The sequence below is a fragment of the Streptomyces sp. NBC_00080 genome (assembly GCF_045041255.1).
GTDB lineage: Bacteria > Actinomycetota > Actinomycetes > Streptomycetales > Streptomycetaceae > Streptomyces > Streptomyces coriariae.
The window spans coordinates 3,834,686-4,059,658 of record NZ_CP108235.1 but is presented as its reverse complement, the minus strand read 5'-3'; the positions used below and the strand labels follow the sequence as shown (position 1 = coordinate 4,059,658).

Here is a 224,973-nt window from a genome sequence, read left to right as displayed (position 1 = left end):
GCCCACGGTCGCCTCGGAGCAGGCGCCCTACGTGGCGACTCTGCTGTCGGCCAGCCCGCCGGGCGCGCGGCGGGACATCTATCACCTGCGGGCCGAGCCCGGCGCGGCACGGACCTCGGAGCCGCACATTCCGGGCACGGTCGAGCATCTGGTGGTGAGCACGGGGCGGGTGAAGGCGGGGCCGGCCGGGGAGACGGTGGAACTGGAACCGGGGGACTACATGACCTACCGCGGGGATGTGCCGCACTCGTACGAGGCGCTGGCGCCGGGCACGACGTTCGTCCTGGTGATGCAGCACGTGTGAGCCGGCCGGAGGCCGAGGGGCGGCAGCGGGGGGCCGGCGGGTGTCGGCCGCAGGGCAAAGGCAGGAGCCCCGTGCCGACCGGCACAGGGCTCCTTGGGTACTGCTCTCAGACTTGCGATCTCAGGGTTCTGAAGATCAGACGGGGGTGACGTTCTCCGCCTGGGGACCCTTCGGGCCCTGCGTCACGTCGAAGGAAACCTGCTGGTTCTCCTCGAGCGAGCGGAAACCCTGCGCGTTGATCGCGGAGTAGTGGACGAAGACGTCGGGGCCGCCGCCTTCTTGGGCGATGAAGCCAAAGCCCTTTTCGGCGTTGAACCACTTCACGGTTCCGGTAGCCATAAGCCCTCCTTGGGCCCAAAGGGTTGCCCTGCTCCAGAACCCTGCAAGCGTGAAAGCGAGTGCCGCACAACTGCATACGTCTGAAAACGACGAGAGCCCGCGGTTACATGCTCCGCAGGCTCTGTACTGCAAGGGAAACCAAACTGCAACTTGCGGCGAGCCTAGCATGCAGGCAGCCGAAAGCAATAGAGGTCAAGATCACGTCACCCGGATGTTTGAACATGCCCGGAAGGGCTTGACCGAGGGGGTGGAGTGCCCACGGTATCCGATGGGGTCTAGCCTCGCGATGTGGACAATTCTCGCACCCGGCCGCGCGTCGGCCACATCCAGTTCCTCAACTGCCTGCCCCTCTACTGGGGGCTCGCGAGAACCGGCACCCTCCTCGACTTCGAGCTGACGAAGGACACCCCGGAGAAGCTCAGCGAGCGACTGGTGTCGGGCGACCTCGACATCGGGCCCATCACCCTCGTCGAGTTCCTCAAGAACGCCGACGACCTGGTCGCCTTCCCCGACATCGCCGTCGGCTGCGACGGCCCGGTGATGTCCTGCGTGATCGTCTCCCAGGTCCCGCTGGAGGAGCTGGACGGCGCCAGGGTCGCCCTCGGCTCGACCTCCCGTACCTCCGTGCGTCTCGCCCAGCTGCTGCTGGCGGACCGTTTCGGCGTCCGGCCGGACTACTACACCTGCCCGCCCGACCTCAGCCTGATGATGCAGGACGCCGAGGCGGCCGTACTCATCGGAGACGCGGCGCTGCGGGCCAACCTGCTGGACGGACCGAAGTTCGGCCTGGAGGTGCACGACCTCGGGTCGCTCTGGAAGGAGTGGACCGGCCTGCCGTTCGTCTTCGCGGTGTGGGCGGCCCGCCGGGAGTACCTGGAACGCGAGCCGGTCATCACCCGTCAGGTCCACGAGGCCTTCATCGAGTCCCGCAACCTCTCCCTCGACGAGGTCGGCAAGGTCGCCGAGCAGGCGGCGCGCTGGGAGGAGTTCGACGAGCGGGTGCTCGAGCAGTACTTCACCACCCTCGACTTCCGCTTCGGCGCGCCCCAGCTGGAGGCCGTGACCGAGTTCGCCCGCCGGGTCGGCCCGACGACGGGCTTCCCGGCGGACGTGAAGGTCGAGCTGCTCCGGCCGTAGCCACGGCACTACGCTGCTGCCGAGTCCTACGGGGCCCCGCGGGGGGCGCCTTTCGGGGGAGAGGTGGACATCCCATGCAGCCGCTCGGAGCAGACGAACCCACGACCGTGGGCCCCTACCGGCTGCTCGGCCGCCTCGGCGCCGGCGGGATGGGCCGCGTCTATCTGGGCCGCAGCGCCGGCGGCCGCACGGTCGCGGTGAAGATCGTGCACCCGCACCTCGCGCTCGACGAGGAGTTCCGCGCCCGCTTCCGGCGCGAGGTCGATTCAGCGCGGCGGGTCGGCGGCGCGTGGACCGCGCCGGTCCTGGACGCCGACCCCGAGGCGACGGTGCCGTGGGTCGCCACGGGCTACGCGGCAGGCCCGTCCCTGGCCGCGGCGGTCGCCTCCGGCGGCGGACCGCTGCCCGAGCACTCCGTACGGGTGCTGGGCGCGGGTCTGGCCGAGGCGCTGGGAGCCGTGCACGAACTGGGCCTGGTGCACCGGGACGTGAAGCCGTCCAACGTCCTGCTGACGGTGGACGGCCCGCTGCTCATCGACTTCGGCATCGCCCGGGCCACCGACGGCACGGCGTCGCTCACCTCGACCGGTGTCTCGGTCGGCTCGCCCGGCTACATGGCCCCCGAGCAGATCCTCGGCAAGGTCGCCTCCGGCGCGGCCGACGTCTTCTCCCTCGGCGCGGTGCTGGCGTACGCGGCGACCGGGCAGCCCCCGTTCCCCGGGGACTCGTCGGCCGCCCTCCTCTACAAGGTCGTCCACGAACAGCCCGAGCTGGGCGAGCCGGACAGCGGGTTGCGGGGCGAACTCCGGGCGGTGGTCGAGGCCTGTCTGTCCAAGGACCCGACCGCCCGGCCGGCCCCCGCCGAGGTGGCCCGGCGGCTCGCCCCCGAGGGTGCGGCCCGGCTGGTGGCGGGCGGATGGCTGCCGGGTGCGCTCGTGGAGCAACTGGGGCGCAGCGCCGTACAGCTGCTGAACCTGGAGGGGACGGGGGCCGGGGCGGAAGCGGTCGCGTCCGGGCCGGTGGGGTTCAGCAGTCCGGCGGTGACCTCGGGGAAACCGGCCGTGTCGCTGGGCGAGTTCGGGCCGCCGCCGGTGATGGGCGGGGGTGCCGTCACCCCGGCGGACCGGCCGCGTCTCGTTCCCGAGCCGAGGGACGCCGAGCCGGCGGCCACCGGCGCGGACCGGCCGGGCAAGGTCTCCGTCACCGTAGCCGCCACCGCGACTCCGGGAGAGGGCGGGCGCGGGCGGCGGCTGAGCTGCACCGTCGCGCTGGCGGTCGCGGGGGCGATGGCGGCGGTCACGGTCGGCTCGGTGTTCCTGTTCCGCATGCTCCCGGGCGACGACGAACGCAACGACGCCTCCGGCAGCGACGCCTACTCCTCCGCTCCGGCGGACGGTTCGAGCTCCGGCCCGGCCGCCTCGCAGGCGCCCACCGTGCTTCCGGCCCGCTATGTCGGCACCTGGGAGGGCGAGGGCAGCGGCCTCGGCGGCACGCTCCCGATGGGCACCTTCCGGGTCACGGTCCAACAGGCCGACGTGGGAGACAAGTTGGGGGAGCTGCGGCAGACCGATGTGCTCGGCGGCAGCTGTCTCGACGTCCTGACGCTGAAACAGGTGACGGCGAAGGAGGTCGTCGCCACCTCGGTCGGGGCCGAGAGCAACCACAGCGGCTGCAATCCCGAGGCCCACACGATCCGGCTCACCCCGACCGGCGACGACCTGACGTACGCCTCGGACAGTGCGGCGGAGGGCAATCCGGTGGCCCGCATGTCGAAGGTCGCCCGGTGAACCGGTTCGGTCGCACGGTGAACCGGGTCCGCGGCCGGTTCCGATCCCGGGCCGGCTGGGGCATCGCGGGCGGCGTCCTCTTTCTCGCGGCCCTCCTCGCCGTCCTGCTGTCCGCCATGGGCCTGTGGAAATGGTTCGTGCGCCGCACGGCACCGGCGCTGGTGGACCTGCCCGGCGGCGGCTGGACGGCCGGCGCGGTGCTCGGACTGCTGTCGGTGGCAGGCTGTGCCGGGGGCACGTGGTTCTCCTCATCGGAACGGAACCGGGACAGCGGCCGTACGGGCCCGGCGCGGGTCGGGCTCGCGATCGGGGGAGCGGTCTGCTGGACGGTGGCCCTCGGCGCGCCGATGTACGTCCTCGGCGCCCTGCCCGGCCGCAACTGCCGCTCGGGCGCCACGATGTGCGCGTACATCCCGGGCACGGGCAGCGCGTTCCTCTCCTACGCGGCCACGGCCGCCCTGCTCGGCGGGCTCTGGTACCGCCGGCGCGGCACGGTGACCGCGGCGCGCCGCGCGGAGGAGCGGGCCCGGATGAGGAGACTGCGCAAGAAGGGCAAGGGCAGGAGCAGGGCGGCGCGTTCGTCATGAGGCCGCCTCGGAATCCATGGGATCTCTGCCGATGACCGCACCTCCCAGCGACCTGGCGCTGATCACCGGCGCCGCCCTCTGGGGCGCCGTCGCGGGTGCGCTGCTGCCCCGGGCCGTCCACCGGTTCTCCGTACCGTGGGAGGAGCGGGACGGCGGCTGGCGGGCGACCTGCCCGGGCGGACACCCGATCCGGGGGTGGCTCGGGCGGGCGAGATGCGAGCGGTGCGCCGCCGTCTACGCGCCCGGTGCCGTCGGTCTCCCCCTGCTCACCGCTTTCGTCTGTGCCGCGCTCGCCGCCGCGACCGGTCTGCGGCCCGAACTCGTCGTCTGGCTGCTGCTCGCGCCGGTCGGGGTGCTGCTGGCCGCCGTCGACCTGCGGGTGCGCCGACTGCCCGATCCGCTCACTCTTCCGCTCGCGGCCGCCGCCCTCGTCCTGCTGGGCCCGGCCGCCCTGCTGCCCGAGCACGCCGGCGACTGGACGACGGCCCTGCTGGGCGCGCTCGCCCTCGGCGCCGGATATCTCGCGCTCCATCTCGTCAACCCCGGCGGCATGGCCTACGGAGACGTGAAGCTGGCGCTGTCGGTGGGCGCCGTCCTCGGCTGGTACGGCTGGGCGACGGTCATGTTGGGCACGTTCGCCGCGTTCCTGCTCGGGGCGCTGTACGGCGGTGCCCTGGCCGTCGCGGGACGGGCCGGCCGCAAGACGATGATCGCCTTCGGGCCGTTCATGCTCGCCGGGACCTTCGCCGGGCTGCTGATCGGTGCGTACGCGGCCTGACGTCCGGGTGCCGGGACCGCTGGCGTAGGCTGGTTCGGTCCGCCCACAACCCTTGACGAAAGGGACCATCCGGTGCCCGAGAAGGCCGACCTCCAGTCTGTGCTCGACCGTGCCGCGGACGGCGGGCGGATCACCCCGGAAGAGGCCCTCGACCTCTACCGTGATGCCCCCCTGCACGCGCTCGGCGCCGCCGCCGACGCCGTACGCCGCCGGATGTACGCGGGTACCGAGCACATCGCCACGTACATCATCGAGCGGAACATCAACTACACCAACGTCTGTGTCACGGCGTGCAGGTTCTGCGCCTTCTACGCGGCCCCCAAGGACACCGCCAAGGGCTGGACGCGCGACCTCGACGACATCCTGCGGCGGTGCGCCGAGACCGTCGAGCTCGGCGGCACGCAGATCATGTTCCAGGGCGGGCACCACCCGGACTTCGGGGTGGAGTACTACGAGAAGCACTTCGCGGCCATCAAGGAGGCGTTCCCGCAGCTGGTGATCCACTCGCTGGGAGCGTCCGAGGTCGAGCACATGGCGCGGATCTCGAAGGTGTCCGTCGAGGAGGCCATCACCCGGATCCACGCCGCCGGCCTCGACTCCTTCGCCGGCGCCGGCGCCGAGCTGCTCCCCGCCCGTCCCCGCAAGGCCATCGCCCCGCTCAAGGAGTCCGGGGAGCGCTGGCTGGAGATCATGGAGACCGCGCACGGGCTGGGCGTCGAGTCGACGTCCACCATGCTGATGGGCACCGGCGAGACCAACGCCGAGCGCATCGAGCACCTGCGGATGATCCGTGACGTGCAGGACCGGACGGGCGGCTTCCGGGCCTTCATCCCGTACACGTACCAGCCCGAGAACAACCACCTGAAGGGCCGCACCCAGACGACCCTCTTCGAGTACCTGCGGATGATCGCGATCGCCCGGTTGTTCTTCGACAACGTCCGGCACATCCAGGGCTCGTGGCTGACCACGGGCAAGGAGGTCGGCCAACTCTCCCTGCACTACGGCGCGGACGACCTCGGCTCGATCATGCTGGAGGAGAACGTCGTCTCCTCGGCCGGCGCCAAGCACCGCTCCAACCGCCTCGAGATCATCGACCTGATCCGGAAGGCGGGCCGCGTCCCGGCCCAGCGCGCGACGACCTACGAGCACCTCCTGGTGCACGACGACCCGGCGAACGACCCGGTGGACGAGCGGGTCATGTCCCACATCTCGTCGACCGCGATCGCCGGCGGCACCGCGCACCCCGAGCTGAAGCTCCTCGCTTCCAACTAGGGTCCTCTTGCTGACGATTCACGCCGACTCCCGGGGCCGTGCCCTGGCCGTCGAGGGAGCCGGGATCGCCGCCGCCGGTCCGCTGGAGCAGCTCGTCGCCGCGTATCCGTCGGCGCGGGTGCGCCGGTGGCCCGGCATCCTGACGCCCGGTCTCGTCAACCCGCACGGCACGGAGTTGCTGGAGGGGGCCTACCACCCCGACCCGCGCGAGGCCGACGAGCTGGGCACCGAGCCGCTGACCGGGGACGCGCTCACCGCCCTGGCGCCGGACGACGCCCGCTGGGGCGCGAGCGCCCGGCGCGGGGTGCAGCGCATGCTGGCCCACGGCACGGTCGCGGTGGCCTGCGGGGAACTGCGCCGGCGCACGGTGCGGGACGCCGTGGCCCGCTCCGGCCTGGCGGTCGTGGACCGGCCCGCACCGCGCCCCGGTGGGGTGCCCTCGCTGGATCCGTACGCCTGTGGTCTGCCGGTGGAGTTCGCCCCGCCCCGGGAACGCGGCTCCGCCGCCCGTTTCGCCGTCTTCGACGTGCCCGACGAGACGGCCCTGTCGGCCCGCGGTGCGGGAACCTGCGTGGCCACGGTGATCGAGGGCCGCCTGGTGTACCGACGGCGCTGAGCGGGAACCCGCCGTTCTTCAGCCCGTGAACGCCTCCGCGAACGCTCCCGCACTCTGTTCGACCCCGCTGCAATTGGTCAACGCGTCATCCGTGGCGGAGCCGTCCTCACACTGCTGGTCGCGGAAGGTCGACCACATGGACACCCAGGAGATGCCCTTCTCCTCGGCGAACGTCCGTACCTGTGCCGCGTCCGAGAGCGAGAACGTCTCGTTGTCGACGTCGTTGGTGCCGATCATCGAGGTGAGCGCCATCCCCTTCCACGCGGCTGCGTCCGTCGTCCCGAACACCTTCTTGAGCTGAGCCTGCGCGGCCGTCGCCGAGGTGACCGCGTAACCGCCCATGTCGCCGGCGTACGACTCGCCGTAGTTCATCGTCATGAGGTTGACGGTGGAGACCTGGACGTCGTACTTGTTCGCGGACGCCAGCAGCGCCAGGCTGTCGGCGTCCAGCCCGGAGGGCATCACCGGGAGGGTGAAGGACACTTCGAGGTCCGGGCGCTCCTCCTGAAGGGCGGAGATCGCCTGGGAGCGCAGGGCGACCGAGTCGGAGTCGGTCAGTTCGTCGCCCTCGATGTCGAAGTCGGCCTGGGTGGAGCCGGCCGCGTCGAGCGCCTCGCCGTACGCCTCCGCGAGTTCGGACACGCTGTCACAGGTGGCCGCCAACTCCTTGCCGGAGGCCCCGCCGAAGGACACGCGCGCCGTGGCACCCGACTCGGTCAGCGCCGAGATACGGGACTTCACGGCGGAGTCGTCGATGGCGTTCGTACCGTTCCATTTCGGTGTACAGCCACTTCCGCCGGAGATGACGAACGCCAGGTTGTACGACGTCGGCGAGCCGGCCGAGTCGTTGTCATTGGCCTCCACCGCGCTCACGTAGGGCGCGTAGGAGGTGCCGGTACTCGATGATGTGGCGCTGGGCGATGGTGAGGGACTGTTCGCCTGTTCGCTCTCCGCGGGTGGTGCCGCGTCCGACGTGGTGTCGGACCCCGCGGAGCATCCTGTAACGGCCAGGGCAAACAGGCAGGTGACCCCGGCCATCGGCATCAGGAAACTCCTCATTGCGTATGCACCCGCTCTCGTGATTTCTGTCTCAGCATGGAAACAAAGCGCGTTTCCCGAATAGAAATGTCTCACAAGTGGGCGGATCGCGCGGGAACAGTGGACACACAGACAGTTCATGGAGGTAACCGCGCAAAAGGTGATATCCACCTGCCCAAAAGGGATAATCAACCCTCCCATGACGGGCAGGCGCCGCGCAGGGGATTCGGGGATCTCTCAGGGAAGAGACAGGTTCACCTGTTTCTCATGGGTCTCTCACAAGCGGCGCAGAGTTTGTGCCACATAAAGGCTCTCTAATATCCGTGGAATGCAATCCGAGCCTGCCATCGAAAGCCGTGCCGCTGCTCGCGGCAGCCGTCGCAGCCGCAAACGTGACGTCGCCTCCGCCGAGGGGCCCGTGTTCGTTGACAACTCCGGGCGCAGGTCCAAGCTGCTGCGCCGGATCGGTCTCCTCATGGGGGTCGGCTGTCTTGTGTACGCCGTCGTCCTCGGCGCCGCCTTCATGGGCTGGGGCACCTCCCTGGCCCCGTCCTCCCTGCTGCCGTTCGGCAACGGAGGCCCGCGCGGCTCCCAGAACTCCGGCCCCGGCGGCGCCCAGCCGCAGGGCGGTATCGGCACCCCGCCCTCGAGGCCCACCGGCACTCCGCCCACGGGCGTCGCCACCGGCGAGCCGCCGAGCTCCGCCCCGACCGCGACCGCCTCCGCGGCCGCCAACTGACCGGAGTTCAGCCACTCCCATGACGACCACTTCCTCTCGCGGCCGCCGCCGTGCTCCGACCCGCATGTCCCGTGCGGCGGGCAAGGCCGCGGCGCTGCAGAAACCGCGTGTCATCCTCGCCCTGCTGCTTCTGCTCGCGCTGACCAGCGTGATGCTCCTCGACGGCTATCTGCGCGCCGAGGTCGGCGGGGACCAGCGCGTGCGCACCGGGGCCAGCGCCGGCAAGGTGCCCGACAAGGTGCTCGACGGCGGCCCGATCCTGACCTTCCAGGGCGGCCAGGCCACCACCGTCTCGGTGCCGGACAAGACGATCGCGCTGACCTTCGACGACGGGCCGAACCCGACCTGGACGCCCCAGGTGCTGAAGATCCTCCAGGAGTACGACGTGCCCGGCACGTTCTTCCTGGTCGGCTCGATGGTCTCGCGCTACCCGAGCATCGTGAAGGACATGGTCGAGGAGGGCAACGAGGTGGGGATCCACACCTTCACCCACGTCGACCTCTCCTACCAGTCCGACGCCCGCGTCGACCGTGAGATGGAGCAGACCCAGCTCGCGCTGGCGGGCGCGGCCGGCATCACGACGACGCTCTTCCGCGCCCCGTACTCCTCCGAGACGGACGCCATCGACAACTACAGCTGGCCCATCTACAAGAAGCTGGGCGAGGACGGTTACACCAGCGTCTTCGTCGACACGGACAGCGACGACTGGAAGAAGCCGGGCGTCTCGAAGATCATCAAGTGGGCCACGCCGGAGGACGGCAAGGGCGCGTCGGTGCTCTTCCACGACGCGGGTGGCGAGCGCTCGCAGACGATCAAGGCGCTGCCGACGTACATCAAGAAGATGAAGGCCGCGGGCTACACCTTCACCACCATCAGCGGTGTGATGCAGGAGCAGAACGCCGCGGCCCGCCAGGCCTCCGGCACGGGTCAGCAGCAGGCCGCGGATGCCGGGGCCGGCGCGGCGACGGCGACCGAGGGGACGACGGGAACCGAGGGAGCTGCCGCAACCGAGGGGGCTACCGGCGAGCAGCCCGGCAACGTGCCCAACGGCGAAGGCGGCACCGACGGCACCGGCGCGAACGGTGGCACCGGTGGGACCGGCCAGACCGTCAACCGGCTCCAGGCGGCCCACCGCGAGGCCACCGGCGTGACGCTCTACGAGGGCAAGGCGCTCATCGCCGCGGTCACCCTCGCCGAGTGGACCGTCCCGACGCTGTCGGTGGGGCTGATGGTCGTCGGCGTGGCCGTCATGGGCCGGTTCGGGATGATGCTGATCCTGGCCCGCCGGCACTACAGAAAGCGCAACAAGCGCCGCTTCAGCTGGGGGCCGACGGTCACCCGGCCGGTCAGCGTGATCGTCCCGGCGTACAACGAGAAGGAGTGCATCGCCAACACCCTGAAGTCGCTGGCGAAGAGCACCCATCCGATCGAGATCATCATCGTGGACGACGGTTCGGACGACAACACGTCCGAGATCTCGCGCGAGGCGGCGAGGGCCCTCGGCATGACCAACGTCCGCGTCATCCGGCAAGAGAACGCGGGCAAGCCGGCCGCCCTCAACAACGGTGTCCGCAGCGCCAGTTACGACATCGTCGTGATGATGGACGGCGACACCGTCTTCGAGCCGGACGCCGTGCACCAGCTCGTGCAGCCCTTCGCCGACCCGAAGGTCGGCGCGGTCGCCGGCAACGCCAAGGTCGGCAACCGCGACACGATCATCGGCGCCTGGCAGCACATCGAGTACGTGATGGGCTTCAACCTCGACCGCCGCATGTACGACCTGCTGCGGTGCATGCCGACCATCCCCGGCGCGATCGGCGCGTTCCGCCGCGAGGCCGTGCTCGAGGTCGGCGGCATGAGCGAGGACACCCTCGCCGAGGACACCGACATCACCATCGCGATGCACCGCGGGGGCTGGCAGGTCGTCTACCAGGAGCACGCCAAGGCCTGGACGGAGGCGCCCGGCTCGCTGAAGCAGCTGTGGTCCCAGCGCTACCGCTGGTCCTACGGCACCATGCAGGCGCTGTGGAAGCACCGCAAGTCCCTGACGGACAAGGGGCCTTCGGGTCGCTTCGGCCGGGTGGGCATGCCGCTCGTGGTCCTCTTCCAGATCGTCACCCCGGTCTTCGCCCCGCTCATCGACGTGTTCACGATCTACTCGATGATCTTCGTCGACTTCCAGGCGGCCCTGCTGGCCTGGCTGGCGGTCCTCGGCGTCCAACTGGGCTGCGCGGCCTACGCGTTCCGCCTGGACCGCGAGAAGTACCGGTACCTGCTGATGATGCCGCTGCAGCAACTGGCCTACCGCCAGATGATGTACCTCGTCCTCATCCACTCCTGCATCACCGCCCTCACCGGCGGCCGCCTGCGCTGGCAGAAACTGAAGCGCACCGGTGAGGTCGGCACCCCCGCCGGGGCGAGCTGATGAGCTGGGAGCAGCAGGGCTTCGGCCAGGGGTACGGGCCGGGTCCGGATCAGGGAAACGGCTACGGACCGGGGCAGCAGGGCCACGAGTACGGGCATCCGTCGTCGTATCCGTACGGGTACGAGGGATACGACGGGTACGGGCAGCAGCCGTATCCGCAGCAGCCCTACGCACAGCAGTACGGGCAGCAGCCGTATCCGCAACAGCCGTATCCGCAGCAGCCCTGTGCGCAGGAGCACGCGCAGAACGCGGAGTACGGGCAGGGTGTCGCCGTCGACGAGACGGCGCCCCTGCCGGCGGTGGACGCGGACCCGGACCCGGGTCCCGTTCGGGATCCCGAGGCTCCGGCGACGGCCGGCACCGTCACCGAGAAGGTGACGGAGGAGCCCCCGCCCCGGTCCGAGCCCGCTGCTCCCCAACGCGACCGCTACTTCGACACGCTCCGCGCCCTCGCCCTGATCCGTGTCGTCGCCTACCACACGTTCGGCTGGGCCTGGGCGGGCATGGTCTTCCCCTCCATGGGGATCATGTTCGGCCTGGCCGGCACCCTGATGGCGAAGTCCCTGGAGCGTCCGGCGCTGAAGGTGGTGAAGAGCCGCTTCCGCCGGCTCCTTCCCCCCTTCTGGTTCTGGGGCGTCTTCGTCGTCCTGGCGATGCTGATCCACGACTGGATGCCGGGCTGGGAGATCGTCTACTGGGTCGTGCCGCTCGGCGACCCGCCGGGAATCGCCTGGGGCCAGCAGGCCTGGGAGATCCTCTGGTACCTGCGGACGTACCTCTGGTTCGTCCTGCTCTCCCCGCTGCTGCTACGGCTGTTCCGGCTCGCGCCGGTCCCCGTGCTGGCGCTCTCCCTCGCGCCGATCCTGGTGCTCACCTTCGTCTGGGCGGGCCCGGACAACCGCGTCGGCACCGCGATGTGGGACCTGTCGACGTACCTCTTCTGCTGGATGCTCGGCTTCGCGCACCGCGACGGCGTCCTCCAGCGCATGAAGCCGGCCCTGGTGGTCGTGATGTCGCTCGCGGCGATCGGGTTCGGCGGCTGGTACGCCTTCACCCACCAGACCGAGTTCGGCACCTACGACCTCGACGAGGACCCCCTCGCGCAGGCGTTCTGGTCGGCGGGCTTCGTCATGCTGCTGATGTGGGCGAAGGCGCACTTCGGGATCGACTTCGCCTGGCTCACCCGCTTCCGGCGCACGAACCGGATCGTCACCGTCTTCAACGCGCGCGCGGTGACGATCTACCTCTGGCACGAGATCGCCCTGATCCTGGCCGTGCCGCTGATCGACCGGTTCTGGGACATCCCCGCCTTCGAGAAGTACCTGCCGCTGGAGAGCCAGTGGTTCATGTTCAGCGTGGGCTGGCTGCTGATCGCCCTGTTCGTGCTGCTCTGCGGCTGGGTCGAGGACGTCGCGGCACGGAAGAAGCCGAGGCTCCTGCCGTGAGCCGGTGAGGAGGGGGCTGCCACAATGGGCGGGTGACCCGTGCTTCCCTGAACAAGCAGCCCCACGAAGTCGCCTCGATGTTCGACCGCGTGGCGGAACGGTACGACCTGACCAACGACGTCCTGTCGCTCGGCCAGGACCGGAGGTGGCGCAAGGAGGTCGCGAAGGCGGTCGACGCCCGCCCCGCCCAGAAGGTCCTGGACCTCGCAGCGGGTACGGCGACCTCCTCCCTTCCCTTCGCGCAGACCGGCGCCTACGTCGTCCCGTGCGACTTCTCCCTCGGCATGCTCCAGGTCGGAAAGAAGAACCACACCTGGCTGCCGTTCACCGCCGGGGACGCCACGCGACTGCCCTTCAAGGACGACGCCTTCGACGCCGTCACCATCTCCTTCGGCCTGCGCAACGTGCAGGACTTCGACGCGGCCCTGCGCGAGATGTACCGGGTGACCCGGCCCGGCGGACGCGTCGTGATCTGCGAGTTCTCGCACCCGACCTGGGCGCCGTTCCGGACCGTCTACACCGAGTACCTCATGCGCGCGCTGCCCCCGGTCGCCCGCGCGGTCTCCTCCAACCCGGACGCCTACGTCTACCTCGCCGAGTCCATCCGCGCCTGGCCCGATCAGCCCGCCCTCGCCGAACACCTGCGCAAGGCCGGCTGGTCGAAGGTCGCCTGGCGCAACCTGACCGGTGGCGTGGTGACCCTGCACCGGGGCTTCAAGGAAGCCTGAGGCACGGATCACGGATCACGGAACGCGGCCACGGCTCGGGCCTCGTGGGACGGCCGCGCGGCTCGGGCCGGCTGTGCGGCTCGGCCGGCTGCGTCGCCGCTACCCGGTGATCGCCTCGAAGGGACGGCCGGGCCGGTCCAGCTCGCGCTGCAGTCCGCCCCCGCCCGGTCTGGGCACCCGAGGCTCGCGCACGCCCGTGCCTCCGCCGCCCTCTCCTTCGCCGAACTCGAACCACACGGTGACGACGGCGCCGCGCGGCACCTCGACCCCGGGTGGCGGGTACTGCCGTACGACGTGGTCCACGACCGCGCGGTGGAACTCGGGCCGGTCCGGTGCGGCCAGCAGCACACCTTGCGCCGCGGCCGCCTCGCGCGCGTCCACGGCCATCAGACCGACGAGTCTCGGCACGCGCACGTCGGGTGTATTGGGTGGTATGAGCACAAATGTCACCCCCAGCGGTACTGGAAGGGTAACCGCACGGGGGTGTCGTCCGGAAGGGTCGAGTGTCTTTCTGTAGCCAAAGACTACGGAGAGTTACTTCCGGCTCGGGTGGCTGAGGTCACCAGGCGAGCCGGTAGCAGCGCCCCTCCCGCTTCGGCTCCGGTGTCGTGAAGACCTCCGCGAGCCGCATGCCCAGCCGCTCCGTGACGGCGATGGACCGGGCGTTGCGCGCGTCGACCATGGCCACCACCCCCGGCACCCCGGCCGCCCGCACCCGCTCCAGCGTCATCTGCGCGGCCGCCGTCACATACCCCTGCCCCCAGTGCTCCCGCCCGAGCCGCCACCCGATCTCGATCTCGCCCTTGGGGCCCCACTGCTGCGGCCACGGCTGGGCACCCGTGAACCCGATGACCCGGTCGTCCCGGTCCAGCATCGTCCACAGACAGAAGCCGTGCTCGGCGTCGTGCCGGCGCTGGCGGGCGGTGAGCTCCTCGTAGGCGGACAGTTCCGCGGACCTGCCGCCGTGGAACTCCATCACGTCCGGGTCGTCGAAGACCCGGTGCCAGGTGACCGCGTCCTCGTCGGTGGGGACACGCAGCCGTACTACGGGGAGAGCTCGGTTCACGGGGCAGCCCTTCAGCCGGGTGATCAATTCTGCTGAATAGACTGCCCATGTCCAGTGCCGGTCGGCACGAAGATTCCGAACTTGGGGAGATCCCGCCGTGACCGCCGTGAACGAGCTCCTCTCCGAAAGTACCGCCGATGTGATCGTCGTCGGCGCGGGGCCGAGCGGCTCCACGACCGCGTACTACCTCGCCAAGGCCGGACTCGACGTACTCCTCCTGGAGAAGACCGAGTTCCCGCGCGAGAAGGTGTGCGGCGACGGCCTCACCCCGCGAGCCACCAAGCAGCTCGTGGCCATGGGCATCGACATCTCCGAGGAGGCCGGCTGGCTGCGCAACAAGGGCCTGCGCATCATCGGCGGCGGGGTCCGCCTCCAGCTGGACTGGCCGGATCTCGCCTCCTTCCCCGACTACGGACTCGTCCGCAAGCGCGACGACTTCGACGAGCAGCTCGCCCGCCAGGCCCAGAAGGCGGGCGCCCGCCTCTACGAGCGCTGCAACGTCGGCGCCCCGATCGTCGACGAACGCACCGGCCACATCGTCGGCGTGCACGCCAAGCTGGGCGAGGAGAAGCGCGAAGTCACCTTCCGGGCCCCGCTCGTGGTGGCCGCCGACGGCAACTCCAGCCGTCTCTCGCTGGCGATGGGCCTGCACCGTCGCGAGGACCGCCCCATGGGCGTCGCGGTCCGCACCTACTTCACCTCCCCGCGCCACGAGGACGACTACCTGGAGTCCTGGCTGGAGCTGTGGGACCGCCGGGGCCCGGGCGAGGACCGCCTGCTGCCCGGCTACGGCTGGATCTTCGGCATGGGCGACGGGACGTCGAACGTCGGCCTGGGTGTGCTGAACACCTCCAACTCCTTCAAGGAGCTCGACTGGCGCGAGGTGCTCAAGGCCTGGTGCGCGTCCATGCCGCAGGACTGGGGTTACACCCCCGAAAACATGACCGGCCCGATCCGCGGCGCCGCCCTCCCCATGGCCTTCAACCGCAAGCCGCACTACACCAAGGGCCTGCTCCTGGTCGGCGACGCCGGCGGCCTGGTGAACCCCTTCAACGGCGAGGGCATCGCCTACGCCATGGAGTCCGGTCAGATCGTCGCCGACGTCATCGTGCAGGCTCACGCCCGCGCCACCCCCGCCCAGCGCGAACTGGCCCTTCAGCGCTACCCGCAGGTCCTCGCGGACACCTACGGCGGCTACTACTCGCTGGGCCGCGCCTTCGTGAAGCTCATCGGCAACCCGAAGGTCATGAAGATCGCGACCCAGCGCGGTCTGACCCACCCGCTGCTGATGAAGTTCACCCTCAAGATGCTCGCCAACCTGACGGACCCCACGGGCGGCGACGCGATGGACCGCATCATCAACGGCCTGAGCAAGGTGGCCCCGAAGGCCTGACCACGGCGGGGCCCCTCCGTAAGCGGAGCACCGGCGGCCCGGCGCGAAGCCCCTTCCCGCCGGCCCGCCATTTCGGCCTGCCACGCCGCCCGCCGGCCCACCACGTCAGCCGCCCGCCATGCCCGCCTGCCGCCCACCGGCCCGGCCTCGCGGCTGCGGCCCTACCGGGCCGGACCTAGCCGATCCGGCGCTGGATTGACGATGTGTCCGACATGTCGGTACATCATGCTCGATGTGACGCGACCCCGGCCCCGGCGGTGGCGCGGAGGGTGTCAGGCGTGGCCACGAGACCCGGCCGGCGCGCCCGTGCGCGGTCCCGGAACGGGGAGTGGTGCCTCCGGGTGTCCTGGAGGGCCAGGGGGCGGCTGAGGGCCTCTACGCGCGTCCTGGAAGCGGCTGCTGAGTCCTAGGGCGTGGCTGCTGAGCCCGTGCGTCAGGAGAGCGGCCGCGGCGCGCGGAGCCGCTCGTACCGGCCGCGCGCGTCGGCAGTGCCCGAAGGGCCGCTGCCCCCGAGCGGCTGCGGCCCTTGCGTGCGTGAGGTGCCCTCAGGGGCACCCGGGGGTGTCAGAGCACCCGTACCGCGCCGGTCGGCGGGTCGTACGACATCGGCTTCTCGGCCACACCGGTGGACGGGTTCTGCGCGCCGACGAACATGCCGTCGCCGACGTACACCGCCACGTGGTACGCGCTGCCCGCGCTGCCCCAGTAGAGGATGTCGCCCGGCAGCAGGTTGTCCAGCGACACCTGGGTGCCGAAGGTCGACTGGTCCTGCGAGACGCGCGGCAGGTCGACGCCGACCTGCTTGAAGGCGGTCTGCATGAGACCCGAGCAGTCCCAGGAGTTCGGGCCGGTGCCGCCGGAGACGTAGGCGTCGCCGATCTGTGCCTTCACGAAGGCGATGACGGCCGCGGCCGAACCCGTCGCCGTGGAGCTGCTCGTGCTGTCGGAGCTGCTGCTGCTCGACGTCGAGGTGAGCGTGGTCCGCTCGGCGGCGCGCGTGGCCCGCTCGGCGGCGGCCTTGCGGGCGGCCTCGGCCTTCTTCTTCGCCTCGGCCTTGGCGTCGGCGAGGTCCTTCTTGGCCTCCTTGGCGGCTGCGGTGGCGGCCGCGTCGCGCTCTGCCTGAAGCTGGTAGTTCGCCGCGGCCTGCTGCGTGGCCTGAGCGGACTGCGCGACCTGGGCGGCCAGGTCGCCCGTGAGGACGGGCAGTTCGAGCGTCTGCGTCACCGGCTCGGCGGCGTTGGCCGTGCCGGCTGCTGTGGCGACGGCCAGCGTGCCGAGGACACCACTGGCGACTCCGGCCCGCATCGCGATCGTCGACGCGCTGCGGCGGGGTTTCCGGTGGCTGCGTATGTGAGCGGTGTGGGACATGGGTACAACCGGTATCAGGGGCTCCTCCATACCTTCAAGAAACGTGTGCTGCGCCACAGTTGTTCAATGGGCGCCCCAAATTCCCTGGCCTGGGTTCTTTATTGACGCCGTAACGGACATTGCGGACGCAGGTGATCAAGCCTGTGATCATGGACTTTCGTCGTTACGCCCGGATTGCCCGCCACCTACCACCGGTGGAGACCGTTGGCCAAGCCCGGTTCTTAGGTGCCCCTCACGGATGTGGCGGAGGTCACGGAACGGTTACCGGAGCGGCCGCGTCCAGCGTGTCCGGCACGACCACCTCCGCTTGTGAACGCGTACACACGTCCACACCCCGCCCCCTCCTCCCCCTGATGTGTGAACGCGTGCCTCTATCAGGGCCCTGCGTCCATCACCAATTTGCATGCAAGGGAAGCCTCTTGATATGGAGACGACCTTCGATTCTTGCGGTGACGAGCGCAAATGTCACTTCTTGTGATCACTCTGACGCTTCACGTACGAAGATCACCGTCGATATGACTTCATGATCCTTCGTCAGGTGGTGGAGATCACAAAGCTTGTGTAATACCCCGTGTCGCAGATCACAGAGCGGCGGGCATAAGATGCGAGGCAGTTGGGCTTGTGACCTGCTTCACATGTTCGCGATCTTCGCCGGGACGGGCGGGGTTCGGGTGCCAGGGGCCGCAGAGTCCGACGTCATCGCCAGCAGTCAGTGCCGACTGAGAGGAGCGAGGAGCGGTGAACGCGTATGCGCCCATCCTCGTACTGGGAGCCCTCGGGGCAGGCTTTGCGATCTTCTCCGTGGTCATGGCCACGTTGATCGGGCCGAAGCGGTACAACCGCGCCAAGCTCGAGGCCTACGAGTGCGGTATCGAGCCGACCCCCACGCCGGCCGGCGGCGGGCGCTTCCCCATCAAGTACTACCTGACGGCGATGCTCTTCATCGTCTTCGACATCGAGATCGTCTTCCTCTACCCCTGGGCCGTCACCTTCGACGCCCTGGGTGTTTTCGGGCTCGTAGAGATGTTGCTCTTCGTGCTCACCGTCTTCGTCGCGTACGCGTACGTATGGCGGCGCGGCGGCCTGGAATGGGACTGAGGGGCCTTTAGCCATGGGACTCGAAGAAAAGCTGCCGAGCGGATTCCTGCTGACCACCGTCGAGCAGGCCGCGGGCTGGGTGCGCAAGGCGTCCGTCTTCCCCGCCACGTTCGGCCTCGCCTGCTGTGCCATCGAGATGATGACCACCGGCGCCGGCCGCTACGACCTGGCGCGCTTCGGTATGGAGGTCTTCCGGGGTTCGCCCCGCCAGGCGGACCTGATGATCGTCGCCGGCCGGGTGAGCCAGAAGATGGCGCCGGTGCTCCGGCAGGTCTACGACCAGATGCCGAACCCCAAGTGGGTCATCTCCATGGGCGTGTGCGCCTCCTCCGGCGGCATGTTCAACAACTACGCGATCGTCCAGGGCGTCGACCACATCGTGCCCGTCGACATCTACCTCCCGGGCTGCCCGCCGCGCCCCGAGATGCTCATGGACGCGATCCTCAAGCTCCACCACAAGATCCAGAACGGCAAGCTCGGCGTGAACGCCGAGGAGGCGGCCCGCGAGGCGGAGGAAGCGGCGCTCAAGGCCCTGCCCATGATCGAGATGAAGGGGCTGCTGCGGTGAGCGACGCAAACGGCACCCACGGCGCGAACGGCCCCGCGAACGGGTCGAACGGGGTGAACCCCGAGAAGGATCTCTCCGCCTCCAACCTGCCAGGTCAGCGCGGCCAGGGTGGTGAGGAGGTCCGTGTCCAGCGCGGCATGTTCGGCGCCAACAACGGCGGCGACACCTCCGGATACGGCGGCCTGGTCCGCTCCGTCCGGCTCCCGGGAGCGGCGAGCCGGCCCTACGGCGGCTGGTTCGACGAGGTCGCCGACGAACTCGAGGGCGCACTGGAGGAGCAGGGTCTGCTCCCCGCCAACGCGATCGAGAGGACGGTCGTCGACCGCGACGAGCTCACCTTCCAGATCGAGCGCGAGCACCTGCTCCGGGTGGCCCGCACCCTGCGAGACGACCCGGCCCTGCGCTTCGAGCTCTGCACCGGCGTCAGCGCCGTGCACTACCCGAACGACAAGGGGCGTGAGCTGCACGCCGTCTACCACCTGCGCTCGATCACCCACAACCGGTTGATCCGCCTGGAGGTCAGCGCCCCGGACGAGGACCCGCACATCCCGTCCCTGGTCTCCGTGTATCCCACGAACGACTGGCACGAACGCGAGACCTACGACTTCTTCGGGATCGTCTTCGACGGTCACCCGGCCCTGACGCGGATCATGATGCCGGACGACTGGCAGGGCCACCCGCAGCGCAAGGACTACCCCCTCGGCGGCATCCCCGTCGAGTACAAGGGCGCCCAGATCCCGGCTCCGGACCAGCGGAGGTCGTACTCATGAGCACGCAGTCAGCATCCGCCCGTGAGACCACCGAGGGCACTGTATATACGGTCACCGGTGGCGACTGGGACGAGGTCGTCCAGTCCGCGACCCGCGCCGACGACGAACGCATCATCGTCAACATGGGTCCCCAGCACCCCTCCACTCACGGGGTGCTCCGGCTGATCCTGGAGATCGAGGGCGAGACGGTCACCGAGGCCCGCTGCGGCATCGGCTACCTCCACACCGGCATCGAGAAGAACCTCGAGTACCGCACGTGGACCCAGGGCACCACGTTCGTGACGCGCATGGACTACCTGACGTCCTTCTTCAACGAGACCGCCTACTGTCTCGCCGTCGAGAAGCTCCTCGGTGTCGAGGACCAGATCACCGAGCGAGCCAAGATCATCCGGGTGCTCCTGATGGAGCTGAACCGGTTGTCCTCCCACCTGGTGTGCATCGCCACCGGCGGCATGGAACTCGGTGCCACCACGATCATGATCTACGGATTCCGTGATCGTGAAATGATTCTCGACATCTACGAGCTCATCACGGGCCTGCGGATGAACCACGCGTACATCCGCCCCGGCGGACTCGCCCAGGACCTGCCGCCCGGCGCGGTGGACCAGATCCGCGAGTTCGTGAAGAAGATGAAGAAGAACCTTCCCGAGTACGACAAGCTCGCCACCGGGAACCCCATCTTCAAGGCCCGTATGCAGGACGTCGGCTATCTCGACCTGGCCGGCTGCATGGCCCTCGGCGCCACCGGCCCGATCCTGCGGTCCACCGGCCTCCCGCACGACCTGCGCAAGGCGCAGCCGTACTGCGATTACGAGACATACGAATTCGATGTCCCGACCGCCGACTCCTGCGACTCCTACGGCCGCTTCCTGGTCCGCCTGGAGGAGATGCGCCAGTCGCTCCGGATCGTCGAGCAGTGCCTGGACCGGCTGCAGCCCGGCCCCGTCATGGTCGCCGACCGGAAGATCGCCTGGCCCGCCCAGCTCGCTCTGGGCCCCGACGGTCTGGGCAACTCCCTGGACCACATCAAGAAGATCATGGGCACCTCCATGGAGGCCCTGATCCACCACTTCAAGCTGGTGACCGAGGGATTCCGCGTCCCGCCGGGACAGGCGTACGCGGCCGTCGAGTCACCCAAGGGCGAACTCGGGGTGCATGCCGTCTCCGACGGAGGCACCCGCCCGTACCGGGTCCACTTCCGGGACCCGTCCTTCACCAACCTTCAGGCGATGGCAGCGATGTGCGAGGGCGGCCAGGTCGCCGACGTCATCGTCGCCGTCGCCTCCATCGACCCCGTTATGGGAGGCGTCGACCGGTGACCACCTCTTCTTCCGAGCGGGGCGTCAGCCTGGGTATGCCCGAACTGCCCGCGCCCGCCTACCCGGACGACGTCCGGGCCCGGCTGGAGGCGGATGCGCGCGAGATCATCGCCCGCTATCCCGACTCCCGGTCCGCGCTCCTGCCGTTGCTGCATCTCGTGCAGTCGGAGGAGGGGCACGTCACGCGCACCGGGATGCAGTTCTGCGCGGACGTGCTGAAACTGACCACGGCCGAGGTCACCGCGGTCGCCACCTTCTACACCATGTACCGGCGCCGCCCCAGCGGTGACTACCAGGTGGGCGTCTGCACCAACACGCTGTGCGCGGTGATGGGCGGCGACGCGATCTTCGAACAGCTCCAGGAGCACCTGGGCATCGGCAACGGCGAGACCACCGACGACGGCAAGATCACCCTGGAGCACATCGAGTGCAACGCGGCCTGTGACTTCGCGCCGGTCGTGATGGTCAACTGGGAGTTCTTCGACAACCAGACCGTGCAGAGCGCGAAGCGCCTGGTGGACGACCTGCGGATCGGTCACACCGTCTCGCCGACGCGGGGTGCGCCGCTGTGCACCTTCAAGGAGACCGCCCGGATCCTGGCGGGCTTCCCCGACGAGCGGGACGGGGCCGTCGAGGCGAGCGGCAGTGCGGGGCCGGCGTCACTGGTGGGTCTTCGCCTGGCAAGGGGAGAGACCGCACCCGCGCGCGTGGTCCACCCGCGGGACGGCGGGCCGCACGACGAGCCGCAGGACCGTGCGGTGCACGAGCCGTCGCCCGCGGAGCACCGGAGTTCGCACGACGCGCCACAGGACACGTCGGCCTCCGACCCGGCTCACCCGGCAGGACCTACCGCCGAGGAGGGGGAGTGATGACCTTGGCACCCGAGTTGAAAGGCAGCAGCCCGGAGAAGCTGCTCGCACCCGTGCTGTCGGCCTTCTGGGACGAGGACCGGTCCTGGAGTCTGGACGTCTACCGAAGGCACGAAGGGTACGAGGGCCTCCGCAAGGCACTCGCCATGTCGCCGGACGACCTGATCGCGTACGTCAAGGAGTCCGGTCTGCGAGGGCGGGGCGGCGCGGGATTCCCGACGGGAATGAAATGGCAGTTCATTCCGCAGGGTGATGGAAAGCCGCACTATCTAGTTGTCAACGCCGACGAATCGGAGCCCGGGACCTGCAAGGACATCCCGCTCCTCTTCGCGAACCCGCACAGCCTCATCGAGGGCATTGTGATCGCGTGTTATGCCATCAGGTCGTCTCATGCCTTCATCTATCTGCGTGGTGAAGTCGTCCCCGTTCTGCGGCGGTTGCACGAGGCCGTGCGCGAGGCCTACGCGGCGGGCTACCTCGGCGAGAACATCCTGGGCAGCGGACTCGACCTCGAACTCACCGTGCACGCCGGCGCCGGCGCGTACATCTGCGGTGAGGAGACCGCGCTGCTCGACTCGCTCGAAGGCCGCCGTGGTCAACCGCGGCTGCGCCCTCCTTTCCCTGCTGTCGCGGGCCTCTATGCGTGCCCGACTGTGGTGAATAACGTCGAATCGATCGCGTCAGTTCCCGCGATTCTGCAAAACGGCAAAGAATGGTTCAGGTCGATGGGAAGCGAGAAGTCCCCGGGCTTCACGCTCTACTCGCTCAGCGGCCATGTCGCCGGACCCGGCCAGTACGAGGCCCCGCTCGGTATCACCCTCCGCCAGCTCCTCGAGATGAGCGGCGGAATGCGACCCGGGCACCGGCTCAAGTTCTGGACACCGGGCGGCTCCTCGACGCCGATGTTCACCGAGGAGCACCTCGACGTCCCTCTCGACTACGAAGGAGTGGGTGCCGCGGGTTCCATGCTCGGCACCAAAGCTCTCCAGTGTTTCGACGAGACGACCTGCGTCGTTCGGGCCGTCACCCGGTGGACCGAGTTCTACGCCCACGAGTCCTGCGGCAAGTGCACCCCGTGCCGTGAAGGAACGTACTGGCTCGTGCAGTTGCTGCGGGACATCGAGGCCGGCAAGGGAGTCCTCTCCGACCTCGACAAGCTCAACGACATCGCCGACAACATCAACGGCAAGTCCTTCTGCGCCCTCGGCGACGGCGCCGCCTCGCCGATCTTCTCCTCGCTCAAGTACTTCCGCGAGGAGTACGAGCAGCACATCACGGGCCGCGGCTGCCCCTTCGACCCGGCCAAGTCGACGGTCTGGGCCGACAAGCACACGGAGGTGAACGCATGACGGTGACCACCAGCGCTCCCTCCGGAGGCGGCGAGGCGGCGGTCCCGCCGGAAGATCTCGTGACGCTGACGATCGACGGCGCCGAGATCAGCGTGCCCAAGGGCACCCTGGTCATCCGGGCAGCCGAGCAACTCGGCATCGAGATCCCGCGCTTCTGCGACCATCCCCTCCTCGATCCGGTCGGCGCGTGCCGGCAGTGCATCGTCGAGGTCGAGGGCCAGCGCAAGCCGATGGCGTCCTGCACGATCACGTGCACGGACGGCATGGTGGTGAAGACCCAGCTCAGCTCACCGGTGGCCGAGAAGGCACAGCACGGTGTGATGGAGCTGCTCCTCATCAACCACCCGCTGGACTGCCCGGTCTGCGACAAGGGCGGTGAGTGCCCCCTGCAGAACCAGGCCGTGTCGCACGGCCAGGCCGAGTCCCGCTTCGAGGGCAGGAAACGGACCTACGAGAAGCCCCTGCCGATCTCCACGCAGGTGCTGCTCGACCGTGAACGGTGCGTGCTGTGCGCGCGTTGCACCCGCTTCTCCAACCAGGTGGCGGGCGACCCGATGATCGAGCTGATCGAGCGGGGCGCGCTCCAGCAGGTGGGCACCGGCGAGGGCGACCCCTTCGAGTCGTACTTCTCCGGGAACACCATCCAGATCTGCCCGGTCGGCGCGCTGACCTCGGCGGCGTACCGATTCCGCTCCCGGCCCTTCGACCTGGTCTCCTCGCCGTCGGTCTGCGAGCACTGCTCCGGCGGCTGCGCCACGCGCACCGACCACCGGCGTGGCAAGGTCATGCGGCGCCTGGCCGCCAACGACCCCGAGGTCAACGAGGAGTGGATCTGCGACAAGGGGCGGTTCGCGTTCCGGTACCCCCAGCAGCGGGACCGGCTCGAAACGCCTCTGGTGCGCGACGCCGAGGGGGACCTCGTACCGGCTTCCTGGCCGGAGGCGTTGCAGATCGCGGCCCAGGGCCTGCTGGCTTCGCGTGGCAGGACCGGTGTCCTGGCCGGCGGCCGCCTCACCATCGAGGACGCCTACGCGTACAGCAAGTTCACGCGCGTGGCGCTCGACACCAACGACATCGACTTCCGCGCGCGCGTGCACAGCAGTGAGGAGGCCGACTTCCTGGCCGCCCACATCGCGGGCCGCGGCCGTGACCTCGACGGTACGGGCGTCACGTACACCTCCCTGGAGAAGGCGCCCGCCGTCCTGCTGGTCGGGTTCGAGTCGGAGGAGGAGGCGCCCGGCGTCTTCCTGAGGCTGCGCAAGGCCTGGCGCAAGCACGGACAACGGGTGTTCTCGCTGGCCACACACGTCACGCGGGGCCTGGAGAAGGCGGGCGGCACGCTGCTGTCGGCCGCCCCGGGCACCGAGACCGAATGGCTGGACGCGCTCGCGGGCGGCGTCGGCCTGGAGGACGCGGGCGGCCAGGCCGCCGAGGCGCTGCGGGCCGAAGGCGCGGTGATCGTCGTCGGCGAGCGGCTGGCCGGTGTGGCCGGCGGTCTCACCGCCGCCGTGCGGGCCGCCGCGGCGACCGGCGCCCGACTGGTGTGGATCCCACGCCGGGCGGGCGAGCGGGGCGCGATCGAGGCGGGCGCGCTGCCGTCGCTGCTGCCGGGCGGCCGCCCGGCCACCGACCCGCGCGCGCGTGAGGAGGTCGCCGCGGCCTGGGGACTGGCCGAGCTTCCGCACCGCTACGGCCGGGACACCGGGCAGATCGTCGAGGCCGCCGCGTCCGGCGAACTTCAGGCGCTGCTCGTCGCGGGCGTGGAGGTCGCGGACCTGCCCGACCCGGCACGCGCGCGTGCGGCGCTGGCCGAGGCGGGCTTCGTCGTGTCGCTGGAACTGCGGCCCGGCGAGGTCACCGAGCACGCCGATGTCGTCCTCCCGGTGGCCGCGGTCGCCGAGAAGGCCGGCACCTTCCTCAACTGGGAAGGCAGGGTCCGTTTCTTCGAGGCGGCACTGAAGCCCGACCAGATGACACGCCGACCGGCGCCCGCCGACGCGCGCGTGCTCCAGATGCTCGCCGACGCCATGGACGTCCACCTCGGTTTGCCGGACCTGCGCACCGCGCGCGCGGAGCTCGACCGGCTCGGCGCGTGGGACGGGCCTCGGGCCTCCGAGTCCCTGGAGACCGCCGCCCATCTGCCGCGTCCCGCCGCGGGGGAGGCCGTCCTCGCCGGACACCGCCTGCTCCTCGACCAGGGTGTCCTCCAGCAGGGGGACGAGGCGCTCGCCGGGACGCGGCACGCCGCACGCGCGCGCGTATCGCCCGCCACGGCCGCCGAAGTCGGCGTCAAGGACGGCGACATCCTTGCCGTGACCGGGCCCGCGGGGGTGGTCGAACTCCCGCTGCTGATCACGCAGATGCCCGATCGGGTCGTCTGGCTCCCGCTGAACTCCACGGGCAACGGCGTCGCCTCCGACTCCGGGGCGACGCCCGGCGCCCTTGTCCGCATCGGCCCGGCGACGCTCATCGCCGACGCGCCCAAGGAGGTGGAGGCATGAGCCCGTACCTCGCCGCTGAAGACCTCTCGATGTTCGGCCACGACCCCTGGTGGCTGGTCGTCGTCAAGGCCGTCTTCTGCTTCGCGTTCCTGATGGTGACCGTGCTGTTCTCCATCGTCTGGGAGCGCAAGGTCGTCGCCTGGATGCAGCTGCGGGTCGGACCCAACCGGCACGGTCCCTGGGGCATGCTCCAGTCCCTCGCCGACGGCATCAAGCTGATGCTGAAGGAAGACCTCATCGTCAAGCGCGCGGACAAGGCGGTGTACATCCTCGCGCCGATCATCGCGGCGATCCCGGCCTTCATGGCGATCGCGGTGATCCCCTTCGGTCCGGCCGGCAACGAGGTCTCGATCTTCGGCCAGCGCACCACGATGCAGCTGACCGACCTGCCGATCGCGATGCTCTACATCCTCGCGGTCGCCTCGATCGGCATCTACGGCATCGTGCTGGCGGGCTGGAGTTCCGGCTCCACCTACCCGCTGCTGGGCGGACTGCGGTCCTGCGCGCAGATGATCTCCTACGAGATCGCGATGGGCGCCGCGTTCGCCTCGGTGTTCCTCTACTCGGGGTCCATGTCGACGTCGACGATCGTCGAGGGGCAGCAGGACCGCTGGTACATCCTGCTGTTGCCTGTCTCCTTCATCCTCTACATCGTCACGATGGTCGGCGAGACCAACCGCGCCCCCTTCGACATGCCGGAGTCCGAGGGCGACCTGGTCGGCGGCTTCAACACCGAGTACTCGTCGATCAAGTTCGCGCTGTTCATGCTCGCCGAGTACGTGAACATGGTGACGGTCTCCGCGGTGGCGACCACCCTCTTCCTCGGCGGCTGGCGGGCTCCCTGGCCGATCAGCACCTTCTGGGAGGGCGCGAACCACGGCTGGTGGCCGATGCTCTGGTTCGTCGTCAAGGTGCAGCTGCTGTTGTTCTTCTTCATCTGGCTGCGCGGCACGCTGCCCCGCGTCCGCTACGACCAGCTGATGAAGCTCGGCTGGAAGGTCCTGATCCCCGTCTCGGTGACGTGGCTGATGCTCGTCGCGACCGTACGGACCCTGCGCAACGAGAACTACGACTTCGCCGAGATCGCTCTCTACGTCTGCGGCGGCGTCCTGACCCTGTTGCTGCTCTCCTTCATCGCGGACATGTTCCGCAACGCGGGCAAGGAGGCGCAGGCCCCCGCCGAGCCTGTCGGCTTCGACCCGATGGCGGGCGGGTTCCCCGTACCGCCGCTGCCGGGACAGGAGTTGCCGCCGGTACCCCGACGCCGCCCCCACCAGGAGCGAGAGCTCATTGTCAGTGGTGGAGTGGACACTGTGAGTGACGGATCGCTGGATGGAAAGGAGACGTCCGATGGCTGAGGAGCCCAAGGAGGCCGGGCAGACGAAGCCTGGCTTCCAGAACCCCGTGGCCGGCTTCGCCGTGACCTTCAAGGCCATGTTCAAGAAGCGGCTGACCGAGCAGTACCCGGAGGAGCAGAAGACCACAGCTCCCCGCTTCCACGGACGGCACCAGCTCAACCGCCATCCGGACGGCCTGGAGAAGTGCGTCGGCTGCGAGCTGTGCGCCTGGGCCTGCCCCGCCGACGCCATCTATGTCGAGGGCGCGGACAACACCGACGAGGAGCGCTACTCCCCGGGCGAGCGGTACGGGCGGGTCTACCAGATCAACTACGCCCGCTGCATCCTGTGCGGCCTGTGCATCGAGGCATGCCCCACGCGCGCGTTGACGATGACCAACGAGTTCGAGCTCGCCGACTCCAGCCGCGCCAACCTGATCTACACCAAGGAACAACTGCTCGCCGGCCTCGAAGAGGGCATGGTCGACTCGCCCCACGCGATCTACCCGGGTACGGACGAGCAGGACTACTACCGGGGTCTGGTGACGGAGGCGGCGCCCGGCACGGAACAGCAGCCGGCCGTCTCCAAGGGCGAGGGCCCGCAGGAGGCCGCCGCGACGTCCGGCGCGGACGATCCGACGTCGGAGGAGGTGGTCGGCCGATGAGCGCGCAACTCGCCGCCTACTCCACCTCGACCGGCGAGGCCTTCCAGTTCTGGGTGCTCGGCACCGTCGCGGTGATCGGCGCCCTGTGCACCGTCTTCATGAAGAAGGCCGTGCACAGCGCGCTCTGCCTGGCCGGCACCATGATCGTCCTGGCGGTGTTCTACCTCGCCAACGGCGCCTACTTCCTCGGCATCGTGCAGATCGTCGTCTACACCGGCGCGATCATGATGCTGTTCCTGTTCGTGGTGATGCTCGTCGGCGTCACGGCGGCGGACTCGCTGAAGGAGACCATCAAAGGCCAGCGCTGGCTGGCCCTCGTCAGCGGCCTCGGCTTCGGCCTCCTGCTGATCGCCGGCATCGGCAACGCCTCCCTGACGGAGTTCAACGGCCTCGCCGAGGCGAACGCGAACGGCAATGTGGAGGGCCTCGCCGCCCTCATCTTCACCAAGTACGTCTTCGCCTTCGAAATCACCGGAGCCCTGCTCATCACGGCCACGGTCGGCGCCATGGTGCTCACCCACCGCGAGCGCACCGAGCGGGCCAAGACCCAGCGGGAGCTGGCCGAAGAGCGTGTCCGTGAGGGCAAGCACGTTCCGCCGCTGCCCGCGCCTGGTGTGTACGCGCGGCACAACGGCGTGGACATCCAGGGGCTGCTGCCCGACGGCACTCCCTCGGAGCTCACGGTCAGCAAGACGCTGCGCGACCGCGGTCAGATCCGGGACGTGTCCGCCGACGCCCTGAACGACCTCAAGGCCCTGGAGCAGCGCGCTGAGGAGCGCCTGGAGCGCGCCGCCATCGAGCCGCCACACCTGAAGCGGACCGAGGAGGCGTCGAAGTGAACCCCGTCAACTACCTCTATCTCGCGGCACTGTTGTTCACGATCGGTGCGACGGGCGTGCTGATCAGGCGCAACGCGATCGTCGTCTTCATGTGTATCGAGCTGATGCTCAACGCCTGCAACCTCGCGTTCGTCACCTTCTCCCGGATGCACGGCAATCTCGACGGCCAGATCATCGCCTTCTTCACGATGGTCGTCGCCGCCGCGGAGGTCGTGGTCGGACTCGCGATCATCGTGTCGCTGTTCCGTTCCCGCCACTCGGCCTCGGTCGACGACGCCAGCCTGATGAAGCTGTAAGGGGTCGGAAGAATCGTGGAGAACCTGATTGCGCTGCTGATCGCGGCGCCCCTGCTCGGAGCGGCCGTCCTTCTGGTCGGCGGCCGTCGGCTCGACGCCGTCGGCCACTGGGTCGGCACGCTCCTGTCGTCCGTCTCCTTCGTGTTCGGTGTCATCCTCTTCAGCGACCTGCTGAGCAAGGACGCCGAGGACCGGACGCTGACGCAGCACCTGTTCAGCTGGATCCCGGTCGAGGGCTTCCAGGCGGACGTCGCCTTCCGCCTAGACCAGCTGTCGATGACGTTCGTGCTGCTGATCACGGGTGTCGGCTCGCTGATCCACCTGTACTCGATCGGGTACATGGAGCACGACGAGCGGCGCCGCCGCTTCTTCGGCTATCTGAACCTGTTCCTGGCGGCGATGCTCCTGCTCGTCCTCGCCGACAACTACCTGCTGCTGTACGTCGGCTGGGAGGGCGTCGGGCTCGCGTCCTACCTGCTCATCGGCTTCTGGCAGCACAAGCCCAGTGCCGCCACCGCCGCGAAGAAGGCCTTCCTGGTCAACCGCGTCGGCGACATCGGCCTGTCGATCGCCATCATGCTGATGTTCACCACCTTCGGGACCTTCGCCTTCGGCCCGCTGCTGGGGGCGGAGGGCGAGCCCGGCATCGCGGGTGACGCGAGTGAGGGCAAGCTGACCGCCATCGCCCTGATGCTGCTGCTCGCCGCGTGCGGCAAGTCCGCCCAGGTGCCGCTCCAGTCCTGGCTCGGGGACGCGATGGAGGGCCCGACCCCGGTCTCGGCCCTCATCCACGCGGCGACGATGGTGACGGCGGGTGTGTACCTGATCGTCCGCTCGGCGGCCGTCTTCAACGGCGCACCCGACGCGCAGCTCGTCGTCACCGTCGTCGGTGCCGTCACGCTGCTGTTCGGTGCGATCGTCGGTTGCGCGAAGGACGACATCAAGAAGGCGTTGGCCGGCTCGACCATGTCGCAGATCGGCTACATGGTGCTGGCCGCGGGCCTCGGCCCCATCGGCTATGTCTTCGCGATCATGCACCTGGTGACGCACGGCTTCTTCAAGGCCGGGCTGTTCCTCGGCGCGGGTTCGGTCATGCACGGCATGAACGACGAGGTCGACATGCGCAGGTACGGCGGCCTGCGCACGTACATGCCGATCACCTTCGTCACCTTCGGACTCGGCTACCTCGCGATCATCGGCTTCCCCGGTCTGTCCGGCTTCTTCTCCAAGGACAAGATCATCGAGGCGGCGTTCGCCAAGGGCGGTACCGAGGGCTGGATCCTCGGCGGCTGCGCCCTGCTCGGCGCGGCCATCACCGCGTACTACATGACGCGCGTGATGCTGATGACGTTCTTCGGTGAGAAGCGCTGGCAGCCCGACGCGGACGGCCACGAGCCGCACCCGCACGAGTCCCCGAAGTCCATGACGATCCCGATGATCGTGCTGGCGTTCGGATCGGTCTTCGCCGGTGGGTTCTTCAGCATCGGTGACCGCTTCCTGCACTGGCTGGAGCCTGTCACGGGCCACAGCCACGGCGACTCCCCGGTCAGCGCCCTGACGGTCACCCTCGCCACCATGGTGGTGCTCGTGATCGGCGTGGCGATCGCCTACGCCCAGTACGGCCGTCGCCCCGTCCCGGTCGTCGCCCCGCGCGGGTCGCTGCTCACCCGGGCCGCCCGGCGTGACCTCTACCAGGACGACTTCAACCACGTCGTCCTGGTCCGCGGCGGCGAGCACCTCACGCGCTCCCTGGTCTACGTCGACCACACCCTGGTCGACGGAGTCGTCAACGGCACGGCGGCCTCGGTCGGCGGCCTCTCCGGGCGCCTGCGCCGGCTCCAGAACGGCTTCGCGCGGTCGTACGCGGTCTCGATGTTCGGCGGTGCGGCGCTCCTCATCGCCGCGACCCTGCTGATGAGGGCGGTCTGATACCGATGTCCTTTCCTCTGCTGACAGCGACGGCGGCGCTCCCGGCGATCGGGGCGGTCGCCACGGCCGCCGTACCGGCCGCCCGGCGCAACGCCGCCAAATCGCTGGCCCTGGTGTTCTCTCTGGCGACACTCGCCCTGGCGATCGTCGTCCTGGTCCGCTTCGACCCGGACGGCGGCCGCTACCAGCTCACCGAATCCCACTCCTGGATCGCGGACTTCGGGGTCAGGTACGAGCTGGGCGTGGACGGCATCGGGGTCGCGCTCGTCGCGCTGACCGCGCTGCTGATCCCGTTCATCATTCTCGCGGGCTGGCACGACGCCGACCCACTGGAGACGGGCAGTAAGCGCTGGCGGCCGACCCAGGGCTTCTTCGCCCTGATCCTGGCCGTCGAGGCGATGGTGATCATCTCCTTCGAGGCGACCGACGTCTTCCTCTTCTACATCTTCTTCGAAGCCATGCTGATCCCGATGTACTTCCTCATCGGCGGCTTCGGGGACCGTGCCCACGAGCACGGCGAGGAGGTGGCGTCCACGCAAAGGTCGTACGCGGCCGTGAAGTTCCTCCTGTACAACCTGGTCGGCGGCCTGATCATGCTGGCCGCGGTGATCGGCCTCTATGTGGTGGCCGGGAACTTCTCGCTCACGCAGATCGCCGAGGCCCGCGCCAACGGAACGCTCGACATGGCGACGAACACCGAACGCTGGCTGTTCCTGGGCTTCTTCTTCGCCTTCGCCGTGAAGGCGCCCCTGTGGCCGCTGCACACCTGGCTGCCCAACGCCATGGGTGAGGCGACCACCCCGGTCGCCGTGCTCATCACGGCGGTCGTCGACAAGGTCGGCACCTTCGCGATGCTCCGGTTCTGCCTCCAGCTGTTCCCGGAGGCGAGCAAGTGGGCGACGCCCGCCATCCTCGTCCTCGCGGTGATCAGCATCATCTACGGGGCGCTGCTCGCCGTGGGCCAGCGGGACATCAAGCGGCTGGTGGCGTACGCGTCGATCTCGCACTTCGGGTTCATCATCCTGGGCATCTTCGCGATGACCAGCCAGGGTCAGTCCGGCGCGACGCTGTACATGGTCAACCACGGCATCTCGACAGCCGCCCTGATGCTGGTCGCGGGCTTCCTGATCTCCCGGCGCGGCTCGCGGCTCATCGCCGACTACGGCGGGGTGCAGAAGGTCGCCCCGGTGCTCGCCGGCACGTTCCTGATCGGCGGTCTGGCGACGCTCTCGCTGCCGGGACTCGCGCCCTTCGTGAGCGAGTTCCTGGTCCTGGTCGGCACGTTCGCGCGCTACCCGGCGATCGGCATCATCGCCACCTTCGGCATCGTCCTCGCCGCGCTCTACACGCTCGTCCTGTACCAGCGGACGATGACGGGCCCGGTGAAGCCCGAGGTCTCGGCGATGCCCGACCTGCGCGCGCGTGAGCTCGTGGTCGTCGCCCCGCTGATCGTGCTGTTGATCTTCCTGGGCGTCTACCCGAAGCCCGTCACGGACATCGTGAATCCGGCGGTCAAGCAGACCTTGTCCGACGTACACAAGAAGGACCCCCAGCCCGAGGTGGAGGCGGCCAAGTGAGCGCATCAGCCGTCCACAGCCTGTGGACAACGGCGGCAACCGCGGCCGAACCGATCTCGAAGATCGACTCGCCGAAGATCGAGTACGGGCAATTGTCGCCCACCTTGATCGTCTTGGGCGCGGCGATCATCGGAGTGCTGGTCGAGGCGTTCGTGCCGCGCAAGCACCGCTACTACGCACAGTTGTTCGTATCCGTCGTGGCGCTGGCCGCCGCCTTCGCCGCGGTGGTCGCGCTGGCGGAGGGCGGGTACGGCACCACGAAGGCACGCATCGCGGCCATGGGCGCGATCGCGGTCGACGGACCGGCCCTCTTCCTTCAGGGCACGATCCTGCTGGCCTCCCTCGTCGGCCTGTTCACCTTCGCCGAACGGCGCCTCGACCCCGAGGTGCACGGCAACCGGGTCGACTCCTTCGCCGCCCAGGCGGCCTCCGTGCCCGGCAGCGACAGTGAACAGGCCGCGGTCAAGGCCGGGTTCACGACGACCGAGGTCTTCCCGCTGCTGCTGTTCGCGGTCGCCGGCATGCTGGTCTTCCCCTCGGCCAACGACCTGCTGACCCTGTTCATCGCCCTGGAAGTCTTCTCGCTGCCGCTGTACCTCCTGTGCGCACTGGCCCGCCGCAAGCGGCTCATGTCGCAGGAAGCCGCGGTGAAGTACTTCCTCCTCGGCGCGTTCGCCTCCGCGTTCACCCTCTTCGGTATCGCTCTGCTGTACGGGTACGCGGGCTCGGTGTCCTACGGCACGATCGCGCAGGTCGTCGACGGCACCGTCCAGAACGTGAACCCGGCGCTCGCCGACACCATGGGCAACGACGCGCTGCTCCTCGTCGGCGCCGCGATGATCGTCATGGGGCTGCTGTTCAAGGTGGGCGCGGTGCCGTTCCACATGTGGACACCCGACGTCTACCAGGGCGCTCCGACCCCGGTCACCGGCTTCATGGCCGCGGCGACGAAGGTGGCCGCCTTCGGCGCGCTGCTGCGTCTCCTCTACGTCGTCCTGCCCGGCCTGCGCTGGGACTGGCGGCCGGTCATGTGGGGCGTCGCGATCATCACCATGCTGGGCGGCGCGATCGTCGCGATCACGCAGACCGACATCAAGCGGCTGCTGGCGTACTCGTCCATCGCGCACGCCGGATTCATCCTCGCGGGTGTCATCGCGACCACTCCGGACGGCGTCTCGTCGGTTCTCTTCTACCTGGCCGCGTACTCGTTCGTGACGATCGGCGCGTTCGCCGTGGTCACCCTCGTGCGCGACGCCGGCGGCGAGGCGACCCACCTGTCCAAGTGGGCCGGGCTCGGGCGCAGGTCACCCCTGGTGGCGGCCGTGTTCGCGGTGTTCCTGCTGGCCTTCGCCGGTATCCCGCTGACCTCCGGGTTCGCCGGTAAGTTCGCCGTGTTCAAGGCGGCGGCGGAGGGCGGCGCGGCCCCGCTGGTCGTGGTCGGTGTGATCTCGTCGGCGATCGCGGCGTTCTTCTACATCCGCGTGATCGTGCTGATGTTCTTCAGCGAGCCGCGGCCCGAGGGCCCGACCGTCGCCGTTCCGTCCCCGCTGACGATGACGGCGATCGCGGTCGGTGTGGCGGTCACGCTGGTGCTCGGCGTGGCACCGCAGTACTTCCTGGACCTGGCGAACCAGGCGGGAGTGTTCGTTCGCTGAGCCGCTCCGAGCAGGTGCGCCGACCTGCGTGTGCCTGTACGACGGGCCCGGTTCCCCAGGTGGGGGCCGGGCCCGTCGGCGTCGCACAGACGATCGGGTGCGGGGATTTTCCCGTGCCCGTCACCCGGAGTCACCGGAACGAGCCTGTGGATAACTCCGGCGCTGTCAGTCCGGACCCCTATCGTGGAGGCAGTGGTCGAGGGACGACGTACGGGGGACCAGACGATGGGCGGGACAGGTGGGATCAGCGCGATGACAGCGATCACCGGGACACCGGAGCGGACCGAGAGCGAGGCGCTGGCCACGCTGCACCGGGTCTTCGGATACGACGCCTTCCGTGGCGAGCAGGAAGCGGTCATCGAGCACGTGGTGGCCGGCGGGGACGCGGTCGTCCTCATGCCCACCGGCGGCGGCAAATCGCTGTGCTACCAGATCCCTGCCCTGGTCAGGCCGGGTACAGGCATTGTCGTCTCGCCGCTGATCGCGCTGATGCAGGACCAGGTGGACGCGCTGCGGGCACTCGGCGTGAACGCCGGGTTCATGAACTCCACGCAGGACTTCGACGAGCGGCGGGTGGTCGAGGCCGAGTTCCTCGCCGGCGAGCTGGACCTGCTCTACCTGGCGCCGGAGCGACTGCGCCTGGACTCCACGCTGAACCTCCTCTCCCGCGGCAAGATCGCGGTCTTCGCGATCGACGAGGCGCACTGCGTCTCCCAGTGGGGCCACGACTTCCGTCCCGACTACCTGTCCCTCTCGCTGCTCGGCGAGCGCTGGCCGGACGTCCCGCGGCTCGCCCTCACGGCGACGGCCACCCGCGCGACGCACGAGGAGATCACCCAGCGGCTGAACATGCCGTCCGCCCGGCACTTCGTGGCGAGCTTCGACCGACCCAACATCCAGTACCGGATCGTGCCGAAGGCCGACCCCAAGAAGCAGCTGCTGAGCTTCCTGCGCGAGGAGCACGCGGGCGACGCGGGCATCGTGTACTGCCTCTCGCGCAACTCCGTCGAGAAGACGGCCGAGTTCCTCTCCCGCAACGGCGTCGAGGCGGTGCCCTACCACGCGGGTCTGGACGCGGGCACGCGTGCGGCGCACCAGTCCCGCTTCCTGCGGGAGGACGGCCTGGTCGTGTGCGCGACCATCGCCTTCGGCATGGGCATCGACAAGCCGGACGTACGGTTCGTCGCCCACCTCGACCTGCCCAAGTCGATCGAGGGCTACTACCAGGAGACGGGGCGTGGCGGCCGCGACGGACTGCCCTCCACCGCATGGATGGCGTACGGCCTCAACGACGTCATACAGCAGCGCAAGCTGATCCAGTCCGGTGAGGGTGACGAGGCCTTCCGTCGGCGGGCCGCCGCGCACCTGGACTCGATGCTGGGGCTGTGCGAGACCGCCCAGTGCCGCCGCGGACAGCTCCTCGCCTACTTCGGCCAGGAACCGGAGCCGGCGGGCTGCGGAAACTGCGACACCTGCCTCACACCCCCGGAGACCTGGGACGGCACCGTCGCGGCCCAGAAGGTGCTGTCGACGGTGGTGCGGCTCCAGCGGGAGCGCGGGCAGAAGTTCGGCGCGGTGCAGATCATCGACATCCTGACGGGCAAGCGCTCGGCCAAGGTGATCCAGTTCGACCATGACCAGCTGTCGGTGTTCGGCATCGGTGAGGACCTCTCCGAAGGCGAATGGCGCGGCGTCGTGCGGCAGTTGCTGGCGCAGGGGCTGCTCGCGGTCGAGGGCGAGTACGGCACGCTGGTGCTGACGGAGGCCAGCGGTTCGGTACTCCGCCGCGAGCGGGACGTGCCGCTGCGCAAGGAGCCGAAGAAGCCGGCGACCTCGAAGGCGTCGGGCTCTTCCTCCTCCGGCAGGAGCAAGTCCAAGGCCGCCGTGGCCGAGCTGCCCGAGGAACTGGTGCCGGCGTTCGAGGCCCTGCGCGCCTGGCGTGCGGAACAGGCCCGTGAGCAGGGCGTCCCGGCGTACGTCATCTTCCACGACGCCACGCTCCGGGAGATCGCCACGGCCTGGCCGACCTCGGTGCGGCAGCTCGGCGGCATCAGCGGGGTCGGCGAGAAGAAGCTGGTGACGTACGGGGAGGGCGTGATCGCGGTGCTGGCCTCGCTGGGCGGGACACCGGGCACCGCCGCTCCGGGGACGGCGGAGACCTCCGCTCCGGTGCCGGCTTCGGGTGTCGGGGCCGGCGCCAGAACCGGCGCCGGAGCGGATCAGGGTGACCCGGACTACTGGCCCGAGATGGACGCGGAGCCGGAGCCCGAGGACTGGATGTAGGCCGGCAGTCCCGGTCCGCTGCCGGACCGGTGTCTCACAGAGCGCGGGTCGCGTACGCCCTGACGTCCGCGTCGGGGTCCGTCGTCGCCGTGGCGAGGGCCGCGCGGGCGGCTTCCCAGGCTCGGTGCCGGGTCTCCGCGAGGCCCATCAGACGGTCCAGGCCGTGCGGGTACTGATCTGCCAGGTCGGGACGACACGGTCTGGCCAAGGCCGTCTGGCGGGGGCCGTCGGAGCAACGCCGTCGGGACGACGCCGTCAGGCCAACACCGTCAGGCCCGGGGCGAAGGTGATCAGCAGGGGCAGCAGCGGGACCAGTGTGGCCACCGTCGTCGTCAGCGCCCGCTGTCTGCGGAGCAGGCGCGGGGGCGGCTGGAGCAGGCGGTCGACCCGCTCGCCCAGGAGACGGTTGCTGGAGGCGCAGGACAGGACGCCCCGGTGCTGGTTCAGCTCGATCAGGGCCAGAGCCGTGGTCAGGTGACCGCAGCGGCGCGACGCGGTGTCGTCGGCGGCGAGTTCGACCAGGCGGTGGGTCTGGTCGCAGAAGTGGGAGAAGAGCGGAATACGGGGGAAGCCGGTGGCAAGGGCGGTCGACAGGTGGAGCAGCCAGTCATGGTGGGCGCGGGCATGGCCACGCTCATGGGTGAGGACGGCGTCCAGCTGGTGGGAGGTGAGGCGGTGCAGGGCGCCGGTCGTCACGATCAACTGGGGTGGGTTGCCCGGCATCCACCAGGCGTCCGGGTACTCGTCTTCCAGCACCAGCAGTGGGGCCCGCGCGGACGGCAGGCCCGCGGGCAGGTCGGGGGCGCGTTCACGCAGGTGGGCCCTGGCCCGGCCGCGGCGCCGGCGCGCCTCGACGAGTTCGCGGGCCAGCATCGCGGTGGTCCAGGCGGCCCCGCAGGCCAGCAGCAAGGTCAGGGCAGCGGCCCACCAGGGGGCGGCGGAGAGGTCGTACGCCTCGGAGACCCCGGGCGGTGCGGGGGCGAAGACCCGGGCGCGCACCGTGTGGAACACGGCGGCGGCGCCCAGGGTCAGGGCGGTCAGGCAGCACAGCAGGACCGTGGCGACCAGGCACTGCCACACCCACAGCCCGATCACCGGCTCCCGCTCGGGCCAGGCGGACCGGGTGAGCGCGCGCGGAGCCGGCACGGCGGCGGTCAGGGCGACGACGCTCAGCAGGAGCAGGCAGAGAGTCATGCCATGGGCTCCGGATCCTGGTCGGGAAGGAGGCGTGGGCCACGTGCGCGCGGGGTGCGTACGGAGTACCCGCGTGCGTGCGGCCTGCCCTGGGCGGCGGGCTCGGCACGAGGACCGTGCCCGCCGCCAGTATGACGGCGGTTCCTCCGGGAGTCAGCCCACGACGAGGCTCCGATTCAGCCCCGTCCGCCCCGACTCGGCGGCCTCGCCACGGTCAGCCACCCCACCACCGGGTCGGTCACCGACCCCACCACCGCCGACCCCACCACCGGCACCGGGCCCGCCCCCGGCCGCTTCACTCGGCGGTCACCTGTCCGCTCACCTGTCCGGTCACCTCTCCCAGGCCCACTCGCGTGCCGCCGGGCCCGGGAGCCCAGGCGGACAGGGTCACCACGTCGCCGTCCTCCAGGAACGTGCGCTTGCCGTCGGGGAGTTCCAGTGGGTCACGGCCGTTCCAGGTCAGTTCCAGCAGGGAGCCGCGCTCGTGCGGTTGGGGACCGCTCACCGTGCCCGAGCCGTACAGGTCGCCGGTGCGCAGGGAGGCGCCGTTGACCGTGAGGTGGGCGAGTTGCTGGGCGGCCGTCCAGTACATGGTGGAGAAGGGCGGATCGGAGATCACCTGACCGTTGAGCGCGACGGAGATGCGCAGGTCGTAGCCGCCGGGCTCGGCGTCCGCGTCGTCCAGGTAGGGGAGGAGGGGGTGGGTCCGCTCCGGGGGCGTCACCCGCGCGCTCTCCAGGGCCTCCAGCGGGGTGATCCACGCCGACACCGACGTGGCGAACGACTTGGCGAGGAACGGGCCGAGAGGGACGTACTCCCAGGCCTGGAGGTCGCGGGCGGACCAGTCGTTGAGCAGGCACAGACCGAAGACGTGCTCGCGGAAGTCGGCCAGCGCGACCGGGCTGCCCTGCCGCGAGGGCACGCCGACCACGAAGCCGACCTCGGCCTCGATGTCGAGCCGCACGGAAGGGCCGAAGACGGGCGCCGGCTCGTCGGGAGCCTTGCGCTGGCCGGACGGGCGGACGACGTCCGTGCCGGAGACCACGACCGTGCCGGCCCGGCCGTGGTAGCCGATCGGCAGGTGCTTCCAGTTGGGCAGGAGGACGTCACCGGCGTCCGGACGGAAGATCGCTCCCGCGTTCCGGGCGTGGTGCTCGGACGAGTAGAAGTCGACGTAGTCGGCGACCTGGAAGGGAAGGTGCAGCGTCACGCCGGAAAGGGGATGGAAGAGCGGCTCGACGGTGGGCCGGTGGGCGGGGTCGGTCACCCACTCCGTCAGGGCACGGCGCACCTGCGACCAGGTCGTGCGACCCGCCGCCAGCAGCGGGTCGAGCGTCGGCGAGGCGAGGAGGCCGACGTGTGGCGAGCCGAGCGCGCGGGCCGCCGCGCCCGCGTCGAGGACATGGTCGCCGAGCCGGACGCCGACGGTCCGCTCCGTGGAGCCCGGGAGGGAGAAGACGCCGTACGGGAGGTTGTGCGGACCGAAGGGGTCGCCCTCGGGAAGGTCGAAGGGGGGCATCGGGTACTGCCTCTCTTTCGTGCGCTCTTTGGTGCTCGCCATGTCGGGCTCGCCGGACCTCGAACGGGTGTCGCGCGGGTGCGCCGAGCCGCGCCACACGTTACGGCCGACGTCGTGGAAGCGACACGGGGGCCGGGCCGGCGAAGCGCTGCGGTCGGCAGCTCTCCGCTTCCGGTCGCTCACCCGAAGTCGTCCACCGGCCGGTACGCAATCTTGACGGAGCGGTGCGAAACGGGAGAGTCTGGGCGGGTGCTGGAAGGCCTCGGGGAGGGGGCCTTCCCCTGGCACAACTGGGGGGCGGATGGCCATAGGGGAGGCCGGCCTCGGGTCGGCGCGGCGTGGCTCACGGCCGAAACGGCTGGAAGCGACCATGCGCGACAGACTCGGCCGGGAATGCGTGTACGTACCGTCGTGCAGATTCGGGCTGTACGTGGCCTTGCGCCACTGGTGCCCGCCCGGCGGACGGGTACTGATGTCGCCGGTCAACGACGACGTGATCTTCTTCGTGCTGCTCGCGGCGGGACTGCGGCCCGTGCAGGTGCCGTTGAACCCGCTGGACGCGTCGATCGACGTCGATGCCGTGCCCGACGAGGTGTGGGGCTCGCTCTCCGGCGTCCTCACGACGAATCTGTACGGCAACCCGGACGACGCACCCCGCCTACGGGAGAAGTGCGACGCGCTGGGCATCCCGTTGTTCGAGGACGGGGCGCACGCCATCGGCAGCGAAGTGGGGGGCAGACCGGTCGGGGCCTGGGGGGACGCCTCGGTCTTCAGCCTCTCCAAGCATGTCGGTGCCAAGGCCGGCGGATTCCTGGCCTGCGCCGACCCGGGGCTGCGCGAGGCCCTGGCGAAGGCCTGCGAGGACCTGCTGCTGCCGGGGCGGTTCACGGCGGAACTCGCCTACACCGTCCGGCCCCACGCGGAGGCGGCCGTGCGGGCGCTGCGGCTGCGGCGGGCGGCCTGGGCCACGATGCGGCTGCTCGGGCTGATGGAGCGGGAGGAGATCCGGATGCCTTTACGGCCGGCCGAGTTGGCCCGCGCCTTCGACGCGGCGCCGGACCTCACCGCGCACGACTCCTGGGTCCGCGTCGACATGCACGACTACCGGCTGCGTTCGGGGCCGCTGAGAGCGGGCCGCATCGGCCGCAGGCTCGACCACCTGGACGAGGTGCTGGCGGCCTGCCGGGCGGGCACGGAGCTGTTCCTGTCCACACCGTGGGCGCGGCCCGGCGCGGCCCGCGCCGACCGGGTCCAACCCCTTTTCCGCGTACCCCTGTTCGTCGCCGACCGGGACGCCGCGAGGGCGGCGCTCGCGCGGCGGGGCATCGTCGTCGGGTACCTCTATGACCCGCCTCTGGACGACTACGCGGGTGCCGCCTTCACCGACCCGTCGCCCGATCCCGCCGGGGCCCGCTGGTTCGCCCGGCACGCGTTGCCCGTGGATCCGCTGCGGGCCCGGCAGGTCGTCGAGGTGCTCCAGGAGACCGGCGTACGGCCGGCCGAGGCGCCGGGAGGGCTGGAGCCGACCGGTGGCTGAGACGCAGGCCGAGATCCAGGTACCCGAACCCTCGGCGCCGCCCGTCGGCAAGGAGGCGGCGGCCACGACACCGGCCGACGACACACGCGGCTCCGAATCCCTGTTCAAGAACGCCTACTTCCTGATGCTCAGCACGGGCGTGTCCGCCGTGCTGGGCCTGGGCTTCTGGCTGGTGGCCGCGCGCTACTACTCGGAGGAGGCCGTCGGCCAGGGCTCGGCCGCGATCGCGGCCATGCGGCTGCTCGCCAGCATCACGGCGACGACGATGATCGGGGCCGTCGTCCGCTTCGTGCCGCGCGCGGGGCGGGCCACGGGCTCGCTGGTGTGGCGGGCGTACGCGGCCAGCTCGGTGGTCGTGGCCGTCGCCGCCTTCGTCTTCCTGCTCACCCTGGACCTGTGGGGGGCGACGTACGCACCGCTCGGCACGGCCGCCGCGGGCACGGCGTTCGTCGTCGCGTGCGTGGCGTGGGCGCTGCTCACGCTCCAGGACGGGGTGCTCACCGGCCTGCGCAGATCGGGCTGGGTGCCCGTCGGCAACGCGGTGTTCTCCGTCGGCAAGCTGATCCTGCTGGTCGTGTGTGCGACCGCGCTGCCGGCGCTCGGGATCTTCGTTTCCTGGGCCGTCGCGATCGCGTTCTCGACGTTGCCCCTGGGCTGGCTGATCTTCCGTCGGCTGATCCCGCGCCAGGCCACCGCCGACCGCGACCTGGAGCCTCCGCAACTGCGGGAGATGGGCCGCTTCCTGGCCGGGGACTCGCTGGGCGCACTGTTCAGCCTGGCGATGATCAACCTGCTGCCGGTGATGGTCGCGGTCCGCTTCAGCGCGGCGGAGAACGGCTACTTCTACGTGGCGTACACCGTCGGCGGCACGATGGAGTTCATGGCCATCAACATGGCCTCCTCCCTCACCGCGCACGCCTCGCACGATCCGCGCCGGCTCGCCGAGGGCGTGCGCGGGGCGCTGCGCCGGATGACGCTGCTGCTGGTGCCGGTGGTGCTGGTCCTGGTGGTGTTCGCCCCGCAGATCCTGCTGCCGTTCCACGAGGACTACGCCGAGCACGGCACCACCGTGCTGCGGCTGCTGGCCGCCGGGGCGCTGCCCCGGGTCGTGGTCGAGCTGTACATCGGGGTGCTGCGCGTGCAGGGGCGTACCGGGGTGCTCGCCGCGCTCCAGGGCGCCATGTGCACGCTGGTGCTGGGCAGCGCCGCCCTGCTGTTCGCCCCGGCGGGGATCGACGGTGCGGGCTGGGCGGTGCTGATCAGCATGACGCTGATTGCCGCCGTCTCCGCCGTCGGTCTGCGGTCCGCGCTGCGCCGCAACGACCGGACGCCCGTCGGCCGTACCTCCGCCGCCCCGGCCTACGGCACCCATTGGGCACGGCTGAACGCCACCGCCGGATACGGCACGAACTGGGCGCGTCGGGCGGCGTACGAACGCGACGGCGTCGACGAGGACACGGTCACCCTGTTCATAGGACGTCCCGGGTACGAACGCGAGGCGCTGCAGGCGGACACGCTGGCGCTGATAAGGCGGCACCCGCACGAGTCCGACGCAGGCCGGAGAAGCAAGGGGACCGAGGGGGCCGGGAGACGGGACGAGCCGGCTCGGGGGGGCGCGCGGGGCCGGTCCGCTCACACCGGGAGCCGGGAGCGGTGGGTCGCGGGCGGACTGTGGGGCCTGCTCGGCGTGGCCACCGCGGCCTTCTGGACGGCGGCGCTGCGCCGGCTGCCGTGGCTCGACGGCCCGTCCGAAGAGATACTGACCGGACGTCAGCTGCTGGCGGCGCTGCCGCTCATGGCGTTGCTCGCGGGGGGCCTGCTGTTGGTGGTGTTCGTCGGCGCGGTGACGCTGCGCGCGACACGCGGCGCGCTGCTGCCGGGGGCGGCGCTGGGTTCGGTGCTGCTCGCCCTGTACGCCGTACCTTTCGCCTTCGGCGGGGAGCCGTCACCGGTCGGTGGGGCGTGGTACGCGAAGGCGGCCGGTTTCCTGGCGGAGGGGATGGGACTCGACGGGCCCGAGCCGCTGCTGCGCTGGGCACCGCCGGCCGCACAGCTGCTGGGTCTCATACCTCTGTGGCTGCTGCTCGCCGACGCGGACCGGTGGCTGACGTGGCCGGGGCGCTGGGGCGTCCTGTATCTCGTCGCGGTGGGCGGCTGGGTATGGCGACAGGAACTCGCGCCGACGGCCGCGCCCCTGTTCGTCGTGCTCGTCCTCGCCGCCGTGTTCCTGCGGCTCGTCACCCGTGGCCGGGTGGGCGCCGGAGAGCCGCGCGGCGCGGTCAGCGGGGCGGCACGGGCTGGTGGAAGTAGCCGTTCCTGCCCGCCTCCCGGTAGCCCTCGAGGCCCGGGCCCTCGTTGACGGTCAGGTCGCACACGGGCTTTTCGGAGGTCGGCCGGTTCCAGTGCACCAGTGCCTTCACCTCCGGGAGCTTCTTCACGGCGGCGGGGATCCGGGTGTACCAGTCGCGCTGGCGTTGCGGGGCTTCGGCGTCCGGTGCGGTGGCGAACTCCGCGAGCATCACCGGCTTTTCGTCGCTGATGTTCTCGCGCAGCCACTCGTAGCTGGGCCGCTGGCTGCGCAGGAAGTCCTTCCAGTCCGTGGTGCCGTGGCACTGGTAGTAGTTGTACTGGTCCATGGCGATCCAGTCGACGTACTCGTCCCCCGGGTAGAGCGCCTTCATGTCGGCCGCGCTGCCGAGGTAGCCGGAGACGGTCCACACCCACACCACGTTGTCGGCGCCCAGTTCCCGGAACCGGTCCCGGACATGGCGGTACGCGGCGACGAACTCCTCAGGGGTGCCCGCGCCTTCCTTGATGCGGGCGTCGGTCTCCTGGTCGAAGGAGAGGAAGACGCGTTTGCCGTAGGCCTTGATACGCCGGATCTGCGGATCGAGGATCTTCTCGTCGAGCTCGCCGGAGGCGATGTTCTTCCAGCCGAGCTGGGTCTCCGTCCAGTTCTCGTGGTGCGGCTCGGTCCAGACGGTGGACTCCCAGGCCAGCATGAGCAGCCGGTCCTTGCCGAGTTCCTGTTCGTCGGGGGTGAGCAGTTCCCCGTCGAGCCGGGTGTCCGACATGTCGTGGTAGTTGTAGACGAGGTCCAGCTTGCGGCCGATCCTCTTCTCGAAGCTGTGCACGGCGTCCTTGAGCGAGCCGTCCTCGGCGTACGGCACGGCGGCGCCCCACCAGGCGCCGCAGGGCGGGATCAGCGTGTCGGTGGGGGCGCAGGGTCCGGTGGGCAGCTCACCCGAGGCCGCGTTGTCGGGCAGAGCGTCCGCCGCGGAATCCGGGTCCTCGGAGCGGCCGGCCCAGATGCCGAGCCCGGCGAGCAGCGCGGCCACCGCCACCATCGCGACAGCCGTGTAGGTGCGCCTCGCGCTTCTCGGGTCGTTCCTCGGGGCGTCCGCCGGGTCGGCTGCCGGGTCGCTCCCCGATCCGTCTCCCGGTCCGTCTTCTGAGCTGTGGCCCAAGCCCTTCCCCGGCCCGTCGTCCGCCGAGTCGTGGCCCAAGCCGTCCGCTAACCCGTCTCCTAGCCCGTCCCGCAACCCATTCCCCAAGCCGTCCCCCAAGCCGTCCCCCAAGCCGTCCCCCAAGCCGTCCCCCAAGCCGTCCCCCAAGCCGTCCCCCGTGTGGTTCTCCACGCCTCCCGTCCCGTCCGGTTCGGCCGGCTTGCGTGGCCCGCGCAGCCGATGCCGCCCCGTCATGTGTCGCTGCCGCCGGAAGGCCTGCGCCTGACCTTGGCGCGCTCGACCGCGCCGCGCCGAGCGGCGGGCAGCGGCAGCCCCGGCAGAGCCGCGGTGACCGTGGTGAAGCAGGCGAGCGAGACCAGGAAGGCGGTCATGGAGAAGGCCTTCACCAGGAACAGCGAGGTCGCGGTGAGCACACCGAGCGAGAGGCTGATGGGCGCGGCGAGCGCGACCGCCTCCAGTCTGGCGCCGGAGGCCAGGCGTCCTGGCTGCGGATACAGCGCCGCGCAGCCAGGACCGAACAGGACGAACAGCAGCACCGGGATCCAGCGGAGCGGAGAGGGGCCGGGTACGGCGGTGGCGGCCAGCGCCGACCAGCCCGAAGCCGCGACGAGGACCCGCAGGTGCGTCGAGGTGAACCTGCTGCCCTCGACCCCTTCGGCCTCGCCCATGATCCCCACGCCCCAGTGCCCCACGCCCCCGTGCCCGGCGCCCACGTTTCCAGGACCCTGTTCCCTGTGGCGCACATCCCCATGGCCCAGCTCCCTGTGGCCGAGGTCCCTGCAACCCGGTTCCCCGTGGCCGAGGACCCCGTGACCCAGGTCCCGGCGGCCCTTGTCGGCGGTGTTCTCGTTGTCGATGTCCTCGGGGTCTGTGGTCGTCACTTCGATCACCTTGTGGTCATTCATCGGGTGGCCGGGCGGTACTCCAGGACGACGCCGTACGGATGGCTCTCGACGGTCCGGAAGAGGGACGAGGCGGACAGCTTCGAGCGCAGGGTGTCGAAGCCGCCGGGCGGCAGCAGACCCTCGCCGGCGGTGTAGACGTCCTGGGTGCGGGTGAGGACGACGTACGCCTTCGTACCCGGTGGGATCCCGTCCGCGAGATACCCGGCCGGGTCCTTCAGCATCTTCTCGTTCTCGGGCAGCGCCTGTTCGGCGAAGAACCAGTGCTCGAGACGGTCGTAGCGGTGCAGTGCCTGCGGGAAGGAGCCGCTGGTGGAGAGGATCAGCGAGCCGTCGGGAGCGTTGTCGAGGGCCCTGGTGACCAGGGCGGTCTCGTCCGGCGGCGTGTAGAACATCTTCTCCTTGCCGTAGTACGACGGCAGGAAGCCGGCCAGCAGCACCAGCAGGACGGCCGGCAGCGCGAAGGCCGCCGTCCTGCGCCGCAGTGCCTTCGCCCTGCTGCGGTGGGTCCCCGCGACGGCCGGCACGAGCGCGGCGGCGGCGAAGAACGCCGCGCCGGGCAGGGCGAACAGATAGACACGGAAGAGCATTTCGCCGCCGTAGTCGTTGACGGCGAACAGTGGTACCGGGGCGACGGACACCAGCAGCAGGGGCAGCGCGCTGCGGGTCAGCCGGCGCCGCAGTACGACGGCGGCTCCGGCGAGGACGGCGACCGCGAGCACCATCGCCACGTTGGCGGTGCCCGCGAGTTCCGGCCCGGGCCCGGTGAGCTGCCCCGCGTAGCCCGCGCGGGAGTTCTCCGTCAGCTCGCCGATCGACTTCCTGATGGTGGAGAGCGTCTCGACGAACAGCGGCCGCCCCATGGTCAGGTCCCAGGTGAGCATCAGCAGCGCGGCGACGACCAGCAGCCCGTAGTTGCGGTAGCGGCGGGTGAGGCTGAGCGCGACCAGACAGACGGTGAGCATCACCGGGGTGAGCTGGTGCGTGGCGTTGATGGCGGCGATCAGCGGGGCCAGGATCACCACGCACACCGCGCGCTGCCTCCTCCCCGTCGGCGGCGGGACGGGCGCGGCCACCGGGTCGAGGAAGGTGCGGTCGCGCAGCCGTCCGGCGGACCCGGGCCGCACGAAGTGCCGCAGCACCACCGCGAGGACCGTCAGGTGCAGCAGGTAAGCGAGCGCCTGCGGGGCGAAGTAGTCCTGGCCCACCCAGTTGGCGAGCTGGAAGATCCACACGGCGGTCCAGATCAGCCGCCAGTCCTCGCAGAAGGTGCGGTAGATCAGGACCAGCACCGGCATCATGAGCAGGCCGACGACGACGGGCGCCCAGTTGGCGTACACGGCGGCGTCCTCCACGCCGAAGGCGCGCACCAGGCCCGCGTCGAGGGTGAAGAAGCCCGGCCACTGGTCGTACGCGCTCATGTTGCCCGACAGTGCCGCGCCCGGTCGCAGCTCACCGTTGGCGAGCAGCGTGTTGACGACGGCGTCGTGCTTGGAGGCCCACGGGTAGCGCACCGCGTCGTACAGCACCGCCGGCGGCGCCTTCAGCCCCAGGAGCAGCGCGGCGCAGTGCGCGGCCGGCCACCAGGGCACGGTGCCCGCGCGCCGCAGACTGAGCACGAAACCCGCGGTGAGGACCAGCAACGAGAGGTAGTAGGCGACCGGCAGCCGGTCGAGCAGGCCGTAGTCGCCGATCTCGCGGAAGCCGATGCGGGGCAGCGCGTACACCCACAGCCCGGCGGCGAGCAGCAGCGTGAGCAGGCCGGCGTCCGGTGGACGGAGCGGGATCCGCCAGGGTCTGCGGTCACCGCCGGCGGCCGGGGCCGGACTGCCCGGACCAGCCGGACTGACCGGAGCGCCGGGGCTTCCCGGTCCGGTGGAGAGGTCAGGGGTGGGCAGCTCGCTGCTCTCGGTGCTCGGTACGGGCACGTGTTGATGCACGTCGAGGCTCCCCTCCCTCAAGTCAACTATAGGAATTTTCTCTTCTTTTCACACCAAAATCGTCGAACTCGGCTCAACCTGCGAACACCGGTCCCTGTACGGCGGCGCGGGCGCGGCGGTACCAGCGCCAGCCGACCGTCTTCGGTCCGTCGCGGTACGGGGCGACACGGGCACCGGATCCCGCCAGCCAGCCCCGGACGTCGGCGACGGTGTGACCGCGGCGCACGATGAGCCGGGCGATGCGGTAGTGCTCGTCACGGTCCGAACTCAGCGCGTGCCGTACGGCGGTGGCCGTCTCGTAGCCGGTGGCCGCCGCCGTTCGCCGTACCCGGCCGCTGTTGTAGCCGTGCGGGTAGGCGAGATGACGGACCTGGTGGCCGAGGGCGTCCTCCAACACCGAGCGGGACACCCGCAGTTCGCGGGCGAGCGCCCGCGGCGCGAGGGTGTCCAGCTGGGCGTGGGTGACGGTGTGGCTGCCGATCTCCATGCCGTACCGCTCGAGTTGCGCCGCCTGCTCCAGCGTCATCATCGGGGCGGGCGGCAGCAGGCTGCGCCCGCCGCGGGCGATCGCTCCGGTGGTGAGGTAGGCGGTCGCGGACAGTCCGCGCCCGGCCAGCGCCTCGGCGGTCGGACCGGGCAGATCGGCGAAGCCGTCGTCGAAGGTGAGCAGTACCGGCCGGGGCGGCAGCGGCGCCCGCCCCGCGAGGTGGTCGGCGAGCGCGCTGATCGTGACGGGCGTACGGCCGCTGTCCACGACGGCGTCCAGGTGCTCGCCGAACTGCTTGGGGCTGACGGTGAACTCGGCGATCCAGCCGGGCGGTTCCTCCATCACGGCGTGATACAGAAACACCGGGATACTCCCGTTGCCGCCGTTGCTACTGCCGCCGTCGCTGCTTCCGCCGGTTCTGTGTGCGGACGCCGTCATCGCGCAGCACCTCGCAGCGCGCGCCGGGCCCGTAGATAGCCCACCGGCCCGTAGAGCATGCCGCGCCGCTGGAGCCGGGAGAGCCGGGCGGGCCAGGCGTGGGTCCGGGCGTCGTGACCGCCGGGTGCGCCGTCCGCCGCGGGCTCCGCCTCCCGGCTCGCCGTCAGCGTCCGTGCGTGGGCGAGCCCCCGGGGCAGCCGGGCCAGGAACGCGGGCAGCAGGCCGGGCCGGTTGACGAGGATCGCCGTGAGGTACGCGGTGAGGCCGGCGCCGTAGCCGTACGCCTGGGTCTCCAGGTCCCGCCAGGTCTCCCGGTGGTGGTGCCAGACCAGGGCCAGCGGGGTGTAGTGGAGCCGATGGCCCCCGGCGAGGACCCGGACGAACCCGTAGAGGTCGTCGCCGCCCCGCGCGCGCGTCCCCGCCCCGGTCGCCGGGTCGAAGCCGCCGGCCGCCCGCAGCACCTCCGTACGGAAGGCCATGTTGGCGCCGGAGCCGAAGCGGCCCGCGGTGAACGGGAACAGCGGTTCGTCGGCGGGCGGATCCTGCGGGTCGTACGTGCGGGCCGTGAAGCCCTTGGCGAAGCCGCCGTGGCTCTCCAGGAGGACCTGGGCGGGGGTCCGCAGCCGGGCCGGCAGGATCAGGCCGGTGGCGCAGCCGAGGCCGGGGTCGGCGGTGAAGGGCGCGGTGAGTTCCGTGAGCCAGCGCGGGTCCGCCACGACATCGTCGTCGGTGAACGCGACCACCTCGCCGTGGGCCCTCTCGACGCCCTTGTTGTGCGCGACGGCGAGACCGGGTGCCGGTTCGGTGACGTACCGCACGCGCTCGGCGTACTTGCGTTCGACCAGGTCCCGGGTCGCGTCCGTCACGGGCGCGTTGTCGACGACGACGATCTCGAAGTCCGGATGATCCTGGGCGAGCAGCGAGTCGAGCGCGAGCGCGAGCTTCTCGGCGCGCTCACGAGTGGCGACGACGACGGTGGTGAACGGGACGGCGGCGGCCGAGGCGATGGTCGGGGCCGTGGCCGTCGGGACGGCGGCCGAGGCGGTCTCGGCCTGGGCCATGACGGTCGGGATGGTGGCGTCCGGGGCGGTCTCGGCCTGGGCCGTGGTGGTCGTGGTCATGACGGCCTGGGCCGTGGTGACCGGGGCTGCCCCTTGCCCGGGCCCCGTGGAAGGCGGCCCGGGGGCCTGCTCGCGAGTGGCCAGGTCCATGAGGACGGTCTTCGGGTCCGCTCCCTCCGGCACCGACCCGAGCAGCGTCCCGATCGGCCGCCCGCCCCTTCTGACCAGCACGAACACCTCGCCATGCGTGACGGGCGGACTTCCCGGCCCTGGTCTGAGGGCACCGCCGTCGTCCAGTTCCAGCTCGGCGACCTGCACCGGCTCGATGTCCAGGAACCTCTGTATCTCCTGCTGTGCACGTGCAGCGCGGTACACGAACCCCCCTCGTCTCACGCCCGTCACACCCGTCATGCCGGCCGGCCGGTGCCGCCCGTCACGGTCGGCGCAGTCGGCCCGCGCCCTTCAAGGTCCGTGCGGCCGCCGCGGCAAGCCTCGGTCGGCTGCGCACGAAGTGATGCGCCCTGCGGGACGGCTCACGGCTGAGCCAGTGGAGCGCGGCGCCCACTCCCGGACGCGACCACGCCCCCTCGTACACGGGCAGCTCCCCGGTCTTCAGCGAGTCCTTGTACTCGGCCGCGCCCCGCCCCAGGTCGAGCAGGCCGATGCCCTCGGCGGCAGCGGACTCGGCCATCCGCAGATGCAGCACCAGGCCCGGCGAGAACTTCGCCAACTCCGGTTCGTACGCGGGAAACCAGCAGGCGAGGACGGTCGACGAACGCAGTCCGAAGTGCGCGGCGATCGGCCGGCCGCCGGCGTAGAGGACGGAGAGCGTGCCGGAGCACTCCGGCGCGCGGGTCCCGGAGAGCGCGTCCACGAGCCGGGAGATCCACTCCTGAGCGAACCGGTCCCGGCGGCCGGTCCTGCGGTACTGCGCGGACTTCCACGCCATGAGCGTGCGCAGCGCGGCCGGATCGCGCTCGTCGAACACGAACCGCACCTCCCCGACCTGGCGGCCGAGCCTGCGCTCCTTGGCCAGCGTCGTCTTCAGGAACTTCGGCGACTGGGCGCGCAGCACGGACTCGTAGGTCTCGTAACCCTTTTCGACGTCGATGACATAGGAGGCGTACTCCTCGGCCGCCTGCGGGACGAACAGCCCCTGCTCCGCCTCCAGGTTGTCGAAGGCGAAGCTCGACAGGCCGCACGCCCGCATCAGTTCGTCGGCGTTCAGCCCGAGACCCGGGGCCAGCACCGCGCCCTGCGCGTCCGAGACGCCGTACGCGAGGGCCTGGCCCTGTCCGAGCCGGCCCCGCTCGTGGGGCAGAAAGCCGACCGGCTCATGCCCCTCGTACACCACTGCCACCCGCGAGCGTGGCCGTACCAGGCCCATGGCGTCGGTGAACTCCGGTTCCATGAAGGGGTTTCGCGGCAGCGTCGACGCGGCGCGCAGCGCGCGCCACCGCTCCCTCTCCCCCTCGCCGAGGTCCTGCGGCCTCAGCACACGAATGCGCCCACTGCTCAACCTGACCCCCCGATCAAGTCCCCCCTGGACACCTGGACGGTACCGGTCCACCCGGGCATCGCGGTAGGTAGCGTCGTATGTTGTTGCCAATCGGTGCAGAGGCCTTTAACCGTCCGCTACCCGGCTATGTGCCAGAAAGCCGTTTCATTGCGTCGGTCGGCAGCCACGCGTGAGCCAGGCGTACAAGGGGAGTTGGCAGAACCGGACAGGACTTGGACGTCGGCCGGTTCGCGTCGAACCCGGGGGGCCCGGGATCCGTATTCTCTGATCATGGCCGCACCCACCGCATATGCCGCGCGCACCGCGTACTCCCTCATCGCCACCGACCTGGACGGGACGCTGCTCCGGGGCGACGACACCTTCTCCGACCGGTCGCTCGACGCGCTCGCGCGGGTGGCGGCCGCCGGCGCACGCCACCTGGTGGTGACGGGACGGCCCGCGCCCCGGGTGCGCCCGCTGCTCGACCGGCTGCACAGCAGGGGGCTCGCGGTGTGCGGGCAGGGCGCGCAGTTGTACGACGCCGGCGCGGACCGTCTGCTGTGGTCGGTCACCCTTGACCGGGAGCTGGCCGAGACCGCGCTCGGCAAGATCGAGGCGGAGGTCGGGCAGCTGTACGCGGCCGTCGACCAGGACGGTGTCGACGGGCTGACGCTCATCGAGCCGGGCTACCGGATGCCGCACCCGACGCTGCCCGCCCTGCGCGTCGGCCGGCGCGACGACCTGTGGTGCGAGCCGATCAGCAAGGTGCTGCTGCGCCATCCCACGCTGTCCGACGACGAGTTGGCGTCGACGGCCCGCTCGGTGGTCGGCTCGCTGGCCACGGTCACCATGTCGGGGCCGGGCACGGTCGAACTCCAGCCCTGCGGGATCACCAAGGCGACGGGTCTGGCCCTGGCCGCCGAACACCTGGGGCTGCGGCCCGAGGACACCGTGGCCTTCGGGGACATGCCCAACGACATCCCGATGTTCGACTGGGCGGCCCGGGGCGTCGCCATGGCCAACGCCCATCCTGAGCTCAAGGCGGTGGCCGACGAGGTGACGACGTCGAACGAGGACGACGGCGTGGCCGTCGTCCTCGAACGTCTGTTTCCGTAACCGGCTACCGGCTACCGGCTACCGGCTACCGGCCGCCGAGCCCCGGGCCCCGGCGGCCGACAACCGGTGACCGGTGACCGGCCGGCGGGACGATCAGTACGCGCCGAACACGTTGTCGATCGAGCCGTAGCGCGCGGCCGCGTAGTTGCAGGCGGCGGTGATGTTCGCGACCGGGTCGTACGAGTCCCACGACGTGCCGCTGACGTGGTAGGCGCGGAAGGTCGGGTCGATGACCTGGAGCAGTCCCTTGGACGGGATGCCCGCGGCCGCGTTGGAGTCCCAGAGGTTGATGGCGTTGGGGTTGCCGGAGGACTCGCGGATGACATTGCGGTAGATGCCGTTGTACGTCCCCGGGATGCCGTGCTGCCCCATGACCTGGAGGGAGGCGCGGATCCAGCCGTCGAGGTTGTTGGCGTAGCCGAGGCTGGTGGCCGTGGAGACGGCCGGGGTCGCCGCGGAGGCGGTGGTCGCCCCGAGGACGGGGAGAGCGAGCACGGCCGCGCCGGTGGCGGCGACGGCGAGCGTGCGGATGAAACGGTTGCGGCGCGGCTGAGCGGCAGCGGGCATGTCGAATTTCCTCTCCGGCGCCTGCGAGGTGAGCTGTCGGGTTCGGGCGGGAGCTGCCCGGTCGCGTCCTGACGGTCGCGGCTTAACCCCAAGCCGTACGGTCTGTCCGAAACGCCTTGTGTGTCCAAGACATCCGGAAATTCCGTTTCGGCGACTTACCTGGTTCCCCCGCTCCTGCCGAGCGTTATCGATGGGTGTTCGGGCGGCGGCAGGATTCGGCGTTCCGCCCGACAGGCCGGGAACGTATGCGAGAGCACATGTCCGAAACAAGTACCGGATTCACAGATCACCCCTATTGACCTTGGTCTGTGGCCTATGAGGTGCTTGATCCTTTGTCGGTGCAAAGCTTCAACTTGCTTGAGGGGTGCGGAGAATCGGTGAAGGGTGAACCCGGACCGGATCTCCGCGGGCAGTGAGCCAACTCACCAGCGTTCACAAGAGCGGCGAAACGGGCATTAGCCCCAACTCATTGTTAAAGCACCGGTGCTGGGCGGCGGAGGGGGGTGTGACGGAATCGCCTTCCTTCGCGCCCGATGCGTCACGGGGGAAGGCTGGGGGGAATGCGTGATCGTCGTCACGTGGCGAGAGGGTCGGACGGGCGCGTCGGGTCGACGGGAGCCCCGCTCCGGGACATGAATCTCCAGTTCCCGGAAACTCTCTCCATGTCCGCTCATATGAGCTGATCAAAAACATATCGGGCGTGATCCGATGGCGCCTGGCCTGCGGGGGCCTCCCGGGCGAGTCCATTCGAGCCCGCGGGACGTGGGGGCTATCGGTGATCGAAACGTGACCGGATACGCTGACTTGAGTGATGGCAGAGACCTATCGACAAACCGCGTAATCGCCAGTAGACACCAGCAGACAGGAGACCCCTCGTGACCGTCGTCGGGCCGTTCGGGCTGAGCGTGCGGGACCAGGCTCTGGAAGCCGATGTCCAGGCCGGATTGGCGGCTGTCGAGGAAGGCTTGCTCGAGGCCACCAAGAGTGCGGTCCCGTTCATCACGGAGGCCGCCCAGCACCTCGTACGCGCGGGCGGGAAGCGGTTCCGGCCGCTGCTCGTGGTGCTCGCGTCACAGTTCGGGGACCCGTACGCGCCGGGTGTGGTGCCCTCGGCCGTCGTGGTGGAGCTGACCCACCTGGCCACGCTGTATCACGACGACGTGATGGACGAGGCGGCCGTGCGGCGCGGGGTGTCCAGCGCGAACACCCGCTGGGGGAACTCCGTCGCCGTCCTCACGGGTGACTTCCTCTTCGCGCGTGCCTCCCACATCCTGGCCGACCTCGGGCCCGAGGCGGTGCGGGTACAGGCGGAGGCGTTCGAGCGGCTGGTCACCGGGCAGATCCTGGAGACGGCGGGGCCGACGGACGGGCGGGACCCGGTCGACCACTACCTCGACGTGCTCGGCGGCAAGACCGGCTCGCTGGTGGCCGTGGCCTGCCGCTTCGGGGCGATGATGTCCGGCGCCGACGAGACGGTCGTCGACGTGCTCACGCAGTACGGCGAGCGGCTCGGTGTCGCCTTCCAGCTGGCGGACGACGTCCTGGACATCGCCTCCGACTCGCACGAGTCGGGCAAGACGCCGGGGACGGACCTGCGCGAGGGCGTTCCCACGCTGCCCGTGCTGCGGCTGCGGGAGCGGGCGGCGCGGCTGTCGCTGCCCGAGGACATCGCGCTGTGCGAGCTGCTGGACTCCGACCTGACCGACGACGCCCGGCACACCGAGGCGCTTCAGGCGCTCCGGGCCCACCCGGCGCTGGAGCAGGCCCGCCGGGACACCGTGCGGTACGCGAAGGAAGCGCGGTCCGCGTTGGCGCCGTTGCGGGAGTGCGACGCGAAGGCGGCGCTGATGGAACTCTGCGACGCGGTGGTCCACCGGGCGGGCTGACCCCGGGACCCCTACGGGTCGGATGCCGCCTCGTCACCTTCGTGTCATACCGCAGGCGTATGTGGAGTTGAGCCCTCGGGTTGACGCTTCCCCATGGCTGATTTGGTCAGATGGGAACCACGGAAAACACCACTCCTCACCGATTCGGGTGAGAATGGCGGCTTGGGGTGGGGACGTTCAGGCGTGAGATGACCAGCCGCCGCCGACGACGGAGGTAAGGCACACATGGCACCGAAGGCATCCGACGACACCACGACCGGCGGGGAGTCGACCGGCGCGGAAGCCGACGACCTGCGCCTCGGACGGCGCAAGGCCGCACGGTACATCGTCCCGGTCACCGTGATCGGTGTGGCGGCGGCGACGATCGGGCTGGTCCCGGCGCTCGCCGACTCCGGCGACCCCGACCTGCCGAAGATCACCGCCCAGCAGCTCCTCGACAAGATCGCCGCTTCGGACGTGCAGCAGCTGTCCGGGACGGTGAAGATCAGCACCGATCTCGGGCTGCCCGACCTCGGCGGGCTGGAGAGCGGGCTCCTCTCGGGGGCCACCCAGGGCGGCGACGGTTCGTCCGCCGACCCGTCCACCAAGCTCACCGAGCTCGCCGCCGGCACGCACACCCTGCGCGTCGCCACCGACGGCCCGGACCGCCAGAAGCTCTCGCTGCTGGAGAACGCCGCCGAGTACAGCGTCATCCACAACGGCAAGGACGTGTGGGGGTACGACAGCGCCTCCAACGAGGTCTACCACTCGACCGCCGACGAGAGCTCCGACAAGGGCGCCGGCAAGGGCTCCGGCACGGCGGAGACCCCGGTCCCCGCGACGCCCAAGGAGCTCACCGAGGAGGCCCTGAAGGCGGTCGACGAGACGACCTCCGTGACCGTCGACGGCACCGTCCAGGTCGCCGGCCGTGACGCCTACAAGCTGCTGGTCAAGCCGAAGCAGTCCGGTTCCACGGTCGGCGCGATCAGTGTGGCCGTGGACGCGAAGACGGGCCTGCCGCTGAAGTTCACGCTGACCCCGGCGAGCGGTGGCGCCGCCGTCGTGGACGCGGGCTTCACCCAGGTCGGCTTCGCCAAGCCCGCCGCGTCCACCTTCGACTTCACCGCCCCCAAGGGCGCGAAGGTCACCGAGGGCGACGAGGCCGGGAAGAGCGCCCCCGGGCACTCGGGCAAGTCCGACGACCTCGCGAAGGACCTCGAAGGCGTCGAGGGCGTCGAGGGTGCGGAAGGCCTTGAAGGCCTCGACGGACTCAACGTCCTCGGCGAGGGCTGGACGTCCGTCGCCGTCTTCGACACCGGTGGCGAAGGAATGCCCTCGGGCGCGGAGGCCGGCGGCGACCTCGGCGGCTTCCTCGGCTCGTTCGGCGACAAGGTGACCGGCAAGTTCGGCTCCGGCACCGTCTTCTCCACCCGCCTGATCAACGCCCTGATGACGGACGACGGCAAGGTCTACGTCGGTGCGGTCACCAAGGACGCCCTGGTGAAGGCGGCGAACGCGGCGAAGTAGGCCAAGCGGCCGAAGCATGCCGCGTGGCCGCGTGGCCGCGTGGCCGCGTGGTGAAGTGATGACGTGATGAAGTGGCGGCGCGGGTGACGTAGGGCAGAGACCGGCCTCCGGACACCGGAGGCCGGATGAGCCGGAGGGGAAGGCCGATGGGGGAGCCAGCGCGGGAGCCCGTACGCGAGCCCGTGCCGGAGCCCGTACGCGAGCCGGAGTCGGAGCCGGAGTCCGTACGGGTGCCCGTGCCGGAGTCCGTACGGGTGCCTGTGGACGACGGCGCCGTCATCCACACCCGCGGCCTCACCAAGCGCTATCGCGGCGGACAGCTCGCCGTGGACGGCCTCGACCTGACCGTTCCGGCGGGCAGCGTCTTCGGCTTCCTCGGCCCCAACGGCTCCGGCAAGACCACCACCATCCGCATGCTGATGGGACTCATCGAGCCCACGGCCGGCGCGGCCCGTGTCCTGGGGCAACCCATGCCGCGGGCCGCGCGGGCCGTACTGCCCCACGTCGGGACCCTCATCGAGGGCCCCGCTCTCTACGGCTTCCTCTCCGGCCGCGACAACCTGCTCCGCTACGACGCCGCCGACCCGACCGCCGATCCGCGCACCCGGCGTGCGCGGGTCTCGGCGACGCTGGAGCGGGTGGGCCTGACGGCCGCCGCCGGCAAGAAGGCGAAGGCGTACTCCCTCGGTATGAAGCAGCGTCTGGGCCTCGCCGCCGCCCTGCTCCAGCCCCGTCGGCTGCTCGTCCTCGACGAGCCGACCAACGGCCTGGACCCGCAGGGCATGCGGGAGATCCGCTCGCTGATCCGGGAGCTGGCCGCGGAGGGCACGACCGTCTTCCTCTCCTCGCACCTGCTCGACGAGATCGAGCAGGTGTGCACGCACGCGGCGGTGATGGCACAGGGCCGGCTGCTCGTCCAGGGCCCGGTGGCCGACCTCGCCGCGGGAACACGCGGCCGACTGGTCGTGACGACGCCGGACCCGGCGGACGCGGCCCGGGTGCTGAAGGAGCAGGGGGCGGACGATGTCGTCCTCGGCGAGGACCGGGTGAGCGCCGAGGCCCCGCCCCCGGACCGGGATCTCGCGGACCTGAACGCCGCGCTGGTGTCGGCGGGGGTCCGCGTCCGCGGCTTCGCCGTCGAGCGGGCCTCCCTGGAGGACGCGTTCGTGGCTCTCACGGGGGAGGGATTCGATGTCGCGGGCTGACACGGTGGACGACCGGAACCGGACACCGGCATCGATGACGGCACCGGAACCGGCATCGACATCGGTGCGGACGGCGAACTGGACCTGGACCTTCGGGCTGCTCCGCAGCGAACTGCTGACCACCTTCCGGCGCTGGCGCACCCTCGCGCTGCTGGGCGTGCTGGCGGCCGTGCCGGTGCTGGTCGGGATCGCCGTGAAGATCGAGACGAGCGACGGCTCGTCCGGCGGACCCGGCGGGGGAGGGGGCGGTGGCGAGGGCCCGGCCTTCATCTCGCAGGTGACCAACAACGGGCTGTTCCTGGTCTTCACCGCGCTGGCCGTGACTCTGCCGTTCTTCCTGCCGATGGCGATCGGTGTCATCGCGGGCGACTCGATCGCCGGTGAGGCGAACGCGGGCACGCTCCGCTACCTGCTGGTCGCCCCGGCCGGGCGCACCCGCCTGCTGCTCGCCAAGTACGCGACCGTCATGATCTTCTGCCTGGTGGCCACGCTGGTGGTCGCGGTCTCGGCGCTGACGGTCGGGGCGCTGCTCTTTCCGCTGGGCGACCTGACGACGATCTCCGGCACCCGGATCGGCTTCGGCGACGGGCTGTTGCGGGCGCTGCTGATCGCCCTGGTCGTCGCCGCCTCCCTGACCGGCGTGGCGGCGCTCGGACTGTTCGTCTCGACCCTCACCAGCAGCGGCATCGCGGCGATGGCGACGACGGTGGGCCTGCTGATCACGGTCCAGATCCTCGACCAGATCCCCCAACTGCACGCCTTGCAGCCGTACTTCTTCTCACACCACTGGCTGTCCTTCGCCGACCTGATGCGCGAGCCGGTCTACTGGGACGACCTGGAGAAGAACCTCGGCCTCCAGGCCCTGTACGCGGCCGTCTTCGGCTCGGCGGCCTGGGCACGCTTCACGACGAGGGACATCACGGCGTAGACATCACAGCCTCAGGCATCACGGCATAGGCATCACGGCATAGGCGTCACGGCATAGGCGTCACGGCGTAGGCCTCGGGCGCAGGCCTCAGTGGGTTTCCCACAGGAAGCGCGCCGCCGGCGTCTCTCCCGCGAAGAACGTCTTCGCGCGGGTCAGCGCCTCCGTGTCCCTGAGGACGTCACCGGGCTTGCTGCCGTTGCCGAGCAGCACCCCGCCGAAGGACATCCCCATGTACGCGGCCGAGTTGTTGAGCGTCCCGACGAGCGGATCGGCGACCACGGGCTGGTCGTCGGCGAGCGCGGTGACGCCCCACAGGGTGCGCCCGGCGAGCGTCGCCCTGAAGTCGAGGCCGGGGGTGCGCAGCCAGCCCGACCAGTGGTCCAGGTACCGCTTGGTCTGGCCGGAGACCGAGTACCAGTACAGCGGGGACGCGATCACGATGTCCGTCGCGGCGAGCGTGGCGTCGAGCAGCAGCGCCGTGTTGCCCTCGGTGGGGCGGACGTGGTCGCTGTCGTGCCGCTGGTCCTCGAAGTCGGGCAGCGGGTGTCGGGCCAGGCTGATCCACGTCTGCTCGACATCGGAGGGCAACTGCTCGGCGGCCGCGCGGGCCAGCAACTCGGTGTTGCCGTCCGGACGGCTGCTGCCCAGCACGAACAGGAAGCTGCGACGGGTCATGATCCATCCCCCAGGTAGTCGGCGTACGAAGATAGTCTGCACCTGCATTATATGTGTACGCAAGTATTGACGCCCCGGCCTAGACGGATTGAGCGGCTCGGGCGGCCGCCAGGAGTGCCGTCTCGCCACCGTGTGCCGCGACCAGCTGCAGCCCCACGGGACAGCCGTCCGAGCCGATCCCCGCCGGGATGCTGATCGCCGGATGCCCGCTCAGATTGAACGCCCAGGTGAGCGCGGTCGAGTACCGATCGCCCGGGCCTTCGTGACCGTGCGCGGCGTTCGGCGTCGTCGGGGTCAGCAGCAGGTCGGCGCGGGCGAAGAAGTCGGCCAGCAGACCGTCGTTGAGGTTCCGGACGCGTTCGGCTGCGCGGAGGTCCGAGCCCGGGGTGCGCAGCGCGAGCCAGGCGGGTGCGGGGTCCGCCAGCCGCAGGGGTGCGCCGGAGGGCGGCGACAGCCGTACGACACCCGCCTCGGCGAGGCGTCCGGCGGCGGCACGGGCCAGGGCGAGCGGCTCCGGGTCGGGATCGGCGAAGCCGAGGTCGGCGGAGAAGACGGCGACCGGCGGGACACGACCCGGTGAGGGGACGGGGTGCGACCCCTCCCTCGGTGCCATGACCTGCCAGTACGCCTCGGCGTCCGCCGCGTGGCGTACGAGTACGCCGGGCGCCGCCAGCCCCGTACGGTCCCGGGCGGCCGGTGCCGATCCCTCCCCGGGCGGCGGTCGGCGGTTCGTGATCTTGAGGCCGATCACGCCACACCAAGCGGCCGGGATCCGCACCGAGCCCGCGCCGTCGCTGCCGGTCGCCAGCGGGACCAGGCCGGCGGCCACCGCCGCCGCGGACCCGGCCGAGGAGCCGCCCGGTGTGCGGTCGGCGTGCCAGGGGTTGACGGTCCGGCCGTGGGCGCCGAGGCCCCAGGTCTGCCAGGGGGTGCCGGGTCCCGGTACGGCCGTGGCCCCCACCGGCACGCATCCGGCGGCGATCAGCGGGCCCGCGGCGCGTAGCCCGTGACGCCCCTTCACGCCGATCGGCACCCCGGCCAGCGGCAGCCGCTCGCCCGCGGCGACCCGGGCGTCGACCGCACGCGCCCACGCCCGCGCCCGCTCCTCCCACACCTCGGCGAAGGCGCGCAACGAACGGTCGATCCGCGCGATCCGTGCGAGCGCCTCGCCGGTCACGTCCACGGCGGACGGCCGCTCCGCCCGCACGGCCGCGGCGATCTCCACGGCCGGCGGCCACGCCGGGTGACCGGACCCCACCCCGTCCTCCCGCGCCCGGTCAGTGTGCCCCGGTGAGCCGGGACAGCGGTTCCGTCTCGCGTGGCGGGGTCCCGCCCAGTTCGCCGAGGCGCCAGTTCGTCACCCACGGGACGCGGTACACGTCGACGACCGATTCGATCACCTTCACCCGCTGGACGAGCGGCCGGGGCAGCCGGCCCGGCGCGTCCGCGACGAGCACCACCGCGTCCAGGTCGAGCCCTCGCGGAGCCTCGCCGCGCCGGAAGACCTCCAGGGTCCGCAGCACGGAGTCCAGTCCGGCCGCGTGGGTGCGGGCGACCAGCAACACGGACGGGGGATCCCCGGCGCCCGGCCACGCGCGTCCGCAGTCGTGGCCGCCGTAGACCGCGGCGAGCGTGGAGCCGCCGGCCCCGCCGTGCGTGCAGACCCAGGAGAAGCGCCGGGGCGCGGCGGTGGAGGCGTACGGCATCGGTACCGGATCCGGTGCGGCCACCGGCCCGCGGATCCAGATCTCCGGCCCCCGCTGCCCGTCCGTCGTCCCCATGACCCGTGTTCCTCCCAGTCGTCGCCGTCCCCCGGGACGCCCCTGATCATGGTGGTCCCGGAGCTGCCCCGGGAGCGGGGCGTGGGTTCCTGGAACGAGGCTGTGACGTCGCGGTGACGCGTGGACCGGGAGCGCTCGGAGAGACTCAACAGTACGTGTCCACGTACACGTGCCTGGACGACCGGATCGTGACGACGCATCCGAGTGAGGAACCGATGTCTCGACTCAGCCGCGAGAAGAAGCGGGAACAGAAGTACGCCGGCCCCACGGCCGTCGTGGTGGCCCCGCTCGATGTCCATGTCCGCGGGGGCGGGACGGCGACGATAGGCGGTGTCCCGGTCGTGGCGGCCGACGGCGAGGAGATCCAGCGCGCCGTCCTGAGCCACCTCCACCGCATCGCCCTCGCCACCGGACACCCGGTCCTCGCCACGGTCCACGACGAACGCATCGGTTACGTCGTCGCCCTGCGCGTGGACCCGGACGGTTCCAGCCACTTCACGGCGGATCCCCTGCGGACGCCCGCGGCCGCGCCCCCGTCGGCGGCGGCGCGGGGGGAGACGGCGCGGGGGGAGACGGCGCCGGACACGCGGAACACCGCGCCCACCGGCACGCCCGAGCCCACTGCGACGGCCGGCCCGCCCGCGCCTGCCGTGACGCCTGCCCCGGCCGGCCCGCCCGCGCCGGTCGCTGCCGCGGCTGCCGCGCCCGCGCCCGCCGCAGTCTCCGGGCCCGCCGACCTGCCCGGGCCCGCCGACACGCCCGCGTCGGCCGCGGGCCCCGAGTCCGCCGATACGCCGGTGCCCGTCGAAGACGCACGGTCCGCTCGGCCGCGACGCGACAGGGCCACGCATTTCCTGCGCCCGGTGTCCGAACCGGTGCGGGACGCGGCCCCGACGTTCCCGTTGCGCGCGGTGCCCGAGCAGGAAGCGGAGCGGGACGCCCGGTCGGCGTCGGCACCGGCGCCCGGGTACACGGCGGGGGACACCCCGGCTCCCGGTACGGTCAGCGCCCCGACGGGTGTGTTCGGCCCGCCCCCGACGATGGACGAGCAGCCGCCCCAGGACGCGGTGCCCACCTCGACCCCCACCTCGACCCTGACCCCGGTCCCCACCTCGGCCCCGATCCCGTTGCCGCTCCCGACGCCCGCCTCGGCCCCCGGGACGATCACCAAGTCCGGCTCCACGCCGACCCCGTTCCTCCCCGACGACCTCATCTCCGACGCGGCCCTCGACCCGGACCCCGGCCCCAAGCCCACCCCCGCCCGGGGCTTCGACGCCGTCGCGGAGGCGGTGCTCGGGGACGACCCCCGTACCCTCCACGGCGACGGCGGCACCCCGGCCCTCCTCGCGGAACCGCTCGCGCGGATCAACGAGGCCGTGCGGGCGGGCCGTACGGACACGGCGGCCGCACTAGCCGAGCGGACCGTGCTGGAGGCGTCCGCGACGCTGGGACCGGAGCACCCCGAGGTGCTCCGGCTGCGCGAACTCACCGCTTACATCGCCTACTTGGCAGGCGACCCGCTGCGCTCCTTCCACACCTCCCTCGACCTGGCCCGCGTCCACCGCCGCACCCCGGACGCGGAGGCCGCGTACGGCAACGTGCAGAGCGCGGCGACGGCCTGGCGTGCCGTACGCGACCCCTTGCAGGGACTGAACCTGGGGACCGAACTCCTCGGCCTGTGGACGGAGCTCACCACCGAGGAGGGCCCGGCCGCGGACGACGTCGAGGAACTGGAGTCGGCCCGCGCGCGCATGCTCCGGCTGGCCGAACGCGCCCGGAAGTCGGGCGCGTAGCGGCCCCCCGGCCGATCAGGAGGACAGGGTCCAGACCGCGTACGCCAGCGCGTCCGCGTTGCGGTCCAGGGCCGTGTCGTTGATGTTGGCCGTGGTGTCGCAGGAGGAGTGGTAGCAGCGGTCGAAGGCCCGGCCGGCCGTGCCGCCCCACTTGGCCACCTGCGCCGCCGTCTTGAGGTAGTCGGCGCCGCTGAACAGGCCGCCCACCGGCACGCCCGCGTTCTTGAAGGGGGCGTGGTCGGAGCGGCCGTCGCCCTCGGTCTCGATCTCCGTGGGGACGCCGAGGCCGGTGAAGTAGTCCTTGAAGGTCTTCTCGATGGCCGGGTCGTCGTCGTAGACGAAGTAGCCGGGGTTCGGCGAGCCGATCATGTCGAAGTTCAGGTAGCCGCTGATGCGGGCCCGGTTCGCCGAGGAGAGGTTGTTGACGTAGTACCGGGACCCGACCATGCCCAGCTCCTCCGCGCCCCACCAGGCGAACCGCAGGTGCTTGGTGGGGTGGTAGCCGGCTCTGGACACGGCTAGCGCCGTCTCCAGGACGGCCGCCGAGCCGGAGCCGTTGTCGTTGATGCCGGCCCCCGCTGTCACGGAGTCCAGATGGGACCCGGCCATCAGCACCTGGCCGGTGTCGCCGCCGGGCCAGTCGGCGACGAGGTTGTAGCCGGTGCGGCCGGAGGAGGTGAACTGCTGGATGGTGGTGGTGTATCCGGCGGCGTCCAGCTTGGCCTTCACGTAGTCGAGCGACGCCTTGTAGCCGGTGCGGCCGTGCGCACGGTTGCCGCCGTTGGCGGTGGCGATGGACTGGAGCTGGGTCAGGTGGGCCTTGACGTTGGCCACCGGGATGTCGGGCGCGGCGGCGATCGCCCCGGGCTCGGGGGCGGGTGCCGCCCCGGCTATGGATCCGGTGGCGAGCAGGGTGACGGCTGCGACGACGGCGGTGACCGTCGCCCGCCCGGAAACGGGGAGCTTCATGGTGGGGGGCTCCGAATTCCAGCGGGACACCCGTGGGCGACCGTCGAGCACCTGGACGCCCACAGGTAATCCACAGTGAATGGGGTGACTGGATGGTGAAGCCGAGGCCAACACTCCGTCAAGAGCGCTATCCGGACAGCGGTTTCACATAGCGAAGCCCCTTGTGTCCCTCAGTGCACGCAGAACTCGTTGCCCTCCGGATCCGCCATGACCACCCACTGCCCGGACGGCTCCTTCACCTCGCACAGCACGCTCGCGCCCAGCGCCGTCAGCCGTTCGACCTCTCCGGCGCGCAGCTCCGCACCGGGATGCAGATCGAGGTGGAGCCGGTTCTTCACGGTCTTCGCCTCCGGGACCCGCTGGAACAGCAGCCGCCGTCCTAGCCCGGTCCCGCTGTCGGGGTCGAACGGGTCGTCGGGATGGCGTACGGCGATCAGGTCCCGGAAGGCCGGGCGGCCGTGGAACTCCAGCGTCGCCGCCCCCGGCAGCGCGCCGAGCTCCAGCAGCCGCTCGATGAGCGCGCTGTTGTCCTCGACCTCGTAGTGCAGCGCTCCGGCCCAGAAGTCGGCCTGTGCGTGCGGGTCGGCTGCGTCGACGACGAGCTTCCAGTGCACGGGCGTGGGCCCGGTCTCGGGTACTCCAGATGTCTCGGTCATGCAGCCACTTCTAGCAGGCCCCGCCAGGGGTCGGCCTCCCGCGCGCCGTACTCCGCCGGAGCGGTCGGACCGGACCGTCGCGCTCCGGTCCGGCCTCGTCGACTCCTGTCGATCCCGTCGCTGCCGGCCGTGCCTTCCATGCCGTCCATGCCTTCCAACGACGGTGACGCAGTGGCGTCGGTGCGGTCGGGGGCGTCGGTCTACGGCTTGGCGAGGGGAGAGACTGCCGCCTCCGGAGCGGGGGCGCCGGGCACGCCGGATGCGGCGGCGACGGCCGTACCACCGGGTGTGCCGGAGACGCCGGAGGCCACGCTCTCCGCCTCCCGAACGCCGTCGATCGTGCCGGTCGCACCGGCTGCACCGATCGCACCGGCTGCACCGATCGCACCGGCCGCACCGGCCGCACCGGCCGCACCGGCCGCGCCGGCCGGGTCGGTCGCGCCAGGCGCCGCGGCCCTGCCCTCGGTGATCGCGGGGCCGAGCGTGCGGGCCGCCCGGCGTGAGGTGCGCAGCGCGTCGCCGGTGAGCAGCACCAGCGCCAGCCACACCAGCGCGAACCCGGCCCAGCGCTCGGGGGGCATGGCCTCGCCGAAGTAGAGGACGCCGAGCAGGAACTGGAAGACCGGCGCCAGGTACTGGAGCAGACCCAGCGTGGACAGCGGCACGCGGATCGCCGCCGCGCCGAAGCAGACGAGGGGGAGCGCGGTGACCAGACCGGTGGAGGCGAGCAGGGCCGCGTGTCCGACGCCCTCGGTCGCGAAGGTGAGGCCAGTGTGCGCGGACAGCCACAGCAGGTAGCCCAGCGCGGGCAGGAACTGGATGGCGGTCTCGGCGGCCAGCGACTCGACCCCGCCGAGGTTGACCTTCTTCTTCACCAGTCCGTAGATCGCGAAGGAGAAGGCGAGGGTGAGGGAGATCCACGGCGGGCGGCCGAAGCCGATGGTCAGGACGAGTACCGCCGTGAAGCCGATGCCGACCGCCGCCCACTGCGCGGGCCGCAGCCGTTCCTTGAGGATCAGTACACCCATGGCGATGGTGACCAGCGGGTTGATGAAGTAGCCGAGGGACGCCTCGACGACGTGGCCGCTGTTCACGGCCCAGATGTAGACGCCCCAGTTCACGGTGATGACGGCCGCGGCGATCACGACGAGCCCCAGCCGGCGCGGCTGCCGCAGCAGCTCACCGGCCCACGCCCAACGCCTTACGACGAGCAGCGCGACGGCGACGAAGGCCAGGGACCACACCATGCGATGGGCGAGGATCTCGGTCGCCCCGGCCGGCTTGAGCAGGGGCCAGAAGAGGGGGACCAGCCCCCACATCCCGTACGCCGCGAGGCCGTTCAGCAGGCCTGTCCGGCCTTCACTCTTCGACGTCCCGGCCACGGGGCCCCTCCTTCTCACGTTCAGGCATGCGTGGACGAAGGTAACGCCGACCACCCCCGTCTGTCATGCCCGTATCGCCATACGGTCATGACAGGCAGGGGTGGCGTGGCGCGGGGCGGCGCGAGGGCCCTCGGGGGAGGGTCAGCCCTTGAGCGCGGCCGTGATCGCCTCGGCGAGCGGAGTGGTCGGGCGGCCCGCCAGCCGGGACAGGTCACCGCCGGCGACGACCAGCTCACCCTTCTCGATCGACGCGTCCACGCCGACCAGGATCGTGGCGAACGTCTCGGGCAGGCCGGCGCCGGTCAGGATGCCGGTGAGCACCTCGCCGGGCACGGAGGTGTAGACGATCTCCTTGCCGGTCTGCCTGCTCAGCTCGGCCGCGTACTCGGCGAAGCTCCACGCCTCGTCGCCGCCCAGCTCGTACGTCCGGTTCTCGTGGCCTTCGCCGGTCAGCACGGCGACGGCGGCGGCCGCGTAGTCGGCGCGGGAGGCGGAGGAGACCCGGCCCTCACCGGCGGCGGCGACGACGGCGTTGTGCTCCAGCACCGGGGCGAGCTGCTCGGTGTAGTTCTCGTGGTACCAGCCGTTGCGCAGCAGCGTGTACGGCAGACCGGAGGCGAGCAGCGCCTTCTCGGTGGCGCGGTGGTCGTCCGCCAGTGCCGCGCTCAGGCTGCCCGGCGCGCTGGTGTACGCGAGGAGCGCGACCCCGGCCGCCTTCGCGGCTTCGATCACGACCTGGTGCTGCGCCGGGCGGCCCTTGTCGAACTCGTTGCCCGAGATCAGCAGCACCTTGTCGCCGGAGGCGAACAGGCTGCCGAAGGTCTCGGGGGCGTTGTAGTCGGCGACGGCGAGTCGTACGCCACGGGCCGCGAAGTCGGCGGCCTTGGCCTCGTCGCGCACGACGGCCGTGATCTGCTCCGCCGGAACCCTCTCCAGCAACTGCTCCACGACGTGACGGCCGAGGTGTCCGGTGGCTCCGGTGACGACGATGCTCATGGCTCAGAACTCCTAGTGGGGGCTGCGGGTCTGCCGCCGACCCTAGGAGAAGCACTAACCAAGCGAAAGTACCCACTTTGAAGTAAGGTACTGGCATGGCAGTAAGTATGCAGGTGGGTACGGTCGAAGCAGAGGGCATGTGTCCGCACCGACTCGTTCTGGAACATGTCACCAGCCGCTGGGGCGTCCTGGCACTGATCGAGCTGCTCGACCGCTCGCACCGGTTCAGCGAGCTGCGCCGGGCGATCGGCACGGTGGGCCGGCCGGTCAGCGAGAAGATGCTCACCCAGACCCTCCAGACCCTCGAACGCGACGGCCTGGTGCACCGCGACGCCAAGCCGGTCATCCCGCCGCGCGTCGACTACTCCCTGACCGACCTCGGCCGGGAGGCGGCCGAGCAGGTGCGCGCGCTCGCCCTGTGGACGCACACCCGGATGCCGGACGTGGAGCAGGCCCGCCGGACATACGACGAGGCCCGGGAACTCCGCTCCCGGGCCTCGTGAACCGCTCCGCTCCTCAGCCGACGACCGTCCAGGTGTCGCCGCCCGCCAGCAGCGCCCCCAGGTCACCCTTGCCGTGCTGCTCGATCGCCGCGTCCAGCTGGTCCGCCAGCTGGGTGTCGTAGACCTGCCGTTCGAACGAGCGCAGCACACCGATGGGCGTGTGGTGCAGGGTGTCCGGGTCGGCCAGCCGGGACAGCGCGAAGGCGGTGGTCGGGGACGCGGCGTGCGCGTCGTGGACCAGCACGTCCGCCTCGTTCTCCGGGGTCACCGTGACGACCCGCAGGTCGCCGCTCGCCGGATCGCGCACGACGCCCCGCGCGCGGTCCGCCCCGAACCGGATCGGCTGGCCGTGCTCGAGCCGGATCACCGCCTCCTCGGCGGACTTCCGGTCCTTCAGCGCCTCGAACGCGCCGTCGTTGAAGATGTTGCAGTTCTGGTAGATCTCGACCAGCGCCGTCCCGGGGTGGGCGGCCGCCTGGCGCAGCACCTCCGTCAGATGCTTGCGGTCGGAGTCGATGGTCCGCGCCACGAACGACGCCTCCGCGCCGAGCGCCAGCGAGACCGGGTTGAAGGGCGCGTCCAGTGAGCCCATCGGCGTCGACTTCGTGATCTTGCCGATCTCCGAGGTGGGCGAGTACTGGCCCTTGGTGAGCCCGTAGATCCGGTTGTTGAACAGCAGGATCTTCAGGTTCACGTTCCGCCGCAGGGCGTGGATCAGATGGTTGCCGCCGATGGACAGCGCGTCGCCGTCGCCCGTGACCACCCACACGCTCAGATCCCGCCGGGAGGCGGCGAGGCCGGTCGCGATGGCCGGCGCCCGCCCGTGGATGGAGTGCATGCCGTACGTGTTCATGTAGTACGGGAAGCGCGACGAGCAGCCGATGCCCGACACGAAGACGATGTTCTCCTTGGCCAGCCCCAGCTCCGGCATGAAGCCCTGGACGGCGGCCAGGATCGCGTAGTCGCCGCAGCCGGGGCACCAGCGCACTTCCTGATCGGACTTGAAGTCCTTCATGGACTGCCGGGCCACGGCCTTGGGGACGAGCGAGAGCGCCTCGATCGTGCCCGTGCCTTCCGTCGAGGTCTCAGCCATCGATGGCCTCCTTGAGCGTCGCGGCAAGCTGCTCCGCCTTGAACGGCATGCCGTTGACCTGGTTGTACGAACGGGCGTCGACCAGGTACTTCGCCCGTACGAGAGTGGCGAGCTGGCCGAGGTTCATCTCGGGGATGACGACCTTGTCGTAGCGCTCCAGCACGGCGCCCAGGTTGCGCGGGAACGGGTTCAGATGCCGCAGATGGGCCTGCGCGACAGCCTCACCGGCGGTGCGCAGCCGCCGGACCGCGGCGGTGATCGGCCCGTAGGTGGACCCCCAGCCCAGCACCAGGGTGTTCGCCTCGTGCGGGTCGTCGACCTCGAGGTCGGGGACGTCGATGCCGTCGATCTTGGCCTGCCGGACGCGGACCATGAACTCGTGGTTGGCCGGGGCGTAGGAGATGTTCCCGGTCCCGTCCTCCTTCTCGATCCCGCCGATGCGGTGCTCGAGCCCCGGCGTGCCCGGGACCGCCCACGGCCGGGCCAGCGTCTGCGGGTCGCGCTTGTACGGCCAGAAGACCTCACCGCCGTCGTCCAGGGTGTGGTTGGGCCCCTGGGCGAACTGCACGGCCAGGTCCGGGAGCTCGTCCAGCTCCGGGATCCGCCAGGGCTCGGAGCCGTTGGCCAGGTAGCCGTCGGACAGGAGCATCACCGGCGTGCGGTAGGTGAGCGCGATCCGGGCCGCCTCCAGGGCCGCGTCGAAACAGTCGGCGGGGGTGCGGGGCGCGACGATCGGCACCGGCGCCTCGCCGTTGCGCCCGAACATGGCCTGCAGCAGGTCGGCCTGCTCGGTCTTGGTCGGCAGGCCGGTCGACGGCCCGCCCCGCTGGATGTCCACGATCAGCAGTGGCAGCTCCATCGAGACCGCGAGCCCGATGGTCTCGCTCTTCAGCGCCACCCCGGGCCCCGAGGTGGTGGTGACGGCGAGGGACCCGCCGAAGGCCGCCCCCAGTGCCGCGCCGATGCCCGCGATCTCGTCCTCGGCCTGGAACGTCCGCACGCCGAAGTTCTTGTGCTTGCTGAGCTCGTGCAGGATGTCGGAGGCCGGCGTGATCGGGTACGACCCGAGGAACAGCGGCAGGTCGGCCTGCCGGGACGCGCTGATCAGCCCGTATGCCAGGGCGAGATTCCCGGAGATGTTCCGGTAGGTGCCGACGGGGAACGCCTTCGCGGCCGGGGCGACCTCATAACTGACGGCGAAGTCCTCGGTCGTCTCGCCGAAGTTCCACCCGGCACGGAAAGCGGTGAGGTTGGCGGCCGCGATGTCGGGCTTCTTCGCGAACTTCGACTTCAGGAACTTCTCGGTGCCCTCGGTGGGCCGGTGGTACATCCATGACAAGAGGCCGAGCGCGAACATGTTCTTGCTGCGCTCGGCCTCTTTGCGGGTGAGGTCGAATTCCTTGAGTGCCTCGACGGTCAGAGTGGTCAGCGGGACCGGGTGGAGCTGGTAACCGTCGAGGGATCCATCCTCCAGCGGCGAGGCCGCGTACCCCACCTTCTGCATCGCCCGTTTGGTGAACTCGTCCGTGTTGACGATGATCTCCGCGCCGCGCGGCACATCGCCGATGTTGGCCTTCAGCGCCGCCGGATTCATGGCGACCAGCACATTGGGCGCATCACCCGGAGTGAGGATGTCGTGGTCGGCGAAATGCAGCTGGAACGAGGAGACGCCGGGGAGGGTGCCGGCGGGCGCGCGGATCTCGGCGGGGAAGTTCGGCAGGGTGGAGAGGTCGTTGCCGAACGACGCGGTCTCCGAGGTGAAGCGGTCGCCGGTGAGCTGCATACCGTCACCCGAGTCGCCCGCGAACCTGATGATCACCCGGTCGAGACGACGGACGTCCTTCGTCCCACCCGGTTTGCGCTGCTCTCCCACGACGGTCCCGTCGGCTCCGTCGGTCCCGTCGTCCTGTTCCGCTGGGCTGCTGACCTGACTGGTCACTGAACTGGACCTCCCTCGAGGTGGCTGTCCCGGAGGGCCTTCTCGAAGGCCATCCACGGATCAACCCTACGTCTGTAAGGGTCGCCTTACCTCGGCCATTCGTATGACGGTCGTTGTCCCGAGACGGCCCGGCACCCCCGCTTTTCATGATTTCCCGCCGCCCGGCGCGAATCCGGTAGACGCTCCGGATCACACCACGGTTCTCCACCACCTGTTCGTCGCCTCCACCGAGTTCCCCCGCTCGACGAAAGGCACAGTGCCACTTCGCTAGGAATTGAGATAGGTGAGGACCGCCAGTACGCGTCGGTGATCCCCGTCACTCGGCGACAGACCGAGCTTCAGGAAGATGTTGCTGACATGCTTCTCCACGGCCCCGTCGCTGACGACCAGCTGCCGGGCGATCGCGGAGTTCGTCCGCCCCTCGGCCATCAGCCCCAGGACCTCCCGCTCCCGCGGGGTGAGCCCGGCCAGCACATCCTGCTTCCGGCTCCGCCCGAGCAGCTGCGCGACGACCTCCGGATCGAGGGCGGTACCGCCCTGCGCGACCCGCACCACGGCGTCCACGAACTCCCGCACCTCGGCCACGCGATCCTTGAGCAGATACCCGACCCCGCGACTGGAACCGGCCAGCAGTTCGGTGGCGTACCTCTCCTCCACGTACTGCGACAACACCAGCACCCCGAGCCCCGGATGCGTCTTGCGTAGCTGTACGGCGGCCCGCACCCCTTCGTCGGTGTGGGTCGGCGGCATCCGCACGTCCGCGACGACGACATCGGGCAACGCGCCCTCGTCGCCGAGCTCCGTGATCGTCTTGACCAGAGCGTCCGCATCCCCGACCCCGGCCACCACCTCATGCCCCCGGTCGGTCAGCAACCGGGTCAGCCCCTCCCTCAGCAGCACCGAATCCTCGGCGATGACCACCCGCACCCTGTCCTCCACGATCCTCGGCCCCCCAGCCGTCCACCCCGTTGGTAGAACCAGTCAAGCATTCCAGCAACGGGCCCGTCTGTACCCGCCGAGGAGCCCGACCACGACGAGGACGGCGCGAATCAGGCCTTGACCCACCCGGTTTCGGCCTCGGAACGAGCCACCGGGCGAATCAGCGCGAGCGACGACACCAGCCCACCCAAGCGCAACCCGGTCGGGCGAACACGAACACGAGGCCCGTCCACCCCCGGCATCAGGCACCGGGCAACTCGAACCCTGCGACGCGAGATGCCTGGGCTGGGGGCTGGGGGCTGGGGGCTGGGGGCTGACGGCTGGGGGCTGGGGGTCCGTGGGTCTGGTCCGGGGGCCTGGGGTCCGGGGCACGGGCCGGGGAGGCGTGGCCCGGGGTCCGGGTCGGGGGGAGGCTGGGCCCCGGGGGTCTGGGGGCGGTAGCCCCCAGGGTGGGAAGGGCAGGGGCGGCGGGGGCGAAGGAGCCCGCCCCTCAGGCCGCGTTCCCGCGCCAGGGCAGCTCCGCGGTCACCCGGGTGGGCCCGCCCGTCGGCGAATCGACCACCAGAATCCCGTCCACCGCGTCCAGCCGCCCCGCGAGCCCGGCCAACCCCGACCCACCGCCGGAGGCATCCGCTCCGCCCACCCCGTCGTCCACCACCTGCAGCATCAACCGATCCTCCACCCGCCACACATCGACCGAGGCCGACCGCGCCCCACTGTGCTTGCTGATGTTCTGAAGCAGCTCCGAGACGGTGAAGTACGCGATCCCCTCGATCGCCGGCGCCGGCCGCTCCACCAGATCCACATCCACCCGCACCGGCACCGTGCACCGCGACGCCACCGCCGACAGCGCCGCGTCCAGCCCCCGGTCCGTCAGCACCGCCGGATGGATCCCGCGCGCCAGGTCCCGCAGTTCCTGCAACGCCGTCTTCACCTCGCCGTGCGCCTCGTCCACCATCCGCGCCGCCTCCCGCGGATCCTCCCGCAGCTTCTCCTTCGCCAACCCCAGATCCATCGCGAGCGCCACCAGCCGGGCCTGTGCCCCGTCGTGCAGATCGCGCTCGATGCGCCGCAGATCGGCGGACGCCGTGTCCACCACGACCCCCCGGTCGGACTCCAGCTCCACCACCCGCGCCCCCAGCGACGACGGTCCGAGCAGCCCGTGCACCAGCAGCCGGTCCACCGTCGTCAGTGCCCGGACGATCCACGGCGTGGCCAGCGTGATCAACAGTCCCACCAGCGCCGTCACCGTGATCTCGAACGGGTTGTCGAGGTAGACGCTGTGCTGCTCGTCGCCGTACAGCTGAAGCCCGCCCTGACCGCCGTACATGGGGAAGACCCAGAACCACAGCGGATACGTCAGCATGGTCCAGCCGAACGACCACACGGTCAGCGCGACGCAGAAGGAGAACACCGCCCACGGGAACTGCACCACCGCATACAGCGCCTGCCGCCACGACGTTCCGCTCTTGAGGACGGCCGCCATCCAGGCCATCGCGCCCTTGCCCCGAGGCCGCAACGGCTCGGGATCGGCGACCTCCAGGCCGAGCAGCCCGCGCGCCCGGGCCCGTTCCAGCGCTCCGAAGCCCCGGCCCGCGGCCAGTCCCGCCGCCAGCACCGGAATGCCGAGGAACGTCACCAGCAGGCCGGCCCCCAGCGACAGCATCGTGATCGTGAAGGTGAACAGCACGATGCCGATCGGCAGGCCGAGCAGGACATAGACGAGTTCGCGCCAGTGGCGCGCCGTGAGCGGCTCACGCAGTCCCGTCGGCAACAGGTGTCGGCGCCCGCCGTCGCGGTGCCCGTACCCCGGGTCGTACTGGTCATGGCGCCCGTACCGCCCGTACTGCCCGTACTGGTCAGGCTCCCCGTACTGCCCGTACTGCGTGGCCATCGGCGTCGTCCGTTCTACTCGTCCTGCTCGTCGCGCAGTTGTCGATCCGTACCTCCCACCCTGCTCGGCGGCGAGCGCGTGGACCATGGAGTCCGTCGGCGTCTTGGAAGGGGGGTTTTCCCTACCTCCCACGGCCGCCACCTCCCACACCCCGCGAACCACCCTGCCCGCCCCGTCCACCGTCCGCTGTGCCGACTATCCGTTCTGTCCGCGATTGCGCCACGGCAACTCCGCGGTCACCGTCGTGGGGCCACCCACCGGCGACTCCACGATGAACAGCCCGTCGACGGCGTCCAGCCGCTCGGCCAGTCCCCGCATCCCCGACCCGCCGTCGAGCCGCGCCCCGCCCCGGCCGTCGTCCCACACCTGGATGAGCAGCCGGTCGTCGGTCCGCCACACGTCGACCGAGGCCGACCGCGCCGCGCTGTGCTTGCTGACGTTCTGGAGCAGCTCGGAGACGGTGAAGTAGGCGATGCCCTCGATGGCCTGCGCCGGTCGGGACGTCAGGTCGGCGGTCACCTTCACCGGCACCGTGCAGCGCGAGGCCACGGAGGACAGCGCCGCGTCCAGCCCCCGGTCGGTCAGGACGGCCGGATGGATCCCGCGTGCCAGGTCCCGCAGCTCCTGGAGCGCGAGCTTCACCTCGCCGTGCGCCTCCTCCACCATCGCCGCCACGACATCGTCGGCCTGCCCCTCCAGCAGCTTCTCCTTCGCCAGGCCCAGCCCCATCGCCAGGTTGACCAGCCGGGCCTGCGCCCCGTCGTGCAGGTCACGCTCGATGCGCCGCAGATCGGCGGCCGCCGTGTCGACCACGACACCCCGGTCCGACTCCAGCTCCGCGATCCGCCGCTCCAGCTCGTCGGAGGGGGACAGCAGGGCCCGCACCATCGCCCGGTCCGCGTTGGTCAGCCCGCGCACCACGAACGGCAGCACCGGCCACAGCACGAACAGCGAGGGAACGACCACGCTGAACGTCAGGACTCCCCAGGGCAGCCGGATGAGGTCGTACAGCACCGTGCGCCAGGCCACCGGGTCCTTCAGCAGCAGCCACAACCGCTGGAAGAGCCCGCCCGCCCTGCGCAGCGGCAGCGGGCTCGGCTCGTCGATGCGCACCCCGAGCAGGAGACGCGCGCGACCCCGTTCGAACCGGCCCAGCAGCCGCGCCCCGGCCAGCCCGAGCGCGAGCAGCGGGAACCCGATCACGGTGACCGTCATCGCGGCGCCGGTGACGATCACCGTCATCACATAGGTGAACCCGATCAACGACATCGGCAGATTCGTCAGAAGGTGCGCGATCTCCTTCCACGTCTGCGGGTCGTAGGCGAGACGGGCCGGAGGCAGACGCCCGGCGTCCTGCCCGGCCGTACCGGGCACAACGGTCGTGAGGGGAGCGGCTCTCGGGTGGGAGCCGCCCGGCTGAAAGCCCTCCGGGTGGGAACCCTCCATGTCGGAGCGGTTCGGGTCGGAGGCGGATCGGCTGGCGGAAGCGGTCATATGGGCTAGCCTGCCGCGCCGCAGGGCACCGCGCCATGAGGTCTGCTGCCTTCCTCGGCCGGGGGAAAACCCCCGCCCCGCAAGACGAGGCATGACGGGCTGCTTACCGTCCCTTTATCAGGGCCTAGACTCCCGTGCGTACAGATCGTCGAACGGGCCTGTCGTCGAAGAGACTGAGGTCAGGGAGCGAGGGACGGGCGTGCGGGAACGGACCGTCGATGTCGCGGCGGAATTCGCGGCGGACTACTTCCAGTCCTACTCCGTCGTCGGGCTGCTCGCCGTCGTCGGCGTGCTGTTCGTCGCCGTGGCGTTCGGCGCCGGGCGGCTGTTGCGCCCGGTGGTACCCACCCCGGAGAAGCTCCTGACGTACGAGTGCGGTGTCGACCCCGTGGGCGAGGGCTGGGCCCACACCCAGGTCCGCTACTACGTCTACGCCTTCCTCTACGTGATCTTCGCCGTCGACTCGATCTTCCTCTTCCCCTGGGCGACGGTCTTCGCGGCCCCCGGCTACGGCGCGGCCACGCTCGTGGAGATGTTCATCTTCCTCGGCTTCCTGGCCGTGGGCCTGCTGTACGCCTACAAGAAGGGCGTCCTGACATGGACGTGACGCCGAAAGTGAATGCCCCGGAACAACCGGAGCACCCGGAACAACCGCAAGGGTCGGAGCACCCGGAGCACCCGGAGCAGTCGGAACAGGTGCTCTCGGAACCCGTACCGCTGCCGGAGCCGAAGCGCCTGGGCACCCTGGCCCGCCTGGCCCCGGAGCCGATGAAGGTGATCCTGAACTGGGGCCGCCGCTACTCGCTCTGGGTCTTCAACTTCGGCCTGGCCTGCTGCGCGATCGAATTCATCGCCGCGTCGATGGCCCGCCACGACTTCATCCGCCTCGGTGTCATCCCCTTCGCGCCGGGCCCCCGTCAGGCCGACCTGATGGTCGTCTCCGGCACCGTCACGGACAAGATGGCCCCGGCCGTGAAGCGTCTCTACGAGCAGATGCCCGAGCCGAAGTACGTCATCTCCTTCGGCGCGTGCAGCAACTGCGGCGGCCCCTACTGGGACTCGTACTCGGTGACGAAGGGCGTCGACCAGATCATCCCGGTGGACGTGTACGTGCCGGGCTGCCCGCCGCGCCCGGAGGCGCTTCTCCAGGGCATCCTCAAGCTCCAGGAGAAGATCGCCAGGGAGTCCCTGCACGAGCGCTACGGCCCGACCCCGTCCCGTCCGGCCGTCTCCCGCCCCTCGCCGGCCGCCCTTCAGAGCGGCTTGGTGCGGCCCCCGGCCGCCGAGTCCCCCGCCGCGCCGTCGGGGGAGGGCCGATGACCACCATCGGCTGGCTCCCGGCCCCCGCCGACGAGCTCTTCGGCCCGCAGGCCACGGCCGAGGAGTCGTACGACCTCCTGACGGTCGACGTCCCTCCCTCATCCTGGACCGACGCCCTGCGCGTAGCCCGCGACCGCCTGACCTGCACCTACTTCGACTGGCTGAGCGCGGTCGACGAACCGGGCACGGGCTTCCGCGTCTCGGCGCACGTGGTGGCCCTGTCCCCGGTGCGTCGCCTGCTGCTGCGCACGACGGTCCCGCACGAGGCACCGACCCTCGCCTCCGCCGTCGACGTATACGCCGGCGCGGCCTGGCACGAACGCGAGACGCACGAGATGTTCGGCGTCACCTTCGCGGGCCACCCCGCCCTGAACCACCTCCTCCTCCCGGAGACCTTCGAAGGCCACCCCCTGCGCAAGGACTTCGTCCTGGCCGCCCGCGTCGCCAAGGCCTGGCCCGGCGCGAAGGAGCCCGGAGAGTCCGAGCACGGCGGCCCCAAGCGCCGGCAGATGCTCCCCCCAGGCGTCCCCGACCCCAACGAATGGGGCCCCCTGAAGGGCCAGCTCCCGCCCGCCCCGGCCCGCCCGGCCCGAGCGGCGGCGGGACGAGCGGCAGGCGACCGCCCGGTCCGCCGCGCCCGCACGGCATCGGACGGCTCAGCGACCCAGCCGACCCCCCCGACCCCACCAACCTCACCGGCTCCTCCGGCCCCCTCGGCTCCCGCGGTTTCTTCGACCCCCTCGGCTCCGGCGACTCCCTCGGGTCCGGCGACTCCGGCGGCGCCTGCCGGACCCCGCCGCGCCCGAAGCGCGAGCGCGGGCTCGGCGTCACAACGGGCAGGTGCCACGGAGTCCCCGGGTGCCGCGGGAACCGAGCCCGCCGCGCCGACGGAACCGACGGCCCCCGAGTCGCCCCCGCAACCCCCGGCAGGACCGCGCCGCACGCGCAGCGCCTCCCAGGGCTCGGCGTCCCAGCACACCCAGCCCCCGACGACACCCCCCGACACCGCCGCCCGCCCCTCCACGGCCCCCCGCAGCTCCGACGCCCCGTGGCACCACGCCCGCCCAGCGTTCGACGAGCCACAGCAGACCCCAGAGCCAAGCGAGCAACAGGAACCGAGGGGCGAGCAGAACCCCGAACCGGACCGAGCTTCGGCACCGGCACCGGGCCGGGAGCCGGCGTCGGGACGCGAGACGCAGCCAGGCCGCGAGACGGAGATGGGTCAGGCGCCGAAGTCGGGACGCGAGTCGAAGTCGGGCCAGGAGCCGGAACCAGACCGGACGCCGGCCCCGGAGCCCGATCAGAAGCCGGAGCCGACGCAGGACCCGGACCCGGATCACAAGAGGGGGTCGGCTCAGGCCCCGGAGTCGGCTCAGGACCCGGAGCCCGGCTCAGAGCCCGGCCCGGAGCCGAGGTCGGCCGGCCCTGAGCAGGCGGCCCCGGGGACGGCCGCGCCCAAGCAGCCCGACCCCGACGAGAAGCCCTCGCCCGCCCGAGGCACGCCCGCCCGTACCGACGGCACGGAATCCCCCGCCCCCGAGGACCCCACAGGAGGCCCGCAGTGAACGACGCTCTCGACGTCGCCCTGCGACTCCTGGTCGTCTTCGTCGTCTTCCTCACCTTCCCCCTGATCGTCGGTCAGACCGAGCACAAGGTGATGGCCCATATGCAGGGCCGCCTGGGGCCGATGTACGCGGGCGGCTTCCACGGCTGGGCCCAGCTCGTCGCGGACGGCGTCAAGTTCGTACAGAAGGAGGACATCGTCCCCGCGGGCGCGGACCGCCGTATCTTCCAGCTCGCGCCGGCCGTAGCCCTCCTTCCGTATCTCCTGGTCCTCCTCGCCATCCCCATCGGCCCGGGCGAAGGCGCCGTCGGCCAGGTCGTGGACGCCGGCATCTTCTTCGTGCTCGCGGTGATGGGCGTCGGCGTGCTCGGCTCCCTCATGGCCGGCTGGGCCAGTGCCAACAAGTTCTCCCTTCTCGGCGGCCTGCGCACCGCCGCCCAGCTCCTCGCCTACGAACTCCCGATGCTGCTCACCGCCGCCTCGGTGGCGATGGCGGCCGGCACGGTGTCCCTGCCCGGCATCGTCGACGCCTTCCAGTGGTGGTGGCTGCCCTGGCAGATCACCGGCGCCATCGTCTTCTTCGTCGCCGGTCTCGCCGAACTGCAGCGGCCTCCGTTCGACATGCCCGTCGCCGACTCGGAGATCATCTTCGGTGCGTACACCGAGTACACCGGCCTGCGCTTCGCCCTCTTCCTCCTCGCCGAGTACGCCGGAATCGTCGTCCTGTGCGGTCTGACCACCGTCCTCTTCCTGGGCGGCTGGCACGGCCCCTGGGGCGCCGACGGCCTCGGCTGGGTCTGGACCCTCCTCAAGGCCGCCGTCCTCGCCTTCGTCGTGATCTGGCTCCGCGTCACCTACCCCCGCCTGCGCGAGGACCAGCTTCAGAAGCTCTCCTGGACCCTCCTCGTCCCTCTCTCCCTCGCCCAGATCGCCCTCACCGGCATCGTCAAGGTGGTGATCCGGTAATGGCCCCCATCCCCGGCAGTGGCCTCGCCAAGGGCCTGGCCGTCACCCTCCGCACGATGACGCGGAAGACCGTCACCGAGCAGTACCCGGACGCCCAGCCCGAACTCCCGCCCCGCACCCGTGGCGTCATCGGCCTGTTCGAGGAGAACTGCACGGTCTGCATGCTCTGCGCCCGTGAGTGCCCCGACTGGTGCATCTACATCGACTCCCACAAGGAGACGGTCCCGCCCGCCGCCCCGGGCGGCCGCGAGCGCAGTCGCAACGTCCTCGACCGCTTCGCCATCGACTTCTCCCTGTGCATGTACTGCGGTATCTGCATCGAGGTCTGTCCTTTCGACGCCCTGTTCTGGTCCCCGGAGTTCGAGTACGCCGAGACCGACATCCACGAACTCACCCACGAACGCGACAAGCTCCGCGAGTGGATGTGGACCGTCCCTGCCCCACCCGCCCTCGACCCCGCCGCCGAGGAGCCGAAGGAGCTCGCGGCCGCCCGCAAGGCGGCCGAGAAGCTGGCGGCGGCCCAGGCCGCGTCGAACACCCCCCAGCCACCCGAGCCGAACGCACCCCAGGGAGGAGAATCGTGACCCTCGCTCAGGCACACCACGGCTTTCTCTCCCCGACCGGCGTCGAGATCGCCTTCCTGCTCGTCGGACTGGTCACCTTCGGCGCTGCCCTCGTCACCGTGATCACCAAGCAACTGGTGCACGCCGCCCTGTGGCTCGTGGTCGCCCTCGGCGGCCTCGCCGTCGAGTACCTCCTGCTCACCGCCGAGTTCATCGCCTGGGTGCAGGTCCTCATCTACGTCGGTTCCGTCGTCGTACTCCTCCTTTTCGGTCTGATGCTCACCAAGGCCCCCATCGGCCACTCCCCGGACGCGGACTCCGGCAACCGCTGGGCCGCTCTCACGGTGGCCGTCGCCGCGGCCGCCGCGCTCGTCTGGGTGGTCGTCGACGCCTTCCGCGCCACCTGGATCGATCTGGACGGTCCGGCCGCCGGCTCCACCGAGGTCACCGGCGCGAGCCTGTTCCAGAACTGGGTCCTGCCCTTCGAGGCCCTCTCCGTCCTTCTCCTCGCGGCACTGGTCGGCGCGATCGTCCTGTCCCGCAGGGCGAAGGCGGAGTCGAGCTCTCACCCTGTGAACTCCCGGAGCGTCACCAGGAGTTCCCGATCCATCACGGAGAGTTCTCTTTCTGTTCCGGACGCCGAGAACCCGGCCGAGCAGGAAGGCACCCGCTGATGCACCTCGCCTATCCCGCCGTCCTGTCCGCCCTTCTCTTCTGCACCGGCCTGTACGGCGTCCTCGCCCGCCGCAACGCGATCCTCGTCCTGATGTCCGTCGAGCTGATGCTCAACGCCGTCAACCTCAACCTGGTCGCCTTCGACGTCTGGCTCAGCAGGACCGCCGAGGAGACCCTGCACTCCGGTCAGGCCCTGACCCTGTTCACCATCGCCATCGCCGCCGCCGAGATCGGCATCGGCCTGGCGATCGTCCTCGCCGTCCACCGCAACCGAGGCACCGCGGACATCGACCGTCTCCGCGACACCGCCGAAGGCCACGAGAGCCCCGAGCCCGACGGCCCCGACAGCGACACCGCCGCGACCGGAACGGCCGCCGAGAAGGCTGAGGCCACCGCGTGACCACGACCACCCTCGCCGTCCTCGTCCCCCTCCTCCCGTTCCTGGGCGCGGCCGCCGGACTGCTCCTGGGCCGCACCGCTCCCGGCTTCGTGCGACCGCTCGCCGTCCTGCCGACCCTCGCCGCGCTCGTACTGGCCGCGATCGTCGCCGTACGCCAGGGCGGCGACGCCTCCGTCACCGCGGCGACCGAACTGACCCCCACCGGCTCGATCCCGATCGAACTGGCGCTGTACATCGACGGCTTCGCCGCCCTCGTCGCCGTCGTGGTCGGCCTCGTCGCCACCTGCGTGCAGATCTACTCGACCGGCTACCTGCGCGAGGACCCGCGCTACCCCTCGTACGCCGCGCTCGTCTCCCTCTTCACCTCCGCGATGTTCCTGGTCGTCTACTCCGGCGACCTGATCGTGCTGCTGGTCGGCTGGGAAGTCATGGGCATCTGCTCCTACTTCCTGGTCGGCCACTACTGGGAGACCCCGGAAGCCCGCGCCGCCTCCATCAAGGCCTTCCTCGTCACCAAACTCGGCGACGTCCCCTTCCTCATCGGCCTGTTCGCCCTCGCCACCGACGCCGGGTCCTTCCGGATCACGAAGGTCCTCGCCACCGTCGCCCACGGCGGACTCGACCACCCGACGCTCGTCGCCCTGCTGCTCCTCGCGGGCGTGGCCGGCAAGTCCGCGCAGTTCCCCCTGCACACCTGGCTCCCGGACGCGATGGCCGGCCCCACCCCCGTCTCCGCGCTGATCCACGCCGCGACGATGGTCGCCGCCGGCGTCTACTTCATCGCCCGTCTCCTCCCGGTCTTCGAGGCGTCCTCGGCCGCGATGGTGACCCTCGCCGTGATGGCCGCCATCACCATGGTCGGCTCGGGCCTGGCCGCCCTCGCCCAGGACGACATCAAGCGCGTCCTCGCCTATTCGACGATCGGCCAGCTCGGCTACATGACCGGCGCCCTCGCCGTCGGCGACCGCGGTGCCGCCGTCTTCCACCTCCTCTCGCACGGCGCGTTCAAGGCGCTGCTCTTCCTCGCGGCCGGTGTGATCATCCACGCCGCCGGCACCAACTCGCTGGCCGCCATGTCCCGCATGAGCCACCTGCGCGACCGCGTCCCCGACGCCTACTGGACGATGACCGTGGCGCTTCTCGCGCTCGCCGCGATCCCGCCGTTCAGCGGTTTCTTCTCCAAGGAGTCGGTGCTCGGCGCCGCCGAGCACATCACCGCGGGCCACACCGAGCACGCGCCCGGCGCCGCGGGCTGGACCGTCCTCGTCGCCGGCCTGCTCACCGCCCTCCTCACGGCGGCCTACGCGACCCGCCTGTGGCTGCTGACCTTCCACGGCCGGGGCGCCGAGGCCCCCGACCACGGCCGCCAGCCACTGACCATGACCGTGGTGCTGTGGGTCCTGGCCGTCCCGTCCCTGGCCCTCGGCGGGCTCGCCTACCGCACCCTCCCCGACTGGTTCGACGGCAACGACCTCGCCCCGACCCTCACCACGTCCGTCCTGGGCACGGGTGTGGCCCTGGCCGGCGGACTCGTCACCTACGCCGCCTGGCGCCATCTCGCCGGACTCGCCGCCCGCGTCCCCCTGGGCGCGGTCGCCGCCCACCCCGAGGGCGACGCGGGACTCGTCGAGGCCGAGGCGATCGCGACGCACGCGCCGACCTACGGAGACGTGGCCTCCGCCCCCGACCCGGCGGACCCCGGACGGCTCCTGCTCGGCCCGCTGCACCACCACGCGGCCGTCGGATTCCACCTCGACGCCGTGTACCGGGCGCTGTTCGTCCGCCCGGTCCAGGCCGGCGCGAGTCTCGTCCGGTTCCTCGACCGCGAGGTCGTCGACACCTACGTACGTGGCGCGGGCGCCCTGCCCCGCTGGCTGGGGGCCGCCGTACGGCGCGCCCAGACCGGCAACGTCCAGACCTATGTGAGCGCGCTGCTCGCCGGCACCGTCGTCCTGGCGGTCGCCGCCCTTCTCGTCGCTTCGGGAGCGTGAGCGGGCGTGATCGATATCAACGAGTCCGTGATGCAGTTCCTTCTGGTATTCATCGTGGTCGGCCCGCTTCTCGGCGCCGCCGCCGCTCTTCTGCCGGCTCCGCCCGGGCTGAAGGGGAAGTCACCCGAGCAGGCCGTGCTGCGCCACGGCATGACCGTGACCGGCGCGATCCTCATCGCCGCGATCGTCCTCGCGCTCGGCTTCGACCACGACCATCCGTCGAAGATGCAGGCCACCACGGACATCAGCTGGATCCCCGCACTCGACGTGCGCATCCACCTCGGCATCGACGGCATCTCCCTCCCCCTGCTGGTCCTGACCGCGCTGCTGACCTTCCTCTGCGCGGTGTACTCCTACTTCAAGCGGCAACAGCAGCCGCCGGCGCATCCGACCGCGGACCCGTCCCCGAAAGCCTTCGTCGCGCTCGTGCTCGTCCTGGAGTCCGGCACGCTCGCGGCCTTCGCCGTCCTCGACCTGCTGCTGTTCTTCCTCGCCTTCGAGATGGTTCTCGTCCCGATGTACTTCCTCATCGCCCGCTGGGGCGGCGCGGGCCGGACCCAGGCCGCCTGGAAGTTCATCCTGTTCACCCTGCTCGGATCCGTGGTCATGCTGCTCGGCCTGCTCCTGATCGGAATCAACGCGGGCACCTTCGACATGGTGGCACTCGCCACTGACAACGGCCGGTCGCTGACCACATCCGTGCAGGTCATCGCCGTTCTCGCGATCGGGATCGGGCTCGCCGTCAAGACTCCGATGTGGCCGCTGCACAGCTGGCTGCCCGACGCCCACACCGCCGCCCCGACCGTCGGTTCGGTCCTGCTGGCGGGAGTGCTGCTGAAAATGGGCACGTACGGGTTCGTCCGGATCCTGCTGCCCGTCGCGCCGGACGGCTTCCGCACCTTCGCGCCCTACCTCGCGGCCTTCGCCGTCGTCGGGATCATCTACGGATCCCTGGCCTGCCTGGCCCTCGCCAAGCGGGGCGCGAAGGGCGACCTCAAACGTCTCATCGCCTACTCCTCCGTCGGTCACATGGGTTTCGTCCTGCTCGGCATCGCGACCATGACCCCGACCGGCGTGAACGGCGCCCTGTTCGCCAACATCGCCCACGGCCTCATCACCGGCCTCCTCTTCTTCCTGGTCGGAGCGCTGAAGGACCGCACCGGCACCACCGATCTGGACACCCTCGCCGAGCAGACCGGCGCCGCGCTGTACGGCAGGACGCCCCGCCTCGGCGGCCTCCTCGCCTTCGCCGCCGTCGCCTCCCTCGGTCTGCCGGGCCTCGCCGGCTTCTGGGGCGAGATGCTGGCCCTGTTCGGCGCCTTCAACCCCGCCGACGACCTCAGCCGGCCCGCCTTCCTCACCTTCATGGCGATCGCCGCGTTCGGCACCCTGCTGACGGCCGCGTACCTGCTCGTCGTGGTCCGCCGCGTCTGCATGGGCGTCGTCCCGCAGGACGCTCCGCGCCTCGCCGACGTGCAGACCTACGAGTTCGCGGCCTGGGCCCCGCTCGTCGCCCTCACCGTCGTCGCCGGCCTGTGGCCGAAGGCCCTCCTCGGGCTGACCGACCCGGCCGTGCAACAGCTCCTCGCAGGAGGCACCCGATGAGCGCCCTGGCCCAGCCCGTGTTCCAGCCCCTGGCCGAGTCGGTGGTCCAGTCCGTCGACTGGCTGGCCATCGCGCCGCCCACCCTCGCGGCGGTCGTCGCTTTGGTCGTCCTCGTCGCCGACCTCTTCGTCGGCGACGCCCGCAAGCCGCTCCTCGGCTGGCTGTCGGTCGCGGGACTCGCCGCCGCCACGGCCCTCCTCCTGCCCCTCCTGGACGGCGACCGCTCCACCTTCTGCCTGACCGGCGACACACGCGTGTGCAGCTACACGGCAGACCGCTTCACCCTCGTCATCCAGTTCCTGGTGCTCGGGGGAGCGCTGCTGGCGGCCCTGCTGTCGGTCACCGCCCTGAAGGACGCGCGCGGGCGACTTCCCGAAGGCGAGTTCTGGTTCCTGCTGCTGTCCTCCGCCGCCGGAGCCGCCCTGCTGCCCGCCTCCCGCGACCTCGCCACCCTCGTCGTCGCCCTGGAGGTCGCCTCCCTGCCCGCCTTCGCGCTGGTCGGCATCCGGCACGGCGACCGCCGGTCCTCGGAAGCGGCCCTGAAGTTCTTCCTGTCGTCCGTCACCGCGACCACCGTCAGCCTCCTGGGCATCAGCTTCGTGTACGCGACGACCGGAACCCTCTACCTCACCCAGGTCGCCGACCGCATCCAGCACGTCGACGGCCGGCTGGACACCCTGGCCCAGACCGGCGTGGTCCTCACCCTGATCGGCTTCGCCTTCAAGACGGCCGCCGTCCCCTTCCACTTCTGGGTCCCCGACACCTACGTCGGCGCCCCGCTGCCCATCGCCGCCTACCTGTCGGTCGTCGGCAAGGCGGTCGGCTTCTCCGGCCTCATCCTCGTCACCGTCATCGGCTTCCCCTCGTACGCCGACGTCTGGGGCCCCGCACTGGCCGTGCTGGCCGCCCTCACCATGACCGTCGGCAACGTCGGCGCCCTCCGTCAGCAAGCCACGCGCGCGTACAGCGCCGTACGCCTGCTCGCCTGGTCCTCCGTGGGCCAGGCCGGTTACCTCCTCGTACCGATCGCCGCCGCCGCGTACTCCGACGACGCCGAGCACGCCATCGGCTCCACCGTCGCCTACGCCCTCATGTACGCCGCCGTGAACCTGGGCGCCTTCGCGGTGGCCGCCCTCGTGGGCCGTACCAGCGCGACGAACCGGATCACGGACTACCGGGGCCTCTACGCCAAGCACCCGGCAGCAGCCCTGCTCCTGGCCTTCTTCCTGCTCTGCCTCGCCGGACTGCCGCCGGGCATCATCGGCCTCTTCGCGAAGGTCACCGTGTTCTCGGCAGCCGTCGACGCGGGCCTCGGCTGGCTCGCGGTCGTCATGGCCGTCAACGTGGTGATCGCCCTGTACTACTACCTCCAGTGGACGGCGCTGCTCTTCCGCGCCCCCGAAGGCGAGCCCGAGAAGCACCGCGTCCCCGCCCCGCTCACCGCCGCGATCACCCTCACCGCGGCCCTCGGCATCGCCCTCTCCGGAGCACCCCAACTGGTTCTGCGCTTCACCGACACCGGCCTCTTCTGAGACCGCACGCGCGCGTACGCCCCCGTCCTCACCCGGACGGCCCACACCCATGCCCGCAAGCACAAGGGAACTAGTGCCTCCCGCCTGGCGTTGACCAGTACGGGAAGGTGCACTGGATGTGACACCACGGCACAGTGCCACCGGACAACAGCAAGATCCGCAAGCAAAGGGTTCCCCTGCTGCACGACTTGGAGGGCGTACCGTGCACCGCCGGCACAACGGGCTCAGGACCGCAGTACTCCTCGGGGGACTGTCCGCACTCATCATCGTCATCGGCAGCTTCTTCGGCCGCATGGGGCTGGTCATCGCGGTCCTGATCGCACTCGGCACCAACGCGTACGCGTACTGGAACAGCGACAAACTGGCGCTACGCGCGATGCGTGCCCGCCCGGTGAGCGAGTTCGAGGCTCCCGCCCTGTACCGGATGGTCCGCGAGCTCTCCACCCAGGCCCGTCAGCCCATGCCCCGCCTGTACATCTCCCCGACCGAGGCACCCAACGCCTTCGCCACCGGCCGTAACCCGCGCAACGCCGCCGTGTGCTGTACGGACGGCATCCTGCGCCTCCTCGACGAGCGCGAACTGCGCGGCGTCATCGGCCACGAGCTCAGCCACGTCTACAACCGGGACATCCTCATCTCCTCGGTCGCCGGAGCGCTCGCCTCCGTGATCATGTTCCTGGTCAACTTCGCCTGGCTGATCCCGATCGGCCGCTCGGACGACGACGACGGTCCCGGCATCCTCGGCATGCTCCTGATCATGATTCTCGGCCCGCTCGCCGCCAGCGTCATCCAACTCGCCATCAGCCGCTCCCGTGAGTACGAGGCGGACGCCTCGGGCGCGCAGCTCACCGGCGACCCGCTGGCCCTCGCGAGCGCGCTGCGCAAACTGGAGACGGGCACCAAGCAGCTTCCACTGCCCCCCGAGCCCCGCATCGAGACCGCGAGCCACATGATGATCGCGAATCCCTTCCGTCCGGGCCAGGGACTCTCCAAGATGTTCTCGACGCACCCGCCGATGGCGGACCGTATCGCCCGGCTCGAGAAAATGGCAGGTCGCCACCAGTGAAGACCATCCTGAACGTCATCTGGCTGATCCTGAGCGGATTCTGGCTGTTCCTCGCCTACCTGGCCGCGGGAGCGCTGCTCTGCATCACGATCATCGGCATTCCCTTCGGCATCGCCGCTTTCCGGATCGGTGTCTACGCCCTCTGGCCCTTCGGCTACACGACGATCGAGCGCCGTGACGCGGGCGCGCCCTCCTGCGTCGGCAACGTGCTCTGGCTGGTGCTCGCCGGCTGGTGGCTGGCCATCGGGCACATCGTCACCGGCCTGCTCCTCTGCCTGACCATCATCGGCATCCCGTTCGGCATCGCGAACTTCAAGCTGATTCCGGTCTCGCTGTTCCCGCTGGGCCGCGAAATCGTGCCCTCGGACCAGCCGTTCGCCTCGCGCTGACGGGCCGAGCCCCGAGCGGCTGGTTGGCCACGGCCCGACAGTAGCCGGGCGATCGCCTGCTCGACGGCGGCCCGCCGCTCGCCGGTTGTCCACAGGCGGTGGGTTTTCCACAGGCCGGCCCGGTTGTCAGTGGCGGCCTGCATCATGAACGCATGACCGAGAACGAGCAGTTGTGGGCAAGGGTGGCGGCCAAGGCGGCCACCACCCGCCCCTGGGGTTGGCCGTCGCTCCCCGACCCCGTGGACGCGGCCACCGTGGCCCGTGCCGAGGCCGCACTCGGCTTCCGCCTGCCGCCGCTGCTCGCCGACCTCTACCTGCGTATAGGGGACGGAGGATTCGGCCCGGAGTACGGCCTGCTGCCCCTGCTCGACAGCTCTCCGTCCGGTGAACCCGCCGCCGTCGCCCAGTACCTCGCCAACCGCGCAAGCGGTCGCGAGGACCCCGACTGGCCCTGGCCCGAGGGCGTCCTGCCGATATCCCACTGGGGCTGCGCGATGTACGCGTGCGTGGACTGCCGTTCCCCGCAGGCGACGGTCCTGCTCTTCGAACCGAACCCCGGCGACCCCGACCACGCCTGGTTCGTCGACGCCCCCAGCCTCACAGCCTGGCTGCACGCCTGGCTCGACGGCACAGGCTGGTACGACAGCCTGAACGACGACCTGGAACCGACCCCCTGGACCGAGTTCCGCATACGCACGGCGGCGACCGGGGCGACGACGCCGTAGCGGCTGCTGCCGCAGCCTGTTGTCGCCCGCCGTTGCCCGCGCACCCGTCACCTGGGCACCCGTTGCCTGGGCACCCGCCCGTCGCCGTCCGACGCGGCCCGCCGTCGCTGTCGTCCGGCTACCGCACGTCCGCCCAGCGCCGCCGTACCCCGTAAGCGAGCGCGCCCACCGTCAGCACTCCCGCCCCCACGACCACCGAGGTCCTCGGCAGTGCGAACGCGAGCACCACACAGCCCAGGAGCCCCACCGCGGGCAGCATCCGCTTCGCCGGGGCCGGATCGAGCGTCCAGGCCGACGCGTTGGCCACCGCGTAGTACGTCAGCACGCCGAAGGAGGAGAACCCGATCGCGCCCCGGACATCCACCGTGGCGGCCAGGACCGCGACCACCGCGCCCACGATGAGCTCGGCCCGGTGCGGTACCTGGAAGCGCGGGTGGACGGCGGCCAGGGCGCCGGGCAGATGCCGGTCCCGGGCCATGGCCAGCGTCGTGCGCGAGACGCCCAGAATGAGGGCGAGGAGCGAGCCCAGCGCCGCCACCGCTGCCCCGATCCGTACCACCGGCACCAGCCCGGGCGCCCCCGCCGCCCGCACCGCCTCGGCCAGCGGCGCCCCGGCCCTTCCGAGATCGCCCGGCCCCAGCACGGAGAGGACGGCGACCGTCACGCACGCGTAGACGACCAGAGCGATCCCCAGGGCCAGGGGGATCGCGCGCGGGATGGTGCGGGCCGGGTCACGCACCTCCTCGCCCAGGGTCGCGATGCGGGCGTACCCGGCGAAGGCGAAGAACAGCAGACCGGCGGCCGTCAGCACCCCGCCGACACCCCCGGAGACCCCGACGTCCAGCCGCCCGTCGTCGGACGCTCCGGACCCCAGGCACACGACCACCACGCAAGCGAGGACCGCCAGGACCACCGCCACGATCGCCCGCGTCAGCCAGGCCGACTTCTGGACGCCGCCGTAGTTCACCGCGGTCAGCGCCACCACGGCCGCGACCGCCACGGCGTGCGCCTGCGCCGGCCAGACGTAGGCACCGACCGTCAGAGCCATCGCCGCACAGGAGGCCGTCTTCCCGACCACGAACGACCAGCCCGCCAGATACCCCCAGAACGAGCCGAGCCGCTCGCGCCCGTACACGTAGGTGCCGCCCGAGGCCGGATACAGGGCGGCGAGTCGCGCCGACGACATGGCGTTGCAGTAGGCGACCAGCGCGGCGAGCGCGAGTCCGAGCAGCAGTCCGGAGCCAGCGGCCTGCGCGGCGGGAGCGAGTGCCGCGAAGATGCCGGCACCGATCATCGAGCCGAGCCCGATCACCACGGCGTCGCCGAGGCCGAGCGTCCGCCGCAGTTCGGCGCGCGATCCGGACTGTGTCATGGACCGCACCCTACTGATCGACGGAACCACCGGGTGTCGTGGTGACGTCGTCCTCATTGATACGACCCGAACTCGCGATCGATACGACCCGAACTCGCGTGCGACGCAGGGCGCGGGGTGCGACGCAAACGAGCACAGCCCGTCCGGAGCGAGCGACATCACAGTGTCCGGACAGCGCGGGCACAGCACGGAAGGGCAGGTTCAGGACATGAGCATCATCAGCTGGATCATCCTGGGGTTGTTGGCCGGAGTCATCGCCAAGGTCCTGCTGCCGGGCCGCGACCCGGGCGGCTTCATCGGCACGACCCTCATCGGCGTCGCGGGCGCGTTCATCGGCGGCTGGATATCGGCCCGCTGGCTGGACCACCCCATCACCAAGGACTTCTACGACGGCGCGACCTGGGCCGCGGCGATCGGCGGTTCACTGGTGCTGTTGATCGTCTATCGCCTGCTGTTCGGCAACTCACGCGACTGAGCACCTCCGCGGCGGACCGAACGAGAAGGGTGGGCGCCCCACGGGCGCCCACCCTTGCTCGTAGCTGTCCGGCTCGCGTCTGTCCGGCTCGTGTCCGTCCGGCCGACTACCGGTAGTTCACGAACTGCAGAGCGAAGTCGAAGTCCTGGCCCTTGAGCAGGGTGATGACGGTCTGGAGGTCGTCGCGGCTCTTGGAGCTGACCCGCAGTTCCTCGCCCTGCACCTGGGCCTTCACGCCCTTGGGGCCCTCGTCGCGGATGAGCTTCGCGACCTTCTTCGCGTTGTCCTGGGAGATGCCCTCCTTGATCTCCGCGAAGAGCTTGTACTCCTTGCCGGAGAGCTGGGGCTCGCCCGCCTCCAGCGCCTTGAGAGAGATCCCGCGCTTGATCAGCTTGGACTGGAAGACGTCGAGGACGGCGTTGACCCGGTCCTCGGAGTTCGCCTCCATCAGGATCTTGTCGCCGGACCACGAGATCGAGGCACCGACGCCCTTGAAGTCGTAGCGCTGCGAGATTTCCTTGCCGGCCTGGTTGAGGGCGTTGTCGACCTCCTGCCGCTCGACCTTCGAGACGATGTCGAAACTGGAGTCGGCCATGTCCTGTGGCTCCTTGTATCGGGGTGCGTGTCGGGTGCGTATCGGCGTACGTGGGGGCGACCGCCGAGCCCGGCGTGATCCCGGGCCGCATCCGCACAAGCCTAGTCATCCCACCCGCTCCGGGCGGTGAGGAATCAGGTGGCGAAGCACCCCTGGGCATCGGGTATCGTTTACGTCGTTGCCAGGGAGCACCGCCGAAAAGCGGTTCGAACAGGCGGCAAACCCGGCGGTGTGCCCGAGCGGCCAAAGGGAGCAGACTGTAAATCTGCCGGCTCAGCCTTCCCAGGTTCGAATCCTGGCGCCGCCACGCTGAGAACGAAGGGCCCGTGACCTGCTTACACAGCAGGTCACGGGCCCTTCGTCATGCGCTCTGGCGAGCGGGCCCGGTGGACAGCGCGGCGTGGCGAAGATCATATGGACGCCCGGCCGACGTCGATTCGAAGTGGCGGAGTGCGCGATCGCTGTTGTTCCGGAGCTCAACCGGTCACACGTGAACGGCTCGTGACCTGTGCACCCATCTGGCACGTCAGCACGATGGTGGTGCTCTCTTTCGATGCGCCTACCAATCCTTGGGGGAACAGTGCGCAAGATCGGTCTTGTCATCGCGACCGGCGTCGCCGGCGTCGCCGTCTTCATGGGGTCCGGCTCGGCCCAGGCCCTCACCTTCAACAACGACGCCTGCCTGGATCTTCGACAGGTCCAGGTCTGCGAGAACCACACGCTCTACCGGTTCGTCCAGCCGGCGGGCCCGTCACTGAACCCGTGCGGCATGCCGTGGCAGGCCGTGCGCGCCGGCACCTGCTGAGCCGCGTCACCGTCCGACAGCAGACAGCAGACAGCAGTCAGCAGTCAGCAGTCAGCAGTCAGCAGACAGCAGACGCCGCCGACCGGGGCCGTTCGGCTCCTGGTGTCGCCGTGCTGACAGCGGGAACCCCTCCGAACTGCGCATACGCAGCGCGGAGGGGCTTCTTCGTGTGCGGGGGACAGGGGAACAGGGAGACACCGGGGCGGCGGCGCCCCGCCTCACTTCCCTTCGGCGGGGTCTTCCGGCGGTTCGGAGACCTCCGGAGAGGGGGTCTTCGCCGCTCTTTTCACCTCTGCCTCGATGTCGTTGCGTGGTCTGTTCTCGTCCTTGGCGTGTTCGGTCACCGCGGCCTGTACGTCCCGGGCGAGGTCGCGCCAGGCGCGCCAGGCGGTTTCGTAGGTGTCGGTCTGGATCTCCGGCCAGGGGGTGGCCGTGGGTGCGCCGTACGTGTCCCGCAGCGCTTCGACCCTCGCGTGTGCCTCGTCGGCCGCGCGTTGCTTCTCCACGAGTTCCTCGAAGGTATGTGCCACGTGTACGGATGCTAGGGAGGTGATCGCACTTCCGCGCGGCGAGCGGCGCGCGTCCCGCCGTGGGGTACCCGCGTGGCCCACTGGGGCAGACTGACGGCATGTCCAGCGCGTCCAGTCGTCGTAGAACCTGCCCCGTGTGCCGTCGCGAGATCGCCGTCGTCGCCGGACGGTTCGCCCGGCACGACCCGCCGGGGGCGCGCGGGACCGGGGAGCTCGTCTCCTGCCCCGGCTCGCGCAGTGCGGCACAACTGGGCGCGGCCCAGCCGTCGTTGGACGGTTATGTGGTCCCGGATTTTCCGGGACAGCTGCCGCTCTTCTAGGGCTTCCAGGGTTTCTAGGGCTTCCAGGGTTTCTAGGGCTTCCAGGGTTCTGGCGTTCCGGTCGTTCAGGGCCTGGTCCTTCGGGGCGCCATCCGACGCACGACGTCGCTCAGTTGCCCGCCACCGCCCTGACCGCCACCGGCACCGGTGTCGAGCCGCTGATGAGTTCCAGGGTGAGGCCGGATGTCGCCGGGGTGTCCAGCAGTTCGGCCAGCACGGTGGCCACGTCGTCTCGTGGGACGGAGCCGCGGCCCGTGTGGGCCTCCAGGCGGACCAGACCGGTGCCGGCGTCGTTCGTGAGCGTGCCGGGCCGCAGGATCGTCCAGCCTAGGGAGTCCAGGCCCTGCACGTGCGCGTCCGCCTCGCCCTTGGCGCGCAGGTAGACGTCGAAGACCTCGTCACCCTGGTGATCGGGATCCGCGCCCATGGACGAGACGACCACGAGGCGCCGTACGCCCGCCCGGACCGCCGCGTCCGCGAACAGGACCGCCGCGCCCTTGTCCACGGTTTCCTTGCGGCCCACTCCGCTGCCCGGGCCGGCACCCGCCGCGAACACCGCCGCGTCCGCACCCCGCAGCCGCTCCGCGACCGCTTCGACGGACGCCGACTCCAGGTCCAGGACGACCGGTTCGGCGCCGGCCGCCCGCAGGTCGTCGCCCTGCTCCGCCTTGCGGATGATCCCCGCGACCGCGTCCCCGCGCGCGGCGAGCAGACGCTCCAGCCGCAGCGCGATCTGACCATGACCACCAGCGATGACAATGCGCATGCTTCCGACCGTACGCCCGGACACCCGCATCCGCCGCATGACCTCACCCGGGTCCCGGCTCAACTCGCGGGCCCGCCCACGCCGTCCTACGACAGCTGTCCCCGTCCCTGTCTCGGCAGGCCCCACTCGGGGGCGGCTGTCGAGCTGCGGTACTCGCGGACCGCGCTCGTGCGGGCCACGACGCGGCCCTGGTGGATCACGATCCTGCTGTACGCCAGGGACAGGGCGCCCGCCAGCCGGTCGCCGCGGACGGCCAGGAGGTCGGCCGGGAAGCCCGCCTCCACGCGGACCTCGGGGAGGCCCAGCGCGGCTCGCGCGGACGTGCTCACGGCGTCGTACGCGTCCTCGGCGCGCAGGCCGTGACGGGAGGCGAGCAGGTAGGCCGCCTCCAGGGGGTCGCCGCGGCCGACCGGGTTGGAGACGTCCCGCAACGCCCCGCTGCCCGCGGCGATCCGGACGCCGGCCGCGCGCAACAGCCGTACGGGTGCCGCGTCCCGGTGGTCGACGGTGCCGCAGCCGCCCTGGGGGAGGCAGACCACCGTCACGCCGGCGGCGGCGAGTTGGTCGACGGTGCGGGTGGCCGTATCGGCGGGGAGGTCGTCGAGGCCGCCGCAGGGGCTCAGGGTGACGCCGGGGCGCAGACCGCCGGCCATCGCGGCGAGGCGGGCGAGGCGGGCCGGGTCGGCGGCGTCGGTGTGCAGGTCGACGGGGCAGCCGTGCTCGGAGGCGACCTCCAGGACGGTCTCCACGTAGCCCGTCGGATCGGGGTCCAGGTCCGGGCAGCCGCCCACCACGGAGGCGCCCATCTTCACCGCGTCCCGCAGCATTGCGAGCCCGTCCGCCCCGGCCGCCCCGGTCAGTACCCGAGGCATCGCCACCGTCGTCAGTTCGGCGAGCCCGCGCAGCGAACGCCGGGCCCGCAGTACGGCGGCCAGCGCGCCGAGGCCCTGGACGTCGCCCACGTGCACATGGGCGCGCAGCGCCGTCGCGCCGTGGCCCAGTTGCAGCAACGCGGCCTCCGTGGCACGGCGCTGGACGTCCTCGGGGGCGTACGAGACCGGGCCGTCCGCATCGGCCGTGAGCGCGGTGTCGGCGTGCGCGTGCGGCTCGGCGGGGGCGGGGAGCAGGAGGTAGCCGCCGAGGTCCACGCGCGTGCCGCCACGGACGGGGCCGGTCGTCAGGCTGCCCGCAGTGCCGACCGCCTCGATACGCCCGCGGCCCAGCCGTACGTCCACGGTCCGGCCGTCCGTCAGCCGCGCACCGCTCAGCAGGAGGGCGGCCGGGTCCGGAGAACCTCCCGCGGCGCCGGACGAGGACGACGGCCAAGGGGGCGGCTGCGGCTGGCTGTCGGGCATCGCACTCCAGGGGCTCGGCTCGGGACTGCGCGGGGACGCGGGTGACGCGCGGTCGCGGGGACGCAAGATCACGCAGAGTGAGTCGAGCCTAGGACGGCGTTTCGGCGCCGGCGGGGAGGAGCGCAATAGTCGTACCGGTGTGGTCCGGCGTGCGGGAGGGGCCCGGGAGGCCGCTGGGACCTTGGGAATCGGGCCTCCGGTCGGTCCGGGAGGGCCTCGCGAAACGGATTTGGGTGAACGGCTGCGGACCGTGTAATGTCTTCATCGCTCGCCCCAATAGCTCAGTCGGTAGAGCGTCTCCATGGTAAGGAGAAGGTCTACGGTTCGATTCCGTATTGGGGCTCTGGTGGGTGAGGTTCCCGTCGCAAGGCGGGACCTGATCCCATCAAAGCGGTGTAGCTCAGTCGGTAGAGCAAGCGGCTCATAATCGCTGTGTCACCGGTTCAAGTCCGGTCACCGCTACTGACAGTAGCCGATTGTGGGGTCGGTCCTTCGATCGGCTACTCTTTCATGCGTTATATGTCCCATCCGTTCGTCAAGGAGCACTCCTGTGGCTGCCACCGACGTCCGCCCGAAGATCACGCTGGCCTGCGTGGAGTGCAAGGAGCGGAACTACATCACCAAGAAGAACCGGCGTAACAACCCGGACCGACTGGAGATGAAGAAGCACTGCCCGCGTTGCAATGCGCACACCGCGCACCGCGAAACGCGATAAATCAGGCTCGTATGCGAGGCCGTCCCCGAGTGATCGGGGGCGGCCTCGTGTCGTTGAGCGACCCGTACCGGTCAGTAGAGCAACGCTGAGCGGTACGGCACCAAGCAGTGGAACAGCAGAGCAGCGGAGCAACCAGGAGGTGCCGAGGCCATGGCGCTCGATCAGTCCTTCGTCGGGCGGACCTACCCGCCCACCGATCCCTACGAGGTCGGTCGGGAGAAGATCCGCGAGTTCGCCGAGGCCGTGGGCGACGCCAACCCGGCGTACACCGACCCGGAGGCCGCCAAGGCGCTCGGGTACGCCGATGTGATCGCGCCGCCGACCTTCGTGTTCTCGATCACCTTCAAGGCGGCGGCACAGGTCGTCCAGGACCCTCGGCTGGGCCTCGACTACAGCCGGGTGGTGCACGGCGACCAGAAGTTCGCCTACCGGCGCCCGGTGCGCGCCGGTGACCGGCTCACGGTCACCTCGACCATCGAGGCGGTCAAGTCCATGGCCGGCAACGACATCCTGGACATCCGGGGCGAGGTCCGCGACGAGAGCGGCGAGCACGTCGTGACCGCCTGGACCAAGCTCGTCGCCCGCGCGGCGGAGCCGGCGGAATCCGCGGACGTCACGGACGGGAAGGCGTGAGGAATCGATGACGGCGAAGATCGCTTACGACGACGTCGAGGTCGGCACCGAACTGCCGTCCCGGTCCTTCCCCGTGAACCGCGCCACGCTGGTGCAGTACGCGGGTGCCTCCGGGGACTTCAACCCCATCCACTGGAACGAGAAGTTCGCCAAGGAGGTGGGCCTGCCGGACGTCATCGCGCACGGCATGTTCACCATGGCCGAGGCGGTCCGCGTCGTCACCGACTGGATCGGCGACCCGGGCGCGGTCGTCGACTACGGCGTTCGCTTCACGAAGCCCGTCGTCGTCCCGAACGACGACCAGGGTGCCGTGATCGAGGTCACCGGCAAGGTGGGCGCCAAGCTCGACGACAACACCGTGCGGGTCGACCTGACCGTGACCAGCGGCGGGCTGAAGGTCCTCGGGATGTCCCGGGCGGTCGTACGGCTGGCCTGATCCGAGGCGGCACACACGACGTAAGGGGCGCCCTCCAGGGAGAGGCGCCCCTTACGCGTTGCCGGGTCTTGACTTAGTTAGTGATTGAGCACTAACTTGAGCGCATGGTCAGGATGAGCGCAGACGAGAGGCGCGAGAGCGTCATCCGCGCGGCGACGAGTGAGTTCGCCCGGGGTGGCTATCACGGCACCTCCACCGAGGCGATCGCCAGGCGCGTGGGTGTCTCGCAGCCGTATCTCTTCCGGCTCTTCGCGGGCAAGAAAGCGATCTTCCTCGCGGCCTCCGAGCGCTGCATGGACGACACCGTCCGCACGTTCGAGGAGGCCGCCAGGGGGCTGGAGGGCGAAGAAGCCCTGCACGCCATGGCGAACGCGTACACCAGGGTCATCGCGGAGCAGCCCGAACGGCTGATGATGCAGATGCAGACGTATGTCGCGGTGGCCGCCGCGGAGGCGGAGGGCGACCACGGCTTCGGGGAGGCCGTGCGCGCAGGGTGGATGCGGCTCTGGGACACCGTCCATGTGCCCCTGGGTGCCGACGTGAACGAGACGACGACCTTCATGGCGTACGGCATGCTCGTCAACTGCCTGGTGGCCATGGGGTTCGCGCCCGGAGACCGGGTCTGGGAGGGGATGTATCCCTCGGCTCGGATCAAGGGCCGGCTGGAGAAGTAGCGCGGGCGGCGGGTTCGCCGTCGCCATTGAAGGGCGCCTTTTCATGGGCGCAAAAGTTAGTCATCAATTACTAACCGAAGACCACCCGCTGGGGGAGCGATGTCAGAGCAGACCGCACGTCGCGGGGGAGCAGTCTGGGCCCTCGTCATCACCAGCGTCGCCGGGTTCATGGCGGCCCTCGACAACCTCGTCGTCACCACCGCCCTGCCGTCCATCCGCGAGGATCTCGGCGGCGGTCTGGGCGACCTGGAATGGACCGTGAGCGCCTACACGCTCACCTTCGCCGTGCTGCTGATGTTCGGCGCGGCGCTCGGCGACCGGTTCGGCCGCCGGCGGATGTTCCTCGCCGGGCTCACCGTCTTCACCGCCGCCTCCGCCGCCGCGGCCATGGCCCCCGGCATCGGCTCCCTCATCGCCGCCCGCGCGGTCCAGGGTGTCGGCGCGGCCGTCATGATGCCGCTGACACTCACCCTCCTCACGGCCGCCGTGCCCGCCGCCAAGCGCGGAATGGCCTACGGCATCTGGGGCGCGGTCAACGGACTCGCGGTCGCCTCCGGGCCGCTCATCGGCGGCAGCCTCACCGAACACGTGTCCTGGCACTGGATCTTCTGGCTGAACGTTCCGCTGGGCCTCGCCCTGCTGCCGCTCGCCCGGCTGCGCCTCGCCGAGTCCTACGGCACCGGTGCCCCGCTCGACTTCCCCGGCACCCTGCTCGCCAGCGGCGGCCTCTTCGGACTCGTCTACGGCCTGGTGCGCGGGCCGGCCGACGGCTGGACCAGCCCGCTCGTGCTGACCGGCCTGTTCGCGGGCGCCGTCCTGCTCGTCGGGTTCGTCCTGCACGGGCTGCGGGCCAAGAACCCCATGCTGCCGATGCGCCTCTTCCGGTCCCGGGCCTTCGCCGGGATCAACGCCGCGAGCCTGCTGATGTTCCTCGGGATGTTCGGCTCGATCTTCCTGCTCAGCCAGTACATGCAGGGCGTCCTCGGCTACTCGCCCACCGAGGCGGGCCTCAGGATGCTGCCGTGGACCGGTATGCCGATGCTCGTCGCACCGATCGCCGGCATCCTCTCCGACCGCGTCGGAGGCCGGCCGGTCGTCGCCACCGGGCTCTTCCTCCAGGCCGCCGGTCTCGGCTGGATGGCCGCCGTGGCGACCGTCGACGCCTCCTACGCCGTCCAGCTGCCCGGCCTGATAGTCAGCGGCATCGGCATGGCGCTGTTCTTCGCCCCGGCCTCCAACCTGGTGATGTCCAGCGTCCGCCCGCAGGAGCAGGGGATCGCCTCCGGCGCCAACAACGCGCTGCGGGAGGTCGGCGGGGCCCTCGGTATCGCGATCATGTCGTCGATCTTCGCGGCGCAGGGCGGCTACGAGTCCGGCCAGACCTTCGTCGACGGGCTGCGGCCCGCGCTGGTCACGGGCGCGGCGGTGGTGGCCCTCGCCGGGTTCGCCACCCTGCTGATACCGGCCCGGCGGCGAACGGACCTCGTGGCGACGGAATCCGGGGCGGGTCCTCAGAAGGGTCCTGACGCGGACTCCGAGGCGGCGCCCGTTCCGGAGCCCGCCGCCCGCTGAGACACACGGCACACGAAGAGCCCGGATACGTCCGGCACGCGCGCGTACGGTCCCGTCCACCTCGGCGGGGCCGTACGCGCGTGCCGTCACCGGCGAGGGGCGGCTGGAGCGGGCTGTCGAGGGCCGGGCGGGCGGGGCTGTCGGTGGTGTCTCGTAGGCTGGGGCGCGTGCAGGAACTCCACGATGCCCCGCTCGCCCCGCTGACCACCTTCCGACTGGGCGGTCCCGCCACCAGGCTGGTGACCGCGACGACCGACGCCGAGGTGATCACAGCCGTACGCGAGGCCGACGCCGACGGCACGCCGCTGCTGATCGTCGGCGGCGGCTCGAACCTCGTCATCGGCGACAAGGGCTTCGAGGGCACCGCCCTGCGCATCGCCACGCGCGGCTGCGAACTCGTCGGGACACGGCTGGAGCTGGCCGCGGGCGAGATCTGGACCGACGCGGTCGCCCGTACCGTGGAGGCCGGACTGGCCGGCGTCGAGTGCCTGGCCGGCATCCCCGGCTCGGCGGGCGCGACCCCGATCCAGAACGTCGGGGCGTACGGCCAGGAGGTCTCCACGACGATCACCGAGGTGATCGCGTACGACCGCCGGGCGGGCGAGACGGTCACGCTCACCAACGGGGAGTGCGCCTTCTCCTACCGGCACAGCCGCTTCAAGGCCGACCCCGAGCGCTATGTCGTCCTGCGCGTCCGGTTCGCCCTCGAGGACGCGGACGGGCTGTCGGCGCCCCTGAAGTACGCCGAGACGGCACGCGCGCTGGGCGTCGAGCCCGGGGACCGGGTGCCGCTCGCCGAGGCCCGCGAGACCGTGCTGAAGCTGCGCGCCGGGAAGGGAATGGTCCTCGACCCGGAGGACCACGACACCTGGTCGGCCGGCTCCTTCTTCACCAACCCGATCCTCACCGACGCCGATTTCGCCGCGTTCCACGCGCGCGTGAGGGAGCGGCTGGGCGACGGCGCGGAGCCGCCCGCCTACCCGGCGGGGGAGGGGCACACCAAGACCTCCGCGGCCTGGCTGATCGACAAGGCGGGCTTCACCAAGGGGTACGGCAGCGGGCCCGCCCGGATCTCCACCAAGCACACCCTCGCCCTCACCAACCGCGGCGCGGCCACCACGGAGGACCTGCTGGCGCTGGCCCGCGAGGTCGTGGCCGGGGTACGCGAGGCGTTCGGGGTCACGCTGGTCAACGAGCCGGTGATGGTCGGCGCCGGGCTCTAGGGCGCGTCCGAGGCGGCCCGCGCCCTGCGCCCGCCGCGCTACGCCAGCCAGTCGTCCACGCCTGCCAGCAGCTTCGCCCTGACGTCCTCCGGCGCCGCCGAGGCCCGTACCGACTGGCGGGCCAGTTCCGCCAACTCCTCGTCCGTGAAGGCGTGGTGGCGGCGCGCGATGTCGTACTGCGCCGCCAGGCGTGAGCCGAACAGCAGCGGGTCGTCGGCGCCCAGGGCCATCGGCACCCCGGCCTCGAAGAGCGTCCGCAGCGGAACGTCCTCCGGCTTCTCGTACACGCCCAGCGCCACGTTCGACGCCGGACACACCTCGCAGGTCACGCCCCGGTCGGCGAGCCTCCTCAGCAGCCGTGGATCCTCGGCCGCCCGCACCCCGTGCCCCAGCCGGTTCGCGTCCAGGTCGTCCAGGCAGTCGCGGACGGACGAGGGGCCGGTCAACTCGCCGCCGTGCGGGGCGGACAGCAGCCCGCCCTCCCGGGCGATCGCGAAGGCCCGGTCGAAGTCCCTCGCCATGCCCCGGCGTTCGTCGTTGGACAGCCCGAAACCGACCACTCCCCGGTCCGCGTACCGCACGGCCAGCCGGGCCAGGGTGCGGGCGTCCAGCGGGTGCTTCATCCGGTTCGCCGCGACCAGCACCCGCATACCGAGCCCGGTGTCGCGCGAGGTGGTCTCCACCGCGTCCAGGATGATCTCCAGCGCCGGGATCAGCCCGCCCAGCCGGGGCGCGTACGAGGTCGGGTCCACCTGGATCTCCAGCCACCCCGAGCCGTCCTTCAGGTCCTCCTCCGCGGCCTCCCGCACCAGCCGCTGGATGTCCTCCGGCTCGCGGACGCAACTGCGCGCCGCGTCGTACAGGCGCTGGAAGCGGAACCAGCCCCGCTCGTCCGTGGCCCGCAGCCTGGGTGGTTCCCCGCTGGTCAGCGCCTCGTTCAGCGCGTCCGGCAGGTGCACGCCGTACTTGTCGGCCAGTTCCAGCACGGTGGTGGCCCGCATCGACCCGGTGAAGTGCAGGTGCAGATGGGCTTTCGGCAGCTCAGAGACATCACGTACACGCTCCATTCCAGGATCCTGCCGTACCTTCCGGTCGTCCCGGTAGCGCTTTCCCCGATCGTGGTCTTGCTCGCACAAAGCAACGGGCCGCCTCCCGGAGGGAGACGGCCCGCGGACTGCTCACGTGGGTGGTCCGAACTCAGTCCCTGGCCTCCGCCAGCAGCTTCTGGATACGGCTCACGCCCTCGACGAGGTCCTCGTCGCCCAGCGCGTACGACAGCCGCAGGTAGCCCGGCGTACCGAAGGCCTCACCCGGGACCACCGCGACCTCGGCCTCCTCCAGGATGAGGGCGGCCAGCTCGACCGAGTCCTGCGGACGCTTGCCGCGGATCTCCTTGCCGAGCAGCGCCTTCACCGAGGGGTACGCGTAGAACGCGCCCTCGGGCTCCGGGCAGAGGACGCCGTCGATCTCGTTCAGCATCCGCACGATCGTCTTGCGACGCCGGTCGAAGGCCTCGCGCATCTTCTCGACGGCCGACAGGTCACCGGAGACGGCGGCCAGCGCGGCGATCTGCGCCACGTTGGAGACGTTCGAGGTGGCGTGCGACTGGAGGTTCGTGGCGGCCTTGACGACGTCCTTCGGACCGATGATCCAGCCCACCCGCCAACCGGTCATGGCGTACGTCTTCGCGACGCCGTTGACCACGATGCACTTGTCGCGCAGCTCGGGGAGGATCCCCGGCAGCGAGGTGAACTTCGCGTCGCCGTAGACGAGGTGCTCGTAGATCTCGTCCGTCATCACCCACAGACCGTGCTCGACGGCCCAGCGGCCGATCGCCTCGGCGTCCTCGGCGTTGTAGACGGCGCCGGTGGGGTTGGACGGGGAGACGAAGAGCACGACCTTCGTGTTCTCCGTGCGGGCCGCCTCCAGCTGCTCGACCGAGACCCGGTAGCCGGTCGTCTCGTCGGCCACGACCTCCACCGGGACACCGCCGGCCAGCCGGATGGACTCGGGGTACGTGGTCCAGTACGGCGCCGGGACGATGACCTCGTCGCCCGGGTCGAGGATCGCGGCGAAGGCGTTGTAGATCGCCTGCTTGCCGCCGTTGGTGACCAGGATCTGCGAGGCGTCCACCTCGTAACCCGAATCACGCAGCGTCTTCGCGGCGATCGCGGCCTTCAGCTCGGGGAGACCACCGGCCGGCGTGTAGCGGTGGTACTTGGGGTTCTTGCAGGCCTCGACGGCCGCCTCGACGACATAGTCCGGGGTCGGGAAGTCGGGCTCGCCCGCGCCGAAGCCGATCACCGGACGTCCGGCGGCCTTCAGGGCCTTGGCCTTGGCGTCCACGGCAAGGGTGGCGGACTCGGAGATCGCGCCGACGCGGGCGGAGACCCGGCGCTCGGTGGGAGGGGTTGCAGCGCTCATGGCACCCATGGTTTCAGACCGGAAACCGCCCCGGCACACGGGTTTCACGGACTGGTCAGCCGACTGAACATCAGAGTGATTCCGATCAAGGCCGCTTTCCGTTCGACGAGGCGCTCAAGACCACGTACACTCACACGTCGTTGGCCTTCGACAGCCGCGCCCCAACAGGTGCACACCGAGCACCCGGTCGGATGCGGTACGTTGGGGAACACACAAAGGGTCGTAGCTCAATTGGTAGAGCACTGGTCTCCAAAACCAGCGGTTGGGGGTTCAAGTCCCTCCGGCCCTGCTACACACTCCGTCACCAGGATGTGTGCGCAGCGCATGTACGTCCAGCAATGCATCGCCGTGCGGCTCAGACCGGGCGCGGCACGGCCACGACCCGGGAACAGGTGAGGACGAATGGCGGATGCCGTGGGCTCCATCGACACGCCTGATGCCCAGGACGAGGTGCCTGAGGCGCAGAAGAAGACCCGCAAGGGCGGCAAGCGCGCCAAGAAGGGCCCGCTGAAGCGTCTCGCGCTCTTCTATCGCCAGATCGTCGCAGAGCTCCGCAAGGTCGTATGGCCCACGCGGAATCAGCTGACGACCTACACGACCGTGGTGATCGTCTTCGTCGTCATCATGATCGGCCTGGTGACCGTGATTGACTATGGACTCAGCCACGCCGCCAAATACGTTTTTGGCTGAGCCTAGAGCGAAGGGCGCCGAGGTATCCGGCGCCCCTTTCGCATGTTCCACCCCTATGTATCCAGGAAGAAGCAGCCACCGTGTCTGACCAGAACCTGAACGACGCCATCGAGCCGGAAGAGTCCGTGGACGACGAGCTCGACATCGTCGAGGGCGCGGACGAGGTGGACGAGTTCGAGGCTGCCGAGGCCGAAGCGGGCGAACCCGCGGAGGAAGCCGCACTCCACGTCGAGGACGAGGAAGCCGACGAGGACGTCGAGACCGAGGACGTCGTCGACGAGGCCGAGGAAGAAGAGCCGGCCGAGCCCGTCGACCCCGTTGTCGCCCTGCGCGAGGAGCTGCGCACCCTCCCCGGCGAGTGGTACGTCATCCACACGTACGCCGGCTACGAGAACCGCGTGAAGACCAACCTGGAGCAGCGCGCCGTCTCGCTCAACGTCGAGGACTACATCTTCGCGGCCGAGGTGCCGCAGGAAGAAGTCGTCCAGATCAAGAACGGCGACCGCAAGACCATCCGTCAGAACAAGCTCCCCGGCTACGTGCTGGTGCGCATGGACCTGACGAACGAGTCCTGGGGCGTCGTCCGCAACACCCCCGGCGTCACGGGCTTCGTGGGCAACGCGTACGACCCGTACCCGCTGACCCTGGACGAGATCGTCAAGATGCTCGCCCCGGAGGCCGAGGAGAAGGCCGCGCGTGAGGCCGCCGAGGCCGAGGGCAAGCCGGCTCCGTCCCGCAAGGTCGAGGTCCAGGTGCTGGACTTCGAGGTGGGCGACTCGGTCACCGTCACCGACGGCCCGTTCGCCACGCTCCAGGCCACGATCAACGAGATCAACGCCGACTCGAAGAAGGTCAAGGGCCTCGTCGAGATCTTCGGTCGCGAGACCCCGGTCGAGCTGAGCTTCGACCAGATCCAGAAGAACTGATCCTCCTCTGGAGCACAAGCCTCCGATCAGGTCAGACCACGCCCTCCCTGGGGGTACCTCCCGCTCGCGGGGGACGGTCTGACCTGCTCGGTTTTTGGCCGCGCATGGATACCCGTTATCGTTGTGCGGTATGCCTCCATCCGGATCATCCGGACCGGACGGCTGAAAACTCTCACTAGGACCCGGAGAGAGCAATGCCTCCCAAGAAGAAGAAGGTCACGGGGCTCATCAAGCTCCAGATCAACGCCGGCGCGGCCAACCCGGCCCCGCCGGTCGGCCCCGCGCTCGGCCAGCACGGCGTCAACATCATGGAGTTCTGCAAGGCCTACAACGCCGCGACCGAGTCGCAGCGTGGCTGGGTGATCCCGGTGGAGATCACGGTCTACGAGGACCGCTCCTTCACCTTCATCACCAAGACGCCGCCGGCCGCGAAGATGATCCTCAAGGCCGCTGGTGTCGAGAAGGGCTCTGGCGAGCCGCACAAGACCAAGGTCGCCAAGATCACCGAGGCGCAGGTCCGTGAGATCGCCACGACCAAGCTTCCCGACCTGAACGCCAACGACCTGGACGCCGCGTCGAAGATCATCGCCGGCACCGCCCGCTCCATGGGCATCACGGTCGAAGGCTGATCAGCAGCCCCGTAGCACCTTCGTAGCACCGTGGCAGGGCCTGCTCGGCCCATACCACGACTCCTCAAGACACACAGGAGCAGTAGTGAGCAAGCGCAGCAAGTCCCTCCGCGCTGCGGACGCCAAGATCGACCGGGAGAAGCTCTACGCCCCGCTCGAGGCCGTCCGCCTCGCCAAGGAGACCTCCACGAGCAAGTTCGACGGCACCGTCGAGGTCGCCTTCCGCCTGGGTGTAGACCCGCGCAAGGCCGACCAGATGGTCCGTGGCACCGTGAACCTGCCGCACGGCACCGGCAAGACCGCCCGGGTCCTGGTCTTCGCGACCGGTGACCGTGCTGCGGCCGCGGAGGCCGCGGGCGCCGACATCGTCGGCTCCGACGAACTGATCGACGAGGTCGCGAAGGGCCGTCTGGACTTCGACGCCGTCGTCGCCACCCCGGACCTCATGGGCAAGGTCGGCCGCCTCGGCCGCGTGCTCGGTCCGCGTGGTCTGATGCCGAACCCGAAGACCGGCACGGTCACCCCCGACGTGGCCAAGGCCGTCACGGAGATCAAGGGCGGCAAGATCGAGTTCCGCGTCGACAAGCACTCGAACCTGCACTTCATCATCGGCAAGTCGTCCTTCGACGACACCCAGCTGGTGGAGAACTACGGCGCGGCCCTGGAGGAGATCCTCCGTCTGAAGCCGTCCGCCGCCAAGGGTCGTTACATCAAGAAGGCCGCGATCAGCACCACGATCGGCCCCGGCATCCTGGTGGACCCGAACCGCACCCGGAACCTTCTCGTCGAGGAGGACCCGGCCGCGGTCTGAGCCTGACAGCTCACCCTCAGTCGGTGACGAGCCCCGCAACCTTTCGAGGTGCGGGGCTCGTCCCTTTTGCCGTACGTATCTTTTTCGTACGACTGTCAGTGCTGTGCGTTAGCGTTCAGTGACAGGAATCCATGGGGGTGGGACGAATGAAGTGCACGAACCTGCGCCGCGCGGGCCTCTCGATCGTCGCGGCGGCTCTGCTGACGGGGGTGACGGCCTGCGGCGGCTCCGGCGGCTCCGGTGACTCCGACGGTTCGGGCGGCTCCGGCGCCTCCGGGAAGGGTGGGGACGGCAGCCCCCGGCTCAGCCCCGTCGCGGCCCTGCTCACCGCCGAGAAGTCCACCGACGGTGCCGACTCCGCGAAGGTCGAGTCGACCACGACCATGGGCTCCGTGATGTCGATGACCGCCGACGGCGCTCTCGGCTGGGGGGACGGCCTCACCGGCACGCTCACCATCACGTACACCGGCGGCACCATGGCCGACACCATGCGCCAGATGGGCACCACGTCGATGGAGGCCCGCTACCTGCCCGACGCCTACTACGCGAGGATGGGCGACACCTTCGCGGAGCAGGCCGGCGGCAGGCACTGGATCAGATACGCGTACGACGACCTGGAGAGCCTCGGCGGCAGCTCCGGCGCGTATCTGAAGGACCAGATGCAGAACACCACCCCGAACCAGTCGGTGAAGCTGCTGCTGGCCTCCGGGGACGTGCGGGAGGTCGGCGAGGAGAAGGTGCGGGGGCAGCGGACCACGCACTACTCGGGCACGGTCGAGGTGGCGGACCTCGCCGAGAAGAACTCCAACCTCAGCCAGAGCCAGCTCGACGACCTGAGGAAGACGCTGGAGCAGGCCGGAGTCACCACCGAGACGGTCGACATCTGGGTCGACCACCGGGATCTGCTGGTCAAGAAGGTCGAGAAGGGCGAGACCACGGCGGGCGCCTACGCCCAGACCGCGTACTACAGCGACTACGGAACCGAGGTCTCCGCCGAGGTGCCTCCGGCGAGCGACACGGCGGACTTCTCGGAGCTGGTGAAGCAGCAGGGGGCGGCCGGCTCGTAAATCACGGGACCTCTACCGATCCCCTGGGATACCTTCACGGTCTTGCTGTGAACCGACCATGTGTTCGCTGTATCGGCTTCTGGGGGAAGTTGGATGAGGTCTTCCGTGGGTGTCCTCGGGCTGTCCGCGCTGCTCGTCGCGGGGTGTGGGGCGGCGGGCGGCACGGAGAGCGGGGGCGACTCCGCGGCCGCGGCCGCCGTCACCCGGGCCGCGGAGAAGGCGGAGGAGGCCGTGTCCCTGCGTTACCGCATGACCGGTCGGACGCCGGAGGAGGGCCGTATCACGGCCGAGGCGGCGATCGGCGTCGAGCCGCCGGCCATGAGCCTGAAGTCCACCGTGCTCAGCGGGCCCGACCAGGGCACGGGTGAGTTCCGGCTGGTCGGCGGGGTGCTGTACGTGGGCACCGACGAAGCCGACGAGAACGGCAGGCACTGGATCAAGTTCGGGGCGCCGGGCAGCTCCGACACCCCCAGCGGGGTCAAGGTCGACACCGGCACGATGGTGGACCGGGTCCGGGACAACCCCTCCCACGAGAGCGGCTTCCTCGCCGCGGCCGAGGACCTGAAGAAGGCCGGCTCCGAGACCGTCGACGGCGTCCGCACCACCCACTACACGGGCACGGCCGGAGTCGACGACATCCGCGCCTCCTACAAGGACGAGGACAAGAGCGTCCGGCAGCGGACCGAGAAGAGCCTCGCCCAGTACGAGAAGCAGGGCGTGGACGAACTCACCATGGACCTGTGGGTCGACGCCGAGGACCGTACGCGGCAGCTGCGGGTGCAGGGCTTCGGGCGGCACGGGGAGCTCGACCTCACCCTCACGTTCCGCGACTTCGGCAAGCCCGTGACCGTGAAGGTGCCGGCCGCCTCGGACACCCTGGACATGGCGGAGGAGCTGAAGAAGGCCCGCGACTGAGGTCCGTACCGGCCCCGTACGGGCGGATTTGCTTGACGGCGCCCCGTTCACGTAGGCTCCTCGAGAAGCCAAAGACCGCTGGTCGTTGCCGTGCTCTCGCAAGAGGGGGCGGTGGCCGAAGGATCCGCTGCAATGCGGACGACCCGCGCAGGTGTCAGTGGATACGCTCCCGGACCGAAATCCTTCCACGGAATTCGTGCGGTCGAGCTACGCCCCGTGCGCCTGCGCCGGGGCGTTTCGTTTGTCCCAGCCCCTTCTGAGCGGTCCTCATCACCCGGAAGGAGGCCGACGCTCTATGGCAAGGCCCGACAAGGCTGCCGCGGTAGCCGAGCTCGCGGACCAGTTCCGCAGCTCGAACGCCGCTGTGCTGACCGAGTACCGGGGTCTCACCGTGGCGCAGCTCAAGACGCTGCGTCGTTCGCTCGGTGAAGACGCCCAGTACGCCGTGGTGAAGAACACGCTGACCAAGATCGCGGCCAACGAGGCCGGGATCTCGACGCTCGACGACCTGTTCAACGGTCCGACGGCGGTTGCCTTCATCACTGGTGACCCGGTGACGTCGGCGAAGGGTCTTCGTGACTTCGCCAAGGACAACCCGAACCTCGTCATCAAGGGCGGTGTCCTTGACGGTAAGGCGCTGTCCGCCGACGAGATCAAGAAGCTTGCGGACCTCGAGTCCCGCGAGGTTCTGCTCGCCAAGCTGGCGGGCGCCATGAAGGGCAAGCAGTCCCAGGCTGCCTCGCTCTTCCAGGCGCTTCCGTCGAAGTTCGTCCGCACCGCGGAGGCGCTTCGGGTCAAGCTGGCCGAGCAGGGCGGTGCCGAGTAACTCGGCTCGCACTTTGATCGCTGCATGACGCAGCGGTCGACGCGGGCCGAACGTACGCCCGCCGACATGTACATCCGGCACCTGCCGAATTGAATGGAAGGATCGCCCACCATGGCGACGAAGCTGTCCCAGGAAGAGCTGCTCGCGCAGTTCGAGAACCTCACCCTCATCGAGCTCTCCGAGTTCGTGAAGGCGTTCGAGGAGAAGTTCGACGTCACCGCCGCCGCCGCGGTCGCCGCTGCCCCGGCCGGCCCGGCCGCCGCCGCTGAGGTTGCCGAGGAGCAGGACGAGTTCGACGTCATCCTCACCGGCGCCGGCGAGAAGAAGATCCAGGTCATCAAGGTCGTGCGTGAGCTGACCTCCCTGGGTCTGAAGGAGGCCAAGGACCTCGTCGACGGCGCTCCGAAGCCCGTCCTCGAGAAGGTCGCCAAGGAGGCCGCTGAGAAGGCCGCCGAGTCCCTCAAGGGCGCCGGCGCCTCCGTCGAGGTCAAGTAACACCTCCCGGTCGGCGACGACCGGACGCGAAGGCTGAATCAGTCCCTCCGGGGCTGTAACGCTCACGCACCGAAGAGCGATCATCCATCTGGGTGGTCGCTCTTCGGCGTTCCTGGGAGCGTGACCACGGTTGCCTTGCACCTGCTTGACCGGGGGGTATGGTGATCTTCATCGTGTCTCCAGCGCCCGAGTTCGCGCAGGGGGGCCTTGACGAACCGCACGCAGCGCGCAATTCTCAGGACGCGTCGTCACAAGGATCCGAATCCGAGGCATGGATCGACGGCGAAGAGGGCAGTATCACCGTGCGTTGAGGGCTAGCAGACCGAGGGCGTTGAGAACTACGAGGGTCTCCAGAAACCCGCACTGGACATCAGTGTGCCAAGTGGCTACACTGACCCTTTGCGCTGCCTGTTAGCTGTTCCCTGCCCGTCACCAGGGGCATGCCCTCACTTGAGCCGGACGACCAGACAATCCCCCACCTGGGATTTCTGTCTCTGTGCGCAGGATGAGGAGCCGGTACGCGCGTAGTGAGTCCGAGCCCTCGGAAGGACCCCCTCTTGGCCGCCTCGCGCAACGCCTCGATCGCGAATACGAACAACGCCGCCAGCACCGCCCCGCTGCGCATCTCCTTTGCAAAGATCAGGGAGCCCCTCGAGGTTCCGAACCTTCTCGCGCTGCAAACCGAGAGCTTTGACTGGCTGCTCGGCAACGACGCCTGGAAGGGTCGCGTCGAGGCCGCCCTGGAGTCCGGTCAGGACGTCCCCACCAAGTCCGGGCTGGAGGAGATCTTCGAGGAGATCTCTCCGATCGAGGACTTCTCCGGGTCGATGTCGCTGACCTTCCGCGACCACCGTTTCGAGCCTCCGAAGAACAGCATCGACGAGTGCAAGGACCGCGACTTCACGTACGCGGCCCCGCTCTTCGTGACGGCCGAGTTCACCAACAACGAGACCGGCGAGATCAAGTCCCAGACGGTCTTCATGGGCGACTTCCCGCTCATGACCAACAAGGGCACCTTCGTCATCAACGGCACCGAGCGTGTCGTCGTGTCGCAGCTGGTCCGTTCGCCGGGTGTCTACTTCGACTCCTCGATCGACAAGACGTCCGACAAGGACATCTTCTCCGCCAAGGTCATCCCGTCCCGGGGTGCCTGGCTGGAGCTCGAGATCGACAAGCGCGACATGGTCGGTGTGCGTATCGACCGCAAGCGCAAGCAGTCGGTCACCGTCCTTCTGAAGGCTCTCGGCTGGACCACCGAGCAGATCCTCGAGGAGTTCGGCGAGTACGAGTCCATGCGCGCCACCCTGGAGAAGGACCACACCCAGGGCCAGGACGACGCGCTGCTGGACATCTACCGCAAGCTGCGTCCGGGCGAGCCGCCCACGCGTGAGGCCGCGCAGACGTTGCTCGAGAACCTCTACTTCAACCCCAAGCGCTACGACCTGGCCAAGGTCGGCCGCTACAAGGTCAACAAGAAGCTCGGTGGCGAGGCCCCGCTCAACGCGGGTGTCCTGACCGTCGAGGACGTCATCGCGACGATCAAGTACCTGGTGAAGCTGCACGCCGGGGAGACCGAGACGGTCGGCGAGTCCGGTCGCTCGATCATGGTCGAGACCGACGACATCGACCACTTCGGCAACCGTCGTATCCGCAGCGTCGGCGAGCTCATCCAGAACCAGGTCCGTACGGGTCTGGCTCGTATGGAGCGCGTCGTGCGTGAGCGCATGACGACCCAGGACGTCGAGGCGATCACGCCGCAGACCCTGATCAACATCCGGCCGGTCGTCGCCTCCATCAAGGAGTTCTTCGGCACCAGCCAGCTGTCGCAGTTCATGGACCAGAACAACCCGCTGTCGGGTCTGACGCACAAGCGTCGTCTCAACGCCCTCGGCCCGGGTGGTCTGTCCCGTGAGCGGGCCGGCTTCGAGGTCCGTGACGTGCACCCGTCCCACTACGGACGCATGTGCCCGATCGAGACCCCCGAAGGCCCGAACATCGGTCTGATCGGTTCGCTCGCCTCCTACGGCCGCGTCAACGCGTTCGGTTTCGTCGAGACGCCGTACCGCCGGGTCACCGACGGTGTCGTCACCGACGAGGTCGACTACCTGACGGCCGACGAAGAGGACCGGTTCGTCATCGCGCAGGCCAACGCCACGCTCGACGACGACCTGCGCTTCACCGAGAACCGCGTCCTGGTCCGCCGCCGTGGCGGCGAGGTCGACTACGTCCCCGGTGACGACGTGGACTACATGGATGTCTCGCCGCGCCAGATGGTGTCGGTCGCGACCGCCATGATCCCGTTCCTCGAGCACGACGACGCCAACCGTGCCCTCATGGGCGCGAACATGATGCGTCAGGCCGTGCCGCTCATCAAGAGCGAGGCCCCGCTCGTCGGCACCGGCATGGAGTACCGCTCCGCCGTCGACGCCGGCGACGTGGTCAAGGCCGAGAAGGACGGTGTGGTCCAGGAGGTCTCCGCGGACTACATCACCACGACCAACGACGACGGCACGTACATCACGTACCGCCTGGCCAAGTTCTCCCGGTCCAACCAGGGCACCTCGGTCAACCAGAAGGTCATCGTCAACGAGGGCGACCGGATCATCACCGGTCAGGTCCTCGCCGACGGCCCGGCCACCGAGAACGGCGAGATGGCCCTGGGCAAGAACCTGCTCGTGGCGTTCATGCCGTGGGAGGGCCACAACTACGAGGACGCGATCATCCTGTCGCAGCGCCTCGTGCAGGACGACGTCCTCTCCTCGATCCACATCGAGGAGCACGAGGTCGACGCCCGTGACACCAAGCTCGGCCCGGAGGAGATCACCCGGGACATCCCGAACGTCTCCGAAGAGGTCCTCGCCGACCTCGACGAGCGCGGCATCATCCGTATCGGTGCCGAGGTCGTCGCCGGTGACATCCTCGTCGGCAAGGTCACGCCCAAGGGTGAGACCGAGCTGACCCCGGAGGAGCGCCTGCTGCGCGCCATCTTCGGTGAGAAGGCCCGTGAGGTCCGTGACACCTCGCTGAAGGTGCCGCACGGCGAGATCGGCAAGGTCATCGGCGTCCGCGTCTTCGACCGTGAGGAAGGCGACGAGCTGCCGCCGGGCGTGAACCAGCTGGTTCGGGTCTACGTGGCGCAGAAGCGCAAGATCACGGACGGTGACAAGCTCGCCGGCCGTCACGGCAACAAGGGTGTCATCTCCAAGATCCTGCCCATCGAGGACATGCCGTTCCTCGAGGACGGGACCCCGGTCGACATCATCCTCAACCCGCTGGGTGTGCCGTCCCGAATGAACCCGGGACAGGTGCTGGAGATCCACCTCGGCTGGCTCGCCAGCCGCGGCTGGGACGTCTCCGGTCTCGGTGAGGACTGGGCGCAGCGGCTCCAGGGCATCGGCGCCGACCAGGTCGCCCCGGGTACCAACGTGGCCACCCCGGTCTTCGACGGTGCGCGTGAGGACGAGCTCGCGGGCCTGCTGAACCACACGATTCCGAACCGCGACGGCGAGCGCATGGTGCTCCCGACCGGTAAGGCGCGGATGTTCGACGGCCGTAGCGGTGAGCCGTTCCCGGACCCGATCTCGGTCGGCTACATGTACATCCTGAAGCTGCACCACCTGGTCGACGACAAGCTGCACGCTCGTTCGACCGGTCCGTACTCGATGATCACCCAGCAGCCGCTGGGTGGTAAGGCGCAGTTCGGCGGTCAGCGCTTCGGTGAGATGGAGGTGTGGGCGCTGGAGGCTTATGGCGCCGCGTACGCCCTCCAGGAGCTGCTGACGATCAAGTCCGACGACGTCACCGGCCGCGTGAAGGTCTACGAGGCCATCGTCAAGGGCGAGAACATCCCCGAGCCTGGCATCCCCGAGTCCTTCAAGGTGCTCATCAAGGAGATGCAGTCTCTCTGCCTGAACGTGGAGGTGCTGTCCAGTGACGGTATGTCCATCGAGATGCGCGACACCGACGAGGATGTCTTCCGCGCTGCGGAGGAGCTCGGCATCGACCTGTCCCGGCGTGAGCCGAGCAGCGTCGAAGAGGTCTGACGGGAGTTCGGCAGGGCTCACGACGTTGAGCCCTGCCGGCCCCGGGACCCCCGTATCAGACCCTAAGACTTACAACCCTGAGAGGGATTGACGCATAGTGCTCGACGTCAACTTCTTCGACGAGCTCCGGATCGGTCTGGCTACCGCTGACGACATCCGTCAGTGGAGCCACGGCGAGGTCAAGAAGCCCGAGACCATCAACTACCGCACGCTCAAGCCCGAAAAGGACGGACTCTTCTGCGAGAAGATCTTCGGTCCGACCCGGGACTGGGAGTGCTACTGCGGCAAGTACAAGCGTGTCCGCTTCAAGGGCATCATCTGTGAGCGCTGCGGCGTCGAGGTGACCCGCGCCAAGGTGCGTCGTGAGCGGATGGGCCACATCGAGCTCGCCGCTCCCGTGACGCACATCTGGTACTTCAAGGGTGTCCCGAGCCGTCTGGGCTACCTGCTCGACCTGGCTCCCAAGGACCTCGAGAAGGTCATCTACTTCGCGGCGTACATGATCACGTACGTCGACGACGAGCGCCGGACGCGTGACCTGCCCTCGCTGGAGGCGCACGTCTCCGTCGAGCGTCAGCAGATCGAGAACCGTCGCGACGCCGACCTCGAGGCCCGTGCCAAGAAGCTCGAGACCGACCTGGCCGAGCTCGAGGCCGAGGGTGCCAAGGCCGACGTGCGCCGCAAGGTGCGCGAAGGCGCCGAGCGGGAGATGAAGCAGCTGCGCGACCGCGCCCAGCGCGAGATCGACCGTCTCGACGAGGTGTGGGCCCGCTTCAAGAACCTCAAGGTCCAGGACCTCGAGGGCGACGAGCTGCTCTACCGCGAGCTGCGTGACCGCTTCGGCACGTACTTCGACGGTTCGATGGGTGCCGCGGCGCTGCAGAAGCGCCTGGAGTCCTTCGACCTCGACGAGGAGGCCGAGCGTCTCCGCGAGATCATCCGTACCGGCAAGGGCCAGAAGAAGACCCGTGCGCTCAAGCGCCTGAAGGTCGTCTCCGCGTTCCTGCAGACCAGCAACAGCCCCAAGGGAATGGTGCTGGACTGCGTGCCGGTCATCCCGCCGGACCTTCGCCCGATGGTGCAGCTGGACGGTGGCCGCTTCGCGACCTCCGACCTGAACGACCTGTACCGCCGTGTGATCAACCGGAACAACCGCCTGAAGCGGCTTCTCGACCTCGGCGCGCCCGAGATCATCGTGAACAACGAGAAGCGCATGCTCCAGGAGGCCGTCGACGCCCTCTTCGACAACGGTCGTCGTGGTCGCCCGGTCACCGGTCCCGGTAACCGCCCGCTGAAGTCCCTCAGCGACATGCTGAAGGGCAAGCAGGGTCGATTCCGTCAGAACCTGCTCGGCAAGCGTGTGGACTACTCCGCGCGTTCCGTGATCGTCGTCGGTCCGCAGCTGAAGCTGCACCAGTGCGGTCTGCCGAAGGCGATGGCGCTGGAGCTCTTCAAGCCGTTCGTGATGAAGCGCCTGGTCGACCTGAACCACGCGCAGAACATCAAGAGCGCGAAGCGCATGGTGGAGCGCGGCCGCACGGTCGTGTACGACGTCCTCGAAGAGGTCATCGCCGAGCACCCGGTTCTGCTGAACCGTGCGCCCACCCTGCACCGCCTCGGCATCCAGGCCTTCGAGCCGCAGCTGGTCGAGGGCAAGGCCATCCAGATCCACCCGCTCGTCTGCACCGCGTTCAACGCGGACTTCGACGGTGACCAGATGGCCGTCCACCTGCCGCTCTCCGCGGAGGCGCAGGCCGAGGCCCGCATCCTGATGCTGTCCTCGAACAACATCCTGAAGCCCGCCGACGGCCGTCCGGTGACGATGCCGACCCAGGACATGGTCCTCGGTCTGTTCTTCCTCACCACCGACGGCGAGCTGCGTGACACCAAGGGCGAGGGCCGCGCGTTCGGCTCCACGGCCGAGGCGATCATGGCGTTCGACGCCGGTGAGCTCGCGCTGCAGTCGGCGATCGACATCCGCTTCCCGGTGGGCACCATCCCGCCGCGCGGCTGGACCCCGCCGGCCCGCGAAGAGGGCGAGCCGGAGTGGCAGCAGGGTGACACCTTCCGCCTGCGGACGACCCTGGGCCGCGCGCTCTTCAACGAGCTGCTGCCCGAGGACTACCCGTTCGTCGACTACTCGGTGGGCAAGAAGCAGCTCGGCGAGATCGTCAACGACCTCGCGGAGCGCTACCCCAAGGTCATCGTGGCGGCGACGCTCGACAACCTGAAGGCGGCCGGCTTCTACTGGGGCACCCGCTCCGGTGTCACCGTGGCCATCTCCGACGTCGTCGTCCCCGAGGCGAAGAAGGCCATCGTCGCGGGCTACGAGGCGCTGGACGAGAAGGTCCAGAAGCAGTACGAGCGCGGTCTGATCACCAAGGAAGAGCGCACGCAGGAGCTCATCGCGATCTGGACCAAGGCGACCAACGAGGTCGCCGAGGCGATGAACGCGAACTTCCCCAAGACGAACCCCATCTTCATGATGGTTGACTCGGGTGCCCGAGGAAACATGATGCAGATGCGGCAGATCGCCGGTATGCGTGGTCTGGTGTCGAACGCGAAGAACGAGACCATCCCGCGTCCGATCAAGGCGTCCTTCCGTGAGGGCCTGTCCGTGCTGGAGTACTTCATCTCCACGCACGGTGCCCGTAAGGGTCTGGCGGACACCGCCCTGCGTACCGCCGACTCGGGTTACCTGACCCGTCGTCTGGTGGACGTCTCGCAGGACGTCATCATCCGCGAGGAGGACTGTGGCACCGAGCGCGGTCTGAAGCTGCGGATCGCCTCGCACGACGAGGCCGGCGTGCTGCGCAAGGCCGAGGACGTCGAGACCAGCGTCTACGCCCGCATGCTCGCCGAGGACGTCGTCATCGACGGCAAGGTGATCGCGCCGGCCAACGTGGACCTGGGCGACGTGCTCATCGACCAGCTCGTGCGCCACGGTGTCGAGGAGGTCAAGACCCGCTCGATCCTGACCTGTGAGTCCCAGGTCGGCACCTGCGCCATGTGCTACGGCCGCTCGCTGGCCACCGGCAAGCTGGTCGACATCGGTGAGGCGGTCGGCATCATCGCCGCCCAGTCCATCGGTGAGCCCGGTACCCAGCTGACGATGCGTACCTTCCACACCGGTGGTGTGGCCGGTGACGACATCACCCAGGGTCTGCCGCGTGTCGTCGAGCTCTTCGAGGCCCGTACCCCGAAGGGTGTCGCCCCGATCTCCGAGGCCCAGGGCCGCGTGCGGATCGAGGAGACCGAGAAGACCAAGAAGATCGTCATCACGCCGGACGACGGCAGCGACGAGACGGCGTTCCCGATCTCGAAGCGCGCCCGTCTCCTGGTCAGCGAGGGCGAGCACGTCGAGGTGGGCCAGAAGCTCACCGTGGGTGCCACCAACCCGCACGACGTACTGCGCATCCTGGGTCAGCGTGCCGTCCAGGTCCACCTGGTCGGCGAGGTCCAGAAGGTGTACAACTCGCAGGGTGTGTCGATCCACGACAAGCACATCGAGATCATCATCCGGCAGATGCTGCGCCGGGTGACGATCATCGAGTCCGGCGACGCCGAGCTGCTGCCCGGCGAGCTCGTCGAGCGCTCGAAGTTCGAGGTCGAGAACCGTCGTGTGGTGCAGGAGGGCGGTCACCCGGCCTCCGGTCGTCCACAGCTCATGGGTATCACCAAGGCCTCGCTGGCCACGGAGTCCTGGCTGTCGGCGGCGTCCTTCCAGGAGACGACCAGGGTGTTGACGGACGCGGCGATCAACGCCAAGTCCGACTCCCTGATCGGCCTCAAGGAGAACGTCATCATCGGTAAGCTCATCCCGGCCGGTACGGGTCTGTCCCGCTACCGCAACATCCGGGTCGAGCCGACCGAGGAGGCCAAGGCCGCGATGTACTCGGCCGTCGGCTACGACGACATCGACTACTCGCCGTTCGGCACGGGCTCCGGCCAGGCCGTTCCGCTGGAGGACTACGACTACGGTCCGTACAACCAGTAAGGCGTACGTCTGAAGTACTGAAGGGCGGTCACCCCGTTGCGTACGGGGTGGCCGCCCTTCGGCATGCCCGGGGACGGGCGCTAGCGGCCGGTCAGCTCCCAGGCGGTGACGGCGACCGTCGCGAGGGCGGCCAGGGCGCCGATGCTGGCGAGCGGCCAGCGGGAGCGTTCCAGGGCGTCGAGGCGCTGTTCGTGGTCGGCGATCTGTTTGTCGGTCTGGTCGCTGCGCTGGACCAGCAGGGCGAGCGAGCCGTCGACGCGGGCGAAGCCGGCCTCGACGGTGCCGCGCAGCCGCTCCAGTTCCAGGGCCACGGCGGCCGGGTCGGAGAAGGGTTCGTTCACGCGTCGCTCTTTTCGCTGGGCCTTCCGCCGGCCGGGATGTCCGTGCGCAGCCACGAGGGCAGCAGGGTCTGCACGGCGGGCAGGGCCATGACCCTGGTCACGCCGGCGGCGGCGGTGAGCGCCGCGGCGGCCCAGGGCAGGGTGCCGGGGATGCCGGCGGCGTCGACGACCGTCGGCAGCAGGACACACAGCCCGACAGCGGTCTGGAGAACGGTACGGAGGGTGCGCTTGGCGGCCTCTGACATCGGGAGCCTCGATTCTCAGGAGCTGTGGGGGACCTTCAGCGCCGCCCAGGACTTGGCGCCCGGCCAGCCGTCGGCGGAGGAGCCGGTGTAGCCGAGCTTGCGCTGCCACTTGGCGTAGGAGAGCCGGTCGGCTTCGGTCCACTGCGGGCCGGGGCCGGAGGTGTAGGCGGAGCAGCCGACGGCGACCAGGCGCTTGCCCAGCGCGGTGACGATCGCCGACTTCGGGTTCTTCCGGAACCAGGCGGCGCCGGGGAAGGGTTGGTACTGCGGCTTGCTCGTGCCGGTGCCGGTGCCGGTGCCGGTGCCGGTGCCGGTGCTCGGGGCGGTCGGCTTGCCCAGCCGGGTCGCGACCCTGGCGCGGAAGTCGGCCATGGTGAAGCCGCGCGGGTCGATCTTCGTGCTGGTCCACTCCTTGTGGCCGATCACGGAGGCGGCCGACCAGCCGTGCGCTCGGCACAGCGCGGCCGAGGCGCGGACCATGGCTTCCAGCTGGACCGCCGGCCAGGGGTCCTTGCCGTCGCCGAGGTTGACGCACTCGAAGCCGTAGAAGTGGACGTTGCCGTCGGTGTCTCTCTCGTTCGGCGCGGGAAGTGCCTTCTCGGCGATGACGGCCTTCAGGACATCGCCGTCGCCGCTGCCCGCGTGGTTGGCGCGGCCGTTGCCGACGAGGTGGACCGTGCCGTCCTTGGCGATCACGCCGTGGCACAGGGGGCCGGGCAGGGCGGAGTGGCCGTCGAAGCACAGGCTCACGCTGTTGCCGGTTCCGGAGGTGACGGTGTGGTGCACGATCACTCCGTTGACCGGACCCCAACTGCCCTTGTGGTTGCGGTTGTTGGTGCGCCAGCCGGAGTGCTCGACGACGGTGACGCCCTCGGCCCGCAGTGCGGACACGAGGGCGTCGGCGGAGAGGGGGTTGGCCATGGTGGTGCCTCCCTGGGGAGTGTTCGGGCATGAGAAAACCCCGGCCGGCGGGGGAGCGGCTCGGGGCGGCGGGGGTGGTTCCTTGTGCCGGTGCGGTGGCCTCAGACCATGGCGGGGTCGCCGTCGGTGCTGGTGCTGGTGCTGGTGTCGGCGTCGGTGGGGGTGCCGGTGCCTGTCTCGGCGGCCGTGTCGGCGGCGGTCTCGGGATCGGCCTCGGTGTCCGGGGTGGTGCCGTCACCGTCCTCGGTGCCGGCGTCCGGCTGCCAGCGGGCGCACAGGGCGACGTAGGCCGTCGCGCTGGTCGCGAAGTCGGTCAGGGCCTCGGCGACCGCTCGCCGGACGGCCGTCGGGTCGGGGACGACCGGGTCCGTGCCGACGGGCATGATCGTGATGCGGCCGGTGCCGCGCAGGACCGCGCCGCCCTCGCCGGTCTCGGTGAACTGGGCCGTGACGTTGACCGGCGAGTAGGTCCCGCTGATCGAGTCGGGGCCGATGATCGAGCTGAGGCTGGTGTCGGAGACGTTGACGTGGATCGTGTGGCCGCTCTCGGTGAGGGTGGCCCGGCCCGCGTAGTCGATCGCGAGGCCCCAGGGCTGGGTGGGGTCGATGTCCATGGACGCGCTGCCTTCCTGTGGTGTCGGGGATCAGCTCTGGCGGCCGTGCATGAGGACCGGGGTGGCGTGGACGGTGCCGGAGGCGCTGGTGACGATGGCCTGGATCTCCACCTTGACCGTGGTGGTGTACACGGAGGAGAAGGTGGCGCTGATCAGGTCGGTGTAGTCGAACTCGGTGCCCGCGGCGACCGTGGGACCCCACTGGGCGCTGTTCACCAGCACCCGGACCTGGCCGGCCGCGCCGGAACTGGCCGCGGTGCTCAGCCGCAGCCGCATCTTCGGCTGCCAGACCGGGTTGTACGACAGTGCGATCGTCGTCCAGGCCGTCGAGGCGGTCTGCGGCCAGCGTGCCGTCGCCGAGTCCTGCGGGGGCAGCATGGCCAGCCAGGGCCGGGCCAGGCCGCCGCTGTTGACGTCGTCGGAGAAGATCTCCCGGTTGCCGTTGTCGTAGATCCGCAGCGGCTGGAGCGAGTTGGCGCTGCCGTCCCCGTTGAACAGGGTCATGGCGAGGCTGCCGGTCTGGCGGTGGATCTCCAGGCCGTACTCGGCGTCCTTCCACGAGCCGACCCGGAACATCGTGTCGGTGCTGCCGGGCCGCTGGACGAGCAAGGTGCCGCCGTCGGTGACCTTCAGGGTGCCGTCCTTGATCTCCACCTCGCCGCCGGTGATCGTGTTGAGGGCGGGGCGGGTGTTGACGGCGGTGGACAGCTGCTGGATGCGGCGTTCCATCTGGGTGAGCCGGTCGATGATGTCTTCGGGGAGCTGGGGCATCAGGCGTCCTCCAGGTAGAGCTCGGCGGTGTCGGGGCGGCCGCGCTGGGCCGGGCTGACCTTGACGCCGATGATCCGGTAGCGGGCGTCCAGGCCCTCGGTCCACCACTCGTCGGTGATCCGGAGGCGGACGGTGCGGCCCAGCAGCGCGGACGGCACCAGGTCGTCGAGGCGGACGCTGATCTCGGGGATCACCACGGCGCCGGTGCCCTCGGCGAGTTCGGCGTTGGCCAGGGACCGCAGGATCGTCGTGCTCGCGATGTCGTTGTGGTCCGAGGCGAGGTCGACCCGCGGATAGCCGACCTTGATCAGGTCTTCGCCGTCGGGGATGTCGGCGTCGGCGAACAGCGGACGGGACTCGACGGCCTGGTTGGTGTTGTCCGTGGCGCCGCGGGCGCGGGCGGTGGTCCCGCCGCGGGTGGCGTCGCGGGGGAAGGTGTACGACAGGATCGTGCCGGGCCGGTCCATCACCAGGTCGGTGCTGCCGGTGGTGATCTTCGGGCTGCCCAGCCGCAGCCGGCGGACCCGGGTGCCGGTGACCGGGTCGCGGTAGACGGCGATGTAGTGCTCGAATCCGTTCTCCAGGGCGGCCAGGGCGTCGATCGCCTCCAGGTAGACGGTCTCGTCGCCGTCGCGGTACGACACCGCGCGCGTCACCCCGGAGAGCTCCTGCCCGAAGGTGACGCCGATGTCGCCGCCGGTCGGCGGCGGAGGCGTGCCGTCGTCGACGAGCTCGCCGGTCTGGAGGTGGCGCCACAGCCGTCGCGCCACCTCCAGCTGGTCGTTGCTCCCGGAGAACGTGAGGTCCTGGCGGATACGGCGGCGGCCGGCGTACGACTCGAAGGTGGCCGCCTGGATGCCGAGGGTGAGTACGCCCCGGTCGTCGCTCTGCAGGGTGGACGTCCAGATGATGCCGCCCCACCACAGGTCGTTGCCGCGCTGGAGGTAGACCGCGGTGCGGCCCTCCTCGATGCGGCGGACGCGGGCGGCCACCTGCGCGTTGGGGACGGGGACGGTGCCGGAGAGAGATCCGGCCTTGCCGATGTAGTCGTCGACGGTGACGTCCCGCAGGGGCAGGATGTCGATGGTGTCGTCGGTGCGCAGATCGCAGAAGATCGCGCGGTAGGGGGTGGTGGTCGTGGACATACGGCGGTCAGCTCCCAGGGCCGGGTCGGTCGGCGCTCACAGCACGAAGCAGGCGGAGAAGCGCAGGACATTGCCGACCTGGATGACACCGCTGGTCGACCAGGTGATCAGCTGGACCGACCCGTCGGCGGCGATCCGGACGGCGCCGTCGGCGTAGCCGTCGCTGGCGGACGCGTAGCTCTCGACGACCGGCCGCCAGCCGGCCGGGAGGGTGCAGATCAGCTCGTCGCCGACGTTGCCCGGGTTGGTGGTGCCGGCGGCCGTCGCGGTGAGGGCGCTGGTGAGGCGGGTGAGTCCGACGGTGAACGAGCACACGCCGCGCGTGCGGCGGGCACCGAACCACGACAGCGACCAGTTGCCCTGGGCGGTGACCCCGGTGTTGGTCGTCTCCACGACGAGCGGCGGCTGGTAGTCGGCCCAGGCGGTGCCGGACCAGCGCTGGATCACGCCGCCCAGGTCCCGGTACTGGCCGGGGTAGGCGCCGTTGGAGGTGTCCGTGGTCACCGGGAGGATGCCGCCGACGCCGACCGTGGCGGTGCGGCGGCCGAGCAGCGCCGAGGCCCAGGCGATGCCGCCGGTGCCCGCGCTCGCGTTGGCCGGCACGGTGACCTCGTACAGCGGAAGCGACAGGCCGGGCGCCGCCGGTACCGTCGGGGCCGCGGCCGGGGTGCCCGGGACGATCTCCACGACGGCCTCGGTGCGGCCCAGGCCGTCGTAGGCGTCGTCGTAGATCCGCAGGACGAGCAGGTCGATGCGGGTGTACTGGGCGTTGCCGTCCGCGAACGTCACGGGCAGGTACTCGGTGAGGGCGACCGGGTAGGCGCCCCTGGCGTCGGTGCTCTGGAGCACGGCACGGCCGGGGCTGACCGTGGCGGACATGCTGTTCGCCGTGCCGGTGAGCGTGAAGCCGGAGATGCGGGAGGCGCCGTCGGAGGAGCCCGGCAGGACACCGGAGCGGGTGGCGACGGGCGAGGTGGGGGTCAGGGCGCCGAGCGAGACGAGGCGGGTGTCCTCACGGGACTGGCCGTCGGGGGAGAGCCATCCGGAGCGCACGGGCATGGTCGACTCCTTTCGGGAGAACGGGCGGGAGCGGGAGGCTGGTTCAGGCGATCGGGTCGACGCGCAGGAACATGTTGTCGAACGCGCAGGTGAAGCTCGCGTTGCTCGACCGGTGCATCGCGGTGACGGTGTAGGTCGAGCCGGCGGTGAGGGAGTTCAGGCGCAGCTGGGTCGACGTCGACTTGGACACGGCGCCCGAACCGGACGCGGCCCGCTCGTCGTCCGCCGCCCAGATCACCGTGGAGCCCAGCGTGACCTGCGGGGACATGTGCGCCTGCGCGGTCTCGCCGCCCGAGGACATCCGGGCGCCCAGGCCGATGATCACGGAGCCGGACGGCGGAGCGGTGAAGCTCAGCGTGAGCGCCGTGACGGTGGTGGAGGCGAGCGCGGCCGTGTACGTCGTCGAGGCGGTGGTCCCGGCGTCCAGCGACTGCACGAAGGCGGGCCCCGCGACGGCCGGCTGCCAGGCGCTGCCGTTCCAGCGCTGGAGCTGGCCGAGCGAGGAGTCGCGATACTGGCCGACATAGCCGCCGGTGGTCAGCACCCCGGCCGGTACGAGCCCGCCGACGCCCTTGGGGTAGGGCACCCAGGCCGTGGAACTCCAGCGCTGGAGCGTGTCGTTGATGTCCCGGTAGTGGCCGGGGTAGCCGCCGGGAGCGGTGTCGTCGGAGCGGGTCGGCAGGATGCCGCCGAGCGGGACGGTGGTGGGGCGCAGATCGACGCGGGCGTTGTCCCAGTCGATTCCACCGCTGCCCGCCCCGGCGTTCTTGGCCACGGCGACGGTGAACAGCACGAGGGAGGCGTCCGGGGCGGCGGGGGCGACCGGGGTGGCGGCAGCGGTGCCCTTGACGATCTCGACGGCGGCCTCGGTGCGGTCGGAGCCGTCGTAGTCGTCGTCGTAGATCCGCAGGACGACGAGGTCGACGCGGCCGAACTGGGGGTCGCCGGCGTCGAAGGTGAGCGGGACCGGTTCGGTGACGGCGACCGGGTAGGCGCCGCGGGCGACGGACGTCTGGATGACGGCGCGGCCGACCCCGACGGTGGCGGTCATGCCTCCGGTGGTGCCGCTCAGCCAGAGACCGGTGACCCGGTACAGGCCGTTCTCGGAGCCGGGCAGGACCCCGGAGCGTCCCTTGATGTCGGTGACCGGGGTGACCGCCCCGATCTGGGTGACCCGGGTGTCCTCCCGGGTCTGGCCGTCGGCCGACAGCCAGGCGGAACGTACGGTCATGGGGTGTCCTTTCGTCAGGAGGCCGACTCGTAGGTGCCGTGGATGGAGAGGATGTCGTTGACGGCCCAGGTGAACGGCGCGGACTTGTCCCACGGGCTGGTGCCGGTCTTGAGGGTGTCGCGCAGCGAGCGGACGACTCCGCCGTTGGCCACCGCGAGGAGCCCGCTGCCCTGGTACATCAGGACGGCGGAGTCGTCGAAGGCCTCCGCGTTCAGCACGCGGCCGTCCAGCTTCCAGGCGGTGGAGACCGGTGCGGCCGGCAGCGAGAAGGTCCAGTCACCGTCGGCGGACTGGGCGGACAGGTTGGTCGTCGAACCGATCTTGAGGTAGATCCGGAAGGTGACGACGGTGCCCGTCTTCACGTACGCCCCGGCCAGCGTGCCGTTGCCGAGGGTGGGCGCCACGCCGGTCTCGCAGCGCCAGACCGGCGTGTAGTTCGTCCAGGTCGGGACCGGCTGGTACGTCACCCAGGCGGTGCCGTTCCAGCGCTGGAGCCCGGCGGGGGTGTCGCGGTACTGGCCGGTGTAACTGGCCGTGGTGACGGTGCCGGAGGGGGCGATGCCGCCCAGGGCGCTGGGGTAGGACACCCAGGCCGAGCCGTCCCAGCGCTGGAGTGCGCCGCCGGAGTCGCGGTACTGGCCCGGGTAGGCGCCGTTTCCGGTGTCGCCGTAGACGGGCAGGATGCCGCCGACCGCGACGGTGGGCGTGCGCAGGTCGGTCACGTCGGTGCTCCAGTTGATCCCGCCCTTGCCGGCGCTGATGCCGGCCCGGACGGCCACCTGGTAGACCGGCAGCGCGATCTCCGGGAGGGCGGGCACGACGGGGGTGGCCGCCGGCGTGCCCCGGACGATCTCGACGGCGGCCTTGGTGAAGCCCGAGTCGTCGTACAGGTCGTCGTAGACGCGGAGGACGACGACGTCGATCCGGCCGTAGGAGGCGTCGCCGTCGGCGAAGGTGAGGGTGATCGGCTCGGCCAGCGTGACCGGGTAGGCGCCCTGGTTGCTGTCGGCCTGGACGACGGCCCGGCCCTCGTGGACCGTGGCCGTCATGGTGCCCGCGCCGCCCTCCATCCAGAAGCCCGAGAGGCGGTACTGGCCGTCGTAGGAGCCGGGCAGGATGCCGGAGCGGACGTCCAGCGGGTTGGCCGGGGTGGTCGCGCCGAGCTGGGTCAGTCGGGTGTCCTCGCGGGTCTGGCCGGTCTCGGCCACCCATGAGCTGCGCAGGTTCATCTGCTGGTCTCCTGTGGTCTTCGGAGGCGAACTCCGGAGGTACGGGGGTGAGGTGAGGGTCCGTCAGGACACGTCAGGACCTGAGCCATTCGGCGTTGAGGTTGGTGTAGTAGCCGGAGCCGCCGAGGGTGCTGATGGTCGAGCCGGAGCTCTGCAGCCCGTAGAGCGCGAGCTTGTCGCCGGCGGCGCACCTGATCAGGGCGCTGCCGCCGACCGAGGTCGCCCCGGGGCCCGCGCCGATCAGCCAGGTGGCGCGTGCGACTCCGTTGTCGTTGAGGTAGATCCGTGCGCCGCGCGCACCCGAGGTGGACTCCGTGTACCAGGTGACGTTGCCGGCCACCCGCCACCAGCCGGCCCTCGGCACCGTGTAGGTGTTGGACCCCGACCAGCCGGCCGCGTCGTCCACGTCCGTGCTCGCCATGGTGATCTGCGTCCACGTGTTGTGGGCCACGGACTGCATGCTGGTCTGCGAGACGCTGAGCAGCAGGGTCGTGCGGCCCTCCGCGTAGCTCCAGGCCGAGCCGTTCCAGCGCTGGAGCAGACCGGCGGAGTCCTCGCGGTACTGGCCGGGGTAGCCACCGGTGGCGACGGTGCCGGCGGGGGCGATGCCGCCGATGGACTTCGGGTACGCGACCCAGGCACTGCCGTTCCAGCGCTGGAGCGGACCGGTGGGGTCCTCCTGGTACTGGCCGGCGTAGCTGCCCGCGGTCAGGGTGCCGGCCGGTGGGATCCCGCCGACGCCCTTGGGGTACGCGACCCAGGCGGTGCCGTCCCAGCGCTCCAGGACGCCGGCGTTGTCGCGGTACTGGCCGGCGTACGCGCCGCTGAAGCCGGCCGCGGGGACGATCCCGCCGAGGGCCACCGTGGCGTAGCGCAGGTTGGTGACGGCGGAGTCCCAGGCCAGTCCGCCGGAGCCGGCCGACGCCCCGGCGGGCACCAGGATCCGGTAGAGCGGCAGGGTGCTGCCGTCGGGACCGACCGGCTGCTGGGGCGTGGCCGCGGGGGTGCCCTTGACCAGGCGGACGCGTGCCACGGTGTCCGCGGTGCCGTCGTAGGTGCTGTCCTGGACGACGAGTTCGACCAGGTCGATCCGCTGGTGCGCGGGGTCGCCGTCCTCGATCGTCAGGCTCTCGGGTTCGGTCACCGCCACGGCGTAGGTGCCCTGGTTGGTCCGGCCGCCCTGGACGAAGGCGCGGCCGGTGCCGATCGTGAGGGTCATGCCCCCGGTGGCGCCGCTGAGCGCGAAGCCGCCGGGGACGATACCGCCGCGGGCCTTGAGCGGGATGTTCTCCGTGACCAGGGCGTTCGGGGTGAGGAGTCCGGACAGGGTGACCCGGGTGTCCTCCCGGGTCTGGCCGGTCTCCGTGAGCCAGGCGGCTCGCACGGTCATGGGGTCACCACTCCGCTTCTCGCCAGCGCACCGTCATCTGGGCGCCGGAGCCGTAGGTGTCGGGTCGGAAGGCCAGCTGGGCGCGGCCGGGGGCGAACGCGAAGAGTTCCTCGGGGCTGCTGTCCGCGGCGGCGGTGTGCCGGCGCGAGGCGGTGCTGTTGAGGGTGACCGTGCCGGCGGCGGTGTCGACGACGAGCTCGTCGCCCGCGGCCAGTGCGATCTCGTAGCGCAGCCGCTGCGCCGAAGTCCGGTCGGTCACCGTCGGGTTGGCGCACGGGCCGGTGAAGGTGATCACCGGATGGGTGGGTGCGGAGCCGCCGTTGTCGGCGTTGACGTCCCCGGTGGAGGCCGCCTGCCCCCAGTACAGCGGCCAGGTCAGCGGCCAGGTCAGACCGCTCTCCGGCTGCGGGGCACCGGTGACGGCACTCTGCTCGGTGACCGAGTAGCGCCGCGGGTCGGTGGCGTACCACTGCACGGACGCCCGGGAGACGCCCTGCGTGGTGTACGTCCGGTCGGCGGCCAGCACCCGCTGGCTGACCCGGGCCCGTACGGCCAGCGTCTCGCCGTGCAGCCGCACCGCGAGCCAGCGCTCCGTGTCGCCGAGCAGCAGCGCCTGGCGCAGGACACGGGTGGCGGTGAGCGAGGAGGCGGCGTCGTCCTGCGCCGGGACGGTCCACACCGTGCCGCCGACCTTGCGCGGCTTGGCGTAGCGGGCGCCCGGCCAGGCGCCGTGCGCGGTGGGGTGGTCGGCGTCGGAGGAGTCGTACTCCGGCAGGTCCTCCCAGCCGCTGAGGCCGCCGCGGTCGATCTCGTAGGAGGTGCCGGGACCCATCAGCAGTCCGGCCCACTGCATCTGCCCGTCGCGGGTGATGAGTGAGCCGGGGGCCACATCGTCTGTGTATGCGGTTGTCGTGATCTCGGCCATCGGGCCGTCACCTCACTCCTTGTGTACGGGCTTGTGGGCGAGCTGGTGCGGGCGGGGCGACTGCGCGTCCGGGTGCGTGCCCGGATGCGGGTTCGCATGCGGGTTCAGGTGCACGAGTGGGCCGCGGGTTCAGGCGCATGCGTGGGCCGCGGCCAGGAAGAGCAGGTCCTCCGCGGTGCCGCGGGCGCCCGTGCGCGCGCTCTCGTGGAACTCCTTGACCCGGTGGGGCGGCTGGGACGTCGATGCCCGGCGTCGCCGGGCGAGCACGCGCTGCCGCTCCAGGGTGGTCAGCGGCAGCACCCGGCCCGCGCCCCGGGAGGCGCCGGGGACGGCGATGCCGCCCTCCGCGAGCATCGGGATCTTGTCCAGGTGGATGCCGAACTTCTTGCCGAGGATCGAGAAACTCAGGGAGTTGAGCCCGTCGATGACCCAGTTGGCGAAGGCGATGAGTCCCTGGATCGGCCCCTTGACCACACCGGCGACGGTCTGGGTGCCGGTCGTCACGAACCTGCCCATCGCGTCGAGGGTGCGGGAGGTGGCCTCCTTGATCCGGGTGAACATCCGGGGGACGTCCCTGGTGATCCACTCCAGCGCCGGCCGCACCGCGTCCTTGAACCCCCGCCAGACCGACGACACCTTGCCGCTGAGCGCCCGGGTGTCCCCGGTGGTCAGCGCCTTCATGACGGCGAAGCCGGTACCGAGGAGCGTGCCGATGACGGTGAGCGCGGTGGTGATGACGGCCAGGTATCCGGTGACGTACGTGTTCACCGCGCTCGCGATGGCCTTGAGCAGCGGCGTCATGACGGTCAGATAGCCCTCGACGTACTTCAGTACGAGGGTGGCGAGCTGCTCCATCAGCCGTTGCCCGGTCTCGGAGTTCAGCGCGAGATCGATCAGCCAGCCGGCGACGGGCAGGAGGAGACCGGTGACGAACCCGATGGGGTTGGCGCGGGTGAGGGCGTTGATGACCAGCATCACGCCGGAGCCGATGGTCATGGCGGTGCCGAAGGCGCCCATCAGGTTGCCGAGCACGCCGGAGGCCTCGATCAGCGCACCGACGATGGCGAGGACACCGCCGAACGCGGAGTTCAGGGTGCCGAGCGACTTGCCGGCGCCCTTGGCCCGGGTGCCGGCCGACTTGATGCCGGAGGCGGCGGTGGTGGCGGTCTGTCCGGTCTTGGCGACGGAGCGGCTCGCGGCGTCGGCGCCGGTCTTGACCTGACGTACGGCGGTGGCGCCCTGGGAAGCGGCGGAACGGACGGCGTCGACGCCGGTGGCGGCGCTCCTGATCCGGCCGACCAGAGAACGCGCCGTGGCGGTGTTCTGTCCGAGCCGGGACCGGAAGGCCTGGAGTGCCGGTGCCACCCCGGCGAACAGGCCGGCCGCCCCGCCTCCCGCAGGCAGCGCGGCGGTACTCATCCGCGTGCCTTCGCCAGGAACATCAAGGCGTCGGCGGTCCGCTGCGGGCTGCTGCTCTCGGCCGCGTAGTAGTGCTCGATGTGCAGCGCGCCGCCCGCACCGCTCGTCCCGGCGTACGCCGAACCCTGTGCCGCCGCCCGCCGCAGCAGCCGGTCCAGCTTGCTCAGCGGCAGGACGGCCTCCGCCTCACCGGCCTCGGCGAGGATCGCGGGGACACCGCCGGAGCGGGGCATGACGACACCGCCGGTGGCCAGCATCGGGATCCTGGGGAGGCTGACGCCGAAGGTCTTGCCGCCGACGCCCGGGACCCAGCCCGGGATCGACACCTTGATGCCGTTGAGGGCTCCGATCGCGCGGTTGATGATGCCGATGACCGCGTTGATCGGGCCCTTCACCGCGCCCTTGATGCCGTCGAAGGCGCGGCCCGCGATGCCCTTGAGGCCGCCCCAGATGCTGGACAGCTTGTCCTTGACGGCCTTGAAGGCGTTGGGGATCGCGGACTTGACCCAGTTGACGACCGGCGAGATGACGGCCTTGATGCCCTTCCAGACGCCGGAGACGACCGTCTTGATCGCGTTCAGCGCGGTGGTGATGACCTTCTTCCAGATGGCGACGTAGGTCTTGATCACCGTGGCGACGGCCTTGACGACGGCCGAGATCGCCTTCTTGATGCCGTCCCAGACCGACTTGATCAGCTTGGCGGCGTTCTTCATGATCGGCCCGATGGCCTTCATGACCGTGCTGATCACGGACTTGATGACGCCGAAGGCGGTCTTGAGGACCTTCTGCATGGTCTTCGACTTGGTCGCCATTTCGACGACCTTCTCGATGAGCGGTGCGAGCAGGTCCATGAGCATGCCGAAGAAGTTGCCCTTCATCGACTTGTTCATCTTGTCCTGGCCCTTGGCCGCCTTGCCCGCCCCGGTTTCGTACTTGCCGAGGTTCGTGCCGGCGCTGGACCCGGTCTTCCCGGCCTTGCCGAGCGACTTCTCGGCTTGGTCGGAGGCGGTCTTGAGGTTCTTGAGCTCGCTACTGGAGCTCTGGGCGGACGACTTGAGATTTTTGAGGCCGGAGTCCGCGGTGCGAGCCTTGTCGCCGATTTCCTTGGCGGCCGCGCCGGCGGCCGTGGACTTTCCCTTGAAGTCCGCAAGAGCGCTGGAGGTTCTCTTCAGCGACTGTACGAGAGACATGTTCCCTCAATTCGTTGGTCAGGTGCCCAGGCCGTCGAGCGCGGAGGTGAGTGCGTCCACGGCGTCGCGCAATTTGCCGACGTCCTTCGTGACGGGGCCGATCCGAGGTTCCTTGGCTTCGATTCCCTTGTGGTTCTTGGGGAGCCCATCTCGGTTGTTCCGGGCGTCGCGTGTCGTGTCGCGTGCCCTTTTCAGGACATCCTCGATCTTGTCGACCCGATCCGGTAGTTTTTTGAGGGTTTTCTCGAATTCTTCCTTGAGTGTTTTTTCGTCAGCCTTTCGCTGCTTATCCGCAGCCAGGGCCGCCTTGGCCTGTGCGCTGAACAGTGCTTTCGCACGGGCCTTCGCGGTCTTGAAATCCTGGATGACGTCCTTCAGTTTCCATTCCTTGATGAAGGTGATGTCGACCTTAAGGAGCTGCATGTCAAATTTGACAAGCTGAAGCGCGGCGACGCCGCCGATGATCATCCAGCGGGTTGCTTTTATCTTTTCCTGCAACTTCTGAATTTCGGCGCTATGGGTTGCGACATCGTTCTTGAGTTTCACAGCGGCCGGATTGGTCAACTGCTCCAGATCGGTGATCCGCTGCAGAACGGGTCTGGGGTTTCCCGAGGGCGTGGACCCCAGCTCCTTCTTGATTTCCTTGATGTCGTTCTCGGCTGTTTTCAGGTCCCCGTCGAGAGTTGCGAGATCTCGATTGGCCATGCGTCCTCCCTGGACAGCAGAAAGGGCCCGGCTGCCGGAGCCGGGCCCTCTTCGGATGGGGCGGGTGTGCGGGTGTGTTCTCAGAACGTATCCGCGAGGATCAGCCATGTGGTGGCGGCCAGGCCGAGGCAGCCGGCGCACAGCGAGAGGATCTCGGTCGTTCTGAGCCGCCCCGGCAGGAGAGAGGGAAGAGTGAAGACGCTCGGTGCCGCCGGGTCGTAGAGGATCTCGGTGAGGTCGCCCTCCTGTATGCCGCGGGGCAGATGGCGGACGGCTTCGCTCGCCTCCGCCGTCACCTCGCTGCCGTCGGGCAGTGCGAAGGTCACCACGGCGTAGTAGAGCTCGTGACCGTCCTCCTCCATCGCCTCGCGGAAGCGGACCAGTTCCGCGGTCGTTCTGACTCCGCGCAACCGCAGGCGGCATCGGCTCATGACCTGGACCGCCATCAGTATGCAGAGGGTGCCGGTGGCGGCGGCGACAAAGCTGCCGCCCAGCTGCTCGATCGTCATGCCGGGACCGTACTCGCCGGGGGGGCCACAGTTCCGGCGGTCTTCAGGACCGGCCTCGACGGGGATGCCGGGAGCGCCCCGCCTCCGTCAGGGCGTCCGACCAGCCGGCCGCGTAGGCGCGGGACTCCCGGGCGAGCAGTTCCTCGTACACCCGGTCGAGCAGGGCCTCGCGGTCGGGGGGCGTGGTGTGCAGGAGGTGGGCGAGGCGGGTGTAGGTGTCGATCGGCTGCTTCGGGGAGTTGCTCGTGCCAGTCACCATGTCGGCCTGCTTTCCGGTCTGTCCGCTGGGCTGTGGTACAGGTGGCGCCTCTGGGGCGTTCGAAACGCGTGTTCGAACTAGTGTACGAGTAATCCTGTGGTGTCGTTCCGTGTTTGGCGAGGAGCATCCGTCGTTCAGCGGTCGGGACCTGCGGTAATGCCGGGTGCGGCCGAAGTGCCGCCCAGGTTCGTGGAGTAGGATCCGGCCGTTCTCCCGTCGGATACGAAAAGGTGAACAGCGGCACTCCGCAAGGGAACTGAGTGACCGCCAGACGACGGTGGACGGCGACGGGCAGCCGTCCTCGCGCGGGGGCGCGATGGGGCTCAGGGGACGAGGGCAAGGCCTACGGGGTGGACGGGGACGCGAGCAACGTGCGGCGCGAGCATGTGATCGATTGGCTCGAACAGGCCTCCGATCTGCCGCATCTCATCGCCCGCGTCTCGGAGCTGGTCCTCCTGCTCGGCCATGAACCGGACGACCTGGTGGTCCTTCCCCGCAGCGAACTCGACCGGCGGGAACTGGCCGCGTACAGCGCGGGCTGGGCCGACGTGGTCGACGAACAGCTGCCCGCGATCCGCCGCGCGTACGAGGAGCGGATCACCGCCGCCTACCTCCAGGGCCAGGAGGACGCCCGCACCGGACACCGTCCCCACCGGGCCCGACGGGCCGAGGGGGAGCACGAGCACGAGCGCGGCGGCGAGGTCATCCCGCTTCCCTATGTCGAACTGCTGCGCCCGCCCTCCGCGTGGACGCGCGTGGAGGAACGCGGCGAACGGGAACGTTCGGTGGCGGACGCAACCCCGGTGCCGTCGCCTTCCCCGGCAGCGGAGACGGACGGGAGCGCGGAGGCTCCGTACGGCGATCCGGACGCGGCCAACGTTGTCGGGCCGACGAGCCCGACCGCGCCGACGAGCGCGAGCAGCCCGGCCGGCGGGCCGCACGAGGCGGACGGGGACGTCGAGGACGAGGCCGGCGGTGCGGGCGCGGCCGGTGGGGCCGAGGTCGGCTCGGGTGCCGAGGGGGACATCCTGCTCTCCGCACGTGAGGTGCGGGGGAAGCGCGTCATGCCCTCCGACCGGCGGCCGGTGGTCCGGCGCAACGGCCGGCCGAGCGTGCCCCCACTGGCCCTGCCCGGCGAGATCGGAGCCGCCGGTCGGGAGAGGGCACGCAGGCCGGACGGCGCCGGGACCGCGGAACGGCCACCGCGGGAGCGTCCCGAACGGACTGAGCAGCCCGAGCCGCCCGAGCCGCCTGAGCGGGCTGAGCGGTCCGAGCAGACGGACGACGTCGAGCGGCCGGAACCGGTCGAGCCGGTCGACGCACCGGTCGAGCCGCAGGGCGTGCGCGACGAACCCCGGCCCCGCCTGCTTTCGGACAGAGCCAGGGCCCTCGCGGACGAACTGGAGGGTCGGGCCGGCGGCCGGCGCCGGGACGAGCAGAACGGCCCGTCGAGCTCCCACTGAAGGAGCCGACGGGCACGCCATGACCGACCGTCCGACGGGCGACCGGGAAACGGGGAAACCGGGCGGCCGGGCGGCCGGGCGACCGGGCGGATCAACCGAAGAAACGGGCCAGTTGGAACGCCGACGGCGCCTCGTCCGGCACGGGTCCCCGTGACCCGTCCGCCGTGGGAACCGACCCTGGAGCCGGCCGCCCGACGCCCCCGGAACGCTCGCCGACTCCCTCGTACTCCTCGTGCACTACGTGGTCCTTCCGCTCCTCGTACGCGTCGCCCGCGCCGTGGGTGCCGTTCTCGTCCGGTTCCGTCGGACGCGGCACCGGAGCAGGGGCGTCCGGCTGGTCCCCCTCCTCCGAGTTGACGCAGGCGAACATCCAGTTGGCGGCCGCCAGATGGTCCACGACGGCGGCCAGCAGATGGTCGGTCACCGACCACTCGGCGGCCTCGCCGTGCAGTTCGCGGTTCAGCGCGCTGTCGCGCGGCAACTGCTTGACGAGCACCGCGAGCCTCCGCGCGGAGAGGCGCTCACGGTGCCAGTCGAGCAGATCGATCCCGTAATAGCGGAGCAGGTCCGCTTCGAGGGCCTCGGCGTGTTCATCGACGAACCCGACGAGGCTCAGCCTTCCCCCAGGCCGAGCCCGGTCTCCTTGCCGTAGGCCTCCAGGATCGCTGCGATGTCCTGCATGGTGACCTCGTGCCGCTCGAAGCGGGCGAACTGCTGCTCGCCCATGAGCAGCTCGAGCAGCCCGTCCACGTCGTTGTCGTCGAGCCCGCGCAGCGCCTTCGCGGTGGCGCGGGTCAGCTCCGTGGGCAGGGTGAAGCTCTCGTCGTCCAGCTCGAACGACCAGGTACGGCCGAGGGCTTCGAGGCGCTGGGCGCGGGCGGCGTTGACGTCGAAACGGGCCATGGCGATGGGTACTCCTTGGGTCTGGGGTCGTGGGCCTTGGGCCTTGGGTGTGCGGAGAAGCGGTGTTGGTCCGGGGCGGGGCGGGTCGACCCGCCCCGCCCCGGTGGGTCAGGACGCGGCGTACGCGGCGTCCTTCATCACGAAGCTGGCCAGCGCCGAACCGTCGGCGGCGGCCATCGCCGTGTAGGTGATGCCGAGCTGGGCCGCCGACTTGCGGGCCAGCTTGATGTCGTCCGCCGCCGTGACCTGGCCGCGCGGAACACCGAAGCGGTAGGTCACCGTGGCGCCGTCGGAGGCACGGACGTCCGTGAACTCCAGGCCGAGGGCGCGCACGTCGGCGTACGGGCGGTCGGCGATCTCGTACTTGTAGACGCCGGTCGAGCCGGTGACCGCCTCGACCGCGCCGCCGCCCATGAAGAACGGCAGCGTGTCCTCGTTGAACTGCATCAGCGAGAACTTCAGGGTCAGATCGCGGTCCGAGTACACGAAGTGCACCGGGCTCACGGCCTGCCACACGTCGACCGGCTCCAGCTTGTCCTTCTTGCTGAAGGTGACGCCCTCACCGGAGGTGAAGCCGAGGTTCTTCCAACCGGTGGCCCAGTCGGTGGACGGGTCGGTGGAGAAGGTCGTCGGAACCTTGGTGTCGGCGGCGGCGACGTAGAGCCGGCCGACGCCTGCGATGCGGATCTCGGAGGAGTTGGTTCCTGCCATGGGTGGGTCTCCTTATAGAGGGGTGTGACGGGGTGTGGAGTGGTGCGGTGGTGCTGGGTGCCGTCGCCCGGTGGACAAGCGCTCCGGGTACGGCGAAGGCCCCGCCGTGTGGACGGCGGGGCCTTCGGTCGGTGGGGCGCGGAGCGGGAACCGCCCGCGCGGGGTGCGTCGGCGGAGGTCCGGCGGGTGTCTCGGTGGACGGCCCGGTGGACGGGCCGGTGGACGTCTCGGCGGATGCCTCAGTGGACGTCCAGGAACACCTTGAGCACGCCGACGTAGCGGTTTGCCGCGGAGTAGAGGTAGTCGGGCAGCCAGCGCGGGCCGTCCTGCTCCTCCACCTCGGTGATGAGGTTCGTGCCGTACCGCTTGCCGGCCGCGGCCAGCAGCGCGCGGCGGGCGGAGTTGGCCAGGACGTGCGCGGCCTGCTTGGTCGGGCCGTACACCTCCAGCTCGATCAGGGGCTGGTCGACGTGCAGCTCGCCGATCCACGCGCCGCCGCGCCGGTTGACCAGGACGGCGGCGGTCGTGCCGTCGAAGTTCGCGGGCGGTTCGACGGCGACGAGCGCCGTGGAGAGCGCCGAGTCGGCCTCCAGGATGTCGACGACCAGGGCCTCGACGTCCGGGAAGGCGCTCGGTGGGGTGGGTGTGGTCATGCCGGGTCACCTCGCCGTGAAGAAGGGGAAGTCGCCGGGCGGGCGCCGCGCGGGGGCGGGGAAGGGGAGGCGCGCGGCGCCTCGGCCCGGCGTACGGCGGCGGGTGCGGCCCACTCGGGGCTCGCGGGCACAGCTCCGCCGCTGCACCAACTGTGACAGACGAGCGTGCGCGCACGCAACTAAAACGGCGAGGGAGATGGGAAAGGAGATACGGGAGGGGCGGGAGCGCAGGCCAGGAGGGGGAGAGGGGCGGGTGGGGGAGGGGGGAGGGGGAGAGCCGGAGGGGCGTGCGAGCGCGTAAGGGGGCATGCGGGCGTGCGGCGTAAGGGGCAGTGCAGGCGTATGGGATGGGCGAGTGCCGGCGTCGGCCGAGACGCGGGCGAGCCGAGCGCCGTCGACCGGAGCCCCCGTCGGCCCACGGGTGCCCCTCGATCGGATCCGGCACGGCATCGCAACCGGTATGGCATGCAACCGGTACGGCATGCGACCGGTGCGGCATGTACCGGTGCGGCATGTACCGGTGGTTCGGCTCGGTCAGTCGGCGGTGGGTGCGGCCGCGGCCGTCTCCACCAGGACCCGCCGGTCCTCACGCACCTGCGTCACCTCGGCCTCGGCCTCGCTCGGCAGGAACTGCTCCACCACCCTGACGAACATCTCGCGCCGGTCGGCGGGCACGCCCAGCAGGTCGGCGACCTCTTCCAGCGTGGGGCGGCGGCCGAAATCCGCGCTGGGCGCGGGCGAGGCCAGGTAGTCGTGCGGGTCGGCCAGTTCCTCCGCGGTCAGCCGGCCGGAGCGGATGAGCATGTCGCGGACCGGCACCCCGAGCACGCGGGCGAGCCTGCGGGTGGTCTCCAGGTCCGGCATGCTCTGCCGCTGGAGCAGACGGGTGACCGCGGCGCGGTGCACGCCGGCCTCGTCCGCGATTCTCGACTTGCCGCCGCCGCGTGGACTGTCGATGTCGTAGCCGCGTTCGCGCATGAGGTCTTCGACCCACGCGGCGAATGCGTCCAAGCCCTGGTTGGTCATGTCTTTCTCTCTTCCTTCGGGGGTGGGCAAGAGTTTAGCTTGCTTGCGCGCGCGGAATTACGTGCTCTCGAGCAAGCACTGAGGAAAGTTTGTGCGGTTCGTGGAGATTCGGGGGACGTCGCGAGCCCCGGCCCGCCTGAATTTCGTTGCGGGCGCGCACGCAATCTGTAAGTCTGAAGGGCGTTCACCCAGTACGGCTCGTTCACGAACCCAGGGGGGTCCCATGTCCATGCCCGAAACGAGTTCCTGCCCATCAGCCCCCGGATGGCAGTCCGCGGCCGCCTGTACCGGGCTCTCCCCGCGGGTCGTCTTCTCCAAGAAGGCCAAGATCGCCGCCCCCGCGCTCCGGGCCTGCTCCGGCTGCCGCGTGCGGCGGGCCTGCGAGGAGGCGGTGGCGCCGGCCGACAACTGGTTCGACGGCGTCTGCGGCGGCCGGCTCTGGCGCTCCGGCCGCCCGGTCCCCGTACCCGCGCATCTCCTCCCGCCGGCACCGGCCGCGGCACCGGCCGTCGGCCTCGCCCACCTCCCGGCCCAGGGAGGAACCCGTGGCTGACGGCTGCCAGGACCGCCCCACCGCCCAGGCCGCCCTCTGGATCGGCACCCTTCTCCAGCAGTTCCCCGAGCTGTCCACGGAACTGGTCCCCGGCCGCACGACCCCCGCCGGGCGCCCCGCCGCGTCGCGGCCTCCCGCCGATCTCGGCGACCGCCTGCGCGAGGAGCGCGAGGAGCAGTTGCTGCTCCGGCAGCGGCACGGCCTCGTGGCGCCCGGTCACGGCGCGGCCCCGCTGCGCCTGCATGTCTCCGACGCGATCCGTGACATCACCGACGGCGTGCTCGAACTGGAGGAGGCGGTACGCGACCGGCTCGGACTGCCCCGTCCGCGCCGCGCCTCCGTGCCCGAGAGGCTGCGCCGGATCGCGTCCCTCCTCGACCGCGTGGCCGCCGACACCGTCCTGGCCACGCATGTGCGCGACGAGACCCGCCGGATGGCCCGCCGCTGCGCCCGCGCGCTGGGCGACACCGAGACCGTCGTCCGGGTCGCCGGCCGCTGCCCCTGGTGCGACTCCGTCTCCCTGCGCGCGTTCCCCGACCGCGCGGCCGTCCTCTGCGTCAATCCGGCCTGCCGCTGCCCGGAACCGGACTGCGGCTGCCACGACGACCCGGCCTACCGGCACACCTGGGACGAGGGGGAGTGGGCGCGCGCATGAGCACAGCCGACCGACACACAGCCGACCGACACACCGCGGATCGACGCACCCCCGACCGGCGCACCGCCGGGCGACCGACCCTGATTCCCGGTCCTCTCGCGGCCCAGGAGGTCGGTGTGGCCCCCGCCACCATTCGCAAGTGGGTCCAGCTGGGGCATCTCGAACCGGCCGGCAAGGCGGGGCGGGCCCAGCTCTTCCGGCTGGAGGACGTGTTCGCCGCCGAACGCGCCACCCGCCGGGCCCGGTGACCTCCGGCCCTTCACCGCACCGGGGCACTGCACGGGTCATCGCACGGATCACCGCACCGGGACTACGGAATGCCCAACTCGAAGATCACGTAGTGCGCGTACCACCCCGACGCGAGGGCCGCCGTCCCGAAGAACACCGCCAGGCTCGGCCACTTCAGCCGGCTCAGTGCCGCCGCCGGGGCCAGCAGCAGCGGGAAGACCGGCAGCAGGTAGCGCCCCGTGTTGCCGAACATCTGCTGGGTGCCCAGCACGGTGATCACGCTCGCCAGGGTGTACGCGACCAGCACCAGCGGCGGCTTCTTTCGGAGCATCAGCGCGATCAGGAAGGGCAGCGCCAGCACCAGTTGGACACCGAGGAGGTCGGGGACCGAGAACGCGAACAGGTAGTTGTGGCGACCGATCGCCGTGTTGCCCAGCACGTCGAGGGTGTAGGAGCCGAAGTCGAAGTAGTGCGCCCAGCCCTCCCGCTGGAGCGTGAAGTACGCGGTGAGGTCGCCCATGCCGAGGCCGACCCAGGTGACGTAGGTGAGCAGGCCGAGCGGCGCGGCGAACATCGCGTACAGGGGCCCCGAGATCCCGTGCTCGCGCCTGCTCTCCCGCCGGGCCAGGGCGACGATCGCGGCCAGTCCGACCGCGCCGATGAGCGCGGCGGAGGTCGGACGGTTGAGCCCGGCCACGAAGGCGAGCAACCCCGCCGCGACCCACCGCCGCTTCATCACGCAGTAGCAGCACCAGGCGGCGATCGCGACGAAGAGCGACTCCGAGTAGACCGCCCATTCCACGCCCGCGCCGGGTGCCACCGCCCACAGCCCGGCCGCGATCGTGCCCGCCCGCACCCCGGCGAGCGTCGAGACCACGGCGTAGATGCCGGCGGCCGCGACGAAGGAGGCGAGTACCGAGACCAGGATCCCGGAGCCGTACAGCCCCAGCCCGGTGATCTCGGAGACGCCCCGGATCAGGCCCGGGTAGAGCGGGAAGAAGGCGACCGAGTTCTGCTTGACGGTGAACAGCCCGCCCGGGGCGAGCTGCTCCAGCGGGCGGGGGTCGTACCCCTTCTCGGCGACCTGGAGGTACCACCAGCCGTCCCAGGTGGCCAGGACGTCCCACCAGTGGGCGCCGCCGCCGAAACGCGGGTTCTTCTTCTGGTATTCGTCGGCCGACTCCAGCAGCCAGGCGAACACGGTCAGGCCGACGAGCTTCGTGACGCCGTAGAGGAGCAGCGGAGCGAGGTACGGTCGTACACCGTCCGGCAGAGTGAGGCGGCGCAGTCTCGGCGAGCGCTCCACCGGCCCGTCGGGCACGGCGGGGTCCGTCGCCGTGTCGTTGGAAGCCGTGCTCATCGCTGGGGTCCCCCCTCGGCCGATCGCCGGACACCAGGGGCGGCACGGTTGTCCGGATGATCGTGAAGTGTGGTCATAAGAGTGTGGTCATAAGATCGCAACAGAGTCGCACATGTGCGCCACAGGTTGGGGGAGGACGGGTGACCGAAGCGCCGAACACCACGGCCACGGCGACCGTCTTGTCGGTCGTCATACCCATGTACAACGAGGAAGAGGTTCTTCCCGCGCTGGTCAGCCGGTTGCGCCCGGTCCTGGCGGATCTCGGCGTCGGCTACGAGGTGGTCGCGGTCGACGACGGCAGCACCGACCGCACGGCCGAGCTGCTGGCCGCCTTCCGGCTCGGCTGGCCGGAACTGCGGGTCATCGGCCTGCGCCGCAACTCCGGCCACCAGGCCGCCCTCACCGCGGGCCTGGACCGGGCACACGGCGCGTACGTCGTCAGTATCGACGCCGACCTCCAGGACCCGCCCGAGAAGATTCCCGAGATGCTCGCGCTGGCCCGCACCGAGGGCCTCGACATCGTCTACGGCATCCGTGCCGACCGGGCCAGCGACACCGGCTTCAAGCGGTGGACGGCGGGCCTGTACTACCGGCTCGTCCGCCGGCTCGCCGGGCCGTCGGTGCCGGCCCAGGCCGGTGACTTCCGGCTGCTGAGCCGGGCCGCGGTGGACGCCCTGAAGGCCCTGCCGGACCAGCAGCGGGTCTACCGCCTCCTGGTGCCCTGGCTGGGTTTCCCCAGCGGCGAGGTCCGCTACGAGCGGGCCCCGCGGCCGGCGGGCCAGAGCAAGTACCCCCTCGGCCGGATGATCCGGCTGGCCGTCGACAGCGTCACGGGCTTCTCGGCGGCGCCCCTGCGCATCGCCACCTGGCTGGGCGGCTTCGCGTTCCTGGTCTGCCTGGCCCTGATGATCTACACCCTGAGCGCCCACGCCTTCCAGCACACGGTCCCCGGCTGGACGTCCCTCTTCATCGGCGTGCTGTTCATCGGCGCGGTCCAACTGGTCTGCGTGGGTCTGCTGGGGGAGTACGTCGGCCGCATCTACACGGCCGTGCAGAACCGTCCGACGTACTTCATCGGTCACGACACGGGGGCGGACGCCGCGAAGGGGCCGTTCCGGGCCGGCGGCGACCCGACCGTGCCGTCCCCGGCGTCGCCTCCGGGAGGTTCCGCGGACCCTGCGGCGCCGGTATCACAGGGGCTGGGGCGGCGCTCGTAGACGTCCGGCGTGTCGGGGGCGGGGTTTCTGTTTTGACCGGAGTGAATGCGCTAGGTACGCTCAGACCTTGTGCCTGGGGTGTGCCCTGGCCCTCGTGCGTGTCTTCAACCGCACACGGGGCCTAGCTAGCGGCCACCGTGATCTGCGCCTCTTCCTGCCTCGCGGCGGAAGTCCGCCGGATCCGACACACCCGACCGCGTGGGTCGGCGAAGTTCCAGGTTAGCTTCACCATTCGGCACACAGAAACCGGAGAAGTAGTGCCTACGATCCAGCAGCTGGTCCGGAAGGGCCGGCAGGACAAGGTCGAGAAGAACAAGACGCCCGCACTCGAGGGTTCGCCCCAGCGTCGCGGCGTCTGCACGCGTGTGTTCACGACCACCCCGAAGAAGCCGAACTCGGCCCTGCGTAAGGTCGCGCGTGTGCGTCTGACCAGCGGTATCGAGGTCACTGCTTACATTCCGGGTGAGGGACACAACCTGCAGGAGCACTCCATCGTGCTCGTGCGTGGTGGCCGTGTGAAGGACCTGCCCGGTGTTCGCTACAAGATCATCCGCGGTTCGCTTGACACCCAGGGTGTCAAGAACCGCAAGCAGGCCCGCAGCCGCTACGGCGCCAAGAAGGAGAAGTAAACAATGCCTCGTAAGGGCCCTGCCCCGAAGCGCCCGGTCATCATCGACCCGGTCTACGGTTCTCCTCTTGTCACGTCGCTCATCAACAAGGTGCTGCTGAACGGCAAGCGCTCCACCGCCGAGCGCATCGTCTACGGCGCCATGGAGGGCCTGCGCGAGAAGACCGGCAACGACCCGGTCATCACGCTGAAGCGCGCTCTCGAGAACATCAAGCCGACCATCGAGGTCAAGTCCCGCCGTGTCGGTGGCGCGACCTACCAGGTCCCGATCGAGGTCAAGCCGGGTCGCGCGAGCACCCTGGCGCTGCGCTGGCTCGTCGGTTACTCCCGCGCCCGTCGCGAGAAGACCATGACCGAGCGCCTCCTCAACGAGCTTCTCGACGCGTCCAACGGCCTCGGCGCCGCTGTGAAGAAGCGCGAGGACACCCACAAGATGGCCGAGTCCAACAAGGCCTTCGCGCACTACCGCTGGTAGTCGCTACCCACATCGAGACCGAGAGAAGACGAAAGCCTTATGGCTACCACTTCACTTGACCTGGCCAAGGTCCGCAACATCGGGATCATGGCCCACATCGACGCGGGCAAGACGACCACCACCGAGCGGATCCTGTTCTACACCGGCGTCTCCTACAAGATCGGTGAGGTCCACGACGGCGCCGCCACGATGGACTGGATGGAGCAGGAGCAGGAGCGTGGCATCACGATCACCTCTGCTGCCACCACCTGTCACTGGCCGCTTGCCGATGTCGACCACACCATCAACATCATCGACACCCCGGGCCACGTCGACTTCACCGTCGAGGTGGAGCGTTCGCTGCGCGTGCTCGACGGTGCCGTGACGGTGTTCGACGGCGTCGCGGGTGTCGAGCCCCAGTCCGAGACCGTTTGGCGTCAGGCGGACCGCTACGGCGTCCCGCGCATCTGCTTCGTCAACAAGCTCGACCGGACCGGTGCCGAGTTCCACCGTTGCGTCGACATGATCAGCAGCCGCCTCGGCGCGCAGCCGATCGTCATGCAGCTGCCGATCGGTGCCGAGGCCGACTTCAAGGGCGTCGTCGACCTGGTCACGATGAAGGCCTTCGTGTGGTCCGCCGAGGCGGAGAAGGGCGAGATGTACGACGTCGTCGACATCCCGGCCACCCACACCGAGGCTGCCGAGGAGTACCGCGGCAAGCTCGTCGAGACCGTCGCCGAGAACGACGACGAGATCATGGAGCTGTACCTGGAGGGCCAGGAGCCTTCCGTGGAGCAGCTGTACGCCGCGATCCGTCGCATCACCATCGCGTCCGGCAAGTCCAACGACACCACGGTCACCCCGGTGTTCTGTGGCACCGCGTTCAAGAACAAGGGCGTTCAGCCCCTGCTCGACGCGGTCGTGCGCTACCTCCCCTCCCCCCTGGACGTCGAGGCCATCGAGGGCCACGACGTCAAGGACCCGGAGGAGATCGTCAAGCGCAAGCCGTCCGACGACGAGCCGCTGTCGGCGCTGGCGTTCAAGATCATGAGCGACCCGCACCTCGGCAAGCTCACCTTCGTCCGGGTTTACTCGGGCCGCCTGGAGTCCGGCACCGCCGTGCTGAACTCCGTCAAGGGCAAGAAGGAGCGCATCGGCAAGATCTACCGCATGCACGCGAACAAGCGTGAGGAGATCGCGTCGGTCGGCGCCGGCGACATCGTCGCCGTCATGGGTCTGAAGCAGACCACGACCGGCGAGACGCTGTGCGACGACAAGCAGCCCGTGATCCTGGAGTCCATGGACTTCCCGGCTCCGGTCATCCAGGTCGCCATCGAGCCCAAGTCGAAGGGCGACCAGGAGAAGCTGGGCATCGCGATCCAGCGCCTGGCCGAAGAGGACCCGTCGTTCCAGGTCCACTCGGACGAGGAGACCGGCCAGACCATCATCGGTGGCATGGGCGAGCTGCACCTCGAGGTGCTGGTCGACCGTATGCGCCGTGAGTTCAAGGTCGAGGCCAACGTCGGCAAGCCGCAGGTCGCCTACCGCGAGACCATTCGCAAGGCGGTCGACCGGGTCGACTACACGCACAAGAAGCAGACTGGCGGTACCGGCCAGTTCGCGAAGGTGCAGATCGCGATCGAGCCGATCGAGGGCGGCGACGCCTCGTACGAGTTCGTGAACAAGGTGACCGGTGGTCGTATCCCGAAGGAGTACATCCCTTCGGTCGACGCCGGTGCGCAGGAGGCCATGCAGTTCGGCATCCTCGCCGGTTACGAGATGACCGGTGTGCGCGTGATCCTGCTCGACGGTGGCTACCACGAGGTGGACTCCTCCGAGCTCGCGTTCAAGATCGCCGGTTCGCAGGCCTTCAAGGAGGCCGCGCGCAAGGCCAGCCCCGTGCTGCTCGAGCCGATGATGGCCGTCGAGGTCACCACGCCCGAGGACTACATGGGCGAGGTCATCGGCGACATCAACTCCCGCCGTGGTCAGATCCAGGCCATGGAGGAGCGGGCCGGTGCCCGCGTCGTCAAGGGCCTGGTGCCCCTGTCGGAGATGTTCGGCTACGTCGGCGACCTCCGCAGCAAGACGTCGGGTCGCGCAAGCTACTCGATGCAGTTCGACTCCTACGCCGAGGTTCCGCGGAACGTCGCCGAGGAGATCATCGCGAAGGCCAAGGGCGAGTAACACACTCGGTTTACACGCCGTAGGCTTGACTCCGGAGCCTCAAGGGGCAAACAACCGCATCCCCGGATGTTTGCCCCCTGGACCCGGGCTTTCCAGCAAAGATCACCTGGCGCCGATGAAGCAAGGCGTTCCAGAACCACTCCCAGGAGGACCCCCGTGGCGAAGGCGAAGTTCGAGCGGACTAAGCCGCACGTCAACATCGGCACCATCGGTCACATCGACCACGGTAAGACGACCCTCACGGCCGCCATTACCAAGGTGCTGCACGACGCGTACCCCGACCTGAACGAGGCCTCGGCCTTCGACCAGATCGACAAGGCTCCCGAGGAGCGTCAGCGCGGTATCACGATCTCGATCGCGCACGTCGAGTACCAGACGGAGACGCGTCACTACGCGCACGTCGACTGCCCGGGTCACGCGGACTACATCAAGAACATGATCACCGGTGCCGCCCAGATGGACGGCGCGATCCTGGTCGTGGCCGCCACCGACGGCCCGATGCCGCAGACCAAGGAGCACGTGCTCCTGGCCCGCCAGGTCGGCGTTCCGTACATCGTCGTCGCCCTGAACAAGGCCGACATGGTGGACGACGAGGAGATCCTGGAGCTCGTCGAGCTCGAGGTCCGTGAGCTCCTCTCCGAGTACGAGTTCCCGGGCGACGACCTGCCGGTCGTCAAGGTCTCGGCGCTCAAGGCGCTCGAGGGCGACGCCGAGTGGGGTCAGTCGGTTCTCGACCTCATGGCCGCCGTCGACGAGGCGATCCCGACCCCCGAGCGTGACGTCGACAAGCCGTTCCTCATGCCCGTCGAGGACGTCTTCACGATCACCGGTCGCGGTACGGTCGTCACCGGCCGTATCGAGCGTGGTGTCCTGAAGGTCAACGAGACCGTTGACATCATCGGCATCAAGCAGGAGAAGACCACCACCACGGTCACCGGCATCGAGATGTTCCGCAAGCTGCTCGACGAGGGCCAGGCGGGCGAGAACGTCGGTCTGCTCCTCCGTGGCATCAAGCGCGAGGACGTCGAGCGCGGCCAGGTCATCATCAAGCCGGGTTCGGTCACGCCGCACACCGACTTCGAGGCCCAGGCCTACATCCTGTCCAAGGACGAGGGTGGCCGCCACACGCCGTTCTTCAACAACTACCGTCCGCAGTTCTACTTCCGTACGACGGACGTGACGGGCGTGGTGACCCTCCCCGAGGGCACCGAGATGGTGATGCCGGGTGACAACACCGAGATGAAGGTGGAGCTCATCCAGCCCATCGCCATGGAAGAGGGCCTGAAGTTCGCCATCCGTGAGGGTGGTCGTACGGTGGGCGCCGGCCAGGTCACCAAGATCACCAAGTAGTTCTTGCTGATCGACCTGGTAGCTCCAGCCTGAGCTGAGCACCTGAGAGGGCCCGTACGACTTCGGTCGTACGGGCCCTTTCGCATGCTGTTGTCGCCTCAGTGGCTCAGTTCCGGTCGCCGGCCTTGTCGACGACCACCGTGGCGACGCGGGTGGCCGTGCCGAGGACCGTCCCCTTCGCCACGAACGGGCCGCCCGAGGCCTTGCCGCCCACGTAGTAGTCGATTCCGGCCACCCAGCGGACACCCCGGTAGGCGAAGGTCTCCGGGTCGAGCAGCACCTGCATGCTGTTGCGCTCATAGGCGTAGTCACGGAAGTTGCCGTCGATGCCGATCGCCAGGACCTTCCGCCCCGCGCCGTCGGTCGCCCCGGCCGGCTCGGTCGCCCCCTCCAGGCCCGTGATGATCCGGTAGATCGTCCGAGCCTTGTCGGCCGGGACGGCGGAGGCTCCGGAGAGCACCTCGATCACCTCGTCGAAATCGCGCTGGGCCTGGGTCAGCCGCCAGGCGCTGGTGACGCGGGTGGGGACGGACTTCCTGAGGATCGACCTCAGCGCGGCGTCGGGGTCGTCGGGCAGGGCGGCCAGCAGGGCGTCCGTTTCCCGGGGCGCGAGCATCTCCCTCGACAACGGGCCGATGGGGTCGGTCCGCACCTGCACGTCGGCCGGATCGGTGTTGCGGTCCGCCAGGGCCGTGGACGTACCGTCGTAGCGGATCCAGCGGTACGAGTCGAGCGACGTCTTCGTCTTCGTGTCGCACGGTCGCTTTCCGTCGGGCCACAGCTGGAACATGCCGGCCTCGCTGTAGTCGGAGGGACTCATGCCCGCGTCGCAGACCGTGTCCAACCGCACCTGGTGGAACACCCACGAGGTCGGCCGGGGGGTCGCCGTCGGGACCGGCTGCGCGGGTGTCCTGTCGTCCTCGTGGAGTGTCAGGGTGGACAGCAGCGCCGCCGCCGTCACCGCCGCGACCGCTCCGGCCGCCTTGAGCTTCCATCCGGCCCTTCCGTGCCGGGGCCGTCCCTCGATCTCGTCCAGCAGCCGCCGGCGGGCCGGGGCGAGCCGGGCGAGGTCGGGCACGGGAGCGTCCGCGCGCAGCTGCCGGACCGCCGTCATCTCGTCCATCGCCGGTTCAGCCATGGCCGATCACCTCCGGGGAGTCGCGTACGAACGTCGGGTTCACGTCACCGAGAGCCAGGCGGACCTTCCTGCGGGCCCGGTTGAGGCGGGAACGCACCGTGCCCACCGGGATGGACAGTGCCTCGGCGACCTCCTGATAACCGAGGTCGGCCCAGGCGACCAGCAGCAGGACGTCCCGGTCGCCGCGCGAGAGACCGGCCAGCGCGCCCGCCAGACGGCCCTGCGCGGCCTGGGCGGTGACCCGGCTGTCGCTGCGGTCGGTCCAGGAGTCGGCCACCGGGTCGCGGCCCGTGCGGGCCAGGGCCCTGAGCGCCCGCACCTCGGTACGGCGCTGCTTGCCGATCAGGTTGGCGGCGATTCCGTACAGCCAGTGCCGCGCGCCGGCGCGCGAGACGTCGTAGCGCCCCCGTGCGCGGAACGCGGCCAGGAAGGTCTGGGCGGTGATGTCCTCGGCGGCGTCCTCACCCAGCCGGCGGGCCGCGTACCGGTGGATCAGCGCCGCGTGCCGATGGTAGATCTCCCCGAACAACTCGGGCCGGGTCAGGGAGTCGGCGATGACGGAGGCGTCCTCGTCATGTCTGCCAGGGGGGCTGTTCACGCGGTCTCCGTGTCTGCCGTCGGTCGGATGCACCTGTTGTTACCCGCAGCCCTCGAACGGGTTCACGGTGACCGACCTCACGTACGGGCGCGGAAAGGCCCGTACTCGACCGGCTCGGCGTTTGACCTACGTCACGTCCGGGGTATTGTCTCCGGCTCGATTGGCGGAGGCAGTGCCCCATATGGCAGACTGTCGGAGTTGCTCGGTCGAGTGTTGATGTTGCGCGCCTCCCGCCGGGAGGACCGAAAGCGAGTCCCACAGTACTCGTCGCCCTAACTGCCTGTTGGCAGCGCTGGGGCGGACGTACGGGAATCTTTCGGGAAGTGTCAATAGAGCGCCGACCAGGCACCCGGTGGACCTTTCGTCCCCGGCTTGCGGTTCCGGAAGGGCCGTGCTTTCCCAGCAGGGATGTTCGAACAAGGGGCATCTGTGTCGGCGAGAGCGCGACACACCCGACCGCGTGGGTCGGAGAAACGAAGTAAACGGACCATCTGGTTCCAGAGCGTTAGAAGAGACAGGACTACTGAGTAGCCATGGCGGGACAGAAGATCCGCATCCGGCTCAAGGCCTACGACCACGAGGTCATCGACTCCTCGGCGAAGAAGATCGTCGAGACGGTGACCCGCACTGGTGCGTCGGTCGCGGGCCCGGTGCCGCTCCCCACCGAGAAGAACGTGTACTGCGTCATCAAGTCGCCGCACAAGTACAAGGACTCGCGCGAGCACTTCGAGATGCGCACGCACAAGCGCCTGATCGACATTCTCGACCCGACTCCCAAGACCGTTGACTCTCTGATGCGACTCGACCTCCCGGCCGGTGTCGACATCGAGATCAAGCTTTAGGGGCCGGTGATCTGAAGAATGGCTAAGCAGATCAAGGGCATCCTGGGCGAGAAGCTCGGCATGACGCAGGTGTGGGACGAGAACAACCGTGTTGTTCCGGTCACCGTCGTCAAGGCCAGCCCCAACGTCGTGACCCAGGTCCGTACGAACGACAGTGACGGCTACGAGTCCGTCCAGATCGCCTTCGGCGAGATCGACCCGCGCAAGGTGAACAAGCCCCTCAAGGGTCACTTCGCCAAGGCCGACGTCACCCCCCGTCGCCACCTCGTCGAGATCCGCACCGCGGACGCCTCCGAGTACACGCTGGGCCAGGAGATCACCGCTGAGGTGTTCGAGGCCGGCGTGAAGGTCGACGTGACCGGCAAGAGCAAGGGCAAGGGCTTCGCCGGTGTCATGAAGCGTCACAACTTCAAGGGCCTCGGCGCCGGACACGGCACCCAGCGCAAGCACCGCTCGCCCGGTTCCATCGGTGGCTGCGCCACCCCGGGCCGCGTGTTCAAGGGCCTCCGCATGGCGGGTCGCATGGGCAACGAGCGTGTCACCACCCAGAACCTGACCGTCCACGCCGTTGACGCGGAGAAGGGTCTGCTGCTCATCAAGGGCGCTGTCCCCGGTCCGAACGGCGGCCTCGTCCTGGTCCGCACTGCGGCCAAGGGGGCCTGAGGTACCGATGAGCACTGTTGACATCCTTTCGCCTGCAGGCGAGAAGACCGGAAGCGTCGAGCTCCCCGCGGAGATCTTCGGCGTGGAGAAGATCAGCATCCCGCTGATCCACCAGGTCGTCGTCGCGCAGAACGCGGCTGCCCGTCAGGGCACGCACAAGACCAAGCGCCGCGGTGAAGTCCGCGGTGGCGGTAAGAAGCCTTACCGTCAGAAGGGCACCGGCCGCGCCCGCCAGGGCTCGACCCGCGCGCCGCAGTTCGCCGGCGGTGGCGTCGTCCACGGCCCGCAGCCGCGTGACTACTCGCAGCGGACCCCGAAGAAGATGAAGGCTGCCGCTCTGCGTCACGCCCTCACCGACCGGGCCCGCCACAACCGCATTCACGTCGTCACCGGCGTGATCGAGGGCGAGGCTCCCTCCACGAAGGCCGCTCGCACGCTGTTCGGCAAGATCTCGGAGCGCAAGAACCTGCTCCTGGTCGTCGACCGCGCCGACGAGGCCGCGTGGCTGTCCGCCCGCAACCTGCCCCAGGTGCACATCCTGGAGCCGGGCCAGCTGAACACGTACGACGTGATCGTCTCGGACGACGTGGTCTTCACCCAGGCCGCTCTCGAGTCCTTCGTCGCCGGCCCGCAGGCCAACGACACCGAAGGGAGTGACGCCTGATGGCTACGCGTCACCCGAGCATCGCCTCCAAGGCGGCCAAGGTCGCCAAGGCCGCGCGCGTCGCCAAGGCGAAGCGCCACGCCACCGAAGGCAAGAACACCGTCGTCACCGCGCCCAGCAAGGCGTTCACGGACCTCCGTGACGTGCTGCTGAAGCCGGTCGTGTCGGAGAAGAGCTACGCGCTCCTCGACGAGAACAAGTACACGTTCATCGTCGCCCCGAACGCCAACAAGACCCAGATCAAGCAGGCCGTCCAGGCGGTCTTCTCGGTCAAGGTCACCGGGGTCAACACGATCAACCGCATCGGCAAGCGCAAGCGCACGAAGACCGGTTTCGGTCAGCGTGCCGGCACGAAGCGCGCGATCGTGACCCTTGCCGAGGGCGACCGTATCGACATCTTCGGCGGTCCGACCGCCTGAGGGCGGTCCGGATCGTCCGATATCGGACGAGGACTGAATAATGGGAATCCGCAAGTACAAGCCGACTACGCCGGGCCGTCGTGGCTCCAGCGTCGCCGACTTCGTCGAGGTCACGCGGTCCACGCCGGAGAAGTCGCTGGTCCGCCCGCTGCACAGCAAGGGCGGCCGTAACAACGCCGGTCGTGTGACCGTTCGCCACCAGGGTGGCGGACACAAGCGCGCCTACCGAGTGATCGACTTCCGTCGTCACGACAAGGACGGCGTGCCGGCGAAGGTCGCGCACATCGAGTACGACCCCAACCGCACCGCGCGCATCGCGCTGCTGCACTATGCCGACGGCGAGAAGCGCTACATCCTCGCGCCGCGCAACCTGTCGCAGGGCGACCGCGTCGAGAACGGTCCCGGGGCCGACATCAAGCCGGGCAACAACCTGGCGCTCCGCAACATCCCGGTCGGTACCACGATCCACGCGATCGAGATCCGTCCCGGTGGCGGCGCCAAGTTCGCCCGCTCCGCCGGTGCCTCGGTGCAGCTGCTCGCGAAGGAGGGCACGATGGCCCACCTTCGTATGCCGTCCGGTGAGATCCGTCTGGTCGACCAGCGCTGCCGCGCCACGGTCGGCGAGGTCGGCAACGCCGAGCAGAGCAACATCAACTGGGGCAAGGCCGGCCGTAAGCGCTGGCTGGGCGTCCGCCCGACCGTTCGCGGTGTGGCGATGAACCCGGTTGACCACCCCCACGGTGGTGGTGAGGGCAAGACCTCCGGTGGTCGCCACCCGGTCAGCCCCTGGGGTCAGAAGGAGGGTCGTACTCGTTCGCCGAAGAAGGCTTCGAACAAGTACATCGTCCGCCGCCGCAAGACGAACAAGAAGCGCTAGGAGCGGGTTTAGATGCCGCGCAGTCTCAAGAAGGGGCCCTTCGTCGACGGACACCTCGTAAAGAAGGTGGACGCCCAGAACGAAGCCGGTTCCAAGAACGTCATCAAGACCTGGTCCCGTCGCTCGATGATCATCCCGGCCATGCTGGGTCACACGATCGCGGTGCACAACGGCAAGACCCACATTCCGGTGTTTGTCACCGAGTCGATGGTCGGCCACAAGCTCGGCGAGTTCTCGCCGACGCGCACCTTCCGGGGTCACGTCAAGGACGACCGGAAGTCGAAGCGCCGCTAACGCGGGGTGGAATGACCATGACAGACACTGGAAGGACAACCATGGAAGCCAGGGCCCAGGCGCGGTACATCCGCGTCACGCCCATGAAGGCCCGCCGGGTGGTGGACCTTATCCGTGGCATGGACGCCACGGAGGCTCAGGCGGTCCTGCGTTTCGCCCCGCAGGCCGCGAGCGTGCCGGTCGGCAAGGTGCTGGACAGCGCCATTGCCAACGCCGCGCACAACTACGACCACACTGACGCCGACAGCCTCTTCATTTCCGAGGCGTACGTCGACGAGGGTCCGACCCTGAAGCGGTTCCGTCCGCGTGCCCAGGGCCGTGCCTACCGGATCCGCAAGCGGACCAGCCACATCACCGTGGTCGTCAGCAGTAAGGAAGGAACCCGGTAATGGGCCAGAAGGTTAACCCGCATGGGTTCCGGCTCGGCATCACCACGGACTTCAAGTCCCGTTGGTACGCCGACAAGTCTTACAAGGAATACGTCGGCGAGGACGTCGCCATCCGTCGGATGATGACGTCCGGCATGGAGCGCGCCGGTATCTCGAAGGTGGAGATCGAGCGCACCCGTGACCGGGTCCGCGTCGACATCCACACCGCGCGTCCGGGCATCGTCATCGGCCGCCGCGGCGCCGAGGCCGACCGTATTCGTGGCGACCTGGAGAAGCTGACCAAGAAGCAGGTCCAGCTGAACATCCTCGAGGTCAAGAACCCCGAGGTCGACGCTCAGCTGGTGGCTCAGGCCGTCGCCGAGCAGCTCTCCTCCCGCGTCTCCTTCCGTCGCGCCATGCGTAAGAGCATGCAGTCGGCGATGAAGGCGGGCGCCAAGGGCATCAAGATCCAGTGCGGTGGCCGCCTCGGTGGCGCCGAGATGTCCCGCTCGGAGTTCTACCGCGAGGGCCGTGTGCCCCTGCACACGCTCCGCGCGAACGTGGACTACGGCTTCTTCGAGGCCAAGACGACCTTCGGCCGCATCGGCGTGAAGGTCTGGATCTACAAGGGCGATGTCAAGAACATCGCCGAGGTCCGCGCCGAGAACGCTGCTGCCCGCGCCGGCAACCGCCCGGCCCGTGGCGGCGCTGACCGCCCGGCCCGTGGTGGCCGCGGTGGCGAGCGTGGCGGTCGCGGTCGCAAGCCGCAGCAGGCTCCCGCTGCCGAGGCCCCCAAGGCCGACGCTCCGGCTGCCGCTCCGGCTGAGAGCACCGGAACGGAGGCCTGACCGACATGCTGATCCCCCGTAGGGTCAAGCACCGCAAGCAGCACCACCCGAAGCGCCGTGGTCAGGCCAAGGGCGGTACGACGGTCTCGTTCGGCGAGTACGGCATTCAGGCCCTCACGCCGGCGTACGTGACCAACCGCCAGATCGAGGCGGCCCGTATCGCGATGACCCGCCACATCAAGCGTGGTGGCAAGGTCTGGATCAACATCTACCCGGACCGCCCGCTCACGAAGAAGCCTGCCGAGACCCGCATGGGTTCCGGTAAGGGTTCTCCCGAGTGGTGGATCGCGAACGTGCACCCGGGTCGGGTCATGTTCGAGCTGTCCTACCCCAACGAGAAGATCGCCCGTGAGGCCCTCACTCGCGCAGCCCACAAGCTGCCGATGAAGTGCCGGATCGTCAAGCGCGAGGCAGGTGAAGCGTGATGTCGGCCGGTACCAAGGCGTCCGAGCTGCGCGAACTGGGTGACGAGGAGCTTCTCAACAAGCTCCGCGAAGCCAAGGAAGAGCTGTTCAACCTCCGCTTCCAGGCGGCGACGGGTCAGCTCGAGAACCACGGTCGGCTGAAGGCCGTCCGCAAGGACATCGCGCGGATCTACACCCTGATGCGTGAGCGCGAGCTGGGCATCGAGACGGTGGAGAGCGCCTGATGAGCGAGAGCAACGTGACTGAGAACACCCCCGAGGCGCGCGGTTTCCGCAAGACCCGTGAGGGTCTGGTCGTCAGCGACAAGATGGACAAGACCGTCGTCGTCGCCGTCGAGGACCGTGTGAAGCACGCGCTGTACGGCAAGGTCATCCGCCGTACGAACAAGCTCAAGGCTCACGACGAGCAGAACGCCGCGGGCGTCGGCGACCGTGTCCTCCTCGCGGAGACCCGGCCGCTGTCCGCCACGAAGCGCTGGCGCGTCGTCGAGATCCTCGAGAAGGCCAAGTAGGTAATTCCCGCAAGGGAATTCCAGTAAGTCGGCCTGCGGGGCATCCCTCGCAGGACAGTTCCGCCAGGCTCCGCAGGGGTCCTCTCACGAGGCCCCTGCGGGGAACCGGCAGACACACAGGAGATAGACGTGATCCAGCAGGAGTCGCGACTGCGCGTCGCCGACAACACTGGTGCGAAGGAAATCCTTTGCATCCGTGTGCTCGGTGGCTCCGGTCGCCGCTACGCGGGCATCGGCGACGTCATCGTCGCCACCGTCAAGGACGCGATCCCCGGCGGTAACGTGAAGAAGGGTGACGTCATCAAGGCGGTCATCGTTCGCACCGTCAAGGAGCGTCGCCGTCCGGACGGCTCGTACATCCGCTTCGACGAGAACGCCGCTGTCATTCTGAAGAACGACGGCGACCCTCGTGGCACCCGTATCTTCGGCCCGGTCGGCCGGGAGCTGCGCGAGAAGAAGTTCATGAAGATCATCTCGCTGGCTCCGGAGGTGCTGTAAGCATGAAGATCAAGAAGGGCGACCTGGTTCAGGTCATCACCGGTAAGGACAAGGGCAAGCAGGGCAAGGTCATCGCGGCCTTCCCCCGTGAGGACCGCGTCCTGGTCGAGGGTGTCAACCGGGTCAAGAAGCACACCAAGGCCGGCCCGACCGCAAAGGGTTCGCAGGCCGGCGGCATCGTCACGACCGAGGCGCCTGTCCACGTCTCCAACGTCCAGCTGGTCGTTGAGAAGGACGGCAACAAGGTCGTCACGCGGGTGGGTTACCGCTTCGACGACGAGGGCAACAAGATCCGCGTTGCCAAGCGGACGGGTGAGGACATCTGATGGCTACCACCACCACTCCGCGTCTCAAGACGAAGTACCGCGAGGAGATCGCGGGCAAGCTGCGTGAGGAGTTCTCCTACGAGAACGTCATGCAGATCCCCGGCCTCGTCAAGATCGTGGTCAACATGGGTGTCGGTGACGCCGCCCGTGACTCGAAGCTCATGGACGGTGCCGTCCGTGACCTGACCACCATCACCGGTCAGAAGCCGGCCATCACCAAGGCCCGCAAGTCCATCGCGCAGTTCAAGCTGCGTGAGGGTCAGCCGATCGGTGCCCACGTCACGCTTCGTGGCGACCGCATGTGGGAGTTCCTGGACCGCACCCTGTCGCTCGCGCTTCCGCGCATCCGCGACTTCCGTGGTCTGTCCCCCAAGCAGTTCGACGGCCGTGGCAACTACACCTTCGGTCTCACGGAGCAGGTCATGTTCCACGAGATCGACCAGGACAAGATCGACCGTGTCCGGGGTATGGACATCACCGTGGTCACCACGGCGACCAACGACGCTGAGGGCCGTGCGCTCCTTCGTCACCTCGGCTTCCCCTTCAAGGAGGCGTGAGCGAGATGGCGAAGAAGGCTCTGATCGCAAAGGCTGCTCGTAAGCCTAAGTTCGCTGTGCGGGCGTACAACCGCTGCCAGCGTTGCGGCCGTCCCCACTCCGTGTACCGCAAGTTCGGCCTCTGCCGTGTGTGCCTTCGTGAGATGGCTCACCGCGGCGAGCTGCCGGGCGTGACCAAGAGCTCCTGGTAAACCCCCTTTTTAGGGGTTCCAGAGGCTCTCGGTAAGCAATGGGCGTGTCAGGTGCCCACCTCTTCATGGCTTAGGCTTGGAGGGTTGGGCACCTGATGGTCGCCCGTACGACTTACTACGCCGTAGGTCCACCGCGCCGCACCCGCCCCGTCTCGGATCGGGGAGAGGGATGGCGCACCAGGAAACCCCGGCGAGAGAGGCCACAGGCCAATTCATGACCATGACTGATCCGATCGCAGACATGCTGACGCGTCTGCGGAACGCGAACTCGGCGTACCACGATTCCGTGACGATGCCGGCGTCCAAGATCAAGTCGCACATCGCGGAGATCCTCCAGCAGGAGGGCTTCATCACGGGCTGGAAGGTCGAGGACGCAGAGGTCGGCAAGGACCTCACCCTCGAGCTCAAGTTCGGCCCGAACCGTGAGCGCTCCATCGCGGGCATCAAGCGGATCTCCAAGCCCGGTCTCCGGGTTTACGCGAAGTCCACCTCCCTGCCCAAGGTGCTGGGCGGCCTCGGCGTGGCGATCATCTCCACGTCGCACGGTCTCCTCACCGACAAGCAGGCCGGCAAGAAGGGCGTAGGCGGAGAAGTTCTCGCCTACGTCTGGTAGCGGAAGGGAACGGAGGAAACAGCTATGTCGCGCATTGGCAAGCTCCCCATCACGGTTCCCGCCGGCGTGGACGTCACCATCGACGGCCAGACGGTTGCGGTCAAGGGCCCCAAGGGCACGCTGACCCACACCGTCGTAGCGCCGATCGAGATCGCCAAGGGTGAGGACGGCGTTCTGAACGTCACCCGCCCCAACGACGAGCGTCAGAGCAAGGCCCTGCACGGCCTGTCCCGCACGCTGGTGGCGAACATGATCACCGGCGTGACCGAGGGTTACGTGAAGAAGCTCGAGATCAGTGGTGTCGGTTACCGCGTGACCGCGAAGGGCTCGAACCTCGAGTTCGCGCTCGGTTACAGCCACCCGATCACCGTCGAGGCCCCCGAGGGAATCTCCTTCAAGGTCGAGAACCCCACCCGGTTCTCGGTCGAGGGCATCGACAAGCAGAAGGTCGGCGAGGTTGCGGCCAACATCCGCAAGCTGCGCAAGCCCGACCCGTACAAGGCCAAGGGTGTCAAGTACGAGGGCGAAGTCATCCGCCGCAAGGTCGGAAAGGCGGGTAAGTAAGCCATGGCATACGGACAGAAGATCCTCAAGGGCGACGCTTACAAGCGTGCCGCGATCAAGCGTCGCCACATCCGGATCCGTAAGCACATCTCGGGTACGGCTGAGCGTCCGCGCCTGGTCGTGACACGCTCGAACCGCCACATCGTGGCTCAGGTCATCGACGACATCAAGGGTCACACCCTGGCGTCGGCGTCGACCCTGGACACGACGATCCGCGGCGGCGAGGGCGACAAGTCCGCGCAGGCCAAGTCGGTCGGCGCCCTGGTCGCCGAGCGCGCCAAGGCCGCCGGTGTCGAGGCTGTCGTATTCGACCGTGGTGGCAACCAGTACGCCGGGCGCATCGCCGCCCTGGCGGACGCCGCCCGCGAAGCCGGACTCAAGTTCTGAGTCGCCCGTCGCGCTAGCGACTTCGGTCGCTGCGTAGCTAGCGGAAAAAGAGAGAGGTAATCCAATGGCTGGACCCCAGCGCCGCGGAAGCGGTGCCGGTGGCGGCGAGCGGCGGGACCGGAAGGGCCGTGACGGCGGCGCTGCTGCCGCCGAGAAGACCGCGTACGTTGAGCGCGTCGTCGCGATCAACCGTGTCGCCAAGGTTGTGAAGGGTGGTCGTCGCTTCAGCTTCACCGCGCTGGTCGTGGTGGGCGACGGTGACGGCACCGTGGGTGTCGGTTACGGCAAGGCCAAGGAGGTGCCGGCCGCCATCGCCAAGGGTGTTGAGGAGGCCAAGAAGCACTTCTTCAAGGTCCCCCGTATCCAGGGCACCATCCCGCACCCGATCACGGGCGAGAAGGCCGCGGGCGTCGTCCTGCTCAAGCCTGCTTCCCCCGGTACCGGCGTTATCGCCGGTGGCCCGGTGCGTGCCGTGCTCGAGTGCGCCGGCGTTCACGACATCCTGTCGAAGTCGCTCGGCTCGTCCAACGCGATCAACATCGTGCACGCGACCGTGGAGGCCCTGAAGGGCCTGCAGCGTCCCGAGGAGATCGCGGCCCGCCGCGGTCTGCCCCTCGAGGACGTCGCTCCCGCGGCTCTGCTTCGTGCGCGTGCCGGGGCTGGTGCGTAATGGCTCGCCTCAAGATCACGCAGACGAAGTCGTACATCGGCAGCAAGCAGAACCACCGCGACACTCTGCGTTCGCTCGGGCTCAAGCGCCTGAACGACGTGGTCGTCAAGGAGGACCGCCCCGAGTTCCGCGGAATGGTGCACACCGTCCGCCACCTCGTGACGGTTGAGGAGGTCGACTGATCATGGCGGAGAACAACCCGCTCAAGATCCACAACCTCCGTCCCGCCCCGGGCGCCAAGACCGCCAAGACCCGTGTCGGTCGTGGTGAGGCGTCGAAGGGTAAGACGGCCGGTCGTGGTACCAAGGGCACGAAGGCCCGTTACCAGGTTCCGGAGCGCTTCGAGGGTGGGCAGATGCCCCTCCACATGCGTCTTCCGAAGCTCAAGGGCTTCAAGAACCCGTTCAAGACCGAGTTCCAGGTCGTGAACCTCGAGAAGCTGGCGGCGCTGTACCCCGAGGGTGGCGAGGTCACCGTCGAGGGCCTCATCGCCAAGGGCGCCGTTCGCAAGAACAGCCTCGTCAAGGTCCTCGGACAGGGCGAGATCTCCGTGGCGCTCCAGGTGACGGTCGACGCCGTCTCCGGTTCCGCCAAGGAGAAGATCACCGCCGCCGGCGGTACCGTCACCGAGCTCGTCTGAACACCACAGGCGTCTCGATGACTTGAACGATCCCGACCGGGGATACCCCACATTTGGGGTATCCCCGGTTGGTCGTTCCTACGGCGGTACTCTCGCCGGTAAGGTGACCTGCACTGCCCACTTTCACAAGATGCTTCCCATGGGGCACCTTGAGCGGCAGTCGACCGTTACACATGTCGTTGTCGTTGTCGTTGTCGTTGTTCTTATTGGACCCTCAAGACCGTCACCCTTGACGCAGATGCGTGGGGGTCGCAGGAGGCACCGTGCTCACCGCGTTCGCCCGGGCGTTCAGGACGCCCGACCTGCGCAAGAAGCTGCTCTTCACGCTCGCCATCATCGTGATCTACCGGCTCGGAACGCATATTCCGATCCCCGGTGTCGACTACACGTCCGTTCAGCGGTGTGTGGACGAGGCGTCCGGCAACCAGGGCCTCTTCGGTCTGGTGAACATGTTCAGCGGCGGCGCGCTGCTCCAGATCACCATTTTCGCGCTGGGCATCATGCCGTACATCACCGCGAGCATCATCCTTCAGCTGCTGACCGTGGTGATCCCGCGTCTGGAAGCCCTCAAGAAGGAGGGCCAGGCCGGCACCGCGAAGATCACGCAGTACACCCGCTACCTCACCGTGGCGCTCGCCATTCTTCAGGGCACCGGCCTGGTGGCCACCGCCCGCAGCGGCGCCCTGTTCTCCGGTTGCACGGTCGCCTCGAGCATCGTCCCGGACCGCGCGATCTTCACCACCATCGTCATGGTCATCTGCATGACCGCCGGTACGGCCATGGTCATGTGGCTCGGCGAGCTCATCACCGACCGCGGTATCGGCAACGGCATGTCGATCCTGATGTTCATCTCGATCGCCGCGACCTTCCCCTCGGCCCTGTGGGCCATCAAGAAGCAGGGCACGCTCGCGGGCGGCTGGATCGAGTTCGGCACCGTCATCCTGGTCGGCCTGGTCATGGTCGGTCTGGTGGTCTTCGTCGAGCAGGCCCAGCGCCGTATCCCCGTGCAGTACGCGAAGCGCATGATCGGCCGCCGGTCCTACGGCGGTACCTCGACGTACATCCCGCTGAAGGTGAACCAGGCCGGTGTGATCCCGGTCATCTTCGCCTCTTCGCTGCTCTACATCCCGGCTCTCGTCGCCCAGTTCTCCAGCGGAACCTCCACCTGGAAGACCTGGATCGAGACCAACCTGACCAAGGGTGACCACCCGATCTACATCAGCATGTACTTCCTGCTGATCGTTTTCTTCGCCTTCTTCTACGTGGCTATCTCCTTCAACCCCGAGGAAGTAGCCGACAACATGAAGAAGTATGGTGGCTTCATCCCGGGCATCCGGGCTGGCCGACCGACCGCTGAGTACCTGTCCTACGTACTCAACCGGATCACCTGGCCGGGTTCGCTGTATCTGGGTCTGATCGCTCTTGTACCGACGATGGCGTTGGTTGGCTTCGGGGCAAGCCAGAACTTCCCGTTCGGTGGTACCAGCATCCTGATCATCGTGGGTGTCGGTCTCGAGACGGTGAAGCAAATCGAGAGCCAGCTCCAGCAGCGCAATTACGAAGGGTTCCTCCGCTGATGCGTATCGTCCTCGTCGGGCCGCCGGGCGCCGGAAAGGGAACGCAGGCCACACGTCTGGCCGAGAAGCTCCGCGTTCCGCACATCTCCACCGGCGACCTGTTCCGCGCCAACATCAGCCAGCAGACGGAGCTCGGGAAACTCGCGAAGTCCTACATGGACGCCGGCAACCTCGTCCCCGACGAGGTCACCATCGCCATGGCCAAGGACCGCATGGAGCAGCCGGACGCCGAGCGCGGCTTCCTGCTGGACGGTTTCCCGCGCAACGTCTCGCAGGCCGAGGCGCTGGACGAGCTCCTCACCGTCGAGGGCATCAAGCTGGACGCGGTACTGGACCTGGAGGCCCCGGAGGAGGAGGTCGTCAAGCGGATCGCCGGCCGGCGCATCTGCCGCAACGACTCCTCGCACGTCTTCCACGTGACGTACAAGAAGCCCGCCAAGGAAGGCGTCTGTGACGTCTGCGGCGGCGAGCTGTACCAGCGGGACGACGACTCCGAGGAGACGGTCCGCACGCGGCTCGAGGTCTACCACACGCAGACCGAGCCGATCATCGACTACTACAAGTCGCAGGGTCTGGTCGTGACCATCGAGGCCATGGGCCCGGTGGAAGAGGTCACCGCCCGTGCGCTGGCCGCACTGAAGCGTGAGGGCGACGACCAGTAGTCGTCGCTCCCCGTACGGCCGTGGAGTCCTTCGGGACACCACGGCCGTACTGTTGTGTGCATACGTAACCCGACCGACCTGAGTGACGGAGAGCGCAGGCCCCCCATGGTGCAGATCAAGAGCCCCGAGCAGATCGCCAAGATGCGTGAGGCGGGGCTGGTCGTCGCCGCCATCCACGCGGCCACGCGCGAAGCGGCGGTGCCGGGGGCGACGACGAAGGACCTGGACGACGTCGCCCGCAAGGTCCTGGCGGAGAACGGCGCGAAGTCGAACTTCCTCGGCTACGGCGGCTTCCCCGCGACGATCTGCACCTCGGTGAACGACGTGGTGGTGCACGGCATCCCCTCCGACGAGGTCGTCCTCAAGGACGGCGACATCATCTCCATCGACTGCGGCGCGATCGTCGACGGCTGGCACGGTGACGCGGCGTACACGGCGTTCGTCGGCTCGGGGCACGCTCCGGAGCTGGTCGAGCTCTCCCGGGTCACCGAGGAGTCGATGTGGGCCGGCATCGCCGCCATGAAGACGGGCGGCCGGCTGGTCGACGTGTCCCGCGCGATCGAGACGTACATCCGGCGTCAGCCGAAGCCGGGCGGCGGGCGCTACGGCATCGTCGAGGACTACGGCGGCCACGGCATCGGCACCGAGATGCACATGGACCCCCATCTGCTGAACTACGTCGACCGCCGGCGGGGCAAGGGGCCGAAGCTGGTTCCCGGCTTCTGCCTGGCCATCGAGCCGATGGTGTCCCTGGGCACCCCGCGGACCGAGGTCCTCGAGGACGACTGGACGGTCATCACCACCGACGGGACGTGGTCCTCGCACTGGGAGCACTCGGTCGCGTTGACGGAGGCGGGGCCGTTGGTGCTGACGGCTGTAGACGGTGGTAAGGCGAAGCTGGCGGAGCACGGCGTCGTGGCGGCACCGGACCCGCTGGGCTGAGGGTTCCCCTCCCGGGGCGCGCTGTGGGGTTCCTCGCCCCCGTCGCCCCTTCCCTTCCCGTCCCTGGGGGCTCTGCCCCCAGACCCCCCTTTCGGCCTGGACGGCCTCGTCCTCAAACGCCGGACGGGCTGAGATGGCGGTTGGGGTGAGACGTCCTGCGCACGCCGGACCGGACGGGTGCTTCGCTTAAGGATCTCCTCTGTGGGGCAGACTTCCGGATTCGTGTTTCCGGGGGGCCTGACGTAGACTGACTCGTCGGCTCTCGTGCACCCGCATGTCTGCATGCACCCTTAGGGGAAACGCAGGGGAGTCGATCAAGGTAGTCGATTCGAAGGGCGAAGCGTGGCCAAGAAGCAAGGTGCCATCGAGATCGAGGGCACTGTCGTCGAGTCTCTTCCGAACGCCATGTTCAAGGTCGAGCTCCAGAACGGCCACCAGGTCCTGGCGCACATCAGCGGCAAGATGCGTATGCACTACATCCGTATCCTCCCTGACGACCGGGTCGTGGTGGAGTTGTCTCCGTACGACCTGACGCGTGGCCGGATCGTCTACCGCTACAAGTAGATCTTGCCCAGGTCTTCGTGCGCCCGGTCGGGCGTTCGGGGCTGTCGGCAACTGACCCGGAGAACCTCACCCAATGAAGGTCAAGCCGAGCGTCAAGAAGATCTGCGACAAGTGCAGGGTGATCCGCCGTCACGGTCGGGTCATGGTCATTTGCGAGAACCCGCGCCACAAGCAGCGCCAGGGCTGATCGCTTACAGATCACACCCTCTGCATCGATATCGCAGAGACTTCGCGCGACGCGAGCTGAATTTGTTCATACGCAGATCCCAGGCGGGTTCTCCCGCCTGATACCCCCGGCTCGGAGGCCGGGGACCCATTCGTACCTAATCCTCCATCGCTCATCGAGCGACAGGAGGAGGCCGGCGGATGGGAGTCGGTTCTGCGGAAGACCTCCGAAGATCAACTGGAGCCATTGAATGGCACGCGTTTCCGGTGTCGACATCCCGCGCGAAAAGCGTGTGGAGGTCGCCCTCACCTACGTGTTCGGCATCGGCCGGACCCTCTCCCAGGAGACGCTGGCAGCGACCGGCGTCGACCCGAACACCCGCGTTCGCGACCTCTCCGAGGAGCAGCTCGTCGCGATCCGCGAGTACGTGGACGCCAACATCAAGACCGAGGGTGACCTTCGTCGCGAGATCCAGGCCGACATCCGCCGCAAGGTCGAGATCGGTTGCTACCAGGGTCTCCGTCACCGTCGTGGTCTGCCTGTCCGCGGTCAGCGCACCAGCACGAACGCTCGTACCCGCAAGGGCCCGCGTCGCGCCATCGCCGGCAAGAAGAAGCCGGGCAAGAAGTAGTCCTCAGCGGGACAACGCTTCATCAGCGGTCTTCGCTGTAGGACCGACCACCTCCCCGTAGGAGTTTGTAGATGCCCCCCAAGGGTCGTCAGGGCGCTGCCAAGAAGGTGCGCCGCAAGGAAAAGAAGAACGTCGCGCACGGCCAGGCGCACATCAAGAGCACGTTCAACAACACGATCGTGTCCATCACGGACCCGGCCGGAAACGTGATCTCGTGGGCCTCCGCCGGCCACGTCGGTTTCAAGGGCTCGCGCAAGTCCACGCCGTTCGCCGCGCAGATGGCCGCCGAGTCGGCTGCCCGTCGCGCGCAGGAGCACGGCATGCGCAAGGTCGACGTCTTCGTCAAGGGCCCGGGCGCCGGTCGTGAGACCGCCATCCGCTCCCTGCAGGCGACGGGCCTCGAGGTCGGCTCCATCCAGGACGTCACCCCGACCCCGCACAACGGCTGCCGTCCGCCCAAGCGTCGCCGCGTCTGACGCACGGTTGTCTCAGGTCTGACCGGGGTCCGGGCGGTACGTCTCCTCGGAGGCGTGCCGCCCGTACCCTTGCATTAACAGCAGGACGTCAAATAGCGGGCGTCCATGACTGAAGGATCGCAACATGCTGATTGCTCAGCGTCCCTCGTTGACCGAAGAGGTCGTCGACGAGTTCCGCTCCCGGTTCGTGATCGAGCCGCTGGAGCCGGGCTTCGGTTACACCCTCGGAAACTCCCTGCGCCGGACGCTTCTGTCCTCGATCCCGGGTGCGGCGGTCACGTCCATCCGTATCGACGGCGTGCTGCACGAGTTCACCACCGTGCCGGGCGTCAAGGAGGACGTCACCGACCTGATCCTCAACATCAAGCAGCTGGTCGTCTCCTCGGAGCACGACGAGCCGGTCGTGATGTACCTGCGCAAGCAGGGCCCGGGTCTGGTCACCGCCGCCGACATCGCGCCCCCGGCCGGTGTCGAGGTGCACAACCCCGACCTCGTCCTCGCCACGCTCAACGGCAAGGGCAAGCTGGAGATGGAGCTGACCGTCGAGCGCGGTCGCGGTTACGTCTCCGCGGTGCAGAACAAGCAGCTCGGTCAGGAGATCGGGCGCGTCCCGGTCGACTCGATCTACTCGCCGGTTCTCAAGGTCACGTACAAGGTCGAGGCCACGCGTGTCGAGCAGCGCACCGACTTCGACAAGCTGATCGTCGACGTCGAGACCAAGCAGGCGATGCGTCCCCGTGACGCCATGGCCTCCGCCGGTAAGACGCTGGTCGAGCTGTTCGGTCTCGCCCGCGAGCTGAACATCGACGCCGAGGGCATCGACATGGGCCCGTCCCCCACGGACGCCGCCCTTGCCGCTGATCTCGCCCTGCCGATCGAGGAGCTCGAGCTCACCGTCCGGTCGTACAACTGCCTCAAGCGTGAGGGCATCCACTCCGTGGGTGAGCTCGTCGCCCGCTCCGAGGCCGACCTCCTGGACATCCGCAACTTCGGTGCGAAGTCCATCGACGAGGTCAAGGCGAAGCTGGCCGGCATGGGCCTCGCGCTCAAGGACAGCCCGCCCGGATTCGACCCCACCGCCGCTGCGGACGCGTTCGGCGCGGACGACGACGCGGATGCGGGTTTCGTGGAGACCGAGCAGTACTAGTCGCTCCGCGAATCGGCCGGATTTCGGCTGCGGGACCGTCGTGGCTGGTCGCGCAGTTCCCCGTGCCTCTTCCAGACCCCCTCGGGGGTCTGGATCTCCGACGGGCGATCGCCCGCTCGGACACTGACCCCGGTACCTGATACGGCCGGGGCAGACACTTAGGAGAAAGACCATGCCGAAGCCCACCAAGGGTGCCCGTCTGGGCGGCAGTGCCGCGCACGAGAAGCTGCTCCTCGCGAACCTCGCGAAGTCGCTGTTCGAGCACGGCCGCATCACCACCACCGAGGCGAAGGCGCGCAAGCTGCGTCCGTACGCCGAGCGTCTGGTCACCAAGGCGAAGAAGGGCGACCTTCACAACCGTCGTCAGGTGCTCCAGGTGATCACGGACAAGAGCATCGTGCACACGCTCTTCACCGAGATCGGCCCGCGCTACGAGAACCGCCCGGGTGGCTACACCCGCATCACCAAGATCGGTAACCGTCGTGGCGACAACGCGCCCATGGCTGTCATCGAGCTGGTCGAGGCGCTGACCGTCGCGCAGCAGGCCACGGGTGAGGCCGAGGCCGCCACCAAGCGTGCGGTCAAGGAAGACAGCCTCAAGAAGGACGAGGCCGTCGAGGACGCCAAGCCGGCCGACGAGGCTGCGGCCGAGGAGTCCAAGGACGCCTGAGGCATCGCCTCGCAGTGGACGGGTCTGCCCTTCGGGGCGGGCCCGTTCCGCGTTTCCGGAGGCGCCGCCGGAGGCGTCTTCGAAGGTCGCAGGCTTGAGAGGATCCAGGAGTGAGTGACGAAGTACAGCCCGGGTTCGTACGGGTGCGGATGGACCTCTCGTACGACGGGAGCGGGTTCTCCGGGTGGGCCAAGCAGGCCGGCGGGCGGCGGACCGTGCAGGGGGAGATCGAGGACGCCCTGCGGACCGTGACCCGGTCGGGGGAGACCATGTACGAGCTGACCGTGGCCGGGCGGACGGACGCCGGTGTGCACGCGCGCGGGCAGGTGGCGCACGTCGACCTGCCGGAGGAGTTGTGGGCCGAGCACCGGGAGAAGCTGCTCAAGCGGCTCGCCGGGCGGCTCGCCAAGGATGTGCGGATCTGGTCCCTGGCGGAGGCGCCCGCCGGGTTCAACGCGCGGTTCTCGGCGATCTGGCGGCGCTACGCGTACCGGGTCACCGACAACCCGGGTGGTGTCGACCCCCTGCTGCGCAGCCACGTCCTCTGGCACGACTGGCCGCTCGACGTCGACGCCATGAACGAGGCCGCCCGGCGGCTGCTCGGCGAGCACGACTTCGCCGCCTACTGCAAGCGGCGGGAGGGGGCGACGACCATTCGTACGCTCCAGGAGCTGAGCCTGGTGCGCGGCGAGGACGGGGTGGTCACCGCGACCGTCCGGGCCGACGCCTTCTGCCACAACATGGTGCGTTCGCTGATCGGGGCGCTGCTGTTCGTCGGCGACGGGCACCGGGGGCCGGAGTGGCCCGGGAAGGTGCTGGCCGCGGGCGTGCGGGACTCGGCCGTGCATGTCGTACGGCCGCACGGGCTGACGCTGGAGGAGGTCGGCTACCCGGCCGACGAGCTGCTTGCCGCACGCAACAAGGAGGCGCGCAACAGGCGGACGCTGCCCGGGGCCGGGTGCTGCTGACCTGCCGGCCCCGCGTCGGCGTCCGCGGTCAGTTCGCGGCCGCAGCGGACGCCTGGGCCTCGCCGCGCTGGCGGATCCGCTGGAAGGTGAACTCCGCGAGGTCGTCGCCCGCGGCGAAGACGGCCGTGTCCTTCGTGGTCACGTCCTTGCCGTCCGTGAAGCCGGTGATGGTGAAGTAGGCGTACCGGCCGTAGGAGTTGGTCGTCGAGCGGCAGATCGCGCCGTCGCAGAAGGTCTTGACGTCCCCGCCGGTGAGGGCCTTGACGATGCTCTGCTTGTCGGCCTGGCTCTTGACCTTGAGGGCCTGCGCCTCGGTGTCGAAGACCGCCACACCGACCGTGACCGCGATGTTGCCCTTGGTGTAGGTGATGCGCATGAGGCGGGTGCAGTCATTGGCGGTGAGCACCTTGGGCAGGGTGCCCTGGACACCCGTGGTGCAGGTGGTGCTGTCGGCCTTGGGGCCCTTCTTGTACACGGCCGAGCCCATGGTCAGCTGGGTGCCGGGGAAGAGCAGGTCGGGCCCGTTGGGGGCGGTGTCCTTGGCCTTGCTGGCGACGAACTCCTTCGGGTCCAGCGGAGGCGGTGCGCTGGTCGGTGCGAAGGAGGGCGTGGTGGACGCGCTCGGCAGGTCGGTCGCGGGCAGCGAGGAAGTCGGCTTGTTCGCCTCGTCGCTGCCGTTCGCCGACACCACGGCCATGGCCACGGCGGTGCCGATGGCGAGCGTGGCGAGCGCGCCGCCGCCTATGAAGAACAGCCGACGGCGTTTGTTGCGCGTCTCGGACGCCTCCGCGAGCGCTGCCCAGTCCGGGGTCCGGCCGTCATCGCCGCTGGTCCACGGCTGCTGGGAGTTCGGTTTCCACGGATCCCACTGGGACTGAGGTCCCCCCTGCCCATAGCTCATGGGCCGCATCTTAGACGGGGAGCGGGGGATGCTGTTCCGCCTCAACCGGCGCTGAAGTCCCCGGTGTTCCCGGTGCGAGTGCGGGCAAACGTGACATCTCCGGGTGGTTGGTGCGGCATATTCGCAGGCCGGGACCTGTAGTGTGGCGCAGGCCACTCCGGGAGGGGGTTTCCGACGGCGGGTTCCGGTCAGGCTGACATGCTCACGTGTGATCGGATGGCAGGCCCGTTTTGACCCGGCCCCCGAGACGCGGGTATCCTGCATCTTCGTTGTGTATTGGCTTGCTCTTCTCACGGGACGGGCCCTTACACCGGTCCACCGGGCCGATGACCAGCGACCAGCACGCGGTTTGCGTCACCGCAGTGCGGTCTGGGCTGTCGTGATCGTCTTCGGTGACCTTGTCAGGACCAATTCACTGAAGAAGCGAAGGCTACGAACCGTGCGTACGTACAGCCCCAAGCCCGGCGATGTGACGCGCCAGTGGCACGTCATCGACGCTCAGGACATCGTCCTGGGCCGTCTCGCCACCACTGCCGCGTCCCTCCTCCGGGGCAAGCACAAGCCGATCTACGCGCCCCACGTCGACACCGGTGACTTCGTCATCATCATCAACGCCGACAAGGTGCACCTCTCCGGCAACAAGCGGACCCAGAAGATGGCGTACCGCCACTCCGGGTACCCGGGCGGTCTGCGCTCCGTGCGCTACGACGACCTCCTCGCGAACAACCCCGAGAAGGCCGTCGAGAAGGCCGTCAAGGGCATGCTCCCCAAGAACACGCTGGGCCGTCAGATGCTGTCGAAGCTGAAGGTCTACAAGGGTGACGTGCACCCGCACGCGGCTCAGCAGCCCGTGCCGTTCGAGATCACCCAGGTCGCGCAGTAATTCCGGCCACACCCCTAGCTGAAAAGAACTGAGGAGAACCGTGGCCGAGACCACTGCCGAGCAGCCGCTCGAAGAGACCGAGCTCGTCGACATCGACAGCTACACCACCGAGTCCGAGGTCCCCGTCGAGGGTGAGTACACCTCGGAGTCCCTCGCCTCCCGCTTCGGCGAGCCCCAGCCGGCCGCCGGCCTGGGTCGCCGCAAGAACGCCATCGCCCGCGTCCGGATCGTTCCGGGCACCGGCAAGTGGAAGATCAACGGTCGCACCCTCGAGGACTACTTCCCGAACAAGGTGCACCAGCAGGAAGTCAACGAGCCCTTCAAGGTGCTCGAGCTCGAAGGCCGCTACGACGTCATCGCCCGTATCTCGGGTGGCGGCGTCTCCGGTCAGGCCGGTGCGCTCCGTCTCGGTGTCGCCCGCGCACTGAACGAGGCCGACGTCGACAACAACCGTGGCGCCCTCAAGAAGGCCGGCTTCCTCACGCGTGACGACCGTGCGGTCGAGCGCAAGAAGGCCGGTCTCAAGAAGGCCCGCAAGGCCCCGCAGTACAGCAAGCGCTAAGCTTCGCTGCCTGCTCGTACGTATTCCGGGTCGGACCCGTGCGGTTCGCTCGTACGTACTCCGAACGCCCCGGCGGCACGCCACAGTGTCGCCGGGGCGTTCGTTTTCTCGCAGCCGTGGGCGTATAACGGCACAAGGTGCTCAAAGGCTTGTGTGATCGGATGTTCAGGGCATCCAATGCCTGGATGCGGAGCCGCCGTCGACCGACTGATCGGTCGATCGTCCGACGCACCCGCACGGCTTTTGAAACTGACGCTTCCTCAGGAGGACAAGTGGGACGACTCTTCGGCACGGACGGCGTGCGCGGTGTCGCCAACGCGGATCTGACGGCGGAGATGGCGCTCGGCCTGTCCGTCGCGGCGGCGCATGTGCTGGCCGAGGCGGGCACGTTCGAGGGCCACCGGCCGGTGGCAGTCGTCGGACGGGACCCGCGCGCGTCCGGGGAGTTCCTGGAGGCCGCCGTGGTGGCCGGTCTGGCGAGCGCCGGCGTGGACGTGCTGAAGGTCGGCGTGCTGCCGACACCCGCGGTCGCCTATCTCACCGGTGTGCTGGGCGCGGACCTCGGCGTGATGCTCTCCGCCAGCCACAACGCCATGCCCGACAACGGCATCAAGTTCTTCGCCCGCGGCGGCCACAAGCTGGCCGACGAGCTCGAGGGCAGGATCGAGTCCGTCTATGAGGAGCACCGCACCGGCGCGCCCTGGAGCCGGCCCACCGGCAGCGGCGTCGGCCGCGTGCGGACGTACGACGAAGGCTTCGACCGCTACGTCGCGCACCTCATCGCCGTGCTTCCCAACCGGCTGGACGGGCTGAAGATCGTCCTCGACGAGGCGCACGGCGCTGCCGCCCGGGTGTCGCCGGAGGCGTTCACGCGGGCCGGCGCGGAGATCGTGACCATCGGGGCCGAGCCGGACGGCCTCAACATCAACGACGGGTGCGGGTCCACGCATCTGGACAAGCTGAAGGCCGCGGTCATCGAGCACGGGGCCGCCTTCGGCATCGCGCACGACGGAGACGCCGACCGGTGCCTGGCCGTGGACCACACGGGTGACGAGGTCGACGGCGACCAGATTCTCGCCGTGCTCGCGCTGGCCATGCGGGAGCACGGGGCGCTGCGGTCCGACACCGTTGTCGCGACCGTCATGTCCAACCTCGGCTTCAAGCTGGCCATGGAGCGGGAGGGGATCCAGCTCGTGCAGGCCGCCGTCGGCGACCGGTATGTGCTGGAGGAGATGAAGGAGCACGGGTACGCCCTCGGGGGCGAGCAGTCCGGGCACGTGATCATCCTCGACCACGCGACGACCGGTGACGGGACGCTGACGGGGCTGATGCTGGCGGCTCGGGTCGCCGAGAGCGGTCGTTCGCTGCGGGAGCTGGCCTCGGTGATGGAGCGGTTGCCGCAGGTGCTGATCAATGTGCCGGACGTCGACAGGTCGCGGGTGGGGGACTCTGCCGAGCTGGCGACTGCCGTCGGGGAGGCGGAGCGGGAACTCGGGTCCACCGGGCGGGTGTTGCTGCGGCCGTCCGGGACCGAGCCGCTCGTGCGGGTGATGGTCGAGGCCGCGGACATCGACCAGGCTCGGTCCGTTGCCGGGCGGCTGGCCGATGTCGTGAAGTCGACGCTGGGTTAGGCGGCGGGGCCGGTCTTTCGGGCGGGTTCGGGGTGGGGGTTCTGTGTGTTGCGGGCTGCGGCTGCGTCGTGGCTTGTCGCGCAGTTCCCCGCGCCCCTGAAGGCTCTGTGGCTGGGCGGTGTCGACTCGTCCCGTCGGGCCTCTGAAGGCCTTGTGGCTGGGCGGTGTCGACTTGTTCCGTCGGGCTTCTGGTAGCAGGGGCTCGCGCTAGTCCGCGTTGGCCTGTTGGCGTTGTCTGGCCCAGAGGTACTTCTGGGCCAGCAGGGTCAGGGTGCCGGCCAGGATGATGCCCAGGAGGTTCAGCAGGAGTTGTTCTGTCGAGCCCCGGGTTTGTGTCATGTCGCCGTAGCTGAGGGCCACGGCGGCGTTGGCGGCTGCCGGGACCGTCGTGACCGAGATGGCCACGCCCACCAGGGCGCCGGACTTCGCCGAGGTCAGGGAGAGGGTGCCGGCGGCGCCCGCCAGGACGGCCACGATGAAGGAGAAGGCGTCGGGGGCGTAGACGAAGCCGGTCTGGGGGCGGTCGGCCTCCAGTTGCTCCTCGCTGAACAGGTCGACCGCGTCCATGAAGAGGCTGAAGCCCACCGTCACCGCCATCGCCACCGCGAAGCCGACCAGCAGGGCGATCAGCGTGCGCAGGGCCAGGCGGGGAGCGCGCTGCACGATCGACGTGCAGACGCCGGCCAGGGGGCCGAACTCCGGGCCCACGGCCATCGCGCCCACGATCAGGACCGCGTTGTCGAGCACCACACCACAGGCCGCGATCATCGTGGCGAGCGTGATGAACGCGAGATAGGTGACGGAGAGCGTCGACTCCTCGTGGGTGGCGTCCGTGAGGTGCTCCCACAGGACCGCGTCGGCGCCCTCGCCCGGCGCCTCCGCCTCGGCATTGTCGGCGCGCAGCGAGAGCGACAGGTCGATGTTCTCCACGGCGATCGAGCCGGTCTCGTCGAGGCCCAACCGCTGTAGTCCGGAGAGGAGTTCGTCGCCGGCTTCGCGTGCCACGTCGCACATCACGACATCGCCGGCCGGGTTGCGGGCCGCCCCCGGCACCACCACGAGGTGGGTGGTGCCGACGGTGCTCTCGATCAGTGCGACCACGTCGTCGGTGCTGCCCGACGGGGTGATCAGGCGCAGGTGCAGCATGGAGGCAGGGTAGCCGTCAGAGTTTTCGCAGGCTCAGCCGCTGCACCTTGTGGTCCTGGCCCTTGCGGACGATCAGGGTGGCCCGGCCCCGGGTGGGCGCGATGTTCTCCACCAGGTTGGGCTTGTTGATGGTGCGCCAGAGGGTGCGGGCGTAGTCGACGGCCTCGTCCTCGGAGACCTGGGTGTACTTCCTGAAGTACGAGTCCGGTTTCTGGAAGGCCGTCTGACGGAGTTTCCGGAACCGGTTGAGGTACCAGCGTTCGATGTCCTCGGCGCTCGCGTCGACGTACACGCTGAAGTCGAAGTAGTCGGCGAGGCCGACGCGGGTGCGGCCGTCCTTGCCGGGCAGGGCGGGCTGAAGGACGTTCAGGCCCTCGACGATGAGGATGTCGGGGCGCCGGACGGTGAGCTTGCGGTCCGGGACGATGTCGTAGATCAGGTGGGAGTAGACGGGCGCGGTGACCTCGCCCTTGCCCGCCTTGATGTCGGCCACGAAGCGGGTCAGCGCGCGGCGGTCGTAGGACTCGGGGAAGCCCTTGCGGGACATCAGGCCGCGGGCCTCCAGCTCCCTGGTGGGGAGCAGGAAGCCGTCCGTGGTGACCAGCTCCACGCGCGGGTGCTCCGGCCAGCGGGACAGCAGGGCCTGCAGGAGCCGGGCGACGGTCGACTTGCCGACCGCCACCGAGCCCGCGACGCCTATCACGAACGGGGTGCCGGACTGGGAGCCCTGTTCGCCGAGGAAGGTGTTCAGGGCGCCGCGCAGGCCGTCGGTGGCACCCACGTAGAGATTGAGCAGGCGCGAAAGCGGCAGGTAGATGTCACGTACCTCGTCGAGGTCGATGACGTCACCGAGGCCGCGCAGCTTCTCGACCTCCTCGGCGGTCAGCGGCAGCGGAGTCTTCTCGCGCAGCGCGCTCCACTCGGATCGGGTGAGGTCGACGAAGGGAGTCGCCTCCGGCCTGTGCCGGTGGGCGCTCCGGGGCATCGGGGAGACCGGAGAGATCACAGTCCATTGTTAACGGAGTTTGAACAGGATGGTGGGTGGGGTCCGTCACGCCCGGCCGAGGGGGCGTACAGCCGTGGGAATTTCCGAAATCGGGCACGTGGAGGCTCTTTCCGGGCGTGATTCGGTCGTAGGCTGCCGCGCATGTGCGGAATCGTGGGATACGTGGGGTCTCAGTCGGCGCTGGAGGTCGTGATGGCCGGGCTGAGGCGGCTGGAGTACCGGGGCTACGACTCGGCGGGTATCGCCGTGCTGGCGGACGGAGGGCTGGCCGCCGCGAGAAAGGCGGGCAAGCTCGTCAATCTGGAGAAGGAGCTCGCGGCCCGGCCACTGCCGACCGGGACGACGGGTATCGGGCACACCCGGTGGGCCACGCACGGCGGACCGACGGACGCCAACGCGCATCCGCATCTCGACAACGCCGGGCGGGTCGCCGTCGTGCACAACGGGATCATCGAGAACTTCGCCGTACTGCGGGCCGAACTGGCCGAGCGGGGACACGAGCTGTTCTCCGAGACCGACACCGAGGTGGTGGCCCATCTGCTCGCCGAGGAGTTCTCGGTGACGGCCGACCTCGCCGAGGCCATGCGGCTGGTGTGCCGGCGGCTGGAGGGGGCGTTCACGCTGGTCGCGGCACATGCCGACGAGCCGGACGTGGTGGTCGGCGCGCGACGGAACTCGCCGCTCGTGGTGGGTGTCGGGGAGGGCGAGGCCTTTCTCGCCTCGGACGTCGCCGCGTTCATCGCGCACACCCGGTCGGCGATCGAGCTGGGGCAGGACCAGGTCGTCGAGCTGCGCCGGGACGGTGTGACGGTGACCGGCTTCGACGGGCGCCCGGCGGACGTCCGGTCGTACCACGTGGACTGGGACGCGTCGGCCGCGGAGAAGGGCGGCTACGACTACTTCATGCTCAAGGAGATCGCCGAGCAGCCCAAGGCCGTCGCCGACACCCTGCTCGGCCGCATCGACGCCTCCGGCGCGCTGTCGCTCGACGAGGTGCGGATCCCGGCCTCCGAGCTGCGGGAGGTCGACAAGGTCGTCATCGTCGCGTGCGGTACCGCCTTCCACGCGGGCCTGATCGCCAAGTACGCCATCGAGCACTGGACGCGGATCCCGTGCGAGGTGGAGCTGGCCAGCGAGTTCCGCTACCGGGACCCGATCCTCGACTCGCGGTCCCTGGTCATCGCCATCTCCCAGTCCGGGGAGACGATGGACACGCTCATGGCGCTGCGGCACGCGCGGGAGCAGGGGTCCAAGGTGCTGGCGATCTGCAACACCAACGGGTCGACGATCCCCCGGGAGTCGGACGCGGTGCTGTACACGCATGCCGGGCCGGAGGTGGCCGTCGCCTCGACCAAGGCGTTCCTGACGCAGTTGGTGGCCTGCTATCTCGTCGCGCTGTATCTGGGCCAGGTGCGCGGCACCAAGTGGGGTGACGAGATCCGGGCCGTCATCCGGGATCTCGCGCAGATCTCCGGTGCGGTCGAGCGGGTGCTGGAGACGATGGGGCCGGTGCGGGAGCTGGCGCGGTCCCTCGCCCACAAGGACACCGTGCTGTTCCTCGGGCGGCACGTCGGGTATCCCGTCGCGCTGGAGGGCGCGCTGAAGCTGAAGGAGCTCGCCTACATGCACGCGGAGGGGTTCGCCGCGGGTGAGCTGAAGCACGGGCCGATCGCGCTCATCGAGGAGGATCTGCCGGTCGTCGTGGTGGTGCCGTCGCCGCGGGGGCGGTCCGTCCTGCACGACAAGATCGTGTCCAACATCCAGGAGATCCGGGCCCGGGGGGCGCGGACGATCGTGATCGCGGAGGAGGGGGACGAGACGGTGGTGCCGTACGCCGACCATCTCGTGCGGATCCCGGTCACGCCGGTGCTGTTGTCGCCGTTGGTCGCGACGGTGCCGTTGCAGGTGTTCGCGTGTGAGCTGGCGACGGCGCGGGGCAACGAGGTGGATCAGCCGCGGAACCTGGCGAAGTCGGTGACGGTGGAGTGAGGCGGTTTTGAGCGGGAGCGCCTGAGGGGGGGGTGGGGGTTCTCGCCGCGCGGGTGCGGGTGCGCCGTGGCTGGTCGCGCCCACGCGGCGGCGCCGCAGATCGACAGGGCCCCGCGCCCTGGGGGCGGGGACCGTCCGCGACGGCTCCCGCCCCCAGGGGCGCTTGTCAGCTCCGGACGCGTTGTCTTCTGGCCGCGTAGATCTTCCAGGTGGCGAAGGCGAGGGGGAGTTCCAGGATCCAGATGCCGACCACCGCGTCCCACTCCGGAGCGGTCGCCGAGGCCTCGTCGGCCGTGATGATCCCGCACAGCAGGCCCCATGCCGCCGCGAGCAGGCCGATCAGCCAGAGCGCGATGGTCCAGCCCACCGTGGAGCGGCCGTTGCCGGCGGACCGCGGGCCGGAGGTGCGCTTGCGCGGCTGGGGGATGTGGTCGGGCTCGCGGGCGGGCATCCGTACCACTGCCCCGGCGGGCACGGCCGCGTCCAGCGCGGCGATGCGTTCCGGTGTCACCCCTCGGTACAGGGTGGGCTCCACGGTGACCGAGAAGCCGTCATGGCCGGTCAGGGTGCGGGCACCGTCGGGGCGGGCGGTCATCGCCGAGCAGGCGTCGTAGCGGACGGTGACCGGGCCCCTCGGGGTCAGCAGGCTCACCCCCTCGGCGCCGATGACCAGGGTGACCTCCTCGTTCTCCAGGGACTGGTGGCGGGTGCCGGTCAGGGCGGCCTGCGAGTGCTGCGGGGCGAGGGTGAGGCCCGCCCAGTCGACGCCCCGGCCCGGCACCTGGAGGAGCGCGTTGTCCCAGGCCTCCCGGGCGACCTCGCGCAGGTCGTCCGTGGTCACCGCGTTCAGCTCGGACCGGTGCTGCTCGGGGGTGAGGATCCGGTGCCCGAGCAGCAGGCTCAGCGCGTACGAGGGGAGCGCGGCCGCCGCGAGGTCGGGGGTGTCGTACATCTTGAGGAGCTTGGCGCGGGCGGAGTCCAGTTCGGCCTGCTCGATGCGGCCCGCGCGCAGCCGGGCGAGGGTGTCGACGAAGCCGCCGACGACCGCGTCCTGCTTCTGCGGGAGGGAGTCCGCGTACGCGGTGAGGGTGGCGAAGTCGGCGTCGCGCGGGGTGTAGTCGGCCTCCGCGGAGTAGGAGTAGCCGCCCTCCTGGCGCAGGTCCTGGAACAGGGCCCGGCCGAGGACGTCCGCGAAGACGCTGGCCGCGGTGGAGCGGCGGAGCACCGAGGTGAGGACGACATGGCCGTCGTCGCCGCTGATGAACGCGGGGGTCCTGGGCAGTGCGCCGGTCGCGGCGGGAGCGGGGAAGCGGGTGCCCTGGGGAAGGGTGAGGTCCAGGCCGTCGGGGACCCGGTCGCTGGTGATCCACAGCACCGCGTTGTCCCTGGTGAAGCGGGTCTCGGCCCAGTGGCGCACCTGGTCCGGGGTCAGGCTCCAGGTGCCGAGCTCGTTGTAGCTGGACAGGCCGTAGCCCTGGGCGCCGTACCGCCACAGCGGCATCTGGTGCTGGGGGCCGCTGCCCCGGCCGGCCGCCTCGGTGCGCAGGATCTCCTTCTCGGTCTCCAGCCGCTCCATCGGCAGGTCCCGCAGTCCCGCGCACACGCTGTTGAGGTACTTGACGACCTCCTCCTCGCTGCCGGTGACGTGGAAGAGCGTGTACGCGTTCGCCGTCGCGCCGTTGTAGTGCAGATCGGACAGGCCGAGGCGGTGCAGGGCGAGGTGTTCGACGAGGTGGGTGAGGCCGGCGGTGGCCAGGGTCTCGTCGGCGCGGCCCACCCGGAAGAAGAGGCCGGCGGTGATCTCGTTGCCGGAGGCGGGGGCGTAGAGGGTGGGGATGTGCTGGGTGGTGGTGTGCGAGACGAGGCCGGCGAGGGCGGCGAGATCGGCGCGGTCGTCGTGCTCGTGCAGGTCGGTGCTCATCGGTTGCCGCCTCCTCGGGATTCCAGCGCGGCCTTGCGGGACTTGAGGAACGAGGACTTCTTGTCGGGCACGTAGTGCCACGGGGACTCGGTCGCGCGGTCGCCGATGAAGGCGAAGTGCGGGGCCGCGTACTCCCAGTGGTTGCCGAGCGAGAAGGCGAACGCGAACGCGTTGTGCGCGCCGAGCGAGTTCCAGTCGGGCCGGTGGGCCGGGTGCAGCACGGAGACCTGGGCGGCGTTGCGCAGGTCGTCGCGGACCGACAGGCCCCGCATGTAGGCCGCGTCCTCGCCGCTGTCCAGGTCGAGCCAGCGCTCGATGTGCGCGAGGGCGACCAGGGCGCCGGAGGTCGAGCCGTCGGGGGCCGCGGTCGCGCATTCGCGGGCGAAGCCGTGCGCCGCCTCCCAGGAGCCGCTCCACTTCGGGCACAGCTGCTGGAGCAGCTGGACCTGCGCGTGGTACTGGTGCGGGTGGTGGGCGGACAGGCGGTCGTAGCGGCGGCGCGCCTCGGCCTGTCCCAGCTGGAGGCCGCGCGCGGTCATCAGCCGGGCGGTCCAGGCGGGGGCGTACGAGGGGTGCTCGGCGCAGATCTCGATCAGCAGCTGCTCGGCCCTGCGCAGCCAGTCGTGGAACTGGGTGAACTGGTCCCGTGAGACGTGCTGGGCGCGGGCGCCGCTGCGGATGTCCCAGCCGATGTAGACGTACCGCTCGGCCAGCAGCGTGCGCGGCAGCGGGTCGCCGGGCGATTCCGCCGCCGCCCGCTCCAGGAAGTTCTCGACGCCGGGGATGTCGGCGAGGAGGCCGACGGCGGAGGAGAGCTTGTCGACCGAGTCGAGGCCCGCGAACCAGGCCCGCACCGTAGGCCAGTCTCCGGCCTGCGCGGCGGTGCGCATCGGGATCAGCTCGGGCGTGTTGTCGTACGGGTCGAAGGTCGGTCCCCAACCGCTCGTGGGTCCGCCGCCGGCCATGCCGTTGGTGGTGCTGGTCATTCCTCCGCCCCCTGGCGTCACTGTCCGCGGCACGCGGGCTGGCCCCCCAGGGCGTGCGGCGGTGAAAACCTGCTTCTCGACTGACGTGATCAAGTCGCCGCAGGCTAGCAGCAGGCTGTGACAGCCCGGCCGTAGGGTGCTCGGCATGAGCATCATCGGGGTCGGTATCGACGTGGCCGAGATCGAGCGGTTCGCGGCGTCAATGGAGCGGACGCCCGGCCTGGCCCGGCGGCTCTTCCTGGAGAGCGAGCTGCTGCTGCCGAGCGGGGAGCGGCGGGGTGCCGCTTCGCTGGCGGCCCGGTTCGCCGCGAAGGAGGCTCTCGCCAAGGCGCTGGGGGCGCCGCCCGGGCTGCTGTGGACGGACGCGGAGGTGTACGTCGAGGACAGCGGGCGGCCCCGGCTGCGGGTGCAGGGGAGTGTCGCGGCGCGGGCGGCCGAACTGGGAGTGCGGAGCTGGCACGTGTCGCTGAGTCACGACGCGGGCGTCGCCTCGGCGGTGGTGGTGGCCGAAGGCTGAACCGGAGGGCGCACCGCGGGGGCCGCCGCACGGTGAACCACGGGCGCACCGCAGGATGGGCTGACGGCGTGCGGTGACGGGGGAGTCCGGGGGAGACTCGACCGTATGCGTACTGCCTACCGCGTCGAGACCGTCCGTCGTGCCGAGCGGGAGCTGATGGCCCGGGTTCCGGAAGGGGCCCTCATGCAGCGGGCCGCCGCCGGGCTCGCCGCCGCCTGCGCCGACCTGCTGGGGCGGGTGTACGGGCGGCGGGTCGTGCTGCTGGTCGGCAGCGGCGACAACGGGGGTGACGCCCTGTACGCCGGCGCCCGGCTCGCCCGGCGCGGGGCGGGCGTGACCGCGGTGCTGCTCGCGCCCGAGCGGACCCACGCCGCAGGGCTCGCGGCCCTGCGCCGGGCGGGCGGCCACACGGTCGCGCCGGCCGGCGCCGAAGCCGTCGTCCGGCGGGCCGACCTCGTGCTCGACGGCATCGTCGGGATCGGCGGGAAGGGCGGGCTGCGGCCGGACGCGGCCTCGCTGGCCGCGATCGTCGCCGAGGCCCGGGCCGTCGTCGTCGCCGTCGACCTGCCCAGCGGCGTCGACGCCGACTCCGGCGAGGTGCACGGGAGCGCGATCCGTGCCGACGTCACCGTCACCTTCGGCACGCACAAGCCGGGGCTGCTCGTCGATCCGGCGCGGGAGTACGCCGGGTCGGTGCGGCTTGTCGACATCGGGCTCGGGGGCGAGTTGCCCGCCGAGCCCGAGCTGGCGGCCCTTCAGCACGCGGACGTGGCCGCCCTGCTGCCCGTGCCCGGCGGAGAGAGCGACAAGTACCGGCGGGGCGTCGTCGGGATCGCCGCCGGGTCCGCCCGGTATCCGGGGGCCGCCGTGCTGGCCGTCGCGGGGGCGCTGCGGGGCGGGGCGGGGGCCGTGCGGTACGTGGGGCCGGCCGGGGACGCGGTCGTCGCGCGGTTCCCCGAGACGCTCGTGTCCGACCGGGGGCCCCGGCAGGCCGGGCGGGTGCAGGCCTGGGTCGTCGGGCCGGGCGCCGGGGACGATGCCAAGACGGTGGCGGAGGTGCTGTCCGCCGAGGTGCCGGTGCTGATCGACGCCGACGGGCTCCGGCTCGCGGACGCCGACGCGGTGCGCGGGCGGACCGCGCCGACGCTGATGACACCGCACGCGGGGGAGGCGGCCGCGCTGCTGGGGGTGGCGCGGGAGGAGGTGGAGGCGGCCCGGCTGCGTTCCGCGCGGGAGCTGGCGGCCCGCTATCGGGCGACCGTCCTGCTGAAGGGGTCGACGACGCTGGTCGCGGACGCGGGTGGTGCGGGGGTGGTGCGGGTGAACGCGACCGGGACGGCGTGGCTGGCCACGGCCGGGAGCGGGGATGTGCTGTCGGGGCTTGCCGGGTCGTTGCTGGCGGCGGGGCTGAGTGCGTTGGACGCGGGGAGCGTGGGGGCCTATCTGCACGGGCTGGCGGGGCGGTTCGCCGCGGACGGGGCGCCGGTGGGGGCGCATGAGGTGGCTGCGGCGGTCGCGGGGGCCTGGCGGGATGTGCGGCGGTAGGGGCCGGGTTTTCTCGCCCCCGCCGCCCCTTCCCTCCCTGGGGGGCTGTGCCCCCAGATCCCCCTTTCCCCCTATTTCCCCTTTCGGCCTGGATGGCCTCGTCCTCGAACGCCGGACGCGCTGAGAGTCCCCCCGCCGAAAGGGTGATGCTGCCGCGCGGCAGTCCTGGGGGACGTACGCGGCGCGCTTGTCTGATCGGATGTTCAGCACACGAACCGTGGCTCTCGTTCTCGCTGCCGTCGCGCTTCTTCCCCTGGGTACGCCTGCTCGCGCCGCTCCTCCTCCGTCACCTCCGTCCTGGGAGGTCGACACGCCCGACCAGGTGCTCGCGCCGAGGGTGTACACGCCCACCGCGGCCGAGGACGCCGTCGAGCCGCGGGACGCGGTGGAGGGGACGTACGCGCTCGTCGAGTACGTGCCGCTGGACGAGGTGATGACCCGGGTGGCGTGCAGCAAGCGGGCCGGGCCGTACCAGCGGGCGGTCGAGCGGTGGCTGAAGCTGACCGTGGACGGTAAGCAGTCCGCCGCCGACTGCCAGGCGATCCGGGCGTTCCAGCGGCAGCAGGGGATCCAGCCCGCGATCGGGTTCGCCGGGCCCGTCACCTGGGCGCGGATGCAGCTCGTCGCCGCGAGGAAGAACCCCAACGCCAAGAAGAAGTGTCCGGTGCGGACCCACCGGGTCGCCTGCGTCGATCTCGACCGGCAACTGACCTGGGTGCAGAAAGGGACGAAGGTCGTCTTCGGACCCGTGTCGATGCGCAGCGGGCGGGCCGTGCACCCGACCCGCAAGGGATGGCACACCGTCTACTGGCGGCACAAGAACCACGTCTCCACGCTCTACAACGCCCCCATGCCGTATGCGCAGTTCTTCGACGGCGGCCAGGCCTTCCACGCCGTCTACGACAGCATCCACACCACCATCGGCTCCATGGGCTGCGTCAATCTCACCGTCGGTGACGCGCGCAGACTGTGGGGTGTGCTGAAGAAGGGCGACCGGGTCTACGTGTGGGGGCACCGGCCCGGTACCTAGGGGGCTGTCCGGGCCCTCTGAGACACTGGGCGCGATGAGTGAGACTGCCAAGCCGCCCGCCACCCCGTCGCGCGCCCGTGCCGAGATCGACCTGGCCACGCTGCGGGCCAACGTGCGTACGTTGCGCGCCAAGGCGCCGGGCGCGGAGTTCATGGCCGTGGTGAAGGCCGACGGGTACGGGCACGGGGCCGCCCCCTGTGCCCGCGCCGCGGTCGCGGCCGGCGCCGGCTGGGTGGGCACCGCCACGCCCGAGGAGGCGCTGGCGCTGCGCGCGGACGGCGGGCTGCCGGCGGACGTCAGGATCATGTGCTGGCTGTGGACGCCGGGCGGCCCCTGGCGGGAGGCGGTCGAGGCCGGACTCGATGTGTCGGTGAGCGGGCTCTGGGCCCTGCGGGAGGTCGTCGAGGGGGCACGGGCCGCCGGGCGGGCCGCCCGCGTGCAGCTCAAGGCCGACACCGGGCTCGGGCGCAACGGCTGCCAGCCCGCCGACTGGCCCGAGCTGGTGGGCGAGGCGCTGCGGGCCGAGGGCGAGGGGCTGCTCCGGGTCACCGGCCTGTGGTCGCACTTCGCCTGCGCCGACGAGCCCGGACATCCCTCCATCGCGCCCCAGCTCGACCGCTTCCACGAGATGGTGGCGTACGCCGAACGGCAGGGCGTGCGGCCCGAGGTGCGGCACATCGCCAACTCCCCGGCCACGCTCACGCTTCCGGAGACCCACTTCGACCTGGTCCGCCCGGGCATCGCGATGTACGGCCTGTCGCCCAGCCCCGAGCTGGGCTCCGCCACCGACTTCGGGCTGCGCCCGGTGATGACCCTCGCGGCCTCGCTGGCCCTGGTGAAGCACGTCCCCGGCGGCCACGGCGTGAGCTACGGCCACCACTACGTCACCCCGGGCGAGACCACCCTGGGCCTGGTCCCCCTCGGCTATGCGGACGGTGTTCCCCGGCACGCCTCCGGGAGCGGTCCGGTGCTGGTCGCCGGCAAGTGGCGGACGGCGGCCGGCCGGATCGCCATGGACCAGTTCGTCGTCGACCTCGGCGGCGACGAGCCGGGCCCCGGCGCGGAGGCGGTCCTCTTCGGACCCGGCGACCGCGGTGAACCCACGGCACAGGACTGGGCCCAGGCGGCCGGCACCATCGGGTACGAGATCGTCACACGCATCGGATCGCGCGTACCCCGCGTCTATGTGAACGAGTGACCAGGACGGGTAACCCGCAGTCAGTACAGGGGCATCGGCCAAAGAGGAGCGGTACGTGAGCGAGAGCAGCGCGGAGGCGGTGGCGAGCGCCGCCTCGGCGGTCGTTGCCGCCTCCGCCACGGGGGCGGGCGGGGGGTGGCGCCGGGCGACCGGCATCGCCGGCGCCGCGATAGGCGTGATCGCCGCCGGCGCCGCGGCGGGTGTCGCCCTGGAGCGGATGACAGTCGGCCGCGGCATGCGGGCCAAGGCCCGGCTCGCGCTCGACTCGACGGGGCCGTACGGCGGCCTGCGCGGCACTCCCGCCAAGGCGTACGCCGAGGATGGCACCGAGATGTACTACGAGGTCGACGACGTCGAGCCGCAGGGCGGGCCGGCGAACCGGCGGCGCAGGCTCTTCGGGCGCAAGGCCCCGCTCCCCGTCACCGTGGTCTTCAGCCACGGCTACTGCCTCAACCAGGACTCCTGGCACTTCCAGCGGGCGGCCCTGCGGGGCGTCGTACGGACCGTGCACTGGGACCAGCGCAGTCACGGCCGGTCCGGGCGCGGTACCGCCCAGATACGGGACGGCGAGCCGGTCACCATCGATCAGCTGGGGCGCGATCTGAGGGCCGTGATCGACGCGGCCGTGCCGGAGGGGCCGATCGTGCTCGTCGGGCACTCCATGGGCGGGATGACGGTGATGGCCCTGGCCGCGCTGTACCCCGAGCTGATCCGCGAGCGGGTCGTCGCCACCGCCTTCGTCGGTACGTCGTCGGGGCGGCTCGGCGAGGTCAACTTCGGACTGCCGGTCGCGGGCGTGAACGCGGTGCGGCGGGTGCTGCCGGGGGTGCTGAAGGCGCTGGGGCAGCAGGCGGCCCTGGTGGAGAAGGGGCGGCGGGCCACCGCCGATCTCTTCGCCGGGATCATCAAGCGGTACTCGTTCGCGTCGCGGGACGTCGATCCGGCGGTGGCGCGGTTCGCCGAGCGGATGATCGAGGGCACGCCGATCGACGTGGTCGCCGAGTTCTATCCGGCGTTCACGGATCACGACAAGACCGAGGCGCTGGCCTGTTTCACCGACATGCCGGTGCTGGTGCTCGCCGGGATCGGGGACCTGGTCACGCCGAGCGAGCACAGCGAGGCGATCGCCGACGCCTTGCCGGGCGCGGAACTGGTCCTGGTACCGGACGCCGGGCACCTCGTCATGCTGGAGCACCCGGAAGTGGTCACCGACCGCCTCGCCGACCTGCTCGCCCGCACGGGGGCGATACCGAACACGGCTACCGTGAACGGCTGTGACTCCGCCCCCTCCTGACGGAGGTGGCTTCCAGCCTTCGGCTGCGGCCCAGCCCGAACCGACCCCTTGCGGGGTGTGATCAGTGTACTACTGCGAGTGAGTGATGATGGAAGAGAACGCAGCATCGCCCCGGTCTGTCCAGCTGCGCGTCAACTCCCCCGAGCAGATGGGGGAGCTGGGCCGTCGTCTCGCCAAGCTCCTGCGCGCGGGTGATCTCGTGATGCTCAGCGGGGAACTCGGCGCGGGCAAGACGACGCTCACCCGCGGGCTGGGTGCGGGGCTCGGGATCCGGGGTGCGGTCACCTCCCCGACGTTCGTGATCGCCCGCGTGCACCCTTCCCTCGGGGAAGGTCCGCCGCTCGTCCACGTCGACGCGTACCGCCTGGGCGGCGGGCTCGACGAGATGGAGGACCTCGACCTCGACGTGTCGCTGCCCGCGTCGGTGATCGTCGTGGAGTGGGGCGAGGGCAAGGTCGAGGAACTGACCGACGACCGGCTCCAGGTCCTCATCCACCGTGCCGTCGGCGACACCACGGACGAGGTGCGGCACGTGACGGTGACGGGGCTCGGCGAGCGCTGGGCCTCGGCGGACCTCGGCGTGCTGTCGGCCTGATCGACGGGCGGTCGCCGTGATCGGCGGGCGGTCGGCCGGACGGGGGTCCGCGGCGCCGGTCGCCGGCGGGGCTCACGCCGCCCTGGGACGCTCCACCGGCTGCTCGGTGAGTGCCGGGTCGGGCAGCCGCGGCGGCGTCGAGACGGCTTCCGCGGCCGCGCACGAGGCCAGCAGATCACGCATGGACACACCGGCGAGCGTGAACGGCCGCGACGGCAGGCCCTTGGGCTCGGTGACCGACATGGACGCCTCCTGAGGTTCGGGGGCGGGCGTAGTTAGGTAGACCTAACTACGAAGTTGATACCATGTGACCACGCACCGGACACCCGACGCAACATTTTGCCGACGTCTCGTCGGAAACGTTCACGGGATACTCGGGCGCCGCACCCCGGGCCCGAGCCGCGCCTACGGGATCACGACGACGGACTGTCCGATCGTCGCGAAGTCCCACATCGCGTCGCCGTCCGCGACGGTCTGCCGGATGCCGCCCGTCCTCACCGTCGGGTCGGGCTCGGGCAGCGAGCCGTCCAACGCCGCGCTGAAGCCGATCGTCACGTCGTTCACGGTGGCGAAGCGCACGACGTGCTCGATGGGGGTGCCGTCGGTGCCGGTGACGGCGCCCGCCCGGGAGGTGACGGCGTAGTTGCCCAGGGGCGGGTCCACACTGCCGGGGGCGACCTTGAACGTCCGCCTGACCCCGCCGTCCGACCGGACCAGCCACACCCGGTCGTCGTCCAGCGAGTACACGACCCGCGCCCCGAGGCCGGAGTCGGCCGGCAGCGCGGCCGGGTGGGCCTTGTCCCGGGGCGCCTTCGCGGCACCGCCGCTGCGCTGCGGCCGGGACAGGTCGGCGGGTGCGCTCGCCGACGCCTGGAAGGTGAGGAACGCGACCGTCGCCAGGGCCGCCGCGGTGAGCCCGGCGACGAAAGTCGAGCTGTTGCTTGGCATCGACGACCACCCAGTCTGTCCCGTACGTCACGTTTCGCGGTGACGTTAGCAGTCATCACGCCTTCGACCGGCGCGGCCATGTCCGGGGCACGGGAGCCGTAGGCTGTTTGCGTGCTCTTGCTCGCTCTGGATACCGCCACCCCCGCCGTCACCGTCGCGCTGCACGACGGCACGGACGTCATCGCCTCCTCGAGTCAGGTGGACGCGCGCCGGCACGGCGAGCTGCTGCTGCCGGCCGTCGACCGGCTGCTCGCCGGGGCCGGGCGCAGTCTCGACGCCGTCACCGGAATCGTCGTCGGTGTCGGCCCCGGCCCGTACACCGGGCTGAGAGTCGGTCTGATGACCGCCGACACCTTCGGGCTCGCGCTCGGCGTCCCGGTGCACGGTCTGTGCACCCTCGACGGCCTCGCCTACGCGGCCGACCTCGAAGGACCCTTCGTCGTGGCGACCGATGCCCGCCGCAAGGAGGTCTACTGGGCGCGTTACGACAACTCCCGGACCCGGGTGTCGGGCCCCGCGGTGGACCGGCCCGCCGACATCGCCGACGAGGTGGCCGGGCTGCCGTCCGTCGGCGCGGGCGCGCTGCTGTACCCGGACACCTTCCCCGAAGCGCACGAGCCCGAGCACGTCTCCGCCGCCGCCCTCGCCTCGCTCGCCGCCGAGCGGCTCGTCCGGGGCGAGGAGCTGCCGGCCCCGCGCCCGCTGTACCTGCGCCGGCCGGACGCCCAGGTGCCGAAGAACTACAAGGTGGTCACCCCCAAGTGACCGAAGCCGCCAACCCGACCGGCCGGCCCGTACTGCGGGAGATGCGCTGGTGGGACATCGAACCCGTGCTGGAACTGGAGAAGGACCTCTTCCCCGAGGACGCCTGGTCGCGGGGCATGTTCTGGTCCGACCTGGCCCATGCGCGGGGCCCCGAGGCGACCCGGCGCTATCTCGTCGCGGTCGAGACCACGGCCGAAGGCGAGCGGATCGTCGGTTACGCGGGCCTGGCCGTGGCCGGCACGGGGTCCGACAACGGCTTCGCCGCGGTCGCCGACGTGCAGACCATCGCCGTCGCCCGCGGCCACTGGAGCACCGGGCTCGGCGGCCGCCTGCTGACGGAGCTGCTGCGCGCGGCGACCGCCTTCGAGTGCGCCGAGGTCATGCTGGAGTGCCGGATCGACAACGTCCGCGCCCAGAAGCTCTACGAACGCTTCGGCTTCGAGGCCATCGGCTTCCGGCGCGGCTACTACCAGCCGGGGAACGTGGACGCCCTGGTGATGCGGCTGACCGATCCATCGACATCAGTACCGACCCCGGTACAAGGGACACAGGAAACCGAGAACAATGGCTGACGAACCCCTGGTTCTGGGGATCGAGACCTCCTGCGACGAGACCGGCGTGGGCGTCGTGCGCGGCACGACCCTGCTGGCGGACGCGATCGCCTCCAGCGTCGACGAGCACGCCCGTTTCGGCGGGGTCGTGCCGGAGGTGGCGTCCCGGGCTCACCTGGAGGCGATGGTCCCGACCATCGAGCGGGCCCTGAAGGAAGCGGGGGTGAGCCCGAAGGACCTCGACGGCATCGCGGTCACGGCCGGTCCCGGTCTCGCCGGTGCCCTGCTGGTCGGCGTCTCGGCGGCGAAGGCGTACGCCTACGCCCTCGGCAAGCCCCTCTACGGGGTGAACCACCTCGCCTCCCACATCTGTGTGGACCAGCTGGAGCACGGCGCGCTGCCCGAGCCGACGATGGCGCTGCTGGTGTCCGGCGGCCACTCGTCCCTGCTGCTGTCCACCGACATCACCTCCGACGTCCGTCCGATGGGCGCGACCATCGACGACGCGGCGGGCGAGGCCTTCGACAAGATCGCACGGGTGCTGAACCTGGGCTTCCCGGGCGGCCCGGTCATCGACCGCTACGCCCGCGAGGGCGACCCCTCGGCGATCGCCTTCCCGCGCGGCCTGACCGGCCCGCGCGACCCGGTGTACGACTTCTCCTTCTCCGGACTGAAGACGTCGGTCGCCCGCTGGATCGAGGCGAAGCGGGCGGCGGGCGAGGAGGTCCCGGTCCGTGACGTGGCGGCCTCCTTCCAGGAGGCGGTCGTGGACGTCCTGACCCGCAAGGCCGTACGGGCCTGCAAGGACGAGGGCGTCGACCACCTGATGATCGGCGGCGGCGTGGCCGCGAACACCCGGCTGCGGGCCGTGGCCCAGGAGCGCTGCGAGGCCGTCGGTATCCGGCTGCGCGTCCCGCGCCCCAAGCTGTGCACGGACAACGGCGCGATGGTGGCGGCCCTGGGCGCGGAGATGGTGGCCCGGGGACGCGCCGCGTCCGACTGGGACCTGTCGGCGGACTCCTCGCTGCCGGTGACCGACCCCCATGTGCCGGGCCGCCCGCACGACCACGACCACGTCCACGCCCACGAGACCGGCAAGGACAACCTCTATTCATGACGGTCGCGCTGATGTGGGAGGCCCGGGCGGTCACCGGCCGGGGCGAGGACCTGCTGGCCTGGGCGCGGGCGCAGGATCTCGCGCCCGCGCCCAGGCGCCGGGAGACCTTCCGCGCCCCGCAGGACCGGGTGCTGGTCATCACCTGGTGGGACGCCGACTACGACGCCGTCCTCCCCGAACTTCCCGATCCCGACGCGGCGTTGGTGAGCCGGGCCGCGCACCGGTGGCGGTTCGAGCCGGTGTCGGACCCGACGTGAGCGGCCGGGTCCCGTCCGCGAGGAGCGGGTGCGCAGGCCCCACCCCGGACGAACCGACCGACGAACCGACCGACGAACCGTCCTGGTACGGCGTCCGGTGCGTCTTCCGGCACGGCCCCCTGGGCGTCTACGAGGAGCGCATCACCCTGTGGACGGCCCGGTCGGCGGACGAGGCGGTCGAGCGGGCGGAGGCCGAGGCCGCCGAGTACTGCGAGGACCTCGACGGCGTCGAGTACGCGCGGCTCGCCCAGGCCTTCACCCTGTTCGGGACACCCGGTGACGGCGCCGAGGTGTTCTCCCTGATGCGCGCGAGCACACTGCCGCCGGGGGAGTACGTGGACCGGTACTTCGCGACGGGCGACGAACGAACGGCGTGAGGCGGCTACGGCTGCGGTTGCGGCGCCGACAGCGCCCAGGCCGATGTCGCCAGGGTTCCCGCGCAGAGGGCGAAGGCCACCGTCCGGACCGGGCTCCCGTCGGTCGGGACGAAACCACCGGTCCCTGTCGGCGCGGTGCCGTGACGGCCGCGTCGAGCACCGTCCTCGGTGACGGGCCTTGTGGACACGTCAATCTCGCAGGACGTCCGCCTCGCACCGCAGTCGCCGCTCCGCCCCCACCTCGCGCACCGGCCCGGTGAGCCGCACCCGCGCCACCTCCCGCGCCTCCCCGCTGGACGTCCCCAACCGCAGCTCCAGATCCCCGGGTTCGACCACCCGGCGTCCCGCGCGGTCGGTGAAAGCCGACAGGTCGGCGTGGAAACGGAAGGTCACCCGGGCCGACCCGCCCGCCGCCAGTTCCAGCCGCTGATAGCCGATCAGCCGTACGTCGGGACGGGTGACGCTCGCCACCGGGTCGTGCAGGTACAGCTGCACGACCTCCGCGCCCGCCCGCTCGCCGGTGTTGCGGACCGTGACGGACAGGTCGTACGAGCCGTCCGTGCCGATCTCCGCGTCCGGGCCCGAGAAGTCCTCCCACGCGAACCGCGTGTACGAGCGCCCGTGTCCGAACGGGTACAGCGGGGTCGGGTCCAGGTTGCTGACCTCGCCGGCCAGGCCCAGCGGCGGCTGGAGGTAGGTCCAGGGCTGACCGCCCGGCACGCGCGGCACGCTCACCGGGAGGCGGCCCGAGGGGTTCACCCGGCCCGAGAGCACGCCCGCCACCGCCGGACCGCCCTCCTCGCCCGGGAAGAACGCCTGGACGACCGCCCCCAGCCGTCCGTGCCAGCGGCCGAGCGCGTACGGGCGGCCGGTGAGCAGGACCAGGACGACCGGCACGCCCGTCGCGACCAGCGCGTCCAGCAGTTCGCCCTGGACGCCGGGCAGGGTGAGGTCGGCCACGTCGCAGCCCTCGCCCGAGGTGCCCCGGCCGAACAGGCCCGCGCGGTCGCCCAGGACGGCCACGCAGACGTCCGCCTCCGCGGCGCGGGCGATGGCCTCGGTGAAGCCGGACGGGTCCGGGTCCGAGACCCCGCACCCTTCCGTGAACGTGACCTTCGCGTCGGGGAGTTCGCCCCGCAGGGACTCCAGCACGGTGGGGATGTCGATGCCCAGGTCCACCTCGGGGTGGTGGGTGAGGACATGGGACGGGAAGGAGTAGCAGCCCAGCATGGCCAGCGCGTCGGCGGCCCGCGGGCCGACCACGGCGACGCGGGTGTCGGGGGCGAGCGGGAGCAGCCCGTCGGGGTTGTCCAGCAGGACCACCGACTCCTCGGCCAGCCGTCGGGCCAGGGCGCGGTTCGTCGCCCGGTCGAGGTCGACCGACTCGGGGATCGGCGGCTGCCAGCCCTCGTCCAGCAGGCCCAGTTCGCACTTCTGGAGCAGGACGCGGTGGGCGGCCCGGTCGACCAGCTCCTCGGGGAGCTCGCCGGCGCGCACGGCCGCGACCAGTGTCTCGCCGTAGTACTTCACGGTGGGCAGTTCGACATCGATGCCGGCCGCGAGGGCGAGGTGGGCCGCCTGCGCGGGAGTGCCGGCGACCCGGTGCAGGGTCTGGAGGAAGCCGATGCCGAAGTAGTCGGCGACGACCGTGCCGGTGAAGCCCCACTCCTCCCGCAGGAGGCGGGTCAGTAGCTCGGGGTCGGCGGAGGCCGGGACGCCGTCGCGTTCCGTGTAGGCCGCCATCACCGAGCGGGCGCCGCCCTCGCGCAGGGCCATCTCGAAGGGTGGCAGGGTCACATCGGCGAACTCCCGGGTGCCCGCCCGCACCGGGGCCAGGTTGCGGGCGCCCGCCGAGGAGGCGTACCCGGCGAAATGCTTGAGGGTGGCGACGACCCCGGCGGACTCGAGCCCGCGGACATAGGCCGTGCCGACCGTGCCGACCAGGTACGGGTCCTCGCCGATCGTCTCCTCGACCCGTCCCCAGCGCGGGTCGCGGACGACGTCCAGGACGGGGGCGAGGCCCTGGTGGACGCCGACCGCGCGCAGGTCGCGGCCGATCGCCCGGCCCATCTCCTCCACCAGCGGCGGGTCGAAGGCGGCGCCCCAGGCCAGCGGGACCGGGTAGGCGGTGGCCCGCCAGGCGGTGAAGCCGGCCAGGCACTCCTCGTGGGCGACGGCCGGGATGCCGAAGCGGCCGGCGGCGGCGATCCGTCGTTGCGCGAGGGCCAGCGCGCGGGCGCCGAGCGCGGGGTCCACGGGCGCGGTGCCGAAGGACCGGGTCAGCTGGCCGAGCCCCCGGGTGATCAGCTCGTTCCAGTCGTAGTCGGCGGTCATGTCGTGCTGATGCGGGGCGACTCCGTCGCCGTCCGTCGCGGCGCCGACCCACACGCCGTACAGCTGGGCGGTCTTCTCCTCCAGGGTCATCCGGGAGAGGAGGTCGTCGACACGGGCGGCGGCGGGCAGGGCGGGGTCACGCCAGGGGGCGGTGGTCATGAAACTCCTGTCAGAGGTCGGTGAGCCACCAGGTGGACAGTCGGTGCGGAGAGCAACTGGTACGAATGTTTCGAGCTGTACTTCGAATGTTCCGGGAACCTATGGCGTCGCAATAGGTTCGTCAAGAGGTCGCGTGGCGATACGATCGCCGCCATGACACCCTCGGAGCCCATGGAAACGCGGACAGAAGCGCGGCCGACGCAGACCGCGACGCTCGCGGAGATCGCCCGCGAGGCCGGCGTATCGGCACCGACTGTTTCGAAGGTCCTCAACGGCCGCGCCGATGTCGCCCCGACGACCCGTACCCGCGTCGAGGAACTGCTGCGCGCCCACGGCTACCGCCGCCGCCGCGCCGAGGCGACCCGCTCCCCCTTGATCGACCTGGTCTTCCACGAGCTGGAGAGCGCCTGGGCGATGGAGGTCATCCGGGGCGTGGAGAACGTGGCGCGCGACGCCGGGCTGAGTGTCGTGCTGAGCGAGAGCGCCGGACGGCTCACGCCCGGCCGGACCTGGGCCGACCAGGTGGCGGCCCGCCGCCCGCACGGGGTCGTGCTGGTCCTGTCCGGGCTCGACGAGTCCCAGCGGGCGCTGCTGACCAGCCGGTCCATCCCGTTCGTGGTGATGGACCCGGCCGGCGACCCGGGCGCCGACGTGCCGTCCATCGGGGCCACCAACTGGCAGGGCGGCCTCGCCGCGACCCGGCACCTGGTCGAGCTGGGCCACCGGCGGATCGGGGCGATCAGCGGGCCGCCGCAGATGATGTGCAGCCGCGCCCGGATCGACGGCTACCGGGCCGCGCTGGAGACGGCCGGGCTGCCGGTCGACCAGCAGCTGATCAAGACCGGCGACTTCCACCACGAGACCGGCTACCGGCTCGGCCGTGAGCTCCTCGACCGCCCCGACCGGCCCACCGCCGTCTTCGCCGGCAACGACCTCCAGGCGCTCGGCTGCTACGAGGCCGCCCGTGAGCTGGGGCTGCGCATCCCGGAGGACGTGAGCGTGGTCGGCTTCGACGACCTGCCGGTGGCCCGCTGGGTGGGTCCGCCGCTGACGACCGTACGGCAGCCGCTCACGGAGATGGCCGAGGCGGCGGCCCGGCTGGTGCTGGAGCTGGGGCGCTCGGCGTCCCGGGAGGCGCCGACGGCGACGCGGGTGGAGCTGGCGACGAGCCTGGTGGTGCGTTCGAGCACCGGGGCGCCGCCCGCCCGACAGGGCGTGGGGACGCGAGTGGCCGGAAGTTGACGTATTGACGGGTGTGACGGACGCCCCCACACTCCTCCGAAGTCAATCGGATGCACGACCGAAACTTTCGGAGGCACCCGCAATGAGATCCTCCAGTTCGTCGATACGTGCACGTCTCGCCGCCCTGCTCGCCGGGGCGGCCACCGTCGGCGCCCTCCTGGGCGGAGTGGCGCACGCCGCCGACACCCCGCTGCGCGAGCTCGGGGCGGCCAAGGGCAAGGTCGTCGGCACGGCGGTCACCGGCTCCAAGCTCACCGGGACCTACGGTGACATCGCCGGGGCGCAGTTCGGCTCGCTGACCCCCGGCAACGCCATGAAGTGGGGCTCGGTGGAGCCGACCCAGGGCTCCTTCAACTGGGCGGAGGCCGACCAGATCGTGGCCTTCGCACAGGCCCACGACCAGCAGGTGCGCGGCCACACCCTGGTCTGGCACAGCCAGAACCCCAGCTGGCTCACCAACGGCACCTGGACGTCCGCCCAGTTGAGCACCCTGCTGCAGAACCACATCAACACCGAGGTCGGCCGCTACCAGGGGAAGATCGCCGCCTGGGACGTCGTCAACGAGCCCTTCAACGAGGACGGCACCTACCGCTCGACCCTCTGGTACAACGGCCTCGGTGCGGACTACATCGCCAACGCGCTGACCTGGGCGCGGGCCGCCGACCCCGCCGCCAAGCTGTACGTCAACGACTACAACGTCGAGGGTGTCAACGCGAAGAGCACCGCCCTCTACAACCTGGTCAAGTCGCTGAAGGAGCGGGGAGTCCCGATCGACGGGGTCGGCCTCCAGGCCCACCTCATCCTCGGTCAGGTCCCGTCCACCTTCCAGCAGAACATCCAGCGCTTCGCCGACCTCGGCGTCGACGTGGCCATCACCGAGCTGGACATCCGGATGACGCTTCCGTCCGACAGCGCCAAACTGGCCCAGCAGAAAGCCGACTACAAGGCGGTCACCGCGGCCTGTGTGGCGGTGGCGCGCTGCGTGAACCTCACGGTGTGGGGCTTCACCGACTCCGACTCCTGGGTGGAGAGCACCTTCCCGGGGCAGGGGGCGGCGACGCCGTACGACGCGAACTACGTGCCGAAACCGGCGTACTACGGCATCGCGGAGGCGCTGGGCGGCACGTCGACACCTCCGCCGACCGGCGCCTGCACGGCGGCGTACGGCGTGGGCAGTCAGTGGAACACCGGGTTCACCGGGAACGTGACGATCTCCTGCTCGGGCGCTGCGCTGTCCTCCTGGAAGGTGACCTGGACGTACGGAGCGGGCCAGCAGATCACCCAGGCCTGGAACGCCGGCTGCACCCAGTCGGGGGCGGCCGTGACCTGTGTGAACGCCTCGTACAACGGGTCGGTTCCGGACGGGGGTTCGGTGAGCTTCGGGTTCAACGCGAGCTGGAGCGGCAGCAATCCGGTTCCGACGGTGACGCTGGGCTGAGGATCGTGAGATTTTCACAAGAAGTTCGCCGTGAGGCGGCTGTCCTAACAGTTCGCTCATAATTCGGACTTACGTTCCTGTGCGTGACGCGACACGAGGAGCAGGACGACGCGGGCAGACAGTCGGGCCGGCGGTCGGGAGTGCTGAAGGCCGCCGGTCTCACCCTGGCCGCCGCCCTGGTGGTGGGCATCGGGACGGCGGGCTGGGCCTACTGGCACCTCAACGACAACATCAAGAGCGTCGACATCGACAACGCGCTCGGCGACAACCGCCCCGCGATGGCGGTCACGGCCCCCTCCCCGTCCGGCTCGGCGTCCGCCTCCCCACTGCCCACCGAGGCCGTGAACATCCTGGTGCTGGGCTCGGACTCGCGCAGCGGCGAGGAGAACCAGGCGCTCGGCGGCGGCGACAGCTCGGGCGCCCGTTCCGACACCGCGATGGTCGTGCACATCGACGCGGGCCGCACGACCGCCACCGTCGTCAGCATCCCGCGCGACACCCTCGTCACCCGCCCCTCCTGCCCGCTGTCCGACGGCGGTTCGACGGCGGTGGCGTACGGCGTGATGTTCAACACCGCCTACTCGGTCGGCGGTCCCGTCTGCGCCGTCAAGACGGTCGAGTCGATCACCGACGTCCGTATGGACCACTACATCGAGGTCGACTTCTCGGGCTTCGCGAAGCTCGTGGACGCGCTCGGCGGGGTCACCGTCACCACCGACGAGGACATCGACGACGACGACAGCCATCTGCACCTCGCGGCCGGCACCCACCATCTGGACGGCACCCGGGCGCTCGCCCTGGCCCGCACCCGGCACGGCATAGGCGACGGCAGCGACCTCGGCCGCATCGGCCTTCAGCAGACGCTGGTGAAGGCCCTGCTGGAGCAGATCGCCTCGACCGACCTGCTGACCAGCCCCACCGAGCTGTACACGGTCGCCGACGCGGTCACCGGCAGCCTCACGACGGACACCGGCCTCGACTCCCTCGCCGCGCTGATGGAGCTCGGCCAGAGCCTGAAGGGCCTCTCGGCCGCCCACCTCAGGACGGTGACCATGCCCGTGGTGGCGGCCCCCTCCGACCCCAACCGGGTGGTGGCACGGGAACCGGCGGCGAGCGAGCTGTGGGCGTCGCTGAGGTGACCGGCCCGGCTGTGTGCGGAAGGGGGTGTGAGCTGCGGAAACGCCGGCCGGAAAAGTTTCCGCGAAAAAAGCCCGGCGAGGGTGTCGATCCGGTCGTCCCCCGTTCGACGAAGGGGTGAGAGGCCGGGAGGGACCCGGCTCACCGCATCCGAGGAGTCACCATGCCCCGCTACCTGTCGCTCGTGAAGATCGACGAGGCCACCGCGCCCGCCGAGGGCCCCAGCCCCGAGCTGATGCAGCGGATGGGCGAGCTGATCGAGGAGGTCACCAAGGCCGGCGTCATGCTCGACACCGCCGGGCTCACCCCGTCCGCGCAGGGTGTCCGCGCGCACTGGGAGGGCGGGAAGATCTCCCTCACCGACGGACCCTTCACCGAGTCCAAGGAGGTCGTCGGCGGCTACGCGCTCATGCAGTGCAAGGACATGGCCGAGGCCATGGAGTGGACGAAGCGGTTCCTGAAGGTGCACGAGGAGCACTGGACGGTGACCTGTGAGGTACGGGAGATCGCGGAAGGCTGAGCCTTCCTTGCCCTTCCAGCCCTCCTTGTCTTTCTTGGCCTGAACGACCGCCGGGGTGTTCGATGGTGGGCTGTGGAACAACAGCCCGCCTCGGACCCCGGCACCGCCCCTGATCGGCGTGCCGCCTCGGACCCGCGTGCCGCCTCGCACTCCCGCGGCGCCCCTGATCCGCGGGCCGCGCGACCGCCGGACCCCCGTGCCGCCATCGAGACCGTCTTCCGCCTCGAGTCCCCCCGCGTCATCGCCGCCGTCGCCCGTGTCGTGCGGGACGTCGGCATCGCGGAGGAGTTGGCGCAGGACGCCCTGGTCGCCGCCCTGGAGCAGTGGCCGCGCGACGGGGTGCCGGACAACCCCGGCGCCTGGCTCACGGCCACCGCCCGGCACCGCGCCGTCGACCTGGTCCGGCGCCGGGAGAACTACGCCCGCAAGCTCCAGGAGATCGGCCGCGGTCTGGACCCGGCGGCCCCGCCGGAGGAGCCCGCGGACCCGGACGCCATCGACGACGACCTGCTCCGGCTCGTCTTCACCGCCTGCCACCCGGTGCTCTCCGCCGAGGCCCGCACCGCCCTCACCCTGCGCCTGCTCGGCGGCCTGAGCACTCCCGAGATCGCCCGCGCCTTCCTGGTCCCCGAACCGACCGTCGCCCAGCGCATCGTCCGCGCCAAGAAGACCCTGGCCACCAGGAACATCGCCTTCGAGGTGCCGTACGGACCCGACCGCGAGGCCCGGCTCGGTTCGGTCCTCGACGTCATCTACCTCATCTTCAACGAGGGGTACGCGGCCACCGCGGGCGACGACTGGCTGCGCCCGGCCCTGTGCGAGGACGCGCTGCGGCTGGCCCGGCAGCTCGCGGCCCTGATGCCGAAGGAGCCCGAGGTCCACGGCCTGGTCTCGCTGCTGGAGTTCCAGGCGTCCCGAACGGCCGCCCGCACCGCCCCCGACGGCAGGCCCGTCCTCCTCGGGGACCAGGACCGGCGCCGCTGGAACCGCATGCTCGTCGCCCGTGGCATCGCCGCCCTCGACCGGGCCGGCGCCGTGGCCACCGGCGCCCCCGGCCCGTACGCCCTCCAGGCGGCCGTGGCCGCCTGTCACGCGCACGCCCACACCTACGAGGACACCGACTGGACGGCCATCGCCACCCTGTACGGGCTGCTGGCCGCCCGGACCCCGTCCCCGGTCGTCGAACTCAACCGCGCGGTCGCCGTGTCGATGGCGGACGGCCCGGGACCCGCGCTGGAGATCGTCGACCGTCTCGTCGCCGAACCGACCCTGCGCGACTACCACCTCCTCCCCAGCGTCCGCGGCGACCTGCTGCTGCGGCTGGGCCGGACGGCGGAGGCGAGGGCCGAGTTCGAACGGGCCGCGGAGCTGACGGGCAACGAACGGGAACGGGAGCTGCTGCGGGCGCGGGCCGACGAGTGCCGACCGAATTGAGGGCACCTCGCAGTCCGCACACCCAAAGCCCTGGCAATTTCGAACGTTTGTCGGCCGCAAATCCGTTCCCTTTGTGACGGGGGCGACCTAGAGTGATCCAGCCGCTGTGAAACGACTGTGCGGCCGAGGGGAAACGGCGACGGGGGACGACGCCGACCCGACCCGGCCCACGCGCGGTACCGACGACATCATGTGATCCCCGGGGGTCTACAACTTGAGAATGTTCACGCGCCGCCGTGCCGCGGCGCTCGCCACCGTGGCGGCGCTCGCCGCCGCGGGCACCCTGGCCGCCGTACCCGGCGCCGTCGCCGACGACGCCGGACCCTGGCCGGGCACCGAGGGCAAGATCCTCAACGACGGCGGGTTGCTCGTCGACCCCGCCACCGGCCAGACCAGCACCATCCCCAACGTGGGCAGTTACGCCACCTGGGCACCGGACGGAAGCCGCGTGCTCAGCGTGTCCGGCCAGATCTCCAGCGTGCTGCCCAACGGCACCAAGAAGATCACCCTGCCGTGGGCGCAGGGCCTGCGTTCCAGTGCCCCGTACGAGGACCTGACCTTCTGGAACGGCGGCCGTTTCGTCGTCTTCGCCAGCGGCGGCCAGCTCGCCTACGGCCCGTCCGACGCCTCCTGGGCGCCCGGCCCGCTGCTGCCGGCGAACCTGGAACCGGCCACCGTCTGCGACTCCGAACCGAGCGTGAACGTCAACGGCCTGGTCGCGTTCGAGCGCCGCGCGGGCAGCTGCAACGCCGCCGCCGGTGTGTACTTCTACGACGCGGGCACGAAGACGGTCAAGCTCGCCCTGGCCGACGCCGAGCAGCCCGCCTGGTCGCCGGACGGCACCAAGCTGGCGTTCGTCCGCAAGGACACCGACGGCAACCCGCAGATCTTCACGGCGAACGCCGACGGCACCGACGTCAAGCAGCTCACCACCGGCCCGCGCCGGTACGCCGCCCCGTCCTGGTCGCCCACCGGCAAGCGGATCCTCTTCGACGCCCACACCTCGCCGAACAGCGACGACGTGCACACCGTCGAATACGTCGACACGACGTCCGGCGAGCTGACCGCGGTCACCGGCGCGACGCAGAGCAACCACGTCGGGAACCCCAGCTGGCAGCCCCTGCGCAAGAACAGCACCGGACGGGTCTGGGGTGCCAACGCCTACCTCACCGCGACCGCCTCGTCCCGCTGGACCTGGAACACCATCGGCCACAGTGAGCCCGGCCTGATGAACGCCAAGTCCGCCGTGCTGGTCAACCAGGACGACCCGGCGTACGCCGTCACCGCGCCCGCCCTGGCCGGCCGGAAGGAGGGCCCGGTGCTGATGACGCAGAAGACCGGTCTCTCGTCGACGACGAAGAACGAGCTGAAGCGGATCCTGGCGCCGGGCAAGCCCGTCTACCTGACCGGCAGCGCGTCCGTCCTGGACAACACGGTCTTCAGCCAGGTGAAGGCGCTCGGTTACGTCCCCGTGCGGCTGACCGGAGCGGACCGCTACGCGACCTCGGTGATGGTGAGCAAGACCATCAGCTCCGCCCCCAAGTACGTCTTCCTGGCCGGCGGTACCGAGTACCGGGCGGCTCTCTCGGCGGCGGCCGCGGCCGGCTCCGACGGCTCCGCCAGCGCGGCCGGGATCGTCCTCACCAACGGCAACAAGCTGACCGCGTCGGTGCAGTCGTACCTGAACAGCCTCAACCCGGACAAGACCATGATCATCCCGGTCGGTTCGGCGGCGAGCTACGCGCTGACGCACACCAGCTTCTCGCGGTGGCCGTCGACGTACTCCTACTACCCGATCTCGGGCACCACGGACGGGTCCATCTCGGTCGCCATCGCGATGTTCTGGTGGACCGCGCCGAACATGACCGGCCTCGCCTACTCCGGCGCCTGGCGCGACGGTGTGTCGGCCGCCGCGGCGATGAACGTCTTCGGCCCCCTGCTGTGGAGCAGCAGCGCCACCACCCTGTCGCCCGAGGTGAACAACTACCTCGTGCGCGAGACCGCCAGCGTCAACTCCATGGTGGGCTTCGGCGGCACCGGCTCACTCGCCCAGGCCGAGCTGGACACCGCGGGCACCTCGATGAGTGCGGGCAGCGCCTACTTCACGTACCGCCCGTACTACAACGGCCTCGTCCCTGCGACCACGTCGGCCCGGGCGCTCGCCGCGCCCACCGACGGAGACGCCTCCGTCACCACCGGGCAGCGCCCCGACCAGGTCGGCGCCGAGCCGAACCTGGCACCGCTCAAGACGCTCCACCGGCAGTAACGGCCGACCCGGCGGGGGCCCCGACGAGCATCGTCGGCGCCCCCGCCACCCGTGTCAGGAACACGGTCGCCGAGTGCGGCCCCTGACCCTTGGGGAGCACCTTCCTGCGCAGTTCCTCCGGCTCGACCGCCGACCCCCGCTTCTTCACGGTCAGGATCCCGACCTCCCGCTCCCGCAGCAGCGCCTTCAACTTCTTCACGTTGAAGGGAAGCCGGTCGGTGATCTCGTAGGCGGTGGCGTACGGGGTCGGACGCAGGGCGTCGGCGGTGACGTAGGCGATGGTCTCGTCGATCAGCCCGCCGTCGAGCTCCCGGGCCACGTCGGCGACCAGATGGGCCCGGATGACGGCGCCGTCGGGCTCGTACAGATACCGCCCGACCGGCCGGACGTCCGGGTCGGGCAGCCCGGCGCCGAGCAGGGTCCGCGGCCCCGGGAGCAGGGTGGCCCGCACGGCCCCCGGCTCGGTGCCGAACCACAGCACCGCCTCCTTCACGTCCCCGCCGTCCGAGATCCACTCGGCCTCGGCCTCGGCCGGGATCGCCTCGTGCGGCACACCGGGCGCGATCTTGAGGGCGGCGCGCGGGGCGGCGAGGGCGGCGCCGACCGCCCACGACAGGGGAGGCGAGTACGCCTCGGGATCGAAGATGCGCCCGCGGCCGCCCCGGCGCGCCGGATCGACGAACACGGCGTCGTAGCCACCGGTGTCCACCTCGGTGACGTCCGCCTCCCGCACCTCGATCAGCGCGCTCAGCCCCAGCGCGTCGGCGTTCGCGCGCGCCACCTCCGCCGTGACCGGGTCCCGGTCCACGGCCAGCACCCGGATCCCGGCCCGGGCCAGCGCGATCGCGTCGCCGCCGATCCCGCAGCACAGGTCGGCGACCGACGTCACGCCCTGCGCCTTCATCCGCCCGGCCCGGTATCCGGCGACACTCGCCCGCGTCGACTGCTCCACGCCGTTCGGCGTGAAGAACATCCGCTCCGCGTCCTCGGCCCCGAACTTGGCCGCCGCCCGCTGTCGTAGCCGGGCCTGGCCGAGCGCCGCGGACACCAGGCCGGCCGGGTGCTCGCGGCGCAGCCGGGTGGCGACGGCGAGCTCGTCGGCGGGAGCGGTGCCACGCACCAGGTCGAGGAGGGCACGGCCCTCGGCGGTGAGGAGGGGAGCGAGGTCGTTCACCACCTCATTGTCGACCAGCGGCCCGCGGCACCGGTCACCGCCCGCCGCTGCCGGTCCCTTTGGGCCAGTCGGTGGACGGTGTGTCTTCGGCGGCGGTGTCGGACGGGGTTGCGGGGCGGTGACTGCGAGGATCCGGCGCCATGGGATCTGTCGTACAAAATGATGACAAGCACGGCTGTTCTCGGGTATCGCGGCGGCGCGGGCCGGCCCGCCGGCACGCGGGCGTCCGGAGCCTGATGGCCGTCCTCGCGCTGGCCACCATCGCCTCGGGCTGCGCGGGAGGCGGCGAGGGCGCCGGCCGCGCGGCCCGCCCCGCGCCGGGCCAGCAGCCCCGGAAGGCGGGGCCGCCCCCCGCGGCGCCACCCGCCCGCGCCCTGCACTCGTACGCCTCCAGGCTCCGCGCCGCACACCAGGCCCGGGTCGCCGCGGCGAAGCGCTGGGGTCTGAAGAAGGTCCCGTTGACACCCCCGGCGCCGCCCGCGGACAAGCCGGAGATCACCACCCGCAAGGGCTTCGAGGTCGACGATCACGCGGAACTCGGCCTCCCGCCCGTCTTCACCACGATCCCGACGAGGGACCGGGTCGTCTTCCTCACCATCGACGACGGCGCAGAGAAGGACCCGGCGTTCCTGCGCATGATGAGCGACCTGAAGATCCCGTACACCGCCTTCCTCAGCGACTACCTGGTCAAGGACGACTACGGCTATTTCAAGAAGATGCAGGACCGGGGCGTGGGACTGAACAACCACACCCTGCGCCACCCCTACCTGCCCGCCCTTTCCTACACCCGCCAGAAGCGCGAGATCTGCGGCATGCAGAACGTGATCGAGAAGCGCTACGGCAGGCGCCCCACCCTCTTCCGGCCACCGTTCGGCAACTACGACCAGGACACCCTGCGCGCCGCGAAGACCTGCGGCGTGCGCTACGCCCCGCTCTGGGCCGAGGAGGTCTTCGTCGACCACTGGGAGTACCGCGAGTGGGACCAGGACCTCCACCCCGGCGACATCGTCCTGAGCCACTTCCGCGGCCGCGGCGAATGGAAGGGCACGATGCCCGACATGGTCCGCCGGTTCCTGAACAAGGTCACGGCGAAGGGGTACGCGGTGGCCCGGCTGGAGGACTACCTGTGAGGACGCGGGGGCTGCCGGTGGTACTGCTGATCCTGACGACCCTCACGACACTGGCGGCCCTGGCGGGCTGCGCCCAGTCCGTCGACCCGATCGAACGGCTCGGCAAGAAGGCCGCCGCCCGGGTCCGCCCGCACGACGCGGCCGCGCAGGACGCCTACCGCCACTGGGGTCTGACGGCCCCGCTGGCCCCCGCGCCGCGCCACCCCGCCCGCTCCCTGGCGGGCAGCCCGGGAGCGGCCCTCCCGCCGGTCGTCGACCACGTCCCGACCACCGACAACGTCGTCTTCCTCACCTACGACGACGGCGCCGAGCGCGACCGCCGTTTCGTCGACATGGTCCGCGAGTTGCGTCTGCCGGTGAGCATGTTCCTCACGGACAGCGTGGTGGGCCCGGGCTACGCCCACTTCGCCCGCCTGCGGTCCGTCGGCGCGAACATCCAGAACCACACCCTGGACCACCCGGCCCTGCGCGGCCTGCCCTACGCCGGCCAGCGCGCCGAGATCTGCGGCCAGCAGGACAAGCTCCGCGCCCGCTTCGGCCTGCGCCCCCGCCTCTTCCGTCCGCCCTACGGCACCTACGACACCACCACCCGACGCGCCGCCGCCGACTGCGGCATCGCGGCCATCGTCCTGTGGCGCGCCTCGATGGGCCCCACCGACCTCACCTACACACACGGCCCGCACCGCCTCCACCCCGGCGACATCATCGCCGTGGCCCCGGACGAGTCGACGGGCCCGGGCCTACGGGAACGCACGACGCGCCTGCTGCGACGGGTACAGGAGCAGGGCCTGACGGTGGCCAGGCTGGAGGACTACCTGTAGGACGCGTGCATCTCAGCCCGTCCGGCGATCGAGGACGAGGCCTCTTCAGGGCCGAATCGGGGGCCCCGGGGGCGGCAGCCCGGTACGGGACTCACGCGGGCGCGCAACGGCAAATGGGCCACTCACCCAGGCTGAAATCCCGCCGACGCGCCGCAGGCATTGGCACTCCGCTTGACCGAGTGCTAATCACGGTCATAGTCTCAGGTCTGGCACTCCCCCCTGGAGAGTGCCAACACGCGACGGGCAGGTCCGGCACCCGCGACGACGGATCCACCTGGTCGCCACCTCAGACAGTTAGCCCCGTGAGATCTCCGAAGGGGGAGGTCGGATCGTGACGACCACCAGCTCCAAGGTTGCCATCAAGCCGCTCGAGGACCGCATTGTGGTCCAGCCGCTCGACGCCGAGCAGACCACCGCCTCTGGCCTGGTCATCCCGGACACCGCGAAGGAGAAGCCCCAGGAGGGCGCTGTCCTCGCGGTGGGCCCGGGTCGCTTCGAGAACGGCGAGCGCCTGCCGCTCGACGTCAAGGTCGGCGACGTAGTCCTGTACAGCAAGTACGGCGGCACCGAGGTGAAGTACAACGGCGAGGAGTACCTCGTCCTCTCGGCTCGCGACGTGCTCGCGATCATCGAGAAGTAATTCACCCAGTTTTGCAGTGAACTGCGCTCCTGGCCCCGCGACTTTGTGAAGCCGGGTGCTGGGGGCGCAGTTCGTTTCTCCCACGTTTTCCGAGAGGGCTGAACCGCTCCCATGGCGAAGATCCTGAAGTTCGACGAGGACGCCCGTCGCGCCCTCGAGCGCGGCGTCAACAAGCTTGCCGACACGGTCAAGGTGACGATCGGCCCCAAGGGCCGCAACGTCGTCATCGACAAGAAGTTCGGCGCCCCCACCATCACCAACGACGGTGTCACGATCGCCCGCGAGGTCGAGCTCGACGACCCGTACGAGAACCTCGGTGCCCAGCTGGTGAAGGAGGTGGCGACCAAGACCAACGACATCGCGGGTGACGGTACGACCACCGCCACCGTGCTCGCCCAGGCGCTGGTGCGCGAGGGTCTGAAGAACGTCGCCGCGGGTGCCTCCCCGGCCGCCCTGAAGAAGGGCATCGACGCCGCCGTCAAGGCCATCTCCGACGATCTGCTGGCCACCGCCCGCCCGATCGACGAGAAGTCCGACATCGCCGCCGTCGCCGCGCTGTCCGCCCAGGACCAGCAGGTCGGCGAGCTCATCGCCGAGGCGATGGACAAGGTCGGCAAGGACGGTGTCATCACCGTCGAGGAGTCCAACACCTTCGGTCTGGAGCTGGACTTCACCGAGGGCATGGCCTTCGACAAGGGCTACCTGTCCCCGTACTTCGTGACGGACCAGGAGCGCATGGAGGCCGTCCTCGAGGACCCCTACATCCTCATCAACCAGGGCAAGATCTCCTCCATCGCCGACCTGCTGCCGCTGCTGGAGAAGGTCATCCAGACCAACTCCTCCCGCCCGCTGCTGATCATCGCCGAGGACCTCGAGGGCGAGGCCCTGTCGACCCTGGTCGTGAACAAGATCCGCGGCACCTTCAACGCGGTCGCCGTGAAGGCCCCCGGCTTCGGTGACCGTCGCAAGGCGATGCTGCAGGACCTCGCGGTCCTCACCGGCGCCACCGTCATCTCCGAAGAGGTCGGCCTCAAGCTCGACCAGGTCGGCGTCGACGTGCTCGGCTCCGCCCGCCGCGTCACCGTCACCAAGGACGACACCACGGTCGTCGACGGTGCCGGCGACTCCGCCGAGGTCCAGGGCCGCGTCGGCCAGATCAAGGCCGAGATCGAGAACACCGACTCCGACTGGGACCGCGAGAAGCTCCAGGAGCGCCTCGCGAAGCTGGCCGGCGGCGTGTGCGTGATCAAGGTCGGCGCCGCCACCGAGGTGGAGCTGAAGGAGAAGAAGCACCGCCTCGAGGACGCCATCTCCGCGACCCGCGCCGCGGTCGAGGAGGGCATCGTCTCCGGCGGTGGCTCCGCGCTCGTCCACGCCGCCAAGGTGCTCGAGGGCGGCCTCGGCAAGACCGGCGACGAGGCGACCGGCGTCGCCGTCGTCCGCCGCGCCGTCGTCGAGCCGCTGCGCTGGATCGCCGAGAACGCGGGCCTCGAGGGCTACGTCATCACCTCCAAGGTCGCCGAGCTCGACAAGGGCCAGGGCTTCAACGCCGCGACCGGCGAGTACGGCGACCTGGTCAAGGCCGGCGTCATCGACCCGGTCAAGGTCACCCGCTCCGCCCTGGAGAACGCCGCCTCCATCGCCTCCCTCCTCCTGACGACCGAGACCCTGGTCGTCGAGAAGAAGGAAGAGGAAGAGCCGGCCGCCGCGGGCCACTCCCACGGTCACTCCCACTGACGCAGCGCGTCGGTACACCGGCCCGGGTCGACAGACACTGACCCAGGTCGCAGGCACGGCAGAGGCCCGGCACCCCACGAACAAGGGGTGCCGGGCCTCTGCGTCGCCTACCGCTCCAGCGCGTCCAGCGCGCCCAGCTGCTCCATCAGCCCCAGCCGGTCGTACTGCCACCAGGCCTCGACGATCTTCCCGTCCTCCCGGCACCGGAAGACGGTCGTGCCGGTCATCCCGACCTGCTTCCCGGTCGCCGGGATCCCCATGAAGTCACCCTTGTGGGTGCCGCTCCAGGTCCACCGGTTGCACACGCGGTCACCCTGCTCGATCTGGTCGTCGAGGGAGAAGGCGAAGTCGAACCCGCCCCGCCACATCTCGACCTCCCGGCGCATCGCGTCCATCCCCATGGTGTCCTGCTCGTTGGCGGGATCGTGGTCGTGGTAGTCCTCGGCCAGCAGGCCGTCGAGCGGCGGCAGTGCGCCGCGGGTGCCGATCGCCTCGAAGAACCGCCGCGCCGTCCCGGCGTACAACTGCTCGTCCCGTACGACATCGAGATCCGTGAAGGTCGGCATCTCGTCGCACAGGGCCACCAGCTCCCGGAAGACCTTGTCGGTCTCCGGAAGGTTCGAGTTCCGCATCGCCTCCTCGTACGAGGGGAACTCCACGATCTCGATGAAGTGCGAGGCGTCCGAGCGGTCCTTGCCGACCACGGCGTGCGACGCGGTCCGCTTGCCCCTGGTCTGTTCGACCCAGGTGTCCATCAGCCGGTCCATCTCGTCGAACCGGCTGGTCTTGCAGTCGATGAGCTGTACGAACGTCATGACGCCGCCTCCGGCCCCCCTGGGTCCGGTCCCTGTCACGCCCATTTTCCCACCGGAGCGCCGACGCCACCCGCCCACCGCCGGGCCCGCTACCGGGGCCCGTACTTCCGGCCCGTCCTCGAACTGATCCCGCCCAGCAGCGAGCGGGGCGTCACCTTCACCAGGCCCATCAGCGCCTTGTAGCGCGGGTCGGGGATCGACAGCGACTTCCCGCGCGCCAGGTCGTGCAGCGCCGCCGCGACAAGCTTGTCCGCGTCCAGCCACATCCAGCCCGGGATGTTGTCCGTGCCCATCCCGGCCCGCTCGTGGAACTCCGTGCGCACGAACCCCGGGCACAGCGCCATCAGCCGCACCCCGCTGCCTGCCAGGTCCTTCGCCGCGCCCTGGGTGAACTGCACGACCCAGGCCTTGGACGCCCCGTACGTCCCGCGCGGTACGAAGGCAGCCACCGAGGCCACGTTGACGACACCACCGCGCCCGCGCTCGCGCATCGCCGCCGTCGCCGCGGACGTCAGCCGCAGCACCGCCTCGCAGTGCACCTTGAGCATCTTCAGCTCGTCGGCCATGGACACGTCGAGGTAGCGGCCCTTGTTCCCGAAGCCGGCGTTGTTGATCAGCAGGTCGACGGGGTTCTTGCGGTCACCGAGCCGGGCGGCCACCGCCTCGATGCCCTCGTCCGTGGCGAGGTCGGCCGTCAGCACCTCCGCCTCGATGCCGTGCCGGTCGTGCAACTCGGTCGCCTGCTCGCGCAGCCGCTTGATGTCCCGTGCCACGAGGACGAGATCATGCCCGTCCGCCGCCAGTCTGCGCGCGAACGCGGCACCGATGCCCGCGGTCGAACCCGTAATCAGAGCCGTTGTCATGGCAGAAGATTAGTGACCCGGAGTACCGGCGGCCGTTCTCTGCACGCGGCCTCCCGAAGGTGAAGACCCCGTGCGTACACCCGCGCCCGCCGCGCCGCGCCCCGCCCCGCGAAACGGGCTCGGCTGACGCCGACTCAGCACCCGGAACCGTCACCGGACTTGTCCCCGGATCCGGCCCCGGACCGGTCCGGAACCTGTCCCGGACCCGCCCGACGGCCAAGCCGCGGAGCTGCCGATCCGGGCCACGCCCGTCGCCCCGAACCGGCCCCGGGACCCGGAGTGGCCCCCGACCCGGACAAGCTTCCGGACCCGGACCGGCCCCGGACCCCGGACTAGTCCCCGGCCCGGGGCCCCTCCCCGCCCCCGTACTTCGCCACGTACTCCCGGGCCGCCGCCAGTGACTCCGCGTGCAGGGCCTCGCCCGCCGCGAGCAGCCGGGGCAGCAGCTCCCGGTGCGTGGTGGCGGCCTGGAACTGCATCCTGGCCGTCACCTCGTGCTCCGGCAGGTGGACGATCCGCACCGGATCCCCCGCGCGGATCTCACCCGGCACGACGACCCGCAGATAAGCGCCCGTGGCCGCCTTCTCGGTGAACCGCCGCACCCATCGCTTCTCGCCCACGTGGCCCTGGAAGGTGCGGCACGGTATCCGCCCGGACGTCACCTCCAGCACCACCTCGGGGCCGATCCGCCAGCGCTCGCCGATCCGCGCGCCGGAGACGTCGAGACCCGTGGTGGTGAGGTTCTCGCCGAACGCGCCGTTGGCCAGCGTGCGCCCCAGCTCGCGCTCCCAGTCGTCGAGGTCCTCGCGGGCGACGGCGTACACCGCCTGGTCGTCGCCGCCGTGGTGGCGCAGGTGGCACACGGTGTCCCCGGCCAGTCCGCTCCCCCCGACCCCCTTGGGGCCGGGTGCCGCGACCCGCACGGGTCCCTCGACCGGCCGCTTGTCGATCCCGGTCAGGCCCTGCGGCTGGTCGGTGTACGGCACGGCCTTCGGGCGGCCCAGATTGACAGACAGAAGCCTCATAGCGGCACGGTACGAGCCCGGGGGTCAAAGTGTCGACGCATTATTCGCGCGACTGTCCAAGGCTCGCTTATGCTCGGCGAATGATCGAGGCCCGTCATCTCCGCGTCCTGCGTGCCGTGGCCGCCACCGGCTCCTTCTCGGCGGCCGGGCGCGAACTGGGCTGCACCCAGCCAGCCGTCAGCCAGCAGATGAAGGCGCTGGAGGCGTCCGTCGGCACCCCCCTGCTGATCCGCAGCGGACGCGAGATGCGGCTGACCCAGGCGGGCGAGGCCCTCGTCCGGCACGCGGCCGGCATCCTGTCCGGACTGACCGCCGCCGAGGAGGAGGTCGCCGCCATCGCGGGGCTGCGCGCCGGCCGGGTCCGTCTGGTGTCCTTTCCCAGCGGCAGCTCCACCCTCGTCCCCACCGCCCTCGCCGCCCTGCGCGCGGCCCACCCCGGTACCCGGGTCTCCCTGGAGGAGGCCGAGCCGCCGAAGTCGGTCGAGCTGCTCCGCGAGGGCGACTGCGACATCGCTCTCGCCTTCCGCTACGAACGCGCGACGGGCACCCGCGACGCCGAGCAGGCAGGCGAAGGCGAGTGGGACGACCTGGTCGTACGGCCGCTGCTGACGGACCGGCTGGTCGCCCTCGTCCCCGAACGGCACCGCCTCGCGCGCACGGGACCCTCGGGGTCCGTCGCCATCGGCGACCTCGCCGGCGAACCGTGGATCGCGGGCTGTCCGCGCTGCCGCGGCCAGCTGGTCCAGGTGTGCGAGAGCGCGGGCTTCACGCCGCGCATCGACTTCGCGACCGACGACTATCCGGCGGTGGTCGGCCTGGTGGGCGCCGGCCTCGGCGTCGCCGTGCTGCCCCAGCTCGCGATCGAGTCCGTCCGGCCGCGTGGTGCCCGCGCGGTGACCCTGGAACCGGCGGTGCGGCGGGAGATCGTCGCGCTCACGCTGCCCGACCTGGCCCAGGTGCCGGCGGTGTCGGCCACGCTGGAGCAGCTGGGGCGGGCGGCGGCGCGCCTCGGCTGACAGCAACCGAAAACGGCGGGCACACGTGTGTGCCCGCCGTTTTGGAACCGCCGCTTCACAGCGCCTTGCAGAAACGTTCCTTCATGTGTTCGAGGAAGCGTCTCTCGCGCCCGACGACGCCGACACCAGGCGATTGCGCGCCCGGCCCATCAGCTCCTCGCGCTCGTCCTCGGTCAACCCGCCCCACACGCCGTACGGCTCGCGTACCGCCAGCGCGTGCGCCGCGCACTGCGCGCGGACCGGGCACCTCATGCAGACCTCCTTGGCCGAGTTCTCTCGAGCGCTCCGAGCCGCCCCGCGCTCACCCTCCGGATGGAAGAAGAGCGAACTGTCCACCCCGCGGCAGGCAGCCAGGAGCTGCCAGTCCCACAGGTCCGCGTTCGGTCCGGGAAGGCGGGAGAAATCTGCCATTGCGTGACCCCTTGTAGCCGTTCAGAGCGGATACGGTGCCCACGACCGTACAACTACGATCTAAGGAGATGAAAATATGACTCATTGCGAATCTAGCCTCAGACACCAGTAAAAGGGAAGAAATGGGGCTGAATGGGGCATCGCTTGTGATGAAAGCTTGAGGGTCCGCGTGGGCATCTCCTCTGTATCCGCCCCCTCACGTAGAGTGCCGAAGAATGCATGCGGCCCCGTAACTCTTTCGAGTGACCGTCGTTGAGAGTGCGGTGGCGGTTGAAAACACAAACGCTCGGGCAGGCGTCCGAGACGGTCGACCGCACAGGTGACGATTCGTAACAGCCTGGAGGCACAAGGTGACGCGCATCAGCTGCGGAGGGCGGCCATGACTTCCGTCCTCGTCTGCGACGACTCCCCGCTTGCCCGAGAGGCGCTCCGCCGCGCGGTCGCGACCGTGCCCGGCGTCGAGCGCGTGACGACGGCGGCCAACGGCGAGGAAGTCCTCCGCCGCTGGGGTGCCGACCGCTCGGACCTGATTCTGATGGACGTACGCATGCCCGGACTGGGCGGCGTCGAGACCGTGCGGCGGCTTCTGTCCGCCGACCCCGGAGCACGCATCATCATGCTGACCGTCGCGGAGGACCTCGACGGCGTCGCCCTCGCGGTGGCCGCCGGCGCCCGCGGCTATCTGCACAAGGACGCCTCGCGCGCGGAACTGCGGGCGACCGTCACGCAGGCACTCGCCGACCCGACCTGGCGGCTCGCCCCGCGCCGGCTGCGCTCGGCCGAGATGGGCGCCGCGCCCACGCTCACCGCGCGTGAGATTCAGGTCCTCGAGGGCATGAGCCACGGCCGCTCCAACGCGGAGATCGGCCGTGAGCTGTTCCTCTCCGAGGACACCGTCAAGACGCACGCCCGCCGGCTCTTCAAGAAGCTCGGCGCCTCGGACCGCGCGCACGCGGTGGCGCTCGGCTTCCGGTGGGGACTGGTCCGTTAGGGCGCGTCCGCGCCCTCCCGTCCCTTGCCGCCCGTCCTTGCGGGTCCGGAGCGGGACGGGGCCCGGTCCGGTTCGAGGCGGGGCGGCCCCCGGCCGTCCGGCAGATCCGACCGGGTTCGGGTGACATCCGTCATTCAGTGAGGAGAGCGGGGTCATGGGCGAACCTCCCTGCTCAGACGCGGTGCGGAGGCCGGACGAGGATCCCTCCCACCGCACGGCGGACGGGGGCGGCACAGGCTCTCGCCGGGTGCCCGCTGCTCGTTTCGCCGCGGATGCCGCATCCTTGAGGTGTGGAGTTCCTCGGGGACGAGTCGGTCGAGCGGGAGGGGAGGGCGCAGGGGATGAGTTCCGGCGCACCTGCTCATAACGCTTCGGTGCACAACGACGGGCACGGTGCCGCGGCCGGTCCGGCCGCAGTGCACCATGGACCGATGCGCGATGACGAGGCGGTCACTGCCGTGGGGACGATCGGGTCGCTCGTCCATCGCGCCGTGGACGGCGACGAGCAGGCCACCCACGACCTGCTGGCCCATGTCCACCCCCTGGCACTGCGCTACTGCCGCACCCGGCTGTCCCGGCTGCCCGGCGACGCGCGCCACTTCGTGGAGGACCTCGCCCAGGAGGTCTGTGTCGCGGTTCTCCTCGCGCTGCCCCGTTACCGGGACACCGGCAGGCCGTTCGAGGCCTTCGTCTTCGCCATTGCCGCACACAAGGTCGCCGACCTCCAGCGCGCCGCGATGCGCCACCCGGGCTCGACGGCGGTCCCCTCCGACGAGATGCCCGAGCGGCCGGACGACTCACTCGGCCCCGAGGAGCGCGCCCTGCTCAGCAGCGATGCGGAGTGGGCCAAGAAGCTCATGGCCAACCTGCCGGAGAACCAGCGGGAGCTGCTCCTGCTGCGGATCGCCGTGGGCCTCACCGCCGAGGAGACCGGCCAGATGTTGGGAATGTCACCCGGAGCGGTCCGCGTGGCCCAGCACCGGGCACTGAGCAGACTGCGCGCACTCGCCGAGCAGTAGCAGTCCGCAGCAGCCCCTTCGGAACAGGCGTCGATGAACAGGGCGCCGACCGTTTCCGTACGAACATACGAAGCCCGGAGTCACGCTCGACCGTGGAATTCGGGAGGTGCGCTTCCCGTTAGCATGGACATCCGCACCGATCAAGGCCATTTGGGGAAGGTGTCATGACTGCCAACGTCGACGGAGTGCCCGGAAAATTCGCGACCCTCGGGCTCACCTACGACGACGTGCTGCTGCTGCCGGGCCCGTCGGACATGGCTCCCGACGAGATCGACACCGCCTCGTACGTCTCCAAGAACGTGCGGGTGAACATCCCGCTCCTGTCCGCCGCCATGGACAAGGTCACCGAATCGCGCATGGCGATCGCGATGGCCCGCCAGGGCGGCGTCGGTGTTCTGCACCGCAATCTCTCCATCGAGGACCAGGCCAACCAGGTCGACCTCGTGAAGCGCTCCGAGTCCGGCATGGTGACCGACCCGATCACCATCCACCCGGAGGCCACGCTCGCCGAGGCCGACGCGCTGTGCGGAAAGTTCCGCATCAGCGGCGTCCCGGTCACCGACGGCAACAAGCGGTTGCTCGGCATCGTCACCAACCGCGACATCGCCTTCGAGACCGACCGCACGCGCCGTGTGCACGAGGTCATGACGCCGATGCCGCTGGTCACCGGCAAGGTCGGCATCTCCGGTGTCGAGGCCATGGAGCTGCTGCGCAAGCACAAGATCGAGAAGCTTCCGCTGGTCGACGACGAGGGCGTCCTCAAGGGCCTCATCACGGTCAAGGACTTCGTCAAGGCGGAGAAGTACCCGCACGCCGCGAAGGACGCCGAGGGCCGTCTGCTGGTCGGCGCCGCCGTCGGCGTCGCCGGTGACTCCTTCGAGCGGGCCCAGGCCCTGATCGAGCGCGGCGTCGACTTCATCGTCGTGGACACCGCCCACGGCCACTCGCGGCTCGTCGGCGACATGATCGCCAAGATCAAGTCGAACCACACGCGGGTGGACGTCATCGGCGGCAACATCGCCACCCGCGACGGCGCCAAGTCCCTGGTGGACGCGGGCGCCGACGCCATCAAGGTCGGCGTCGGTCCGGGCTCCATCTGTACGACCCGCGTGGTCGCCGGCATCGGCGTCCCGCAGGTCACCGCCATCTACGAGGCCGCGCTCGCCGCCAAGGAGGCCGGTGTCCCGGTCATCGGCGACGGCGGCCTGCAGTACTCCGGCGACATCGCCAAGGCCCTGGTCGCGGGCGCCGACACGGTGATGCTGGGTTCGCTGCTCGCGGGCTGCGAGGAGTCGCCGGGCGAGCTGCTGTTCATCAACGGCAAGCAGTTCAAGTCGTACCGCGGTATGGGCTCCCTGGGCGCCATGCAGACCCGCGGCGAGCGCAAGTCGTTCTCCAAGGACCGCTACTTCCAGGAGGGCGTCGCCTCCGACGAGCAGCTGATCCCCGAGGGCATCGAGGGTCAGGTGCCCTACCGCGGCCCGCTGTCCTCCGTCGTCCACCAGCTGGTCGGCGGTCTGCGCCAGTCGATGTTCTACGTCGGCGGCCGGACCGTGCCGGAGCTCCAGGACAACGGCCGCTTCGTCCGCATCACGTCCGCGGGCCTCAAGGAGAGCCACCCGCACGACATCCAGATGACGGTCGAGGCGCCGAACTACAGCCGCAAGTGACCCCCACGCGCGCGTGAAGCGTTCGTAAGGCGTACCGAGGGCGGCCCCCAAGACTCCGGGGCCGCCCTTGTCGTACCCGTCGGCGATACTGGAAGACGCTGCAACGCATCAGGGAAAGGCCACACACGTGACTGAGATCGAGATCGGGCGCGGCAAGCGCGGCCGCCGGGCGTACGCCTTCGACGACATCGCCGTCGTCCCCAGCCGCCGTACCCGGGACCCGAAGGAGGTCTCGATCGCCTGGCAGATCGACGCCTACCGGTTCGAGCTGCCCTTCCTGGCCGCCCCCATGGACTCGGTCGTCTCCCCGGCCACCGCCATCCGCATCGGCGAGCTGGGCGGCCTCGGCGTCCTCAACCTCGAGGGCCTGTGGACCCGGCACGAGGACCCGCAGCCGCTGCTCGACGAGATCGTCGAGCTGGACGCGCAGACCGCGACCCGCCGCCTCCAGGAGATCTACGCGGCCCCCATCAAGGAGGAGCTGATCGGGCAGCGCATCAAGGAGGTGCGCGACTCGGGCGTGGTCACCGCGGCCGCGCTCTCCCCGCAGCGCACGGCCCAGTTCTCCAAGGCCGTCGTGGACGCGGGCGTGGACATCTTCGTCATCCGCGGCACGACCGTGTCGGCGGAGCACGTCTCCGGCTCGCACGAGCCGCTGAACCTGAAGCAGTTCATCTACGAGCTCGACGTGCCGGTGATCGTCGGCGGCTGCGCCACCTACACGGCGGCCCTGCACCTGATGCGCACGGGCGCCGCGGGCGTCCTGGTCGGCTTCGGCGGCGGCGCGGCGCACACCACGCGCAACGTGCTGGGCATCCAGGTCCCGATGGCGACGGCGGTCGCGGACGTGGCGGCGGCCCGCCGCGACTACATGGACGAGTCCGGCGGCCGGTACGTGCACGTGATCGCGGACGGCGGCGTCGGCTGGTCCGGCGACCTGGCCAAGGCGATCGCCTGCGGCGCCGACTCGGTGATGATGGGCTCGCCGCTCGCGCGCGCGACCGACGCGCCGGGCCGCGGCCACCACTGGGGCATGGAGGCGGTCAACGAGGAGCTGCCGCGCGGGCAGAAGGTCGACCTCGGAACGGTCGGCACCATCGAGGAGGTCCTCACGGGCCCCTCGCACACGCCCGACGGCTCGATGAATCTCTTCGGCGCCCTGCGCCGCGCCATGGCCACGACCGGCTACAGCGAGCTCAAGGAGTTCCAGCGCGTCGAGGTGACGGTCGCGGACTCGGTGCACCGGCGATAGGCGCTTTTCCGTAGGACGTCGGCAGGGGCCGGTCAACTCACTCGGGTGAGGTGGCCGGCCCCTTTCGCATGCCCTTTCCCCTGCCCGCGTGAACCGGGGCGGGTCGGGACAGGGGCGCGCGGTTGCGTTCGGGACGGAACCGGTCTGGTCAGGGGGGTCGCGGGCGACAGCGTCCGGGTCGGCGCCCCAGATGTGTGGGGTGCCCCCTTCCAAGGACATCGCTCCGGACCCCGGCCCTCGGGGCCCGGCCCGAGTTCCTGAACGTGTCGTCCACCGGGTCATGGGCGGCGTCGTGGAAGGGGGCGCCCATGGGACGTCACCGCAAGCCCACCGCTGGGACCGACTCCGTCTTCGGACGGTGCAGTGCCGGAGGAGGTGGATCTTGCGTCTTTTCGGATGGTGAGCGGCCGCCCCCAAGCACACTAGGGGCGGACACTCCGTGATCCATCCTGGAGCCTGCCGCAGTATCGGCTGCGGTGGGCTCCACCTGTTTTCGGATGGTGAGCGGCCGCCCCCGAGCACACTAGGGGCGGACACTCCGTGATCCATCCTGGAGCCTGCCCCAGTGGCCACTGCGGTGGGCTCCACCTGTTTCGTACGTTACCGGCGGGCCGTGCCGTACGCCACCAGCCCCCGGAGCCCGGGACGGCCGTGCGCGCTCCGTTTCACAACCGGTGCGCCGCCCCCGTAGGGGTGGCTCCCCGCGTGTCCAGCAGCAGCTGCGCCTTCACCGACAGGCCCTGGAGGTCGTACGTCCGGTGCTGCTGGAGGAGGATCGTCAGGTCGGCGTCGGCGGCGGCCTCGTAGAGGGAGTCGGCGCGCGGCACGGGGCGGTCCAGGACGCTCCAGGACGGGACGTGCGGATCGTTGTAGCTGACGGCGGCGCCGAGCTCCATCAGGCGGATCGCGACCTCGCGCGCGGGGGTGTTCTGCTGGTCGGCGAGGTCCGGCTTGTAGGTGACGCCGAGCAGCAGCACGCGTGCGCCCCGGGCCGACTTGCCGTGCTCGTTGAGGAGGGCGGCGGCGCGCTGGACGACGTAGCGGGGCATGCGGCTGTTGACCTGTTGGGCGAGTTCGACCATGCGCAGCGGGCTGCCGGGGTGGCCGGTGCGGTCCAGGGGGACGGAGTGGCCGCCCACGCCGGGGCCGGGGCGGAAGGTCTCGAAGCCGAAGGGCTTGGTCTCCGCGCAGCGGACGACATCCCACAGGTCGACGCCCAGGTCGTGGCAGAGGACGGCCATCTCGTTGACGAGGGCGATGTTGACGTGGCGGAAGTTGGTCTCCAGGAGCTGCACGGTCTCGGCCTCCCGCAGGCCACGCGCGCGTACCACCTTGTCGGTGAGGCGGCTGTAGAAGGCGGCGGCGGACTCGGTGCAGGCGGGGGTGAGGCCGCCGATGACCTTCGGGGTGTTGGCCGGGTTGAAGGCGCGGCTGCCGGGGTCGACCCGGCTGGGGGAGTAGGCGAGGTGGAAGTCGCGTCCCGCGCGAAGGCCGGAGGTCTCCTCCAGCAGCGGCCGCAGGAACTCCTCCGTGGCCCCGGGGTACACGGGCGACTCGAGGATCACGGTGGTGTGCGGGCGCAGGTGTCCGGCGAGGGTGCGGGCGGCCGTCTCCAGCTGGCTCAGGTCGAGTCCGCCGTCCGCGTCGCGCGGGGTGGGGGCGCAGATGACGGCGGTGCGTACCCGGCCCAGCTCTGCCGGGTTGGTGGCGGGCCGGAAGCCTCCCGAGAGCATCCGGCGCAGTTCGGCGGGGCTGAGAGAGCCGGCCTCGGGGCCGGTGCGGTAGCCGATGGTGGGGATTCCGGCGGCCACGGCGGCCTGGGCCAAGGGCAGGCCGAACGGGCCGAGTCCGATGACGGCGAGATCTGCGGGCATGGCGTATGCCGTCCTTCCCAGTAACCGAGGTGGGACAGGTGCGCAAGCCCGGTGGACAGAGTGGACGAGCGCAATGTCAGACTAGGAGTAAATATGACCGTTATGCGGGATTGATCGACTGTGTTGGCCGGTTGTGTCGACCGGCCTGCTCGGGCGGTGTGCCGACCTGCGATGACCGGCCGTGTCGTCCGCCGCGCTCTCCGCCGTGTTCTCCGGAAGGCCGGTTCGGGTTCCGTGAGAGTTGTCCACAGGCTGGGGGCGAGTGGTGGCTGAAGCCGGGCATCAAGGTCAGAATTTGGGCATGAGGGATACGAACCGGATCTCGCCCTGAGGGTGCGGCCGGCGCGACCTACAGCGGGAGGCAGTGGTGAGGACAGCGACACTGGGGCCGGCGCAGCGAGCCGAGTCACTGGCAGCCATGGCCGAGCGGGAGCTGGACGTGCTGGTGGTGGGAGCCGGTGTGGTCGGCGCGGGCACCGCCCTGGACGCCGTGACGCGCGGCCTGTCCACGGGGCTGGTCGAGGCGCGCGACTGGGCGTCGGGCACGTCGAGCCGGTCGAGCAAGCTGATCCACGGTGGCCTGCGCTATCTGGAGATGCTCGACTTCGCACTCGTCCGGGAGGCGCTGAAGGAGCGCGGGCTGCTGCTGGAGCGGCTCGCTCCGCACCTCGTGAAGCCCGTGCCCTTCCTGTACCCGCTCCAGCACAAGGGCTGGGAACGGCTGTACGCCGGTTCCGGCGTCGCGCTCTACGACGCGATGTCCATGGCCCGCGGGCACGGCAGGGGCCTGCCGACGCACCGCCACCTGACCCGCGGTCATGCCCTGCGGGTCGCCCCCGCCTTGAAGAAGGACGCGCTGGTCGGCGCGTTGCAGTACTACGACGCCCAGATGGACGACGCCCGCTTCGTCGCCACCCTCGTGCGCACGGCCGTGGCCTACGGGGCCAAGGCGGCCAACCGCGCGCGGGTGACGGGCTTCCTCCGCGAGGGCGAACGTGTCGTCGGCGCGCGGGTGCAGGACGTCGAGGGCGGCGGGGAGTACGAGATCCGCGCCCGGCAGGTCGTCAACGCCACAGGTGTGTGGACCGACGACACCCAGGCGATGGTGGGGGAGCGCGGGCAGTTCCACGTCCGGGCGTCCAAGGGCATCCACCTCGTCGTTCCGAGGGACCGGATCAGCTCGTCCACCGGTCTGATCCTGCGCACCGAGAAGTCCGTGCTGTTCGTCATCCCGTGGGGCCGGCACTGGATCATCGGCACCACCGACACCGACTGGGACCTCGACAAGGCCCACCCGGCCGCCTCCAGCGCGGATATCGACTATCTGCTGGAGCATGTGAACTCGGTCCTGCGGGTGCCGTTGACCCGCGACGACGTCGAGGGCGTGTACGCCGGGCTGCGGCCGCTGCTGGCCGGCGAGTCCGACGCCACCAGCAAGCTGTCGCGGGAGCACACCGTCGCGCATCCGGTGCCGGGGCTGGTGGTCGTGGCGGGCGGCAAGTACACGACGTACCGGGTGATGGCGAAGGACGCCGTCGACGAGGCGGTGCGCGGGCTCGACCAGCGGGTCGCCGACTGCGTCACGGAGGACGTGCCGCTGATGGGCGCGGAGGGCTACCGGGCGCTGTGGAACGCGCGGGCGCGGATCGCCGCGCGGACCGGGCTGCACGTGGTGCGGGTGGAGCATCTGCTGAACCGCTTCGGGGCGATGGCGGAGGAGGTGCTGGACCTCATCATCGCCCACCCGACGCTGGGCGAGCCGCTCCAGTTCGCCGACGACTACCTGCGCGCCGAGATCGTCTACGCCGCCTCGCACGAGGGAGCGCGGCACCTGGACGACGTCCTGACGCGCCGCACCCGCATCTCCATCGAGACCTTCGACCGCGGCACGCGCAGCGCCCGAGAGGCCGCCGAGCTGATGGCGCCGGTCCTCGGCTGGGACAAGGACCACATCGAGCGCGAGGTGCAGCACTACGAGAAGCGGGTGGAGGCCGAGCGCGAGTCCCAGCGCCAGCCCGACGACCTGACGGCGGACGCGGCACGCCTGGGAGCACCGGACATCGTGCAGCTCTGACGTTCCGTTTCCCTGCCCGCCCGGGTCCCGCCCGGTCCTCGTCCGGGTCCTGCCCGGCCGCGTCGGGCCGGGGCCTGTCGGGTTCGGCTTTCGCATGGTCGTTTCACTCGAACGGGTGTAGCGATCCGGGATCTCCGTTCGGCACCGGCTCGTTCTACGTATTGCGAGGGCAGAACTCGGCGGCGAGCAGGGCCGGTTCGAGGGCGGGGTCTGCGATCGCCGTCGTGTTCACCCGAAACGTGAGGACACGCCGACCGTCGACGGTGGCCGCGGTGCGCACGTAGCTGCCGGAGATCCGGCCGTTGTGCCCCCACACCGTGACGCCGCACGGGAGCTTCGCGGGGAACAGGCCCATGCCGTACGAGCCGTGTGCGGTACGGGCGTCGAGCATCTCGCGCAGCCGGCGCGGGGGCAGCAGTTCGCCGCCGAGCAGCGCCGCGTAGAAGCGGTCCAGGTCGGTGAGCGTGGTCACCAGTTCGCCCGCGGCCCCGGCCACCCGCGGGTCGAGTTCGGTGACATCGGTCCCGTCCGGGTCGTAGGCGCGGCCGTGCGGGGAGGGCAGAGAGGTGCGGGAGCCTGGGAAGGAGGTGTCCGTCAGGCGCAGGGGAGCGATGATCCGCCGCTCCGCCTCCGTGGCGTACGAGCGGCCGGTGACCTGCTCGACCACCAGGCCGAGCAGGACGTAGTTGGTGTTGGAGTAGGCGAAGCGGCCGCGGTCGGCCGGAGGGTGGGTGACAGCGATACGGACGGCTTGCAGCGGGAGTACGGGGACGGTGCCCTCGGTGTCCCGGGTGAAGTCGTACAGGCCACTGGTGTGGGTGAGCAGGGAACGCAGGGTCAGCGCGCGCCCGTCGTTGCCCGCCCCGCGCACCAGGCCCGGCAGGTGCGACTCCACCGTGTCGGACAGTGACAGCCGGTGCTCGGCGGCCAGTTGGAGCACGACGGTCGCGAGGAAGGTCTTGGTGATACTGCCGGCCCGGAAGTGGTCGGACCGGGAGACGCCCGGGCCCGCCTCCGCGTAGCGGGTGCCGCTCTCCTCGCGGGCCAGCAGGGCGGCGGCGGGCGCCTTGCCCCGGGTGAGGAGCAGCGGCAGGAGGGAGTCCGTGGCGGGCACGGGGGTCGCCTGTGAGCCGGTCGTGAACAGGCCGAGGAGCGCGAGCGACACGGGTACGGCCACCATGCTGCGAAGCGGTCGCATCATGACTCCTCCCTTCTTCTCTTCACTCCCGGCAGGCTCATCATCCAGGGCCGGTCGCGCCTCACTTCATCGGGTCCCCGACCGACGAAAGGGGCTCGTGGGGGCTCCGTGGCCGGAGCGTGCTGCACCTTCTGGCCGGAATGCACCGCTCCTGAGTGCGGCCGGGAGGGGATGAGAGGCACCCTGGGCGTCGGGCACTTGTCGGGTGAGGGACAATGGAGGCTCTGTCAGGGCGGGTTGCATGAGGGGACGCATGTCGGAGGCGGAGCGGGCGGGAGCATCCCGTCAGGACAAGAGCGCACGTCTCCTCGCCGGGCGGTACCGGCTGGGAGACGTACTCGGCCGCGGCGGCATGGGGACGGTGTGGCGCGCCGAGGACGAGACCCTCGGACGCACGGTCGCCGTCAAGGAGCTGCGGTTCCCGGGGAACATCGACGAGGACGAGAAGCGCCGGCTGATCACGCGGACGCTGCGCGAGGCGAAGGCCATCGCGCGGATCCGCAACAACAGCGCGGTGACGGTCTTCGACGTGGTCGAGGAGGACGACCGGCCGTGGATCGTGATGGAACTCGTCGAGGGCAAGTCGCTCGCCGAGGTCATCCGTGAGGACGGCGTGCTGGAGCCGAAGCGTGCTGCGGAGGTCGGGCTGGCCATTCTCGACGTGCTGCGTTCGGCGCACCGCGAGGGCATCCTGCACCGTGACGTGAAGCCGTCGAACGTGCTGATCGCCGAGGACGGCCGGGTCGTGCTCACCGACTTCGGTATCGCGCAGGTCGAGGGCGACCCGTCGATCACCTCCACCGGCATGCTCGTGGGCGCGCCTTCGTACATCTCCCCGGAGCGGGCCCGCGGTCACAAGCCGGGCCCGGCGGCCGACCTGTGGTCGCTCGGCGGTCTGCTGTACGCGGCGGTCGAGGGCTCGCCCCCGTACGACAAGGGTTCGGCGATCGCCACGCTCACCGCGGTGATGACCGAGCAGTTGGAGGAGCCGAAGAACGCGGGTCCGCTGAAGGACGTCATCTACGGCCTGCTCACCAAGGATCCCGCGCGGCGGCTCGACGACGCCGGTGCGCGGGCGATGTTCAACGCGGTGCTGCACGCGCCCGAGCCGCGGCACGCCGAGCCGGCGGACGCGACGAAGGTCGTGCCGTTGCCGGTGCTGCCGGAGGCCGCCGGAGACAGGGGCAGTTCGGCGGGCACCGAGGCGGGCGAGAAGCTGCGCGGCGCGTTCCGCTCCGTGCGCAAGGCCGCCGTCGCGGCGGGCGCCGCGACCTCGGCGGCCGCGGCCCGCGCCAAGTCGACGAACGGCACGAGTGCTTCCGGTTCAGTGGGGGCGCCCGAGACGCGGAAGAGCGGTACGCAGCAGGACGGTGCGCAGCGGAGTGGCGCGGGCCGGGGTACCGGGGCCACCGCCGCCGCTCCGTCCGCCGCCGCGCCCGCGGCCCCGGTCTCCCGGGCCGCGAAGGGGTCGGCGCCGGCCCCGGCGTCCGGGCCGGTGTCCGGTGCGGCGCAGGCTTCGCCGTCCGTGCCGGCGGCGCGTTCCGGTTCCGATTCCGGTTCGGGCACAGGTGCTGGTGCTGGTGCTGGTTCCGGGGGTAATGGCGGCGGGGCCGGGCGGAGTTCCGGGTGGCCCGTGATGACGCCGCCGGATCTGCCGCCGCGGTCCGTGCCCAGGGCACCGCTGACCGATGTGGTGCCCAAGCGGACGCTGGTGATCATCGCCGTCGTGGTGGCGCTCGCGGTGCTCGGTACCGTGCTGGCCCTCACCCTCGGCGGTGGTGACGACACCGCCGGCGGCGCGAAGGGCGGCGGCGGTTCCCGGGCGGTGGCCGGCGGGAGCGCGAGCGCGAGCACGAGTACGAGCGCCGACACCAAGGAGGACGAGGACAACGGGACCCGTACGGACGGCTCGTCGTCCTCGGAGTCCGCCGCGTCCTCCGGTTCCGCGTCCGGCGGAACCTCCGCGTCCGGGGGTGCCGGATCCGGTGTCTCCGCGTCCGGGGACAGCAGGACGACGACGTACAAGGGCGGTCAGGGGTACTCGATCGGGCTGCCCACGGGGTGGAAGTACCAGTCCTCGGACTCCGCGGGCGATCGTTTCACCGGGCCCGACGGACAGAAGCTGCTCGTCGCCTGGACGACCACGCCCAAGGGTGATCCCGTCGCCGACTGGAAGAACCAGGAGCGCTACATGACGCGCTCTCAGTACAAGAAGATCCGAATAGAGGCGGTGGACTACCGCGGCTGGAACACGGCCGACTGGGAGTTCACCTACACGGACGGCGGGACGGCGTACCGCACCATCGACCGCGGCTTCGTCGTGAACGACAGCCTCGGGTACGCGCTGATGTACACGGCCAAGTCCGCCGCCTGGGGTACCGACCTGCGGCAGACCACGTGGACGACGTTGACGGAGACGTTCACGCCCAAGAAGTAGCGGCCGCCGAGTGGCCGCGTTCGGGCGTGAGATCTGGCATCCCCTCTTTGCGAGTTGCCTCCGGCACGTATCGTGAGTGCTTGCGGACCGTACGCATCCAGCTATACGGCCGGATACGGCTGTAACGGCACGCAACGCGAACGGAATTGACCGACCGGGCGGCCGGGGGAGGCAACGTGGACGACTACGCGGGTCGAGTACTCGTCGACCGCTACCGCCTGCCGTTGCCGCCCTCCGACGAGTACGAACTCACCGAGACGCGCGCCTTCGACACCTACAGCGGGCAGGAAGTCCTGGTTCGCCAGGTGCCGTTGCCGGAGGTCGTCGAGGCCGAGGTGCTCGACGCGGAGGGGTTGCCCGAGGGCTTCACGGCGCGCGAACGCGGGGCACGGGGGCCGAGGCCACGGGGCGTGGGTGTGGGCGAGGGGACGCGACGGCCCGCCGACCCCGTCGTCCGGCGTGCCATGGAGGCGGCGCAGGCCACGGCGAGCATTCCCGACCATCCGCGGCTCGACCAGGTCTTCGACGTGTTCGCCGAGGGCGGCTCGCTGTGGATAGTGAGTGAACTGGTGGCCGCTCGGCCACTGTCGGCACTGCTCGCCGAGAAGCCCCTGACGCCGTACCGCGCGGCCGAGGTCGCCTCCGACGTGCTCATGGCACTGCGGGTGCTGCACGCCCACGGCTGGGTGCACCGGAACATCACCGCGCGCACGGTCCTCGTCTGCGACGACGGGCGGGTCATGCTGACCGGCCTGGCGGTCGGCGCGGCGGAAGAGGCGCTGTGCGGGTACGACCCGGTGCCGGCGCCGGACGCGGCGGAGCGTGAGCGGGCCGCGGCGGCCCGGGGGAACGGAGACGCGGGCGGCCACGGCGGCAGCGTCGTCGGGCCCCGGACTTCCGCGACTCCGCCCCGACAGGGACAGGACGGACCGGGCGCTCTCGGCGGCCCGGGTGGTCCCGCCGGTTCCGGTGGCTCGGGGGACTTCGGTGGTTTCGCCGGTTCCCTCGGGGTCGGCCCCGGTGGGGCTGGGCTCGGTACCGGTGCGGTCGATCCCGAGGCCGCTCGGCGGGCCGCCATCGAGGCGCGGGCGTCCGGCGCGTTGCCGGTGCCGGCGGGTGAGCCGTCCGGTGGCGGCGGGGCGTCCGGGGCCGTGGCCCGTAGGGCGCCCGTGGAGACCGGCGGGGACATCCGGGCCGCGCGTGCCGGGGCGATCGCCGCGTACCGCGCGGGAGCGCGGGCGGCTGCCCGGGTGCAGGAGGCCCAGGAGGCGCAGCAGAACGGCCGTGCGGCCCTGCCCGGCGCCCGTACCCCGGGCGACGAGGGCCACGGGGCCCGAGGAGGCAATCCGCCCGGGCAGATCGCCGACCCCTACGGCGTCGAGGGCGCGCCCGTGCCCGGCCCCGCAGGGTACGGCCAGGGCCAGGGACAGCCCGCTCATCTCCACGCAGCCGGTCCAGGTCCCGGTGCCGGCGGCGCACCGTATGCCGTCCCTCCGGCGTCGCACCCTGCGCTCACGCCCGTCCCCGGTACTCAGGTGCCCGTACAGGGCCAGGGCCAGGGGCCGTCGGGCGAGGTGCGGGGCGGGGCCCGGTGGGACGAGTTGGTGGCCGGGACGCCCGGGAGCGTGCCCCGGCGCGGGCCCGCCACCGCGTTGGCCGCCGAGCGGGCACGCCAGGCGCGGATGGCCGTGGTCGGTCCGGTCACCGAACGCTGGGCGCCCGAGCAGGCCGGGCCGGTGCACGAGAACTGGCAGCTGGCCGCGCCGATCGGTCCCGCGACCGACCTGTGGGCGCTGGGCGCGCTGCTCTTCCGGGCCGTACAGGGGCACGCGCCCTACCCGGAGGAGTCGACGGCCGAGCTGGTGCAGATGGTGTGCGCCGAGCCGCCGGCCTTCGCCGAGGAGTGCGGACCGCTCAGGCCGGTCGTGGAGTCGCTGCTGCGCCAGGACCCGACCGAGCGCCTCGGCTTCGAGGAACTGCGGGGCTGGCTGCGTTCGCTGGTGCGGTCCGCGCCGGAGCCGGAGGCGGGCACGTACGTCGTCGCCGCGCCGCCGACCGATCCGCGCCGGCTGCCGATCGTCCGCCGCCGGGGTGAACTGGTGCGCAGACGCCGTGCCCGGCTGCCCGCCACCCACGCGCGGCACAAACGCGGCCGGCCGGAGACGAGCGGTTCGCCCCGCAGCCTGGGCCGCACCCTGCTGGTGCTGATTCTGCTCCTGCTGGCCGGGGCGATCGCGTACGCCCTGATGTTCATGCCCAAGGCGGGCGAGGAGGGCGCGGCCGGTACGGACGGCTCCCAGCGGACCGGGGCCACCGGAGCGCCGGGCGGCCAGGCTCCCGAGGCGAGCAGCGAACCCAGGCCCGACCAGACCTCGCCGGGCACCGGGGCCTCCCCGTCCTCCGCGTCCTCGGGAGCGGAGGCCACCCAGACGCAGACCGGCGGGTCCGGCGTGGAGGCCGCCGCCGGGTTCACCGTCCGCGCGGACGACGCCGGTTTCCGGGTCGCCGTGGCCAACGGCTGGGACCGCACCCCGAAGAACGGACGCGGCCAGGTCGTGTACACGCACGGCGGCTTCGAGCTGATCGTCGTACCCGGCCGCGACAGCGCGGCGTCGAACGGCAGCGACCCGATGATCTACCAGCGGGAGAAGGAGAGCGAGCTCCAGCCGTACCGTGACTCCAGCTGGGCGACGGCCTCCGGGCTGCGTACGACGACGGTGGGCGCTCGGACCATGGCCGAGGGGCAGTTCACCTGGACAGGTGGCGACGGGCGGGCGCTGTACGTCCGCAATGTCGCGATCCTCATCTCGGGGCGGTACCACGTCGTGCAGGTCAGGGGCCCGGAGGCCGAGCGGGACGAGGTCACCAGGCTGTTCGAGCAGGCGTCGGCCACCTACCAGTACACCGGCTGAGCGTCCGTCCGGTCCCACGGTTCCGTTCGGTTCCCCGCCGGCCGGGGAAGCGACAACCGTCACAGTGCTGTCACCTTGGCACCCTGCCGGTTCCCCGGAAGGTGCCCGGTCCTTAGGCTTGCGCTGTCAAGAGCATTGCGGGGCAACGTGAATCAGATGCAGGGCCTGCTCCTGGCGGGTCGCTACCGGCTCGCCGACGCCATCGGGAGCGGCGGTATGGGCCGGGTGTGGCGAGCGCACGACGAGCTGCTCCACCGGGCCGTCGCCATCAAGGAGTTGACGGCGGCGCTCTATGTCGCGGAGGGCGACCAGGCCGTCCTGCTGGCGCGGACCAGGGCGGAAGCCCGTGCGGCGGCGCGGATCAACCACTCCGCCGTGGTCACCGTGCACGACGTGCTCGAGCACGACGGCCGGCCGTGGATCGTGATGGAACTGGTCGAGGGCCGCTCGCTGGCCGACGCCGTCAAGGAGGACGGGCGGGTCGAGCCCACCGAGGCGGCCCGGATCGGTCTGTGGGTGCTGCGGGCCCTGCGCGCCGCGCACTCCGCCGGCGTCCTGCATCGTGACGTCAAGCCCGGCAACGTGCTGCTCTCGCACGACGGCCGCGTCCTCCTCACCGACTTCGGTATCGCCCAGATCGAGGGTGACAGCACCATCACCCGGACCGGAGAGGTGGTCGGCTCGGTCGACTACCTGGCCCCCGAGCGGGTGCGCGGTCAGGACCCCGGCCCGTCCTCCGACCTGTGGGCGCTGGGCGCGACGCTGTACACGGCGGTCGAGGGGCGGTCGCCGTTCCGGCGCACCTCGCCGCTGACCACTCTTCAGGCCGTCGTCGAGGAGGAGGCCGCCGACCCCCGGTACGCCGGCCCGCTCGGCCCGGTCATCACCGCCCTGCTGCGCAAGGACCCGGCCACCCGTCCCGACACCGCCGAGACCGAGCAGCTCCTCGCGGAGGCCGCCGAGGGCCGGCGCCCCAGCGGGGCACAGGCGTACGTGCCGACGCAGTACGGAGGGCCCGACCGCACCGCCGGGGGGGATCACTCCGGGGCGCACCCGCTGTCCCACCCGACGGCCGGCACCGCGTACGTTCCGGTGGCGCCGGAGGCGGCGACGCCCGTTCCCGGTCACCCCGCGACCTCCGCGACCGCCGTGGGACCGACGGACATCGGCCCGGGCCCGGACACCCGGCAGTCCCAGCCGCCTCGGCGCCGTCGTCGTGTGCTGGCGCTCGTGGTCGTCCTCGCCGCGCTGGTCGGCGGGGGTACGGCCGTGGCGTGGCAGAAGTGGGACGAGGGGCGGCAGGGCACCGGCGGGTCCGCGTCGGAGTCCACCTCGCCGAGCCCGAGCACCCCCGCCGGGACGAGTACCCCCGGCGAGCAGGGCGCCGACTCCTGGAAGGAGATCAACGACCCGCTGGGCTTCGGGCTCTCGCTCCCCAAGGGCTGGGAGCGGGACGTGTACCAGGACGACGGCGACCTCAAGCAGATCGACTACACGCCCGACGGCGGCGAGCACTTCATCCGTATCGCCCTCGACAGGTCCCCCGACTTCAGCGACCCGTACGCGCATCAGATCGACCTCGAACAGCAGCTCGAGCGGCTGGTCGCCTACAACCGGGTCACCCTGGAGAAGAACGTCTACCGGGACCGGGAGGGCTCCGAGTGGGAGTACACCTGGACCGCGCTGGCGAAGGACACGGAGTTCCCCGGGCCGCGCCGCGCGATCGAGGAGACGTACGTGTCCCGCGACGGCACCGAGTACGCGATCTACATGTCCTCGCCCGCCGAGGACTGGACCGAGGCGGCCAAGCAGTTCAAGACCGTACTGCAGAGCTGGCGGGAGCCGACTTCGTAGAGTTCCGCCCGTCCCGGTAGTTGGCCGGACGGCGCCCCGGAGGCGTGACGTCCGGTGGGGCATGATGAGCCCATGGGGACAGAGGGGGGCGGGGACGCCGTACGGGTCATCGCGGGCCGTTACCGGCTGGACGCGAGACTCGGGCGCGGAGGCATGGGGGTCGTGTGGGGTGCCACCGACCAGCTGCTCGGACGGCGTGTCGCCGTCAAGGAGCTGACCCGGGACGACACGCTCTCCGACGAGGAGGCGCGTGGCCGCCGCGACCGGACACTGCGCGAGGCCCGGGCGGTGGCCCAGCTGAGCCACCCGCACATCATCGTCGTGCACGACGTCGTCGAGGACGGCGAACGCCCGTACATCGTCATGGAGTTGATCGACGGCGGCTCGCTCGCCGACCGGATCGCCGCGCGGGGACCGATCGAGCCCGCCGAGGCGGCCCGGATCGGCATCGCCCTGCTCGGGGCCCTGCGCGCCGCGCACGCGGCCGGGGTCCTGCACCGGGACATCAAGCCCGCCAACGTCCTGCTCGAACGCGACAGCGACCGCGTCGTCCTCACCGACTTCGGTATCGCGCAGGTCGCGGGCGCCACCACGCTCACCGAGACCGGGTCGTTCGTCGGCTCGCCCGAGTACACCGCGCCGGAGCGGATGTCCGGGGCGCGGACCGGCGCGGAAGCCGACCTGTGGTCGCTGGGTGCGCTGCTGTGCACGGCGCTGAGCGGCGAATCCCCCTTCCGCCGCGACTCGTTGGGTGGCATCCTGCACGCCGTCGTGTTCGCCGAGATCCGGACGCCCGCGCAGGCCGAGCCGCTGCTGCCCGTCGTCCGGGGGCTGCTGGAACGCGATCCGGACCGGCGACTGACGGCCGAGGAGGCGGAGCGGCTGCTGCGCGGCTATCTGGACACCGGGCGTACGCCGACGCCGGTGTCGTCGAGGTACACGCCGACCCAGGCGGACCTGCCCCGGCCGCGGTGGGAGGCACCGGCCAGGGAGCGCTCCACGCGGGGCGTGCTCGTGGCCGCGCTGCTGGTCGCCGCGATGGCGGGGGCGGGTGTGTCGGCGGCGGCGCTGCTGCTGAACGGCGACGGCGACGGCGGGCGCACGCCCACGAGTTCGGCGCCGGGGTCCTCGGCGAGCGGCTCGACGAGCCCCACGCCCACCGGGGCCTCCTCGGCCACCCGCTCCCCGTCCGGCGCCACCCCGTCCTCCCGGCCCTCCCGGCCGGCCGCGTCCTCCACGGGCGGCTCCGCCTCCCCGGCCTCGGACGACCGTCCCGGTACGCCCACCGCCCCCTCCGGCTACCGGGTGGCGGTGGATCCCGCCGGGTTCTCGCTCGCCGTGCCGGAGGACTTCACCCGCGTACCGCAGGGCGAGCGGGTCTTCTACATGTCCCCCGGGCAGGTCTTCCGGCTCGGCGTCAAGGTCGCCGCCGCACCGCCCGGCGGCCCGCTCGCCGTGATGGAGTCGGCGGCCGCCAAGGGCTCGGACACCAACCCGGGTTATCACGACGGCCGGGTCACCGAGACCGGTCACGGCGGGCACCCCGCCGCCCTCTGGGAGTTCACCTGGAACGGCTTCAGCGCGGCGGAGGGGCCCCGGCACACGTACGACCTGTGCTGGGAGGAGGGCGGGCTGCTGTACGACGTGTGGGTGTCGGCGCCGGTCGGGAAGGTGCGGGAGGCGCGCGAGTACTTCGACGTCGCGGTCGACACGTTCACCGTATCGACCTAAAAGGGAGATAAGGAACGTTGCGCGTCACGGGTCTGTGACCGGTGGGGGCCGCCGGTGGATACCGGCCTGCCTGGCGCGATATGGATGGACCCATGAGTTTCGACGGGGGCGCCGGCCACGAGGCCGACGAGACGACGAGTTTTGTTCTGCAACCGCCCAGGCCGGCACCGCAGCAGCAGGCGGCGGTGCCCGTCCAGGTCGCCCCGCCGCAGGAGCCGGGCGTCGGGCGGCTCATCGCGGGACGCTACCGGCTGCTCGCCAAGCTCGGGCACGGCGGCATGGGCACGGTGTGGCGTGCCAAGGACGAGACGGTGGACCGCGAGGTCGCCGTCAAGGAACCCCGCGTACCGGACCACCTTCCCGAACGTGAACAGGCCAACGCGTTCGAGCGGATGCGCCGCGAGGCGCGGGCCGCGGCCCGGCTGGACCATCCGGCCGTGGTGAACGTGCACGACGTGGCGGTCGTCGACGGCCGGCCGTGGATCGTGATGGAGCTGGTCCACGGGCGCTCGCTCGGCGACGCCCTCCAGGAGGGCACGCTCGGGGCGCGCGAGGCGGCCAGGGTCGGCCTGGAGGTGCTCGGCGCGCTGGAGGCCGCGCACGCGGCGGGCATCCTGCACCGGGACGTGAAGCCGGACAACATCCTCCTCGGCCGCCACGACCGGATCGTGCTCACGGACTTCGGCATCGCCCAGATCGAGGGCGAGACCAACCTGACCGACACCGGCGGCTTCGTCGGTTCGCCCGAGTACATCGCCCCCGAGCGGGTGCTGGGCCAGCGCCCCGGTCCGGCCTGCGACCTGTGGTCCCTGGGCGTGGTGCTGTACGCGGCGACGGAAGGCGTCTCGCCGTTCCGGCGCAGCAACACCCCGGCCACGCTCCAGTCCGTCCTCAACGCGGTGCCCGCGCCGCCCGCCGCCGCCCAGGGCCCGCTCGCCGAGGCCGTCAACGGTCTGCTGGAGAAGGACCCGGCGCGCCGCCCGGCCGCCGCACGGGTGCGGGCCCTGCTGGAGGCTGCCGCGAACCCGCCCGCGCCTCAGCTCACCCAGGTCGTGCAGCAGGTGGAAGTCCCGCGTGCCAGGCGCCGGTTCGGCCGCGCGGTGTGGACCGGGCTCGGCGCGGCGGTCGTCGCGGCGGCGGTGGCGGCGTACCTGGTGCTCGCCGACCCGTTCGCGGGGCCGCTGCCGGACGGCTGGACGACGAAGCCCGAGAAGCCGGTCACCGCGACGCTGGCGGTGCCCGACACCTACGTACGCGGTGAGCCCGGTAAGAACGCCGCCGACGACGAACACTGGGTCAGCTACACCGACCCGAGCGGTGCCATCTCGGTGGTGCTGTCGGTGGACCGCAAGGCCGAGGACACCGGCCACGAGATCAAGGCCTCCGCGGCCGCCGAGATGTACGCCGACGACGGTGACTTCAAGGAGTCCGGCAGCTACCAGCTCGACATGCCGGAAGGGCCGAAGACCTCGACCGACGACAACCTGACCTTCCACGACCGCAAGGCCGCCGGGAACACGGTCGTCTACACCACCACCGACAGTCAGGAACCGGCCCCGCGCGAGCTCAGGATCCTGTACTACAAGTCCACCGGCGGTGACATGTACAAACTGATGATCGGCTACCCGGGCAAGGGCGACTTCACCCGGCGCGGCCGCGAGGTGGCCGACACCGCGATCGCCAACCTGAAGATCGACAAGCTCTAGGCCGGTCCCTGGCCGGTGGTGGCCCGGTACCGTCCCGGGGTCGTCCCGAACTCCCGGCTGAAGGCGTGGGAGAGGGCGTACGGGCTGCCGTACCCCGTCTCCCGGGCCACCGCCGCCAGCGGCGCGTCCGTGTCGCGCAGCCGTGCCGCGGCGAGTGTCAGCCGCCACCACGTGAGGTACGCCATCGGCGGACGGCCGACCAGCGCGGTGAAGCGGCGCGCCAGCGTCGCCCGGGAGACCCCCGCCCGCGCCGCGAGACTGTCGTTGGTCCAGGGCGCGGCCGGGTCCGCGTGCAGCGCGCGCAGCGCGGCCGTGGCCACCGGGTCGCCGAGGACGGCCGGCCAGGTGCCCGTCGCGGCCCGCGCCAGCCACGCCCGGACCATGTAGACGAGCAGCAGGTCGAGCAGGCTGGGCAGAGCCAGGGAGGACCCCGGCCGGCGGCCGTCGAGCTCATGGGCCAGCAGGTCGACCGCGCCACGGAGTTCGGACGGCCGGCCGACCCGGTTCGCCAGGTGCACCACCTGGGGCAACTCCGCAAGGAGCGGGTGCGTACGGCTGCGGTCCAGCCGGTACTTGCCGCACAACAGCTCCACGTCACCCGCCGTGTGACGCGGCCGGACCTCTTCGAACGGCACCGCACGTGCCGCCGTCGCCGCGTCCACCGGCCCGTCGGCCAGCACGTGCCCCGCACCGTGCGGCAGCAGCACGACGTCCCCCGGGCCGAGGGGGATCCCCGTACCGCCCTCCGGCAGCAGCCAGCAGCTCCCCGCCAGGACGACGTGGAACCCGGCCCCCTCGTAGGAGGCGATCCGGGTGCACCAACTCCCGCTCACCCCCAGCCGGTCGGAGTGCGGCCGTCCGGTGCGTACCGAGGAGATCGCGTCGCTCACCACGTCCATGAGGGAAGCGTAGGTGAGGCGGACGCGTATCCGGTTGAGCGGTTCGGGCATCGAAACGCTCAGGGGTGCCTCCCTAGGCTCGCCGACATGACTGACGAACACGTGCAGAGCTTCACGGTCGGGGACGTCGAGATCCTCCGGGTGGTGGAGTGGCAGTCCCTCTTCGTACCCGCTCGCGACCTCGTCCCCGGCTGCGGTCCCGAGGTG

218 protein-coding genes, 4 tRNA genes and 1 riboswitch (2 of these 223 only partly in view) are annotated in these 224,973 nt (G+C 70.4%); of the genes, 149 read left to right on the top strand and 73 right to left on the bottom strand.

Annotation, left to right across the window (positions count from 1 at the left end):
* On the top strand, positions 1 to 304 hold the 3' portion of the coding sequence (locus OHU34_RS17955; protein ID WP_142265651.1) for a helix-turn-helix domain-containing protein. It extends 278 nt beyond the left edge of the window; the window shows 304 of its 582 coding nt (coding positions 279–582); the start codon falls outside the window, past its left edge; the stop codon is at positions 302 to 304.
* A 135-nt stretch (positions 305 to 439) separates the two neighbouring features.
* Here the strand turns inward: OHU34_RS17955 and OHU34_RS17950 are convergent, their stop codons facing one another.
* Positions 440 to 643: a cold-shock protein gene (locus OHU34_RS17950; protein WP_003974443.1), complete on the bottom strand. Its 204-nt coding sequence runs from the start codon at positions 641 to 643 to the stop codon at positions 440 to 442.
* A gap of 288 nt (positions 644 to 931) precedes the next feature.
* Between OHU34_RS17950 and OHU34_RS17945 the strand changes: the two genes are divergently transcribed.
* The 6 genes from OHU34_RS17945 to OHU34_RS17920 all read left to right on the top strand — a co-directional run bounded on the left by OHU34_RS17945 (position 932) and on the right by OHU34_RS17920 (position 6,820).
* The gene (locus OHU34_RS17945) at positions 932 to 1,780 is read left to right on the top strand and encodes a menaquinone biosynthetic enzyme MqnA/MqnD family protein (RefSeq protein ID WP_142265652.1); all 849 of its coding nucleotides are present in this window, start codon (positions 932 to 934) and stop codon (positions 1,778 to 1,780) included.
* Positions 1,781 to 1,854: 74 nt separating this feature from the next.
* Complete coding sequence (locus tag OHU34_RS17940) at positions 1,855 to 3,567, top strand: serine/threonine-protein kinase (RefSeq protein ID WP_405767194.1); 1,713 nt, start codon at positions 1,855 to 1,857, stop codon at positions 3,565 to 3,567.
* The gene (locus OHU34_RS17935) at positions 3,564 to 4,154 is read left to right on the top strand and encodes a hypothetical protein (RefSeq protein ID WP_405767191.1); all 591 of its coding nucleotides are present in this window, start codon (positions 3,564 to 3,566) and stop codon (positions 4,152 to 4,154) included. Before OHU34_RS17940 ends, OHU34_RS17935 begins: the two co-directional genes overlap by 4 nt.
* 31 nt (positions 4,155 to 4,185) lie before the next feature.
* Positions 4,186 to 4,932 carry an A24 family peptidase gene (locus tag OHU34_RS17930; protein WP_230194947.1) on the top strand — a complete coding sequence of 249 codons (747 nt, stop codon included), beginning with the start codon at positions 4,186 to 4,188 and terminating at the stop codon, positions 4,930 to 4,932.
* A gap of 72 nt (positions 4,933 to 5,004) precedes the next feature.
* On the top strand, positions 5,005 to 6,204 hold the full coding sequence (gene mqnC, locus OHU34_RS17925; protein ID WP_142265656.1) for a cyclic dehypoxanthinyl futalosine synthase: 1,200 nt from the start codon (positions 5,005 to 5,007) through the stop codon (positions 6,202 to 6,204).
* Between the two features lie 7 nt (positions 6,205 to 6,211).
* Positions 6,212 to 6,820, top strand: coding sequence for a hypothetical protein (locus OHU34_RS17920; protein ID WP_142265657.1), 609 nt, complete (start codon positions 6,212 to 6,214; stop codon positions 6,818 to 6,820).
* A gap of 18 nt (positions 6,821 to 6,838) precedes the next feature.
* Here OHU34_RS17920 and OHU34_RS17915 read toward each other — a convergent pair whose 3' ends face one another.
* On the bottom strand, positions 6,839 to 7,879 hold the full coding sequence (locus OHU34_RS17915; RefSeq protein WP_405767188.1) for a chitinase: 1,041 nt from the start codon (positions 7,877 to 7,879) through the stop codon (positions 6,839 to 6,841).
* A gap of 307 nt (positions 7,880 to 8,186) precedes the next feature.
* Between OHU34_RS17915 and OHU34_RS17910 the strand changes: the two genes are divergently transcribed.
* From OHU34_RS17910 to OHU34_RS17895, 4 genes are read left to right on the top strand one after another with little or no spacing between them, the layout of a single operon-like run.
* Positions 8,187 to 8,597 (top strand): hypothetical protein, encoded by a 411-nt coding sequence (locus OHU34_RS17910; protein WP_078615725.1) that lies wholly within the window; start codon positions 8,187 to 8,189, stop codon positions 8,595 to 8,597.
* Positions 8,598 to 8,616: 19 nt separating this feature from the next.
* Complete coding sequence (locus OHU34_RS17905) at positions 8,617 to 11,022, top strand: bifunctional polysaccharide deacetylase/glycosyltransferase family 2 protein (RefSeq protein WP_230194945.1); 2,406 nt, start codon at positions 8,617 to 8,619, stop codon at positions 11,020 to 11,022.
* Complete coding sequence (locus OHU34_RS17900) at positions 11,022 to 12,467, top strand: acyltransferase (protein ID WP_405767185.1); 1,446 nt, start codon at positions 11,022 to 11,024, stop codon at positions 12,465 to 12,467. Before OHU34_RS17905 ends, OHU34_RS17900 begins: the two co-directional genes overlap by 1 nt.
* Before the next feature lie 32 nt (positions 12,468 to 12,499).
* Positions 12,500 to 13,195 (top strand): demethylmenaquinone methyltransferase, encoded by a 696-nt coding sequence (locus tag OHU34_RS17895; protein ID WP_020130133.1) that lies wholly within the window; start codon positions 12,500 to 12,502, stop codon positions 13,193 to 13,195.
* 99 nt (positions 13,196 to 13,294) lie between these two features.
* Here OHU34_RS17895 and OHU34_RS17890 read toward each other — a convergent pair whose 3' ends face one another.
* Positions 13,295 to 13,609: a PASTA domain-containing protein gene (locus tag OHU34_RS17890; protein WP_230194944.1), complete on the bottom strand. Its 315-nt coding sequence runs from the start codon at positions 13,607 to 13,609 to the stop codon at positions 13,295 to 13,297.
* 145 nt (positions 13,610 to 13,754) lie between these two features.
* Positions 13,755 to 14,261 carry a GNAT family N-acetyltransferase gene (locus OHU34_RS17885; RefSeq protein WP_142265661.1) on the bottom strand — a complete coding sequence of 169 codons (507 nt, stop codon included), beginning with the start codon at positions 14,259 to 14,261 and terminating at the stop codon, positions 13,755 to 13,757.
* Between the two features lie 106 nt (positions 14,262 to 14,367).
* Here OHU34_RS17885 and OHU34_RS17880 point away from each other — a divergent pair, with 106 nt between their 5' ends.
* Positions 14,368 to 15,654, top strand: coding sequence for a geranylgeranyl reductase family protein (locus OHU34_RS17880; RefSeq protein WP_142267996.1), 1,287 nt, complete (start codon positions 14,368 to 14,370; stop codon positions 15,652 to 15,654).
* A 564-nt stretch (positions 15,655 to 16,218) separates the two neighbouring features.
* Here the strand turns inward: OHU34_RS17880 and OHU34_RS17875 are convergent.
* A complete protein-coding gene (locus tag OHU34_RS17875) occupies positions 16,219 to 17,022 on the bottom strand; it encodes a C40 family peptidase (RefSeq protein WP_020130137.1) in 804 nt (267 codons plus the stop codon).
* Positions 17,023 to 17,760: 738 nt separating this feature from the next.
* Between OHU34_RS17875 and OHU34_RS17870 the strand changes: the two genes are divergently transcribed.
* From OHU34_RS17870 to recQ, 15 genes are all read left to right on the top strand, one after another.
* Positions 17,761 to 18,120 carry an NADH-quinone oxidoreductase subunit A gene (locus OHU34_RS17870; protein ID WP_007383963.1) on the top strand — a complete coding sequence of 120 codons (360 nt, stop codon included), beginning with the start codon at positions 17,761 to 17,763 and terminating at the stop codon, positions 18,118 to 18,120.
* A 13-nt stretch (positions 18,121 to 18,133) separates the two neighbouring features.
* On the top strand, positions 18,134 to 18,688 hold the full coding sequence (locus OHU34_RS17865) for an NADH-quinone oxidoreductase subunit B family protein (RefSeq protein ID WP_020130138.1): 555 nt from the start codon (positions 18,134 to 18,136) through the stop codon (positions 18,686 to 18,688).
* Complete coding sequence (locus OHU34_RS17860) at positions 18,685 to 19,458, top strand: NADH-quinone oxidoreductase subunit C (protein WP_230194943.1); 774 nt, start codon at positions 18,685 to 18,687, stop codon at positions 19,456 to 19,458. Before OHU34_RS17865 ends, OHU34_RS17860 begins: the two co-directional genes overlap by 4 nt.
* Positions 19,455 to 20,777, top strand: a complete 1,323-nt coding sequence (locus OHU34_RS17855) for an NADH-quinone oxidoreductase subunit D (protein WP_142265663.1) — start codon at positions 19,455 to 19,457, stop codon at positions 20,775 to 20,777. The genes OHU34_RS17860 and OHU34_RS17855 overlap by 4 nt, the downstream gene beginning before the upstream one ends.
* Positions 20,774 to 21,646, top strand: a complete 873-nt coding sequence (gene nuoE, locus OHU34_RS17850; RefSeq protein ID WP_327184532.1) for an NADH-quinone oxidoreductase subunit NuoE — start codon at positions 20,774 to 20,776, stop codon at positions 21,644 to 21,646. Before OHU34_RS17855 ends, nuoE begins: the two co-directional genes overlap by 4 nt.
* Complete coding sequence (nuoF, locus tag OHU34_RS17845; protein WP_200839768.1) at positions 21,643 to 22,995, top strand: NADH-quinone oxidoreductase subunit NuoF; 1,353 nt, start codon at positions 21,643 to 21,645, stop codon at positions 22,993 to 22,995. The genes nuoE and nuoF overlap by 4 nt, the downstream gene beginning before the upstream one ends.
* Positions 22,992 to 25,496: an NADH-quinone oxidoreductase subunit G gene (locus OHU34_RS17840; protein ID WP_142265666.1), complete on the top strand. Its 2,505-nt coding sequence runs from the start codon at positions 22,992 to 22,994 to the stop codon at positions 25,494 to 25,496. Before nuoF ends, OHU34_RS17840 begins: the two co-directional genes overlap by 4 nt.
* A complete protein-coding gene (gene nuoH / locus OHU34_RS17835; RefSeq protein ID WP_142265667.1) occupies positions 25,493 to 26,854 on the top strand; it encodes an NADH-quinone oxidoreductase subunit NuoH in 1,362 nt (453 codons plus the stop codon). The genes OHU34_RS17840 and nuoH overlap by 4 nt, the downstream gene beginning before the upstream one ends.
* A complete protein-coding gene (gene nuoI, locus OHU34_RS17830) occupies positions 26,847 to 27,497 on the top strand; it encodes an NADH-quinone oxidoreductase subunit NuoI (RefSeq protein ID WP_142265668.1) in 651 nt (216 codons plus the stop codon). Before nuoH ends, nuoI begins: the two co-directional genes overlap by 8 nt.
* The gene (locus tag OHU34_RS17825; RefSeq protein ID WP_142265669.1) at positions 27,494 to 28,336 is read left to right on the top strand and encodes an NADH-quinone oxidoreductase subunit J; all 843 of its coding nucleotides are present in this window, start codon (positions 27,494 to 27,496) and stop codon (positions 28,334 to 28,336) included. Before nuoI ends, OHU34_RS17825 begins: the two co-directional genes overlap by 4 nt.
* A complete protein-coding gene (nuoK, locus tag OHU34_RS17820) occupies positions 28,333 to 28,632 on the top strand; it encodes an NADH-quinone oxidoreductase subunit NuoK (protein ID WP_020130147.1) in 300 nt (99 codons plus the stop codon). The genes OHU34_RS17825 and nuoK (OHU34_RS17820) overlap by 4 nt, the downstream gene beginning before the upstream one ends.
* Positions 28,633 to 28,647: 15 nt before the next feature.
* Positions 28,648 to 30,561 (top strand): NADH-quinone oxidoreductase subunit L, encoded by a 1,914-nt coding sequence (gene nuoL, locus OHU34_RS17815; RefSeq protein WP_405767179.1) that lies wholly within the window; start codon positions 28,648 to 28,650, stop codon positions 30,559 to 30,561.
* 5 nt (positions 30,562 to 30,566) lie between these two features.
* A complete protein-coding gene (locus OHU34_RS17810) occupies positions 30,567 to 32,138 on the top strand; it encodes an NADH-quinone oxidoreductase subunit M (RefSeq protein ID WP_142265671.1) in 1,572 nt (523 codons plus the stop codon).
* Positions 32,135 to 33,793, top strand: a complete 1,659-nt coding sequence (gene nuoN, locus OHU34_RS17805; protein WP_230194939.1) for an NADH-quinone oxidoreductase subunit NuoN — start codon at positions 32,135 to 32,137, stop codon at positions 33,791 to 33,793. The genes OHU34_RS17810 and nuoN overlap by 4 nt, the downstream gene beginning before the upstream one ends.
* A gap of 225 nt (positions 33,794 to 34,018) precedes the next feature.
* A complete protein-coding gene (gene recQ / locus OHU34_RS17800) occupies positions 34,019 to 36,076 on the top strand; it encodes a DNA helicase RecQ (RefSeq protein WP_405772283.1) in 2,058 nt (685 codons plus the stop codon).
* Positions 36,077 to 36,331: 255 nt separating this feature from the next.
* On the opposite strand, the gene OHU34_RS17795 is transcribed toward recQ, so the two are convergent.
* Together OHU34_RS17795 and fahA are read right to left on the bottom strand one after the other, a co-directional pair.
* A complete protein-coding gene (locus tag OHU34_RS17795; RefSeq protein WP_405767174.1) occupies positions 36,332 to 37,270 on the bottom strand; it encodes a M56 family metallopeptidase in 939 nt (312 codons plus the stop codon).
* Between the two features lie 295 nt (positions 37,271 to 37,565).
* Complete coding sequence (gene fahA, locus OHU34_RS17790) at positions 37,566 to 38,789, bottom strand: fumarylacetoacetase (RefSeq protein WP_230194937.1); 1,224 nt, start codon at positions 38,787 to 38,789, stop codon at positions 37,566 to 37,568.
* Positions 38,790 to 39,090: 301 nt separating this feature from the next.
* Here fahA and OHU34_RS17785 point away from each other — a divergent pair, with 301 nt between their 5' ends.
* Positions 39,091 to 40,326: a DegT/DnrJ/EryC1/StrS family aminotransferase gene (locus tag OHU34_RS17785; protein ID WP_405767171.1), complete on the top strand. Its 1,236-nt coding sequence runs from the start codon at positions 39,091 to 39,093 to the stop codon at positions 40,324 to 40,326.
* On the top strand, positions 40,319 to 42,685 hold the full coding sequence (locus OHU34_RS17780) for a lipopolysaccharide biosynthesis protein (RefSeq protein ID WP_405767168.1): 2,367 nt from the start codon (positions 40,319 to 40,321) through the stop codon (positions 42,683 to 42,685). The genes OHU34_RS17785 and OHU34_RS17780 overlap by 8 nt, the downstream gene beginning before the upstream one ends.
* On the opposite strand, the gene OHU34_RS17775 is transcribed toward OHU34_RS17780, so the two are convergent.
* The 6 genes from OHU34_RS17775 to OHU34_RS17750 all read right to left on the bottom strand — a co-directional run bounded on the left by OHU34_RS17775 (position 42,606) and on the right by OHU34_RS17750 (position 50,119).
* Positions 42,606 to 43,673: a glycoside hydrolase family 26 protein gene (locus OHU34_RS17775; RefSeq protein ID WP_405767165.1), complete on the bottom strand. Its 1,068-nt coding sequence runs from the start codon at positions 43,671 to 43,673 to the stop codon at positions 42,606 to 42,608. The two genes, OHU34_RS17780 and OHU34_RS17775, sit on opposite strands and share 80 nt — an antisense overlap.
* Positions 43,674 to 44,023: 350 nt before the next feature.
* Complete coding sequence (locus tag OHU34_RS17770; RefSeq protein WP_405767163.1) at positions 44,024 to 44,674, bottom strand: hypothetical protein; 651 nt, start codon at positions 44,672 to 44,674, stop codon at positions 44,024 to 44,026.
* Between the two features lie 20 nt (positions 44,675 to 44,694).
* The gene (locus OHU34_RS17765; protein ID WP_405767160.1) at positions 44,695 to 46,635 is read right to left on the bottom strand and encodes a hypothetical protein; all 1,941 of its coding nucleotides are present in this window, start codon (positions 46,633 to 46,635) and stop codon (positions 44,695 to 44,697) included.
* Positions 46,636 to 46,708: 73 nt separating this feature from the next.
* On the bottom strand, positions 46,709 to 47,464 hold the full coding sequence (locus OHU34_RS17760) for a polysaccharide deacetylase family protein (RefSeq protein WP_200839769.1): 756 nt from the start codon (positions 47,462 to 47,464) through the stop codon (positions 46,709 to 46,711).
* Positions 47,465 to 47,556: 92 nt separating this feature from the next.
* Positions 47,557 to 48,939, bottom strand: a complete 1,383-nt coding sequence (locus tag OHU34_RS17755; RefSeq protein ID WP_405772281.1) for a glycosyltransferase — start codon at positions 48,937 to 48,939, stop codon at positions 47,557 to 47,559.
* 115 nt (positions 48,940 to 49,054) lie between these two features.
* Positions 49,055 to 50,119 carry a GNAT family N-acetyltransferase gene (locus OHU34_RS17750; RefSeq protein WP_200839770.1) on the bottom strand — a complete coding sequence of 355 codons (1,065 nt, stop codon included), beginning with the start codon at positions 50,117 to 50,119 and terminating at the stop codon, positions 49,055 to 49,057.
* Positions 50,120 to 50,410: 291 nt separating this feature from the next.
* Between OHU34_RS17750 and OHU34_RS17745 the strand changes: the two genes are divergently transcribed.
* Positions 50,411 to 51,235 (top strand): HAD family hydrolase, encoded by an 825-nt coding sequence (locus OHU34_RS17745; RefSeq protein ID WP_020130167.1) that lies wholly within the window; start codon positions 50,411 to 50,413, stop codon positions 51,233 to 51,235.
* Positions 51,236 to 51,328: 93 nt separating this feature from the next.
* Here the strand turns inward: OHU34_RS17745 and OHU34_RS17740 are convergent, their stop codons facing one another.
* Positions 51,329 to 51,802 (bottom strand): transglycosylase SLT domain-containing protein, encoded by a 474-nt coding sequence (locus OHU34_RS17740; RefSeq protein ID WP_142265680.1) that lies wholly within the window; start codon positions 51,800 to 51,802, stop codon positions 51,329 to 51,331.
* Between the two features lie 3 nt (positions 51,803 to 51,805).
* Positions 51,806 to 52,033, bottom strand: a riboswitch (cyclic di-AMP (ydaO/yuaA leader).
* Between the two features lie 644 nt (positions 52,034 to 52,677).
* On the opposite strand from OHU34_RS17740, the gene OHU34_RS17735 reads away from it, so the two are divergent.
* The 4 genes from OHU34_RS17735 to OHU34_RS17720 all read left to right on the top strand — a co-directional run bounded on the left by OHU34_RS17735 (position 52,678) and on the right by OHU34_RS17720 (position 57,327).
* Positions 52,678 to 53,688, top strand: coding sequence for a polyprenyl synthetase family protein (locus tag OHU34_RS17735; protein WP_020130169.1), 1,011 nt, complete (start codon positions 52,678 to 52,680; stop codon positions 53,686 to 53,688).
* Positions 53,689 to 53,913: 225 nt separating this feature from the next.
* The gene (locus OHU34_RS17730) at positions 53,914 to 55,194 is read left to right on the top strand and encodes a LolA family protein (RefSeq protein ID WP_405767156.1); all 1,281 of its coding nucleotides are present in this window, start codon (positions 53,914 to 53,916) and stop codon (positions 55,192 to 55,194) included.
* 146 nt (positions 55,195 to 55,340) lie between these two features.
* Positions 55,341 to 56,399, top strand: a complete 1,059-nt coding sequence (locus OHU34_RS17725; RefSeq protein WP_405767154.1) for an ATP-binding cassette domain-containing protein — start codon at positions 55,341 to 55,343, stop codon at positions 56,397 to 56,399.
* Positions 56,400 to 56,433: 34 nt separating this feature from the next.
* Positions 56,434 to 57,327: an ABC transporter permease gene (locus tag OHU34_RS17720; RefSeq protein WP_200839771.1), complete on the top strand. Its 894-nt coding sequence runs from the start codon at positions 56,434 to 56,436 to the stop codon at positions 57,325 to 57,327.
* 87 nt (positions 57,328 to 57,414) lie between these two features.
* On the opposite strand, the gene OHU34_RS17715 is transcribed toward OHU34_RS17720, so the two are convergent.
* The 3 genes from OHU34_RS17715 to OHU34_RS17705 form a co-directional block, all read right to left on the bottom strand.
* Positions 57,415 to 58,002: a flavodoxin family protein gene (locus OHU34_RS17715; RefSeq protein ID WP_142265683.1), complete on the bottom strand. Its 588-nt coding sequence runs from the start codon at positions 58,000 to 58,002 to the stop codon at positions 57,415 to 57,417.
* Between the two features lie 79 nt (positions 58,003 to 58,081).
* Positions 58,082 to 59,260 carry an amidase family protein gene (locus OHU34_RS17710; RefSeq protein ID WP_405767151.1) on the bottom strand — a complete coding sequence of 393 codons (1,179 nt, stop codon included), beginning with the start codon at positions 59,258 to 59,260 and terminating at the stop codon, positions 58,082 to 58,084.
* Between the two features lie 19 nt (positions 59,261 to 59,279).
* Complete coding sequence (locus OHU34_RS17705) at positions 59,280 to 59,783, bottom strand: DUF6668 family protein (RefSeq protein ID WP_020130175.1); 504 nt, start codon at positions 59,781 to 59,783, stop codon at positions 59,280 to 59,282.
* Positions 59,784 to 59,998: 215 nt separating this feature from the next.
* On the opposite strand from OHU34_RS17705, the gene OHU34_RS17700 reads away from it, so the two are divergent.
* Entirely contained in the window at positions 59,999 to 61,576 is a 1,578-nt protein-coding gene (locus tag OHU34_RS17700; RefSeq protein WP_405767148.1) for a tetratricopeptide repeat protein, read from the top strand.
* A 15-nt stretch (positions 61,577 to 61,591) separates the two neighbouring features.
* Here the strand turns inward: OHU34_RS17700 and OHU34_RS17695 are convergent, their stop codons facing one another.
* From OHU34_RS17695 to OHU34_RS17680, 4 genes are all read right to left on the bottom strand, one after another.
* Complete coding sequence (locus OHU34_RS17695) at positions 61,592 to 62,545, bottom strand: M28 family metallopeptidase (RefSeq protein ID WP_405767145.1); 954 nt, start codon at positions 62,543 to 62,545, stop codon at positions 61,592 to 61,594.
* Positions 62,546 to 62,715: 170 nt separating this feature from the next.
* Positions 62,716 to 63,201, bottom strand: a complete 486-nt coding sequence (locus OHU34_RS17690) for a VOC family protein (RefSeq protein WP_230194926.1) — start codon at positions 63,199 to 63,201, stop codon at positions 62,716 to 62,718.
* A 200-nt stretch (positions 63,202 to 63,401) separates the two neighbouring features.
* Positions 63,402 to 64,583: an EamA family transporter RarD gene (gene rarD, locus OHU34_RS17685; RefSeq protein ID WP_405767142.1), complete on the bottom strand. Its 1,182-nt coding sequence runs from the start codon at positions 64,581 to 64,583 to the stop codon at positions 63,402 to 63,404.
* A gap of 141 nt (positions 64,584 to 64,724) precedes the next feature.
* Positions 64,725 to 65,579 (bottom strand): SDR family oxidoreductase, encoded by an 855-nt coding sequence (locus tag OHU34_RS17680; protein WP_230194924.1) that lies wholly within the window; start codon positions 65,577 to 65,579, stop codon positions 64,725 to 64,727.
* Positions 65,580 to 65,674: 95 nt separating this feature from the next.
* On the opposite strand from OHU34_RS17680, the gene OHU34_RS17675 reads away from it, so the two are divergent.
* Positions 65,675 to 66,082 carry a helix-turn-helix domain-containing protein gene (locus OHU34_RS17675; protein ID WP_230194923.1) on the top strand — a complete coding sequence of 136 codons (408 nt, stop codon included), beginning with the start codon at positions 65,675 to 65,677 and terminating at the stop codon, positions 66,080 to 66,082.
* Between the two features lie 13 nt (positions 66,083 to 66,095).
* Here OHU34_RS17675 and OHU34_RS17670 read toward each other — a convergent pair whose 3' ends face one another.
* From OHU34_RS17670 to OHU34_RS17650, 5 genes are all read right to left on the bottom strand, one after another.
* Positions 66,096 to 67,175: a 2-oxoacid:ferredoxin oxidoreductase subunit beta gene (locus OHU34_RS17670; protein ID WP_142265690.1), complete on the bottom strand. Its 1,080-nt coding sequence runs from the start codon at positions 67,173 to 67,175 to the stop codon at positions 66,096 to 66,098.
* Positions 67,168 to 69,114: a 2-oxoacid:acceptor oxidoreductase subunit alpha gene (locus OHU34_RS17665; RefSeq protein WP_405767139.1), complete on the bottom strand. Its 1,947-nt coding sequence runs from the start codon at positions 69,112 to 69,114 to the stop codon at positions 67,168 to 67,170. The genes OHU34_RS17670 and OHU34_RS17665 overlap by 8 nt, the downstream gene beginning before the upstream one ends.
* Before the next feature lie 267 nt (positions 69,115 to 69,381).
* Positions 69,382 to 70,053 carry a LuxR C-terminal-related transcriptional regulator gene (locus OHU34_RS17660; protein WP_405767136.1) on the bottom strand — a complete coding sequence of 224 codons (672 nt, stop codon included), beginning with the start codon at positions 70,051 to 70,053 and terminating at the stop codon, positions 69,382 to 69,384.
* 490 nt (positions 70,054 to 70,543) lie between these two features.
* The gene (locus OHU34_RS17655) at positions 70,544 to 71,947 is read right to left on the bottom strand and encodes a sensor histidine kinase (protein WP_405767134.1); all 1,404 of its coding nucleotides are present in this window, start codon (positions 71,945 to 71,947) and stop codon (positions 70,544 to 70,546) included.
* Positions 71,948 to 72,142: 195 nt separating this feature from the next.
* On the bottom strand, positions 72,143 to 73,441 hold the full coding sequence (locus OHU34_RS17650; RefSeq protein WP_405767131.1) for a sensor histidine kinase: 1,299 nt from the start codon (positions 73,439 to 73,441) through the stop codon (positions 72,143 to 72,145).
* Positions 73,442 to 73,640: 199 nt separating this feature from the next.
* On the opposite strand from OHU34_RS17650, the gene OHU34_RS17645 reads away from it, so the two are divergent.
* The 13 genes from OHU34_RS17645 to OHU34_RS17585 all read left to right on the top strand — a co-directional run bounded on the left by OHU34_RS17645 (position 73,641) and on the right by OHU34_RS17585 (position 86,237).
* Positions 73,641 to 74,048: an NADH-quinone oxidoreductase subunit A gene (locus OHU34_RS17645; RefSeq protein ID WP_020130187.1), complete on the top strand. Its 408-nt coding sequence runs from the start codon at positions 73,641 to 73,643 to the stop codon at positions 74,046 to 74,048.
* Positions 74,039 to 74,761, top strand: coding sequence for an NADH-quinone oxidoreductase subunit B (locus tag OHU34_RS17640; RefSeq protein ID WP_235034549.1), 723 nt, complete (start codon positions 74,039 to 74,041; stop codon positions 74,759 to 74,761). Before OHU34_RS17645 ends, OHU34_RS17640 begins: the two co-directional genes overlap by 10 nt.
* Positions 74,758 to 76,326 (top strand): NADH-quinone oxidoreductase subunit C, encoded by a 1,569-nt coding sequence (locus OHU34_RS17635; protein WP_405767127.1) that lies wholly within the window; start codon positions 74,758 to 74,760, stop codon positions 76,324 to 76,326. The genes OHU34_RS17640 and OHU34_RS17635 overlap by 4 nt, the downstream gene beginning before the upstream one ends.
* Positions 76,323 to 77,291, top strand: coding sequence for a complex I subunit 1 family protein (locus tag OHU34_RS17630; RefSeq protein WP_142265696.1), 969 nt, complete (start codon positions 76,323 to 76,325; stop codon positions 77,289 to 77,291). Before OHU34_RS17635 ends, OHU34_RS17630 begins: the two co-directional genes overlap by 4 nt.
* Positions 77,291 to 77,875, top strand: coding sequence for an NADH-quinone oxidoreductase subunit I (locus OHU34_RS17625; RefSeq protein WP_020130191.1), 585 nt, complete (start codon positions 77,291 to 77,293; stop codon positions 77,873 to 77,875). Before OHU34_RS17630 ends, OHU34_RS17625 begins: the two co-directional genes overlap by 1 nt.
* Complete coding sequence (locus tag OHU34_RS17620; protein ID WP_405767124.1) at positions 77,872 to 78,528, top strand: NADH-quinone oxidoreductase subunit J; 657 nt, start codon at positions 77,872 to 77,874, stop codon at positions 78,526 to 78,528. The genes OHU34_RS17625 and OHU34_RS17620 overlap by 4 nt, the downstream gene beginning before the upstream one ends.
* Positions 78,528 to 78,929, top strand: a complete 402-nt coding sequence (nuoK, locus tag OHU34_RS17615) for an NADH-quinone oxidoreductase subunit NuoK (protein WP_142265698.1) — start codon at positions 78,528 to 78,530, stop codon at positions 78,927 to 78,929. The genes OHU34_RS17620 and nuoK (OHU34_RS17615) overlap by 1 nt, the downstream gene beginning before the upstream one ends.
* Positions 78,926 to 80,920 carry an NADH-quinone oxidoreductase subunit L gene (locus OHU34_RS17610; RefSeq protein ID WP_405767120.1) on the top strand — a complete coding sequence of 665 codons (1,995 nt, stop codon included), beginning with the start codon at positions 78,926 to 78,928 and terminating at the stop codon, positions 80,918 to 80,920. Before nuoK (OHU34_RS17615) ends, OHU34_RS17610 begins: the two co-directional genes overlap by 4 nt.
* A 6-nt stretch (positions 80,921 to 80,926) precedes the next feature.
* The gene (locus OHU34_RS17605) at positions 80,927 to 82,525 is read left to right on the top strand and encodes a NuoM family protein (protein ID WP_405767117.1); all 1,599 of its coding nucleotides are present in this window, start codon (positions 80,927 to 80,929) and stop codon (positions 82,523 to 82,525) included.
* Positions 82,522 to 84,057 (top strand): NADH-quinone oxidoreductase subunit N, encoded by a 1,536-nt coding sequence (locus tag OHU34_RS17600; RefSeq protein ID WP_405767115.1) that lies wholly within the window; start codon positions 82,522 to 82,524, stop codon positions 84,055 to 84,057. The genes OHU34_RS17605 and OHU34_RS17600 overlap by 4 nt, the downstream gene beginning before the upstream one ends.
* A 202-nt stretch (positions 84,058 to 84,259) precedes the next feature.
* A complete protein-coding gene (gene htpX / locus OHU34_RS17595; protein ID WP_020130197.1) occupies positions 84,260 to 85,123 on the top strand; it encodes a zinc metalloprotease HtpX in 864 nt (287 codons plus the stop codon).
* Complete coding sequence (locus OHU34_RS17590; protein WP_057602843.1) at positions 85,120 to 85,512, top strand: YccF domain-containing protein; 393 nt, start codon at positions 85,120 to 85,122, stop codon at positions 85,510 to 85,512. Before htpX ends, OHU34_RS17590 begins: the two co-directional genes overlap by 4 nt.
* 152 nt (positions 85,513 to 85,664) lie before the next feature.
* The gene (locus tag OHU34_RS17585; RefSeq protein WP_405767112.1) at positions 85,665 to 86,237 is read left to right on the top strand and encodes an SMI1/KNR4 family protein; all 573 of its coding nucleotides are present in this window, start codon (positions 85,665 to 85,667) and stop codon (positions 86,235 to 86,237) included.
* 118 nt (positions 86,238 to 86,355) lie between these two features.
* On the opposite strand, the gene OHU34_RS17580 is transcribed toward OHU34_RS17585, so the two are convergent.
* The gene (locus tag OHU34_RS17580) at positions 86,356 to 87,609 is read right to left on the bottom strand and encodes an APC family permease (protein WP_142265703.1); all 1,254 of its coding nucleotides are present in this window, start codon (positions 87,607 to 87,609) and stop codon (positions 86,356 to 86,358) included.
* 208 nt (positions 87,610 to 87,817) lie between these two features.
* Here OHU34_RS17580 and OHU34_RS17575 point away from each other — a divergent pair, with 208 nt between their 5' ends.
* Positions 87,818 to 88,084, top strand: a complete 267-nt coding sequence (locus tag OHU34_RS17575; protein WP_020132690.1) for a GlsB/YeaQ/YmgE family stress response membrane protein — start codon at positions 87,818 to 87,820, stop codon at positions 88,082 to 88,084.
* 106 nt (positions 88,085 to 88,190) lie between these two features.
* Here the strand turns inward: OHU34_RS17575 and OHU34_RS17570 are convergent, their stop codons facing one another.
* Positions 88,191 to 88,679, bottom strand: a complete 489-nt coding sequence (locus OHU34_RS17570) for a YajQ family cyclic di-GMP-binding protein (RefSeq protein WP_020132689.1) — start codon at positions 88,677 to 88,679, stop codon at positions 88,191 to 88,193.
* A 225-nt stretch (positions 88,680 to 88,904) separates the two neighbouring features.
* On the opposite strand from OHU34_RS17570, the gene OHU34_RS17565 reads away from it, so the two are divergent.
* Both OHU34_RS17565 and OHU34_RS17560 read left to right on the top strand, forming a co-directional pair.
* Positions 88,905 to 88,986 (top strand) — tRNA-Tyr (locus tag OHU34_RS17565).
* Between the two features lie 273 nt (positions 88,987 to 89,259).
* Entirely contained in the window at positions 89,260 to 89,484 is a 225-nt protein-coding gene (locus OHU34_RS17560; protein WP_142265704.1) for a hypothetical protein, read from the top strand.
* Positions 89,485 to 89,702: 218 nt separating this feature from the next.
* On the opposite strand, the gene OHU34_RS17555 is transcribed toward OHU34_RS17560, so the two are convergent.
* A complete protein-coding gene (locus OHU34_RS17555; protein WP_230194913.1) occupies positions 89,703 to 90,014 on the bottom strand; it encodes a hypothetical protein in 312 nt (103 codons plus the stop codon).
* A 98-nt stretch (positions 90,015 to 90,112) separates the two neighbouring features.
* Here OHU34_RS17555 and OHU34_RS17550 point away from each other — a divergent pair, with 98 nt between their 5' ends.
* Positions 90,113 to 90,334 carry a hypothetical protein gene (locus tag OHU34_RS17550; RefSeq protein ID WP_230194912.1) on the top strand — a complete coding sequence of 74 codons (222 nt, stop codon included), beginning with the start codon at positions 90,113 to 90,115 and terminating at the stop codon, positions 90,332 to 90,334.
* A 109-nt stretch (positions 90,335 to 90,443) separates the two neighbouring features.
* Here OHU34_RS17550 and OHU34_RS17545 read toward each other — a convergent pair whose 3' ends face one another.
* Together OHU34_RS17545 and OHU34_RS17540 are read right to left on the bottom strand one after the other, a co-directional pair.
* The gene (locus tag OHU34_RS17545; RefSeq protein WP_230194911.1) at positions 90,444 to 91,100 is read right to left on the bottom strand and encodes an SDR family oxidoreductase; all 657 of its coding nucleotides are present in this window, start codon (positions 91,098 to 91,100) and stop codon (positions 90,444 to 90,446) included.
* A gap of 86 nt (positions 91,101 to 91,186) precedes the next feature.
* Positions 91,187 to 92,455 (bottom strand): hydrolase, encoded by a 1,269-nt coding sequence (locus tag OHU34_RS17540; RefSeq protein ID WP_142265708.1) that lies wholly within the window; start codon positions 92,453 to 92,455, stop codon positions 91,187 to 91,189.
* Positions 92,456 to 92,725: 270 nt separating this feature from the next.
* Between OHU34_RS17540 and OHU34_RS17535 the strand changes: the two genes are divergently transcribed.
* The 8 genes from OHU34_RS17535 to OHU34_RS17500 all read left to right on the top strand — a co-directional run bounded on the left by OHU34_RS17535 (position 92,726) and on the right by OHU34_RS17500 (position 97,708).
* A tRNA-Thr gene (locus tag OHU34_RS17535) sits at positions 92,726 to 92,798 on the top strand.
* Between the two features lie 46 nt (positions 92,799 to 92,844).
* A tRNA-Met gene (locus OHU34_RS17530) sits at positions 92,845 to 92,917 on the top strand.
* Between the two features lie 88 nt (positions 92,918 to 93,005).
* Positions 93,006 to 93,170: a 50S ribosomal protein L33 gene (gene rpmG / locus OHU34_RS17525; protein ID WP_003948671.1), complete on the top strand. Its 165-nt coding sequence runs from the start codon at positions 93,006 to 93,008 to the stop codon at positions 93,168 to 93,170.
* Positions 93,171 to 93,320: 150 nt separating this feature from the next.
* Positions 93,321 to 93,803, top strand: a complete 483-nt coding sequence (locus OHU34_RS17520) for a MaoC family dehydratase N-terminal domain-containing protein (protein ID WP_142265709.1) — start codon at positions 93,321 to 93,323, stop codon at positions 93,801 to 93,803.
* 7 nt (positions 93,804 to 93,810) lie between these two features.
* Complete coding sequence (locus OHU34_RS17515) at positions 93,811 to 94,239, top strand: MaoC family dehydratase (RefSeq protein WP_405767107.1); 429 nt, start codon at positions 93,811 to 93,813, stop codon at positions 94,237 to 94,239.
* Positions 94,240 to 94,343: 104 nt separating this feature from the next.
* Positions 94,344 to 94,913, top strand: coding sequence for a TetR/AcrR family transcriptional regulator (locus OHU34_RS17510; protein ID WP_020132682.1), 570 nt, complete (start codon positions 94,344 to 94,346; stop codon positions 94,911 to 94,913).
* A 99-nt stretch (positions 94,914 to 95,012) separates the two neighbouring features.
* Entirely contained in the window at positions 95,013 to 96,485 is a 1,473-nt protein-coding gene (locus tag OHU34_RS17505) for a DHA2 family efflux MFS transporter permease subunit (protein ID WP_142265712.1), read from the top strand.
* 167 nt (positions 96,486 to 96,652) lie between these two features.
* On the top strand, positions 96,653 to 97,708 hold the full coding sequence (locus tag OHU34_RS17500) for a UDP-N-acetylmuramate dehydrogenase (RefSeq protein ID WP_405767103.1): 1,056 nt from the start codon (positions 96,653 to 96,655) through the stop codon (positions 97,706 to 97,708).
* Positions 97,709 to 97,746: 38 nt separating this feature from the next.
* Here OHU34_RS17500 and OHU34_RS17495 read toward each other — a convergent pair whose 3' ends face one another.
* Positions 97,747 to 98,775: an adenosine deaminase gene (locus tag OHU34_RS17495; RefSeq protein ID WP_405767101.1), complete on the bottom strand. Its 1,029-nt coding sequence runs from the start codon at positions 98,773 to 98,775 to the stop codon at positions 97,747 to 97,749.
* Between the two features lie 130 nt (positions 98,776 to 98,905).
* Complete coding sequence (locus tag OHU34_RS17490) at positions 98,906 to 100,132, bottom strand: pyridoxal phosphate-dependent aminotransferase (protein WP_054238894.1); 1,227 nt, start codon at positions 100,130 to 100,132, stop codon at positions 98,906 to 98,908.
* Between the two features lie 216 nt (positions 100,133 to 100,348).
* On the opposite strand from OHU34_RS17490, the gene OHU34_RS17485 reads away from it, so the two are divergent.
* From OHU34_RS17485 to OHU34_RS17435, 11 genes are all read left to right on the top strand, one after another.
* Positions 100,349 to 100,421: transfer RNA gene (locus OHU34_RS17485), tRNA-Trp, on the top strand.
* 113 nt (positions 100,422 to 100,534) lie between these two features.
* Positions 100,535 to 100,822 (top strand): preprotein translocase subunit SecE, encoded by a 288-nt coding sequence (gene secE / locus OHU34_RS17480; RefSeq protein ID WP_020132677.1) that lies wholly within the window; start codon positions 100,535 to 100,537, stop codon positions 100,820 to 100,822.
* Positions 100,823 to 100,902: 80 nt separating this feature from the next.
* Positions 100,903 to 101,748 (top strand): transcription termination/antitermination protein NusG, encoded by an 846-nt coding sequence (nusG, locus tag OHU34_RS17475; protein WP_020132676.1) that lies wholly within the window; start codon positions 100,903 to 100,905, stop codon positions 101,746 to 101,748.
* A gap of 194 nt (positions 101,749 to 101,942) precedes the next feature.
* Positions 101,943 to 102,377 (top strand): 50S ribosomal protein L11, encoded by a 435-nt coding sequence (gene rplK, locus OHU34_RS17470; RefSeq protein WP_020132675.1) that lies wholly within the window; start codon positions 101,943 to 101,945, stop codon positions 102,375 to 102,377.
* An 85-nt stretch (positions 102,378 to 102,462) separates the two neighbouring features.
* On the top strand, positions 102,463 to 103,188 hold the full coding sequence (rplA, locus tag OHU34_RS17465) for a 50S ribosomal protein L1 (RefSeq protein WP_020132674.1): 726 nt from the start codon (positions 102,463 to 102,465) through the stop codon (positions 103,186 to 103,188).
* 146 nt (positions 103,189 to 103,334) lie between these two features.
* Positions 103,335 to 104,255 carry a hypothetical protein gene (locus OHU34_RS17460; protein WP_405767098.1) on the top strand — a complete coding sequence of 307 codons (921 nt, stop codon included), beginning with the start codon at positions 103,335 to 103,337 and terminating at the stop codon, positions 104,253 to 104,255.
* A 93-nt stretch (positions 104,256 to 104,348) separates the two neighbouring features.
* Positions 104,349 to 105,170: an LppX_LprAFG lipoprotein gene (locus OHU34_RS17455; protein WP_405767095.1), complete on the top strand. Its 822-nt coding sequence runs from the start codon at positions 104,349 to 104,351 to the stop codon at positions 105,168 to 105,170.
* A gap of 295 nt (positions 105,171 to 105,465) precedes the next feature.
* Entirely contained in the window at positions 105,466 to 105,996 is a 531-nt protein-coding gene (gene rplJ / locus OHU34_RS17450) for a 50S ribosomal protein L10 (RefSeq protein ID WP_020132671.1), read from the top strand.
* 111 nt (positions 105,997 to 106,107) lie between these two features.
* Complete coding sequence (gene rplL, locus OHU34_RS17445) at positions 106,108 to 106,491, top strand: 50S ribosomal protein L7/L12 (RefSeq protein ID WP_405767091.1); 384 nt, start codon at positions 106,108 to 106,110, stop codon at positions 106,489 to 106,491.
* Between the two features lie 557 nt (positions 106,492 to 107,048).
* Positions 107,049 to 110,534 carry a DNA-directed RNA polymerase subunit beta gene (gene rpoB, locus OHU34_RS17440; RefSeq protein ID WP_020132669.1) on the top strand — a complete coding sequence of 1,162 codons (3,486 nt, stop codon included), beginning with the start codon at positions 107,049 to 107,051 and terminating at the stop codon, positions 110,532 to 110,534.
* Between the two features lie 97 nt (positions 110,535 to 110,631).
* Positions 110,632 to 114,531: a DNA-directed RNA polymerase subunit beta' gene (locus OHU34_RS17435; protein WP_020132668.1), complete on the top strand. Its 3,900-nt coding sequence runs from the start codon at positions 110,632 to 110,634 to the stop codon at positions 114,529 to 114,531.
* Positions 114,532 to 114,611: 80 nt separating this feature from the next.
* Here OHU34_RS17435 and OHU34_RS17430 read toward each other — a convergent pair whose 3' ends face one another.
* The 16 genes from OHU34_RS17430 to OHU34_RS17355 all read right to left on the bottom strand — a co-directional run bounded on the left by OHU34_RS17430 (position 114,612) and on the right by OHU34_RS17355 (position 128,484).
* Positions 114,612 to 114,872 (bottom strand): hypothetical protein, encoded by a 261-nt coding sequence (locus OHU34_RS17430; RefSeq protein ID WP_054238759.1) that lies wholly within the window; start codon positions 114,870 to 114,872, stop codon positions 114,612 to 114,614.
* Positions 114,869 to 115,117 (bottom strand): hypothetical protein, encoded by a 249-nt coding sequence (locus tag OHU34_RS17425; protein WP_405767089.1) that lies wholly within the window; start codon positions 115,115 to 115,117, stop codon positions 114,869 to 114,871. The genes OHU34_RS17430 and OHU34_RS17425 overlap by 4 nt, the downstream gene beginning before the upstream one ends.
* A 15-nt stretch (positions 115,118 to 115,132) precedes the next feature.
* Positions 115,133 to 116,038: a peptidoglycan-binding protein gene (locus OHU34_RS17420; RefSeq protein ID WP_405767086.1), complete on the bottom strand. Its 906-nt coding sequence runs from the start codon at positions 116,036 to 116,038 to the stop codon at positions 115,133 to 115,135.
* Positions 116,039 to 116,139: 101 nt separating this feature from the next.
* Positions 116,140 to 116,652: an ATP-binding protein gene (locus OHU34_RS17415; protein WP_405767083.1), complete on the bottom strand. Its 513-nt coding sequence runs from the start codon at positions 116,650 to 116,652 to the stop codon at positions 116,140 to 116,142.
* Positions 116,653 to 116,682: 30 nt separating this feature from the next.
* On the bottom strand, positions 116,683 to 117,423 hold the full coding sequence (locus OHU34_RS17410; protein ID WP_142265722.1) for a hypothetical protein: 741 nt from the start codon (positions 117,421 to 117,423) through the stop codon (positions 116,683 to 116,685).
* Positions 117,423 to 118,568 carry a hypothetical protein gene (locus OHU34_RS17405; RefSeq protein WP_142265723.1) on the bottom strand — a complete coding sequence of 382 codons (1,146 nt, stop codon included), beginning with the start codon at positions 118,566 to 118,568 and terminating at the stop codon, positions 117,423 to 117,425. Before OHU34_RS17405 ends, OHU34_RS17410 begins: the two co-directional genes overlap by 1 nt.
* A 36-nt stretch (positions 118,569 to 118,604) precedes the next feature.
* Positions 118,605 to 119,627: a hypothetical protein gene (locus tag OHU34_RS17400; RefSeq protein ID WP_142265724.1), complete on the bottom strand. Its 1,023-nt coding sequence runs from the start codon at positions 119,625 to 119,627 to the stop codon at positions 118,605 to 118,607.
* A 43-nt stretch (positions 119,628 to 119,670) separates the two neighbouring features.
* Positions 119,671 to 120,858, bottom strand: a complete 1,188-nt coding sequence (locus OHU34_RS17395) for a hypothetical protein (RefSeq protein ID WP_142265725.1) — start codon at positions 120,856 to 120,858, stop codon at positions 119,671 to 119,673.
* A 14-nt stretch (positions 120,859 to 120,872) separates the two neighbouring features.
* Positions 120,873 to 122,087 (bottom strand): hypothetical protein, encoded by a 1,215-nt coding sequence (locus OHU34_RS17390; protein ID WP_142265726.1) that lies wholly within the window; start codon positions 122,085 to 122,087, stop codon positions 120,873 to 120,875.
* A 73-nt stretch (positions 122,088 to 122,160) separates the two neighbouring features.
* A complete protein-coding gene (locus OHU34_RS17385) occupies positions 122,161 to 123,477 on the bottom strand; it encodes a hypothetical protein (protein WP_142265727.1) in 1,317 nt (438 codons plus the stop codon).
* Positions 123,478 to 123,481: 4 nt separating this feature from the next.
* Positions 123,482 to 124,402 carry a phage distal tail protein gene (locus tag OHU34_RS17380; protein ID WP_142265728.1) on the bottom strand — a complete coding sequence of 307 codons (921 nt, stop codon included), beginning with the start codon at positions 124,400 to 124,402 and terminating at the stop codon, positions 123,482 to 123,484.
* A 129-nt stretch (positions 124,403 to 124,531) separates the two neighbouring features.
* Complete coding sequence (locus tag OHU34_RS17375; protein WP_405767078.1) at positions 124,532 to 125,821, bottom strand: tape-measure protein; 1,290 nt, start codon at positions 125,819 to 125,821, stop codon at positions 124,532 to 124,534.
* Entirely contained in the window at positions 125,818 to 127,011 is a 1,194-nt protein-coding gene (locus OHU34_RS17370) for a phage tail protein (RefSeq protein WP_142265730.1), read from the bottom strand. The genes OHU34_RS17375 and OHU34_RS17370 overlap by 4 nt, the downstream gene beginning before the upstream one ends.
* Before the next feature lie 18 nt (positions 127,012 to 127,029).
* Positions 127,030 to 127,716, bottom strand: coding sequence for a hypothetical protein (locus OHU34_RS17365; protein ID WP_142265731.1), 687 nt, complete (start codon positions 127,714 to 127,716; stop codon positions 127,030 to 127,032).
* Between the two features lie 80 nt (positions 127,717 to 127,796).
* Positions 127,797 to 128,225, bottom strand: a complete 429-nt coding sequence (locus OHU34_RS17360) for a DUF3592 domain-containing protein (protein WP_230194901.1) — start codon at positions 128,223 to 128,225, stop codon at positions 127,797 to 127,799.
* 43 nt (positions 128,226 to 128,268) lie between these two features.
* Positions 128,269 to 128,484, bottom strand: coding sequence for a hypothetical protein (locus OHU34_RS17355; protein WP_054238772.1), 216 nt, complete (start codon positions 128,482 to 128,484; stop codon positions 128,269 to 128,271).
* 260 nt (positions 128,485 to 128,744) lie between these two features.
* On the opposite strand from OHU34_RS17355, the gene OHU34_RS17350 reads away from it, so the two are divergent.
* The gene (locus OHU34_RS17350; protein ID WP_405767075.1) at positions 128,745 to 129,947 is read left to right on the top strand and encodes a hypothetical protein; all 1,203 of its coding nucleotides are present in this window, start codon (positions 128,745 to 128,747) and stop codon (positions 129,945 to 129,947) included.
* A gap of 91 nt (positions 129,948 to 130,038) precedes the next feature.
* Here the strand turns inward: OHU34_RS17350 and OHU34_RS17345 are convergent, their stop codons facing one another.
* From OHU34_RS17345 to OHU34_RS17325, 5 genes are all read right to left on the bottom strand, one after another.
* Positions 130,039 to 130,443: a hypothetical protein gene (locus OHU34_RS17345; protein WP_405767073.1), complete on the bottom strand. Its 405-nt coding sequence runs from the start codon at positions 130,441 to 130,443 to the stop codon at positions 130,039 to 130,041.
* A gap of 116 nt (positions 130,444 to 130,559) precedes the next feature.
* Positions 130,560 to 130,850 carry a hypothetical protein gene (locus tag OHU34_RS17340; RefSeq protein WP_142265734.1) on the bottom strand — a complete coding sequence of 97 codons (291 nt, stop codon included), beginning with the start codon at positions 130,848 to 130,850 and terminating at the stop codon, positions 130,560 to 130,562.
* A gap of 108 nt (positions 130,851 to 130,958) precedes the next feature.
* Positions 130,959 to 131,561 carry a hypothetical protein gene (locus tag OHU34_RS17335; protein WP_020132649.1) on the bottom strand — a complete coding sequence of 201 codons (603 nt, stop codon included), beginning with the start codon at positions 131,559 to 131,561 and terminating at the stop codon, positions 130,959 to 130,961.
* A 239-nt stretch (positions 131,562 to 131,800) separates the two neighbouring features.
* Positions 131,801 to 132,214: a hypothetical protein gene (locus OHU34_RS17330; protein ID WP_142265735.1), complete on the bottom strand. Its 414-nt coding sequence runs from the start codon at positions 132,212 to 132,214 to the stop codon at positions 131,801 to 131,803.
* Positions 132,215 to 132,748: 534 nt separating this feature from the next.
* Positions 132,749 to 133,240 carry a helix-turn-helix transcriptional regulator gene (locus OHU34_RS17325; protein ID WP_020132647.1) on the bottom strand — a complete coding sequence of 164 codons (492 nt, stop codon included), beginning with the start codon at positions 133,238 to 133,240 and terminating at the stop codon, positions 132,749 to 132,751.
* Between the two features lie 223 nt (positions 133,241 to 133,463).
* On the opposite strand from OHU34_RS17325, the gene OHU34_RS17320 reads away from it, so the two are divergent.
* From OHU34_RS17320 to OHU34_RS17310, 3 genes are all read left to right on the top strand, one after another.
* On the top strand, positions 133,464 to 133,793 hold the full coding sequence (locus OHU34_RS17320; protein WP_230194899.1) for a WhiB family transcriptional regulator: 330 nt from the start codon (positions 133,464 to 133,466) through the stop codon (positions 133,791 to 133,793).
* Positions 133,786 to 134,448 carry a hypothetical protein gene (locus OHU34_RS17315; RefSeq protein WP_142265736.1) on the top strand — a complete coding sequence of 221 codons (663 nt, stop codon included), beginning with the start codon at positions 133,786 to 133,788 and terminating at the stop codon, positions 134,446 to 134,448. Before OHU34_RS17320 ends, OHU34_RS17315 begins: the two co-directional genes overlap by 8 nt.
* 116 nt (positions 134,449 to 134,564) lie before the next feature.
* A complete protein-coding gene (locus tag OHU34_RS17310) occupies positions 134,565 to 134,696 on the top strand; it encodes a hypothetical protein (protein WP_268267474.1) in 132 nt (43 codons plus the stop codon).
* 62 nt (positions 134,697 to 134,758) lie between these two features.
* Here the strand turns inward: OHU34_RS17310 and OHU34_RS17305 are convergent, their stop codons facing one another.
* Positions 134,759 to 136,036 carry a hypothetical protein gene (locus OHU34_RS17305; protein WP_405767071.1) on the bottom strand — a complete coding sequence of 426 codons (1,278 nt, stop codon included), beginning with the start codon at positions 136,034 to 136,036 and terminating at the stop codon, positions 134,759 to 134,761.
* Between the two features lie 140 nt (positions 136,037 to 136,176).
* Between OHU34_RS17305 and OHU34_RS17300 the strand changes: the two genes are divergently transcribed.
* The 5 genes from OHU34_RS17300 to tuf all read left to right on the top strand — a co-directional run bounded on the left by OHU34_RS17300 (position 136,177) and on the right by tuf (position 141,872).
* Complete coding sequence (locus OHU34_RS17300) at positions 136,177 to 137,253, top strand: glycosyltransferase family 2 protein (protein WP_142265739.1); 1,077 nt, start codon at positions 136,177 to 136,179, stop codon at positions 137,251 to 137,253.
* Between the two features lie 257 nt (positions 137,254 to 137,510).
* Positions 137,511 to 137,882 carry a 30S ribosomal protein S12 gene (rpsL, locus tag OHU34_RS17295; protein ID WP_003948652.1) on the top strand — a complete coding sequence of 124 codons (372 nt, stop codon included), beginning with the start codon at positions 137,511 to 137,513 and terminating at the stop codon, positions 137,880 to 137,882.
* Between the two features lie 3 nt (positions 137,883 to 137,885).
* On the top strand, positions 137,886 to 138,356 hold the full coding sequence (rpsG, locus tag OHU34_RS17290; RefSeq protein WP_020132641.1) for a 30S ribosomal protein S7: 471 nt from the start codon (positions 137,886 to 137,888) through the stop codon (positions 138,354 to 138,356).
* Positions 138,357 to 138,395: 39 nt separating this feature from the next.
* The gene (gene fusA, locus OHU34_RS17285; protein ID WP_020132640.1) at positions 138,396 to 140,522 is read left to right on the top strand and encodes an elongation factor G; all 2,127 of its coding nucleotides are present in this window, start codon (positions 138,396 to 138,398) and stop codon (positions 140,520 to 140,522) included.
* Positions 140,523 to 140,678: 156 nt separating this feature from the next.
* A complete protein-coding gene (tuf, locus tag OHU34_RS17280) occupies positions 140,679 to 141,872 on the top strand; it encodes an elongation factor Tu (RefSeq protein ID WP_020132639.1) in 1,194 nt (397 codons plus the stop codon).
* Between the two features lie 106 nt (positions 141,873 to 141,978).
* Here the strand turns inward: tuf and OHU34_RS17275 are convergent, their stop codons facing one another.
* Both OHU34_RS17275 and OHU34_RS17270 read right to left on the bottom strand, forming a co-directional pair.
* A complete protein-coding gene (locus OHU34_RS17275) occupies positions 141,979 to 143,010 on the bottom strand; it encodes a hypothetical protein (protein WP_142265740.1) in 1,032 nt (343 codons plus the stop codon).
* Entirely contained in the window at positions 143,003 to 143,608 is a 606-nt protein-coding gene (locus OHU34_RS17270) for an RNA polymerase sigma factor (RefSeq protein WP_142265741.1), read from the bottom strand. The genes OHU34_RS17275 and OHU34_RS17270 overlap by 8 nt, the downstream gene beginning before the upstream one ends.
* Positions 143,609 to 144,141: 533 nt before the next feature.
* Here OHU34_RS17270 and rpsJ point away from each other — a divergent pair.
* From rpsJ to truA, 31 genes are all read left to right on the top strand, one after another.
* On the top strand, positions 144,142 to 144,450 hold the full coding sequence (rpsJ, locus tag OHU34_RS17265) for a 30S ribosomal protein S10 (protein ID WP_003948644.1): 309 nt from the start codon (positions 144,142 to 144,144) through the stop codon (positions 144,448 to 144,450).
* A gap of 18 nt (positions 144,451 to 144,468) precedes the next feature.
* Entirely contained in the window at positions 144,469 to 145,113 is a 645-nt protein-coding gene (gene rplC / locus OHU34_RS17260; protein ID WP_020132636.1) for a 50S ribosomal protein L3, read from the top strand.
* 7 nt (positions 145,114 to 145,120) lie between these two features.
* The gene (rplD, locus tag OHU34_RS17255; protein ID WP_020132635.1) at positions 145,121 to 145,777 is read left to right on the top strand and encodes a 50S ribosomal protein L4; all 657 of its coding nucleotides are present in this window, start codon (positions 145,121 to 145,123) and stop codon (positions 145,775 to 145,777) included.
* A complete protein-coding gene (gene rplW / locus OHU34_RS17250) occupies positions 145,777 to 146,196 on the top strand; it encodes a 50S ribosomal protein L23 (RefSeq protein WP_020132634.1) in 420 nt (139 codons plus the stop codon). The genes rplD and rplW overlap by 1 nt, the downstream gene beginning before the upstream one ends.
* A gap of 40 nt (positions 146,197 to 146,236) precedes the next feature.
* Positions 146,237 to 147,073 (top strand): 50S ribosomal protein L2, encoded by an 837-nt coding sequence (gene rplB, locus OHU34_RS17245; RefSeq protein ID WP_020132633.1) that lies wholly within the window; start codon positions 146,237 to 146,239, stop codon positions 147,071 to 147,073.
* A gap of 12 nt (positions 147,074 to 147,085) precedes the next feature.
* Entirely contained in the window at positions 147,086 to 147,367 is a 282-nt protein-coding gene (gene rpsS, locus OHU34_RS17240) for a 30S ribosomal protein S19 (RefSeq protein ID WP_020132632.1), read from the top strand.
* Between the two features lie 41 nt (positions 147,368 to 147,408).
* The gene (rplV, locus tag OHU34_RS17235) at positions 147,409 to 147,756 is read left to right on the top strand and encodes a 50S ribosomal protein L22 (protein ID WP_003974262.1); all 348 of its coding nucleotides are present in this window, start codon (positions 147,409 to 147,411) and stop codon (positions 147,754 to 147,756) included.
* Complete coding sequence (gene rpsC, locus OHU34_RS17230) at positions 147,756 to 148,583, top strand: 30S ribosomal protein S3 (protein WP_020132630.1); 828 nt, start codon at positions 147,756 to 147,758, stop codon at positions 148,581 to 148,583. The genes rplV and rpsC overlap by 1 nt, the downstream gene beginning before the upstream one ends.
* A 5-nt stretch (positions 148,584 to 148,588) precedes the next feature.
* Complete coding sequence (gene rplP, locus OHU34_RS17225) at positions 148,589 to 149,008, top strand: 50S ribosomal protein L16 (RefSeq protein WP_006140905.1); 420 nt, start codon at positions 148,589 to 148,591, stop codon at positions 149,006 to 149,008.
* Complete coding sequence (rpmC, locus tag OHU34_RS17220) at positions 149,008 to 149,232, top strand: 50S ribosomal protein L29 (protein ID WP_005481220.1); 225 nt, start codon at positions 149,008 to 149,010, stop codon at positions 149,230 to 149,232. Before rplP ends, rpmC begins: the two co-directional genes overlap by 1 nt.
* Positions 149,232 to 149,519: a 30S ribosomal protein S17 gene (gene rpsQ / locus OHU34_RS17215; RefSeq protein WP_020132629.1), complete on the top strand. Its 288-nt coding sequence runs from the start codon at positions 149,232 to 149,234 to the stop codon at positions 149,517 to 149,519. The genes rpmC and rpsQ overlap by 1 nt, the downstream gene beginning before the upstream one ends.
* 129 nt (positions 149,520 to 149,648) lie before the next feature.
* A complete protein-coding gene (gene rplN / locus OHU34_RS17210) occupies positions 149,649 to 150,017 on the top strand; it encodes a 50S ribosomal protein L14 (protein WP_003992364.1) in 369 nt (122 codons plus the stop codon).
* Between the two features lie 2 nt (positions 150,018 to 150,019).
* Positions 150,020 to 150,343, top strand: a complete 324-nt coding sequence (gene rplX / locus OHU34_RS17205; protein WP_006376030.1) for a 50S ribosomal protein L24 — start codon at positions 150,020 to 150,022, stop codon at positions 150,341 to 150,343.
* Positions 150,343 to 150,900: a 50S ribosomal protein L5 gene (rplE, locus tag OHU34_RS17200; protein WP_020132628.1), complete on the top strand. Its 558-nt coding sequence runs from the start codon at positions 150,343 to 150,345 to the stop codon at positions 150,898 to 150,900. Before rplX ends, rplE begins: the two co-directional genes overlap by 1 nt.
* A gap of 5 nt (positions 150,901 to 150,905) precedes the next feature.
* The gene (locus tag OHU34_RS17195; RefSeq protein WP_030890724.1) at positions 150,906 to 151,091 is read left to right on the top strand and encodes a type Z 30S ribosomal protein S14; all 186 of its coding nucleotides are present in this window, start codon (positions 150,906 to 150,908) and stop codon (positions 151,089 to 151,091) included.
* A gap of 214 nt (positions 151,092 to 151,305) precedes the next feature.
* Complete coding sequence (gene rpsH, locus OHU34_RS17190; protein ID WP_028807312.1) at positions 151,306 to 151,704, top strand: 30S ribosomal protein S8; 399 nt, start codon at positions 151,306 to 151,308, stop codon at positions 151,702 to 151,704.
* A gap of 24 nt (positions 151,705 to 151,728) precedes the next feature.
* On the top strand, positions 151,729 to 152,268 hold the full coding sequence (gene rplF, locus OHU34_RS17185; RefSeq protein ID WP_020132626.1) for a 50S ribosomal protein L6: 540 nt from the start codon (positions 151,729 to 151,731) through the stop codon (positions 152,266 to 152,268).
* A 3-nt stretch (positions 152,269 to 152,271) separates the two neighbouring features.
* Positions 152,272 to 152,655 (top strand): 50S ribosomal protein L18, encoded by a 384-nt coding sequence (gene rplR, locus OHU34_RS17180; protein ID WP_020132625.1) that lies wholly within the window; start codon positions 152,272 to 152,274, stop codon positions 152,653 to 152,655.
* A 64-nt stretch (positions 152,656 to 152,719) separates the two neighbouring features.
* A complete protein-coding gene (gene rpsE / locus OHU34_RS17175) occupies positions 152,720 to 153,325 on the top strand; it encodes a 30S ribosomal protein S5 (protein ID WP_020132624.1) in 606 nt (201 codons plus the stop codon).
* On the top strand, positions 153,325 to 153,507 hold the full coding sequence (gene rpmD, locus OHU34_RS17170) for a 50S ribosomal protein L30 (RefSeq protein WP_005313525.1): 183 nt from the start codon (positions 153,325 to 153,327) through the stop codon (positions 153,505 to 153,507). Before rpsE ends, rpmD begins: the two co-directional genes overlap by 1 nt.
* A 2-nt stretch (positions 153,508 to 153,509) precedes the next feature.
* A complete protein-coding gene (gene rplO, locus OHU34_RS17165; RefSeq protein WP_142265742.1) occupies positions 153,510 to 153,965 on the top strand; it encodes a 50S ribosomal protein L15 in 456 nt (151 codons plus the stop codon).
* 263 nt (positions 153,966 to 154,228) lie between these two features.
* A complete protein-coding gene (gene secY, locus OHU34_RS17160) occupies positions 154,229 to 155,542 on the top strand; it encodes a preprotein translocase subunit SecY (RefSeq protein ID WP_020132622.1) in 1,314 nt (437 codons plus the stop codon).
* Positions 155,542 to 156,204, top strand: coding sequence for an adenylate kinase (locus OHU34_RS17155; RefSeq protein ID WP_142265743.1), 663 nt, complete (start codon positions 155,542 to 155,544; stop codon positions 156,202 to 156,204). Before secY ends, OHU34_RS17155 begins: the two co-directional genes overlap by 1 nt.
* A gap of 105 nt (positions 156,205 to 156,309) precedes the next feature.
* The gene (gene map, locus OHU34_RS17150) at positions 156,310 to 157,146 is read left to right on the top strand and encodes a type I methionyl aminopeptidase (RefSeq protein WP_142265744.1); all 837 of its coding nucleotides are present in this window, start codon (positions 156,310 to 156,312) and stop codon (positions 157,144 to 157,146) included.
* A 342-nt stretch (positions 157,147 to 157,488) separates the two neighbouring features.
* Positions 157,489 to 157,710, top strand: a complete 222-nt coding sequence (infA, locus tag OHU34_RS17145) for a translation initiation factor IF-1 (RefSeq protein WP_003948620.1) — start codon at positions 157,489 to 157,491, stop codon at positions 157,708 to 157,710.
* A gap of 73 nt (positions 157,711 to 157,783) precedes the next feature.
* The gene (gene rpmJ / locus OHU34_RS17140; protein WP_003998809.1) at positions 157,784 to 157,897 is read left to right on the top strand and encodes a 50S ribosomal protein L36; all 114 of its coding nucleotides are present in this window, start codon (positions 157,784 to 157,786) and stop codon (positions 157,895 to 157,897) included.
* 229 nt (positions 157,898 to 158,126) lie between these two features.
* Positions 158,127 to 158,507 (top strand): 30S ribosomal protein S13, encoded by a 381-nt coding sequence (gene rpsM, locus OHU34_RS17135; RefSeq protein WP_020132619.1) that lies wholly within the window; start codon positions 158,127 to 158,129, stop codon positions 158,505 to 158,507.
* A 71-nt stretch (positions 158,508 to 158,578) separates the two neighbouring features.
* Positions 158,579 to 158,983 (top strand): 30S ribosomal protein S11, encoded by a 405-nt coding sequence (gene rpsK, locus OHU34_RS17130; RefSeq protein WP_010354218.1) that lies wholly within the window; start codon positions 158,579 to 158,581, stop codon positions 158,981 to 158,983.
* A 124-nt stretch (positions 158,984 to 159,107) separates the two neighbouring features.
* Positions 159,108 to 160,130: a DNA-directed RNA polymerase subunit alpha gene (locus OHU34_RS17125; RefSeq protein ID WP_081553201.1), complete on the top strand. Its 1,023-nt coding sequence runs from the start codon at positions 159,108 to 159,110 to the stop codon at positions 160,128 to 160,130.
* A 172-nt stretch (positions 160,131 to 160,302) separates the two neighbouring features.
* Entirely contained in the window at positions 160,303 to 160,800 is a 498-nt protein-coding gene (gene rplQ, locus OHU34_RS17120; RefSeq protein ID WP_020132192.1) for a 50S ribosomal protein L17, read from the top strand.
* A gap of 110 nt (positions 160,801 to 160,910) precedes the next feature.
* Positions 160,911 to 161,768 (top strand): tRNA pseudouridine(38-40) synthase TruA, encoded by an 858-nt coding sequence (gene truA / locus OHU34_RS17115; RefSeq protein ID WP_405767067.1) that lies wholly within the window; start codon positions 160,911 to 160,913, stop codon positions 161,766 to 161,768.
* Between the two features lie 28 nt (positions 161,769 to 161,796).
* Here truA and OHU34_RS17110 read toward each other — a convergent pair whose 3' ends face one another.
* Complete coding sequence (locus tag OHU34_RS17110; protein ID WP_142265746.1) at positions 161,797 to 162,669, bottom strand: hypothetical protein; 873 nt, start codon at positions 162,667 to 162,669, stop codon at positions 161,797 to 161,799.
* Between the two features lie 439 nt (positions 162,670 to 163,108).
* On the opposite strand from OHU34_RS17110, the gene rplM reads away from it, so the two are divergent.
* The 3 genes from rplM to glmM all read left to right on the top strand — a co-directional run bounded on the left by rplM (position 163,109) and on the right by glmM (position 165,745).
* The gene (gene rplM / locus OHU34_RS17105; protein WP_020132189.1) at positions 163,109 to 163,552 is read left to right on the top strand and encodes a 50S ribosomal protein L13; all 444 of its coding nucleotides are present in this window, start codon (positions 163,109 to 163,111) and stop codon (positions 163,550 to 163,552) included.
* Positions 163,553 to 163,592: 40 nt separating this feature from the next.
* The gene (rpsI, locus tag OHU34_RS17100; protein WP_020132188.1) at positions 163,593 to 164,114 is read left to right on the top strand and encodes a 30S ribosomal protein S9; all 522 of its coding nucleotides are present in this window, start codon (positions 163,593 to 163,595) and stop codon (positions 164,112 to 164,114) included.
* Positions 164,115 to 164,386: 272 nt separating this feature from the next.
* Entirely contained in the window at positions 164,387 to 165,745 is a 1,359-nt protein-coding gene (glmM, locus tag OHU34_RS17095) for a phosphoglucosamine mutase (protein ID WP_405767064.1), read from the top strand.
* Positions 165,746 to 165,952: 207 nt separating this feature from the next.
* On the opposite strand, the gene OHU34_RS17090 is transcribed toward glmM, so the two are convergent.
* Positions 165,953 to 166,891: a DUF389 domain-containing protein gene (locus tag OHU34_RS17090; protein ID WP_405767061.1), complete on the bottom strand. Its 939-nt coding sequence runs from the start codon at positions 166,889 to 166,891 to the stop codon at positions 165,953 to 165,955.
* Between the two features lie 16 nt (positions 166,892 to 166,907).
* Positions 166,908 to 167,876 carry a type I pantothenate kinase gene (gene coaA, locus OHU34_RS17085; protein ID WP_200839773.1) on the bottom strand — a complete coding sequence of 323 codons (969 nt, stop codon included), beginning with the start codon at positions 167,874 to 167,876 and terminating at the stop codon, positions 166,908 to 166,910.
* A 162-nt stretch (positions 167,877 to 168,038) separates the two neighbouring features.
* On the opposite strand from coaA, the gene glmS reads away from it, so the two are divergent.
* Positions 168,039 to 169,886: a glutamine--fructose-6-phosphate transaminase (isomerizing) gene (gene glmS / locus OHU34_RS17080; RefSeq protein WP_142265750.1), complete on the top strand. Its 1,848-nt coding sequence runs from the start codon at positions 168,039 to 168,041 to the stop codon at positions 169,884 to 169,886.
* Positions 169,887 to 170,052: 166 nt separating this feature from the next.
* Here glmS and OHU34_RS17075 read toward each other — a convergent pair whose 3' ends face one another.
* Both OHU34_RS17075 and OHU34_RS17070 read right to left on the bottom strand, forming a co-directional pair.
* Positions 170,053 to 171,807 carry a pitrilysin family protein gene (locus OHU34_RS17075; protein WP_142265751.1) on the bottom strand — a complete coding sequence of 585 codons (1,755 nt, stop codon included), beginning with the start codon at positions 171,805 to 171,807 and terminating at the stop codon, positions 170,053 to 170,055.
* A complete protein-coding gene (locus OHU34_RS17070; RefSeq protein WP_405767058.1) occupies positions 171,804 to 172,793 on the bottom strand; it encodes a hypothetical protein in 990 nt (329 codons plus the stop codon). The genes OHU34_RS17075 and OHU34_RS17070 overlap by 4 nt, the downstream gene beginning before the upstream one ends.
* Positions 172,794 to 172,938: 145 nt before the next feature.
* On the opposite strand from OHU34_RS17070, the gene OHU34_RS17065 reads away from it, so the two are divergent.
* The 6 genes from OHU34_RS17065 to tsaE all read left to right on the top strand — a co-directional run bounded on the left by OHU34_RS17065 (position 172,939) and on the right by tsaE (position 178,972).
* Positions 172,939 to 173,310, top strand: a complete 372-nt coding sequence (locus OHU34_RS17065) for a holo-ACP synthase (RefSeq protein WP_142265753.1) — start codon at positions 172,939 to 172,941, stop codon at positions 173,308 to 173,310.
* A 105-nt stretch (positions 173,311 to 173,415) separates the two neighbouring features.
* A complete protein-coding gene (locus tag OHU34_RS17060) occupies positions 173,416 to 174,855 on the top strand; it encodes an NAD(P)H-hydrate dehydratase (RefSeq protein ID WP_405767056.1) in 1,440 nt (479 codons plus the stop codon).
* 337 nt (positions 174,856 to 175,192) lie between these two features.
* Positions 175,193 to 175,885, top strand: a complete 693-nt coding sequence (locus OHU34_RS17055) for a L,D-transpeptidase family protein (RefSeq protein ID WP_142265755.1) — start codon at positions 175,193 to 175,195, stop codon at positions 175,883 to 175,885.
* Positions 175,886 to 175,919: 34 nt separating this feature from the next.
* Positions 175,920 to 177,083, top strand: a complete 1,164-nt coding sequence (gene alr, locus OHU34_RS17050; protein ID WP_405767053.1) for an alanine racemase — start codon at positions 175,920 to 175,922, stop codon at positions 177,081 to 177,083.
* Between the two features lie 55 nt (positions 177,084 to 177,138).
* On the top strand, positions 177,139 to 178,377 hold the full coding sequence (locus tag OHU34_RS17045) for an alpha/beta fold hydrolase (protein WP_142265757.1): 1,239 nt from the start codon (positions 177,139 to 177,141) through the stop codon (positions 178,375 to 178,377).
* An 88-nt stretch (positions 178,378 to 178,465) separates the two neighbouring features.
* A complete protein-coding gene (gene tsaE / locus OHU34_RS17040; RefSeq protein WP_142265758.1) occupies positions 178,466 to 178,972 on the top strand; it encodes a tRNA (adenosine(37)-N6)-threonylcarbamoyltransferase complex ATPase subunit type 1 TsaE in 507 nt (168 codons plus the stop codon).
* 72 nt (positions 178,973 to 179,044) lie between these two features.
* On the opposite strand, the gene OHU34_RS17035 is transcribed toward tsaE, so the two are convergent.
* Together OHU34_RS17035 and OHU34_RS17030 are read right to left on the bottom strand one after the other, a co-directional pair.
* Positions 179,045 to 179,215 (bottom strand): hypothetical protein, encoded by a 171-nt coding sequence (locus tag OHU34_RS17035; RefSeq protein WP_200839775.1) that lies wholly within the window; start codon positions 179,213 to 179,215, stop codon positions 179,045 to 179,047.
* 162 nt (positions 179,216 to 179,377) lie between these two features.
* The gene (locus tag OHU34_RS17030; RefSeq protein WP_142265759.1) at positions 179,378 to 179,920 is read right to left on the bottom strand and encodes a L,D-transpeptidase; all 543 of its coding nucleotides are present in this window, start codon (positions 179,918 to 179,920) and stop codon (positions 179,378 to 179,380) included.
* Between the two features lie 111 nt (positions 179,921 to 180,031).
* Between OHU34_RS17030 and tsaB the strand changes: the two genes are divergently transcribed.
* Genes tsaB through OHU34_RS17005 form a run of 5 tightly spaced genes read left to right on the top strand, consistent with a single transcriptional unit; the run spans position 180,032 to position 182,987 of the window.
* Complete coding sequence (tsaB, locus tag OHU34_RS17025) at positions 180,032 to 180,685, top strand: tRNA (adenosine(37)-N6)-threonylcarbamoyltransferase complex dimerization subunit type 1 TsaB (protein WP_020132173.1); 654 nt, start codon at positions 180,032 to 180,034, stop codon at positions 180,683 to 180,685.
* Positions 180,686 to 180,726: 41 nt separating this feature from the next.
* A complete protein-coding gene (locus tag OHU34_RS17020) occupies positions 180,727 to 181,257 on the top strand; it encodes a GNAT family N-acetyltransferase (RefSeq protein WP_142268005.1) in 531 nt (176 codons plus the stop codon).
* Positions 181,250 to 182,353, top strand: a complete 1,104-nt coding sequence (gene tsaD / locus OHU34_RS17015; RefSeq protein ID WP_405767050.1) for a tRNA (adenosine(37)-N6)-threonylcarbamoyltransferase complex transferase subunit TsaD — start codon at positions 181,250 to 181,252, stop codon at positions 182,351 to 182,353. The genes OHU34_RS17020 and tsaD overlap by 8 nt, the downstream gene beginning before the upstream one ends.
* Positions 182,350 to 182,610 (top strand): hypothetical protein, encoded by a 261-nt coding sequence (locus tag OHU34_RS17010; RefSeq protein WP_142265761.1) that lies wholly within the window; start codon positions 182,350 to 182,352, stop codon positions 182,608 to 182,610. The genes tsaD and OHU34_RS17010 overlap by 4 nt, the downstream gene beginning before the upstream one ends.
* Positions 182,607 to 182,987, top strand: coding sequence for a hypothetical protein (locus tag OHU34_RS17005; RefSeq protein ID WP_405767047.1), 381 nt, complete (start codon positions 182,607 to 182,609; stop codon positions 182,985 to 182,987). The genes OHU34_RS17010 and OHU34_RS17005 overlap by 4 nt, the downstream gene beginning before the upstream one ends.
* Positions 182,988 to 183,176: 189 nt before the next feature.
* On the opposite strand, the gene OHU34_RS17000 is transcribed toward OHU34_RS17005, so the two are convergent.
* Positions 183,177 to 185,480: a glycoside hydrolase family 3 N-terminal domain-containing protein gene (locus OHU34_RS17000; RefSeq protein ID WP_405767045.1), complete on the bottom strand. Its 2,304-nt coding sequence runs from the start codon at positions 185,478 to 185,480 to the stop codon at positions 183,177 to 183,179.
* Between the two features lie 153 nt (positions 185,481 to 185,633).
* Between OHU34_RS17000 and OHU34_RS16995 the strand changes: the two genes are divergently transcribed.
* The 6 genes from OHU34_RS16995 to OHU34_RS16970 all read left to right on the top strand — a co-directional run bounded on the left by OHU34_RS16995 (position 185,634) and on the right by OHU34_RS16970 (position 193,517).
* On the top strand, positions 185,634 to 186,722 hold the full coding sequence (locus OHU34_RS16995) for a LacI family DNA-binding transcriptional regulator (RefSeq protein WP_142265764.1): 1,089 nt from the start codon (positions 185,634 to 185,636) through the stop codon (positions 186,720 to 186,722).
* 82 nt (positions 186,723 to 186,804) lie between these two features.
* Positions 186,805 to 188,160 (top strand): endo-1,4-beta-xylanase, encoded by a 1,356-nt coding sequence (locus tag OHU34_RS16990; protein ID WP_230194892.1) that lies wholly within the window; start codon positions 186,805 to 186,807, stop codon positions 188,158 to 188,160.
* An 83-nt stretch (positions 188,161 to 188,243) separates the two neighbouring features.
* On the top strand, positions 188,244 to 189,299 hold the full coding sequence (locus OHU34_RS16985; RefSeq protein WP_405767042.1) for an LCP family protein: 1,056 nt from the start codon (positions 188,244 to 188,246) through the stop codon (positions 189,297 to 189,299).
* 161 nt (positions 189,300 to 189,460) lie between these two features.
* Positions 189,461 to 189,817, top strand: coding sequence for a YciI family protein (locus OHU34_RS16980; RefSeq protein ID WP_405767039.1), 357 nt, complete (start codon positions 189,461 to 189,463; stop codon positions 189,815 to 189,817).
* Between the two features lie 72 nt (positions 189,818 to 189,889).
* Positions 189,890 to 191,251 carry an RNA polymerase sigma factor gene (locus OHU34_RS16975; RefSeq protein ID WP_405767037.1) on the top strand — a complete coding sequence of 454 codons (1,362 nt, stop codon included), beginning with the start codon at positions 189,890 to 189,892 and terminating at the stop codon, positions 191,249 to 191,251.
* Positions 191,252 to 191,471: 220 nt separating this feature from the next.
* A complete protein-coding gene (locus OHU34_RS16970) occupies positions 191,472 to 193,517 on the top strand; it encodes a cell wall-binding repeat-containing protein (protein WP_230194891.1) in 2,046 nt (681 codons plus the stop codon).
* On the opposite strand, the gene OHU34_RS16965 is transcribed toward OHU34_RS16970, so the two are convergent.
* On the bottom strand, positions 193,495 to 194,691 hold the full coding sequence (locus tag OHU34_RS16965) for a THUMP-like domain-containing protein (RefSeq protein WP_142265767.1): 1,197 nt from the start codon (positions 194,689 to 194,691) through the stop codon (positions 193,495 to 193,497). The genes OHU34_RS16970 and OHU34_RS16965 overlap by 23 nt on opposite strands.
* A 236-nt stretch (positions 194,692 to 194,927) precedes the next feature.
* Between OHU34_RS16965 and OHU34_RS16960 the strand changes: the two genes are divergently transcribed.
* The 4 genes from OHU34_RS16960 to groL all read left to right on the top strand — a co-directional run bounded on the left by OHU34_RS16960 (position 194,928) and on the right by groL (position 199,019).
* Entirely contained in the window at positions 194,928 to 195,821 is an 894-nt protein-coding gene (locus OHU34_RS16960) for a polysaccharide deacetylase family protein (RefSeq protein ID WP_142265768.1), read from the top strand.
* Entirely contained in the window at positions 195,818 to 196,642 is an 825-nt protein-coding gene (locus OHU34_RS16955) for a polysaccharide deacetylase family protein (protein ID WP_405767034.1), read from the top strand. Before OHU34_RS16960 ends, OHU34_RS16955 begins: the two co-directional genes overlap by 4 nt.
* A 331-nt stretch (positions 196,643 to 196,973) precedes the next feature.
* On the top strand, positions 196,974 to 197,282 hold the full coding sequence (gene groES, locus OHU34_RS16950; RefSeq protein WP_020132158.1) for a co-chaperone GroES: 309 nt from the start codon (positions 196,974 to 196,976) through the stop codon (positions 197,280 to 197,282).
* A 111-nt stretch (positions 197,283 to 197,393) separates the two neighbouring features.
* The gene (gene groL / locus OHU34_RS16945) at positions 197,394 to 199,019 is read left to right on the top strand and encodes a chaperonin GroEL (protein ID WP_020132157.1); all 1,626 of its coding nucleotides are present in this window, start codon (positions 197,394 to 197,396) and stop codon (positions 199,017 to 199,019) included.
* 107 nt (positions 199,020 to 199,126) lie between these two features.
* Here groL and OHU34_RS16940 read toward each other — a convergent pair whose 3' ends face one another.
* The 3 genes from OHU34_RS16940 to OHU34_RS16930 form a co-directional block, all read right to left on the bottom strand.
* On the bottom strand, positions 199,127 to 199,834 hold the full coding sequence (locus OHU34_RS16940) for an ester cyclase (protein WP_362517789.1): 708 nt from the start codon (positions 199,832 to 199,834) through the stop codon (positions 199,127 to 199,129).
* An 89-nt stretch (positions 199,835 to 199,923) separates the two neighbouring features.
* Entirely contained in the window at positions 199,924 to 200,697 is a 774-nt protein-coding gene (locus OHU34_RS16935; protein WP_142265770.1) for an SDR family oxidoreductase, read from the bottom strand.
* Between the two features lie 332 nt (positions 200,698 to 201,029).
* On the bottom strand, positions 201,030 to 201,722 hold the full coding sequence (locus tag OHU34_RS16930) for an MOSC domain-containing protein (protein WP_142265771.1): 693 nt from the start codon (positions 201,720 to 201,722) through the stop codon (positions 201,030 to 201,032).
* An 80-nt stretch (positions 201,723 to 201,802) separates the two neighbouring features.
* Between OHU34_RS16930 and OHU34_RS16925 the strand changes: the two genes are divergently transcribed.
* Positions 201,803 to 202,738, top strand: coding sequence for a LysR family transcriptional regulator (locus OHU34_RS16925; protein ID WP_230194885.1), 936 nt, complete (start codon positions 201,803 to 201,805; stop codon positions 202,736 to 202,738).
* Between the two features lie 81 nt (positions 202,739 to 202,819).
* Here OHU34_RS16925 and OHU34_RS16920 read toward each other — a convergent pair whose 3' ends face one another.
* A complete protein-coding gene (locus OHU34_RS16920) occupies positions 202,820 to 203,149 on the bottom strand; it encodes a WhiB family transcriptional regulator (RefSeq protein ID WP_020132152.1) in 330 nt (109 codons plus the stop codon).
* A 379-nt stretch (positions 203,150 to 203,528) separates the two neighbouring features.
* On the opposite strand from OHU34_RS16920, the gene OHU34_RS16915 reads away from it, so the two are divergent.
* The 4 genes from OHU34_RS16915 (at position 203,529) to OHU34_RS16900 (ending at position 208,081) form a co-directional block, all read left to right on the top strand.
* Entirely contained in the window at positions 203,529 to 204,140 is a 612-nt protein-coding gene (locus tag OHU34_RS16915; protein WP_003948568.1) for a response regulator transcription factor, read from the top strand.
* A gap of 431 nt (positions 204,141 to 204,571) precedes the next feature.
* Positions 204,572 to 205,159, top strand: coding sequence for a sigma-70 family RNA polymerase sigma factor (locus OHU34_RS16910; RefSeq protein ID WP_028807228.1), 588 nt, complete (start codon positions 204,572 to 204,574; stop codon positions 205,157 to 205,159).
* 164 nt (positions 205,160 to 205,323) lie between these two features.
* The gene (gene guaB, locus OHU34_RS16905; RefSeq protein ID WP_020132150.1) at positions 205,324 to 206,829 is read left to right on the top strand and encodes an IMP dehydrogenase; all 1,506 of its coding nucleotides are present in this window, start codon (positions 205,324 to 205,326) and stop codon (positions 206,827 to 206,829) included.
* Between the two features lie 127 nt (positions 206,830 to 206,956).
* The gene (locus OHU34_RS16900; protein WP_057602914.1) at positions 206,957 to 208,081 is read left to right on the top strand and encodes a GuaB3 family IMP dehydrogenase-related protein; all 1,125 of its coding nucleotides are present in this window, start codon (positions 206,957 to 206,959) and stop codon (positions 208,079 to 208,081) included.
* Between the two features lie 665 nt (positions 208,082 to 208,746).
* Here OHU34_RS16900 and OHU34_RS16895 read toward each other — a convergent pair.
* Entirely contained in the window at positions 208,747 to 209,955 is a 1,209-nt protein-coding gene (locus OHU34_RS16895) for a nucleotide sugar dehydrogenase (RefSeq protein ID WP_230194884.1), read from the bottom strand.
* A 367-nt stretch (positions 209,956 to 210,322) separates the two neighbouring features.
* On the opposite strand from OHU34_RS16895, the gene OHU34_RS16890 reads away from it, so the two are divergent.
* On the top strand, positions 210,323 to 212,029 hold the full coding sequence (locus tag OHU34_RS16890) for a glycerol-3-phosphate dehydrogenase/oxidase (RefSeq protein ID WP_142265774.1): 1,707 nt from the start codon (positions 210,323 to 210,325) through the stop codon (positions 212,027 to 212,029).
* Positions 212,030 to 212,183: 154 nt separating this feature from the next.
* Here the strand turns inward: OHU34_RS16890 and OHU34_RS16885 are convergent, their stop codons facing one another.
* On the bottom strand, positions 212,184 to 213,227 hold the full coding sequence (locus OHU34_RS16885; RefSeq protein ID WP_142268009.1) for a serine hydrolase: 1,044 nt from the start codon (positions 213,225 to 213,227) through the stop codon (positions 212,184 to 212,186).
* Positions 213,228 to 213,480: 253 nt separating this feature from the next.
* On the opposite strand from OHU34_RS16885, the gene OHU34_RS16880 reads away from it, so the two are divergent.
* The 5 genes from OHU34_RS16880 (at position 213,481) to OHU34_RS16860 (ending at position 223,867) form a co-directional block, all read left to right on the top strand.
* Positions 213,481 to 215,664: a serine/threonine-protein kinase gene (locus tag OHU34_RS16880; protein WP_142268010.1), complete on the top strand. Its 2,184-nt coding sequence runs from the start codon at positions 213,481 to 213,483 to the stop codon at positions 215,662 to 215,664.
* 176 nt (positions 215,665 to 215,840) lie between these two features.
* Positions 215,841 to 218,576 (top strand): protein kinase, encoded by a 2,736-nt coding sequence (locus tag OHU34_RS16875; protein WP_405767030.1) that lies wholly within the window; start codon positions 215,841 to 215,843, stop codon positions 218,574 to 218,576.
* Positions 218,577 to 218,732: 156 nt separating this feature from the next.
* Complete coding sequence (locus OHU34_RS16870) at positions 218,733 to 220,430, top strand: serine/threonine-protein kinase (RefSeq protein WP_142265776.1); 1,698 nt, start codon at positions 218,733 to 218,735, stop codon at positions 220,428 to 220,430.
* Between the two features lie 72 nt (positions 220,431 to 220,502).
* On the top strand, positions 220,503 to 222,161 hold the full coding sequence (locus tag OHU34_RS16865) for a serine/threonine-protein kinase (RefSeq protein ID WP_142265777.1): 1,659 nt from the start codon (positions 220,503 to 220,505) through the stop codon (positions 222,159 to 222,161).
* Positions 222,162 to 222,253: 92 nt separating this feature from the next.
* Entirely contained in the window at positions 222,254 to 223,867 is a 1,614-nt protein-coding gene (locus OHU34_RS16860) for a serine/threonine-protein kinase (protein WP_142265778.1), read from the top strand.
* Here OHU34_RS16860 and OHU34_RS16855 read toward each other — a convergent pair.
* Positions 223,864 to 224,766 carry an AraC family transcriptional regulator gene (locus OHU34_RS16855; protein WP_405767026.1) on the bottom strand — a complete coding sequence of 301 codons (903 nt, stop codon included), beginning with the start codon at positions 224,764 to 224,766 and terminating at the stop codon, positions 223,864 to 223,866. The genes OHU34_RS16860 and OHU34_RS16855 overlap by 4 nt on opposite strands.
* Before the next feature lie 87 nt (positions 224,767 to 224,853).
* On the opposite strand from OHU34_RS16855, the gene OHU34_RS16850 reads away from it, so the two are divergent.
* Positions 224,854 to 224,973 carry the 5' portion of an MBL fold metallo-hydrolase gene (locus OHU34_RS16850; RefSeq protein ID WP_142265780.1) on the top strand. 777 nt of this gene lie beyond the right edge of the window, so only the first 120 of its 897 coding nucleotides appear in the window; it begins with the start codon at positions 224,854 to 224,856; its stop codon lies off the right edge, out of view.

Excerpts from the sequence above, each read along its gene's own strand:
- OHU34_RS17520 (WP_142265709.1), top strand. The coding sequence starts at position 93,321 with ATGGCGCTCGATCAGTCCTTCGTCGGGCGGACCTACCCGCCCACCGAT.
- OHU34_RS16960 (WP_142265768.1), top strand. The coding sequence starts at position 194,928 with ATGGCCGTCCTCGCGCTGGCCACCATCGCCTCGGGCTGCGCGGGAGGC.
- OHU34_RS16970 (WP_230194891.1), top strand. The coding sequence starts at position 191,472 with ATGTTCACGCGCCGCCGTGCCGCGGCGCTCGCCACCGTGGCGGCGCTC.
- OHU34_RS16990 (WP_230194892.1), top strand. The coding sequence starts at position 186,805 with ATGAGATCCTCCAGTTCGTCGATACGTGCACGTCTCGCCGCCCTGCTC.
- OHU34_RS17125 (WP_081553201.1), top strand. The coding sequence starts at position 159,108 with ATGCTGATTGCTCAGCGTCCCTCGTTGACCGAAGAGGTCGTCGACGAG.
- OHU34_RS17745 (WP_020130167.1), top strand. The coding sequence starts at position 50,411 with ATGGCCGCACCCACCGCATATGCCGCGCGCACCGCGTACTCCCTCATC.
- OHU34_RS17410 (WP_142265722.1), bottom strand. The coding sequence starts at position 117,423 with ATGCCCCAGCTCCCCGAAGACATCATCGACCGGCTCACCCAGATGGAA.
- OHU34_RS17580 (WP_142265703.1), bottom strand. The coding sequence starts at position 87,609 with ATGACACAGTCCGGATCGCGCGCCGAACTGCGGCGGACGCTCGGCCTC.
- OHU34_RS17030 (WP_142265759.1), bottom strand. The coding sequence starts at position 179,920 with ATGCCAAGCAACAGCTCGACTTTCGTCGCCGGGCTCACCGCGGCGGCC.
- rplL (WP_405767091.1), top strand. The coding sequence starts at position 106,108 with ATGGCGACGAAGCTGTCCCAGGAAGAGCTGCTCGCGCAGTTCGAGAAC.
- rplJ (WP_020132671.1), top strand. The coding sequence starts at position 105,466 with ATGGCAAGGCCCGACAAGGCTGCCGCGGTAGCCGAGCTCGCGGACCAG.
- OHU34_RS17065 (WP_142265753.1), top strand. The coding sequence starts at position 172,939 with ATGAGCATCATCGGGGTCGGTATCGACGTGGCCGAGATCGAGCGGTTC.
- OHU34_RS17510 (WP_020132682.1), top strand. The coding sequence starts at position 94,344 with ATGGTCAGGATGAGCGCAGACGAGAGGCGCGAGAGCGTCATCCGCGCG.
- rplV (WP_003974262.1), top strand. The coding sequence starts at position 147,409 with ATGGAAGCCAGGGCCCAGGCGCGGTACATCCGCGTCACGCCCATGAAG.
- rpsJ (WP_003948644.1), top strand. The coding sequence starts at position 144,142 with ATGGCGGGACAGAAGATCCGCATCCGGCTCAAGGCCTACGACCACGAG.
- OHU34_RS16870 (WP_142265776.1), top strand. The coding sequence starts at position 218,733 with ATGCAGGGCCTGCTCCTGGCGGGTCGCTACCGGCTCGCCGACGCCATC.
- rpmJ (WP_003998809.1), top strand. The coding sequence starts at position 157,784 with ATGAAGGTCAAGCCGAGCGTCAAGAAGATCTGCGACAAGTGCAGGGTG.
- OHU34_RS17760 (WP_200839769.1), bottom strand. The coding sequence starts at position 47,464 with ATGGAGGAACCGCCCGGCTGGATCGCCGAGTTCACCGTCAGCCCCAAG.
- OHU34_RS17380 (WP_142265728.1), bottom strand. The coding sequence starts at position 124,402 with ATGGCCGAGATCACGACAACCGCATACACAGACGATGTGGCCCCCGGC.
- OHU34_RS16895 (WP_230194884.1), bottom strand. The coding sequence starts at position 209,955 with ATGCCCGCAGATCTCGCCGTCATCGGACTCGGCCCGTTCGGCCTGCCC.
- OHU34_RS17415 (WP_405767083.1), bottom strand. The coding sequence starts at position 116,652 with ATGGACATCGACCCCACCCAGCCCTGGGGCCTCGCGATCGACTACGCG.
- OHU34_RS17940 (WP_405767194.1), top strand. The coding sequence starts at position 1,855 with ATGCAGCCGCTCGGAGCAGACGAACCCACGACCGTGGGCCCCTACCGG.
- OHU34_RS17725 (WP_405767154.1), top strand. The coding sequence starts at position 55,341 with ATGGGGGAGCCAGCGCGGGAGCCCGTACGCGAGCCCGTGCCGGAGCCC.
- OHU34_RS17400 (WP_142265724.1), bottom strand. The coding sequence starts at position 119,627 with ATGCCCGTGCGCTCCGGATGGCTCTCCCCCGACGGCCAGTCCCGTGAG.
- OHU34_RS17675 (WP_230194923.1), top strand. The coding sequence starts at position 65,675 with ATGGCAGTAAGTATGCAGGTGGGTACGGTCGAAGCAGAGGGCATGTGT.
- OHU34_RS17515 (WP_405767107.1), top strand. The coding sequence starts at position 93,811 with ATGACGGCGAAGATCGCTTACGACGACGTCGAGGTCGGCACCGAACTG.
- OHU34_RS17545 (WP_230194911.1), bottom strand. The coding sequence starts at position 91,100 with ATGCGCATTGTCATCGCTGGTGGTCATGGTCAGATCGCGCTGCGGCTG.
- OHU34_RS17695 (WP_405767145.1), bottom strand. The coding sequence starts at position 62,545 with ATGAAGCTCCCCGTTTCCGGGCGGGCGACGGTCACCGCCGTCGTCGCA.
- OHU34_RS17640 (WP_235034549.1), top strand. The coding sequence starts at position 74,039 with ATGGACGTGACGCCGAAAGTGAATGCCCCGGAACAACCGGAGCACCCG.
- OHU34_RS17000 (WP_405767045.1), bottom strand. The coding sequence starts at position 185,480 with ATGACCACCGCCCCCTGGCGTGACCCCGCCCTGCCCGCCGCCGCCCGT.
- OHU34_RS17330 (WP_142265735.1), bottom strand. The coding sequence starts at position 132,214 with ATGACCACACCCACCCCACCGAGCGCCTTCCCGGACGTCGAGGCCCTG.
- OHU34_RS17715 (WP_142265683.1), bottom strand. The coding sequence starts at position 58,002 with ATGACCCGTCGCAGCTTCCTGTTCGTGCTGGGCAGCAGCCGTCCGGAC.
- glmS (WP_142265750.1), top strand. The coding sequence starts at position 168,039 with ATGTGCGGAATCGTGGGATACGTGGGGTCTCAGTCGGCGCTGGAGGTC.
- OHU34_RS17360 (WP_230194901.1), bottom strand. The coding sequence starts at position 128,225 with ATGACGATCGAGCAGCTGGGCGGCAGCTTTGTCGCCGCCGCCACCGGC.
- OHU34_RS17090 (WP_405767061.1), bottom strand. The coding sequence starts at position 166,891 with ATGCTGCACCTGCGCCTGATCACCCCGTCGGGCAGCACCGACGACGTG.
- OHU34_RS17110 (WP_142265746.1), bottom strand. The coding sequence starts at position 162,669 with ATGAGCTATGGGCAGGGGGGACCTCAGTCCCAGTGGGATCCGTGGAAA.
- OHU34_RS17775 (WP_405767165.1), bottom strand. The coding sequence starts at position 43,673 with ATGGTGGCGGTGGCCGCGCTGCTCGCCGGGCTCGGCATCTGGGCCGGC.
- OHU34_RS17305 (WP_405767071.1), bottom strand. The coding sequence starts at position 136,036 with ATGAGCACGGCTTCCAACGACACGGCGACGGACCCCGCCGTGCCCGAC.
- rplP (WP_006140905.1), top strand. The coding sequence starts at position 148,589 with ATGCTGATCCCCCGTAGGGTCAAGCACCGCAAGCAGCACCACCCGAAG.
- OHU34_RS17730 (WP_405767156.1), top strand. The coding sequence starts at position 53,914 with ATGGCACCGAAGGCATCCGACGACACCACGACCGGCGGGGAGTCGACC.
- map (WP_142265744.1), top strand. The coding sequence starts at position 156,310 with ATGGTGCAGATCAAGAGCCCCGAGCAGATCGCCAAGATGCGTGAGGCG.
- rpmD (WP_005313525.1), top strand. The coding sequence starts at position 153,325 with ATGGCTCGCCTCAAGATCACGCAGACGAAGTCGTACATCGGCAGCAAG.
- OHU34_RS17405 (WP_142265723.1), bottom strand. The coding sequence starts at position 118,568 with ATGTCCACGACCACCACCCCCTACCGCGCGATCTTCTGCGATCTGCGC.
- OHU34_RS17505 (WP_142265712.1), top strand. The coding sequence starts at position 95,013 with ATGTCAGAGCAGACCGCACGTCGCGGGGGAGCAGTCTGGGCCCTCGTC.
- alr (WP_405767053.1), top strand. The coding sequence starts at position 175,920 with ATGAGTGAGACTGCCAAGCCGCCCGCCACCCCGTCGCGCGCCCGTGCC.
- OHU34_RS17570 (WP_020132689.1), bottom strand. The coding sequence starts at position 88,679 with ATGGCCGACTCCAGTTTCGACATCGTCTCGAAGGTCGAGCGGCAGGAG.
- OHU34_RS17810 (WP_142265671.1), top strand. The coding sequence starts at position 30,567 with ATGTCCTTTCCTCTGCTGACAGCGACGGCGGCGCTCCCGGCGATCGGG.
- rplE (WP_020132628.1), top strand. The coding sequence starts at position 150,343 with ATGGCTACCACCACCACTCCGCGTCTCAAGACGAAGTACCGCGAGGAG.
- OHU34_RS16980 (WP_405767039.1), top strand. The coding sequence starts at position 189,461 with ATGCCCCGCTACCTGTCGCTCGTGAAGATCGACGAGGCCACCGCGCCC.
- coaA (WP_200839773.1), bottom strand. The coding sequence starts at position 167,876 with ATGCCCCGGAGCGCCCACCGGCACAGGCCGGAGGCGACTCCCTTCGTC.
- rplB (WP_020132633.1), top strand. The coding sequence starts at position 146,237 with ATGGGAATCCGCAAGTACAAGCCGACTACGCCGGGCCGTCGTGGCTCC.
- OHU34_RS16995 (WP_142265764.1), top strand. The coding sequence starts at position 185,634 with ATGACACCCTCGGAGCCCATGGAAACGCGGACAGAAGCGCGGCCGACG.
- tsaE (WP_142265758.1), top strand. The coding sequence starts at position 178,466 with ATGGAAGAGAACGCAGCATCGCCCCGGTCTGTCCAGCTGCGCGTCAAC.
- OHU34_RS17390 (WP_142265726.1), bottom strand. The coding sequence starts at position 122,087 with ATGAACCTGCGCAGCTCATGGGTGGCCGAGACCGGCCAGACCCGCGAG.
- OHU34_RS17395 (WP_142265725.1), bottom strand. The coding sequence starts at position 120,858 with ATGACCGTACGTTCCGCCTGGCTGTCGGCCGACGGCCAGACCCGGGAG.
- OHU34_RS17370 (WP_142265730.1), bottom strand. The coding sequence starts at position 127,011 with ATGTCTCTCGTACAGTCGCTGAAGAGAACCTCCAGCGCTCTTGCGGAC.
- OHU34_RS17930 (WP_230194947.1), top strand. The coding sequence starts at position 4,186 with ATGACCGCACCTCCCAGCGACCTGGCGCTGATCACCGGCGCCGCCCTC.
- rpsM (WP_020132619.1), top strand. The coding sequence starts at position 158,127 with ATGGCACGCGTTTCCGGTGTCGACATCCCGCGCGAAAAGCGTGTGGAG.
- OHU34_RS17365 (WP_142265731.1), bottom strand. The coding sequence starts at position 127,716 with ATGGCCAATCGAGATCTCGCAACTCTCGACGGGGACCTGAAAACAGCC.
- OHU34_RS16935 (WP_142265770.1), bottom strand. The coding sequence starts at position 200,697 with ATGACAACGGCTCTGATTACGGGTTCGACCGCGGGCATCGGTGCCGCG.
- OHU34_RS16930 (WP_142265771.1), bottom strand. The coding sequence starts at position 201,722 with ATGAGGCTTCTGTCTGTCAATCTGGGCCGCCCGAAGGCCGTGCCGTAC.
- OHU34_RS17075 (WP_142265751.1), bottom strand. The coding sequence starts at position 171,807 with ATGAGCACCGACCTGCACGAGCACGACGACCGCGCCGATCTCGCCGCC.
- OHU34_RS17825 (WP_142265669.1), top strand. The coding sequence starts at position 27,494 with ATGAGCGCGCAACTCGCCGCCTACTCCACCTCGACCGGCGAGGCCTTC.
- OHU34_RS17865 (WP_020130138.1), top strand. The coding sequence starts at position 18,134 with ATGGGACTCGAAGAAAAGCTGCCGAGCGGATTCCTGCTGACCACCGTC.
- OHU34_RS16855 (WP_405767026.1), bottom strand. The coding sequence starts at position 224,766 with ATGGACGTGGTGAGCGACGCGATCTCCTCGGTACGCACCGGACGGCCG.
- OHU34_RS17155 (WP_142265743.1), top strand. The coding sequence starts at position 155,542 with ATGCGTATCGTCCTCGTCGGGCCGCCGGGCGCCGGAAAGGGAACGCAG.
- OHU34_RS17010 (WP_142265761.1), top strand. The coding sequence starts at position 182,350 with ATGACGGTCGCGCTGATGTGGGAGGCCCGGGCGGTCACCGGCCGGGGC.
- rplF (WP_020132626.1), top strand. The coding sequence starts at position 151,729 with ATGTCGCGCATTGGCAAGCTCCCCATCACGGTTCCCGCCGGCGTGGAC.
- OHU34_RS17320 (WP_230194899.1), top strand. The coding sequence starts at position 133,464 with ATGTCCATGCCCGAAACGAGTTCCTGCCCATCAGCCCCCGGATGGCAG.
- OHU34_RS17635 (WP_405767127.1), top strand. The coding sequence starts at position 74,758 with ATGACCACCATCGGCTGGCTCCCGGCCCCCGCCGACGAGCTCTTCGGC.
- secE (WP_020132677.1), top strand. The coding sequence starts at position 100,535 with ATGGCGGATGCCGTGGGCTCCATCGACACGCCTGATGCCCAGGACGAG.
- OHU34_RS17355 (WP_054238772.1), bottom strand. The coding sequence starts at position 128,484 with ATGGTGACTGGCACGAGCAACTCCCCGAAGCAGCCGATCGACACCTAC.
- rplD (WP_020132635.1), top strand. The coding sequence starts at position 145,121 with ATGAGCACTGTTGACATCCTTTCGCCTGCAGGCGAGAAGACCGGAAGC.
- OHU34_RS17385 (WP_142265727.1), bottom strand. The coding sequence starts at position 123,477 with ATGACCGTGCGAGCCGCCTGGCTCACGGAGACCGGCCAGACCCGGGAG.
- rpsG (WP_020132641.1), top strand. The coding sequence starts at position 137,886 with ATGCCTCGTAAGGGCCCTGCCCCGAAGCGCCCGGTCATCATCGACCCG.
- OHU34_RS17575 (WP_020132690.1), top strand. The coding sequence starts at position 87,818 with ATGAGCATCATCAGCTGGATCATCCTGGGGTTGTTGGCCGGAGTCATC.
- OHU34_RS17020 (WP_142268005.1), top strand. The coding sequence starts at position 180,727 with ATGCGCTGGTGGGACATCGAACCCGTGCTGGAACTGGAGAAGGACCTC.
- OHU34_RS17705 (WP_020130175.1), bottom strand. The coding sequence starts at position 59,783 with ATGGGGACGACGGACGGGCAGCGGGGGCCGGAGATCTGGATCCGCGGG.
- OHU34_RS17900 (WP_405767185.1), top strand. The coding sequence starts at position 11,022 with ATGAGCTGGGAGCAGCAGGGCTTCGGCCAGGGGTACGGGCCGGGTCCG.
- OHU34_RS16860 (WP_142265778.1), top strand. The coding sequence starts at position 222,254 with ATGAGTTTCGACGGGGGCGCCGGCCACGAGGCCGACGAGACGACGAGT.
- OHU34_RS17915 (WP_405767188.1), bottom strand. The coding sequence starts at position 7,879 with ATGAGGAGTTTCCTGATGCCGATGGCCGGGGTCACCTGCCTGTTTGCC.
- OHU34_RS17340 (WP_142265734.1), bottom strand. The coding sequence starts at position 130,850 with ATGGCCCGTTTCGACGTCAACGCCGCCCGCGCCCAGCGCCTCGAAGCC.
- OHU34_RS17795 (WP_405767174.1), bottom strand. The coding sequence starts at position 37,270 with ATGACTCTCTGCCTGCTCCTGCTGAGCGTCGTCGCCCTGACCGCCGCC.
- rpsK (WP_010354218.1), top strand. The coding sequence starts at position 158,579 with ATGCCCCCCAAGGGTCGTCAGGGCGCTGCCAAGAAGGTGCGCCGCAAG.
- OHU34_RS16880 (WP_142268010.1), top strand. The coding sequence starts at position 213,481 with ATGTCGGAGGCGGAGCGGGCGGGAGCATCCCGTCAGGACAAGAGCGCA.
- rpmC (WP_005481220.1), top strand. The coding sequence starts at position 149,008 with ATGTCGGCCGGTACCAAGGCGTCCGAGCTGCGCGAACTGGGTGACGAG.
- nuoH (WP_142265667.1), top strand. The coding sequence starts at position 25,493 with ATGAGCCCGTACCTCGCCGCTGAAGACCTCTCGATGTTCGGCCACGAC.
- OHU34_RS17585 (WP_405767112.1), top strand. The coding sequence starts at position 85,665 with ATGACCGAGAACGAGCAGTTGTGGGCAAGGGTGGCGGCCAAGGCGGCC.
- rpsS (WP_020132632.1), top strand. The coding sequence starts at position 147,086 with ATGCCGCGCAGTCTCAAGAAGGGGCCCTTCGTCGACGGACACCTCGTA.
- rplW (WP_020132634.1), top strand. The coding sequence starts at position 145,777 with ATGGCTACGCGTCACCCGAGCATCGCCTCCAAGGCGGCCAAGGTCGCC.
- nuoI (WP_142265668.1), top strand. The coding sequence starts at position 26,847 with ATGGCTGAGGAGCCCAAGGAGGCCGGGCAGACGAAGCCTGGCTTCCAG.
- rpsC (WP_020132630.1), top strand. The coding sequence starts at position 147,756 with ATGGGCCAGAAGGTTAACCCGCATGGGTTCCGGCTCGGCATCACCACG.
- OHU34_RS16885 (WP_142268009.1), bottom strand. The coding sequence starts at position 213,227 with ATGCGACCGCTTCGCAGCATGGTGGCCGTACCCGTGTCGCTCGCGCTC.
- fahA (WP_230194937.1), bottom strand. The coding sequence starts at position 38,789 with ATGCCCCCCTTCGACCTTCCCGAGGGCGACCCCTTCGGTCCGCACAAC.
- rplQ (WP_020132192.1), top strand. The coding sequence starts at position 160,303 with ATGCCGAAGCCCACCAAGGGTGCCCGTCTGGGCGGCAGTGCCGCGCAC.
- OHU34_RS17275 (WP_142265740.1), bottom strand. The coding sequence starts at position 143,010 with ATGGCTGAACCGGCGATGGACGAGATGACGGCGGTCCGGCAGCTGCGC.
- OHU34_RS17910 (WP_078615725.1), top strand. The coding sequence starts at position 8,187 with ATGCAATCCGAGCCTGCCATCGAAAGCCGTGCCGCTGCTCGCGGCAGC.
- OHU34_RS17550 (WP_230194912.1), top strand. The coding sequence starts at position 90,113 with ATGTCCAGCGCGTCCAGTCGTCGTAGAACCTGCCCCGTGTGCCGTCGC.
- rpsE (WP_020132624.1), top strand. The coding sequence starts at position 152,720 with ATGGCTGGACCCCAGCGCCGCGGAAGCGGTGCCGGTGGCGGCGAGCGG.
- OHU34_RS17680 (WP_230194924.1), bottom strand. The coding sequence starts at position 65,579 with ATGAGCATCGTCGTCACCGGAGCCACCGGACACCTCGGCCGTCACGTC.
- OHU34_RS17195 (WP_030890724.1), top strand. The coding sequence starts at position 150,906 with ATGGCGAAGAAGGCTCTGATCGCAAAGGCTGCTCGTAAGCCTAAGTTC.
- OHU34_RS17540 (WP_142265708.1), bottom strand. The coding sequence starts at position 92,455 with ATGCCCGACAGCCAGCCGCAGCCGCCCCCTTGGCCGTCGTCCTCGTCC.
- OHU34_RS17460 (WP_405767098.1), top strand. The coding sequence starts at position 103,335 with ATGAAGTGCACGAACCTGCGCCGCGCGGGCCTCTCGATCGTCGCGGCG.
- nuoK (WP_142265698.1), top strand. The coding sequence starts at position 78,528 with ATGCACCTCGCCTATCCCGCCGTCCTGTCCGCCCTTCTCTTCTGCACC.
- OHU34_RS17070 (WP_405767058.1), bottom strand. The coding sequence starts at position 172,793 with ATGACCAGCACCACCAACGGCATGGCCGGCGGCGGACCCACGAGCGGT.
- rplK (WP_020132675.1), top strand. The coding sequence starts at position 101,943 with ATGCCTCCCAAGAAGAAGAAGGTCACGGGGCTCATCAAGCTCCAGATC.
- rplO (WP_142265742.1), top strand. The coding sequence starts at position 153,510 with ATGGCGGAGAACAACCCGCTCAAGATCCACAACCTCCGTCCCGCCCCG.
- OHU34_RS17335 (WP_020132649.1), bottom strand. The coding sequence starts at position 131,561 with ATGGCAGGAACCAACTCCTCCGAGATCCGCATCGCAGGCGTCGGCCGG.
- rplX (WP_006376030.1), top strand. The coding sequence starts at position 150,020 with ATGAAGATCAAGAAGGGCGACCTGGTTCAGGTCATCACCGGTAAGGAC.
- rplR (WP_020132625.1), top strand. The coding sequence starts at position 152,272 with ATGGCATACGGACAGAAGATCCTCAAGGGCGACGCTTACAAGCGTGCC.
- OHU34_RS16910 (WP_028807228.1), top strand. The coding sequence starts at position 204,572 with ATGCGCGATGACGAGGCGGTCACTGCCGTGGGGACGATCGGGTCGCTC.
- OHU34_RS17495 (WP_405767101.1), bottom strand. The coding sequence starts at position 98,775 with ATGGAGCGTGTACGTGATGTCTCTGAGCTGCCGAAAGCCCATCTGCAC.
- OHU34_RS16920 (WP_020132152.1), bottom strand. The coding sequence starts at position 203,149 with ATGGCAGATTTCTCCCGCCTTCCCGGACCGAACGCGGACCTGTGGGAC.
- guaB (WP_020132150.1), top strand. The coding sequence starts at position 205,324 with ATGACTGCCAACGTCGACGGAGTGCCCGGAAAATTCGCGACCCTCGGG.
- OHU34_RS17655 (WP_405767134.1), bottom strand. The coding sequence starts at position 71,947 with ATGGCCACGCAGTACGGGCAGTACGGGGAGCCTGACCAGTACGGGCAG.
- OHU34_RS17420 (WP_405767086.1), bottom strand. The coding sequence starts at position 116,038 with ATGGCCAACCCCCTCTCCGCCGACGCCCTCGTGTCCGCACTGCGGGCC.
- OHU34_RS17060 (WP_405767056.1), top strand. The coding sequence starts at position 173,416 with ATGCGTACTGCCTACCGCGTCGAGACCGTCCGTCGTGCCGAGCGGGAG.
- OHU34_RS16915 (WP_003948568.1), top strand. The coding sequence starts at position 203,529 with ATGACTTCCGTCCTCGTCTGCGACGACTCCCCGCTTGCCCGAGAGGCG.
- OHU34_RS17785 (WP_405767171.1), top strand. The coding sequence starts at position 39,091 with ATGGCCATAGGGGAGGCCGGCCTCGGGTCGGCGCGGCGTGGCTCACGG.
- OHU34_RS17855 (WP_142265663.1), top strand. The coding sequence starts at position 19,455 with ATGAGCACGCAGTCAGCATCCGCCCGTGAGACCACCGAGGGCACTGTA.
- OHU34_RS17700 (WP_405767148.1), top strand. The coding sequence starts at position 59,999 with ATGTCTCGACTCAGCCGCGAGAAGAAGCGGGAACAGAAGTACGCCGGC.
- OHU34_RS17625 (WP_020130191.1), top strand. The coding sequence starts at position 77,291 with ATGGCCCCCATCCCCGGCAGTGGCCTCGCCAAGGGCCTGGCCGTCACC.
- OHU34_RS17375 (WP_405767078.1), bottom strand. The coding sequence starts at position 125,821 with ATGAGTACCGCCGCGCTGCCTGCGGGAGGCGGGGCGGCCGGCCTGTTC.
- OHU34_RS17690 (WP_230194926.1), bottom strand. The coding sequence starts at position 63,201 with ATGACCGAGACATCTGGAGTACCCGAGACCGGGCCCACGCCCGTGCAC.
- OHU34_RS17720 (WP_200839771.1), top strand. The coding sequence starts at position 56,434 with ATGACGGCACCGGAACCGGCATCGACATCGGTGCGGACGGCGAACTGG.
- OHU34_RS17740 (WP_142265680.1), bottom strand. The coding sequence starts at position 51,802 with ATGCCCGCTGCCGCTCAGCCGCGCCGCAACCGTTTCATCCGCACGCTC.
- groL (WP_020132157.1), top strand. The coding sequence starts at position 197,394 with ATGGCGAAGATCCTGAAGTTCGACGAGGACGCCCGTCGCGCCCTCGAG.
- OHU34_RS17840 (WP_142265666.1), top strand. The coding sequence starts at position 22,992 with ATGACGGTGACCACCAGCGCTCCCTCCGGAGGCGGCGAGGCGGCGGTC.
- fusA (WP_020132640.1), top strand. The coding sequence starts at position 138,396 with ATGGCTACCACTTCACTTGACCTGGCCAAGGTCCGCAACATCGGGATC.
- OHU34_RS17670 (WP_142265690.1), bottom strand. The coding sequence starts at position 67,175 with ATGGCTGAGACCTCGACGGAAGGCACGGGCACGATCGAGGCGCTCTCG.
- OHU34_RS17875 (WP_020130137.1), bottom strand. The coding sequence starts at position 17,022 with ATGTCCCACACCGCTCACATACGCAGCCACCGGAAACCCCGCCGCAGC.
- OHU34_RS16940 (WP_362517789.1), bottom strand. The coding sequence starts at position 199,834 with ATGACGTTCGTACAGCTCATCGACTGCAAGACCAGCCGGTTCGACGAG.
- OHU34_RS16865 (WP_142265777.1), top strand. The coding sequence starts at position 220,503 with ATGGGGACAGAGGGGGGCGGGGACGCCGTACGGGTCATCGCGGGCCGT.
- OHU34_RS17600 (WP_405767115.1), top strand. The coding sequence starts at position 82,522 with ATGAGCGCCCTGGCCCAGCCCGTGTTCCAGCCCCTGGCCGAGTCGGTG.
- OHU34_RS17425 (WP_405767089.1), bottom strand. The coding sequence starts at position 115,117 with ATGTCAGAGGCCGCCAAGCGCACCCTCCGTACCGTTCTCCAGACCGCT.
- OHU34_RS17455 (WP_405767095.1), top strand. The coding sequence starts at position 104,349 with ATGAGGTCTTCCGTGGGTGTCCTCGGGCTGTCCGCGCTGCTCGTCGCG.
- OHU34_RS16925 (WP_230194885.1), top strand. The coding sequence starts at position 201,803 with ATGATCGAGGCCCGTCATCTCCGCGTCCTGCGTGCCGTGGCCGCCACC.
- OHU34_RS17650 (WP_405767131.1), bottom strand. The coding sequence starts at position 73,441 with ATGACCGCTTCCGCCAGCCGATCCGCCTCCGACCCGAACCGCTCCGAC.
- rpsQ (WP_020132629.1), top strand. The coding sequence starts at position 149,232 with ATGAGCGAGAGCAACGTGACTGAGAACACCCCCGAGGCGCGCGGTTTC.
- OHU34_RS17905 (WP_230194945.1), top strand. The coding sequence starts at position 8,617 with ATGACGACCACTTCCTCTCGCGGCCGCCGCCGTGCTCCGACCCGCATG.
- rplC (WP_020132636.1), top strand. The coding sequence starts at position 144,469 with ATGGCTAAGCAGATCAAGGGCATCCTGGGCGAGAAGCTCGGCATGACG.
- rpsH (WP_028807312.1), top strand. The coding sequence starts at position 151,306 with ATGACCATGACTGATCCGATCGCAGACATGCTGACGCGTCTGCGGAAC.
- OHU34_RS17035 (WP_200839775.1), bottom strand. The coding sequence starts at position 179,215 with ATGTCGGTCACCGAGCCCAAGGGCCTGCCGTCGCGGCCGTTCACGCTC.
- OHU34_RS17325 (WP_020132647.1), bottom strand. The coding sequence starts at position 133,240 with ATGACCAACCAGGGCTTGGACGCATTCGCCGCGTGGGTCGAAGACCTC.
- OHU34_RS17490 (WP_054238894.1), bottom strand. The coding sequence starts at position 100,132 with ATGAGCGCTGCAACCCCTCCCACCGAGCGCCGGGTCTCCGCCCGCGTC.
- tsaD (WP_405767050.1), top strand. The coding sequence starts at position 181,250 with ATGGCTGACGAACCCCTGGTTCTGGGGATCGAGACCTCCTGCGACGAG.
- OHU34_RS17950 (WP_003974443.1), bottom strand. The coding sequence starts at position 643 with ATGGCTACCGGAACCGTGAAGTGGTTCAACGCCGAAAAGGGCTTTGGC.
- recQ (WP_405772283.1), top strand. The coding sequence starts at position 34,019 with ATGGGCGGGACAGGTGGGATCAGCGCGATGACAGCGATCACCGGGACA.